Consider the following 230,686-nt stretch of genomic DNA (forward strand, 5'->3'; position numbering starts at 1 on the left):
GCCGCCGATTCACCGCCTCAGTTAGTGCCTATCGCCCCCTTTATTGCACTGTCGAATGCTTATTCAGCCGTGGGACTGACAGTTCCAAAAGTAATCCACGCCGATGCCGATTTGGGTTTTATGTTGATGAGTGATTTGGGCGATACCCAACTCTTATCTGTATTGACGGTACAAAATGTGGAACGGTTTTACCGTCAGGCGCTCGATTTATTACCGCAAGTGGCCGCTGTGATTGAGTGCAAAAATCTTGATAGCGGTTTAGTTCAGGCATTACCTAACTACGATGAAGCCTTTGTGCGCCGTGAATTACACATTTTTACTGAGTGGCTGTTAGGAACACATCTTAATTTGTCTTTGGACGCGGCAGAGTTGCAATTGCTGAATGATACTTTTGATCGCCTCGTCGGCAATGCGCTATCTCAGCCTAGTGTGGGAATGCATAGGGATTTCCATAGCCGTAATCTTATGCTGCAAGCGGACAAGCTGTGCGTGATTGATTTTCAGGATGCTGTCGTTGGTCCTGTGACTTACGATGCGGTATCACTACTACGCGATTGTTATATTCGTTGGCCGCAGCCGTTAGTCGCAGACTTGATGCGGTATCATTATCAGCAAGCATTAGCGCTTGGTTTTATTCCCGCACAGATACCTTTTGAGCAATATCAAACTTGGTTTGATCTCATGGGCTTACAGCGTCACATTAAGGCGGTGGGGATTTTTGCACGGTTAAACTATCGCGATAGTAAACCTGCGTATATGGCGGATATTCCACTGACATTAACGTATATTGTCGACATCTCGCTGCAGTATCCCGAACTCGTGCTATTTGCACACTGGTTAACTCGTCGTGTGTTACCTGCGTTTAGTGTGAGTCAGTCTTCATCTGAGGTTAAGTAATGAAAGCCATGATCTTGGCCGCTGGACGAGGGGAAAGGTTACGGCCGTTAACGGACTGCTTGCCTAAACCTATGGTGCCAGTGTTAGGTAAGCCGCTGATTGTTTATCATATTGAAAAACTTGCCGCGATAGGCATAGTCGATATCGTCATCAACTATGCTTGGCTAGGGCATAAGTTAGTTGAAGCACTGGGCGATGGTAGCGCTTTTGGGGTACGCATTCGGTATAGCGCTGAAGAGAGCGCGTTAGAAACCGGCGGCGGCATTAAACGCGCTTTGCCTTTATTGTGTGAGGACGGAAGCGACGAACCTTTTTTAGTGATTAATGGTGATGTGTTTATTGATGCTTTACCGCCAATCACGCAACTGGCAGCGGATAGGCTCGCTCACTTATGGTTAGTGCCTAATCCTGAGCAGCATCCAAATGGCGATTTTGCTTTGAATGGTCATCAAGTGCAGGAGCGTGGCGATGTTAAGTACACGTTTTCGGGCATAGGCATTTATCACCCTGCACTATTTCATGACACGCCGCAGGGCGCCTTTGCACTGGGTCCGTTGTTGAGAGCGCAAATGGCTCAAGACAGAGTTAGTGGTGCCTTGTTTAATGGATTTTGGTGTGATGTCGGTACCATTGCACGATTGCAAGCGCTTGAACTAAGGTTACAAAGTAACAAGTAAATTTCGGTGCTGGCATATCCATAGGATTAAGCTAGTGCATCAAATTCATAATAGAAATCAGGAAATAAGATGCGGCTTTGGGGTAAGTTTTTTGGATTTGTCATTGGCTTTATGTTCGGCCGTATTTTTGGGGCACTGCTAGGTTTGTGGCTCGGTCATCTTTACGATAAGCGTGCGGCATCGGGCGTGGGTTTTCGACAGATCCTAGGGCAGGCTAAGAATCGCCAAGCCATTTTCTTTAATACCACATTTGCAGTAATGGGGCATGTGGCGAAAGCATCAGGACATGTTACCGAAACCGATATTCGCATTGCGACCTTATTAATGGATCAAATGCGTTTAACGGGAGAAGCCCGTAAAGAGGCGCAACAGGCATTTCGTGAGGGTAAATCGGCGGATTTTGATCTGCGCAGCAGCTTACAAGCTTTCCGTGTTATTACGATGGGACGCAAAGAGTTAGTGCAGATGTTCATCGAAATCCAGATCCAAACGGCACTGTCTGATGGTGAATTGGATCCCGCTGAGCACGCTATCTTGATGACGATTGCTCAAGAGTTAGGTTATGGTCGAGCGCAGTTAGATGAATTACTTAAACGCTGGCAGGCGGAGTTTCGTTTCCATCAAACATCGAGTGGCAATAAAACATCGATTACTGATGCCTACAGTTTACTTGGCATTACGAACGAAGCTAGCGACCAAGAAGTTAAACGGGCTTACCGTAAATTGATGAATGAACATCATCCCGATAAGTTAGTGGCGAAAGGGTTGCCACCGGAAATGATGGAGCTCGCTAATCGTAAGGCTCAGGATATTCAAGCAGCCTATGACAGAGTCAAGTCTGAGCGCGGTATGCGTTAGCCTTGATAAAATTGGTTTTTGTAAAAGACAAGGAATTCATTATGAAAAACACTTACCGTTTGTTGCTGTTGGCGAGTTTGTTACCTGTGGTTATGTCTACGCAGGCCGAGGTATTTATCGCTCCTTTTGGTGGTTATAGTCTGGGGGGCGGTCAATTTGATGTGAATCAATATGAGGTCAACACAGATCAAACGGGTAATAAGGCCGATGTGAAGGTCGAGGAGTCGAGCCATTACGGTTTGATGGTGGGTATTGGTACGAATGATCCCGGTAATATTTATCTTTTATATAGTCATCAAGCCTCTGAACTGAAAAGTGGCGGCTTGTTTACGCCAGACTTTCTTACCTCGTTAGATTTAGATTATATCCATTTGGGTGGCACTTTATATTTCCCCCGTGGCGATATCCAGCCCTATGTCACCGCCAGCGCGGGGATCACCCGCATGCTGCCTAGCGGTTGGTCGAGCGAAACGCGTTTCTCCATGGGAATTGGTGGCGGGGTAGAGTATCAAGTGACGCCACACTTTGGCTTGTTTGCGGATATTCGGGGTTATGCGACTTTTATCAAGAGTGACACTTCGCTGTTTTGCAATGAAGATGATTGCTTATGGCATATTACGTCGGATGTGATGTGGCAGGCTCAGGCTAACCTTGGGCTCAAAGTCAGTTTTTAGATCTAACGCATCGTCTTAAAAGGAGATTTAGTGGCATGAAAATAGTCGTACTTGATGGTGAAACCTTAAATCCTGGCGATCTCAGCTGGCAATCCTTAAATGAATTAGGCGAGTTTGCGTGTTTTTCCCGCACAAGTGGCGCTGATATTGTCGCGCGAGCCCAAGGTGCTGAAGTCATTCTCACCAATAAAACGCCGTTGACTGCAAAGACGCTAGCACAACTTCCTAGTCTCAAATACATAGGCGTATTGGCCACGGGCACGAACGTTGTCGATATCGCGGCAGCTAAAGCGCAAGGTATAGTGGTCACTAATGTGCCCGCTTATGCGCCTGATGCCGTTGCGCAAATGGTGTTTGCCCATATTCTGCATCACACCCAAGCCGTGGCCGCCCATCATCAAGCTGTGGTCGACGGCCGGTGGGTGAACTGCCAAGATTTTTGTTTTACTTTAATGCCGTTGCAATCTTTAAAAGGCAAGACTTTAGGCTTAATAGGTTATGGCGATATCGGTCAGCAGGTGGGAACACTCGCCCTCGCATTCGGGATGAAAGTTCTTGTCAATACTCGCTCAATCATCAAGGGTTTACCCCAAGGCGTAACGTGGGCACAACGTGATACTGTGCTTAGCGAATCAGATATTATTTCGCTCCATTGTCCGCTTACTCCAGAAACTGAGCAATTTATCAATCAACAAACCCTCGCCTTGATGAAGCCTAATGCGCTGCTGATTAATACAGCGCGCGGTGGATTAATTGATGAGGCCGCGCTTGCAGCAGCGCTTTCGCAAAACCGCCTATTTGCCGGTGTCGATGTATTATCGACCGAGCCGCCCAGCGCGGATAATCCCTTATTGCATGCACCGAATATCAGCATTAGCCCGCATAATGCGTGGGCGACGAAGGAAGCAAGGCAAAGTCTACTCAATATCGCAGTGGCGAATTTGAACGGTTATTTGAAGGGGGAAGTGATTAACTGCGTGAATAAGTAAAGCGGTATGCGTCTTTCTCTCTTTCATCATATCGACGTTGAGAGAGAAAGACGTAAATGGTTATTTATTATTGAGTTTTTCTTCTACGCATCCACCACACACCCAATAAGCCTGTGAGGGCTAATACGCCAAATACGACGGGCTTTTTCAGCTTGTGGTACAGGGCGTTCCATTCTGCCATTTCATTCGCCTGCGCTCGTTTTACTGCACCGTCAAAATCGGGCGCTTCACACTGCAAACCAAAGTTCTCGGCCCAAGGCACAAAGGGGCCGTTGGCGACGTATTTTTTGTAGTAACGTAGGGCAAGTTCTTGATCTCGATACAAGACCCAACCTGTGGCTTGGCAGAGTAGCGCTGCATAGGCTTGGCTGTTGTGGGGTACATGATCCGATGCCTTGTTGGCTAGTTCTGCTGCCGTGTAGCGATAATGGAAGCGTTTATCGGGAATTGCTTGGCTGGCGCTGATCCGCAGTTGTTCTTTCTCAGCCAGTTTGCTCGGCTCATTCCAATCACTTAGATCGAACACACCTTGGTAAATAGTGTAATCCGGGGCTAATTCAAATCCTAAGAGTTCCATGCCTTGGTGGCGAGCAAGTTCGGCAACAGCCCAATAGGCTTTCGCGCTATCAATGCCTTTTGTTTTTTTTGCTGCATTCAGCTCTGTGCCGTAGGCAAGGGCGCTGGCATTCAGTTTAGGATTAGGGAAGTAAACCGGCGCTTCAGCTATCGCGCCTTCGCGTAATAGCCTGCGACCTAACAAGTAGCGCAAGCGGTTGTTAATTGGCTCAATATTATCGTACCAGTCGCTGTCTTTAGGGTATTCAAAGGCGATAAATGGCACATGTTCGTCGATAAATAGCTTAAGTTCAGCCGTGGTGAGTACGCGCTCCGCCACATAGGCGATGTCTTGCCAGTACTCATCACCGCTGGCGAGTAAGTGATTGAGCGCATCGACATATTCGCCACGCTCTAGTGACAACACCCCTTGCTCGGCACGAATACGGCAGTAAGTGGCTGTATCTTCATCGGCATTAATGGCTTGTTGCTGAGTTTCTTTAGCGTCAACAGTGGCCGAGATCTTATTGAGCTGCTCAGGGAAGTGACGCGCAGCCTGAGCATAGGCCTTGGCCGCTTCTGCTTGATCGCCCTTTTGTAGCATTAATTTTGCGTTGAGCCACCAAGTGAGGCCGCTCGGTTTCGCTAGCGTTAATAGGCGCTCAGCACTGGCATAATCCCCTAACTGGTAATAAATCGCCGCTAATTTATCGCCATGGTTGAGCTGTAAGCCATCCGTTGGAAATACTTTAAGGAGCTCAGCAACCTTTAATCCCATTTCCGAAAGCTGGCCATTATAGGCAAATTCATTAGTGCTGCTTTGCCAATAGGCAATCAATAACTGCTGCACGCTCGCCTGTTGCAGTAGCGGCTTAAGTTCAGCAATCTCTTTACTCATCAAAGTGCGGCTTAACATCAATAAGGAATCATAACCGCCGCTATCGCCCTGTACCGATTGGGTGGCATAGAGCTCAATAGCTTTATTCAGTGCATCAGGGGTGAGAGCCATTTGCAGCTCTGACTCAGTTTCACCTGTAGCTTGATTGGTCAATTGCGGGAGCGGCTGGCCTTGGTGTAGCAGGATATAGGCTTGTTCACCTAAGCTCGCTAAACTCAAACGCAGGGGATCGGCTGCGCCTTGTGCGACTTCGGTTTGTAATTGTGTCAGGTAAGCATTGGCACGATTAAAATGTTCAGGATCAGCCGAAGTTTTGCTTAAGATAAGCTCAATACGCGACAGCGAATAGAGTGCCCACAGGCTACGAGATGCGCGTTCACTTTGTGGTAATTTGATGATTTTGCTGAAATAGTTACTCGCCCTCTCATAATCTTTTGCTTCAAACGCTACGGCACCTAAGGTGTACCAAGTTAGCGCTTGTGGTAGATCTTTGTCTAACTTAGCGGCCATTTGCTCGGCTTCAATGGGGCCCGTTGCATCCCGCAAAGTGTTCACTAAGGCTAAATGGGCGTCACTTAACTCGCTGTTTTCAAAGGCGCGAGTTTGTGAAAGATAACGGCTATGCACTTCATCCCAGAGATATTCCTGTGCAGCGGGTGCATCTTGATACTGCCAAGGCAAAGGTTTTGCGAGGGCGGTGAGCTGCTGGCTGAAAGAGGTTTGCGGTAAATAACTGAGATTGCTCTGCCTATCCTGAGTGAGTTGCAAAGGAAAATCGGGGCCGCAGGCCAATAGCATAGGGGAAAATAAGCTTAAACAAATGAGCGTGGTCTTTTTAAGCATAAAAGCCCGATTGGGTATTGCCATGGTAAATGATAGTTTTGGCTTATGGCGCATAAATTCCCTGTAAATATAATGACTCACAACGTGCCCAGCCTATCACTTTTTGGCCGCCAGGGTTGAGCATGTGTGTTTGAATGTCTCTGTTTGATTGCGGCATAGGCATGATTGCAGTGCGTGAAACTGTTTTGGTTGGTGTCAACGCTGCTGTATTCTCAGCTCGCCATTGCCACGTTAACAGCCCATCTTTTTGTATTACGCTATAGCCATTTTGCGCATCATACCCGCTGCAAGCTTGTCCCGCTAGCGACAAAAGAGGAGGAATTTCACCTGCAATATTACCGTGATTCATTAAGCTCAGTTGAAATAGCTGTGGCCTGTGGATTTCCAGATTTTTTGGCTTATTTTCAGCGGCTAATGTCGTTTGGGTTGTGGCCTCGTTATCGCTTGAGATCACTAATTCAATCTTGGCGGCAAGTTCACCTTGCTGTGCAACGGCGATTAAGGTGTTGAGTGGCCAAACCCTTTTATCCCCTTCCAGCGGCAGCCTAAACCAGATAATGCCTCTGAGTTTGGCATCTTTTTGAGTGTGTAGTTTTTGCACAAAGGCTTGTAATACTAGAGGATCGGCCATCAGTTCCTGTACTACATTGGCTGATTTGAGTTGATCGCGCAGCGGTGTTTCACTTTCAACTTTATAACCTGAAGCTGTACTGATGACCGCCGAACCATAGGCGGGGAGCGCAATAAGGTAAGGAACAGTGCTGATATTTGAGAGTTGCTGCACCCACTGCCAACCTTGAGTCGCATCGAATAGTCCGAGGCGTGGATCGCTTACGCTGTGAATTTGTAGCACCAGTTCATCAATACTGGTGAGTAACACGGGAAAATCGGCGCTACTGAGCCAAGCGGGCAGTGCAGTAATGCTGAGTTTGAGTTCTGCGGGTAACTGCGCTTTAAGCTTTTTAAGAAAATCCCGATAGGCTGGCAGTTTACTGTTGGCACTGTCGTGGTCGATTTCAACCCCCGCGATGTGCGTGCCTTTTGCCTGCCAATTTGCTAGTACTTGGCTGATTTTATTGATCACTTGTTCATCATTTAAATGCGCGAACTGACCATCTAAGCGAATCACGGCAATTTTTGGCCTAGGATCTGCCTGCAACCAAGCATGATTGACCGCAACTTCAAACCAAATGTCTGCGCCATTGGTTTTGGGATGTGCTTGCAGCGCTAAAATACGTAATCCTTGGAATGCACTTTGGCTTTGCACTAATGCCGTTTGATTGGCGGGGCGCCATTGGCGCTGCCAGATATAGACTTCCTGCGCGAGTGGCGCTCGAAGCGTTGTTGCTTCTGTAGCGGCTTTTACTGCGACACTGGTATTTGGGCTAGCCGTGGTTTCATTAGCGTTCGATGCTGGCTGACAGGCGCTCATAAATACGGCGGCGCTCAACAAAGCAAATAAGAACCATTGATTTTGGCTTATGTTTTTAACCAGATTGCCTATGCCCATACTACTGCTGTCGATTCCGTTTTGAGTGAGACATTACTATGCCTGAAAAATGCCACTTATACATCGCGGTCAAACTTCTGATAATGCCCACTAAGCTTGGTTTTCCTTTTGGTGCCTTGCTAATCAATATCAGAACTCAGATCTCAAAAATCAGGAGCGACTTGAAAGCGCATCTGTTCACGGGTGACGGGATGTTGAAGTATCAATAAATCTGCATGCAGATGCAGGCGATTGGCACGAGTGCCGTACAGATCGTCACCCAAAATGGGCGTATTTAGCCCTTCTGAGTGGGCGCAGTGAACTCTGAGTTGATGGGTTCGGCCCGTTTTTGGGGATAGATATACGCGGGCTGTACGTGCCATTTCATCGATATGGCTTAATTCCCAATAGGTTTGGGCCGCTTTGCCAAACTCGTGGCAAACGAGTTGCCTCGGTCTATCGTCTAAATCGCCACGTAGGGGTAAAGAGATTTGTCCTGCTGCCTGCTTATCTGCCATTGCTGTAGGGATCCCTGCTAAAAGTGCCACATAACGCTTAGTCACTGTGCGCTGGATAAACTGTTTTTGCAGCTGTTTATGGGCGTCTTTTGTCAATGCGATCACCATTAATCCCGAGGTCGACATATCGAGCCTGTGGACGATAAGTGGTCCAGTGGCATTGGGAAACGTTTGCCGCATGCGCGAATACACTGAGTCTTCAATCTCTTTGCCGGGCACTGATAAAAATTCGGCGGGTTTGTTCACAATCGCCATCGCCTCGTCTTGGTAGAGGATGTTTAAGGTTTTGCCTTCGGCAGGGTTCGTCAGCAGGGGATTATCATCGACAACAAGCCCTTCGAGCATATGCCCCAAGATAGGCTGGCATTTACGCAGACAGGCAGGATAAAACTGCTTATGTTGGCGAATTTCTGATTTTGGCGGCGCCCCCCACCAAAATTCGGCAATCGCCAATGGTTTAAGACCGTGTTTAAAGGCGTAATGTAGCAACTTAGGGGCGGCACATTCTCCCGAGCCTGCTGGCGGCGTTAACTCAACCGTCCCGTTAAATATGCCGTTAAGGCTTTTTTCTGAGCCGCGAATATTCAAAAAACGATACTGCTCAAACAGCTTTTGCTGCAGCGCCGCCGAGAGCTGTTTACGCTGTAGTCTTAATGCGTCACGCTTATCAGTGAGCAGAGTTAATGCTTGGCTGATGGCATGGATACGTTCATCCCAATAGCGTTTAATATCTCTTAACTGATTCTTTTCATTAATGCTTTCTTGGCTGAGTTTAGCTTCGATTGCCGTATTTTCACGTAAAGTCTCATCAGTCGGATTGGCAGCCCATTGCACTGCGAGTTGATTGCGCTGCGTCTTGCGGGATTGACGGCCGTCGATCATCACTTGCCTGTGGGCGGCAAGCTTGGCTTGTGCTTGAGCTTGCTCAGCGTTGAGTTCGCTCGATAGCCGAGGAATATCGGGATGATTTTCTACTGCAAGTAGCTGCTCGTTAATTTGGTTGATTTGCAGATTTTCGGCGTGGAAAAAATTGTCCTTAGCCAGCATATCAAACACAGGTGGAACGAAGCGTGGCCAATGGTTCTGCTCAGCTAACTTGCCCGAAAATGCCGACAAATAGCCCACATCTCCCTGCGGATCTTGCACTAAAAGTACACCAAACATTTTACCAATGGCACCGGTTAACTCCCCCGTGAGGCCAAAGTTATGTTGCCAATCGTTTTGAGTCTCAAGGTGGCGTTGTAATTCGTTGGCTGCGATCACGCATAATGGATGCGGTTCGTAATAGAAAGGAAAGGTAAAACGTTGCGGCAGGGCATAGGCATCAATGGCTTGTGTGAAAGAGGTAAAGCAAGAAGGCTGAAGATGCATATTGGGGTCTACTGTTGGTTTTACTTATCTGGGTTAATTATCGGAGTTAATTATCTGAGTTAAGCCACAACTTAGGATGATGGCTAGCAAGAAAGGGCGCTAGTTTACTCTGTCGATTTGGGACTGTCGATTTTGGGCAGTCACTTTTTATTGGTACGGATTTTAGATACGGCTCTGTGTTGAAAAAGGGAAATGGCATTAAAGCGCATTTCCCTTTGATGTGTCGCTTGTACTTAAAGCCAATTTTAAACGGTTAAACCCGCTTAAAAGATGACTTTTACTTTACTGGCGCTATCGAGTGCTTTGCTGATTGCGCTGTCGATATCGATATCACGGGCAAGCGCGACACCTAAACGGCGGCGACTATCAATATCGGGTTTGGCGAATAATCTAAGCTGAGTGTTGACCGCTTCTAATGCCGCACCAATCCCTTGATAGCGGATATTGTTTGAGGTGCCTTCGGCCAAAATAACCGCCGAGGCACTTGGACCATGCTGATGGATATTGGGAATAGGCAGGCCGAGAATCGCTCTCACATGTAGGGCAAATTCTGATAAATCTTGGCTGATGAGTGTGACTAAGCCTGTGTCGTGGGGTCTTGGCGAGACTTCAGAGAAATACACTTCATTGCCTTTAACAAACAGTTCTACGCCAAATAATCCATAACCGCCAAGGGCTTCGACGACTTTGCTCGCAATTGCTTGGGATTTTGCTAACACTTCATCGGACATGGCTTGTGGCTGCCATGACTCGCGATAATCGCCATCTTCTTGCCTGTGGCCAATGGGCGCACAAAAATGAATGCCGTTGACTGCGCTGATGGTTAACAGGGTGATTTCATAATCGAAGGGAATAAAGCCTTCGACTATCACGCGACCGTCGCCGGCGCGTCCGCCTTCTTGGGCGTATTGCCACGCTTTATGGCTGAGGGCGATATCGCGAATAACGCTTTGGCCTTTGCCCGAGGAACTCATGACTGGCTTCACCACACAGGGAACGCCAATTTCACTAATCGCTTGATTAAATTCGGTTTCGGTATCACAGAAAAAATACGGAGAAGTCGGTAAACCTAAGGTTTCAGCGGCGAGACGACGAATACCTTCCCTGTCCATAGTGAGCTTTGTTGCCCGAGCTGTTGGGATAATATTCACCCCTTCGGCTTCCATGTCCACTAAGGTTTGGGTGGCGATGGCTTCAATTTCTGGGATGACTAAGTGCGGTTTTTCTAACTCGATAACCGCACGCAGGGCGTTGGCATCGAGCATATTGATCACATGGGAGCGATGCGCGACTTGCATGGCGGGGGCGTTGGCGTAACGGTCAACGCCAATCACTTCAACGCCTAAGCGTTGCAGTTCAATGGCCACTTCTTTGCCAAGTTCACCGCAGCCGAGCAACATGGCGCGTCGTGCGCCCTCAGTGTAGGGAGTGCCTATCATGTGTGGGTACCTTTGAGATTGTAGGGATGATGAGTTTTATGCTTGCGTTCTATGTCGCAATGATGTGGCTAGTTTAGCCTGAACAGGCTTTAGGGTCATGGAGTAAATCGACAAGTGTGTCCCGGATCACTGGGGGCAAAAACGAAACAGCATATCTTTGGTTAATATTGGGGCTGAGGTTGAGAGTAAACTCAAATGTTAATGTCATGTTGGTAGCATGTTTGGGGACCATCCACTAATCTTTGGGATGGAATACATATTATTAATACAAGGAGATGCGGATGTTCTTAGATTACTTTGCGTTAGGTATTTTATTTTTCGTCATCATTATCATGTTTTATGGTGTCATTGCCATTCATGATATCCCCTATGAAATAGCCAAAAAGCGTAATCATCCCCAGCAAGATGCATTGCATATCGCCGGGTGGGTGAGTCTATTCACCCTACATGCAATTTGGCCATTTTTATGGATCTGGGCGACTTTATACCGTGAAGATCGCGGTTGGGGGTTCAATACTGTAATGAAGCGAGAATTAGTTTTAGAGGAGGATGTGAATTCATTGCGCGAGACGGTCAGAGGGCTTCAGACTCGGCTTGAACAGTTAGAGCAAATAACTCCCATGAATATAGCGCCTGCTGTGGATGCGATAAAAACAGACAAAGTTGAGGTATAACATGGATTTATTACTCATACTCACCTATGCGGCCGTGTGTATTGCTATCTTTAAAGTCTTTAAAATTCCGATGAATAAATGGACTGTTCCTACTGCAGTGCTGGGTGGAGTGTTCATTATTGGTACCTTATTGCTCGTGATGAATTACAACCATCCTTATTCTCGTTTTGCCCGTGAATATTTTGTCACTATCCCTATCACACCCGCAGTAAAAGGCTTAGTGACTTCGGTGGAAGTGCAGCCTAATGTGCCTGTTAAACAAGGGGATGTGTTATTTCGTCTCGATCCTATTCCCTTCGAGGCCGTTGTTAAACGTAAACGCGCTGCTTTGATGGAAGCAGAGCTCCAAGTGCCACAACTCGCCGCGGCGTGGGAGTCGGCTAAGGCTAATGTAGAGCGCGCTAGGGCCGATAAAGACCGTAATAAATCTGCCTTCGAGCGTTATGAGTTAGGCCGCAAGAAAGGGGGCGCGAATTCGCCTTTTACTGAACTAGAACTCGATAATAGGCGTCAATTGTACTTAGCCTCAGAGGCACAACTGACCGTCGCGAATGCTGAAGAACTGCGTGTCAGGCTGGCCTATGAATCTAATATTGATGGTGTTAATACCAAAGTGGCTGGCTTGCAAGCTGATTTAGCCAGTGCACTCTACGATTTAGAACAGACAGTCGTGCGGGCACCTGCAGATGGTGTGGTAACGCAAATGGCACTTCGTGCGGGAGCGATGGCAGTGCCTTTACCATTACGTCCAGTAATGAGCTTTATTCCCGACGAGCAACGCTACTTTGCGGGGGCATTCTGGCAAAACTCGTTAATGCGTTTGCAGGAAGGTGATGAAGCTGAAGTGATATTGGATGCCGCTCCAGGACAAATCTTTAAGGGAAAAGTGGCGAAAATATTACCCGCTATGGCTGAAGGTGAAGTTCAAATGGGCGGCGCGCTGCAGTCATCGGCTCGTTTATTTCAAAATGGTCGCGTGATTGTGCTGATTGATATCGAAGATGATGCTATCCGTAAGCAATTTCCTGCGGGTGTTTCTGGGCAGGTTGCAATTTATACTGAACATTTCCATCATGTCGCTGTGATGCGTAAAGTATTGCTGAGGATGCAAGGTTGGCTGAATTACTTGTTTTTTGATGGACATTAACCCTTAATCGGTTAACTTTTGTCTGTTGTATTAAGTCCAGTTCGCTGGACTTTTTTGTGACACATTTTTGGGTGAATAAAAAGGAATTTGAAAGCATGCAAGATATTCACGATTTAACCTCAGTGCTGCGCTCCAATACGCCAATTGTAGTGATTGAAACCTATGAAGAATATCGCGTGGTTGAGCTACTTAAGCGGGTCGCCAGTGTGCTTTATCAACCTGTGTTTACATGGAGTATCACCCAAGGTCTGGCACGGGTCGATAAGCCCTTGGCGGCGCAAAAGTTTAATAGCGAACCTACAGATTTGCTCGGGCAAATTAAATCAACCTCGCAGCAGGGAATTTATGTGCTGTGCGACTTCCATCCCTTTGTGATTGATGCACCTAAGAATGTCCGTTTGCTTAAAGAAATCGCCCTTGAGTACGAGACGCTGCAACACACATTAGTGCTGGTGAGCCATGCCTTTGAAATTCCGCCTGAAATCAAACGTTATTGCGCTTATTTTCACTTAACTTTGCCAAGTACAGTGCAATTGCAAAATCTGATTTATCTTGAAGTTGATAAAATTCGTCACCAAGGTACGCCGCTACAGGTCGATGATGCGGCTGTGGTCAAATTAGCCGATAATCTGCGGGGTGTGACTTTAGACGATGCCCGTCGTCTCGTACGCAAAGCCATAGTCAATGACGGTGCTATTACCTTGTCAGATATCGACGCCATCAATAAAGCCAAGTTTCAGCTACTCGATCTTAATGGTGTGCTGCAATTTGAATACGACACCAGTGATTTTTCACAGGTTGCAGGACTGCATAATCTAAAAAAATGGCTCAAGCAGCGCTCGCCCATAGTGGCTGTCAGCGCCATTGACCAAGGCGGCCAGCCGACTCCAGTTCAGCACGTCAAAGCGCTCGATGCGCCCAAGGGGATTTTACTGCTGGGCGTTCAGGGCAGTGGTAAGAGCCTCGCGGCTAAGGCGGTTGCGGGCGTTTGGCAACGACCTTTGCTTAGGCTCGATATGGCAGCCTTATATAACAAATACATAGGCGAAACCGAGAAGAACCTGCGTAATGCACTGGATCTGGCTGACATGATGTCGCCCTGTGTGCTTTGGATAGATGAAATTGAAAAAGGCTTAAGCGGGAGTAGCAGCGATGAGGGCACCTCGACGCGGATCCTCGGCACCTTACTCACTTGGATGGCGGAGCGTAAATCTGAAGTGTTTGTGGTGGCTACCGCTAATGATATTCAAGTTCTGCCGCCAGAGTTGATGCGAAAGGGCAGGATGGATGAAATCTTTTTTGTCGATTTACCCGACGAAGCTATACGCAAAGCCATCTTCTTAATCCACTGTAAGCGCCGTGGAATCGATGTGGCGAGCTTAGATCTCGCCCAGTTATCGGCGCGTAGCCAAGGATTTTCCGGCGCCGAAATCGAACAAGCAGTTATTGCTGCCATGTATACCGCAAGAAGTGTCGAGTGCAGTGTCGACCAAGTGCTATTACTTGAAGAACTTAGTAAGACACGGCCTTTATCTGTGGTCATGAGCGATAAAATCAATGCGCTACGACAATGGGCAGCAGGCCGAACCGTGAATGCCCATGAGTAAGATTTTTGCTTGGTACCATGAGTGCTAACTAGCATTTTTAAACGCTATATTGGCTTAGTTATTTTCGAGATTCCCAAGGTACCGTTATGAATGGTGAGTCGTTTTACTGGATATTAGTGATACAAGGATAAGAGATTGAAAAGTATATATGAACTGATTGATATCGAAGACTCTGGCATAAAAGTAGTCAATGAAGTGGTTGCTGGTGCTGAGCATTGTGTAGAGATACTGCCGCCTTCAAAGGATCGGGTTGAAGTACTTGAATCCCTTCAGGTATCGACTCGTTCGGTATTAGGGGCTATTGCCTACGAAACCGGTGGGATTTTGATCGACAATGGATGGATTCGATTTTTCGGCTCTGGACATGAAAGATTGTCTAGAAACCTTACTGATTGGAATAGAAGTGCACATTATCTTTTAGTGGCTAATGACGTAGTTGGTGGATTTTTTGCTATCAACGGCGGCGGTTTAGGCGCAGATGTTGGGAATATATACTATTGGTCGCCAGACTCAATTCATTGGGAAGGGTTAGAAATCGGGTTCACAGATTTTTTTCAATGGTCAGCTACAAAGAGAATCAATGAGTTTTATGCGAGTTTAGGTAAAGAGCGCTTTCAAAAAACCTATTCACAGATAGCTACAGATAAATGCCTGAGCTTTTATCCATTTTTATGGGCGAAAGAAGGTTCTATTGAAATAAGCAGCGTGAAAGTGGTGTCAGTTGATGAAATGTATAGGCTGAAATTGGAATTATTAACCTCGGTTAGTTAATTCGTTTACCCGCTGATTTTATGAGTACTTCTGCAATAATTATTTGTTATAAACATCTAATATATTGATTGTTAGATGTAAATCTGCTTATCAGCTCTATTGATTCAACATGGATGGGCTGTATATGCCATCCATAATTAACTTCGGAGGGGACAGCGCCAAGATCTAGCTGACGTTTTGGCGGTATCTTGGGCTTTCTCGTTACCGCTTGCATCAAAAATCAAAGCTGTCGCTATCACCAAAAGTTGTCGCGGCAATGCCTAATGAGTGCTTCACTGTTTGGCGTGACAATATCTCTCTAAATGGTTTGAATCTTAGCGGTATCCACTCCCTGTGGTACCGCTAATGCTGCTTATTCCTATTATGATGACATTAGATATCAAAGGCGAGACTGCCCGGAGTCAGGAATGGCCAGTTAAGACGCGTCGGTGAACTCTCACCCTGCGCACCAAAGAAGTAAGCTGTTCTTGGGGTAGCGTAAACTACACTGCCTTTTTGCAACCCGAGTTCCTGCAGATTATGGTGGGTGAATTTGGCTTCCCACAGTTCTTCGCTATGCCAGCCGTGTGGGGCTAATTCCAGTCTTACTTCGGCGCCAATGGGGGTCATGGCGACAATATTGAACGGCAAATTGGCCTGACTATTAGGCTTATTTGACAGCGCTAATTCGTGACTGCGTACGTAGAGAACACCATCTTGCTGCAGTGTTTGCTGTTCTGGAGGTGTTAAAAATGCTTGACCATTTTCCCAACGTTTTTGTTGCCAACTGGCTTCAAAGACATTGACGTTACCAAGAAAATCAAACACAAAGCGACTATTGGGGTGCGAGTATAGCTCAGCAGGTGTATTAATCTGCTCTATATGACCATTACTCATCACTACCACTCTATCTGAAAGCTCAAGCGCCTCATCCTGATCGTGGGTCACAAACACGCTGGTGAATTTCAATTCATCATGCAGGCTGCGTAGCCAGCGGCGTAGTTCTTTACGCACTTTAGCATCTAAGGCGCCAAAGGGTTCATCCAGTAGCAAGACTTCTGGTTGGGTTGCGAGTGCACGGGCCAACGCAATGCGCTGTTTTTGTCCACCCGAGAGTTGTTCAGGATAGCGCTGTGCGAGATGGCCTAGTTGTACTGTTTCTAGCAGTTGTGTCACTCGCTTATGAATTTCTGCCGCCGAAGGCCTTTGTTTTTTCGGCATCACTTCGAGTCCAAAAGCGACGTTATCGGCGACCGTCATATGGCGAAACAGCGCGTAGTTTTGAAACACAAAACCCACGCGTCTTTCACGCACATGCACTTGGGTGACATCTCTGTTGCCGAATTGAATTTGGCCGCTATCGGCTCCTTCAAGACCGGCAATAATCCGCAGCAGTGTGGTTTTGCCTGAACCTGATGGTCCCAGCAGACCAATCATTTCCCCTTCTTGAATATCGAGATTAAGTGGGGAAAGCGCCTGAAATTGGCCAAATTTCTTGGAAATATTAGTAAGACGAATACTCATAGTTGGCTCTGCTCTTTATTGTCATTGGCGGTTAAACTGCGTTGTTGCCGCCATTCCACTACGGCTTTTAACATTAGGGTAAATAGGGCGATCAGGGCCAGTAATGATGCGCTCGCGAAGGCGGCTTCGGCCTGATAATCTTCATACAATAATTGCACATGTAAAGGTAAGGTATTGGTTTCGCCACGAATGTTGCCAGATACGACAGCAACGGCACCAAATTCTCCTACGGCTCTGGCATTGGTGAGGATCACACCGTAAATCAGTGCCCATTTGATGTTGGGTAGGGTCACGCGGCGAAAGAGTTGCCACCATGACGCTCCAAGGATCACTGCAGCTTCTTCTTCCGATGCGCCCTGTTGTTGCATCAATGGGATCAGTTCTCTGGCCACAAAGGGGCAAGTGACAAAAATGGTCACTAATAGTATTCCTGGCCAAGCAAACATGATCTGCAGATCGTGCTCATATAGCCATTCGCCAAGCCAACCACTGTTGCCATAGAGCAGCAAATAGAGCAAACCTGCGACGACAGGGGAGACCGCAAATGGAATATCAATTAGCGTGATCAGTAACTTGCGACCGGGGAATTCAAAACGAGTCACGCTCCACGCCAGCATGATTCCGAACACTAAATTGATCGGTACTGTGAGTGCTGCCACCATCAGTGTTAAACCAATCGCATGCAGCGAATCCGGTTGAGTTAGGTGCCCAATATAACGCTCCCAACCTCCGACAAACGCTTGCTGAAAAATACTCACCAACGGCAATAGCAACAATAGCAAGCCCAAGAGCACGGCGAGGGTAATAAGGCTCCATTTGATCAGGGGCGCTTCACCGACTCTTAAGGGTTTAAATGAGTTCATATTCGCTCCTTATCGTCCATGAATGCGGCGCAGATAACGCGCCTGCCACAGGTTTATCAGCAGTAATAGCAGTAACGAGGTCATCAGAACCACTGAGGCAATGGCGCTGGCACCTGCAAAATCAAATTCTTGCAGGCGGACAAAGATCATTAACGAAGTGATTTCACTGATATAAGGCATATTGCCAGCGATAAAGATCACGGCACCAAACTCACCCAGACTGCGGGTAAAAGACAGTGCCGTTCCAATCATTAATGCTGGCCAAAGGGAGGGCAAAATAACCCGCCAGAATACCGAACGATCCGAGGCGCCAAGCGTCATTCCCGCTTCTTCTTCCTCGTGGGATAACTCTTCGAGAACGGGTTGTACCGTACGAACCACAAAGGGAATACTGGTGAAAATCATCGCGACCACTATGCCTAGCGGGGTGTAGGCGACTTTTATGCCCCATTCAGCTAATAGACTACCGATTTGGCCGTTTTCCGCATAAAGGGTGGCTAAGGTGATACCGGCAACGGCGGTCGGCAAGGCAAAGGGCAAATCTACCAAGGCATCTAAAATGCGTTTGCCGGGAAATTCATAACGCACGAGTACCCATGCGAGTAATAATCCGAAAAGGCAGTTAAATAATGATGCCGCGAGCGCCGATAGTATGGTGACTCGGTAACTGGCAACCACTCTGGGATCGGCAATCACGCCCCAGTATTCGGACCAGCTCATTGAACTGGTCTGCATGATTAAGCCTGTGGTTGGCAATAATAGGATTAGGCTGACAAACAGCAGGGACACACCTAAGCTGATGGTAAAACCGGGAAGAACCCGCTTATGGCGTAAACGCCCGTTATTAAAAATCACAGAATAATCACCCGATCAGGTTAATTGCGTTAAACCAATACTATTTATACGGTTCGCTCGTTGTTGGCTCAAGCCATTTGTTGGATGCAATCTTTACGGCTAACACTGATTGATAAATGCCAATTAGCGATAAACCCGAGACTTTGCTCGGGTTCAATGTTGATATCTTACTACATTAAGGACGATATCAGCGCTTTAATAGCTCATCGAGTTTTGCACCGTTAGCAAACTGCGTTTTCATGGCATTATCCCAACCACCGATGATTTGCTCAACAGTCAGCAGGTCAACGGTAGGGAACTGCTTAGCAAACTCAGCTTTTACCTTTTCGTTGTGTACACGATAGCTGAATCCTGCCAGTAGACGTTGCGCTTCTTCGCTGTAGAGATAATTCAAATACTCAGTTGCGAGTTCCTGTGTACCGTTACGCTTAGCATTTTTCTCAACCACAGCGACGGGGAACTCTGCCAGAATCGAGGTTTTTGGTACAACCACTTGGTAATCGTCCGTACCATACTGCTGGCGGATATTGTTCACTTCCGATTCAAAGGTAATTAATACATCACCGATCCCACGTTCAACAAAGGAGGTGGTCGCACCGCGGCCGCCTGTATCAAATACTGCGACATTACCGAGGAATTTTTTCAGGAATTGATCCAGTTTAGCCTGATTATCCTTACCATAGTTTTTCTGAGCATAACCTAATGCGGCTAAATAAGTGTAGCGAGCATTACCAGAGGTTTTTGGGTTAGGAAAGACCAGTTTAACGTCATCTTTAGCTAAATCGCCCCAGTCGCTGATTTGCTTTGGGTTACCCTTACGCACCAAAAATGCAATGGTGGAATAGTAAGGTGAACTGGCGTTAGGGAGTAATTGTTGCCAATTTTCTGGGATCAATTTACCGCGATCGTGCAGAACTTGTACGTCTGTCACTTGATTAAACGTTACCACATCTGCGGGTAATCCCTGCAGAATCGAGCGTGCCTGTGCAGATGAGCCTGCATGGGATTGTTTAATTTCGACGGTTTTACCTGTTTTCTCTTCCCAATGTTTGGCAAAAACGGGGTTGTAGGCATTGAATAATTCCCGTGCGATATCATAAGAGGAATTAAGCAGGGTTTGATCTGCGGCAGTCACATTGAGTGAGGTTCCCAGAATGAGGGTTCCTAGCAGGGCCTTTATCAATTTTACGGACATTTTTAACTCCTTAATCTGGCAATTTTGTCAGCGTTATGGCACCTAGAGTAATAGAATTAATTGTTTATAAAAAGCCAGTTGAATAGAACTTTTTTGAATAACTATGAGCGATTTATTTTATGTTATAAGCAGTATTCACCGTGTTTGTCAGTGGTAACCGACTTAGAATAGGCTATCGCTTAGTTGTTTTTATCAAGTAAAGGATAATCCTAGTGTCTGACTTTCCGACAATTGAAGCCTGCATCGGGCAAACTCCGCTGGTTCGCTTGCAGCGGCTTAACTGTGGTACTTCCACTGTACTATTAAAATTGGAAGGCAATAACCCCGCGGGTTCAGTAAAAGATCGTCCTGCACTCAATATGATTATTCAGGCCGAACTTCGCCAAGAAATAAGCCCTGGTGATACGCTTATAGAGGCAACGAGTGGCAATACTGGGATTGCGCTGGCGATGGCGGCGGCAATCAAAGGATACAAGATGATCCTGATTATGCCGAATAATTCGACTCAGGAGCGTAAGGATGCGATGCAAGCCTATGGCGCAGAGCTCATGCTAGTGGATAACATGGAGACTGCGCGGGATTTGGCGCTGCAGTTACAAAGCGAAGGCAAAGGTAAGGTGCTGGATCAATTTAATAACCAAGATAACGCTAATGCCCATTTCCTCACGACAGGCCCTGAGATCTGGCAACAGAGTCTAGGCAAAATTACCCACTTTGTGTCAAGTATGGGGACGACAGGTACCATAATGGGTGTGTCAAAATACCTTAAAAGTTGTAATCCCGACATCACTATTGTCGGCCTTCAGCCCGCCGATGGCAGTGCTATTCCAGGGATTCGGCGTTGGCCGCAGGCATATTTGCCTGGGATTTTTGATGCTTCTTGGGTTGATTTAGTTATGGATATTGAAGAGCAAGATGCAAAAGCCATGGCGAGAACTTTAGCGCGAGAGGAAGGGATTTGTGCAGGAGTCAGTTCGGGCGGTGCCGTGTTTGCTGCGCTGGAGATTGCTAAACAATATCCGGGTTCTGTGGTCGTGGCGATTGTCTGTGATAGGGGCGATCGTTACCTTTCGTCAGGGCTTTTTTCCTGAGTCCTAGATTTTTACTCTAAGAATATTGAACGATATGAATGTTTGATTGATAAAAATGGGCGAGACACGCCCATTTTTACCCTTTTAAACGTGATCATTTTTTCGGTGGGAATTGCGCCAAAATTCGGTTGACGGCTTTGGCGGTATCTTGGGCTTTCTCGTTACCGCCTGCATCGAAATCATAGCTGTCGCTGCCACGCCAAATAAGAGCTTTGGTCTTAGGATCGACAATATCTATCTGAATGGTTTGAATTTTAGCGGTATCACTCCCCAGCGGCACGCCAACACTGGTGCCTATTCCAATCCCGCCCGAATTTCCGAATGTACCTGTGCCTAATCCAATGGATAGCCCTGAATCTTTGGGCTTATCTTGGGTGAGTAAGGCGTAGGCGACGTTAAAGTCGGGCGACGCTGTATTTTCTACAAACCCTTTTTGAGTCAATTGGTTGTTAATTTCTACTTGAATACGCTGGGCGCTTAACGGGTCATCCGTCGGCTGTGGTGTTAACTGGTTAAAGCTTCGTAGTGCGGTGAAGTCGTAATTGAGATCATAATCGTTTTTCGGTTTACTGCTGCAAGCGCTTAATAAGGCAACAGCGACGAGCAGACTGGCAAAGTGACGGTATCCCATGATAGTGCTCCAAGTTGTACAAACTCTGTTCAATGTGCCTTGATTAAGGTTGTTTCTGCAAGTACTTTAGATAAGCGTGTTGTATTTGAATCGCTTTGAATGCAATTCCACACGCTTTGTTTTTAGCAAGGATCGTTTTGAGTATGGTTCATTTTTAGATAGGAATAGCGGCGGGTTATGGAACAGTTAGCCTTTTTTGATATCCCGAGTCCTTGTATCGGTGTGTGTGTTACCGATGCGCGCGGTTACTGTAATGGTTGCCTGCGAAGCCGTGACGAAAGATTCAATTGGTTAACGTTTTCAGATGCGCAAAAGTATGATGTCATTCGCCTGTGTACTCAACGTAAACGTCGTCGCCAGTTGGCGATGATGAAAGCAAGGCAAGCACAAATAGAGCAAGAAAGGGCAGCGTTAAACCCACAGTTGAATTTTGAGCCTGAGCCCGAAGCCGATCTGGATTTTGGTGGCTTCGAGCTAGACTAATATCTTGAATACTTTGTTAAATAGTCTTATTTAACTGACTTATTTAATTGACTTGTAGAATTAGCGCGTTAGATGAATAACAGACCCGCAGTCGTTTAATCCCAATCCCTATTACAGCTTACGCTTCTTCGGCCAGATTAAACTAAATCGAGTATGTTGTGCATCACTGGTAACACTCACATTCCCTTGATGTCGTTGCATAATCCGTTTGATGATCGCAAGGCCTAAACCATGTCCTTTATTGCCATTCTGTACCGATTGGCTGCGATAAAATGGCTCGAACACTTTCGGTAAATCCACCGCAGGGATAGGTTCGCCGTCGTTACTCACACTTAAATTGACCCTATGCTGGGTCTGCTTAACTTCAATGATGATTTCAGTGCGGGCAAAGCGTTGTGCATTGGTCAGTAAATTCTGTAGTGCCCGTTCGATTAATGCGGGTTCTCCGAATAAGGGCAGTTTTTCGACTTCGGCCTTGAGCGTTATAGGCGTTGGACTTAAGGTTTCTAGACGCTTAATACTTTGATTGATGAGATTAATTAAATCGTACTCATCCAACTGGATACCTTCTCGCTGTGACTCTAAGCTGGCGTAGGTCAGCAGTTCTTGAAGTAAGTCTTCCATTTCTTTGATGTCGAGCTGCATTTCATCGAGAAAGTCTTGTCGCTTCTGTTCGTCCGAATCTGGCTGACAATACATAGGCATAAGTGCAAGAGCAAATTTGAGCCTCGCCAGTGGCGTGCGGATCTCATGGGATACCGCATTAGAGAGGTGTTTCTGGTTCTCAATCAAGGCGCTGATATGTCGCGCCATTTCGTTAAACGTATTGGCTAAGGGCTTAACTTGGGAGCGATTTGACAGGGTAATCCGGGTGTCCCATTTGGCTTCGCCAAATTCTTTGGTGGCCTTACGCAGTATGCTCAAATCCCGTGAAAGCGGGCCGACCCAAATTAGCGCAACGAGGGCGAGTGATAAATAAAAGAACAGGGTGAACAGGCTGCGAAGGTTGGCTCTGGGATCTATGTCCAGCGGCCCTGCCATTAAGACTTGATCGTCTACTCGAATAAATTGCAGCAAGCTATCATCATTGGCTGTGGTGGTGAACACCTTGCTTGTGCTTAACGCTTGATTATCTGCCAGCGCGACTTGATCTGCATTGAGTAATTGCAGTGGCATCACAGGGTTCGCTGGGATCGCCTCCAGATACCGTTGGCGGGCATCGGGAGGTAATTCCGCTAATAATTGCGCCAATGCCACTAACGGCGCATCGAGGGCATTATTGTCATCAACATTCTTCTGCCACAGGCTGTCGAGTGTCCAGCCAATCCCAAGCACGCTGAGACTGAGTAGCAGATATAAACTGATAAAGAGACGTTTCACTGTATTTGTGCTTAGTTATTCCAAGCTTCAGGAGCAAAGAGATAACCTTGTCCCCAAACGGTTTTAATTCTGAAAGGTGTCTCAATATTATCGTTGAGTTTTTTACGTAATCTAGAGATCCGCACGTCAATTTTTCGATCTTTACCATCGAAATCAATATTGAGTAACAACTGATAAATATACTGACGGCTGAGCACTTGGCCCGCTTGCGAGGCCAGTAACCACAGCAATTCGAATTCATGGCTGGTGAGATCAATTTCAGTTTCATTAAGACGAATCGCATGGGTATGCGGGTCGATACTCAATTTACCGAAGGTTAGACAGTGTGATTCTGCCTGTGGTGGCTGATTCTGACGGCGAAGTAAGTTGTTGATCCGCGCAACTAACAGAGCAGGATCGACGGGCTTGACCACGTAGTCATCGGCACCGAGTTCTAGTCCTTTGATTTGATCTTCACTTGAACCAAGTGCGCTCATCAATAGGATTGGACCTGCGAAATAATCGGGCAGTTTCTCACACAGAGTGAGACCATCCATGCCGGGTAGCATAATGTCTAACAGTATGATATCTGGCTTGTAATTGATTAATCGTGTTAGCACTGTATCGCCACGGCGTTCAACTTCAACATGCATACCATGGGATTTTAGGTAATCTACAATCAAGTTTGCTAGGCGAACGTCGTCTTCAACCAATAATACTCTGTGGTTCGATTGTGGGCTTGTCATTAAAATAAACTCCAAGGGTTGCGGTAACGTCTGCGAACCTGAGGTTGTGATGCAGAAGTGATTTTAAGTTTGGCACCAGCCAAAGTTTGGTTACTGTCTTTACTCACCATGACAAATTGAATATCCGTCATAGTGTGGATTTTCATGCTTAACGTATGGGTTGAAACTGAATCACTGCACCATTTGGGGTAGGCAGCGTTGTCGGACAAGATACAGATAAGCTCATCTTTAGCGAGTTCCCACTGTAGTTCTATATAGACGTCACAGGCCTCAGTTTCTGAACTTGTGATGCAAATTTCGGGTGTGAGTTTGAGTGCCGAGTCGCGAGTTTTGGCTTGTGCTGAACTTTGGCCCATCAAGCCGAGGCTTAGACCTATAAAGCAAAGCAAGCTTAACTGAGGCAGTGTCACTAACGTTAGAACCTATAGGCAGCGCCGATAAAGTAGGTGCTGCTATAGTCTTGGTCTAACAAGGGACTGGCGGCAATCTCATCGGCAATTAGAGTGTAACGAACTGCCAACAGTAGATCCCAATTGTCAGTTAATATGTAACGGGCCGTCATTTCCGCACCTTTATCCCAACCTGATTTTGCTTGATATCTTTCGCTCCAATAGGCGTTTTCACTGGGTCTAACGCTGTAATAATAATCCACTACATCTTGGCTTTTCCAATCAAATACCAATGCAAACTCAAAAATGAAACGGTCGTAATCCCAGCCATAGGTCCATTTTATTTGTGCTTCTGAACCTTGATGCACATTAAACATATCATGGGTGTACGCCAATCTAATAATACCGAGCCGCGTATAGATGAATGCTTCGGCACCGCCAAGTAAGGTGAAGCTCCGAGTCTCTAAGGAATTAAACTCAGGCTCGGGCTCAGTCGATAAATACATACTATTTATGGCTTTGGCTTCAACTTGAGTGCCACGATTCAAAAAGATATTTGATGGGTCCCATTGATAGAAGTAGGCTCTATCTAAGCTATAACTTGTTACTAAGTTAATTGTAAAGCTTTCTTGCTCGGCTAAGGTATAACCTAAATTACCATTGTCGAAGAACCAGTATTCGCCGTAATAGGCCACTGTTGGAATAAAGAACAATGGAATATCGTCAAAATCCCTGAGTGGATTGCTTTTTTGTCCCCAGCCTATGGCGATGCCTAGATCCCAGTTGTTCATCTCAATACATTGATTTTCTGGTGCACAGGCTTCTTTCGCCATTCCGATTGCAGGCAAAATACTTAAACTTGTAATGAGGACAAAAAGAATACGATACATGATTTAACGATTAAGGGCTGAGGTTAACAATACAGGAAAACAGATTAGCATTTTATGCTCAATTCAACAGTGGTTTCATTCACGGAGATGCAAAATGATACAGCTATCAATTAAATAATAAATTTATGAATTGCACAATATGTTGATAGTCATGCTAAAAGCTTATCTTGGCAGCTTTCGTACGGTTAATTGTGGATGTTAAATTTTGTGTTTTATAAGTTTCGAGTGTAACTGAAATGATGTTAATTATGATGTAAAAGCTGTGTTGCTTGGAAATAATAATGCCATTCGCAAGTGTGAATGGCACAGACTGAAGCCGAATAACCTACTTTGCGGTAATAACACAGAGATTAGAATGAAGATTAATTGACCTCAGTAACTGACTTGTAGCCCATTTCTGTCAATTGATCGTTTACACAATCAAGCACATATTGTTTTAGCTCAGCATTTTCGACTTGATCTTCAGAGGCCATCTGTTGGCACACTTCTTTCAACTGAGCGAGATCGGCAGCTGGTGCAGGCGGTAAAGAGGAGTCGTCAGCAAAGGAAGTGAAACTTACTAATGCCAATAGAGTAAAAACAGCTGATAACTTATTCATTTTATTTCCTTTAGTTATGTATTGTTAACCACAGATTAAGAAGCATTCTCTTAATACCACTGTGCCAACATCAGCAATTTATCACTGCTATTCTGTTTTAGATATAAATAATTTTGACCTTTCTTGATTAAGGTTTTTTACCTTGTTTTCCCTTGATTCGCTTCAAGTAAATGGGCTGGCTGAGTGTACTTTATTTGCTCTAGTTTGATTCATTCTCAGCATCTTTTGCTGCTTGAGTTAGGTTCACAACCCTCCCTCTGAACTTATGCGCGCTAAGTTGGCTCTTTTGAACTTGTGTTTGACATTTATTGATGAAACTCTGCACATAAACTTATGTGCTTAACTTATACGCTTAATTGTGTGCTTAATTGTGCGTACAGTAGAACTTGGATTTCTTTCAAAAGTGCTGCTTACATCACTTTAAGGACTTATTTGCGATAAAGTGCATTATTATCACTGTTTATGGTCGATTTTTAATGAAGGTTTACTCGCCGCTGTTAACTGAATTATGCGGTAGTTATAAGAAGTCATATAAAATGAGATATGACGCATGTTGTAGGCCGTTTTTTTCTAGAATATTGAATTAAAAAGAATTAATTTTTATGTGTTTTTTAGTTTAAATTTTATTTTACAGTTTATTATTTTAACTTTATGTTTTTATTGTTTATTTTTATGTGTTCGTTTGTTTTTGATGATTACATTGCTAAGATTATAGCTATCCTCTAGAATGCGCCGCTCTCGCAGGTGCGCGTGCATAAGATTAATGGCAAATGCTATTGATTTTTATTGAATTATTGATTTTTCTCTAGGGGAACTCTGTGTCTACAAAACTGGCTAATCCAGCGCCATTAGGTTTAATGGGCTTTGGTATGACAACAATTTTGTTAAACATTCATAATGCGGGATATTTCCCTATTGATTCTATGATCTTAGCCATGGGGATTTTTTACGGCGGCATTGGTCAAGTGATTGTGGGGATTATGTGTTTCATGCGCGGCGATACTTTCGGTACGACGGCATTTACCTCATACGGTTTGTTTTGGTTAACGCTAGTGGGCCTCATTTTAATGCCTAATGCTGGCATTGCGGCGAGTCCAACGTATTTTATGGGCTGGTATTTAACGCTTTGGGGCATATTCACGGCATTTATGTTTGTGGGTTCTTTGCGTTATCCAAGAGCCAAACAGTTTGTGTTTGCTTCTTTGACTATCTTATTTTTTCTGCTGGCGGCGCGTGATTTTACGGGTAGCGCCTTGATTGGCACTATTGCGGGCTTTGAAGGGATACTTTGCGGCGCAAGTGCGATTTATTTTGCGATGGCGCAGGTGCTTAATAATGAGTATGGCCGTGCGATTTTACCGGTGGGTGAATTGAAAAAATAACGATTCGGCAATGCAGAACTGTAAAAAAGGCTGATGAAGATCAGCCTTTTTTATGGGTGTTAGCTGTACTAGATTTTAGTTTTAATATAGGCCACAGCTGCTTCATCTAAGCTACGAAGGGAAACATAACTCGTGCCTGCCTTGTGGGTGATCAAGAAGCCTTTTTCAGTTTCTTTAATCCGGTAAATCTCGGTCCATAAAATTTGGCTGGTCACAGACATCGATTGAGTGTGAATCCCTTGCTCATCAATGGTGAGTGTGACCTCATTGCTGGCCGCTTTACTCATCATCTGACGCATCAACCACCATGCTTTGTGATACTTCACATTGAGCGCTTCGATAACACCTAACCCAACAAAAAAGTAAGCTAAATAAAGGCTAATATCGGTGAAAATAAGCGCGATACCTATCAGGGTTAATCCAATGGCTTTGTAGTAAGGTTTGAGCGTGGGATCTGGTACCACTGATTGCGTATAGCATTCATCGAAATGGGCTTTATCTAAAATATACGTTGTGGAGTATGAATAGGGCGTTGGCATCATGTCATCTAATTGAGGTGGCACTTAATGCGGGCTAGTGTAGCGATTACAGTGATGAAAGTAACTAACCTTGCTATTGCAAGCATGAATGAGCACTTTGGTGTTTTCAAATTCGACGTTCAAACCCGCTCGTTTATACAGGTCAAGATATGAGTTGGACAGAAATACGGCAACGGCTATATTAGTCTTGCCGTAAGCATTGTTCGATTTTCGTGATTTGACACAAGGAGTGCAAAACATCATGGCCTTAGTCCCCAAAGATTTTGTAAATTACAAATCAACGCCGGTTTTCAACCATGACAACGTCCCTAAAATGTTGCTGCACATGCACAATACTAAGGCTGGCGTATATGGGCAAATTCAAGTGTTAACGGGCAGCTTAAAGTTTTATGGCTATACGGGTAGCAGGGGCGAGTTAGATAAAGAAATTATTATTCGCGCAGGTGAAACCGCCATTTCACATCCTGAATATTGGCATAAAGTGGAGCTACTGACCGAAGATACTCAGTTTAGACTCCACTTTTATGCCCATAAGGATTCGGCCATTGTGGCGCAGCAACAATCCGAGCGAAATGAATAGCATCTAGCAACTAACACTCAGTCCAATTCGCGCGGTTAGCAGCTGCAGCTGGCAACTTCTCGCTAATAACCGATTTACGCTAATAGCGATTTCGTTCCGTTGGAATATCAGTTAAATACTCCACAAATTCCACTTCAAAGCCATGGGCATCGAAGAAGTAAATATTGCGTCGATAGGGATCTTCCATGCCATCTTTGGCAATAGGGAAACCTGCTTGGGTCAGTCTTGCTATCACAGCATCTAAGTTGTCGGTCACAAAGGCAAAATGCGCCAGTCCAATTTGATGACCTGCCAAATCGCGGTTTTCACCTTCACCATTGTCACTAAAAGCAATGTATTGATAATCATCGCCAAAATGAATCCAATTACGGGGTTTGCCGTACCAAGTGCCTTTATCGCCACCGCGAACACGCCAATGGGGGAAAGCCGCTTGATAAAAGCGCAGTGCTGCGGGGATGTCGTCTACCACTAAATTGATATGCTCTAAATGAATCATAATGCGTTCCTTGTAATGATTTTAGTCTGTTGCTGGTGGTTAAAATCTCAAGCCGCTTACATACCGTAACAGTATTCCTGCTGTTTTGGGTACGCTTGATTGGCATGTTGTTCACGAATGGGGGCTAATGCTTGGGCGTATTGATGCAGCATATATAAGCTGTATTGCACTCTTTCCCTAAGCGCGATATCGCGGGCACTCTCAGGGATTGAATTGAGTACATGGCTGACATTGCGGATGATTAAGTGATCGGGTATGGGCACTAATTTATTGTTTTTAAGGGCATTCATCTTCACTTCAACGATAGGGTAGGTACCGCTAATACCATCCGATATTGAAACTAATAAGGCGGGTTTATGGGCGGTTTCTTCGCGAGTACACATCAACAAAAAGTTCTTCAGTAATGGTGATGCCATGCCGCCCCATTCCGGGGTGATCAGCACTAGCGCATCGGCTTCATCGACTCTGTGTTCTATTTCGGGCCAGTGTTCACCTTTGTTGTCTTCTTCTCCATCCCAAAAGGGCAGATTAAACAGGCATAGTTCTAAGTGATGTATCGTGTCGTAACCCATGTTGTGGGGAGATGAGAAACTGCTTTCCGCGATATAACGACCGACTTTAGCACTTTGTGAATCGGGTCTTTGGCTGGTGCTGATGATGAGTAATTTCATTAAGTAAACCTATTTGTTTATAAATTATTTGTAAGGTAATTGCTTTATTTAATATTGTAAAGGATAAAGTAAATAAAAAAGTTTATTTAATCTGTTAAAGCTACGGAGATTGGGAGATAATGCTTCGGCTGAAATCGGGGAGACTCAATGAAAACTACTGATAAGATTATTCAATTACTCAAGTTGCATGGCCCGCTTACTGCTAAAACCTTAGCGGAGGAATTGGCGTTAACGACTATGGGGGTGCGTCAACATCTGCAAGCTTTGGAAGATATGGGCGATGTGGATATTGAGGATCGAGTTGAAGGCCGCGGTCGCCCAACACGTTACTGGGGATTGACTGAACAAAGCCGTACTCACTTTGCCGATCGCCATGAGGAATTGACGGTACAGTTGATTGACTCGGTAAAAATGATCTTTGGCGACCAAGGCTTGGATAAGCTTATCGGTCACAGGGAGCAAAGTGCGTTAGTCCAATATCGTGCGGCAATGGAAGGTGCTACTGATATTCCGACACGTTTGGCCATACTTGCGAAATTACGCTCGAACGAAGGTTATATGGCGACCATAGAACACATCGATGGTGTGTATTTTTTACTCGAAAATCATTGTCCAATCTGCGCTGCAGCGACTAAGTGTTTGAACTTTTGCCGCTCTGAGTTGCAACTTTTTCAGCAGTTATTCGCTGATATTGCCGTGGTGAGCCGCGAAGAACATATCATCGAAGGTGCTCGCCGCTGTGCATATAAGATTGCGGTAATTAAAGTTGCGACGATAGCCTAGTAGTGCACTTAAGTTGTTTGCTTGAGGCGTTTTATCTGTGGGATAAAACGTCACTGAAAGCTAACGCTACATATTAAGCATTCGTTCTGGGCTTAAACTTAGGAGCTTAGGGCTTATCAGGTTCGTGATAGGCCAATAAGGTTTCGAAACGAGGATGCCCTTTAAGTTGTGAGAAATCAGCTTCATCCAACGCTAGCTCTTTGAAGGATGCGCTGTTATGGATGGCGCGTTCCAAATCAGAAATTGCCCTATCTTCAACACCTAAACACGCAAAGGCGCAGGCTCTTTGATAAAAAGCATGGGCGTTCGTTGGGTCAACTTCCAAAACACGATTACATAGGCTTTGTGCCCAATTAAATTCGCGCATTTCCATTGCGGCATCGGCCTTGTAGGTCAGCGCTTCCAAGTCTCCAGGTCGAATCGTGAGGATTTCATCGTAGACTTCAATTTTTTGTTCGGGTGTCTGGGCACTTTGGGCGCGTAGCCACAGATTATGAATTTCATTAATCACTTCTATTTCACGATTATTATCTGTGATAGTACGGCTCTTATGCTTGAGTTCTTGCTCGAGTAATTTGAACTTTTCTTCGTATTGTTCGGCAATACTCTGTAGCTGATTCGCGGCCAGTTTGGCGGTATGTGTCTTGATTTCCCGTAGGGATTGCCAGCCGATAAAGGCGACTAAAGAGGCGACGCCGGCGATCATATAAAAGAAGTAAGTGACAGTGACATTGGCGTAATTCATCGACTTGTCGGCAACGGCCAGTTCGCGATCTGTGATATCTATGGTGAGGCGCCGCTCAAGATCCTGTTGATCGTATCTGAGAGATTTGAGTTCATCGAAGACGTAGCGCTCTATCAGCGGTTTATCATGGATGGCGAAAGGTTGAGGCACTTCAGGGGGATTAACTGCATCGCTCGCTTGAGTGAAGAATGAGCTCGCGAGTATCACTAAAAACAAGGCTAAAAATAGCAGGTTCGAACGTATCATAACGGGACTTGCAGATAAGTTTTTGATGCGGTAACCACTCACAATAAGATGAATTGAACGCCTAGCTTAACAAATTTTGCCTAGTTTGATCTAATTTTGCTCTAAATAAGCTCTGTGATGCTTACTGTATTGGCTCGCTATGACCTGAACTCGCATCCTGCTAGAATGGCTATCCCATTCATATTTCGTCATTTGTGGTGTTATGCAGTCTAAGCGCGGCCGACTCGATCGTTATCTCTGTACCCAGTTACACACTCACCGTAAAGCGGTACGTGAACTGTTACTCTTGGGCCGAGTACGCGTTGATGGATTGATAGTGAAGGACATGGATAGGCAAGTGGATGAGTTTTCTCACATCCAACTCGATGGGCAAATATTACAGGCCAACACGCCAGTTTATTTGATGTTGCATAAGCCGATTGGCGTGGTGAGCGCGACTAAAGATACTCAGCATAAAACCGTGATGGATTTGCTCGATTGCGAAGCCCGTGATGAGTTACATATCGCGGGTAGACTAGATTTAAATTCTTCGGGTTTGTTATTACTGACCAATGACAGCCGCTGGTCTGATGCACTAATGTCACCGACGTATAAGGTCGATAAAGTGTATCGCGTCACCTTAGCTAATCCATTAACTGAAGAATATATCGCCGCATTTGCCGAAGGTATGTATTTCAGCTTTGAAGATATAATGACTCAGCCTGCTAAATTGGTGATCCTTGCTGATCATGTTGCTGAAGTGACTTTAAAGGAAGGTAAGTACCATCAAATTAAGCGGATGTTTGGTCGCTTTCGAAACCCAGTTGTTGGTCTACATAGATTATCAATAGGTGATATTGTGTTGGATGAAGCTCTGGCGTCGGGCGAAAGTCGTATGCTGACTGCCGCAGAAGTGGCTTCTATCCGCTGTAAACCGGTAGCTTAGAGACATAGAGCACTTCAATTTATTAGCCATTATTCTGCGGATTCTAAATATAAAAATGGACTTGAGAGTCAAGTGTCCCAAGCCCGTGACATGGGATTAGAGATCGGCGTGGGGGCCGAATACTTCATAGTGCATGTTTTCAGCTGAGACACCCAGAACGAGTAATTGTTGCTTGATGGCTGACATAAATCCAATAGGCCCGCAGAAATAGTAACGTGCATGGGGAAGCAGTTGATCTGCGACTTTGCTTAATTCCATTTGTCCTTCGAAATCATAATCTGTACCTACCACATCGGTTGAACTCGGCTTGCGATACCAAACATGGCTCTTCAGATTTTGATGTTGCTGGCGCTTGGTGTGAATAGCCTGTTTGAAACCATGTACATCACCTTGCTCACAGGCATGTAGCCAAGTAATAGCACTTGGATGTTGCAACTTGATCAATTGATTCAACATGCTTTTCATCGGTGTTTGACCCACTCCTGCCGAAATGAGCACTACGGGGATGTCCGCCCCAACTTCTAAGATAAAATCTCCCGCCGGCGGCATAACTGCAATTTTGTCACCGATATGCATGGTATCGTGTAGCAGATTAGACACTTGGCCACCTAATTCACGTTTCACACTGATGCGGTAGCTGTTGCCATTCGGTGCATCGGATAGGGAATATTGGCGGATTTCTTCATATGCTAAATTGGGATGTTTTAGCTTCAAACTTAAGTACTGACCGGGAATGAAATCTTTAACTGGTTTACCATCTTCGGGCGTCAATATGAAGGAGGTAATGACTGTGGACTCTGTCTTTTTCGCGCTAATAATAAACTGACGCTCACCCAACCAACCGCCATCTTGTTCTGCATTTGACTGATAAATTTGAGCTTCTCGTTGAATAAACATATCTGCTAAAAATCCATAGGCCTGCGCCCAAGCTTCTAATACTTCTTCTGTTACTGCATCACCGCCTAACTCTTTAAGGGTGGCCAATAAGTGGCTGCCGACGATCGCATATTGCTCAGGCTTGATCAGAAAGCCTGTATGTTTTTGGGCAATGCGCTCGACAGTCGAACTTAGCACCGCTAAGTTTTCAATATTTTTAGCATAAGCCGCGACGGCGTTGAATAGGGCAACAGGCTGGCCACCAGAATGCTGGTGTGCCAAGTTAAATACATCTTTTAGTTCAGGATTATGTTTGAACATACGTTCATAAAAATGGATCGTCAGCGCAGGGCCTGCGGATTCGAGTAAGGGGATAGTGCTCTTGATAACTTGGATTGTACGGCTGTCCAACATAGAAACTCCTTAACGTGCAAATATTATGAATGTTAAATAAGTTTAAAGATCTATTTGATTTGGATCAATAGTGATGATCGCAATTCGTGCTACCGACAAGCGTGATTAAGGTCATTTGAAGTGCTTTATCAAAGCGGATATGAGATAGGGGAATGATAAATAAATTTATTATTTCAATACATTACAGATGGTTTAAGGGAGGTTAACTGCAACAGCAAAGCTTATTGCAGTCATAGTGTGGTTTTTTGACTTATAGTTTAAATGCACTCACTTGATTGCGCATACTGTTGGCGAGTTTAGTTAAATTAACCACAGATTCACTTAATTCAGCCGCCGATGCGGTGGAATGTTCGGCAATATCGCTGATGGCAATAATACTGCGATTAATGCTTTCGGCAACGCTACTTTGTTCTTCGGCAGCGGTCGCAATATGAGTATTAAGTTCTGTGATGCTATCTACTGAGGAGACGATTTCTTTCAGTGCTTGGCCTGCTTGATTAGCTTTATCATTAGCATCATCTACTTGATTTATACCTATTTCCATAGCGTTAACTGCTTCTTTAACGCCTTGTTGTAGTGTGGCAATCATGGCCTCAATTTCTTGGGTAGACTTTTGGGTGCGCTGCGCAAGGGTCCGCACTTCATCCGCAACGACTGCAAAGCCGCGGCCTTGTTCCCCCGCGCGGGCCGCTTCAATGGCGGCATTTAATGCCAATAGATTGGTTTGCTCGGCAATGCTTTTTATCACATCGAGTACGCGGCCGATATTTTGGCTCTCATTAGACAGAAATCCAATGACTTGTGCCGTTTTTTGAATTTGATCAGATAATTGCGACATACTGCTAATCGATTGCATCACAATATTATTGCCATTGGCTGCATAGGTGTCGGCATCTTTGGCTGAATCTGCCGCCGCAGATGCGCTTTGGGCGACTTCTGCGACCGTTGCCGTCATCTCATTCATGGCCGTTGCAGTTTGCTCCGTTTCGGCTTGCTGCTGTTGCATACGTTTATTGGTTGCCTGCGTGAAGCTACTTAACTCATTTGCTGAACTATTAACGGTATTTGCCGCTTCGGCAATTGAATGAAGAATGCCCCGCAAGTGTTCAATAACTTGGGTGAGGCTAGTGGATATTTGTCCTAGCTCATCGTGATTAAAAGTAGTGAATTTGACGGTAAGATCTGAGTCTTGATGGATCAGCTTAAGTTTACTGAGAATGTCATTAATAGGATTCATCACGCTGCGATTGACCCAGAGCCCAATCACAATACTGATAATCATGGCGGCACAGGCTAATGCTACAAAAATAGTGATTGAAGATTGGTAAATGGCATTCACACGATCTTTTTCTTCGCCTGCCACGCGAATTTGCAGTGCAATCAGTTCAGATATTTGGTTACTGATGGGGTCTATTACTTGGTAAAGCGGCAGGATATTGGCCGATAATTGGCTTGATACATCGCCATTTAATCCTCTTAAGCGTGAGACCAGAGTGTCAATCTGTTGATTTGCGGGTGAGAACAGCACTTCGGCTTGTTTTACGAGTCGGGATTCTTCTGAGGTAAGTTCAGTGGCTAAGTATTTTTGCCAATGCTGGGTAATGGTAGATTTGGCACTGTCTAGCGCTTCAGCTGCTTGAGAGGCGGTGAAACCACCCGCGTTCGCCTTATTGACCGCATCGATAACATCGACCGCGTATTTATCAGCAATCACTTTTAAATCGTCTAGTGGCACAACTCTATCGCCATAGATACGTTCAACACCCGATTCAATTTTACCCATCATATTAATGGCGAGAAAGCCAATCGTCATTAGCATTACAAGGGGAACCAGAATGCCGATAAACATTTTTTGTTTTATTTGTAAACCGTTCATATGGATAGCCTCAGTGAACTAAAGAGTCCTTTAGGCAGAACTCTATCTATCCCTATGATGAGTCTGTAACAATAGGTATAGCAAATCTGAGGAAAGAGGGGAGAGTTACAGAAAATTTATTTTGCTTTAGATACAAAAAAACCTCGCTTGGCGAGGTTTAAATGTTGGTACAGATGAGAGGACTTGAACCTCCACGCCCTTGCGAGCACCAGCACCTGAAGCTGGCGTGTCTACCAATTCCACCACATCTGCATGGCTATTCGATATTTCATCGAATTGACAATCTTAACACTGTGAATCTTAACTTTTGAACTGCAATTTGGTACAGGTGAGAGGACTTGAACCTCCACGCCCTTGCGAGCACCAGCACCTGAAGCTGGCGTGTCTACCAATTCCACCACACCTGCACTGTACCTATCGCAGTTCTCTAAAATAAGTCGCTATCGCAACTCATTTAAAGATGGTGCCCGAACCCGGAATCGAACCAGGGACACGAGGATTTTCAATCCTCTGCTCTACCGACTGAGCTATTCGGGCGACGGGCGCAATTTAAAGGCTTTTCGGGTTTTGAGTCAATAGATTTTTACTAAATAACGGAAAAAGTGACTCAGTTGGATAAGATTTACACGAAAGTGTCATTTGTGTTGGTATTGAGAATGTAAAAATAGCCAAACCACTATCCACACTGAGAACTTAGCGTTATCTATTTATGGCTTATCTAGGGTCACCAAGCAAAAAAATGCCCCTATTAAAGGGGCATTCTCGGTTAGTTTGATAAGATTTCATTGTTTGGGAAGTTAGCTTGCATTACCATGAGCACGTTTTGCTTCAGCTTGCTCTGACCTAATTCGCCATAAGCTTCTATCATTATCTCTAATGCCCGTTCATTTGAAGGGGTGCCAGGGTATGTTTCCATTACAGATTGTGCTCGGATTGCTGCGGCGCTCCATGCATTCATCTTGAGATAATACTCGGCAACTTGAATTGAATATTTTGCTAAGCGATTCTTCAACGCTAACATGCGTTTTTGCGCATCGGCGGCATATTTGCTGTTAGGGTAGGTTTTGATAAGACGATCAAAATCTTTGAAAGCATCTTGAGCATTTTTAGGGTCACGATCGGTTCGGTCGATATTAAGCATGTCGTGGAACATGTAATTGTCGGCTTGCATGTTCACTAAACCGCGCATATAGAACACGTAGTCTACATCTGGATGAGTTGGATTAAGACGGATAAATCTGTCTATGTTCGCAATACCAGAAGCGACATCGTCCATTTTATAGTAAGCATATATCAGGTCTAACTGGACTTGAGTTTTGTGAGGTCCGAAGGGGAAGCGTGAGTCTAACGCTTCCAAAGAACGGACAGCTTTAGAGTAATTGCCAAGCTCCATAGAGGTTCTTGCCTGAGTATAAAGTACATCAGGTGACGTTTTGGCGGCAATATCGTTATCATCAGGGCTGCTGCTACAGGCTGATAACGCTAGTGAAAATAGGACTAAGGTAACGCCTTTGGAAAATTTATACATACTTGAATTCAATTCTTTTTAAGTTGTAGTTAAGAATTTTTCCATTTCACTATAAAATAGAAAACATCCGATTGTAACAGATAGCACACATTTTTTGACCCCTAAATGGGGATACGGTTCCTATGACACAAGAGATTAATCTAAAAAGCGAGATTTCGGCAACACAAACTGGACTGAGATTAGATCAGGCCCTAGCAGAGTTGTTCCCAGATTACTCGCGCACGCGCATCAAGGAATGGATCCTATCTGATGCAGTTTATGTTGACGGCGTTGTCGTTAATAAGCCCCGAGAGAAAGTTTATGAGCTGCAACAGATACTCATAGATGCCACTCTTGAAGAAGAAGTTCACGCAGCGGCACAGGCCATTGATCTGGATATCGTCTATGAAGATGACGACATTATTGTGATCAACAAGCAAGCGGGACTCGTGGTTCACCCTGGTGCTGGCAATGCCGATGGCACTTTGATGAATGCACTATTGCACCATTGTCCCGATATTGAGCATGTACCACGTGCTGGTATTGTGCACCGTCTGGACAAGGATACTACAGGTTTAATGGTTGTAGCCAAAACCGTTGAAGCGCAAACCCATTTAGTGGCCGCCTTGCAGGCCCGTGAAATCACTCGTGAATACGAAGCGATTGTGATGGGGACTATGACAGGTGGCGGTACTGTTGATGAGCCGATTGGTCGTCATCCAACGAAACGTACTCATATGGCGGTGCATCACTCAGGTAAACCAGCTGTGACGCATTATCGTGTGGCGGAAAAATTCCGTAATCACACTCGTCTAAGATTGCGCCTTGAATCTGGCCGTACTCACCAAATTCGTGTGCACATGGAATACATTGGCCACGTATTAGTGGGCGATCCTGTGTATGGTGGTCGTCCAAAACCGCCGAAATGGGCCAGCCCAGAGTTTTTTGATATTCTGAAAAACTTCAAGCGCCAAGCGCTGCACGCTGTGCGTCTTGAATTAGCGCACCCTGTGAGTTGTGAAATCATGAGCTGGCACGCGCCAATTCCTGAAGACATGGTGATTTTGACGAAAGCACTGCGTCAAGACACAGTCGAGCATCCGATCGAGTATTTGTAAGTGTTTCATCACGATTGGCCTGTTCCCGCTAATGTCAGCATCGCTATGACAAATCGTCATGGCGGTGTGAGCGTGCATCCTTATGACAGTCTGAATCTTGGACTGCATGTCGGTGATGCGCCAGAGTTGGTGATGGCTAATCGTGAATTACTCTGCAAACAATTAGCGTTAACCGCTGAGCCTGTCTGGCTCGAGCAAGTGCATGGTACTCATGTGCTTAATTTAGATGCGCTGAGCTTAGCTCCTGCTGTGGATACACCGATTGCCGATGCCTGTTACAGCCGAACCGCGAGCCTAGTTTGCGCTATAATGACTGCCGATTGTTTACCTGTGTTGTTGTGTAATCAAGCGGGAACCGAAGTGGCTGCAGCCCATGCCGGTTGGCGTGGTTTATGTGATGGCGTGATTGAGGCCACCGCGGCGCAGTTTAGTTCACCTATGGATGAGTTGATTGCCTACCTCGGCCCGGCTATTGGTCCACAAAAATTTGAAGTCGGTGTTGAAGTACAGCAAGCCTTTTGTACTTTACATCCGCAGTCTGCAGTGTGTTTTATTCCAAGTGGTAACAAGTATCTTGCCGATATTATTGGCTTGGCTAAATTACGCTTGAGTTTACTCGGTATAAACCATATTTATAGCGCAGATATCTGCACAGTCAGCGACACGGATTACTTCTCTTATCGTCGCGATAAGGTGACGGGACGCATGGCTTCATTGATCTGGCTTAAGTCTTAAGCTAATTCCCCTACAGTTTGTATTTATTTGCGCGTTATTCGCTTGAATTTGGCTAAATAGCCCCCATCTTTTAACTAACGAAATGTAATACCAATCCTATTTAGATCTCTCCATTAGCGGTACTGATTTTAAAGCCACTAAATTGGCAAGATGTCCTGTGGATTGGCATATCTCTACTATATGAGTGTTAGGAGGCTGTATGCGACTCGATCGTATGACCAATAAATTTCAGCTTGCCATCTCTGATGCCCAGTCACTCGCACTTGGGCGTGATCATCAGTTTATTGAACCGCTGCATTTGATGATGGCATTGTTGAACCAAGATTCAGGTTCAATCCATCCCTTATTGACCCAAGCTGGCATTCGAGTGAGTGCGCTGCGATCGCTCTTGAGTCAAGAGCTGGAACGCTTACCTCAAGTCGAAGGTACGGGCGGCGATGTACAATTATCCCAAGGTTTAATCCGTTTATTAAATCTGTGCGATAAATTGGCGCAAAAGCGTAAAGACAAATATATCTCTAGTGAATTATTTGTATTAGCTGCGTTAGAAGGTGTCGATGCTCTTGCGCAAGCGTTGAAAAAAGCCGGCGCGACCAAAGAGTTGATGGAGCAAACCATTGAACAAATGCGTGGCGGCCAAAAAGTGGATGATCCGAACGCTGAAGATCAACGCCAAGCGTTGAAGAAGTTTACTATCGATCTCACCGAGCGAGCTGAACAAGGCAAGTTAGATCCTGTGATCGGCCGTGACGATGAAATTCGCCGCACGATCCAAGTATTACAACGTCGCAGTAAAAACAACCCCGTCCTTATCGGTGAACCGGGTGTGGGTAAAACGGCGATTGTTGAAGGACTTGCCCAGCGTATCGTTAATGGTGAAGTCCCCGAGGGCATTAAAAATAAGCGTGTCTTATCCCTCGATATGGGCTCATTGATTGCGGGCGCTAAATATCGCGGTGAGTTCGAAGAACGTTTAAAAGCGGTATTGAATGAGTTAGCGCAGGAAGAAGGTCAAGTGATCCTCTTCATCGACGAACTGCATACTATGGTCGGCGCCGGTAAAGGTGAAGGCGCAATGGATGCGGGTAACATGCTCAAACCTGCGTTAGCGCGTGGTGACTTGCACTGTGTGGGCGCGACCACACTTGATGAGTATCGTCAGTATATTGAAAAAGATGCGGCGCTTGAACGTCGTTTCCAAAAAGTGCTGGTGGATGAACCAAGCGTTGAAGATACCATCGCCATTTTGCGTGGACTGAAAGAACGTTACGAGCTGCATCACCATGTGGAAATTACCGATCCGGCGATAGTGGCGGCAGCGACCATGTCGCACCGTTATGTGTCGGATCGTAAGTTGCCCGATAAAGCGATCGATTTGATCGACGAAGCGGCATCAAGCATCCGTATGCAGATGGATTCAAAACCTGAGTCACTCGACAGGCTTGAACGTCGTGCTATCCAGCTCAAACTGGAGGAGCAGGCGTTAGCCAAAGAAAATGATGAGGCGAGTCGTCGCAGGCTTGATCATTTGCAAGAGGAATTACGTGACGTTGAAGCGAAAGCTTCAGAGTTGAACGAAATCTGGCGTACTGAAAAAGCCGCATTAGCGGGCACTCAGCACATAAAAGCCGATCTCGAACAGGCTCGAATGGACTTAGAAGTGGCGCGTCGTGCGGGTGATTTAACTCGGATGTCTGAGCTGCAATACGGTCGTATTCCTGAGCTTGAAAAACAGCTCGATTTGGCATCGCAAGCCGAAATGCAGGACATGACGTTATTGCGTAACAAGGTTACTGAGTTCGAAATCGCCGAAGTATTGTCGAAAGCGACGGGAATACCCGTATCGAAAATGCTTGAAGGCGAGCGCGAAAAATTACTGCAAATGGAAGTGGCGCTGCATGAACGAGTGATCGGCCAAAACGAAGCCGTCGATGCGGTTGCGAATGCGATTCGTCGTAGCCGCGCGGGTCTGGCGGATCCAAATCGCCCGATTGGCTCGTTCCTGTTCTTAGGCCCAACGGGTGTAGGTAAAACTGAGCTGTGTAAATCACTGGCGAGGTTCTTATTTGATACCGAATCGGCTTTAGTGCGCATTGATATGTCTGAGTTTATGGAGAAACACTCAGTATCGCGTTTAGTGGGGGCGCCTCCTGGATACGTAGGTTATGAAGAGGGCGGTTACTTAACGGAAGCCGTTCGTCGCAAACCTTATTCAGTGATATTGCTCGACGAAGTCGAGAAAGCGCATCCCGATGTGTTTAACATCTTACTGCAAGTGCTTGATGATGGACGCTTAACCGATGGTCAAGGTCGTACTGTAGATTTTAGAAATACAGTGATTATCATGACCTCGAACTTAGGCTCCGACATTATCCAAGAAGGATTTGGTCAAGTGACCTATGCAGAGATGAAAGCGGCGGTAATGAATGTGGTCACTCACAGTTTCAGACCCGAGTTTTTAAACCGTATCGATGAATCTGTGGTGTTCCATCCATTGGATGCTGCCAATATCAAGCGTATTGCTTCGATACAGATTGCTTCCTTACGCCAACGTTTGGCTGAAAAGGACTATACATTGGAGATCACCGACGACGCATTATCACTGATTGCGGAAATTGGTTTCGATCCTGTGTATGGTGCAAGACCGTTGAAACGGGCATTGCAGCAAGAAGTCGAAAACCCGCTGGCGCAGAAATTACTGCGTGGTGACTTGTTACCGGGTAAACCGATCAAGGTCAGTTGTGCGGGTGGCGAGTTAGTGTTCGAGCAATAACCTGTGACCAGTAGCTAGTCATTTAGTGTGTTGTTTGAATGCGATACGTTAATCGCAAGCTTGAAGTTGGATATGTTGAAATAGGCGAACTGAAATAAGCGTTCTTGAATGAACGAGCTTGAAATAAACTATCTTGCAATAAGAGATAGCGCTGTTTTAGTCAGTATCGCTCCCGCTTCAAGCACTAAAACGAAAGGAGCCGAGTTTTTAACTCGGCTCCTTTTTTATTGCATCAGCGTTAATCGTTGTTCATTAATGTAGTGGCATAGTAAATTTGGCTACTTCTTATCACAGAAGAGTTTGATTCTTTCCTGCTGCTGGGCAATCGAGGCTTGGCGATCTTCTTCAGTCATAGCGACAGATTCACCCGAATCGGAAGTTTGGCGGATAAGCTTAGTGTGCGTTGTGAGTATTTCTAAATTGTGTTTTGCACTCTCACAAATGGAGTTAGCCTGTTTGGCGTCTTTTTCTTTAATCAGCGCCGCTGACTTTTCTAATTCATTGGCTTTAGAAGTTGGCTCAACTTTCTTTACCGGTGCGATAAAACCCACTTTCGCCTGCTCTAAATCTTCACTGTAGAGCTTTTCTGCTTTGATGTTTTCTTGTTGCGGGGCTTGTTGGCTGTAATGCGTCACCCCATTTTCGTCGACCCAAGTATAGATAACGCCCGCAGAAACGGGGCTAATGAAAAGGCCGAGCCAGAGCCATCGATACAGTATTATTCTGAACATGTTCACTTTTAACATCGAAATTATCCCTAACTGGTCTCTCATCGACATGATAATAAAATATGTTATCTTGAAAGCTAACTTCTCTTCACTGAACTAGCGTAATAAGTGTATGCAAAATTCTTCAAATCAAACAGTAAAGAATAAAGGTATCTATTTACTGCCTAATCTTTTTACGACAGCAGGATTGTTTTCTGGCTTTTATGCTGTGATTGCTTCCATGAATGCTAACTTTGAAGCTGCTGCAATAGCCATTTTTATAGCCATGATCTGTGATGGTCTCGATGGTCGAGTGGCAAGACTGACTAATACCCAAAGTGATTTTGGTGCCGAATACGACAGTATGGCGGATATGGTGTCCTTCGGAATGGCGCCAGCACTACTCGCCTACAATTGGGCATTAGCCGACTTAGGTAAAATTGGTTGGTTGGCGGCATTTATTTATTGTGCAGGTGCGGCACTCAGGCTCGCTCGATTTAATACGCAAGTTGGCGTTGCCGATAAGCGTTATTTTCAAGGTCTCGCTAGTCCGGCCGCTGCAGCTGTTATTGCTGGCAGCATTTGGCTTGGTAATCAATACAGTCTCGATGGAAAAAATATCAGTTGGATTGCAGCCCTTGTGACTGCGGCAACTGGTTTATTGATGGTCAGTAATTTTCGCTATCACTCTTTTAAAGAAATTGACTGGCGTGGCAAGGTTAACTTTATCGTGATCTTACTGGTCGTCGGTGTATTTGTGGTGGTGTCAGTTCAACCTGCATTGATCTTATGTGTCGGCTTCTACTTATATGCGATTTCAGGCCCGATCATTACTATCAGAACGGTAAGGAAACTCAAAGTCGCGCATATTGTCGGTGATGATACGGTGACGAATGTCGAGATCAATCACTCAACCCAAGCTGCAGCACAAACACAAAGCGCTACAAGTATCGAAAAAGAGAAACAAGAAGAGTATAAATCTTAGGGCTCGTGCTTTTGATCAGTGCTTATCATTAGCTAGGTGCAAACAAGAGTAAGACATCACACTGGGCATAACGCTTTTAGAGGTTTGCTGATAGATATTACGAAAAATAGCTATCAACTTCTGTTTATGCCCATTCAATCTATTAAAACTCCAGCAATAGGCTATTCCTTCTGCCAAACTTATCAACCCAAACAGCGATATTGCTCAGTATTGCAGTATATTTCTGCAGTTTGGTGGTTATTTATTCGCTTGGCGCAGATTGTTAAAAAAGCCCTTGCACAAAAAGTTTCACTGCCTATAATGCGCATCCACTGACACGGCAGACAGCGTTAAGCAGCCTGATGTGACGGTTCATCGATGAGTTTACTGATTGATGAGTGTTGAGAAAGTTTGCAAAACTCCTTGACGCGAAACGGGAAATGCGTAGAATACGCAGCCCTAGCCAACTGGAAGCGTTCGACGCTCAGTGTGGTACTCAAGTTCTNTACAGTCAGAATGTGTATGTCGTAAGCTTTGTCGATGCCGAAGGTCAGTCGTTATCGACCCAGCAAATTACTCATGGTCAGTCGGCAACAGCGCCAGCTGTGCCAGCGCGGGAAGGGTATACTTTCACCGGTTGGGATGTCAGTTTTGCTAAAGTGACATCAGCTTTAACAGTGACAGCGCAATACAGCCAGAATGTGTATGTCGTAAGCTTTGTCGATGCCGAAGGTCAGGTGTTATCGACCCAGCAAATTACTCATGGCCGGGCTGCGACTGCACCAACGGCACCAGAGCGGGAAGGTTATACCTTCACTGGCTGGGATGCGGACTTTAGCAAAATCACTGCCGCCTTAACGGTAAAGGCCCAGTATAAAGATCGTCTGTATCAGGTCAGTGTCAATACGGTCGCAGGGGTGACGATCAGCCCAGCGCAACAAGCAATTCCCCATGGCCAATCTGCGGTGTTTAGTTTGACGCAAACCGATCCGGCGCTTTATCTGCAAGTGCATGGTTGCGGTGCTGTGCTGCGACAACAAACCATCCACACTGCCGCCATTACGGCAGATTGTATAGTCGAATTGCAAAGTTTCGCTGCTTTTGCGGTGCAAGCAGCCGTCCAGACGAATCTGGTCACTGCCAATCAGTCTGTTGCGGTAACTGTCAGCGGAGGCAGTGGCCAGTTCCGCTGGTTGGGTGGTGAGGTGTTGCGAGCGAACCAGCTGCAGCAGCTATCGCCAGAACAAGTCAGCACTCTCTTCAAGGCGGTTTCCGCCACTGAATTTATCTTTAGCAGTCAGCAAACCGGTCGTTATCAGTTGCAGTTGCAGGATGAACAAAGCCAGCAAATTCAGATACTGACGCTGGAAGTGCATCCATTTGTTGCTTTTACTGCCGCCTCACAACAGGTTGCACAGCAAACGGCAGCCAAAATCAGTATTTGGCTCAGTGATGAAGCGATCAGCTATCCGGTGACGGTAGAGTTTAGCGCTGAAGGCGTTCAGCTTAGCGAAGAGAAGCTGTTGATTGATCTGCAGGACGAGCGGCGTCGCAGTTATCAATTATCGGAACAAACCAGTAATAATGCCACGATCAAGCTGACCGCAGTCAGTTCAGGCAATGCGGTTTTGGGCACTCCGGCGATCCATCAACTGCAGACTGGTGCTATGGCCAGCACTGCTGCGTTGCAGGTCAGCATAGAACAGGACGGTTTATCTGGTTATGCCGTCAGGCAGGAAGCTGGTTTGATCAGGTTGCAGGCTGGCAATAGTCACGACAAAGTGCTGGATTATCGCTGGGAGTTAGGCGAGTTAGCTGTCGCTGCTGTGGTGGAAGCTGATGTGATGATGCTGGATCCTGCCAAGTTACAAGGCCGTTATCAGTTTAAGCTGCAAGCGACTGACAATAATCAAACTCTGGAAACGGATCTGGTGTTGTTGGTGGTGGCTGGTTGCGCGCATGATCATTGTGGCAGCGAGCTTGACCAGAGCGGTTTGCCAGCGGCAGCGAATTTATTCACTGCCCAGCCTGGCCGGTTACCGCTTTGTCCAAAAGTTGAACAGGACCAGAATGGCCGAGTCAGTAGCTGTACCCCGGCCGAAGCAGGCGTTAGTTATTTGGAAATTCCGGCGCAATATCAACTGACGCTGGGTCAACAAAGTGAGGCCAGTTCCTGGGCCAGTGGCCAGTTTGGCGTGGCGTTGAATGACGGCGCTTTACCTGATCAAGGCTACCAGCAACAAAGCCAGTTGGTCGATTTTGAGATCCGAAACCTGAATAATCAGGGTGAAAGTGTGCCTGTTGTGATCCCGTTGCCGCAAGGCCGTCAGATCAATACTGAAAGTGTCTGGCGTAAACATCACAATGGCCGCTGGTTTGATTTTGTGCAAAACAGCCGTAATCAGTTGTTTAGTGCAGGCAAAAATAGTGAAGGCCGTTGTCCGTTGGTGTCAGATGTGGTGTGGACACCGGGTTTAACTGCGAAGGATGAATGTGTGCGGCTTATTATTGAAGATGGCGGTCCAAATGATGCTGATGGTAAAGCCAATGGTGTCATTGTTGATCCAGGAGTACTGGCGCAGGTAGTACGGACCGATAAAGTCTATAACACTGCGGGTGGCAGCACCGGCTGGTGGTCTTTGGTAGGTTTGTTGGCATTGGTGCTGCGGCGTCGGGTAGGACTGCTGTTGCTAGTGGCGGGTTCTGCACCTGTGGTCGCAGAGCCCATGGCGCTGGATAAGATATATCTGCGTGCGACTGTTGGTCAGATGGATACCGACAGCCGTTTTCAGTTACAAGGTCAGCAATTCAGCGCGGAGCAGGAGCAGCGGCTGGCCTGGCAACTGCATGGGGGCTATCAGTTAAATACATACCTGGCGCTGGAAGGCGGTTGGTTGGATGCTGGTGAGTTAACGGTGCGCCTGCCTGGTGTGTTGCAACAGACTGAGTTGCCTGATGTTGCACGACTGGTCAGCGGTTCAGGTTATGGTCCAACATTGGCGGTGCGCTTGTCTTATCCTCTGGCTGGCCCGGTGTCCGTGTTTGGCACTGCTGGTGGCTGGTATTTAATGCAGCGGCAGCAGTTATTTGATACTGCTGCTGAATCACGCTCGCAGCAAAATTGGCAAGCTGCCTACACCGCGGGTCTAAGCTGGACCTTGTCAGAACAATGGTCCGTTCAGCTTAGTTATGGTAGCTATCAGACATCACCACAAGTCAGTAATCTGACCGCTGTCGGTATTCAGTGGCATTTTTGATCTTGTTAACTGCTGGCAAATTACAGTTTTAGTCGCTGGCAGCTTTCTATTGTTGACCCCGCCTTTGTTGCGGGGTTTTTTATGTGTGCGCAGTTATCTGACTGTGTCCGCGCCGAAAATCGAGCTACTCAGCTTAAATCGCATTATTTAGGATCCTCGACTCAACAAAAGTCTTGATGTGGAGGACTTGCTATGCCGCGCCCAAGAAGAACTCAGATGAGTGTCGAACTGCTTTTTAATATCCCCCATTTCTATTATTACTGCAGTCGTGTCGTTTGGCGTGCACTCTTTTGTAGATAAAGAGTATGGGGTAATGATGCTTTTTCGGCTAAAAACTATGACCATCGCTGAGCTTGGCAAGTTGTTTCATGGCCCTGTTGAAACCTTGCAAGAATTTACCCCAGATTCAGATAATCATTGCGAACACTTAGAAAAGTGACGATGACACTTTGCGCTTTGTTGCCAGTACCTCAAAGTGGCTGACTTCAAACTTAGTCATTGGCTTTACCTTTCTACACCGCCAACCAAACAATGGGCTGTGTGACTCTGACTAAAAATCACTATTTTTCAGTTAAATAGCACTATTTAGCCATCATCCACTTGAACTATACCTTGTCGGTTTATTTGCGACTTAATGACTTGTCGTTGCTTGAATCTAAACTCCGAGTGAATGATGTTGTTTTAACTTGGGTGGCCGGATTTCTTGCACTCACGCTGACCACTTTAGCCGCTTCATTTGGGGTGCTCAGCCTCTTTTGGTTGCTCCAACGCAGAGCTAAGCGCTTCGAGGCGAGGCCTAGTAAATAAGCAGAATTTACAGAACATAGCGTAGGCGCAGTGCCGTTTGTTCAACAGGGGATAACGCGAGCCACTGTTCTCGGATTTCCACTGCTTCCTGCGGATAGTCGGTAATGAGTACATCGGCTCCCAGCGCCAACATGCGCAGCATTTGCCGTGGATTATTAACAGTCCATACATGCACTTGCTTACCTCCTTTGTGTGCACGGGCGATAAACTTTTCGTTAGTAATCGATTGATTGACCGCTAAGAATTGTGTATTCGCCTTAATGGGATCGCCAATGGATTGAGTGACGATAAGGCCAGTGTGAATGGAAGGGTCGAGTCGTTGAACTTCTTCAATGGCTCTTGCTTCGAGCGATGTAATCACCACTTGTTGTGTCATTTTCTCTTGTTGCAATAAGGCGACAACGGCCTGCGCTAAGCTGGGATCGGCTTGATTATATTTAAGCTCAATGTTCAAACCGATTTTGTTGCGTGCCTCATTAAGCATCTCTAGTAGTGTTGGTACGGATTCACCTGCAAAGGCGGCACTGTGCCAACTCCCTGCATCAAGCTGTTGTATTTCACTCGCACTGAGGTTAGCAACTCGCCTTGGATCGCCCGCTATGCGCATTAAATCAGCATCGTGCAATACCATTAAGGTGCCATCGGATGCCGTTTGCACATCGATTTCGGCATAATCCGCCTTTTCTGCAATCGCTAAACGCAAAGCCGCAAGGGTATTTTCTGGTGCCCTAGCAGCGCCAGCACGGTGGGCAGTAATCAGGATGTCATCCCTTTGTGGTTCACTATTGAGGGCATATACCCCTAACCCCAACATGATTAAAAAAGTGCCGATCAACACCCCGCTTATCGTATAAATCGACAGTTCAGACGTTCTTTTTACCGTTTGTCGCCCAAGGCGTTCTAACACTGCGGGTTTTTCTCCCAGTTGGCGGTATAACAGCAATATGATAAAGGCTTCCCCAAACATTCCGAGTAAGGACCATGCCGCGCTGAGCATAAAAATCAGTGCGGAGACGAGGGCCAATATGGCTAATTCTGTCGAAAGTGTCAGCGTAACCCTATCGAGTAAGCTATCGGCACCCCAGGAGATCAGCAGCATTAAGGGATACACCAAAGCACCTATCCTCAACCACCAACCCGCAGCGTGCCACATAATCGGGTGTTCATTGCCTGCGCTTAATTGCCAACTACGTTTGAGTGCCGTCAAAGCATCGGTCGTTTCACTCACAATAATCGTCAGTGAAAAGGCCGCTTTGGCCCACAGATATAAGGCAACAAGGACATAGATTATCGCTAAGAACGCCATACTCGTTAAGGCGAGATACCAGTCTATAGGCTTGAAATACAAGTAGTAATTGATGTCGTGTCCCTGTAGAAACACGCTGAAAATCAGATATCCTAACCCGATAAAAGGTACGCTGAGCAGCAATAAGCAAGCCGCATAAATGCTACCAAGGCGAATAAATACGGGTAAGCGCGCAGTTGCGAAAATCAGCGCCCGCACTGGGCCAATGGGAATATCGTATAAGCCAGATGCTGCGAGAATCGTGACTCCAGCACGTTGGGTAAAAAACACGGTAAAGCTGCTGAATAGAGTAATGACCATAAACAGCAAGCCATAGGGAGACATGGCAAAGGCGATTAAGTCGTAATTGGTGATGGTGACATTGCCCGTTTTGGCAATCAGATGGCGCAGTAACCAACCAAAAGACGGGACGATAATACCCGCCGACACTAAGGTGAATAACAGTTCAAATTCAATGAGTTTTCTACCGCAGCGACGAATGGCTTTAAGCGTGTCATGCCAGTAACTGTGTTCAGGATTGAGCATGCAGCTTCCTTAATCGTGCGAGTGTAGGACTGTAATTTAGCAGCGTTTCAGGTTGACGGTTAGTCATTCGTGCAATGTTTTGAGCTGGTGAGTCAGTTGTTATTATCCATAAAGCAATAAATACATTGATTATTTCAAGTTTCCGAGCTGCGCCTATGTCGGGTCGTTTGTCATTGAGCTTTCTTCAAAGTGTAATAATAGATAGCTCGTTAAGTTGGTTCACTCGATTTAGTATCGTCGCCAATTTTATTGGTATCGCAATCTTTCACTATTTTAAACATTGGGTTGGGTATATTCGGCAGTGAGTGTGCTGATGGTGATACCTTCTATCCTATTCTTATGTTTAATATTTAACATGTTCTAGTGAGTCGACATTATAAATAAATTACTTATCCCAGAAGCGCACAATATCGCAGATTAAGCCTGTCTATGTTTTGTTGTTTATTCAATATTTTGATTTTTTTGTGGATAAAAATCAAAATATTGAGATGTAAACTTGGTGATTAATCTAGGTAAGACCTGCGTATACATGTTTGCCTCGTTAAAATCCGTGAATCAGATTTACCTCGTCTGGTTTACATACTAAAATTTCACGCAATTTACCCGTGTCAAAGGGGTTGCGTTGGTAACAGTCGTTCTTATATGTCGTTCTACATGATAAGAATTTGCTTATAAATAAAAGAGTAGTAATAAATTGTCTTATAAAAAATTTAATGCATTCTTGAACGCAAACATGCGGACCTTTGAAATGGTTGGTGTTCTAATGCGCATATTTAGTTTCTCACTTGTCAGTTGGCTTGGCCCTGAAAGTCCTTTTATGTTTGTTTGGATTTTCAACACGATAGATGCTGTTTTGCTAACATGGTGTGCCGCTTTACGCAAAGATGCCGCTTACACGTTACTCAATGGTTTTTGGATTTTGATTGGTATTGTAGGGATCGCAAGAGCTGGCGGATTGATTCACTAAGTTTTCTGGTTCATGTCAGTGAATCACTCAACCCCAGACTGATTCATCACACCGCCAAAACATGCCCTTAAGCCCTGTTATCGGGTATTGGAGGGCATTTTTTTACCCTAAAATGAATCAAATTCCTTAAGAACTGATTCAAGCCATCTTGATGATGCCACATTATCAACATAACGAGTTTGTGATGGCGGCGCAGTTTCCTGAAACGTAAATTGCATAATGCTAATGGCTAAATTAGATCGTTAATATGCGCGGGAGTTGATGAGATTAAGCACTGGCATGTAAGGGACCGTTCGTGACAGGGATGTTACGGTCGAGCCCTCAAGGATGAGTTTATGGCGCGTCACTGGAAAGCCAGTGCTTAATCATTTTCTGATTATTTGCACATTGCCGCACACTCAGTACAGGGTTACTTAGTTGACACAATCAACTAATCTCGATATTGTTGATACAGTCAACTATATCGAGAGCCTTCTATGTCGTCATTGTCACTCAGTGAAACTTTGCACAGATTAGTGCATGCCTACAAAAAGCAATTGCGTAGTGATATTGCTGCACAAGAGATTGATTTACCTGTCACTCATATCCGAGCCTTGAAGGGCGTGTGTCGCAATCCTGAATCGACAGCCCAGTCTATCGCCCTGCGTATGCAGCGGGATAAAGCACAAATTACCCGTGTTCTTAATGAGCTACAGCAGAGCGGGTTGATCACTAAAATCGATAACCCTAAGGATGGCCGCAGCCAGTTACTGCGACCCACGGCTGAGGGGGAAAAGATCATGACTCAGATCAATGCATCAGAACGTAAAACCGTGGCGCGCATGACGCAAGCGCTCAGTTCAGACGAAGTTGATACTTTTATTAAACTTGCCAATAGGATCAGTAAAAGTGTGGATGATGCCGCTGCCGCCAAAAGTGAAACTGATTGCCTTACTCAAAAAAGACCATCTAGTAAGCCAAAAGATACGGCTGGAAACGGAGCCATTGAGTTGCGCTTAACGGAAGAACACGCCATAGGAGAAAATCATAATGAATAAACCTGCACCACGTGAGCTAGAAGTGATCCGCGCGACTTATATCACTCCGCATATGTTACGCATCACCTTAGGCGGTGCGGGATTGGCTGGATTTCCTGTCGATCAAGAGAGTGCCTATATCAAGTTGTTATTCCCACAAGCGGGTGAGCGTCCATTAATGCGAACTTACACTATCCGCCAGCAACGCGATGATGAAATCGATGTGGATTTTGTGCTGCACGATACTGACGGCCCCGCATCGAGTTGGGCGAAAACGGTGCAGGTGGGCGAACTCATTCAAATTGGCGGACCCGGACTTAAAAAACTGATCAACTTTGAGGCGGATTGGTTTTTACTCGCAGGTGATATGACAGCCTTACCCGCAATTAGCGTGAATCTGGCAAAATTACCAAACAATGCCGTGGGTTACGCTGTGATAGAAGTGCTAAGTGAAGCAGATATTCAACCTTTAGTGCATCCTGAACATGTCGAGTTGCGTTGGGTGATCAATCCTGAAGCCGATCCCGAAGGCCGTCCTTTGGTCGAGCGAATTGCCCAATTACCTTGGCTTGCTGGCGAGCCCGCCGTATGGATTGCCTGTGAATTTAATAGCATGCGCGCGCTAAGAAGATACTTTAAGCAAGCGCATTCATTGCTTAAGAGCCATTTTTATACCTCGAGCTATTGGAAAATAGGTTGTAACGAAGGTGAGCATAAACTGGTAAAACAAGAAGATGAGCAGTTAGAAAATGGGGCCAGTGTTTAAATTCAGATAAGGTCGCCAAGTTTGATTTTGCGACCTTATCTAACGTTTCGCTTATGCCGTTTTTGCTGCTGATGCACCTATTATTGATGCACCTATTATTGATGGAACTATGCTACTGGTGAACTAGCTTGCCATTCTTCACCACATCTTTGCAGGGATTGACGCCGTAGCTGTAGGCCAACTGCGCAGGCGTGGCGATATCCCACAGACAAAAATCGGCTTGTTTGCCAATGACTAAACTGCCGACGTTATCTTCAATCCCGAGTGCCTTGGCGGCATTTAAGGTGAGGCCTTTTAAGGCTTCTTCTGGCGTTAAGCGGAACAAGGTGCAGCCCATATTCAGCATTAACAGGGTTGAGCAAATGGGGGATGAACCTGGGTTGAAATCGCTGGCGAGCACCATAGGTACGCCATATTGGCGCAGTAAATCTATAGGTGGCTTTTGGGTTTCCCGCAAAAAGTAAAACGCGCCTGGCAGCAGTACAGCGCAGGTGCCGCTTTCACTTAAGGCTTTTACGCCTGCCTCATCTAAATATTCGATATGATCAACAGACTTAGCACCAAGACGTGCGGCCAGTGCACTGCCACCCATATTAGTTAACTGCTCGGCATGGAGCTTAATCTCTAAGCCCGCCGCTTTGGCTGCGCTGAGTACCCGTTCGGTTTGCTCAAGGTTAAAGGCGATATTCTCGCAGAACACATCTACCGCATCGGCGAGGTTTTCGGCGATCACTGCGGGCAGCATCTTATTGATAATTAAGTCGACGTAGCCGTCGCTATTGTCTTTATATTCTGGCGGAATCGCATGGGCGCCAAGGAATGTGGTCTTCACATCTACATGGTGATGCTTGCCGAGCTCGCGGGCGACACGCAGGATTTTCAATTCAGTTTCAGTATCTAAGCCGTAACCCGATTTGATCTCAACCGTAGTCACTCCTTCTTTGGCGAGCGCGTTTAAGCGTTGGCGGCCGAGTTCAAATAATTCTGCTTCATCTGCTTCGCGGCAGGCTTTAACGGTCGAAATAATGCCGCCACCTGAGCGGGCAATTTCTTCGTAACTCGCGCCTTGTAGGCGTAACTCAAATTCATTGGCGCGATTACCGGCAAAGATTAAGTGGGTGTGGGCATCAATCAATCCTGGGGTGATCCAGCCGCCTTTGCCTCTGTAAACAGGAATGGACAACACATCGAAGGCGGGCAGTTCGCTGCGGGGGCCAAGCCAAGCAATTTTGCCATCTTTAACTGCGATAGCCGCATTGGTGATCGCGCCATAAGGTGCTGATATGGAAGGGTCCATTGTGGCTAAGTTAACGTCAATCCAAACCTGATCCCAAGACATGTATTCCCCTCGCTGTGCTGGCAGATGTTAACCAAGTGATTAACGGTTTATTAAATTTATGTGAGCTAGCTTGTATTTACTTGTATATACAAGCTAGGATTGTAGCCGCTATTTTCACCGTTTGAAAGTGGCATGACAGACCCGTGTCTTTGTCGCCTTCGTCTGCGCCCCTTTAGCAAGCATGACTTTCGCAAGGGCACAGGAACAAGAAGCTGAATTTAAGAGGATGTGTTTTGGCTATTCCTAAGTTTGCAGAAATTAAGCAATACATTATCTCCTCTATCGAATCTGGCGAGTGGGAAGAAAACGCCCGCGTGCCTTCCGAGAATCAGCTGGCCGACTTGTTTACCTGCAGCCGAATGACGGCGCGACGTGCGTTAACCGAACTTACGGATAGCGGTGTGCTTGAGCGTTCTCAAGGGCTAGGCACCTTTGTCGCAGGGTGTAAATCCCAGTCGTCTATGTTGGCGATCCGCAATATTGCCGATGAGATAAAAGACCGTGGCCACGGCTATAGCGTACAGCAATGGGCGTTAGAGCAAGTCGCGGCGAGTACGAGTATCGCAATTTCCCTTGGGCTTGAGCACGGTGCGGCAGTATTTCATTCGATCTTAGTGCATTGCGAGCAGGGCTTACCGTTGCAAGTTGAAGAGCGTTATGTGAATCCCGAGTTGGTGCCCGATTATTTATTGCAGGATTTTACCCAGCAGACACCCCACGAATATTTGTCCCAAGTGGCACCGCTGACCGAGGCGCATCACACGATTGAAGCGATTATCGCCAGTGAAGAATTACAGCAAAGTCTCGAAATCCCCGCCACTGAGCCCTGTCTACAGATTTTACGCCGTACTTGGTCACGCCAAGGCGTCGTGAGTTTCGCAAAATTAGTTCACCCAGGTAGCCGCTTTAAACTCGGCGGCCACTTAACCTTTAGCAAGTAACGCCAGTGGCGTGATTAACAGATGTAAATCAGTAACTTTGATAGCTGTACCCTTATAAGTTAAAAGATAAAAACACAATAAAAACAATAGTGCTAACCCGTATTAGCGACTTAGCGAATACGAGTTAGCACCACAGGTTGAAAGAGGAAAATTCAATGGATAAGCGCCACGACCCAAGCCGCCGTATTATTGCACCGCATGGCACACAATTAAGCTGTAAGAGTTGGCTCACTGAAGCGCCAATGCGTATGTTAATGAACAACTTACATCCCGATGTCGCCGAGCGCCCAGAAGACTTAGTCGTCTATGGTGGTATCGGCCGCGCCGCCCGCGATTGGGACTGTTACGACAAAATTATCGAAGTTTTACAACGCCTCGAAGACGACGAAACCTTATTAGTGCAATCGGGCAAACCTGTGGGCGTATTTCGCACCCATGCGGATGCACCGCGCGTGCTGATTGCTAACTCAAACCTAGTGCCACACTGGGCGAACTGGGAGCATTTCAACGAGTTAGACAAGCTCGGTTTGGCCATGTACGGTCAGATGACGGCGGGTTCTTGGATCTATATCGGCACTCAAGGCATAGTCCAAGGCACCTACGAGACCTTTGTGTCGGTCGCAAAACAGCACTTTGAGGGCATCTCTAAAGGCAAATGGATCCTTACTGGCGGGTTAGGTGGTATGGGCGGCGCACAAACGCTGGCGGGCACTATGGCTGGCTTCTCAGTGTTAGCCTGTGAAGTCGACGAAACCCGCATCGATTTCCGCCTGCGTACTCGTTATGTTGACAAAAAAGCCACTTCGCTCGATGAAGCATTAGCCATGATTGAAGAAGCGAACCAAGCTGGTAAGCCAGTATCAGTGGGCTTATTAGCGAATGCCGCCGATGTGTTTGCTGAATTAGTTAACCGCGGCGTTACCCCAGATGTGGTGACCGACCAAACCTCGGCACACGATCCGTTAAACGGTTATCTGCCGCAGGGTTGGACTATGGCTGAGGCCGCCGCCATGCGTAAAACCGACGAAGCGGGCGTAGTGAAAGCGGCGAAAGCTTCGATGGCGGTGCAAGTACAAGCCATGCTCGACCTGCAAACCGCGGGTGCAGCCACGCTCGATTACGGTAATAACATTCGCCAAATGGCGTTTGAAATGGGCGTTGAAAATGCCTTCGATTTCCCAGGTTTTGTACCTGCTTATATTCGCCCACTGTTCTGTGAAGGCATTGGCCCGTTCCGCTGGGTGGCGTTATCTGGCGATCCCGAAGATATCTACAAAACCGACGCTAAAGTCAAAGAACTGATCCCAGATAATCCACACCTGCACAATTGGCTAGACATGGCGCGCGAGCGTATCGCCTTCCAAGGTCTGCCAGCGCGTATTTGCTGGGTTGGCTTAAAAGATCGCGCTCGCTTGGCGTTAGCTTTCAATGAAATGGTCAAAAATGGCGAGTTGTCGGCGCCCGTGGTAATCGGTCGCGACCACTTAGATTCTGGCTCAGTGGCCAGCCCGAACCGCGAAACCGAATCTATGCTGGACGGCTCAGATGCGGTATCCGATTGGCCATTATTGAACGCGCTACTCAACACCGCTAGCGGTGCAACTTGGGTGTCGCTGCACCACGGCGGCGGCGTCGGTATGGGCTTTAGCCAACATTCGGGTGTGGTGATTGTGTGTGACGGCACAGATGCGGCGGCAAAACGGGTTGGCCGTGTGCTGTGGAATGACCCAGCGACAGGCGTGATGCGCCATGCTGATGCGGGCTACGAGATTGCGAAAAACTGCGCCAAGGAGCAGGGCCTCGATTTACCTATGCAAGACTAGCCGATGCTAACGACTCAATAACAATAATAACTAAAAGCTTGGAGCTAAAAATATGAAATCTGTGAATCACTTAGTGTTAACGCCGGGCAGCTTGAGCCTAGCGCAATTGCGCGAAATCAGCCGTCATAAGTTGACACTGGAACTCGCACCAGAGGCGATTACTGATATCAACACCAGTGCGCAAATCGTGCAAAAAGTGTTGGATGAAGGCCGTACCGTTTATGGCATCAACACGGGCTTTGGCTTGTTGGCCAATACCAAGATAGCGCCCGAAGATCTGCAATTACTGCAACGTTCTATCGTGTTGTCACATGCCGCTGGCACGGGGCAATACATGCAAGATGCCACAGTGCGCTTGATGATGGTGTTAAAAATCAACTCATTAAGTCGTGGTTTTTCAGGCATTCGTTTAGAAGTGATTAACTTCTTAATTAGTTTAGTGAACGCCGAAGTGTATCCCTGCGTGCCAGAAAAAGGTTCAGTCGGCGCCTCGGGTGACTTAGCGCCACTGGCGCACATGTGTTTGCCTATGCTGGGCGAAGGCGAGATGAGCTATCGAGGCGAGTTAATTTCTGCCGCCAAAGGTTTAGAAATCGCTGGCCTTAAGCCAATCGATTTAGCGGCTAAAGAAGGGCTCGCTTTGCTTAATGGTACGCAAGCCTCGACTGCGCTGGCGCTGGAAGGGTTGTTCCACGCCGAAGACTTGTTCGCAGCAAGTTCAGTGATCGGTGCCATGAGCGTCGAAGCCGCTATGGGCAGCCGTAGCCCGTTTGATCCTCGCATCCATGCGGCGCGTGGTCAGAAAGGTCAAATCGATTCGGCCATGGTCTTCCGTCATCTACTGGGTGAAGAGTCTGAGATAAGCTTAAGTCATGCTAACTGTGAAAAGGTGCAAGATCCTTACTCACTGCGCTGTCAGCCACAGGTGCTGGGGGCTTGCTTGACCCAAATTCGTCACGCGGCTGATGTGTTAGGCACAGAGGCCAATGGCGTAACCGATAATCCACTGGTGTTCCAAGACACGGGCGATATCATTTCGGGCGGTAACTTCCACGCCGAACCCGTGGCTATGGCGGCGGATAATCTGGCGATTGCGATTGCTGAACTGGGCTCTATTGCCGAGCGTCGTATCGCGCTATTGATCGATTCTAGCCTGTCAAAATTGCCGCCATTTTTGGTAAAAAATGGCGGGGTGAACTCGGGCTTTATGATCGCCCAAGTAACGGCGGCGGCATTGGCGTCTGAGAACAAAACCTACGCTCATCCGGCATCAGTTGACAGCTTGCCAACATCGGCTAACCAAGAAGACCATGTTTCTATGGCGACCTTTGCTGCCCGCCGCTTGCGCGATATGAGCGAAAATACCCGTGGTGTACTGGCAATTGAATTGTTAGCAGCGGCTCAGGGTTTAGATTTCCGCGCTCCTTTAGCCCCAAGTGCTGCAGTGGCTAAGGCTAAAGCCGAATTGCGTGAAGTCGTCGCCTATTACGATAAAGACAGATACTTCGCGCCAGATATCGAAGCCGCGACAGATTTGTTGTATACAGCGAGCTTTAACACTTATTTGCCAGCAGGAACGCTAGCCAGCTTTTAGGCGTTTGTTTTAGTTTAATGGCTGAACAGGTGTTTACTCCGCGGGAATAGGCTGCACTGAGGTGCTTTTGTTATCGCGCCCAGATTTTGCACCTCAATGTGCTAAAAATAAGCGTTAAAAGGCAAAATTTAAGGTGCAGGCAGATTGCTTGTGCCTTTTTCTTTGTTTTTTTCCTGCTTTTCCTCGATCTTTGTCTTTGCCATTTTGGTGTGTTTAACACCGCAGACTCTGCACTTTTTACCCTAATCTTTACATTGTCAATTTTTGTGGCTATCTATCCCTCTAGAAACCGTTACCTTTGTGTTTTTATCCGCCATCATTATGCATATTTGAATGCATATAATCATTTTTAATAACCATAACTCTATGGTGTGGGACAATATGGGGTTGTCATGTTGGACAAATTGTCTTTTGCGGTTTATTGGTTTTTAATTCCTATTTTTGTGCTTTTATAATTGATAAATGGTCTTTTATACTTTTTTGTTAATGTTTTTTGGGGTTAAGTTCTGTGGTTGTTTATTTGAGATCTTGATCTCATGTCATTATTTGTTATCTATTTCTTCTTTGGGGATAATCTTAAATTAAGTGTGGTCTTTAGTAGGACTCACTCAATCGGTTGCCATTTTTACCACAGCAACCACTAAACTCATAACGACAAGAGTGTGAGAGGACGCAATGAACAGACGCCAGTTTTTTAGACTGTGTGCTGCCGGAGCTGCCACCTCAGCAATTTCAGCGTTGGGATTGATGTCCGAAAAGGCCTATGCGGCCGTTCGAGAATTCAAACTCATTAGCGCGAAAGAAACCCGCAATAACTGCTGCTATTGCTCAGTGGGTTGCGGATTGCTGATGTACAGCAAAGGAAGTAACGGCAAAAACGCCGAACAAAGTATTTTCCATATCGAAGGGGATGCAGACCATCCAGTTAACCGCGGGGCCTTGTGTCCTAAGGGTGCTGGTCTAGTGGATTATGTGAACAGCCCTAATCGTCTTAAATATCCTGAGTACCGTGCGCCAGGCAGTAATGAATGGACTCGTATCAGCTGGACTGAAGCTTACCAACGCATCGCCCGTCTGATGAAGAATGACCGTGATGCTAACTTGATTGAAAAGAATTCTGCTGGGATGACGGTTAACCGTTGGCTTAGCACTGGGATGATGACCTCGTCGGCGATGCCGAATGAAGGCGGCTATATCACCCAGAAATTTGCACGGGCACTGGGCCTAGTTGCAATCGATACTATTGCGCGTAACTGACACTCTCCAACGGTAGCAAGTCTTGCTCCGACATTTGGACGTGGTGCCATGACCAACCACTGGATCGATATTAAAAACTCTAATTTGATCATTATTATGGGCGGTAATGCTGCAGAGGCTCACCCTGTCGGATTCGGCTGGGTTACAGAAGCTATGCAACATAACAACGCTAAACTTTTGGTGGTCGATCCTCGCTTCACCCGTAGCGCCGCTGTGGCCGATTACTATGCGCCGATCCGCTCGGGCACAGATATCGCCTTCCTGCTCGGGGTGATCCGCTATCTTATTGAAACCAAACAAGTGAACTACGACTATGTTAAGGCTTATACCAATGCCAGTTACATAGTGCGCGAAGACTTCTCTTTTAGTGAAGGTCTGTTCAGTGGTTTCGATGAAGAAACAGATAGCTACAATAAAGAGTCTTGGTACTACGAGTTAGACGAACAGGGTTACGCGAAAATCGATCCTAGCTTCGAACATCCACGCTGTGTGTGGAACTTAATGAAGCAACATGTAGAACGCTATGACTTTGAAACAGTAAGCAATATTACCGGTACGCCGATTGCGGACTATGAGATCGTTTGCCAACAAATTGGTAGCACTCATACCCACGATAGAGCCGCGACCTTTATGTATGCCTTAGGTTGGACTCACCACAGTAAAGGGGCGCAGAACATTCGCTCTATGGCCATGGTGCAGTTGCTGCTGGGTAACATTGGGGTGTTGGGCGGTGGTGTTAACGCTCTGCGCGGACATTCGAACGTGCAAGGCGCGACCGATATGGGTTTATTGTGTCAAAGCTTGCCCGGTTACCTCAAGTTGCCGAACGAAAAAGACATTAATCTTAAAACCTATCTCCACAACTATACCCCTGTCGCTCTGCGTCCGGGTCAAACCAACTATTGGCAAAATTACCCTAAATTCTTTGTTTCACAAATGAAGAGCTTTTGGGGCGATAACGCTACGGTTGAAAATGACTTTGGTTATGACTGGTTGCCGAAATGGGACAAGCAGTACGACTTTACTAAACACTTAGATATGGCTTTCCACGGCGAAGTGAATGGCTACATTATCCAAGGTGTTAACGCCATTAACTCTATGCCAAACCGTAATAAGGTACTCAAAGCCTTGAGTAATCTTAAATACATGGTGGTGTTGGATGCCTTGGCAACGGAAACTGCAACCTTCTGGCAAAATGCCGATGGCTTCAATGAAGTCAATCCCGCTGAAATCATGACGGAAGTGTTCCGTTTACCTACGACGTGTTTTGCCGAGGAAGAAGGTTCCATCGTCAACTCCGGCCGTTGGATGCAGTGGCATTGGAAGGGAGCTAACCCGCCGGGTGAGGCCAAGCCAGATGCTGAGATTCTCTCTGGCGTCTTAATGGCAATGCGTGAACTGTACAAACAAGAGGGCGGTAAGCTGCCTGAGCCAGTACACGCGATGAGTTGGAATTACCACAATCCTCACTCACCGCACGCTGAAGAAATCGCTCGCGAGCTTAACGGTAAGGATCTCGTGACTCAACGTCAGCTCAGTAGTTTTGCTGAACTGAAAGCTGATGGTAGTACCGCCAGCGCCTGTTGGATTTATGCGGGTTCTTGGACCGAAGAAGGCAACTTGATGGCTCGCCGTGACAACCATGATCCTTCCGGTAAAGGTGTTACTCCGGGTTGGGCATTTGCTTGGCCAGCAAACCGTCGTGTGCTGTATAACCGCGCTTCTTGCGATATCAACGGCAAACCTTGGGATCCAAAACGCACTATCGTCGAGTGGGTTGACGGTAAGTGGCACGGTATCGATGTGGGCGACTTCAATATGAAGTTAACACCACAGGAATCCGCTGGCCCCTTCATCATGCAACCCGAAGGTGTGGGTCGTTTCTTCGCCCTTAAATTATTGGCCGAAGGTCCGTTCCCTGAGCACTACGAGCCGATGGAGTCGCCTATTGGGTTGAACCCGTTACACAAGGTCACCAGTAACCCTGCGGTACGTATGTTACCGGGTGTGAAGGAAACCTTAGGTTCCCATAAGGACTTCCCTTATGTGGCAACTACTTACTGTGTAACTGAACACTTTAACTTCTGGTCTACACATGCTCGTTTAGCTGCGATTTCTATGCCTGAAACCTTCGTCGAAATCGATGAAATGTTAGCGGCAGAAAAAGGTATCGCCAATGGGGATTGGGTCACTGTCAGCTCTAAACGCGGCAGCATTGAAACCAAAGCCTTAGTGACTAAACGGCTACAGCCGTTAAAGGTAAATGGCCAGTTAGTCCATACCGTCGGGTTACCCCGTCACGGCAGCCATAATGCACTCACTCGTAAGAGTTACTCCTGTAACGTACTCACCACGGAAGTGGGGGATGCAAATACACAGGTGCCTGAGTTCAAAGCATTTTTGGTTAACATCACTAAAGCGGAGGGGATCTGATTATGGCATCACAAGACATTATCCGCCGCTCCGGTACTTCAGCGGTGACGCCTGCGGCAAAGGGGCGTAATTCGTCAGAAAAGGTCGCCAAGCTGTTCGACGCCACTAAGTGTAATGGCTGTAAAGCCTGCCAAGTGGCGTGTTCTGAGTGGAATGATTTACGGGAAGAGGTGGGCACCTTCCAAGGCAGTTACCAAAACCCTATGTCGCTATCGGGCCAATGTTGGACCCTGATGGAGTTCCATGAGGTGATGGAAAGCAACAAGCTGCGTTGGCAATTTACCCACTCGGCCTGTATGCACTGTGCTGACCCTGCCTGCTTAACGGCCTGTTCGACCTCGGGCGCGATTATCCAGCACGCCAATGGTGTGGTGGACTTCGATTCGGACAAATGTATCGGCTGCGGTTATTGCGCCAGTGCTTGTCCCTTTGATGTGCCCAAAATCGATCCTAAGGATAACAAGGCCTACAAGTGCACTATGTGCTCTGACCGTTTGGCTGTGGGATTGGAACCTTCCTGCGTTAAGTCCTGTACCACAGGGGCGCTGCGTTTTGGCACCCGTGAGGACATGTTGTTCTACTCGCAAAAACGGGTCGAAGAACTGAAGGAAAAGGGCTTTGCTAAGGCAGGACTTTATAACCCTGAGGGCGTAGGTGGTACGGGTATGATGATGATATTGCACGATATCGATCAGCCCGAAAGCTACAACATGCCTGATAACCCGCAGATCCCACTGTCACTCACTCTGTGGCAGGACTGGGTCAAACCTTTAGGCACTATGGGCATTCTTGCCACTGCCGCCGTCGCTTGTCTGCATAAGATCACCGTCGGTCGCAACATAGTCGAAGAAGACCAACCGGGTTATCAACCGCCAGAGGAAGAGGCTAAGCAGGAAGAGGGGGCCGACAAATGAGCAAGCATGATAAGCAAGAAATGATAGTGCGTCACAAGCTGTTCGATCGCATCTGTCATTGGTTCATTGTGGCGGTTGGCCTAGTGACATTTCTCACTGGCTTTTCCTTCTTCTATCCGTCGTTTCAATGGCTGGGGGCGATAGCGGGCACCCCGCAATTGGCGAAGTTTATTCATCCCATTGCGGGCTTGATGATGTGCTTACCTTTGATGTTGATGTTGGTGCGTTACTACAAACACAACAAATGGGAAAAGCACGACCTCGCTTGGATGCTCGCCATTAAGGATGTGATGTTCGAGAACGAGGAGAAAATCCCGCCTATCGGCCATTACAACCCTGGGCAAAAGGTATTGTTTCGCGCCTTCGTGCTGACATCTATCACTTTAACGGTGACGGGAATCATCATGTGGCAGCCTTACTTTGCGCCCTATTTCTCAGCCACTGTGGTGGGTTGGGCCATTCTGTTGCACGCCATTTGTGCGCTCATCATGTTGATTTTTGTGATGGTACATTTTTGGATGGCGACATGGGTGGAAGGGTCGGTTAAGGGCATGCTTTACGGCAAAGTATCTAAGGCTTGGTGCCGCAAACATCACCCTGTGATGTTGGATGAACATTCGGACGTGGAGAAACATTAATGAGTCATACAGCCGAGATACCTCTGGCCCAAGGCAGCGAATCGCCGCTGGAACTTAAACCGTTAAAAGCGGCAGATCCCCAAGCTGTGTATCACAGAAGGGCGCAGCGTTTGCTGTCATTGGCCAAGGACTCGCCGCTGGCTGATTACTTTGAGCTATGTCGCCGTTTGGTTTCTATACAGGCCAGGTTAGCGCAGGAGGCTGACTTCGGTAAGCTTCTCGCTTGGGGGGAAGATGAGGCGACTCCGCTTTCCCTGTTGGGCTCAGAGGCCGATAGCTATTGGCAGGGACTGCTACAGCAACTGTTAAGTGATTTGTTGCCGCAGGTGGATGAATCCATAGCTCGGGTAGTGCGTTTGCTGATGCAGCAATCGCCCGAGCAACTGAGTTCGTGGGGGCGTTCACTACGCCAAGGGCATGTCAGTGAAGTGCCTGCCCGTTTTAGTTTATTCATCTGGGCGGCGATGGGCGTTTATTGGTCACATTGGGCACCTATGGTCATCAAGCGGATGGATCCGTGCAAGGTGGCGCAGCAGAGTATGTGTCCCGTGTGTGGATGTCATCCAGTGGCGAGTGTGATTGTCGATCAGCCTCGAGCTGGTTTGCGCTACTTGCATTGCAGTCTGTGCGAGAGCGAATGGCATTACATTCGTGCCCATTGCACCAGTTGCGGTCAGGACAAAGAGATGACGATTTGGTCACTAGATGATGCCAAGGCTCAAGTGCGGATCGAAAGCTGCGATGAATGTCATGGCTATACCAAGATGATGTTCGTCGAAAACTCGCCGTCTATGGATGTGGCGGCAGACGATCTCGCAACCTTGATGTTAGACAGTGAGCTAAATGCTAAGGGCTTTGGTGCAACAACACTGAACCCACTGCTACTGGCCCACGAAACCACGTAAGCCACATAGCTTAAACAAATGCGGGAGGGAGTCGGGTTGCTGATCCCTTCCTGCTTTTTATAAACCAATGGCAATAATATAAACAAAATGACACAGATGATGACCCAAGCACCTGAAACACTACAAGTTCTGTACCGAGCTTTGCCTTCAATGGATAGCCTACTTGCAGAGCCTAGTTTTGTGGTATTGCAGCAGTCCTACGGCAAAGCGGCAGTAAAGGCCGCACTGGATACCCAGTTAAAGGCGGCGCGCAGCTTAATCGGCCGCGAGCACTGTTTGCCGACATGGTGTGGCGAGCTTGCGCAATTGCACAGATGTTTGGTTGATCAACTGTCTAACGATTACAGCCACAGCTTAAAACCCGTGTGGAATCTCACTGGCACCATATTGCATACCAACCTTGGCCGAGCGCAACAGTCAGAAGCGGCAATTCGAGCCGTGACTTCTGTTATGCGCTATCCCACACCGCTGGAGTTTGAGCTTGCGGCAGGTGAACGTGGTCACAGGGATAATGCAATCAGTGCTTTGATCCAGCGCTTAACGGGTGCCGAGGCTTGTTGTGTTGTGAATAACAATGCCGCAGCGGTGTTGTTGATGCTGTCAGCGGTGGCTGCGGGGAAAGAAGTCATAGTCTCCCGTGGTGAGTTGGTGGAAATTGGCGGCGCGTTTCGCATCCCTGACATTATGCGCCAAGCGGGCTGCACCTTAGTCGAGGTCGGCAGCACCAATCGGACTCACCTTAAGGATTATGAGCAGGCCATTACTGAAAATACCGCTGCGATAATGAAGGTCCACACCAGTAATTATCATATTAGTGGTTTTACTGCCGCAGTGGAGGAGGCAAGGCTGGGTCAGTTATGCCGTGAGCGTGGCATATCACTCATTTCAGATCTTGGTAGTGGATCACTGACGGATCTGCGCCGCTTTGGTCTAAAGCAAGAACCTACGCCCCAAGCCATGCTAGCCGATGGGGTCGATTTAGTGAGTTTTTCCGGCGATAAACTATTGGGTGGCCCTCAGTCTGGTTTGATCGTTGGCAAACAGTCGCTGATTAAGCAGTTACAGAGTCATCCACTAAAGCGCGCCCTGCGTTGCGATAAGCTGATCTTGGCGGCGTTAGAAGCGACATTGATCCACTATCTTAACCCTGAAACCTTAGACATTGAGCTGCCTATTATGGCGAAATTTGCCCGTAGCCAAGAGACGTTATGGCAGATTGGTCGTCGCTTACAGCAAGCTTTGGTTCCACATTTTGAACCTTGTTATCGCATTGAGTTAGTCGAGTGCCAAACACAAGTCGGCAGTGGCTCACAGCCCGATACTTTTTTACCCTCAGTGGCGTTGTGTTTTACCGCACTCAATGGTGGTAGTTTAAGTTTGTTAGAACAACAATTTAAGCAGGTGGCACGGCCTATCATAGGTCGCATGAGTCAGGACCAACTCAGATTAGATCTGCGCGGTCTTGATAGTGAAGCCGAACTCCTCGCCGAGTTGAGCACTTTAGGTGTGCAGTTGTGATCATTGTGACTGCGGGTCATGTCGATCATGGCAAGAGTACGCTTATTCGCGCTTTGACTGGGATGAATACCGATCGTCTGCCGGAGGAAAAACGCCGCGGTATGACGATCGATCTTGGCTATGCATTTATGCCACTTCGAGATGGTTCGCGCCTTGCTTTTATTGATGTGCCCGGCCACGAAAAATTTATCAACAACATGCTGGTGGGCGTGAGTCATGCTCGACACGCCCTGTTGGTGATGGCCTGTGACGATGGCGTAATGCCGCAAACCCGTGAGCATCTGCAAATTCTTGCGCTCTTACCTTTGCACAGTTTGACCTTAGTGCTAACTAAGCGGGATTTAGTTGATAGTGGCACGGCGGCACAGCTTGTCGCCGATGGACTCACTTTGCTGGCCGAGTATGGCATTGAGGCCAGTGGTGTTTTTGAAGTGTCGGCGAATGGAACCGCCGACTTAGCATCCAATGGCGTGGCGGCGCTGAAGACGCATATTCTTGATTTAGGTGAGCAAGAGTCAAAGCGAGCGGAGGATGCCAGCAGCTTTAGGATGACGCTCGATCGCGCCTTTAGTGTGAAAGGTGCGGGTTGTGTCGTGACTGGCACAGTGATCAGCGGTAGCGTATGTGTGGGGGATAGTCTTTTTAGCTCAGGGCAAAAGGCTAAACTCAGAGTGCGAGGCATACATTGTCAGGGACAAGAAGCCCAAAGGGCTGTCACGGGTACACGCGTAGCACTCAATTTAACGGGTGTCGATAACCATAGGGAGCCAGAGCGTGGCGATTGGCTGAGCAGTTTGCCTCAAGCAGAGCTCTGTAGTCGCCCTGTAGTGCACATTCGAGCCTTCGATTTTTTAGGCAGTGAGTCATTGATGCATTGGCAAAATGTCCATTGTCACCATGGCGCCGATCATACTTTAGGTCGAGTTTCCCTGTTAAATGAAGCTGATGAAGAAGGCTTCTGTCTGGCTGAGTTGGTACTCGAAAAGCCACTACTCCTATGCCAGAACGATCGAATTGTCCTGCGACACATTGGGGGTAAACAGACTTTAGGTGCGGGGCGAGTGTTGGCGCTGAAAGTCCCTAATCGTAAGAAACGTACGCCTGAACGAGTCGCGAGATTACTGCAATTAGCGCGCTTGGATAATCCTGCCCATGTGGTGGCTTTACTCGGCCAAACTCAGGCGCTAGAGCTTGATGAAATCGCGTGGCGTTGGCAATTAACCGACGAAGGGCTGGCAATGCTGTTAGCCCAAGCGGGTTTAGTTCGTTTTGGGGCATTTGCTATAGCGACAAGTTTACTTGAGCAAGAAAAACAACAGTTTATTACTTTACTTAACGAGTTCCATCAACAGCATCCTGACCAACTTGGGCTTGGGCGTAATCGCTTGCAGCGAATGAGCCATAGCGCTTTGCCGCCCGAATTAGCCAATAAAGTGCTCGACACGCTTTGCCAAGAAGGTCGCATGGTGTTGCGTGGTGCCTTGTTGCAGCTCGCTGAACACAAAATAGTACTAGATGCTGAGGCTCAGTATTGTTGGCAGGCGCTTGCGCCTTGGCTTGCCGAGCAAACCGCCCCCGTGTGGGTCACCGAAATGGGCGAATACCTTGCGCTAGAACCTGCCAAATTAAGGTTGCTGTGTTTCCAGCTGGTGCAGCAGGGGTTTATTACTGCTGTGGTGAAGGACAGATATTTGCTTAGCGAACAAATCTGTTACTACGCCAGCTTAGTGCGTACTCATATTGCAGAACACGGCAAGCTCGAAACGGCAGAATTTAAAGACATGGTTGGGCTTGGGCGTAAGGTGAGTATTCAACTGCTTGAGTTCTTTGACAGAAGTGGTTTTACCCGTAGGAAGTATCGCAGTAATAGCCGAGAAGTTCGGGATGCCGAGTTGTTTTTTTCCCATGAGAATTGGCGGAAGAACATAGGAGTCGAACCTACCCAGGACTGCTGGCAGCCCTACCCGGATTTGAAATCCGGACGCCTCACCGGAGACGACGTTCTTCCAATAGAAGACTTAGGGATAGTAGAAAATGCGTAAGGATGATTCAAGGCGATTCTTATTTAGTTTATGGGTTTGTGATACAAGTCTTAAATTGTCATCAAACTAATTGTTTTTATTTGGTTTTATAGTTTTAAAGGGGCGCTATGGAATATCATTCACATGAAGTGGTGACAGAAAGAAACGTAGTCTTGTTAGAACATGGGCACGCATCTGAGCTGACAGACTACTTAGCTAATGAAGTGCGGGTCGCACTGGTCTATAACGGCATAGCGCATACCGTGATGTTGGCGAGCCCTCAAGATTTAGAAGTCTTCGCTATTGGTTTTACGTTATCTGAACGTATCGTTTCCCATATCAATGATATCAAAGGGGTGGAGCTCGAGTTCACCAGTGAAGGCGTGTTGATCCAAGTGGAAATCAACCAACGATGCTTTATGGAACTCAAGCAGCAAAGGCGCAATATGGCAGGACGCACAGGTTGTGGATTGTGCGGTGTTGCCCAGCTCGAAGAGGCCGTCAAGCCTGTGATGCGGGTGGACTCAGATGCCAGATTCGATATCGAACACTTACAGGTCGCACTTGGGCAAATTAAAGATAATCAACAACATTTTAAGCTGACGGGCGCCACTCATGCGGCCATGGGGCTTAACCATCAAGGACAGATCATCGCCGCCTATGAGGATATAGGCAGGCATATCGCACTAGACAAGCTAATTGGCGCCTTTTCTGCTCACAATGTGGAACGTCCAGTGGCCGTATTGCTCACCAGTCGCGCGAGTTTTGAGATGGTGCAAAAGGCCGCTAGTGCCAATATCCAAATTCTGTTTGCTATGTCCGCCGTGACTTCACTGGCGTTGGAATTAGCAGAGAAAAGCAATATCACGCTTATCGGTTTTTGCCGTAATGGCAGGGCAACGCTTTACACCCACGGTTATCGCCTGTTGGGGCAGCAGTGTGTCAGCTTAGCTAAAGCCATTTAAGCGTGAGGCCACTTGTGATTGAAGTTGTCGAACGACTTCAATCACTCTGGCACACAGGTTATAAGCGCATTGCGCTTATTTTTTATAGTCTCGTTCATTAGGGTAATGACATGACATGGCAACAATTTAAACAAGAATATTTAGTCCGTTTTTGGGCGCCTATGCCAGCGGTTATCGCTGCGGGTATCCTTTCTACTTACTATTTTGGTTTGACCGGAACCTTCTGGGCCGTTACTGGGGAATTCACTCGTTGGGGTGGTCATTTACTGCAGTTTTTAGGTGCAGAACCAGAAACTTGGGGTTATTTCAAAGTGATAGGTCTGCAGGGCTCTCCTCTAGATCGTATCGACGGCATGATGATTATCGGTATGTTTGGCGGTTGTATTGCTGCTGCGCTTTGGGCCAATAACGTCAAACTGCGTATGCCACAGAGCCGTATCCGTATTGCTCAGGCACTGATCGGCGGCATTATTGCTGGCTTTGGTGCCCGTTTAGCTATGGGTTGTAACCTTGCCGCCTTCTTCACGGGTATTCCGCAGTTCTCTTTACATGCTTGGTTCTTTGCTTTGGCGACGGCGGCAGGTTCTTACTTTGGTGCAAGATTTACCTTACTGCCGATGTTCCGTATTCCGATAAAACTGAAAAAGGTAAATAAAGCGACTTCAATCAAGCAGGACGAAAACCAAGCTAGACGTCGTTTCCGCATCGGTATGTTGGTGTTTGTAGGCATCGTCGGTTGGGGGTTGTTGACTATGTTCAATGCGCCAAAACTCGGCATTGCTATGCTCTGTGGTGTTGGTTTTGGTTTATTAATCGAACGGGCCCAAATCTGCTTTACCTCAGCGTTCCGCGATATGTGGATCACTGGTCGTACTCACATGGCGAAGGCGATTATCTTAGGCATGGCGGTCAGTGCGATAGGTATTTACAGCTATGTGCAACTGGGTGTGCCACCTAAGATCATGTGGGCTGGCCCTAATGCGGTGATCGGCGGCTTACTGTTTGGTTTTGGTATTGTACTGGCTGGTGGTTGTGAAACGGGTTGGATGTATCGTGCAGTCGAAGGCCAAGTGCATTTCTGGTGGGTGGGCTTAGGTAACGTGTTGGGTTCAACCTTACTGGCGTATTACTGGGATGATATCGCTCAGCCATTAGCAACGAACTGGGACAAAGTTAATTTACTGACCAGCTTTGGCGATAAAGGCGGATTATTGCTTACCTATGTGCTGCTGGGGCTCTCCTTTGGCGCTATGTTGCTGTGGGAAAAACGTTTCTTTGCTCGTAAGGCGAAGCGGGATGAACAATTGCTAGCGGAGGCGGCGTAATGGCTCAATATATTCCAGATTATCAACTCGATATGGTGGGTGAACCTTGCCCTTATCCCGCAGTGGCTACTCTTGAGGCTATGCCAAAGTTAAAGCCCGGTGAAATTCTCGAGGTGATTAGTGACTGCCCGCAGTCTATTAACAACATTCCCCTCGATGCTAAAAATCATGGTTATAAAGTGCTGGAAATTGAGCAGAATGGTCCGACTATTCGTTATCTGATCCAGCGTTGAGGATAGGACTATGTTGACTATTCTCAGTGGCTTAGGTATTGGCTTAGCCATGGGATTTGTGATGCAAAGGGGTAGATTTTGTATGGCGGGCGGGCTTCGCGATACCTATCTGCAACGAGACTTTACCATGGTGATCGCTATTTTGATTGCCATCAGCATCCAAAGTCTAGGGCTGTTCCTGTTTTACGAATGGGGTTGGGTTAAATTGCCAGAAGGGCATTTCCCTTGGTTGGCAACCTTAGTCGGTGGTGTATTGTTTGGTGTGGGTATGGCTGCAGCGGGAAGCTGCTCCACTGGCGCCTATTACCGCGCTGCCGAAGGGTTGGCTGCCAGTGTGATGGCCGTTCTCGGTTTTATTGCTGCCAGTAAATTAGTGCGTCTCGATGAGTTGAAAGGTCTACTTAAACCTTTTAAACAGCATCAACTTGAGGACCAAACGCTCTATCAAACTCTGGGCGTTTCCCCTTGGGTGATCGTGCTTGTCCTCGTATTACTCACATTGTGGTTGGCATTGGGTTATCTCAAACGCCGCAAACGTCGGGTTGCACTGATGGCACCCCGTAAAACGGGTTTAGCTCATTGGTTGTTTGAAGCGCGCTGGCATCCCTTTGTAAGTGCTTTGCTGATTGGTTTACTGGCGCTACTTGCATGGCCTGCAAGTCTTGAAAGTGGCCGTGTAGGCAGTGTTGGGATCAGTGGCCCGAGTGCGCAGTTATGGGATCTTGTCACCACAGGTAACACTAAGTTCTTTAGTTGGCCTGGATATTTTCTCTTGGGATTATTTGTAGGTGCCTTTATCGCTGCCCGGGGCAGTGCTGAGCAGCGCTGGCGCTACCCAGGTCATAAAGTAGTGTTATTTGGGTTTGTTGGTGGCCTGTTGATGGGCGTGGGGAGCGGGCTTGCCGGAGGTTGCATGCTTGGTAATGCGCTCGTTGGCACGGCTTACTTGTCGTGGCAAGGCTGGCTATTTATCCCTGCTATTTTATTTGGCAGTTGGTGTTTTAACTATTTTGCGCTACTGAGGCCAATGCGTCTTGCGCAGATTTAACGTTTATAAAGGAGCTGTATATGGAACAGTATCTCGACACAACGGGTAAGCTATGCCCTTTTCCTTTAATTGAGTTACAACGCTTAATTGCGAGTCTTGAGGCTGGCGATAAAGTGGTACTGGATTACGATTGTGGCCAAGCAACTGAGAATATTCCCCGCTGGGCGGCTGAAGCTGGGCATGAGGTGACCCACTTTGCCCAGAAGGGCGATGCTGCTTGGACTATGACGATTCAAAAAGGCTAACTCGTCCTCAACTAAAAAGCGCTGCATTTGCAGCGCTTTTTGATCTTAGCCTTGGCAATCTACTGGCAGATATTCATCCGGAATACCGTTGCTGCTGCAAACCCAAGTGATATTATTTTGCTCATCAACTTGAGGCGATAGATAGACTTCATAGCCTTGATAATCCCCGAGTGCTTCGCTTCCTATAAAACCGACTATGCCATCTGTGTACAGATTAAATGTCGCAATCTGCTCGTCCGTGAGTCCAAGCACATCCAATTCGGTTGGCCAAGCTTTGTTGGTTTGATAGTAGCCGACTAAGATGTCAGTGATCGGTGCCAGTGCTTGATGTTGCTGGTCGATACTGGCAATGGCCTGTGCCGCATCGGGTACATTCAATGCTGCTGGTGTGGCTTCGGTCGTGGTTGGTGCCTCATAACTCGTGGCGGCACCCATCTTCTCTTGATAGTCCTTATACGCTGGCAACGCGACAGCTGCAGCAATACCAATAATCGCAGCGAAGATTATCAATCCACCGCCCGCTGTGCCTAAACGTGGCATAAAGAAGCTGAGTACATAGGCCCATGCACTGCGTGATGGCGGTGCATATTCCACTCCTTGTGCTTTGGCTTGGACTCTCGCCATGCGCTTGGTCAACCAAGGATAGCTGCCATTAAGCTCGTGCAGCGACATCCAAAAACCACTCGACTCACTGGCTTGGCGGATATATTGATCCACATTCATACGTTTCCATTGCTCGACACCAGCGGCTAACACAGCAACGGCATTTGTGGCTGAACGTAAGCTGTTGCAGCAACGTAATCCGTGGAGATCGCAGGTATATTCACAGGCGCGAGAATAAGCCGCACCGACTAAAGGTAACCAAGTGGCGAAGACTAAGAAGGGCGCTTTACCTATATGATTGCGGCGAATATGGCCTAACTCGTGGCCGATATAGAAGTTGAGCGCATCTTTATCTGACTCAAGCGCATCCACAATCGATGAAAATAGCACTATATAGTTGCGACCGAGGAAGCGTGTCGCCAGTGCGTTTAACATACCATCGGCGGCCAATAAGTAAGCGCGTGGTGGCTCGCGCATTTCTAAACGTTCGCAACACGCTAAATATTGTTTATGTAATTCAGGAAATTGCTCTGCATTGATTTCGACAGCCGTGCCTTTTAAGTAGCTGATAAAGGCGGAGTGGCTAAAGAGATAAATAATGAAAAACATCAACACATAGAGCAGCGCCATGCCAAAAGTGCCTATGATCAATGCCGCCCAGACGATCCCAGAAATAATAGCTAACAGAGTGAACAGCGATTTTTCCTTCGAATAGACAATATCTGTCATTTGAATGGGATTCTCGTTCCCTGCGGTAATAACTTGTTCCATGTTGATCCTTTTCCTTGTGAAGAGACAAACGGCGTGAAAGTAGTCAATTTTACTCGAAAATTCAACCACTATCGCATGCAAAGCAAAAAATTAACCGTTTTGTCATTCAGTTTAATCAGCTATGCGCAAATTGGAGTAGGTCGATTTCATCAGGATTTTGTGGTTTTTTAGCGCTAGAGAGTCCGATTATGCAGGCGGACACAGGTTGGTAAGTGGCTCTTAGTCTCTGGGCATTTTCCTCGCAGCGCACTAGAATTAGGTGTTTTCGCAGCATATCGGCTGAGGGTTAAGTCTTAAGTTAGAACCGAGATAAAAGTAAATCACATCACTATGAGTGCACTTTAAGGCATGGTTCTTCAAGGCATAGTGCTTTGAGTCAGGCTCGGTTAAGCCTATATAGGGTTAGCTATGGCAAGCGTTGAAACAAACCACAGAAATACAAAGGAATTGAGATGGCTAAGTTAACAAATAAGATGATAAGTAATCGATTGGGTTTCAAATGGTACTGTGCCGCAGGTGTGATGGTTAGCGCGTTAAGTGCGGGAACAATGGCGGCTAATGCACCTTCTTTTGACTGCACGAAAGTGAATGCTGGCAGTATTGAAGACATGGTCTGTAAGGATGAGGGGTTGAACCAACTTGATAATCAGTTAGCTAAGGTTTATAGCCAAGCGCTTGAAAAAGCGAAGAATGAACAACCTCCTACTTTAAAGGCGATGCAACGTGGTTGGGTGAAAGGCCGTAATGAATGCTGGAAGAGCGACGATAAGCACGCGTGTATTGAATCTAGTTATCAAACCCGCATTGCCGAACTGCAGGCACAATATCGTTTAGTAGAAATGACTGGCCCAGTGTTTTATGCCTGTGACGGCAATCCAGCTAACGAAGTAGTGGTGACTTATTTTAAAACCGAACCTGCCACCCTGATTGCTGAACATGGTGATAGTACTTCATTAATGTTTGTGCAACCCAGCGGCAGCGGCGCTAAGTATCAAGGCCGCAATGAAAGCCTATGGGAACATCAAGGCGAAGCGAAAGTGGTTTGGGGCTACGAAGCACCAGAAATGACCTGTAAACTGGTGACCAAATAGGATTGATTTAAGGTTGCCATGAAACAAGCTCTCGTGCATATCGCCTTAGTCGTAAGAGATTACGACGAGGCGATTGATTTTTATGTGAATAAATTAAAATTCGAATTAGTCGAAGACACTTATCAAGCCGAGCAAGATAAGCGCTGGGTCGTTGTTGCCCCACCGGGTTCTAAGGGCGCTTCTATCTTGTTAGCGCGGGCGTCTAAACCTGAGCAGTTCGATTTTATCGGTAATCAGGCGGGTGGTCGGGTGTTTTTATTTTTAAATACCGATGACTTTTGGCGTGATTATCGCCGTATGGTCGCCGATGGCGTGGAGTTTGCGCGTGAGCCGCAAGAACAAGACTATGGCACAGTCGCTGTGTTTAAAGATCTCTACGGTAACTTATGGGATTTACTGCAATTGAACCCGAATCATGTCATGGCTAAGCGAATGAGTTAAGATTCAGTATTTCGTATGAATTACCGCGCAAGCTATTTAATGGGGTCAAACACTGGGAATACTCTTTGTGTTTGACCTCTGTTAAGTTCGTTTAAAATTCTCAGTTATTGATCATTTTTATTGGGAATTCACTGTAAATTTCAATTTATTCTTGTGGAACGGATAGATTTTATAATGGATCGGCCAATGCCATTATGTTTTTATTCAAAATTAAATATCTATCGAATAAATTATTCTTTGGTTTTTATAATTACCAATTCACTTTTTTCGTACTTTAGTATTTAACTCACATTTAAATTAATGAGCGTCAGTTTTTGTTGACAGTTTTATACGTCACTTATTTGCATAGGCGATTATTGTCACTTAGCTTCTTTAATGTTCTCTAGCGATAAAAATTTAGTCGTGAATATCATTACGTCTAAAGCAAGCTGGCATTTGAAAATAATATTTAATCTGAGTGACTTACTAAAGGAATCTGATAAGTATGAATTTTTTTAAAATACGTTGCACGGCATTATGGATAGGCCGCGCGTTAAGTGTCTCCGCGATAATAGCGTTACCATCGTTCGCATCTGATATGCCAACCAGTCAGTATCATATTGATGCAGAAGAAATGAAAATGGTAGATATGCCTAGTGTGTTACTGCCATTTAATAATCGGATGTTTTTATATGGCGTAGATGCATCGCAGTTTGATTTAGCTGACTTTATTTACGTCAATGTTCCTGATTTAATCGATAAAGAAGAGGCGATTACGCATTGGGCTGGATATTATAGTATTAACCCCAAAGTCATACTGACTTTGATGGAAATGCAATCTCAGTTAATTTCGTCTCCGACAGCTGAAGCGCTTAACCGACCTTTGGGAACATTATCGGATAAACAGGGTTTTGAGGAACAACTCCAAGATGTATTGGCTCAGCTATCACAACGTTTTTATGCCTATGAAGAGTCTCAATTAAAAGGCCTATACCCGCCAAGTACCGACGCAGTTAACGCATCGAGTTTCGCATTATTGGCTTTGTTAAACGGTCGTAGGATAGAGCAACAGCAAGATGCCGTTATGACGGGTGAGCACGCTTTGGGATTGGACCCATTCATTGAGCAGTTTAGATTATTATTTGGCAATACTGACCGTGAGTTGTTAATGAGTTCAGTTGCTAAAAATCCGCTTGTAGCTGATTCAACTCAGTCGATGCAACAAGTCGTCCCATTGGCGAATATTACCGCGAGTAGTCTGCCACCCAGTAACATGTTGCAAATGCCTTGGCGACAGGGATATTCATGGCAATCCAATGGTGCTCATTCGCATACTGGGTCTGGCTATCCGCTATCATCAATCGATGTATCCTACGATTGGCCACAATGGGGAAGTCCGACGTATTCGGTTGCTTCCGCACATGATGGGACTGTCAATGTGTTGTCTCGCTGCCAAGTACGGGTGACCAATGCTAACGGTTGGGCGACTAACTATTATCATATGGATCAAATTACAGTGCGTAATGGTCAATATGTAAACCAAAATACCGTGATGGGCATTTATGCAAATAATAAAAATGCAGCCTTGTGTGAAGGTGGGAGTTCAACTGGGCCCCATTTGCATTTTTCTTTATTAAAGGATGGCCGTCATGTGTCGTTGCAAGATGTACATTTGGGGCAATATAGAATCAACATTGGTAGTTACAACTATGACAATAACTGTAGTCGTTTCAATCTGTTTGATGTAAGTAACAATCGTACAATGTGCGCTTGGGCGCCGCTGTATAATGCAGGAAGTCTCTAATCCATGATAGAAAGCCCCTCAATCGAGGGGCTGATATAATGCGAGGAAACCGTTGATCGATAAGCTAGCTAGACCCTCAAATTATTTGGATATCCCCTTACTTTATTTCTTGAATACCGATGACTTTGGCGTGATTATCGCCGTATGGTCGCCGATGGCGTGGAGTTTGCGCGCGAGCCGCAAGAACAAGACTATGGCACAGTCGCTGTGTTTAAAGATCTCTACGGTAACTTATGGGATTTACTGCAATTGAATGATGAACATCCTATGGCTCACAGGTTAGCGTATCGGGAATCAGGATTAGAAGTTAACCCCTAATCCTAAGGTGTAGCTGGTATCTCTCGTATTGCCTATCACTGTTTTAGTGTCATTGAAGTCATATTTAAATGACAAATAAATCCGCTGAGTTAGCAGATATTTAAGTCCTACTGTCGAGTTTGAGATGTAATCAATCGAAGGCATATCTGGGAAGGCAATTTGCAGATCGGCATAGGACTCTAAAATGCCACCAAACCAATATTGTTTATAGTTAAGTGAGGCTGCCCAAGCATTTAGTTCTAGTTTAAAGGACTGTTGTTCAAGCCAAAAATGGTTGTAGGTTACGACGAAGTCTAATTTATCGCGCCCAGCACCCCAAAAGCGATAACCAGGACCGAGCGCTGCATAATAGCTATGGCTATCGATGCCGAGTTTATCTTCTTCATAAAAATCTTCCTGACGTAACAGCCAATGCTCATTGAGCAGATAGTCTAATGAATAATGTCCTTCGAGGGTGTTGCGCTTAGTCACGTCATCTTCGGTTTCGTAGCGCACTTCGGTCTTGATATTATGTCGCCATTGCAAGGTTTCCGCTGTGATATCGCCTTTGATATGTAGCTTCTGACTATTTTTCTTGTTTTTGGTGACATCAAGTGTGGTTTCTACACTACCGTTAAAATTCCAATCTGAGTTTGCATAGTGCTGCGAGAATCTCAACTCACTCACGGGAGTGTGCTGGTTATTAATTAATACCATGCCATGTTCATTAGAGGCTTGAATACTTATGTCCTGTATGGAACGACTGACACTCCAAGGTCTAGTATCTGTGACTTCGAGGCTGAGAATGGCACTGCGTTGAATGGTAATTTTAGGGGTATAACTGGTGTTGATGATGAGATTTTGATCGTTAAACTCTTTAATTTCACCGCTAATTTTATCGCCATTGAGCAAAAAAACTGTGTCGGCATAACACAAGGGGCTGACACTACAGAGCGTAGCAACAAGGTACAATGCTGGATTGGATATCAGATTATGCATCTTGCTCGTGGGCTCAAAATAAAGGGAGAGTAAGTGTTGTCATTCTACTCGAACACAGGCTCTACAAAGCAATAACATTTGATAAAAGTGTTGATAAGGGATTGAAAACGGGTTCGCAATCCCTTACTTCTTTGCCAGTTAGCGTGAGTTAATTTCGGTTATTTTGAGGTTAATGAGCTGCTTCTGCCATTGGGATTTATCTATGCCTTCGACCCAAATGACGCTGCTTTTACGCTGTTCGCCTTTGCGTAGATAGGTCTCAGGCATGCGGAAAATGGCTTCCCACACTTCGAGTTTTTCGGTTTTGAGCAAAGTACCATTATCGGCGAAGAAGCTAGCTTCAACTTCAACTAAGGTAACGTGTTCATTGCTGGTGCTGGCGAGATCGAAGCTGAGTCCGAGTTTGTCGCCTTTCCATTGACCTTCAGCAAAGCTGACTTTGATCCCATCTTTTGCCGTTGAGCCTAATAGCTCAGGTTGGGTAATCGCAGTGGCGGTCAATGTGGTGACTGGCGCAGCAACAGTTTGAGTGGTAACTGCGGTACTTAGGACACTGGCAACATTGCTCGATGCACTTGCTACGGCTGCAGCGGCTAGGGCATTGGGCGCGGCTTTGGTTTCTGTGATCACGTATTCCCAGGTAAAGTCGTCTTTGAGTCTGACTTGGGCGCCATTTTCTAGGGTGATATTGGCTACGTCGGCCGCCATAACCGATGATGTTAGCAATAACAATGAGCTAAGTGCGCTAAGGCGTAATGAAGTGTGCATTAATTTTCTGGCTCCGATATCCGTCTGAGTCAATATTCTGCCCTAACATAAACAATTTGCCGCATGTTAGTCATTGTCTAAGTCGTGTTTTGATGAATAAAGTGGATTAATGGCGAGATTTTAACGCTAGTACAGATTGAGCTAGCTGACTGTGGCACTATTAGATAGGTGTACATGAGCGGTATGCTCAATGAATAAAGTAACAGGAGATTAAGATGCAGATGAAACATGGAATTTATGGCTTAGTGATTGGATTGGCATTTAGCACTGTCACTTTGGCTGCTGAAGCACCGAAAGTGGGCTGCGCGGCGAAATTAGATGCTATTAGTGCCGAACTTGCCCAAGCAAAAGCGGCAGGTAATAAGCATAAAGTCGCGGGACTTGAAAAGGCCTATGACGAAGTTTCAACCCATTGCGACGATGATAGCTTATACGCCGAGCGAGTCGCTAAAGTTGAGGCCTTAGAGGAAAAACTCACCGAGCGCCAAAACGAATTGGCCAAAGCCATAGAAGAAGGTCGTTCTATGGATAAAATCAACAAGAAACGCAATAAAGTCGCCGAAGTCGAGGCTGATCTTGCTAAGGCGCGAGCCGAGCTAACGCAATAAATAGTTCAAGCTCAAGCCCAATCGCTAGGAGCTTAGCCCGCGTAACCTATGCTTAAAATAGTGGATTCTGTGCTGGAGTTATAACCGGCACTCAGTATGAAGTGCTCAGTGATTCGATATCTTAGCCCAGCTTCTGCGCCCCAACGGGTCGTTTTATCTTCTTCCCATGTGGGTTTGCCATCGACAATTTTGGGTGAAATGTTATTCGTGTAAGACACTGTGCTGATATAGCCGCTGCCTCCGGCATAAAAGCTTAAATCTGCCGTTAAGCTGTAGCTTAAGCCTAAGCGGAAGAGGCTTTCTTGGCGATAGGACTGCGCGGGTTCTGGCACGATAATATCGGTTTCACGACTGCGGGCATAGCCTAGGTAATAACCCCATTGTTGGTAATTATTATCGAAATGATAGGGGGCGATTGTAATGCCATAGAGATTATCTGTGGCGGGAATATAATCGAGCATGAGAGCGATATAAGGTGCATTGGCAGTTTCGTCTGATTTATCTGGCCTAACTAATTGCTTAGAAGTGCTATATTCGGCCGCTTGAAGCGGTTGGCATAGGCTCAGGAGTCCAAAGCTAAGACAGGCTAGCGTATATGAATGACGACTCATGGGATGGTTTCCTTAGGGGTAGGGGAAATATTGTTCATTTTCCTGTGTGCGGGGTCAATTCAAAATGCTAAAATCTCTTTTAAAATAAGTATTTGTAAATATTTTGTGTTTTGATTTGAGTGTTTTCTAGGGTGACATTTAACCGAGGTCAACTCGGCAGTTACCTTTGTATGGGTTTGTTGCGCTAGCACCTACGTTGGAGTGAAATTGTGGATCAGGAAATAAGGCTCGAAATTTCGGCATGGTTAGCGGGCTTTGGGATTGATAGCCAACCCTCTGATGGAATATCGACCACAGTTATGGTTATTGCTTGCTTACTGTTAGCGAGCATCGCTTATTTTATTGTCCGACGCGTGGTGATTCGTGCGGTGAATATGGTGATCCTGCGCTCTAAGGCGACGTGGGACGATGTATTCATGCGTTATAAGGTACTTGAAAAGCTGGCCATGCTTGTGCCCGCTATCGTACTTAATCTATTGGTGCCAATCGCGCTGACTGAGCATCCACTGCTAAGCGGGCTAGTCGACCGATTACTGAGTATTTGGTTAGTGGTGCTGATTATCCGCGCTATGTATGCAGGTATGGATGCGGTTGATGAAATTTCAGATGTGAATCTGGTGAGTCGGCGCTTGCCTGTTAAGAGTTTCGTACAGTTAACTAAGCTATTTTTATTCTTTGTTGGGATTATCGTTTCTATCTCAATCTTGGCCGATCAATCACCTGTGTACTTCCTCAGCGGCTTAGGTGTGGCAACGGGTTTTGTGATGTTAGTGTTCCGCGACACTATCTTAGGTTTTGTGGCGGGCATTCAGTTAGCGGCTAACCGTATGGTGAGTAAAGGCGACTGGATCCAGATGGATAAATACGGCGCCGACGGTGCGGTAGAAGAAGTCTCGCTGACCACAGTGAAAGTGCGTAACTGGGACAAAACCATCACTATGATCCCTGCTTATGCCTTAGTGTCGGATGCGTTTCGCAACTGGCGGGGTATGTCTGAGTCGGGCGGTCGCAGGATCAAACGCGCGATTAATATCGATATTAACAGCATAAAGTTTTTGACCGAGGAAGAGCGCGAACGTCTCAGTAAGATCAATTGCTTAAAAGAATATTTCCCCGCAAAAATAAACGAAATTCGTGAGTCGAATGCCAGAGTGTCGGATCTCGATATGAAAGTGAACGGCCGCCATTTGACTAACGTTGGCACCTTCCGCGCTTACCTGCAGGAATACCTACAGCGTCACGATAAGGTGCACAAGGATATGACCCTAATGGTGCGGCAGCTCGCGCCAACCACAGAGGGTCTACCGATCGAGATTTATATCTTCACTAACGACACTCGCTGGGCATTTTATGAAGCGATACAAGCGGATATCTTCGACCATGTTTTTGCAATATTGCCTGAGTTTGGTCTGCAGGCGTTCCAAGCGCCTACCGGCAATGATATTCGCAGTTTAAAGTCGGTTAAGGTCGACTAGTTTGATGACTGTCGATGATTATCGATTTAGTTTCGAGAGACAAGAATCGTGGCTAAGGTGATAAATACACCGCCGCTGGTTCTGTCAAACCAATGCAGCTTGTTGCTCGCCTTTAGGCTGGGCGCAAGCACATTGGCCATACAGGCATAAATCATCACAAAGCTAAAATCCACCACGGCCCAAGTGATGGCAAGGATGGTCAGTTGCGGTAATTGCGGCGCGGCAAGATTGATAAATTGCGGAAACAAGGCGGCAAAAAACAGTAAATCCTTCGGATTACTGATCCCCACTAGAAACGCCTGCTTATAAAGCTGCGCAGGCGTACCTTTGCCCTCTGACGGGCTAACTTCAAGGGCTTGAGCTTGGTTTTTCGTCAATAACAGCTTAATACCTAAAAATACTAAATAGGCCGCGCCGCACCATTTGAGCAGGGTAAAACCGTATTCTGAGGCGCTAATAATCGCCCCCAGTCCTGCCGCTGACGCCATCATTAAGATTAAAGCGGCGCTAACACTGCCAAGGCCTGTGGCTATGCTGCGCATCTTGCCGAAGTGGATCCCATGGGACATAGACAACATAGCGATAGGACCGGGTGAAATCCCAATCAATACAATGGCAAATAAATAGAGTAACCAGGTTTCGGGTTGCATATTTGCTGCTCTAAATGGAATAAATGTTAATATTTGGCACTCGCTATAAAATCAGGGATCACCTTGGGATGACGGCCTTTAATGGTGCGATAGAAGCTCAAAATCTCTTGCATGTCGGTCACGATATCGTCACTTGGTTGCAGTGGTGTGCGGATAACGACAGTGCGGCGGCTAAAATCTAAGCCAACGGGTGTAATGGGTACTTGGGCCTTGCTGGCTATATGATAAAAGCCGCACTTCCAGCGCGTCACTGGGCCGCGGGTGCCTTCTGGCGCTAGCGCTAACTTGTAATCGGATTTTGACTCAAACAGCTGCACGGCGGCATCGACTAAGTTGTTGTTCTTGCGCCGATCCACCGGACGGCCGCCAATGGCGCGGAAAAACCAGCCCCAAGGCGGGATAAAGAGTTGGTGTTTGCCGAGAAAGTGAATGCGGATACCTAGGGCGCCACGGGCTAAAATGCCGACAATGAAGTCCCAGTTACTAGTGTGCGGTGCAACTATGATGATGTATTTAGCACAGTCGGGCAGTTGGCCTTCTATCTGCCAGCCTGAAGTGTTAAGTAGCCAACGGCAAAGTGGTGTAAACATAGTTCGGTGCCCAGAGTCGAAAAATTAATAATATCATCAGCTTTTTTAGATTTTAAACTGGCTTAAACAAGATAGTCTGTACTGAATTCGGTATAGTACAGTTTAACCTGATTGATTGTGGGGGAACGATACTATGTTGAAAAATGGACTATTAAACAAGGTTATCTGGCAGCGTGTTTTTGCGGCACTGTTACTCTTGCTGACTTGTCATGTTAATGCGGTGCCGACGGATGAAATTACGCAGATGCTCAAAGGCCAAGAAGACGCCTGGAATCGCGGCGATCTCGATGCTTATATGCAAGGCTATTGGAAGAGTGATCAACTGCGTTTTGTCTCTAATGGTAAGTTTCGTTTTGGCTGGGAAGAAACTCTCGCTGCCTATAAGAAAAATTATCCAAATAAAGAAGCGCTTGGTGAACTGAAGTTCACTATCAAAGAAATCAAAATGCTCAGTAATTACGCCGCTATGGTTGTTGGGCGCTGGGATTTACGGCGGATAAAAGATGCCCCAACGGGCGTGTTTACTCTGTTGATTGAAAAAATCGACGATCGTTGGGTGATCACTATGGACCACAGTTCAGACTAAACCGTGTCCTTTACACTCAGTGCTGCACTGCAGTTCAAATTAGATTTGCGATAATAAACAGTCTGGTTTGGCTGGCGGCTCGGCGGGCAGGGTTAAATGGAAATCCTGCTGTCCAAGCTGTCTACCTTTGCCATCGTATCTCACTTCGGTGAAATGCATACCGCCCTCAGCATCTTCAAGCAGAATGCTGGTGGAGCGGGTGCCATAGTCGGGGTGACGAATATAAATCGCAGCTAAACGCCGTTCCCACTCGATCCCGACTCCCGTATTAGGCAGCTCATTATCTTGCGGCTGGGAATCGTCTTTCATTAGTTGTAACAGTACTTGCACTTCTATACTGCTGGACTGGCTGATTGCCGCTTCTAACGCCTGCTGTCCCTTCGCCATTTTCGGCCAAATATCATCGAGTGCACCATTGCTAATGGCATGAAATCCATCGGCAAGTTTTACTGTGTCTTTATTGATACTGTTAAAACAATATAAGTCAGTGCCTTGGCCGAAGATGAGATTGAACGGCTGATAATTGTCGCTATGTTCAACGAGCCAATTAGGGCACACGAGCGACCCTGAGTTGAGCGTCATAGTAATTAGCTCGCCACGACTACGCATGGCTTCAGGGTTCTTTTGCGGAACGCGCAGATTGGTTATGCCTGCGATTTGTCCTTGTTTATTGATGCCAAACCAAGTGCCACCGGCCTGCAGATCTTTACCCGCGAGTATGTTTTCTTCCGGCGGCCAAAAATGCGCTGGCGCAGTTGGTCTATGATGAAACTCATCGCGGTTGGCGCAGATGATTAAGGGATACTTAGGATGGGCATTAATGGCGACAAAGAGTATGCACATAGCAGGCTAAATTAATCCAAAGGTAGATTAACTTAGCCTGTCTGCTCACAAATGAACAGCGTTAGTGGTGCGAGTGCTTATCTGTTTTTGTGTGTTCATGTGCATGTTTATCGGCACTAGGTGTCACAACAGGTTTCTGCTCGTCTGTGTGCGAAGCGCTAGATTCGTGAGTATGTGTATTCTCGTGGGAATGGCTATGGGCGTGACTATGCGCATGAACTGCAGGTTTGCTGAGCATTAAGCGGCGTAAAAATTTACGTGGACCTAAGCGCAGTAAGCTGGCGGCAAACACCCCTGAGAGGATCAGTAGAGCAATTAAGTTCACGACTTCAGGCAAGGTAAATAAGGAGAACCATAGTGGCAAGCGTAATGCTGCGGCTAAGCTCAGCGCAATAATACTCAGTAATATTGCCCTTTGCGTCCATGTCATTAACTTAAGCTGAGCTATGTTGAGTACAGGTGCTGCAATCAGCGGCATCATAATCGCAATAGGACTCCAGCCACTATAAGCCAGTGCAAGAGCGAGTACGGCGGCGCCTAAGTTGCAGAAACGCATAGGTAAAAATACAAGTAATAGCACAACAACCTGTAGCAATGGATTGCTTAAGGGCATTGAAGGGTGGCCAATTAAATTCACTAATACTAGGCTAAGTAAAATCCAAGGTGCGCTGCGATCGACTAAATGAGCAAAGCCGAAACGCAGTGAATTGCTGGGTAATTTAGTGTGTGGATCGGTAATGGTGACGTTAGCATGGCTTAAATACGCACTCAGAATAAACACTACAAGCAATTGGAATAATGCTAACCAAGGACCAAGAAGTAGAGCTGTGATCACTAAGGCTTCAGGCCCAGCTAAGCGTTGGAACCAGCGACGGGCTAAACTGCTATCCTGCGGCGTCAAACCTAATTTAAAGCGCAGCGCAGCCGCACCATAGCTCAGCAGCAACACGGGTGCGAGCTTTAATAGCCAAGTTATTAATTGCTCTGTGCTGTGATCATGGTGGGCATGTTCGTGGCCGCCTGAATCCATTAATAGCAGCATCACGAGTAAACCGATGCCGAGCAAACTACCTATGCCAGCTTGGTATTCATATTTGCCTTGCGTATCACTTTCATGCTGACCATGGGGTTGATGTAGTACCACATGCAGAATTGTGCCTGTAATAAAGGCTTGTAAGTAGACAGTGTCATCGATATTTAAATAAGGAAGTAGTTGCTCACCGGCGAAATAGCCTATGCCTGTAAATAGCATCTGGGCTGCAAAGATCATAAGTGTCCAACGTGTTCCGAGATGGGGTTTAAGTATCCACCATACTGCAAAACCGACGGGTAATTGGTGGAGTATGACACCAAGAGCTAGCAGAATGGAGTTATCGTCTTGCTGCGCCAAAACCATAGCGGTGCCATCGGTGATGGTATGCAGTAATAAGCCACCAATACCCAAGAAAAGCGTAAAATTATGGGTGACTTCTGAATAACGGTGAAATAGGCGTTCGCTGGCGGTAGGCCCCCAGATGCCGAGGAGTACAAAGACGATCGCAAGCATGCCACCATGCTCGAGTAATTCTGGCAAGATGTGGATCAGCACTAATCCGCCTAATGAGACGAATATAAAACCATCGAGCCCCTTTTGTAAGCCACTACTCGATGAGAAGTAGCGATAAAACAGAGGGCCAATTAAGAGTGCGATACAGCTAGCAAGAAGATAGAGCATGGATTCCACGGAAAATTTGCTGAAAAAACGCCATAGTATACCAGCTGTAAAGCAAAGTGAGCAGTGACTTGCAGGCAATTTACTCAACTGACATTTTATACTGTGTTTTGAAGGGGAGAATTTTATTCACTTTGGCCATTCTGCGGAGAAATTTTCAGATCTAACTCGAGAAAAGGTACTATACCCAAGCTACCTGAAGATATGAGTTTCAGAGCGCCTAGGGTGCTTCAATTCAAGGCGCATCAATGACAGAATGTCGGCCACCTTTTGAATTGTTGCAACACGGAAGTGGAGCTCCCTAGGCGCTCCGTTCCGGCGGGTTGTAACGTACTTTATGCCGTGTTGGTTATTTTTAACTTAGCCCACTAGGTCCGCAAATAACCGCCTTGCCTAAAGTGCGTTACATTCCCGCTGAATCCTGCATCTTCAGATTGTTTGGGTATATAATATCGGCTTATGTTGGCTTGGGTGTTGATACGTTAAATGGATATATTTTCTGCTGCGGTAATGTTGTTTCTGATCATGGACCCTTTGGGGAATTTGCCGATTTTCGCGTCGATTCTACGGCATATCGATCCCAAGAAACGTCGTAAGGTACTGATCCGCGAATTACTTTTCGCCTTAGTGATCATGTTGTCTTTCCTTTATGCGGGTGAAGCCATTTTAAGTTTCTTAAATCTTCGTTCCGAATCTGTGAGTATTGCAGGCGGTATTATTCTGTTTTTGATCGCGATTAAGATGATTTTCCCCCAACCCGGTGGTGTCGTTGGATTAGCCGCGGGAGAAGAGCCTTTTATCGTGCCTATGGCTATTCCCTTGATGGCTGGCCCATCGATTCTTGCAGCCTTGATTTTACTGGCGCATACCGATAGCTCACGTATGGGCGATTGGACCATAGCGTTAGTGTCAGCTTGGGGGGCGAGTGCGGTGATCTTAATGTTTTATAAACTTTTCACCCGTGTGCTGGGGGAAAAGGGGCTCACAGCAGTCGAGCGTTTGATGGGTATGGTGCTGGTCATGATCTCAGTGCAAATGTTCCTCGACGGTATTTCAAACTATCTGAAAACCGCTGGCTAACTTTATCTAGTTTGATCAAAACGAAACCGTATTAACGTTGTTAATGCGGTTTTTTTTATGGCTGAGATTTGGCTTGGAATTGAGTCAGCACAGAGGTTTGCTGAATATTTGCTGACAAAAGTGCAAATCTTACCTGCGAACAGGTGTATCAAGTTGTTACTGAGGTGCAGTGCTGCTAATGTCGAAAACTCTGTCTCTATCACTTGAAGACGGATAAACCCCGAGTAGGTTACTAATTAAAGGCAATTTGTCTTAATACAAAGAGACACTAGTCTCAATAAATAGAATGGCGTAAACGGCGTTAGCTGTTACAGAAGGATGTTAAAAATGCGAAGTACAAAAGGCGTAACAGCGTTTGGACTGATGTTGGCATTGATTAGCGGCGCGAGTATTGCCGCTCCGAATCATACGCCTGCAGATGCGGGTGTGATTAATAAAGATCGAATTTTATATTGGTTGATTAAGCGTGGCGAAGTGGCCGCCGATGCCAGTGATAGCGTAAAGCAGGAGGCGATAGAAGCTTATATTCATCGCGCCACTTTGGCACAACCCAAAGCGCCGCGCATCGAAGTTGAAGCTGAACATGCGCGTCTACAAAGAGCTAAGTCATCGCAAATGATGCGCTCACCTGCACAGCGTTTACAGGCCGATGCGGATGTAAAGAAAACCGTTAAAGTGCTCACAGTATTAGTGGATTTTGCTGATCTAAAACATGATGACAATGGCTTAAAAGCGGGGGATACAGACATGTATTACCCGAGTTATCCTGCGTCCCACTACAAGCAATTACTCTTTTCGCCTACGGGCTTCAAAGGTCCACAGGGGCAGACGTTAGATTCGGGGTATCAATATTATCAAGCGGTTTCTGGGCAGACCTTCTCCTTTACTGGGGATGTGAAGGGCTGGTATACCGCCTCGCAAAATGCTGAATACTATGGTGTTAATGATCCAGATACCCGTAGTGATTCACAGGTCGAACAATTGGTAAAAGAAGCCGTATCTCAAGCTGTTGCAAATATGTCTGCAGCTGAGTTGGCGAGTTATGATGTTGAAGACCAAAATGATTTGAACAATAACGGTAATTACGATGAGCCCGATGGCATTATCGACCATGTGATGATTTTCCACTCTAGCGTAGGCGAAGAGGTCGGCGGCGGAAAACTAGGATCGAGTGCGATATGGTCGCATCGATATTATGTCGACCAAGCAACCAATGGTTATGCGCTTCCTGGTACGAACAAAAAAGTATTCGGTTATACAATCCAGCCTATCGATGCGGCAACGGGCGTGTGTACCCACGAGTTTGGCCATGATCTAGGTCTGCCTGATGAGTACGATACCTCTGAAAATGATAAGAAAGACGGCTCGCCTGTGGGGCTATGGTCTTTAATGTCTGGTGGTAGTTGGGCTGGTGCTATTCCTGGCGCTCAGCCGAGTGGTTTTAGTCCTTATGCTCGATCTTATCTACAGAAAAGATACAAAGGTAAGTGGTTGAATGAACGTGAAATCACCTTAGATAGCATTCCCAAATCAGGCATGGAAGTGACGTTGAATGAGGCGGTTAATCATCAGGCGGTTAATCAGATCTCTATTCCGCTCCCTCTTGTGTTAATTCCTTTTAAAACACCTTATCAGGGCAGTTATCAGTACTATTCTGGCCAAGGAAATATGCTGAATAACAGCATGAATTTTAATGTTAATTTACCTGCCGTAACAACAGATAAACTGATTCTGAGTATGAAGGCTAGTTGGAGTATTGAGCCTAACTATGACTACATGCAGGTGAAAGTGGATGGTGTGGCCATTGCGGGTAATTACACTAAGTCGAACAATGCAATGAATAGTGCTCGTCATATCATCACTGGTGAATCGTCTGCGCTTGCTCTGGCGGAAGGTCGTGATGCTTGGGTAACATTAGAATATGATTTATCAGCATATTCTGGAAAATCTGTTGCTGTCGAAATCAACTATGTCACCGATGATTATACCTCTGAGTCAGGGATCGCTATTGATAACATCAGCGTTAAACAAAATACCACTGAGTTATATAGTGATAACGCTGAAGTTGCGGATAAAATGACGTTTTACGGCTATAGCCGGATTAAGGATTTTCGTCCGGATCCCAAATCTCAGTCTCGTTATATTATCCAGCTGCGTAGCCATAATGGTGTCGATGCGGGTTTGAAAGCAAAAAGCTTTGATCCCGGAGTTTTACTCTGGTTAGAAAATTTTAGCTACAGTGACAATAACGTTTCAGACCACGCTGGCCATGGCTTGATTGGCGTGATTGATGCTGACCAGAATATGATTGGCACTCGCTCTACCGACGTACAAATTCGTGATGCGGCCTTTAGTACAGTAAATCAAACCTTCTATTTGGAGGACAATCATCGCGATGCTGTCAGCCTGTTCGATGACAGCTTAGATTACAGCGCGCCACTACAGCCACAGTCAGGTATGGTGTTGCAGCAGCTAGGGTTGACAATGCAGGTACTATCTCAAGCCAGCAATAATGGTACTGCGGTTATTCGTCTTGCGAATGCGAACTCTGATGCTATAGCGCCGTTAACTGTCAGTTTTACTAATACTGTCAACCAATTAGCAGTAAGCTTCACCAGTAATATTGATGGCGGTATGGGAGTATTAACCTACGCTTGGGATTTTGGTGATGGCACGACAAGCACTGTCACGGCGCCAACCCATACCTATGCGAAGGCGGGCACTTATACTGTGAAGCTTACAGTGACAGATGCGCAAAATACTAAGGCGATTAGCAGTTCGACGGTAACGGTTGTTGCACCTGTTACGCCTCCAGTAACTCCGCCGGCCAGTGAGAGTTCAGGTGGCGGCAGCTTAGGTTGGTTAAGCCTTGCCTTCCTTAGCTTATTGACTTGGCGCCGCCAGTTAAATGTGCACTAAGTTAAATGTCCACTAAGTTGATTGTTTGAAACCCGAACAAAAATGCCTCTGATCTAGAGGCATTTTTTATCTGTCTTGAGGCTAAATTCTGACTAAGCTTTGGATGAAGTCTAAAGTTTACAACTGACGGATAGCTTGCTCGGCCGCTGGAAGAAAGATTTCGCTGACGATCATTTCATGCTCACCGTGATGGAAATAGCGGCGGCGTCCCCAGAGTGCATGTTCGACACTTTGATCTAAACTTTCAGCTAAGTGGGCAAGGCGACTACAGGTTTCGAAGCTGGCCACTTCGATTCTACCGGGGATGAAGTTATCTTGGCTAAACAGCAATTCACCTAAGGGGCGAGTACCCAAACTAAGGAAATCCATTTTGCGCTCGGCCATTAATTTTTCAGGGATCAAGGTTCTGGCAAATACCCAAGGTATCGAGTCGAGGCAAAGCAAGACTTCACGGATCCATACAGCACCTTGCTGGGGATATTCGCCCTCTAAGGGAGCATGCAGTCCTTCGCCTAGTATCTTTACTTCAAATTGAGCGCAGCAAGTTTTGAGTTTTTGCGTTAGGCTGCCAGTGGCAAGCAACCATTCTTTCAAGGGCGATTTGGGGAGTTTGTCGGCTAGATCGGCTGAAAACCACTGAATAGATTCACCATAGGGAAAGCTTAAGCTAGTCACATTCATTAAATACTCGTTACAATATAAACAAACGTCGGCAGTCTAGCATGTCGCGACGCGAGCATATATACCCAAGCTACTTCCAGATACGGACACTGCATCTTCAGGTTGTTTGGGTATATACCCAAGCTACTTCCAGATACGGACACTGCATCTTCAGGTTGTTTGGGTATATACCCAAGCTACTTCCAGATACGGATACCGCATCTTCAGGTTGTTTGGCTATATAGATTGGGAAGTTTCTTCCATTACCATTATTGTTTTAGGGAGCCGTAAGTCGCTATGAAAAAATTACTTTCAGTCTGTCTTATCTTGGTTACAAGTATTTTCAGTGTTTATGCGGCCGATGAAAAAGAAGCTGCACCTGCAGCAGCAACCCCACCTACGGGTGAGTATGCCTACTATGGTTTCGAACCCGAAATTGTCACTAACTACATTTCTAATCGCAAGAAATTGGGTTTTGTGAAGATTAGCGTTGAGTTAATGGTAAAGAGTCCAGATGATCTAGTGACAATTGAGCTCCATAATCCATTATTACGAGCCGCAATTGTTGAAGTGTTAGGCAATCAATCGGAAGAGAAGATTAAGTCACTCACGGGTCGTGAAGAGATTCGTCGTGAGTGCTTTGAAATGGTTAACAATTTGATCACCAAAGAAGCTGGTAAACCCTTGATCGTAAACTTATTGTTTACCTCTTATCTGTACGATTAATTTACTGCCTCACTCTATGGGCTGACTTAGGTCGGCCCATTGCGTTACAAGAGCTATTATGTCAAAACCTGCCGTGAAACCCGTCCAATTAGTGACTGCGAAACGCCTAACGAGTACAGCCAACATTGGTCATGCAAAAACTAAAGCACCAAAGCAGGCTAGAACTGAGGTGAAAGGCAAAGCCAAGTCGGTCAAAAACAGGCCTAGTGCTGAGATTAAAAAAGCTTTACATCCTCGAAATGTACACTTGAACGGCTATGATTTTCCGGCGCTGATGAGTTCATTCCCTAAGCTAAAAGCCTTTGTTCGACCCACGCCTTATGGGGCTTTATCGGTCGATTTTGCCGATCCGTTAGCAGTTAAAATCCTTAATGCGGCGCTACTGAAATATCATTATGGGATTGAGTCTTGGGATATTCCTGATGGAGCGTTATGTCCTCCTATTCCCGGTCGAGTCGATTATTTACATTATTTAGCAGACCTTCTAGCCGAAGGCGATGATGTATTTGCTTTGGATAAAACTAGGGTATTAGATATCGGCACTGGCGCGAACGGTATTTATCCCATATTGGGTTGCCAAGTATACGGTTGGCAATTTGTCGCCTCGGATATTAATGCCCATTCACTCAGTAATGTGCAGAGTATTATTGAGCAAAACCCAGTGCTGCAAGGGCAGATAGGTTTACGATTACAGCCAAATGACAAGGCGGTCTTCAAGGGAATCATTCAAGCCGGAGAATGTTTTGCGTTAACCCTGTGCAATCCGCCATTTCATGCCTCTATGGCTGAGGCGAGCGAAGGTACAAAGCGTAAGGTGAATAATCTGCAGCTCAATCGGGGTGGCTTGGTAAAGGTTGCACCTAAGCTGAATTTCGGCGGTCAAGCGGCTGAGCTTTGGTGCCAAGGCGGTGAACGACAGTTTTTAACGACTATGATCCGTGAGAGCCAAATGTTTGCAGATCAATGCTTATGGTTTACCAGTCTAGTGTCGAAGAAGGAAAACCTGAAACCTTGTTATCAAGCCTTAGCGCAGTTGAAAGTCGATACTGTGAAAACGATTGAGATGCAGCAGGGTAATAAAATTACGCGGGTTTTAGCGTGGAGTTTCCAGTCAGCATCTAAGCGCAAAATCTGGCGCGGTGAACACTTAGCCCGTTAAGACTGTTGAGTATGACCCAATTAAGTACAGCTAACAAAACAGGCGCTAATGGCGCCTGTTTTTATTAAAGGTAAAAATAGCCACTGTTACTGCGGCTTTTCTTCCTTATGATCGCGACGGAATAACGCCCACTCTTCAATTGCTTCACCGCTGGGTAAGGTGCAGATCCCATGTTCACCTTCAGCGGTTTTCTCAATTGTTAATTTGCCACCAATGGAGACACAATACTCAGAGGCGGGATTGGCTATTTTTACTTGTTCAGTATCACTGCATCCGACTAATACCACACTCGCCAGAAGTGGAGCAGTAACAAGTAGGAATTTGATTTTCATAGACACTCCTTGGTGAGTTATTTTCGCCCTAAAATCCGCAGGATCCGTAGGAACAAGTTGATGATATCCATATACAAAGCGGCGGCGCTATCGATGGCATTATCTATGGTTTTAGGGATTTGATTCGCCCGTCCCCAGTCATAACCAATATAACCGCAGAAAATCAGCACGACTATCCAATCTAAAATGCCGTGGTGAGTATTAAAGATAAACACTTCAATCAGTTCGACGACGATAACGAGCAATAAAGCAATCGTGAGTGCGCCGGAAATTTTTTGGAAAAAGGCGGGGAAGAGTGTGCCTAAACACATCATGGCTATGGTCACTAGCCCTGTGATACGAATGGCTTCAGTCACCAATTCGGGATCGTATTGACTAACCACCATATTGATAATTAAGCCGAAGGGCACGACCACAAAGTTGTAGCCAATAAAACTGACAACGGGGTTAGTCGATTTTTGGAACAGATAAATCCCAAAAAAACAGGAGGCGAAATAGCCGATAAAGAAAATCCAAGGATTAACACTGGCAATCGCCTCTGGGTCGATATTGGTGACCATCCAATAGTTAACGGCAAAACCCCAAATCAGCGTGAGGCCGATAACGAGGTTGTAAATACCTGCGCCAACTATGGGGTCGTCTGTGGTCATGCGGTCAAATACACTGTTTTCCGAATCCATATGTTTTCCTTGTGATTTCCTTATTTTAACGGGCCATTAAGCGTCATCAGTGTTGAGCTATATGACGGCAAATTAAGCGGTGGCAATTAAGCTAGTGTAAATAAAGCCGTTTTTCAAGCGAGAACAACCTAAGCCTCTTTAGTACCACAAACACTGCAGCGGACTTGTTTCGGTAACTTCATCTCGCGAAACTCCATCGTCATTGCATCGATCATCAAAATGCGTCCCGCTAAGGTTTTACCCATGCCAGTAATCACTTTGATGGCTTCAACCGCCTGCAAACAACCTATCATACCGACCACAGGGGCTAGGATGCCCGATTCAACGCAGCTCAGTTGTTGCTCGCCAAATAGGGCGCTAAAGCAATGATAACAAGGCGTTTCGCTGTGATAATCGAACACAGTGACCATGCCTTCCATCCGAATTGCCGCGGCAGACACTAAGGGCACTTTATGCTTAAAACAGCTGAGATTAAGTTGCTCGCGCACACTGACATTATCGGTACAGTCGAGCACTAGATTGTGATCGGCGACAAGGGCATCAATCTCATGATCATCTAATACAGCATTGATAATATTGATCTTAATAAAGGGATTGAGCTGCATGAGGCTCTGTTTAGCCGATTCGACTTTAGGCTGGCCGACATTGGCATCTTGATGAAGCACTTGGCGCTGCAAGTTGGATAATTCAACTGTATCAAAATCGACCAGTGTCAGTTCACCAATACCCGCAACTGTCAGGTACTGGCTAGCAGCACAGCCCAAACCGCCAGCGCCTATCATCAGCACTTTGGCTTGTTTTAGGTGTTCTTGACCGTCGATATCCATAGCCTTGATGGATATTTGGCGGCTGTATCTTAAGAGTTCGCTGTCGCTGAGAATATCTTCTGGCACATTCATTGGGATTTTCCTAGCAAAGCACGCTGTTAAATGGCTCGACCGTCACTTGGGCGCCAGCGGGAGTATCACCTTGGAATTGCTCCAATAAAACGAAACAGTTTGCTAAGCTCATCGAAGTCAACATGCCTGAACCTTGGCTACCGGTAATGGCAACTTCAAGTTTACCTTGTGCATTACGGCTTAAAACGCCCCGTTGATATTCGACGCGGCCTGGTTGTTTACGCACGGGCGTGGTGAGCGTAGCGTCTAACATCAAAGGTGCAACTGGGGTTAACCCCTGCATCTTGTTCAGTATTGGCCAAACGAGTTTGTAAAACGTCACCATAGAAGACACGGGATTCCCCGGTAAACCACAGAATATCGCTTTGCCGATACGGCCCATGGCAAAGGGCTTGCCTGGTTTGATGGCGAGTTTCCAGAAGGTAATTTTGCCTTCCTCATCAAGAATTTGTTTAGTGAAATCTGCTTCACCGACCGACACGCCACCCGAGGTTAATACCATGTCGGCTTGGCTAGCGGCATTGCGAAATGCCTGACGTATGGCTTCAGGATCATCGGCTATTACGCCTAAATCGAGCCATTCCACATTAGCGCGGCTGAGTAAGCCTTGGATCGAGTAACGGTTTGAATCGTAAATTTGTCCTAGGGCTAATTCGCTGCCAACGGGACGCAGTTCATCGCCTGTGGAGAAAAAGGCCACTTTAAGCTGACGATAAACTCGCACTTGGCTAACACCAATCGTGGCCAACACCCCGAGTTCGGCGGCACCAATTTGAATGCCAGCACTGAGCACTTTAGTGCCTTGGGTGAGTTCTTCACCGCGGCAACGCACATTGGCGCCTTGCGCCCTAGGATGGCGGATATGAATAATCTCACCTTCAACCTCGGCTTCTTCCTGCATTTGCACTGTGTCATAACCTGTAGGCACAGGCGCGCCTGTCATGATCCGCACGCAGGTATTAGGTTTGGCTTCACCTTTAAAACCATGGCCAGCGAAGGAACTGCCGATAAGGCGCAATGCGGTCTGATTGGTTTGCGTATTTAAGTCGACAAAACGGAAGGCGTAGCCGTCCATAGAGGAGTTGTTAAAGGGCGGCAGGTCGATGCAGGAAGCTAAATCTTCTGCTAGGACGCGGCCAAGGGCATGGGGAAGCAATACGACTTCGGTGTCTGACACTGGGCTAACTTGCTCGAGCAAAAGGGGAATAGCTTGATCTGGATGCATTAAGCTAGGTTGCGAACAAGGATCGGCTGTTACGGACATTAGGGTCTGCCTTATATGCAATGGGTCGTAATGACGCTGAATGAATTTCCACCTGATTATGACTGGCTATTATGCCACGGTGATCTGGGATGGCTATGATTTGCATGTGAGTTTCTGTGATAGGCCAGTCAGTTTTTTCTGCCACTTTGGGCGATAACCTCGCTAGAAGTCACACAATTTACTGCGCTAATTCGAGGGTTGAACGCGAGTCGATGAACAAATGAAAATCATTTTTATCAATGAATCATTAACTTAGCAAGAAATCCAAAGGTAAATTTTGTTGCTTTTGTCGACCCCCTTGATGACAATGTCCCCCATGATTCAGTTCGAATGCAAAAGAGGATTTACTATGCTGTCTGCAACTATGATCGAAAAGTTGAATGAACAAATTAATATGGAGTTCTTCTCCTCAAATTTATACCTGCAAATGAGTGCGTGGTGTGAAGATCAGGGATTTGAAGGCGCAGCTAAGTTTATGCGTGAGCACGCGGATGAAGAAATGGGCCATATGCGTCGTCTGTTCACGTATGTGAGTGAAACCGGTGGCTTACCTTTGTTAGGTGCGATTGCGGCGCCGCAGTCACAGTTCGATTCTTTACTGGCGTTGTTTGAATTAACCTATGAGCATGAGCAGCTGATTACCCGTCAGATCAATGCCTTGGCCCATGCCGCATTTTCGAATCAAGATTACTCAACCTTTAACTTCTTACAATGGTATGTCGCTGAGCAGCACGAAGAAGAAAAGCTGTTTAAGTCGATTGTCGATAAGATACGTTTAGTGGGCGAAGATGGTAAGGCACTGTTCTTTATCGATAAAGATTTAGCTAAGCTAGCCTCTAAGGGTGGCGAAAGCATAATGAACGGCCAAGGCCAACCACAGGCTTAAGTCCGTTTTATTTGCCACAAAAAAGCAGCCTAGGCTGCTTTTTTGCTCTTTATTGTTTTATTTTTTATAAGCTTAGATATTCACGCATTTATCTTGATAGCCATCATTCAACAGCGCTGTGTGCTTGATGCGTAGCAAGGGAGTGATCTCGTTGAAGGGGAGCGGTTTGGAGATCAAATACCCTTGAGCGAAGTGACAACCTAAATCTCGTAGGAAGTGCCACTGTGCTTCGGTTTCTATGCCTTCAGCAACTAACTCCATTTCTAGGCTTTGCCCCATCATGACAATCGCTTTGACTAAGTTGGCGTTCGAGTTATTTTCGAGGGCATTTTCCACAAAGCTGCGGTCGATTTTAATCACTGAAATCGGGAATTTTTTTAGATAACTCAGGGAAGAATAACCCGTGCCAAAGTCATCGATATAGATTTGCGAGCCTAAATGACGAATAGACTCGAGCGTGCTCAAGCAATGGCTGGCATCGCCCATCAGCATGCTTTCAGTGATCTCAATATGCACATTTCGTGGGTTGACGTGGTGGCGGTTGAAGCACTCTTGCAACACTTGGTCGAACCCCATGCCGCGTGTATTGATACATTGGCGGCTGGAAACATTAATCGCGACATTAATATTTAAGCCACTTTTCTGCCATTGCCTCAGATCATGCATGGCTTGGTTGAGCACCCATTCGCCCATAGGCTCTATCAGTCCGGTTTCTTCGGCTAATGGGATAAATTGATCCGGCGGGATCAACCCAAGCTCGGGATCTTGCCAGCGGATAAGGGCTTCGACGCTGCAGACACTTCCCGTTTGCATATCCACGATAGGTTGATAATGCAGGGCAAATTCATTTTGTGCCACGGCACGGCGTAGACGTTGTTCTAACTCCATCCGGGCGAACATGGCTTGATTCATACCCGCGGTGAAGTATTTAAAATTGTTCCGCCCTGCGTCTTTGGCTTGATACATGGCGGTTTCGGTATTGCGGGTGAGTGAGCCGGTATCTAACCCATCTTCGGGATAGACGCCAATACCAAAGCTGGCCGAAATCTGGATCTCGCGGTCATTTAAGTTAAACGGCATACCTAAGGTTTCAATGATTCGGGTTGCCATGTGTTCGATGGCGAGTTCGTTAGTCAGTCGTGGCAAGATAAGTACAAACTCGTCGCCACCGATACGTGCGATAAAATCGGTTTTCCCCGCAATGCCTTCTAAGCGCTTTGCGACATCTTTAAGTAATAAGTCGCCAGTGGCATGTCCTTGTACATCATTGATATATTTGAATTGATCTAAATCAATCAGCAAGATAGCCAGCTTGCGAGAGTCATGCTGCGCCACATGGATTTCGTGCTGTAGTCGTTCATTGAACAGCTTACGATTAGGCAGCCCAGTTAACCCATCGAAGTTGGCCTGATACCAAAGATCCTGCTCATATTGCTTACGCTTACTGATATCCATAAATAAACCAATATGTTGGATTATTTTACCTTGCTCATTTCGCACCACAGTGATCGCTAGATACTCGGGATATACTTGGCCATCTTTGCGTTTATTCCAAACTTCACCCTCCCATTTCCCTTCTTTTTGTAGTGATTCCCACATGGCGGTGTAAAAGTGCTTAGGATGACGGCTAGAGCTGAGTAGGGAGGGACTGCGGCCTTTTACTTCTTCCAATGAATAGCCCGTAATGTGGCAAAACGCGGGGTTGACCAGTTCAATATGGTTGTCGGCATCTGTCACCACTATGCCTTCGGCAGAATAGTCAAACACAGCTGCAGCGCGGCTTAGGGCATGGTTCGCTTTTTGCCGTTCGCTAATCATACGGTTCATGGCACGGGCCATGCGGGCGAGTTCATCTGTGCCTGAGACTTGGATATTAATATTGAGCTGTGGATCTGCTGCCATTTGCTGCATGTCATTGGCAATCTTAGTGATCTTATCCATAAAATTGCGGATGATCTTTTGTCCAAGCCAAAGTGTGATGGTCGCGGTGAACAAAGCCGAGAATAAGTATAAGCCGAGTAAGATTAAGGTGTGGTTTTGTTGATATTCGCTCTGCTGCGCCATGTTCTTGGTGATATTTTGCGCCAGCAAATGTAGTTGATTGATACGCTGAGTGGTGAGATCCCACCACTCCTGGCTATCAATTGGATGTGGCGGCATTAAAAGTTGGCTCATCGCTTGGCTTAATTTGTCCTCACTGGCTGGGACTTGCGCAATGGCTTTGATCTCTGTCATCGGCAAACCTTGCTGCTGCAGTTGCTGCAACTTGACCATGCTGAATTGGTATTGATTTATGCTGTCCTCAATGGTTTTCAGTGCCGCCTTAAATTCGGGCAGAGAACGAGTCTCGTGACTGAGTTCATCCAAATTAAGATGAATCGTCGCAAGTGCTGCATTAAATTTTTGCAGTGAAATCTCATCGCCCTTAAGCAAATAGTCCTGAAAACTGCCCATTAAGCCACCGTAACCTAAGTAGGCATTAATATTTTGTGCCAGAGCGCTAATGCGAGTTTGTTGTTCAATTTGCTTGCTGATTTGCAGAATGCGTTGATTTTCTGGCGAATCTTGTAGGTTTTGCAGTAAGGACCTTCTATCGGAAATTGATGCATTACTCGCGTGTATCACGGCTCGCTCATATTCATACATAAAGGAGATTATGGTGCGGTAATCATTAATATTGAGTGATTTGCTGAGCAGTAATTGATTGATGGCACTTCGTTCTTTTACGGCCAACTCCTGCACCATAAGTAGGTTCAATAGATCGGTATAGGCACGGGACTGACTGATTTCGTTGGTTTGTAACTGTAATAGCTGAATGAGCTGCAAAAGCTGAGTGTGGAATTGATTATAGAGTTCCGTAAACTGACTCAGTGTTTCGTCGGTGTGGTTTTGGTGAACGTTAGCGAGTTTGTTGCCTGTGAGTTTGAGTGCATCCAACAATGCGTTCATTTTGTTTGCTTCAATACTTTTAGGGTCGAGCGCCTCCAGAAGATGCTCTAAAGGCTCACTGTTCAGTAATGCATCGAGTGCTTTTGATCTAGTCGCTTGTTGCTGTAATAGCACTTCATCGGTTGGTCGCTGATTTGTACTTAGACCATATTCGTTTTGCAACTGATAGAGTAGCTCAGTGATTTGTACCGTCGTTTGTACCGCAAGATGATTGTGCTTGGCCGAGTGTGATTCCTTTATCAAGTCATGCATGCGCGTCAGAATGAAAAAGCTCATCATTAATAATGGGACTAACGAAAACAGAATGAGCTTTTGCTTCAAACTGAGATGGTGTAGCGCTGACGGCATTAAAGATCACTCCACTCGTTCACCTAGGCAGAAAAAGAAAATTCAACGTAATAACGTTGAATCCGAGTTACAAATAGGACTAGGCACAGGGTGAGGATATTTAACATAGGCGGCCAGCCACCGCGACCTTTAGTTTATGGATATCTAATCTAGGTCACGAAATTAAGCAAATTGTTATATATCATGCTAAGAGACTATTTTTATTAACCTATTTTGCACCTATCAAACAAGCATTTGTCTTGTCTGTGATGTGAATCAGTATTTCATCATTCGAAAGAATGACTTGTTTAACTTTACCTTTTATCGGTTTTTTTAGTGCATTAGGTTGAACGCGATTGTTAACGGTAAATCTATTTAAATAAAAAGGACGTTTGCCGCAGCTAAACGTCCTTCTATTTAAATCAATGCCCTAGGTTCAGGCGATTGGCGTGTTATCTAGCCGACATTGGCCAGCAATGATTTGCGATAAACGACAATATCTTCAATCGTCAACACGGGTATATTGTGCTGAGCACCGAAGGCAATAATTTCGGGTAAACGCGCCATAGTGCCATCGGTGTTAGTGACTTCACACAATACGCCAGCGGCTTTTAAACCCGCGAGTTGCATTAAATCAATAGTGCCTTCAGTGTGACCACGGCGGGTCAATACCCCACCCGGTTGGGCGCGAAGTGGATACACATGGCCAGGACGAGCGAGATCACTTGGCTTAGCGCCATCGGCAATCGCCGCTTTAATGGTGGTCACGCGGTCAGCGGCAGAAACCCCTGTAGTCACACCAACTTTAGCTTCAATACTCACAGTAAACGCAGTGCCGTATTGGCTCGAGTTGTTTTCCACCATAGGGGGCAACTCGAGGGCTTTGACTTTTGCATCGGGTAAACACAGGCAAACAATACCGCTACATTCACGGATGAGCATGGCCATTTGCGCGTTAGTCAGCGTCTCGGCAGCGAAAATTAAATCGCCTTCGTTTTCTCTATCTTCGTCATCGACAACTAACACACCTTGGCCTTGACGCAGGGCATTAAGACCCGCTTCAACGCGTTCGATAGCAGTACCAAAAGGAGCAAGTAAAGACTGATTCATGGTTAATATCCTTAAATAAACGACATTGGAATATCCAGAATCAGGGCGTGCAGAAATACAACGTAATCAAGCCAAAAGGCTCGATTTTGCTGTAGCAATATCACTTCACTTGGGGTGAAGTTATTGCAAAACATGAGGCTAACACTGCAATACATAAGTGCGTTGCACTTAAATACCGCAAGGTGTTGTCTTACATTCTCTTCCATCCGGACTCAGCACTGTCGCCATTAAAGCAAACAGTCCATTACCGTCGGCTCTGGAATAGTCAGTTTTGCACTAGGCAAAATCTAAGGCACCAGATCTGCTGACCCCGAAATTGATTTCGGGCGCTCGCGGGCTTTGGGTGTCGCTCAGCAAAATAATCACTTAGTCGTTACCCATTTACCGCCGGTGGGGAGTTTCACCCCGCCCTGAGAATTTGCTTTTGAGCCATTTGCGCTCAAAAACGCGGTTATGTTGCTCTTATTTACCGCGAATGGCAACTTCTCGCGTTCAATGTTTGCGCTAGTGCACACCTGACCACTATCATACTGAACACATAAGCTAATTGACTTGCCGTCGCATTCTTCGACGGTCGTTATGGACGTCACAAGGACGTATAAATGCGCTCTCTGCTACTCACTTTAGGTATTGCTATGCTGTTATCCGCTTGTTCGACCTCCAAAGGGCAAGTACCCGCCCCGGTTGCTGAAAAAATTCCCCATGTGATGACTTTACATGGCGTAACGCGTACCGATGATTACTATTGGCTGCGTGATGATGAGCGCAAAGATCCTAAAGTGTTGGCCTATCTCAACGTTGAGAATCGCTATACCGCGGCTTATTTCAAACCATTAAAGCCGCTGCAAGATGGTCTTTATAAAGAGTTAACCGAGCGTTTAGTCGCCGATGAGTCGAGCGTGCCGTACCAATGGCATCAGCACAGCTATTATCACAGATACCAAGAGGGCAGCGAATATCCGCTGATCAGCCGTAAGGGCGCCGATGGTGTTGAGCAAGTGATGCTCGATGTTAACGAGCGAGCTAAGGGCCATGAGTTTTATGGTTTAGGCGGCGCCAGTGTCAGCCCAGATGAAACCATGTTGGCCTTTGGTGAAGACGTCCTCAGCCGCCGTGTATATCACATCTATTTTAAAGACTTGGCTTCGGGCGACATGATCACCGATGTACTTGAAAATACCGAAGGTCGCGTAGTGTGGGCGAACGACAACAAGCATGTGTTCTATATCGCCAAAGATCTAAAAACCTTGCTGGGCTATCAAGTGTATCGCCACGAGCTGGGCACTAAGCAATCGAGCGATGTCTTAGTGTATGAAGAACAAGACGATTCATTTTATATCTCGCTCGGCAAAACCTTAGATGAGTCGCAAATTGTGTTGTTCCAAGAAAGCACCACGACGAGTGAAGTGTCTATTCTCGATACCAGCGAGCCTTTAGGTTTATTCAAGCCAGTATTAGCGCGGGAAGAAGGCCACGAATACAGTGTGTCTAAGCTGGGTGATACTTATTACATTCTCACCAACTGGCAGGCGACTAACTTCCGTTTGATGAAAGTTGCCATCAAAGATGCGGCGGACAAATCTAAGTGGCAAGAAGTGGTTGCGCATAATCCCAATGCCCGTATCGAAGACGAGTTAGTGCTCAAGGATTATCTGATTATTCAGACCCGTGAAAACGGCCTGACGCGGATTAAAGTGATGCCGCTCAATGGTCAAAAGCCCTTCGAGTTGAGCTTTGATGAACCTGCCTATGTGATGGGTTTAGAGATTAATTCCCAGCAAGACAGCAATAAGTTACGCATTTTCTACTCCAGCCTAACGACGCCAGAAGCCGTATACGAATATTCGCTGGTGAATCCCGATAGACGTGATTTATTAAAACAAGATCAAGTCTTAGGCGGCTTTGATGCCAGCCAGTATCGTGCCGAACGGATATTTGTGACGGCCCGCGATGGTGCGAAAGTGCCCGTCTCTTTGGTATATCGCAAAGATAAATTCAAGAAAGATGGCACTAACCCTCTGTATCAATACGGTTATGGATCTTACGGTTACACAGTAGAACCCGATTTTTCTTCATCTGTTATTAGTTTGCTTGACCGCGGTTTTGTGTATGCCATTGCCCATGTGCGAGGCTCAGAAATGCTAGGTCGCCCTTGGTATGACAATGGTAAGTTGTTGAATAAGAAGAATACCTTCAATGATTTTATTGACGTAACAACGGCATTAACGGCGCAAGGTTATGGCGACAAAAACAAGGTAGTTGCCTCTGGCGGCAGCGCGGGTGGTTTGCTAATGGGCGCGATTGCTAACCAAGCGCCGGACAAGTATTTCGCCCTTGCAGCCCATGTACCTTTTGTTGATGTGGTGACGACAATGCTGGACGAGTCGATTCCGTTGACGACCAATGAGTACGACGAGTGGGGCAATCCGAACGAGAAAACTTACTTTGATTACATGTTGAGTTACTCGCCCTACGACAATGTCACCGAGCAAGAATACCCACACATGTTAGTGACGACTGGTTTGCATGATTCCCAAGTGCAGTATTTTGAACCCGCCAAGTGGGTCGCTAAACTGCGCGATGTACAGAATAAGTGGTACAAGATGGATGATAAGGTGTTGTTATTCAATGTGGATATGGAAGCTGGCCACGGCGGTAAGAGTGGTCGTTATCGCCAGTACCAAGACACTGCCCAAGAATATGCGTTCTTCTTGAGTCTATTAGGTATGGCGAAGTAGGTTATTCGCAAGTGACTGAATCAGCCGTCAGCCTAGGCAATACGGACATAGAAGCTGTGCAGCAACATGAGTCACTGGTGGCAGACACACTTGTCCCAGTGACTAGCGCTGTCGCAACCAAAAATGTTGTTACAGAAGCTTCGCTGAATCCCGTACCATTAAATCCTGCACCATCGAAGCCTACACCCATAAAATCAGCACCCCTCTGGTATTTGTATCTAGTTCGCTGCGCCAACGGGCATTTATACACAGGCGTCACCACCGACGTAGCGCGACGCTTTAGCGAGCATCAGTCGGGTGGCATCAAATCCGCTAAGTATCTGCGCGGTAAAGGTCCATTAACGCTGATGTATCAAGAGCAGGTTGGCAGTCACGGCGATGCACTGCGCCGTGAGATTGCAGTTAAAAAGCTGAGTCGCGCTCAAAAGCTGACGTTGATTGAGTCAGAGCGTGGATTAGTAGATCGTTAACACTGCATCATACTTGTTCTGTGACTAGTAATGATTAAGCACTGTCATTCCAGTGACTCGCCGTAGATATATCCCTATAGGCTCGACGACGGCATCCATTCCGTCAACGGTCACTTCCATGTCAGTGCTTAATCTGGCTAACTGCATAGTATCCTGTTACCTAGAGCATTCTCTTAAGCCTAATGTCAGACAGAACTATCTATCTTAGTTGGCATGATCCTATTGCAATATATGATAGGTTTGTAACTCGCACATGGGATATTCTGTCTGATAGATTGTTGTGTAAGGAAAGTGATAGAAATCTGATTAATTTATTTTGATACAAATAGTTAACGATGCACGCTTTCTCTGCTCTAATGAGGTAAGCGAGCATGCACACTATTCAAAGGTTATCTTAATGGAGGTCTTTTTTATATGCATGGCGTTTGCAAATTATGTAATCAAGAAGCGAAGCTTGAGTTGAGTCATTTTATTCCAAAATTTATAGGAAAGTGGCTTAAGAAGACTTCAATTACGGGTTATTTAAGAGATGGAAATCAAGTAAGTAAACGACAGCAAGATATAGCCAAAGAATATTGTTTATGTGGAGATTGCGAAGATTTATTTTCAACATGGGAAAGAACTTTTTCGGTTAAAATATTCCACCCTTATATGAAAAACTCGAGTTTAGTAGCAGTGTATGGAAATTGGTTGTCAAAATTTGCAGCCTCTTTGTCTTGGCGAACACTTACTTATGTTCGCAGCAAAAATAGTCATGAAACTAAACCGCAAGAATACCTAGAAATGTTGGAAAAAGCTGAAGAGGGTTAGCCAACTTCTTACTTGGTAAATCTTCAAACTTATACGAATTTGAGCAACACATATTTCCTCTTGATGTTATTGAGTCAACAAATTTCGATAATCTTCCAACAAACATCAATCGGTATTTCCTTCGTGCTATTGCCATGGATATTGTGGGTAACTCACAAGGCACGTACATTTATACGAAGTTACCTTCGTTTATTGTTATAGGTGTAATTAAGTCAAAGCAATCGAAACAAATGCGATCTAGCCGTGTGGCTATTAGCGGTGGAACAATATCCCCAAGACAGTACGTCTTTCCTGACGGTTTTGATGGTTATATCAGGGATGCTGCAAATAAAATATCTGAACTATACGAGCAAATCCCAGAAGAACAGCTTGCAAAGATTGAAAATTATGTGATTGATAATGTGGATAAAGTGGTAGGTTCAAAACTGTTTGAAGCTATTGTCCATGATTATGAGAGGTTTGGTCGAAAGTCATTAAGATAATAAAGCATTTAAGAGTGATTCCTAAAGCTTGGTATTTTTAGTTCAAGGTTGGGGGCTAGTGGCAATGTTGCTCATACTTGAATGCAACATTATATGTGAAGTTTATCAAGGCATTCATTGTTCAATTTGGCCACAGGTATACTCAAAGGTTAATGAGATTAAGCACTGTCATGGAAGTAACCGTTGGCGGCATGTCCGCTCTTTCACATCCATGTGATCGCGGTATTTGCACTTCTGTATGCAGCAGATGCCGCCGTTGAGCCTATAGGGACACTTCTTGTTAAACGAAAGGGCGGCGAGTCACTAGAATGACAGTGCTTAATAGCTTAACGATTAACTTCCATAATAAATCAAGTGTTTAAGACTTTTTTGCCACCAAAGACTGGTCTGCATTGGGGAGCGTCGATTTTTCTTCTGCTGAGCGATAAGTTTGTCTGCTATTGGTATTCTGAACTCCATTCAACAGGCTAAGAATGCCACTTACACAGATCTTTTCGCGCTCTCGAACTACATGTCCGGCCTTTTTCTATGCTTAATTTACAATCCCTGGTAGGGCTTCTCTTAAAAGTTCCAACTCCTTTTTGTTTGCTTTAATCCAAAGTTTTTTCAAGTTTGGTATCGAAGCCAATATTTCTACTGTCTCTTTAGTCTTAATTACATTTGTTTCAACAAGATACAACGCAAAAATATTTTTATTTCCACGCAATTCGTCAATACTGGACAACTGTGGGTTTCCACTGAGGTCTAACATTTTTACGCTGTCCAGCGTTGAAATGATAGAACCAAAATCTAACTTTTGACATTTATTTAAAGATAAGTAACTTAAATTCTGGGTGTTTCCGGTAATTTCAGAGAGTTTGCTTGCATGGGACACACTTAATGATTCAACTGAGTCTGAGCATAAATTAATTGACTCTAATGAACGAACAATGGAGCAGTTTAATGAAATTGCGACATCAACTTTTAGATTAATAACTTTGGAGTTGAATATATTTACATGCTTAATCCCGTCAACCAATTCAGATGATTCATTTTGCTCAACATAACCTTTCCGAATGAATGCCATTATGGCTTTCCAATCATCTCGCTGCCACTCAGCGTTATATACATAATCCAATATTGGTAATATAGAATCGAAGGTAGGTAATGAATTTTCCCACCTCTGCCATTCTGAAACATTTTCTGGTGCTAACTTTATATATTTCTTAAAAGATGAAATGTCCATATTATCACTTAATTAAAATTGGGTTGTCGAATTCAGAACGTTGATCTCTTCCGGTATATTTTTGCATTTCTTTTGAGAAACGGCTCTAAATTCTGATGATTTATTCTGTCACGCTATCCCTTTACTCACTCTTATTTGAGCTGACTAAAGCTTTAAAGCGAAGGTCACTCTTGCTCAGAGGGGTAAGTGCCTCGGCTTTGGTGAGATATTGCATAGTGATGTGGATAGCGTCTTGATGGTGACTAAATTCCCTAAAAAGACGCTTTGCAATCAGCAGATTTAATTGATGTGCGGCTAATGAGGCATGCCCATGATTTATCTGCAAAATAACCTCTTCTAGGGAGATAGGGGAATTTCTCCCAAGGTTATAAGAAAGGCTTTTGCGACAGTTCTGGCGTGTGAGAAATAGTCTGAGTGTGCATCTAAGGCGTAAATATACTTGAAAATGTGTTTGGCTAGGGCTTTATTGCCGTTGCGATAAAAAGATTCGCCATCAAAACAAATATCCCCTAGTCCTTCCATTATCTGCCTAGGGTTATCCGATAGGGAAAGCGATTCAATTTCTTTTTGGTATTCCGAAAACTGATCCATATGCTCGACCTTACTGGCAATACAGTGTGACTTTTCGACTATTGAAGTGGGAAGGCTGACAATCTTAGCAAATCCACTAGGTTAAAGTGTAACGGTCTGAATAAAATCAACGTCATTTCTGCAAACTCAAGCTTAATTTCGGTATAAAAAAATGCCACTACAAGGGGTTAGTGGCATAAATGCATAAGTCGGGCAAAGCTTAAAAGGGTGGGTAGAAGACTGACATCTTGGCTGGGAACCGTTGCAACATCAGCCTCTACGCCGGGAAGAGGGTAAAACCTTCGGGAGTAGAGTGGTAAAACGGCGCGTTATTGCATGCTCACTGGGCCGTCGATTTTGTTAAATGTCACATCGCCAGAACCTGCCGCAAGAATCGTTAATCCCTTAGTGTTAAAGACATTAATGTTGCCTGAGCCGTCTGTGATGGTCACAGCACTTTGCACATTGGCGACCTCGATGTTGCCCGAGCCGTCATCAATTGCGATATTGCCGCGAATATCGGTCACCTTGATGGCACCAGAGCCATCTTCAATGGTTAGGCTGCCGTTGATTTGGCTGATTTCAATATCACCTGAGCCATCCTCTATGTTGATATTGTTACCACCGTTGATAGTGAGCTCACCCGAACCGTCTTTGACGTTCATGTCCGACGTCATCTTGTTGATCAAAATAGCCCCTGAACTGTCATCGATATCCAGTGTAAAGAGCGCAGGGACTTGGAGTTTTAGGTCTATATAGGGCGAGTTATTATTAGAATCTGCTTGCTCAAAGTTGGCCTTGAGCTTGGCTTTATTGGCTTTTTTCTCAAGGGTGAGAATGACTTTGCTGTCATCGTTGCCGTCCTTATTGCTATAGATGTCGGCGATGAGTTTAATTTGGGCTAGGCCTTCGACACCGATAATTTCGAGACTGCCTGCGCCAGTTTCTGCAATCAGGCCTTGTAAGTCTTGGCTATCGAGTGTGAGTTCGCGTTGCTGGTGGTCTAAGTCTGGCATGCCTGCAGCGTTCACATTAAGAATGCAGCCAGTGAGCGATACTCCAGCAGTAAAAAACACTATAAAAGCGAGGGTGAATATAAATGGGCGTAGTGACATGTTAGCTTCCTTGTTTATCTGGCACTCGATTTTTTGGGTGAGTGCTGAGTCGTCTTGCGATGAATAAGACATTGCACAGCCCATGCCAATTTTAAGTTTCATTTATAATCAATTAGTTAAGCTGAAAGTGTCCGAGGTTCACTGTGCGGACATGTCCGCTACATGGGTGATTTACTCATAGATTAGTGAAATTGCTCATTTATTAAGTTAGTTTAAGCTCCGTAAGTCACGCGGAATCAAAAATACAAAAAAGACAAGAAGGGATGCTGATGGATTATTTAACAACAAACAAAACGGCTTGGGATGCGCGCACTCGGGTACATTTAACTTCTGATTTTTATGATGTGGCGGGCTTTCTTAGTGGTAAGACTTCGCTGCGGGAAATTGAGCTAGGTGAACTCGAGGTTGCAGGTAAAAGTTTGCTGCATCTGCAATGTCATTTCGGCTTAGACACCTTGTCGTGGGCGCGAATGGGATCGAGAGTCACTGGCGTCGATTTGTCAGAGGTCGCGATTGTTGAAGCGCAAAAGCTGGCAGAACGGACACAGTTGTCCGCTGAGTTTATCTGTAGCGATGTTTACAGTGTGGCGAGCAAGGTTGAGCCTCACGATATTGTGTTTACGTCCTATGGTGCCATTGTGTGGCTGCCGGATTTAACTCTGTGGGCGCAGACAGTGGCTGCCTGTTTAACACCCGGCGGACAGTTTTACATGGCCGAGTTCCATCCTGCGCAGCAGCTATTCGATGGCTATAGCTATTTTAATCGGGGTGAGCCAGACATAGAGCAGGAAGGCACATATACCGAAAATACCGGTGATGATCAGCAAACCTTAATGTGCTGGTCGCACAGTTTATCTGAAGTGATCAATGCGTTATTGCAGGCGGGCTTAGTGTTGGAGTTTTTCCACGAATTTGATTTCAGCCCCTATAACTGCTTTGAAGGGCTCGAAGCGCAAGAAGATGGTCGTTATGTGTTAACACACCAAGGGCAGAAGGTGCCCTTGGTGTATAGCATCAGTGCGCGTAAGCCAGCGTAATCACAGCCTTTTGTAATCGCGATGATCAGCGACTACGGTAAACCGGATACTTAAGGTATTGGTTATCGTAGTAAGGGCTGCGTTCATAGAACCAGCGTAGGCGTGCCTCAGGATCGGCGGCAAACTCGGCATTGGTCAGTGCTTTGTCGAACTCAGCTTGTAGCTTAGGATCATCTTTTAGCATCTTGGCCGCCAGTGGCTCTACCGCATAATCTTCAATGTATTCAGTGCGAGTGAAGATAGGATTGAAGAAACCCCATTGCAGTAAAGAATCTGGTGATTGCGGCTCAAGCAGTAAAATCGCCAGATCGCCTAGCGGTTGATCTGTACTGATTTTAATGGTGCCAGCGGGCAGTGTGGTGCTGACTTTGGTTAACTCTGACTCAGCTTTGACCGTTTGGCGGCCCTCAAAATCCTTAGTGTTAAACACGGGATTGCTGAGGGTATATTGCTGCAATTTCAACTCGGTTGGCTTTTTGAGCGTGGTCATGCGAATGCCATGCACGTTAAGACGATCAATCACTTGAGTCCATTGCGCTGGAATATAGTAAGCACTCGGACGAGTGACCTTAATGTCGGGCACTGTTTCAGCCATCACAGGCAAGTTAGGGTAAAGCTTAGGTTCACCTGTCCAGCGCACAACTTCAGCGCCACTGATGGGGCTCTTTTCAAGTTGATAATCTATGCCTTTAAAATCCCAGCCTTTTTCTAATGGTGCTAATTTCCAAGTAAGGGTGATTAGCGGTGAGGCGCGGTATTTATCTTCTTGAATCGCACTCTTGAGTTTCGTCGCCTGTTCACCCACGGTTTTGAGGGTTTGCGCTAACATCACATAAGTGCCGAGCACCCTTTGCTTAAAGGGCTTTAGGCTGTGGTTTTCAACCAGAATGGTGGGCAAATGGCGAGCATCGCCATAACCGTTAGAGAAGCGCGGGCTTGGATTCCACAGCGACATGCCTTTGTTAATATCGGCGTTATCCACGGCAAAAATCAGTGCGCCGGGAATATGGCCTTGTTCCGTTAATGCGGCTTCAACCGCAGGTCTGTAGCTGTTTTCGAGCCAGCGGTAGCTCGCAGGGCTTAAGCCTTGGGCAAGGTTATAACCGAAGGTAACATCGTATTGATAGTCGATGCCGTCAGTAACATGGACATCGATATACAGATCCGGTTGCCATACGTTGATTGCGCGCAGCATGTGCTGCATTTCTAAGCTGTCAGCCTTAGCATAATCGCGGTTAAGGTTGAGATTATTAGCCGTAGTGCGCCAGCCCATATTCACAGGGCCACGTTGATTTACACGATTAAATTCGCCGCTGCGCTCATGGGCATCAACACTAAAAATAGGCACAAACAAGAGGTTGGCTTTATCGAGCAGGGCACTTTTATCACCTTGGATAATGTCTCGTAGCAGCATCATGCCGGCATCCTTACCGTCGATTTCTCCCGCATGAATTCCCGCCTGCACTAGCACTGTCGGTTTAGTGTTTTGTTTGAGGCGTGCCGATTCATTAATGCCTTCACTGCTGGCGATATACATCCAAATATCGCGCCCTTGTGGGCTCTTACCTAAACTCACCTTTTGTAATTTATCTGTCTCGCCCGCGAGTTTATCGAGCCAAGCGATAGTGGCATCGTAGCTTGGACTTTCAATACCGCCACTTTGCTCAAAGGGAGTCGCCCACTCGCTATCAACACTTAACATGAGCGATTCGCTGGCGCCATGCCAAGTGATGCTGGGCGGTAAAATCGCATCGTTGACAAAGGTGTTGGCTCGTTCAGGAATGGGCGCTGGTTGTGCTTCTGGCGCTGCAACTGTGGTATCGGCCAGTACATTAGTCGCAGTTTCAGTCGCTTGGCTATTCGCTGCTGGACTTGCATCCTGTGACGTTGTGATTACTGGGGAGCCAACTGCCAATGTTTCGGTGGTAGAGGCTTGCGCCATAGTGGCTGCCGGAGTTGTTTGGGCTGTGGTTTTCGCATCATTGGCAAAAGCATTCCCTGAGGACAGATTGCCCGTAGAGAGACAGGCAATGGCGATAACGGAGAAAGAAAACAAGCGCATGAAAAGAGTCCATATATCGAATTTTTATTAGGACGGTATCTTTTCATTAAACGCCCCGTTAACGCAAGGGCGGCTAAGGGTTATCCGGTATTTCTGACATGGATTTAAGCACTAAGCGGAATGGTAAAATCGACTAAGCCGTTTTGTTGGGCGTTATCTGAGAAGCTGGCCGCTTGTGATAGGCAATGTCGATAATGGCAATGTCTTTATAAAGTGCTTCGACAGCAATTGCGAGTTGATAAATCAGCCAGCTATAACCTGTGAGCGCAAATCCCTGCGGCACTTGGTCGTTTACGGCTGTCACTGGATCAGCGGTTGATGCTTGAGTGGCTGCGATTAGGGCAAGCTGGAGTCTGTGTTGTAATTCTTGATCTAAGCACTCTGGTAGTGTCGGTAATTGTTGAGCTTTACCCGCTACAAATTCTGCAAGTTGTTGCAAATAGAAGGCAAGCTCAGAGGCAACCGCATTAATCTGCAGATAGGCGTCTTTGTCTTCTTCCTGCCAGCGGGTTAAGGGTAAGAGTTCAAGTAAGGTGATTAAGCGCACTTGTTTATTGGCTAACTGCGACAGTAGGACTTTGTGTTTTTTGAGGGTTTGACTTTCCCATTCCAAGGAGAAAAACAGTTTCTTTTGAGTGAGTACGGCCTTCATCGCAGCCTCCAGTCTAGCGCGAAAATCGATCTCATGATTGGCGGGCGCCTTAAGATGCTCGGCTAATACTTCGGCCATATTGTCGATGGCATGGGTGAGTTGGGATCGCCAATCTTGTTTAGCTTTAATCGGAAAAATGAACAGTGAGACCAAAATAGCAATCACGCAGCCGGAGAGGATGTTGGCCGTGCGCCATAGTGCCTCAGAGGTGTCATGGTTGGCATCGCCGACCACGATTATGATGGTAAATCCGGCCACTAAATAGGCATAGCTGTAACGTCCGGCCGAGATAAAACAAATCAAGCTAACGGCTAAGATCAGCAGGCTCATGATTAGCCAATAACTGTCCACAGTGGCAACTAACATCACCCCATAAGCTGAGCCTAAACAAGTGCCTATCGCCCTTTGTAGCGATTTTTCAATCGCGCCGCCTACCTGAGGTAAGCTCATCATAATGATCACTATCGTGACCATGCTCCAAATAAAATGCGGTGGCGCCCAAATGGCATTAATAGTGACAGCAACGAGTAAGGCTAGCCCGAGCTTTAGGGCGTGAATTGAGCGGAAATGGCGATAGATAAAGTCGGCAAAGGGTGTGGCTGGGGCAAATACAGACATAAGGCAAAATTCCTTTGAGCTAACTTAGCGATGTTAATCTAGTGGCAGTATCGCAGAAAAACCGTGTCACTTGCGGCCATAGCGCCATAAAGAAATGTAAATTGCGAAATCTAGCAAATTGAGCTTAGTGGATGGCGCGGGAGAGATCACATTAACACTCAGATTAAATAGGCTTAACTGATGCGTGTAGAGGCAGGTCATTATACCGTGCTGCAGATATAAAAAAGGCTTGAATAAGCGTTGCCTATTCAAGCCTATATTCAAAGTGTTTGAGTTAGCTTAAGCTGCGCTCACTATCCGTTTTAACGTCAACTTCTGTGTATTTATCCATAATCAAGGCACAAGCCGCATCGCCTGTGATATTGAGTGCGGTACGGATCATGTCAAAAACCCTGTCTAACGCAAACAGCAAAGGTAAACCATCGATAGGAATTCCCGCAGCTAACAGCACTGCCACTACTAAGAAGGATGGGCCCGGCACACCTGCTTGACCAATTGCGCCTAAGGTTGAGGTGAAAATGATGGCCGCATAGGCTGTCATCGACAGATCAACGTTATACATTTGGGCGAAGAACATGGCCACTAAACCATAATAAATCGCGTTGCCGCTCATATTAATGGTGGCGCCTAACGGCAGTACAAAAGCCGTGGTTGCCTTAGAGACTTTAAGATCTTCCTCGCAGGTTTCCATATTCACTGGCAGAGTCGCCATTGACGAGGCAGTCGATAAGGCCATTACCTGCGGCTTCTTCATTGCCGAAATAAACTGGCGCGCAGACACTCTTGAGAAGAGTTGTACCACTAATGGGAAGAAGATAAATCCGTAGATCAGAATCGCAGCAACAAACACGGCGAATAACTTAAACACGACTTCTAGTGCATCGAAACCGAAGGTGCCGACAGAATCGGCCATCAAACCAAATACACCGATAGGGGCAATGATCATCACGCAGTTGATCATCCACACAAAGGCATCGACGACTGTGTTGAGTGCGGCCAAAATAGGTTTCGCGCCATCGCCTTTAACTTTAGTCAGTGCGATGCCGAAGAAGATACTAAAGACTAAGATTTGTAATATGTTACCGCCGTTCAGCGACTCGAACACATTGGTTGGGATCATGCCGATAAAGGTATCCATTACCCCTGGTAATGCGCCATGTTCCTTGGTTACTTCCATCAAGTCTGTGCTGCTGTGGGCGGTAAAATCAACGCCTGCACCCGGTTGGAACAGATTACCCATCAAGAGTGCAAGCACAACGGCAAAGCCCGACGTGACAATAAAAAAGCCGAAAGTGCCAATGCCAATCTTACCCGCCGATGGGCTATCGCCTAAGCTCGCTGCTCCGCTGATGATAGAAACCAATACCAGTGGTATCACTAGCATTTTGATTAAATGGATGAAAATGGTTCCGAGTGGTGCAAACACACTTGCACTCTCGCCCATCATAAAACCCACCAGTGCACCGATAATCATGGCAATAACCACTTGCACACCAATGTTACCTAATAAACTCTTGCTCTTCATTCTTGCGAAACTCCCCAGTTGCCGCAGCATTTTGTGTCATGCACAGACGATTTGAACCTAGACGACTCAAGCTTTAGTGATTAAGGCTTACTCTAGGCTAAAGGTTCACTCTATGTTAAAGGCAAATGCCCGACATTTTTGACCGAGTAAAGTACCACAATTGCATAGCAGGGGATTGTGAAACATCACCAACCTTGGTTTCAAAATAACCAAAGTCTAAATCACGTTAACGTTAAATGAGGAATGCTTAAATTTATGCACTTAAAAATGAATAAAGCTTATTTTATTGTGGGGTTTTAACTGCCGAATTGATGAATTGTGATTTTTACTTTGATGGGCGCAGATATCCTCTCGTATTCTTTGGGCGGCTTGAGTCGTTGGTCACCCATCTTTTACTTGTATGAATCATGAGAGTGGTTAATAGCTAAAAAACCTCCATGATCATTCAACTCTGTGACTCACTCAGTTTTCCCTATGACAACTCCATTTCGAGGACATTATGAACATCACCTCATTTTTCGGCCCGCCCGAATCGTTACAGTGCTGGATAAGAAAGTGCGTCGAACAACCTGGATTAAGTTATTGGCTGGTTTATCAAGATCTTGATGAAAGTGAATTCCTGCAACTGACCACTCCATTATTCCCGATAGTGAATGATATGAGAGACCTATCGGATGACGAAATCGATGCCTTTGAGGATAGCTTAGGCCGGAGTGACTATGGTTATCTGCTAAACACTGACCAGATTGAGGATGTGATCGATAACCTGATGCAGCAAAAAGCTCAGCCCAGTGAACAGGAACTACTTGAAGCTATTATCTTTTACTATGAGCGAGATGCGTTTATAGATATTTAAGTGTTTATTTTTATTTTGTTGTTTCTATATAAAATAAAATTACGTGTTGTTAGCGGTAAAATACCGACGGTTAACGTCGGCATTTGTGTTTAAGGCGAGGTAATAAGTTGTGCACCATTTAGTGGTTATTGAGGTATTGAGCGCCTGTTTATTATGAATTCAATTTCGCAAGCACTCTGAATACCTCTTGAACGCCCTAAGGCATTGCAGGGAAGGAGAGCGAGCTGCCAATCCCTAGAGGCAGGCCTAATGCCCAATATGCCAGTAAGAAACCGCTCCAAAGTAAAAGAAAACTGATTGAAAACGGCAACATCAGCGCCACTAAGGTGCCTATGCCCGATTCCTTAACGTATTTTTGGCAAAACACCACAATTAACGGAAAGTAAGGCATCAGTGGGGTGATGATATTAGTGGATGAGTCGCCCACTCGGTAAGCGGCTTGAGTCAAATCCGGTGACACACCTAGTTCCATTAACATGGGCACCATAATGGCACCAATCAATGCCCATTTGGCTGAAGCGGAACCCACTAATAGATTGACGAACGCAGTGAGAAACACAATGCCTACCAGTGTCACACCCATAGGAAGGGCTAATTCCTTTAACGCCAATGCGCCTTTAATTGCCATTAATGCGCCTAAATTGGATTGACCAAAAGCATAAATAAACTGGGCGCAGAAGAAGGCCATGACGATGTAATAACCCATGCCACTCATGGATTTACTCATGCCCTGAATAATGGCTCTGTGGTTGTTTGCCGTGCCGGCGACGTAGCCATAGACTATGCCGGGCACGAGGAAGAACACAAAAATAATCGCCACAATGGAGCGCATTAATGGCGCTGAAGCACTGGTTAAGGCGCCGTCAGTAGCACGCCAAGCAGAATGTTCACCATAGGCGGTTAATACTAATCCTAATGCACACAACAACATGGCGGCCATGGCGAATTTGAGTCCGCGGCGCTCATGGGGTTGCAGTTCATCTAGGGTTGGGAGCGTGCAGGGATCGCCATTCACCGCAGTGTTTTTTAGGCGCGGCTCGATAACTTTATCCGTTAAGAACCAGCCAACTAAGATAATTAAAATGGCAGAAGCCGAAGTAAAAAAGATGTTATTCAGTGGGTTAATCGTTAATGTGGCGGCCGCGGGATCGGCTGATAATCTTGCCGCTGCCTGAGTTAAGCCCGCTAACATAGGATCAAGGCTGGATGGCACGCCAACGGTTGCAGAAAAACCGCCGGATACGCCAGCGAAAGCGGCGGCAATACCGGCTAAGGGATGACGACCCGCGGCATAGAAGATCACCGCGCCGAGTGGGATAACGAGTACATAACCCGCATCAACCGCGACATGGCTCAGAATACCCACGGCGATCAATACCGGGGTGAGTAACATCTTGGGGGTAACAGATAAAATCGAGCGCAGGCCAGCATTAATAAAGCCAGTATGCTCAGCAACGCCAAGCCCCAGCATAGCAACCAGCACGACACCGAGCGGCGGGAAAGTCACAAAGGTGGAGACTATGTTCGAGGTAAATGCAGTCAGTGCGCCGCCTTCGAGCATATTCACGACTTGAATGGGGTTGCCAGTACGAGGGTCGATTTCATCAAAACTGACACCCGATAATCCCCAAGAGATCAGCCAGACTAAGCCCAGAAACATCGCAAATAATACCGCTGGATCAGGCAGTTTATTGCCGACGACTTCGACGCCATTGAGAAATCGCTGGAATCTAGTGACAGGTTTATGATTTTCCATTTGGGTGCCGCTTCCTAAAAAATGATGATTGTTATCGGTGATTATAAAAACGCAGCATTAATTTAAGCTTGGTTTAACTAATCGATAAGAAATAAAACACATAAAAATCTATCGTAGTGGCTTTAGTGTGGATGGATTTAATCATCACTAAATCAATTTAGCCGCAAATAAAAAGCGCGGGTTCATGACTGAACCCGCGCTTTTTTGTGAAACGATATTTTTGACTCAATAATCGTACCGAATAGAGCCGCTACGCGCTTATGCCTTTGGGCCAGCGTTACGGATAGCGTCTGACACTTGATACTTAGCGAAGTTTTTAGTGAAAGCTTCGGCCAGCTTCTGGGCGTATTCGGCATATAGCGCTTTATCGCCCCAAGTGTTGATTGGATTGAGTAAATTGCTGTCTACGCCTGTGACTGCCACAGGAACGGCGAGGTTCAAGGTGTCTAAGTGGACGGTTTCCACATCTTTCAATTCACCGCTGACAATCGCATCGACGATGGCGCGGGTGGTTGGGATGTCAAAACGTTTACCTACACCGTGTGGGCCACCAGTCCAACCAGTGTTGACTAAGTACACTTGGCTGCCGAATGACTCAATGCGCTTCATTAGCAGTTCAGCGTACACGCCAGCAGGGCGCGGGAAGAAAGGTGCGCCGAAGCACGTTGAGAAGGTGGATTGAATCGCTGAGGTTGAGCCGATTTCAGTTGAACCTACTTTGGCGGTATAGCCAGACAAGAAGTGGTATGCCGCTTGTTCTTTGGTCAGGATAGAAACCGGTGGTAATACGCCAGATACGTCGCAGGTTAAGAATACAACCGCATGTGGCTCAGCGCCGCAGTTGTCTTCTTTACGTTGGGCAATGTGCTCCAGCGGATAGGCTGCGCGAGTATTTTCCGTTAGGCTGCTGTCTTTGTAGTTAGGTACGCGGTGTTCGTCCATAACGACGTTTTCAAGCACAGTGCCGAAACGAATCGCATCCCAAATCACGGGCTCATTCTTTTGGCTTAAGTCGATACATTTGGCGTAGCAACCGCCTTCGATGTTGAATACGCCGCCAGGTGCCCAGCCGTGTTCATCGTCACCAATCAGGAAGCGTTTTGGATCGGCAGAGAGTGTGGTTTTACCTGTGCCAGATAAACCGAAAAACAGTGTAGTGTCACCATCTTTACCCACGTTGGCCGAACAGTGCATAGGTAGCACGCCTTGGGCTGGCAGTAGGAAGTTCTGCACTGAGAACATAGACTTTTTCATTTCGCCAGCGTATTTCAGGCCGGCAAGCAGCACTTTACGTTCAGCGAAGTTTAAAATCACGGTCGCATCTGAGTTAGTGCCATCACGTTCTGGTACGCAAACAAAGTCAGGGGCATTGATGATCTGCCACACTGGTTTGTCTTTACGATTAAATTCTTCAGGAATGATAAATAGATTGCGGGCGAACAGTTGGTGCCAAGCGTATTGCGTGGTGACTCGTACTGGTTGGTAATGTTCAGTGTCGGCACCGACTTCGAGATCAGATACAAACAGTTCTTTATCGGCTAGGTAAGCTTCAACCCGTGCCCATAAACCTTCAAAAGCACCTGGATCGAAAGCCTGATTGACTGGGCCCCATTCGATATCAGCTTCTGAACTGGGTTCTCTAACAATGAAACGATCGCCAGGTGAGCGACCGCTGCGAGCGCCTGTTTTAGCAACTAATGCGCCATTGGCTGTCAATTCACCTTCGCCGCGTAGCAGGGCAAATTCGACAAGTTGTGCTGTTGAGGGGTTAAAGTGAACGCGGTTTAATCCATCCGCCATAGTGAGGTCTCCATTTGATTTGTAAGGTTATTTTAATATCGATCGTCTGCCGATTTAATTTTATTTATCGCCTGAGTCGTGCTAGGTGACAAAGTGAGGGCGATTGTAGCCTAAGCCGAGTGCAATGTGTGAGGGGATTATAGGTATGAATAAAAAATGGGCGCCAAATAGGGCGCCCATTTTTTAGGGGGAGTCGTTTTACTGCTGGGTTGTTGATGTTTGACCGTTAGCAAATAAGGTTGCTACGTCTATGGCATCAAAGGTGTATTTAGCGTGGCAATATTCGCAACCCATTTCTATCTTGCCATCTTCGGCCAGTATGGCTTCGATTTCTGCTTGATCTAAGGTTTTGATCGCGCCGGCACTGCGCTCATGGGAACAAGTGCATTTGAAGCTCACATCGATAGGATCAAATAAGCGTACTTCTTCCTGATGATAGAGGCGATGTAACACGCTTTCTGCATCAAGAGTAAATAGCTCTTCGGCCTTGATGGTCGACGTCAGTTGGCTCAAGTGTTCGAAGTCGGCGTTGTGATCTTGCTGGCTTGGCAGAATTTGTAGGAACATGCCCGCCGCTTGTTTGCCGTCGGCAAATAACCAAATTCCCGTAGGTAACTGCTCAGATTGATTGAAGTATTCTTCAACACAGGCAGCAAGCGTTGGCTTGTCTAGTGCAACGACACCTTGGTAGCGTTCACCTTCGTCGGGTGTTAAGGTGATGACCATATAGCCTTGGCCGAAGAGTTCTGTGAGGCTAGCATCATCGGCGAGTTCAGCATTCCAGCGAGCCACACCGCGTAACTCTTGTAAATTGTTACCGTTGATCACCGCTAAAGAAACAGGGCCGTTGCCTTGTAACTGTACGCTGATATCACCGCTAAATTTCAATGTAGCGGTTAATAGTGAGGTGGCTGCCATTAATTCACCCAGTAGCACTTGCAGTACGGCTGGGTATTCTTGGGCGCTTATCACTTGTTGATAGCTGTCTTGTAACTGCACCAGTTCACCGCGCACATCGGCATTATCGAACAAGTAGCGGTGTAAAGTATCTTGGTTCATCGTGTATCTCACTGTTAAAGGTCTTTAAAGCGCATGAGCTGGCGTCGTTGCTTTTTATCTGGTTTCTGATCGGGTATCGGGTTATTGAGCATGTGGAGGCGTCGTTGCTCAGCATTAATGGCCCGTTTAGCCAGACTTGTCGCGGTTTCTTCGTACAATTCTTGTGCAATCGCACCACTTTGGCGTAATTGCGATAATTTTTTTATGACGATCTCTTTATCGTCATATCCTTGGCGTATCTTAAGGACGGCGCCTATCTCGGCATTCCTACTAGATTTGGCACGCTGGCCGTTGTAATGTACTTTGCCGCCGTTAATCATTTCTTTGGCGATGGCACGGGTTTTATAAAAACGTGCAGCCCAAAGCCACTTATCGAGTCGAATGTCTGTTTTATCGCTTTGACCTTGAGTCATAGTGTCTCCAGCTAAAAGATCGATGAGTTCACATGCCGAGCAAGAAAATGCGTGAAGAGCATTTCTATTATGTTAAAGGGTGGCGTGCTTCACACCCTTTTATGGCGGGCAAAGTTAGCATAATTGGCCTATTTTCGCCAATTTGAATGCTGTTATGGGCTTGTTGCCAAATGCTGCCTAGGTTAGCATGAGACGGTAATCGCCTAATTATTATAATCAGAACAGAGACCTGTATCGAGGGTCCACATAAAATATGGATTTATTAGATAAAGTTATCGCAAAAGCCATTGGCATGCCCCATAAGCCCTTAAGCCGGATAGTCTTCTGGTTGGGTTTTATTGTGATCATGTTGTTAGCCGCGCAAATTACATGGAAATTAGTGCCTACTAGCTCATCACCCAGTGCTTGGTCACCAACGCCCGTTAACCTGACGGGTAAAAGTGCTGGGCAGGTTGATCTTGCGGGTTTACAGCAGCTTGGTCTCTTTGGTAAGGCAGATGCTAAATCTGAAAAGCCAAAAACTGAGGTTGTTGAGACTGTGACCGACGCGCCTAAGACCACGCTCTCTATTCAGCTCACTGGCGTTGTTGCATCGACAGCAGATCAGAAAGGCTTAGCGATCATTGAGTCAAACGGCAGCCAAGAGACCTACAGCTTAGGCGATAAAATTAAGGGCACTTCGGCATCACTGAAAGAAGTCTATGCCGACCGTATTATCATCACTAACGCTGGCCGTTACGAGACATTAATGCTCGATGGCTTAGTTTATACTAGCCAAAGCCCAGCCAATCAGCAGTTACAACAAGCTAAGACTAATAAGACTGGCTCGGCAGTGAGCCGTGTCGATCAACGTAAAAATGCCGAAATCTCCCAAGAACTCGCCGAATCCCGCACCGAATTGTTAGCCGACCCCAGTAAGATCACCGATTATATTGCCATTTCACCTGTCAGACAGGGTGACGCTGTGGCGGGATATCGCTTGAATCCAGGGAAAGACGCCAATTTGTTTAAGCAGGCGGGTTTTAAAGCTAACGATTTAGCCAAATCGATTAATGGATACGACTTGACCGTAATGAGTCAAGCGTTAGAAATGATGAGCCAATTACCCGAGTTAACCGAAGTTTCTATTATGGTTGAGCGGGAAGGACAATTGGTTGAAATCATGTTTAGTTTGCCGCAATAACACGCGTTAGAGGAAAGAAAAAGAATGAATAACAAAAGGATTCGACGCAAGCTGATTGCTGGGGTTGTTGCGGGTGCAGCCATGTTCTCCTCCCAATTCGCTTGGTCTGAACAGTATGCGGCCAACTTTAAAGGCACGGATATTCAAGAATTTATCAATATCGTTGGTAAAAACCTGAATAAGACCATCATAGTTGACCCGACAATTCGCGGCAAAATCAACGTTCGCAGTTATGATCTGTTGAACGATGAACAGTATTACCAGTTTTTCCTCAACGTCTTACAAGTTTACGGTTATGCCATCGTTGAGATGGAAAATAACGTTATTAAAGTCATTAAAGACAAAGATGCCAAAACCGCTGCAATTCGAGTCGCTAACGATAACGACCCCGGCCTTGGTGATGAAATGGTGACGCGTATTGTGGCCTTGTATAACACTGAGGCTAAGCAATTAGCGCCGTTATTGCGCCAACTTAATGATAATGCGGGTGGCGGCAACGTAGTGAACTACGACCCCTCCAATGTCTTGATGTTGTCTGGCCGTGCTGCTGTCGTGAACAAGTTAGTCGAAATTATCCGTCGAGTGGATAAGCAAGGCGATACCTCGGTGCAAGTGGTGCCGTTAGAATTTGCTTCTGCGGGTGAAATGGTACGAATTATTGATACGCTTTATCGTGCTACCGCTAACCAATCCCAATTGCCAGGCCAAGCACCAAAAGTGGTTGCTGACGAACGTATCAATGCCGTGGTCGTGAGCGGTGATGAGAAGAGTCGTCAACGTGTGGTCGAGCTTATCCATCGTCTCGATGCCGAACAAGCCAGTACAGGTAACACAAAAGTTCGTTATCTACGTTATGCCAAAGCAGAAGATTTAGTTGAAGTGCTGACCGGTTTTGCCCAAAAGTTGGAAGGCGAGAAAGATCCGAGCGCTCAGGCTGCAGGTGGTAAACGCCGTAATGAAATTAATATCATGGCGCATACTGAAACCAACGCCTTAGTGATCAGTGCTGAACCCGATCAGATGCGTACTATCGAGAGCGTGATTAATCAACTCGACATCCGCCGTGCTCAAGTGTTAGTTGAAGCGATTATCGTGGAAGTGGCAGAGGGCGATAACGTTGGCTTCGGGGTCCAATGGGCCGCGAAAGCGGGTGGAGGCACTCAGTTTAATAACTTAGGCCCAACCATAGGTGAGATTGGCGCGGGTGTATGGGCGGCTCAGGATAAAGAAGGTGAATTTGTCTGTCCAGGCGGATCTTTAGATAACTGTAAGAAAAACCCAGATACTAAAGGCGATGTTACTTTACTCGCCCAAGCCTTAGGCAAAGTGAACGGTATGGCTTGGGGCGTGGCCATGGGCGACTTTGGTGCCTTAATTCAAGCAGTGTCGAGTGACACTAACTCAAACGTACTGGCAACGCCTTCTATTACGACCTTAGATAACCAAGAAGCCTCGTTTATTGTGGGTGACGAAGTGCCTATTCTGACAGGTTCTACCGCCAGCTCGAGCAACAGCAACCCATTCCAAACCGTTGAGCGTAAAGAGGTTGGGGTTAAACTGAAAGTGGTGCCGCAGATCAACGAAGGCAGCTCTGTTAAGCTGACGATTGAACAGGAAGTTTCTGGGGTTAACGGTAATACAGGCGTGGATATTTCCTTCGCGACTCGTCGCTTAACCACTACCGTTATGGCGGATTCTGGTCAAATTGTGGTACTCGGTGGTTTGATCAACGAAGAAGTACAAGAAAGTATACAAAAAGTACCTTTCTTGGGTGATATCCCTATTCTAGGACATTTGTTTAAATCTTCTTCGAGCAAAAAAACGAAGAAAAACCTCATGATCTTCATCAAGCCAACAATCATACGTGATGGCATCACGATGGAAGGGATTGCTGGACGTAAATATAATTATTTCAGAGCATTACAGCTTGAACAGCAAGAGCGTGGCGTTAACTTAATGCCTGAGACTAAAGTGCCTGTACTAGATGAATGGAATCAGTCTGAGTATTTACCACCTGAAGTTAACGAGATTTTAGAGCGTTATAAAGAAGGTAAAGGTTTAGAGACCCAGATGCGTAAAACGGATCCAACGCTCAAAACGCTCGACGAAAACAAAAACAAAGATAAAACCAATGAGTGAAATTCAACTATCCCAAGTCGATGACCTCAGCCAAGTCTCTAATGAGCTAGGCCTTGAAGCTGAAGGTGATGAGGTATTTCGTTCGAGCAGTAAAGAGCGTTTACCTTTTGCCTTTGCACATCGCCACGATGTGGTGCTCGCGCTGGGTGAAACGGGCGAGTTAAGCTTGTTTTATACGAGTAAAACACCCTTAACGGCTATGCTCGAAGCACGGCGTTATTCGGGTGTTGATTTGCCTTTGGTTAAGCTCGAAGTGGCGAAGTTTGAGGCCAAACTCACTCAAGCATATCAGGCGAACTCGTCTGAAGCGCAGCAGTTGATGGAAGACATAGGCAACGAGATGGATCTATTCACCCTTGCCGAAGAGCTGCCGCAGACCGAAGACTTACTTGAAGGTGATGATGATGCGCCTATCATCAAACTGATTAATGCCTTGTTATCTGAAGCGATTAAAGAAGAAGCGTCGGATATCCATATCGAAACCTACGAGAAACAGCTCGTGGTGCGTTTCCGCATCGATGGTGTGCTCAAGGAAGTCCTCAAGCCAAACCGTAAACTGTCGTCGCTGTTAGTGTCGCGGATTAAGGTTATGGCTCGCCTCGATATCGCCGAAAAACGTGTGCCACAGGATGGCCGTATTTCGCTGCGAATCGCAGGTCGTGCGGTAGATGTGCGGGTATCGACCATGCCATCGAGCCACGGTGAACGTGTTGTACTGCGTCTGCTGGATAAAAATACTGGCAACCTCGATTTAGAACAATTGGGGATGACAGACAGTATTCGCGTTAAGTTTGAAGATCTTATTCGTCGTCCTCACGGGATCATTTTGGTGACTGGCCCTACGGGCTCGGGTAAAAGTACCACTTTGTATGCGGGTCTGACGGAGATCAACTCCAAAGACACCAACATACTCACAGTAGAAGACCCTATCGAATACGAGTTAGACGGTATTGGTCAGACCCAAGTAAACACTAAGGCCGATATGACCTTCGCTCGTGGTCTGCGCGCTATTTTGCGTCAAGACCCCGATGTCGTGATGATAGGCGAGATCCGCGACCTCGAAACCGCGCAAATTGCGGTGCAAGCGTCACTCACTGGCCACATGGTGATTTCAACCCTACATACCAACACAGCCTCTGGCGCGATTACACGTTTGCAAGACATGGGCGTAGAGCCTTTTCTCGTGTCTTCAAGTTTACTCGGCGTGTTGGCTCAACGTTTGATCCGAACCCTTTGTCCTAAATGTAAAATCGAGCATGTGCCCGATGCGCGTGAGCGTGAGTTGCTGGGCATAGCCGCCGATGACGACAGGCGTATTTTCCGTGCCAATGGTTGTAAATCCTGTGGTAACAATGGCTACCGTGGTCGAACCGGTATTCATGAGCTTTTACTGGTTGACGACAATGTGCGTGAATTGATCCATGGTGGCCGCGGTGAGTTAGCCATCGAAAAGTATATTCGTCAGTTTGTACCGAGTATTCGTCACGATGGCATGAGCAAAGTGCTTGCGGGCATCACCACTCTCGAAGAAGTGCTACGTGTGACTCGCGAGGAGTAATTTATGCCAGCATTTGAATATAAGGCACTGGATGCCAAGGGAAAGCAGCTTAAGGGCGTGATTGAGGCGGATACCGCCAGACACGCCCGCAGCCAACTGCGCGATCAGCGCATGATGCCCTTGGAAATACTGCCTGTTACTGAAAAAGAAGCCAAAGCTAAGAGCAGCAGTTTTTCGTTTTTCAAACGTGGCATTTCAGTTGCTGAATTAGCTTTGATCACCCGCCAAATTGCGACCTTAGTGGCCGCGGGTTTACCGATTGAAGAATCCCTTAAAGCCGTTGGTCAGCAGTGCGAGAAAGATCGTCTCGCGAGCATGATTATGGCGGTACGTTCTCGGGTGGTGGAAGGTTATAGTCTGGCCGATTCCTTGGCTGAATTTCCGCATATTTTCGATGATTTATACCGTGCCATGGTGGCCTCGGGTGAAAAGTCCGGTCACTTAGAAGTGGTGCTTAATCGTCTGGCGGATTATACCGAGCGACGCCAACAGCTTAAATCTAAGCTGACCCAAGCCATGATTTATCCCGCGGTTTTGACCACAGTGGCGATAGGGGTGATTTCAATCCTGCTAGCAGCGGTTGTGCCTAAAGTGGTCGGACAGTTTGAGCACATGGGCGCTGAGCTTCCCGCTTCGACCCGCTTCTTGATTTCTGCCTCTGACTTTGTGCAAAACTATGGTGTGTTTGTCGTTATCGCCCTCGTGCTGCTGTTCGCACTCTTTCGGCGCATGTTAAAGTCACCTGCGTTTCGGATGAAGTACGATAATTTTTTATTGAGCATGCCGGTTGTTGGCCGCGTGAGTAAGGGATTAAATACGGCGCGTTTTGCGCGGACGTTAAGTATCTTATCCGCAAGCTCTGTGCCTTTGCTCGATGGTATGCGTATCGCCAGTGAAGTGTTGCAGAATATGCGAGTGCGGGCCGCAGTTGACGATGCGACCGCACGCGTGCGGGAAGGAACTAGCTTAGGTGCAGCGTTGACTAATACTAAGTTGTTTCCGGCTATGATGTTATACATGATTGCGTCGGGCGAGAAGAGTGGTCAACTTGAGCAGATGTTAGAGCGGGCCGCCGATAACCAAGACAGGGAATTCGAAGGTAACGTCAACATAGCATTGGGTGTATTCGAGCCTATGCTGGTGGTCAGTATGGCGTGTGTTGTGCTCTTTATCGTGATGGCAATTTTGCAGCCAATTTTAGCCTTGAATAACTTGATTAGCGGTTAATTTTTGAATTTATGGATTATGACCAAGTCGATTGGCATAGGATTTTTTTAGGAGAAGTAGTCGATGCAAATGAACAAGAAACATCAAGGTTTTACCTTACTCGAAGTGATGGTTGTTATCGTGATTTTAGGGATTTTAGCCTCTATGGTTGTGCCTAACTTGATGGGTAACAAAGACAAGGCTGACCAACAAAAAGCCGTGTCTGACATAGTTGCACTCGAAAATGCCTTAGATATGTATAAGTTAGATAACGGTGTTTATCCATCGACCGAACAAGGCTTAGAAGCATTAGTGCAAAAGCCTACGATTTCGCCTGAGCCACGTAACTACCGTGAAGATGGTTATGTAAAACGTTTGCCAGAAGATCCATGGCGCAATAACTACCTGTTGTTAAGCCCTGGCGAAAACGGCAAGTTAGATATTTTCAGTGCAGGCCCCGATGGTCAACCAGGTACCGAAGATGACATCGGTAACTGGAATTTACAGAATTTCCAATAAGATGCTAAAGCTGCGTCACGCTGGTTTCACCTTAATGGAGGTGATGCTAGTGATTTTGTTGATGGGGCTCACGGCTGCGGCTGTGACTATGTCTATCGGCAATTCTGGGCCGCAACAGGCCTTAGATAGAACGGCGCGGCAGTTTATTGCGGCCACTGAAATGGTGCTTGATGAAACTGTTTTAAGTGGCCAGTTTATTGGTATTGTGATTGAGAAAACTAGTTATCAGTTTGTTTTTTATAAAGAAGGTAAGTGGGAGCCTTTGGATAAAGACAGACTCTTATCTGAAAAGCAAATGGAGCCAGGGGTTGTACTGAACTTAGTGCTCGATGGTTTACCTTTGGTACAAGAGGATGAGAAAGACGATTCTTGGTTTGAAGAACCGCTGATTGAACCCTCTGCCGATGATAAGAAGAAACACCCTGAGCCACAGGTCATGCTATTCCCGAGCGGTGAAATGAGCGCTTTTGAGCTGACGTTTATCGCTAAAACTAACAAAGGCCAGCAGGCCGAAACGTTAGTGGTCGGTGATGCGCTGGGCAGATTAACCATAGGGCGCCCCGATGAAACGCGTTAAGGGCATGACCCTACTCGAAGTGATTGTGGCCCTTGCCGTATTTTCGATTGCGGCCGTGTCTATCACTAAAAGTTTGGGCGAGCAGATGGCAAACATGCCGATTCTGGAATCGCGCACTTTAGCACAGTGGGTGGCTGATAATCAGATGGTCGATGCCAGACTTGATCCACAGTTTCCTGAAATCGGTAAAAAAGAAGGTCAAGTTGAGCTCGCAGGAAAGGATTGGTATTGGCGTAAAGAAGTGGTGAAAACGACGGACGATAATTTTCGTATGATCCGCATAAGTGTGAGTGAAGACGAACGCTATCAGCGTATTGCCGCACAAGTGAGCAGTTATGTCCTTAAAACTAACTAGTGCGCAGCGGGGATTCACCCTGCTGGAAATGCTGATCGCCATCGCGATTTTCGCCATGATAGGTTTGGCTTCTAATGCGGTACTCAGCACAGTGCTGACTAACGATGAAGTGACGCGCGCGTTTTCAACTCGGCTTAAAGCTCTACAGCAAGGTTTTGGTGCGATTGAGCGTGATCTCGCGCAAATGGTGGCGCGCACGCCAAGATTACTCGAAGGTGGTCGAGGTTCGACTGTCTTCCAAACGGGCAATGATATCTTAGATTCGGAATCAGAAGCCTTAGTGTTTTACCGTTTAGGCTGGTTAAATCCCGACGGTTTATTACCGCGAGGCAGCTTACAGTCTGTGGCGTATGTGGTGCATGAAGGGCGGCTGGAACGTTGGTATTTTCCTTATCCTGAGCCTGAGTTTGGCGCCGAGCCGATTAAGACAGTGATTATCGACAAAGTGCTGTCGGTGGAATATTCCTTCTTTATGGAAGACAAGTGGGAGCGCAAAGTTGAGGCGACTAAGTTGCCTAAAGCGATCGCCATGGAGATTGAGATTGAAGGTTTAGGCAAGATCCAACGTAAGTTCTTGTTGCCGCTGGGTGCTGTTGCACCAGAAAAGTCTAAGGATGACGATAATAAAGACGAAAATCAGGACGATACGAACAAAGATAAAGACAAAGATGGTGATGGCGTCGATGATGGCTCGGGGAACGATCCAGGTGACGGTTCTGGTGATCCAGGTGATGGTGACCCTGAAGATGAGGGCCGCGAATGAGAACCCAATCTCGGTCTAAACAGCGCGGTGTCGCACTGATAGTTGTGCTCTTGATTGTGGCCATGGTGGTGATCATCGCAACAAATATCACAGGCCGTAATCAGTTATCCATGCGTCGAACGTTGAACTTGGCCCAGTACGATCAAGCCTATTGGTACGCGATTTCTGCCGAAGAACTGGCGAAGAAGATTTTAAAACAAGATTTAGACGACTCGGAAGGTCGAGTCCACAGGCAACAATATTGGGCCATGGCCGATGTTGTGTTTCCGGCGGAATACGGTGAAATTGCTGGCAAGATCACTGATATGCGCGCCTGTTTTAACTTAAATGCCTTGTCTGTGACCACGAAAGAGGTGGAAAACAGTCAACCTAAGCTGCCGTTGGCGGCGAAGCAATATAAGGCCTTGTTGGTGAGTTTAGGGATGGACGACTTTAGTGCGGACCGTCTGACCCAGACCTTAAAAGATTATATCGACGAAGACACCACTGCTAGCCCTTATGGTGCCGAAGATGCGGAATACGAAGCGCGAAATGTGCCTTACCGTGCGGCCAATACGCTGATGAATCATCGCAGTGAATTACGGGCAGTGATGGGATACACCCAAGATATCTATTTGAAACTCTTGCCCTATGTATGCGTTATCCCTGGCAATGACAGGCAATTACTGAATGTGAATACCTTGGAAGTCGAGCAAGCGGCACTGTTAGCTGGCATGCTTGAAAATCAGATTTCGGTAGGCGAAGCAGAAAGTATCATCAACCAACGCCCCGGCGATGGCTTTGCCAAGATAGATGATTTTTATGAAAGCTCATCCATGGGATCGATCAAGTGGGAAGGTGCCATGAAGTCGAGCTTTGTCATCGATAGCCAATATTTTTTATTGGCCTCGGGGGCGAAGGTTGATAACGCCGTATTTAGAATGGAAAGTGTGCTCAAAAAGAGCGGCGGCAATAAAATGGAAGTGCTCACCCGTCAGTTTGGTGGCCAAAAATAATGGCAGTGCTCACCCGTCAGGGTTTGATGTTGGTGGACAAAAATAATGGCAGTGCTCACCCGTCAGGGTTTGATGTTGGTGGGCAAAAATAATGGCAGTGCTCACCCGTCAGGGTTTGATGTTGGTGGCCAAAAAATAATGGAAGTGCTCACCCGGCAGAATCTGGTGGACAAAAATAATAGCAACGAGCTCAGTCACGCTTTCTTGACTGGGACTGGTGGAGAAAAACTGTGAGTGAACGGCTATTTATTCGCTTAGGCAGAACAGCAGAGCAAGCGTGCTCTTGGCTCGTTTGGTCGGAGCAAGAACAGGAAATTATCGCCTCTGGCGAGCTCGCCAATGCTCAAGGTTTGTCGACCTTAACCGAGCGTGCGGGCAATCGTCCCGTCGATGTGTTAGTGCCCGCAGCGGCAATGACGCTCACTAGCGTGCATTTGCCAGAAAAAGGTCAACGCCAAGCCTTGAAAGCCTTGCCTTTTATGCTCGAAGAAGCCTTAGCCGATGATGTCGATGCCATGCATTTTACTGTTGGTCCACGTGACGGTGACGCCTTAAGTGTGGTCGCTGTGGCCCATGAGCAAATGCAGACTTGGCTGAGTTGTTTGACTGAAGCGGGTTTAAAAGTGAAGCGCATTGTGCCTGATTGTTTAGCCTTGCCATTGCAAGAGTGCCAATGGGCGGCAATGAATTTTGGCAATGAGCTATTGCTGCGTACCGGATTAGCTTCGGGCCAGAGCTTACCTCTGCCTTGGTTGCCAATTGCGTTAGAACAACTTAAGCCTGCACAGGGCGAAGTCTCTGTCGCCAGTTATACCGAGATGCAACTCGAGGGTGTCGAGCTTAAGCCGCAGTCACTTGAGCTACCTATGTTAGTGTTGGCCCGCGGTATTTTGCATGCGCCAGTGAACTTACTGAGCGGCGTTTACACGCCGAAGCGTGAATACAGCAAACAGTTGATGATGTGGAAAAGTGCGGCCATCGTTATTGCCATCGCTTGTGTGCTGGCCTTAGTGAATAAAGGGCTGACTATACATCAAGTCAATGGTCAGGTTGCCGATCTTAAAGCCCAGAGTGAATCCATTTATCAGCAAGTGATCCCGGGAAATTCGCGCATTGTTAACCTACGTTCGCAGATGGAAAGTCAATTACGTGCATTGCAGGGACAGGGCAGTGGTGCCGAGTTTTTTGCCATGCTCGATGGTTTACAGGATGCCTTTAAGCAAGTGCCTGAACTTAAACCTAATAGCTTAAGATTCGAAAGCGCGCGTAACGAGATCCGCATGCAAGTGAGTGCGAAAAATTACGCGCAGATCGAGAAGTTTAAAGAGATTGTCGGTCGTCGTTTTCAACTCGATGGCGGCACTATGAATAGCGGTGAAGAGCAAGTCACCAGTACCTTAACCTTGAGGAGCAAATAAGATGGATAATTTGCGGACTTGGTGGCAAGGGCTCGCATCGCGCGAGCAGCAGTTAGTAGGCTTTTGCTCGGTATTTTTAGTCATTGGTATTTTTTATTGGGGTGTTTGGACGCCGATAGCCAATGCTGAAGCCGATGCATTACGTAACCTCAATGCACAGCAACAGACGTTGAACTATGTAAAACAAACGGCGAATAAAATAGCGAGTCTTAAGCAGAACGGTGCTAAGCCAACTACGTCGGGCAGTTTAAGCTCAGTGGTTAACCAAACTGCGGGCAATTATGGGTTAGTGATTACTCGCATGCAGCCCCAAGGCGATAAGATCCAAGTGTGGATGGACGATGTTCCTTTTGATGCCTTGTTAGGTTATTTGAGTGAGTTAGTACAGAAGAAAGGACTTTCACTCGAAAGTGTTGATTTGGCTGAGGCTGATGTACCTGGCTATGTCAAAGTGAGACGTATCCAATTAGCGCAATAAATTAAGGTGTAGCTGTGAGTTTGATAAAAAAAGTCATCATAGGCGTACTGATTTATTTAATATTTTTAGTCGTTCTATTCCCCGCTAAGATTGCGATAGCGTTAGCCCCATTGCCCGCGAATATCAGTGTTTCGGGTGTGAGTGGCAGTATTTGGTCTGGCAGCATAGAAACCTTAAGTATGCCGCAGCGTCAGGTAGAGCAAGTGCGTTGGGATCTGAGTCCTTGGGCGCTATTTTTAGGTAAAGTGAAAGTTGATTTTCAAGTGGGCAGCCGCGCAACACCTGTCAGTGCTAAGGGATTAATTTCTTGGTCTATGGGAGGCTTAAGTGCGCAGGGGCTACGTTTCGAAGCGCCGGATAGTTTTTTACTCGGCAATGCAAAACTGCCCTTTAGAACCGAAATTACCGGTGAAGTCAGTTTGTTGGTTGAGACGTTAGAGCAAGGTAAGCCTTGGTGTGAACAGTTGTCTGGTAAGCTGTTTTTGAATCAAACCAATGTTAAGAATCAGTTTGGTAACTATCCTCTAGGTAATATTGAACTCGGACTGAGTTGTGTCGAAGGCAAAGCGCAATTGGCCACAGATGAAACCAAGAACCAGCTTGGTATTGTTGGTACCTTACAGTTAGATGAAGGCAATATGGTGAAGGTTGAGGCTAAGATTAAAGAAACGGCAGAGCAACCAGAAGATATGCGTGAGTCGCTGAATATTTTAGGTAAGCGTGGTGCGGATGGTTATTTCCCTGTGGTATATCAGGGGCGGATCCCTGGGTTATAGCGCTGTTTTAGATGAGCACTTAAACTTAATGTGAGTGCTCAGATGTGAAGGCCGTAATGCGAGAGTTGTGATTAAACGTTCGATCCTAAAACACGCTATGAATAGAAACGAAGGCACCTAAGGTGCCTTTTTTATAGCCTTTTATCGCGTTAGATCAGTCAGTAGTGAGTGATAGTCGGTAATCGCGGGGAAATCGTGAAAGACTTTGATTGGTTTTTTACTGTCAGGGTTAGCAATTCCTAATTGATGACCCACACCGGCAAGTTTTGCGGCCTTGAGTATGGGTTCGCTATCGTCGATAAAGAGACAGCGACTTGGTTCAAGGTTGAATTGCTTAAACAAGGTCAGCCAAAATTGTGGGTGTTCCTTAGGGTAACCTGTCTCGTGGCTAGAAATCATGTCATCGAGCCCTGCTGCCAGCTCGGTATGTTCAAGCTTTAGGGCAAGACTCTTGGGATGCGCATTGGTCACTAAGATGCGCCGTTTACCTGCAGAGGCCAAGGCCGCTAAAAATGGCATGCTGTCTTGGCGCAGTTGAATACGATCCACTAAAGTGCGGTGCAAGCCCATAATGTCGAGCTGCAGTTGCTCCTGCCAATAATCGAGACAGTACCAATCGAGCGTGCCTACGACTTTCTCATAGGCGTTCACAACTAATTGCTGCGCTTCGTTGTGGCTCAAACCTTGTTGTCGACTCAATTCCTGCGGTACTAAATTCAGCCAAAAATGATTGTCGAAGTGCAAATCCAATAGGGTGCCATCCATATCGAGCAGAACCGTATCGATAGTCTTCCAGTTAAACATGGGTATTTCCTATTTTTGCAAAACTGAATCACGCTTAGCATTGATTGTTGCACTGCGTAATACTCAGTGATGACGATGATTCGAGTCACTTGTATGCTTAAATCTTTGTGCTAGTCTTGGATGATTAATTATTTTTAGTCTGAAAATTAAGCGGTTGGATATGGATATCTGTTCTTTTGCCCTATTAGCTCAAGTTTCAAACTCCCTTAGTTTACAGCAAGAGTTGAATGCTTTGCTGCAACAAGACTGGTTACCCCATGTTAATCAGCGTGATTATATGGGTGGTTGGGATGTTCTCGTCTTACGCTGTGCAGCAGAGTATCGCGGTGCTCATCCTATCTTGCAAGCCTTCTCAATTTCTACCGGTCAGCACTGGCAAGATTTGCCTCAACTCGAATCGAGCCCTGCGTTATGCCATTTTCTACAATCTTTAGCCTGCCCAGTGAAATCCGTGCGTTTGATGCGCTTACATGCGGGGGCAGAAATCAAACCCCATAGAGATCAAGGACTCTGCCTAGAACAAGGCGAGGCAAGACTGCATTTGCCACTGCAAACGAATGAGCAACTCAACTTTTACGTGGACGATAAACGTGTACCCATGCAGGCCGGAGAGCTTTGGTATATCAATGCCGACCAAGTCCATTGGGTTGAAAATAAAGGGCAGGATGCGCGGATCAATTTAGTGATTGATTGCGAGGTCAATACTTGGTTAAGGGAGTTAATCGATGCTGCAAAGATCAGAGCTTGAATTAGGGCATAGTTTGGATGTAGCTGTATTAACTCAGTTTGCTAATGCGCTACTGCTGTCAACCTCAGCAGGGGAGTCTAAACGGCTCATTGATCCCATGCTGAAGCAGTTGTGCCAAATAGCAGCAGTGGAGTTACATCCCGAGTCTTTTTTGGATACTGAGGCGAGCCATACACCTTTTGGTAAGGCGGTGTCACTCACTACCGCGGCGCAGTGTGCCGAAGATCCCGAGCGGGGCCGAGTCTTCATACAAGGGATTTATCAAGCAATACAAGATCGTCTAAAGGCTCATCCCGGGCAGATTGTGAACATCCTATATGCGGGGACTGGACCTTTTGCTTGGTTATTAATACCTCTGCTGCCGTTATTTTCTGCGAGTCAAATTCAAGTGACTTTGCTCGACATTCATCAAGCCTCGTTAGATAAAGTCACCAAGCTTATTGAACACTTTGATTTGGCTGATCGTGTGGTGGAAAGTGTCTGTGCGGATGCCACACTTTGGCAGCCAAATACAGTCGTTAAGTTTGATGTGATTCTTTCCGAAACCATGAAGCACTTGTTGCAACAGGAGCCGCAAGTGCAAATTTTTACCCATTTACAGGCGTATCTTGCCGATGATGGTGTGCTCATCCCGCAAAATATTGAGTTAGACGCTTGGCTTGAGTGTCGTACTGTGCAGGATTTTGTGGAGACGCATTATTTAGGACCGTTATTCGCGCTCAACCTACAAACAGCACGCTTGCTTGCCAGTGGAGACCGCAGTTTCTTGGCTGGTACATTACTATTGCCCGATTTCAGCCCGAGTGTGGTAACGCTTAAGTTCACGACTTCCATTCAAGTCTATGGTAATTCCATGCTGAGCGAATACCAATCTCAACTCACTCTGCCTCGATATCGACGTGAACATTGGCTTAAGCCGCTCTCATGCCTTGCTTTTCGATATGAGCAGGGTACTCATCCCGATTTTGTGTTTGATGTTATAGAGCAAAAACCAGTGCTGGTGTCGAGTGACGATCTGAGCTGCTTAGGCATTTATCATTTGCAGCGGCTTTGGCAAAAGATACAGCAACGCAAACGGGGAGTGCCATTCACTGAACTGGCTAATGAATGGCACTTAGATAAAACCTTGCTGGATCTTTGTGGAATAGGGCTAGAGCCGGGTCTAAGAGCTTTATATCAAAACGATCATCAGTCAGCTTTTGTTGCTTACATTCAGCAAATCGCCAAGCTGACAGCCGCGGATATTGCTGGGATTAATCAGCAATTAGGCGCTATTTCCCATGGATTAATGCCATCGGTCACAGTACCAGAAGTCGAAGACTTCAATTCAGCAGAGGTTGAAGACTCAAATCCGGTGGCAGTACTCAGTGAGTCACAACTCAATTTTTGGCAAAGTGAAGGCTACTTAATGATCCCGCAAGTACTCACGGCAGAGCAATGCGCCGCAACACGAGATTTTATTTGGCAGCAGTTAGGAGCCAATGAACAAGATCCCACCACTTGGTATCAACCTCATGAGTTTATGCAGAAAATCATGCTGCAACTGTTTCGCCATCCGCAACTGGATGCGAATCGACAAGTCCCCAAAATCCGTCAAGTGTTTGAACAATTGTGGCAGCGAACTGATTTAGTTATGACAACCGATAGAGTCAGCTTTAATCCACCTGAAACGCCAACTTGGCATTTCCCCGGTCCGGATATGCACTGGGATATGCCGCTACAGCTACCCGTTAAGTTTGCGACGCAAGGGTTAATTTATTTAACCGACACTGGCGAGGAACAAGGCGCATTCTGTTGTGTCCCCGGATTTCATCTCAAGATAGAGGAGTGGCTTCTCGAACAGAACAAGCCTGATATTGAGCTTCAGCAACAGGATTGGCATCGCTGGCAAGTAAAACCTATAGCGGCTAAAGCGGGCGATTTAATCATTTGGCACCATGCCTTGCCCCACGGCGCCAGTCCTAATCGTGGGACGTTACCGCGTATGGTGCAATACATTAACTTTTACCCTATGGCTTCCTAATGGTTGATTTTAAAGAACAACAGCAACGCTATTGGTTGTTAGTTCATAATCCAGCCGCCCTGAGGGAGCTTGGCAAGGTTATGACTCTCACCAACTTTTGCCAATATTTGCGGCTTTTTTGGCACTTACCAGACTGTGGCGATGATACGTTACTGGCCATCTTGCATACTGGTAATCGACAAAGGATAGAGCCGGATTATTCACTCTTCTGCCAGTTTTGGGCGCCAGCAGACTATGACCCTAAACGCAGAGTATTAGAGTGGATGTCCGCCGCAGAAAAACCGATTCATCCTTTCTACTCGGAGCATATTTCTGCAGTGCGGGGTCAGGTATTGTCCGCCTTGATCAAACCCCAAACTGCTCTGTTACCAGCGCCAAATCTTTCTGGGCTAGTAGAACAAGTGCAGCCTGCCGGATTTATATTTCACCTCTCTCGCTGTGGATCTACCTTAGTGTCGCGCAGTTTTGCGGGGTTATCTAAATGCAGGGCGTTATCTGAATCGCCTTTACTGACTCAAGTGCTATTGGACAGGAGCCTATCAGATACTGAAAGACGTGCAGCTTTAATATTTTGCATTAATACCCAAGGTCAGTTGTTTCATCCTGAACAGCATTTGTTGATTAAGTGGAATGCGTGGGATTTGCAGTTTTGGCCATTGATCCTATCACTTTATCCTCAAGTTCCCGTGTTATTGCTACTTAGGGACCCCGTCGAGATCTTAGCCTCACAGCAAAAGTCTGCTGGATATCATATGGTGCGACAACCGTCTCGACCTTTATTCCTTGAATTATCAGTACCAGAGGAGGGGGAGTCGATACTGGATTATCAATGTAAGGTATTGCGCTTGTTATTGGGTTATGGGTTAGAGATTAGTCAGTGTAACCAAGTGATGGTCGTGGATTATCAGGAGTTGTTACCCGCGATAGCGAATAAAATCGCAAACTGGTTTTCGTTGGCTCTCTCTAAAGAAGAGTGCAGCCAAGTCGAACAATGTCAGTTAATACACTCTAAAACAGCCACGCAGCCCTTTGTAGCAGATTCACAATCTAAACAAAGTTTTTTTTCGGCTAAGCAAAAAGAACAGATCCACCGTTATTGTAACTGGTCTAATCTTCACCTTTTTGAAACTAAAGGTTAACATAAATCTTGTATTTTTGTGTGATGTGAACTAGCTTTAGCCAACTATCTATATTAAAAAATATCAGCAAGTTAACGTTTTTATTCTAGGGATGGAAAATGCAATCATGTACTTCAAAGTCGTTAGCCTTTTTTATTCTGCGAACGTATTTCCCTGAGTCTCTCTTTAAACCTGTCATTCGATTTGTTGAGTTTTGCCCGTTAACCCTGAGCTGCCACGACGAATTAAAGAACTATAAAGCGCTGTTAGAGTTACTTATTACAGGGAATGTATTTGATGGTAGAAGACATAGTATTACCTAAAGCCTATTCATTGCGTTATGCGTATAAAAATGACGATGCTTTTGTATTTTCACTATTTTGTTCTGCAAGGACGGAACTGTCTCTATTACCGCTTCCCCCACAGCAACGAGAGCTGTTAGTGCAACAACAATACCGCTTACAGCAAGCGAGTTACGCTGCCCAATACCCTCAAGCGGTGACTCTAATCATTGAATATCAATCAATTTCTATTGGCAAAATCATACTTAATCCCTCTGTTAACGGTGTCCATATCGTCGATTTTGTCATCGCACCGCAATTTCGTGGCTATGGTTATGGTTCAGTCATTTTGGACTCGGTAAAAGCCTATGCCCAAGCAAAAGAGGCGAGTGTGAGTCTGAGTGTTGATCGACAAAATATGCGTGCGAAACAGTTATATCTTCGCTTGGGTTTCTTACCTTTTGAAATATCACCTACCCAAGAGTGGCTATCGTGGCCATCACCATAGGTAGTGTTGTTTGAGGGAAGAGGAGAGCGTGTGTAATCAAAAAGATGATGTATAGATAGGTTTATTTTTATTAAGGAGTCATGGATGTCTGATTTTTTTCTCGGAGAAATTAAGCTTCTCCCATACAACTGGGCACCTAAGTATTGGACTTTGTGTGCAGGGCAATTATTGCCCATCAACACCAACCAAGCGCTTTTTTCACTCTTGGGTACGACCTACGGTGGCGACGGTATCAATACTTTTGCGTTGCCGGATTTACGTGGTCGCGTACCAGTTCACCCTAATGTTAGTGCAGGTTTGCCTCAGGGCAGTAAGGCGGGTGTTGAAAATGTAACCCTAGTACCTAACAACCTGCCAGTACACAATCACCTTGTGATGGCCAGTTCTACTGCCGGCGATACCACGTTGTTTGCAGGCAATAATATTGCTGCCGCCAAAAATGCAGCAGGTGAGGTCAATTTGTATGGGTCCGCTGCAAGTTTACAAGCGTTGGACCCTGCAACTGTATCCAGTACCGGCGGCAATCAAGCCCATGAAAATTGTCAGCCTTCACTGGTAATGAATTATTGCATTGCCACTCAAGGCATTTACCCTTCACGTAACTAGAGGAGAATCACTATGGATCCTTATATCGGTGATATCCGTCTTTTTGCGGGTAGTTTTGCACCTAGAGGTTGGATGTTGTGCGCTGGTCAGCTATTAAGTATTAGTGAGCAAAGCACTCTTTTCGCAATTATCGGAACCACTTATGGTGGTGATGGGGTAACAACATTTCAATTGCCGGATTTGCGCGGTCGCCTTCCGGTTGGGCAGGGTAATGGCCCTGGTCTGACTCCCCGTGTTATCGGTCAGCAGTTTGGTGTTGAATCCGTTACCTTATTAACGCCGCAAATACCTTCACACAGCCATAGTTTATCGGCGAGTACTGCAAGTCCCTCCACATCACCTAGCCCTATGGGTAATGTCTTTGCCCACAGTAATACCGATAATATTTATGCTCCTTTGCCATCTAGCGGTGCCGATCCCCAAGTTATGAATGCACTCAGTGTGCAAGCCTCAGGGGGAACACAACCACATAATAACATCATGCCTACTACAGCGATAAATTACATCATATGTATTGAAGGCATTTTCCCATCGCGTAATTAAGGAGCGAAATTATGGATCCATTTATAGGTGAAATCCGTTTGTTGCCATTCAGCTTCGCTCCCCACAATTGGGCGCTGTGTAATGGCCAAATATTGTCAATCGCAAGTAATACCGCGTTGTTTTCAATTATCGGAATTACTTATGGTGGCAATGGTACAACCACGTTCCAATTGCCTAATTTGCAGGGGCAGACCGTAGTTGGTGTAGGTCAGGGCCCTGGGCTGAGAACCTGGGATTGGGGCGAACAGTTTGGTGAAAATGGGGTGACGCTGATCTCCACTGAAATGCCAGCACACAACCACACGCTGACCGGTTTGAATAATCAGGGGACTTTGCCTTCTCCGGCAGCGAATACCTATCTTGCGAAGGATGGACGTGGTGGTGGCATAGTCAACTATATGCAGGCAGCACCAGGTACGTTAAATACCACTATGGCACCACAGACTTTAGGTCTAAATGGTGGTGGTCTACCCCATGAAAACCGTCAGCCATTTATCGCATTGAATTATTGTATTGCCCTTTATGGTGTATTTCCGGCACGCAATTAATTGATGAATGATCCCGGCATGTTTGTCGGGAAGTTTTTAATAAATATTTTTAATTAGTAAGTCACATTAATGCCAAACAAATTACATTTTATTTCAGGTTTACCGCGTGCTGGCTCGACGCTGCTCGCAGGTATACTTCTGCAAAATCCACGCTTTCATGCGGCTATCAGTAGCCCTGTAGCGGGGCTTGTGAATGGTGCCCTCGAACAAATGGGGGCTGGTAGTGAGTCCTATTCATTTTTCGATGAACATAAACGTAAGGTCATTTGTCGGGCATTAATTGATGCTTATTATCAAGATAAAAATCATCCGGTTATTTTCGACACAAACCGTCACTGGACTGCCCGTCTACATCAATTGGTAGAGTTGGTTGATGATTTTAAAGTGATTTGTTGTGTGCGCAATCCGGCTTGGATTATGGATAGTTTTGAAGTGATTTACCGTAAAAACCCATTTGATTACAGCCGTATGTTCAATGCGGCCTCGCGTCAGACGGTTTATAGCCGCTGCGAGTCATTAATCAATGCTGGTGGTGCGGTTGGAAGTGCATGGACCGCACTCAAGGAAGCCTATTACGGCGAGTTTTCTGATCGCTTGCTATTAGTGGATTATGATCTGCTTACCCAGCATCCGGCACGCACGCTGGAGTTAATCTATCGTTTTATTGGCGAACCGCAATTCGAACACGATTTTAATAATGTCGACTATGCTGAAAATGAGTTTGACCACAATCTTGGGGTCAAAGGTTTGCATAGCGTTAAGCGGAAAGTGGAATACAAAAGTAGGCGCAGTATTTTACCGCCTGACTTATTTATGAAGTATCAAGAAATGGACTTCTGGCTAGATAGTACTGGCACTGCAGCCAATATTATTGCAAGTAAAAAACCTGTAGCACCTAACGCAAAAAATGAAGGGAATCACTTATCATGAGACACGCACTGCTTAGTGGGCTTTCCTCGCTGTTATTACCATTCGGACTCTATGGTGCTGGTGCTATTGCAGCGCCGAGTTATCAGCGATCCTATTTGAGTTCATCGATAAGTGCATCGACCGATCTATTATTGCGTTCAGACACCTCTCTACCACAGGATCTAATTGATTTATCAGGCGATCAATTGGATATCCAGAGTGCACATCCGGTGCGTGAGCTGGTGATTGTTGATGGTGCAGTGGCTGAAGCTGATAAATCGGTATTGCGTCGCGCCCTTAAACCTAGTGTTCAATTGGTAGAGTTAGATTCTTCTATCGCTGGATTACCGCAATTAATTAAGACACTTGAGGGACACAAAAATCTCGCTGCTATTCATGTGGTCTCCCACGCACAAGCTGGTGTGATACTGCTAGGCAATTCACGTATTACCCCAGAGACAATCCAGCAAGAAGTGCAGGCATTTGCTGCGCTAAAAGGCGCGGTGCGTGAAGGTGGCGATTTATTATTTTACGGTTGCGATCTGGCCGCGAATGAAAGCGGTGAAGCGCTGCTGGATATCATTAGCAATAACACGGGTTTGGATGTTGCCGCCTCCAATAATTTAACCGGTAATGCCGAGTTGCAGGGCGACTGGGATTTAGAAGTTACCCGCGGAAATATTGAATCTACTTTGGTGTTTTCTGAAAAAGCCCTGGCAGATTTTTCGGGTGTGCTGATGCCAGCTGCAAATAACACTTATGGTTTTGTAGGTTGGAGTGGGCAAGCAACTGCACAGCTCAGCACAACTCATTTCAGATTAACCGCTAAGGGTGGTGATGGCGTCACTCAAAATCTAGCTAGTAGCATTGGCAATTTTGCTTACATGCATGGTGGTGAGACTAGCACTAACCATTATTTTTATTTGCGCGCAGATGGTACCAATACCACTGCATTTGAGTTAACTGGATTAACGGGAGGCGAGGCTGCTGATCCTTCCTATACAGCTCAATTTACTAATCTGCGTATTGTCGGTTACTTGCAGAATGGCGGAACTGTTACCTCCTCGACTGTTAACGGAAGCGGAGTTAAAGAGACCTTTACCTTTGCACCAGGACAATTGGCGTCTTTTTCGGGCGTTAAGCTAAAAGGCTTTAAATTGTTTTTTGATTGTGCCAGTGCTTGTAATTCTTCAACGGATGGCCCCGAGTTCTTTGAGTTTTATGGTTTCACCGTCGCGAATGCAATAGATACTCCACCACCACCTACAGTAAGCGATGCCCGAATCAGCATTTCCGGCGCAACTGGCACCAGTGGTGCTTACAAGATTGGCGATACAGTTACCGCTACTTGGAATAATACTGCAGGTGGCGATAATAATTCTGGTGTTACCGGTGTAACGGTTGATTTTTCACAATTCGGCGGTGGTGCTGCTGTAACTGCAACGGATAGCAGTGGAACTTGGACTGCCACCTACATAATCACCGCCGGTGCAATCGACCTTACTGCGCGCAATGTGAGCGTCACGGCGACGAGTGCGGGCGGGAGCGACACTACGGCGGATAGCACTAATGCCACCATTGATAGCATTGCGCCTACGGTTACCGATGGTCGCATCAGTATTTCCGGCGCAACTGGAACCAGCGGTGCCTACAAAATTGGCGATACGGTTACGGCGACCTGGAACAACACGGCTGGTGGTGATAACAATACCGATACGATTAGTTCAGCTACCGTCAACTTCACACAATTTGGTGGTGGTGCTGCAGTGGCCGCAACCAATAGTTCGGGAACCTGGACTGCAACCTACACCATAGTCGCTGGTGCGATTGATAACACCAACCGCAATATCTCTTTCAGCGCAACCGATAACGCGGGCAACGTCACAACTGCTGCCGATACTACTAACGCCACAGTCGATAATATCGCCCCGACCCTGAGCGGTATTGCGCTCAGCGGTACTCCTGCTTCAACTGATTCGAGCATGGCATTCACCGCCAGCTTCAGTGAGGTGGTCAGCAATATCTCAACCGATGATTTCACCTTGGCGACTACATCAGGAACTGCTACAGGGACTATTGCCAGTGTGTCGGCAGCATCGGGTAGCAGTGTCAATATCAACATCAACGGTATTAGTGGTAATGGTGTTTTCAAGTTGAACTTAAATGGTTCGACGAATATTACTGACGATGCGGGTAATGCAGGTATTGCGGCCTTTAGCAGTGGTTCAACCCATACGGTCGCTATTCCTACAGCACCAACTGCCCCTACGATAGGTACAGCCACCGCAGGCGATGGCCAAGCATCAGTAACCTTTAGTGCCCCCGGCAATAATGGTGGTTCAGCAATTACCACTTACACTGCTACGGCTAGCCCCGGTGGTGCATTTGGCACCTGTGCTGGGCCCGCAGCTTGTACTGCTACAGTCACTGGCCTTAGCAATGGCTCGGCTTACACCTTTACCGTTACCGCGACTAACGCCATAGGCACCAGTACGGCCTCCGGTGCTTCCAACTCGGCAACCCCCAAAGGTAATCAAACTATTACCTTTGCTAATCCCGGCGCGCAAAACTTTGGTACTACGCCAACCCTTACAGCCACAGCAGACTCTGCAACAGGAACTGATAATTTAACAGTCAGCTTCAGCTCATCTACCACAGGAGTTTGTACCATCAGTAGCGGCGGTAACCTGGCATTTGTGACCGCCGGTAGCTGTACTATCGATGCTGACCAAGCGGGCGACTCTGCTACCAACCCTGCCCCGACGGTATCCCGAACCTTTACTGTGAATGCCGTCGTTCCCAGTGCCCCAACTGTTGGTACTGCGACCGCAGGTGATACTCAGGCCACTGTGACCTTTTCGGCACCGGTAAGCACTGGCGGCGCACCGATCCTTGCCGGAGGCTACACAGTCACCGCTAACCCAGGCAACTTCACGGGTACAGGATCAAGTTCGCCGATTACTGTGACTGGGTTGACTAACGGAGTGGCCTATACCTTTACGGTAACCGCGAGCAACTCGGCGGGGACGGGTGCAGCATCGGCAGCTTCCAACTCGATCATTCCGGCATCACCACAGACGATTACCTTTGCTAATCCAGGAACACGGAACTTTGGTACTTCGCCAACGCTGACCGCAAGCTCATCGGCAGGAGGTGGTTATGTTGTCACTTTCACCTCATCTACCACCAGTGTTTGTACTATTACCAGTGGCGGTGTGTTGACCTTTATAACGACAGGAACCTGTACGGTCAATGCGGATCAGGCGGGCGATTTGTCTTTCCTGGCTGCACCGCAGGTGAGCCAGTCTTTCAGCGTTAGCCCCGTAGTTCCCGGTGCACCAACCATAGGGACTGCAATCGCCGGTGATACCCAGGCAAGTGTTGCCTTTGTTGCCCCAGTGAATATTGGTGGCTCGGCGATTACTGGTTATACCGTGACGGTAAACCCGGCGGATGTCGTTCCAGTACACGGTGGTTCATCTCCGATTGTGGTGACCGGTTTAACCAATGGTCAAGCGTACACCTTTACTGTAACTGCCGATAATGTGGCGGGTACTGGCTCTGCATCGGTTGCATCCAATCAGATAACACCCGCAGCAATCCAGACCATCACTTTTGCTGCCCCAAGTGCACAGAACTTTGGCACTACGCCAACATTAACGGCTACAGCTGATTCAGGCTTAACACCTGTCTTTACTTCATCCACTACGGGCGTTTGTACTATTACCTCCGGTGGTGCGCTGACCTTTGTGACGGCAGGTAGCTGTACTATTAATGCAGATCAAGCAGGTAATAGTAGCTATTTACCTGCTACACAGGTGAGCAGAACCTTTGTGGTAAATGCTGTCGTGGCTGGAGCGCCAACCATAGGAGCCGCAATCGCAGGGGATAGCCAAGCGGTTGTTAGCTTCACTGCTCCGATATTTAATGGCGGTTCATCAATTACGGCTTATACAGTGACATCTAGCCCCGGTGGTTTTACGGGTTCGGGAGTAGGATCTCCAATTACAGTTACAGGGCTTTCAAATGGTACGGCCTATACATTTAGTGTTACTGCGGCGAATACTGTGGGAAGTGGTAATGCTTCAAGTGCGAGTAACTCTGTGACGCCAAATGGTGCACCGACTATTAGTGGTTCGCCGATATTAATAGTGAATCAGGATGCTTCGTACCAGTTTACGCCAACAGCGTCTGACTCAGTGGGAGATACACTTAGCTTTAGTATTAGTAATAAACCTACGTGGGCAACGTTTAATACCGCGACAGGCATGTTGTCTGGTATTCCATTAAATCAAGATGTTGGTGTGACTAATGGAATTGTTATCAGCGTTTCTGATGGCGCTTTATCTGCGAGTCTACCAGCGTTTAATTTAACTGTGACGAACCTCAACGATGCACCGACGATTAGTTCTATGGCTATGACTGCAGCGACCCAAGATGCAGCGTATAGCTACATCTTTACGGCTGCGGATACTGATGTGGGCGATGTACTTACGTTAAGCGCGATAACTAAGCCTAGCTGGCTAAGCTTCAACGTCGCGACTGGTGTATTAAGCGGCACGCCTACTAATGCTGATGTGGGTTCTCACCCAGTGACGCTGAGGGTGACCGACACAGATGGCTTAACGGCTGACCAATCCTTCATGGTTATTGTGACCAACGTCAACGATGCACCTGTGATTAGCTCTCCAGCCATCACTACAGCAACTCAAGATATAGCTTATAGTTACACAGTGATCGCTACCGACTTAGATGTGGGTGCTGTGTTAACCCTCAGTGTAGTGACCAAACCGAGCTGGTTGAGTTTCAACTCGGTGACAGGTTTACTCAGTGGTACGCCGAGCAATGCGGATGTGGGCAGTCATGCTGTGTTACTGCGAGTGACGGACGCTGACGGATTAACAGCAGATCAATCGTTTAGTATTACAGTCACTAATAGCAACGATGCACCTACCATCACTTCAACAGAAACTACGGCCGCTGTGCAAGACGCTGTTTACAGCTATACCTTTGCCGCTACAGATGTCGATGTGGACGACGTACTGACATTTAGTGCGGTGACGATACCAAGCTGGTTGAGTTTCAACTCGGTGACAGGTTTACTCAGTGGTACGCCGAGCAATGCGGATGTGGGCAGTCATGCTGTCACCTTACGAGTGACGGACACGGATGGCTTAACGGCTGAGCAGTCCTTTAGCATTACAGTGACTAACGTTAACGATGCGCCTGTTGCGACGAGTGCAAGTGTGACCTTAGAGGAAGATAGCTCTGTGATGATCACGCTTACTGGGGAGGATGCAGATAGTGATCCTCTTACCTATGAAGTGGTGAGCCAACCTGAATCGGGCACTTTGGAGCAGCATGGAACTGTGTGGTTATACACACCGGAGAAAGATTTCAACGGTGCAGATCAGATAAGCTTTATTGCTAAGGATGCTGAACTGAGTTCTGAGCCTGCGACTATCACCATGAATGTCACACCAGTGAATGATGACCCACAAGCTGTAGATGATAATTACACTCTAGCCAGCACCGCGGATGATAAATACACACTACCTGCGCTAGAGAATGATGTTGATGTGGACGGTGATACTTTGACTATCGATGGCGCGGCAGCAGACATAGGTAGTGTGCAGATTACTGCTGATGGACTCATATTTACTGCCCCTGCAGCTTATGTTGGTCCGGTCGCACTTCGTTATACCATTAGTGATGGTCAGAAAGGGCGCGCAAGTGCAAAAGTCAACTTACTGGTAGAAGGTGGGGAGGCTGACAATTTACCTGTTATTACTGTACCTAGTGATGTTGAGGTTAATGCAACAGGCTTGTTCACTCGGGTGGATCTAGGGTTTGCGAAGGCCGTCGATCGTAATGGTCATCCACTGCCCGTTTCTTTGGTCGATAAGCGTTTATTCTTTGCCCCTGGTAGTTACCTTGCTTACTGGCAAGCCGTAGATCGTGATGGCAACAAAGCGACTAAGGCTCAGAAAGTAAAAGTGCATCCATTAATTTCCTTGAGTAAAGATCAAGTCGTGGGTGAGGGTAATGAGGTTGTTGTTAGTATTCACTTAAACGGTGTCGCGCCTGAGTATCCAATATCAGTTCCTTATACTGTTGCAGGTTCCGCAGACAGCAATGATCATGACTTAGTCGATTCGGTAGTGGAGATTACTTCAGGTACATTGGCTCATATTCACTTTAGAACCATAGAGGATGGGGAAGTTGAGGCTGAAGAAGATGTGTTGATCAGCCTAGATCCAAGTTTGAATTTAGGCAGTAAGAAGCAAACACAAGTGTCGATCACTGAGGCTAACATTGCCCCGAGTGTGACTCTTGAGGTGACTCAAGCGGGTGAACGTCAGTTGATCGTGGCACAAAATGGTGGCGAGGTTCATATTCATGCGCAGATTAGCGATGCCAACATGAACGATACTTTGACATCTGTATGGTCGAGTGGTGCGCTGAACTTGCAGTCCGATGATGCGGGGATGTTCTTCTTGCCGACAGAGGTCTTGCCGGGCATTTATCCTGTGAGCCTGACTGTGACGGATAGCGGCTTACCCGCGCTGTCTACTACGGAGAAAGTTTATATTGTTGTGCGCCCATCTTTGCCACCTCTGACAGGGACTGATACCGACGGTGATTTGATCCCTGATAACCAAGAGGGATTTACCGATACAGACCGCGATGGCATTCCAGATTACTTGGATGCAATCAATGATTGTAACGTGATGCCTGAAGGTGAGTTACAGCCTGTGTACTTCTTGGCTGAGGGGCAAGCGGGCGTGTGCTTACGCTTAGGTAATATTGCACTGATGCAAGAGCAAAGTGGTATTCAACTATTACCTAATCTGGTTCCTGAAGACAGTATCGCGGCTAATGTGGGGGGGATTTTTGACTTCATTGCGACAGGACTACCGCAACAAGGGCAGAGTTACAGTCTGGTGATACCACAACGTTCGCCAGTTCCTGCCAATGCAGTATATCGTAAGTATCAAGCCCAAAATGGTTGGAAGGATTTTGTGATTGATGCGCGCAATAGTGTCGCCAGTAGTGAAGGTGAGCGTGGTTTCTGCCCTCCTCCTGGAGATAATCGTTGGACTTCAGGATTAACTGAAGGCCATTGGTGTGTGCAGTTAACCATAGAAGATGGCGGGCCAAACGATGACGATGGCGTCGCTAACCGAACCATTGTCGACCCAAGTGGTGTGTCAGTGATACTCAATGGTAACCATTTACCTGTGGCGAACCCAGATACGGCATCTTTACCTTGGAATCAGAGTCTCGATGTCGATGTGCTCGCCAATGATACGGATAGCGATGGTGATGCCTTGACGGTAACACAAGTCACCAGCGAGTTCGGAACTGTAGTTATCTTGGCTAATCAGCAGTTAAGTTACACGCCAGCAACCGATTTCATCGGTACAGATGTGCTGGTGTATAGCATTACTGATGGTAAAGGTGGTACTGCGAGTAGTGAGTTGACTGTGATTGTTAATGGCAATACGGCACCTACGACAGTGAACGATAGTGCTGCCATAGATGACAGAACGAGCTTGTTACTCGATGTGTTGAGTAATGACAGCGATCCCGATGGCAACGTTTTAACCTTAGTCAGCGCAACCGCGCAGCAAGGAACGGTTTCTGTTGAGTCTAATAAACTACGTTATATCCCTAAAACTGGATTTGATGGAGTAGATACTGTGAGTTATCAGATTAGTGATGGATTGGGCGGCGAAGCAACTGGGCAAGCGTTAATCACAGTTAAGGCATACCAAGATGTGGTGATAGATAACAAGTCGGGTGGAGGCGGTATGTCCTTATGGGCATTAGGTTTGATTCTTACAATGGGGTTAATTCGCCGTAAGGAATTACATAAATTAGTCTTGGGCGCTGTGTTGCTCGCAGGCTCCGTTAATCAAGCAAATGCGGCTGATAACTGGTATGTCGAGGGATTTGTCGGGCAAGCTCAGGTTGATAGCAGCAGGCGAGATCTACAGCCACAAGCGGGGACAGGCTTTGTAACATCGGTTGATGATAAAGATACTGCTTTGGGTGTGAGTATCGGTTATCAATGGACTCCCTTTGTTGCCATCGAATTAGGCTATGCCGACTTTGGTAATGGGACTGCGAGGATTGAGGGCGCAAGTCTCACCCCTGAGCAATATCATGAGCAGGTCAAAGCCGTAACGCCAGTACTGGTCGATGGTGTCATGCTGGGATTACGTTTCACTTTACTCCAACATGAAGCTTGGCGGTTTGAAGTACCCATCGGGTTGTTTAGGTGGCAAGCGGATATCAGTAGCACTATGGGCAATAGCCGTTTAACTACAGAGCTTGATGGTACAGATTGGTATGCGGGCGTGCGTTTTAGCTATCAATTTACTGAGTCATGGTCTGTAGGTTTGGGATATCAATATGTGGATATCGAGCCTAATGATTTCCTCAGTTACCAGCTCAATCTACGATATCAATTTTAAGCGTTAGCATATCAAAAGGGGCATTCGCCCCTTTTTACTATCCAATAAAACATCGTATTTGAGAATATTTTGAAGGTGTTCACTTAAGGCTGGGCTGGGTTTGTGATGCATATCGCAAAGGATTTGTGGCTTACCATTAGGAGCATGTAATAAATTCAGGTTGTAGATTAAAGACAGGATAGTAAGATTGTCACTTACCTTATTTAATTTATCGCTTTTTTATCCAGAGGCAGTTATGTCGCAACGGCAGAATAAGCCGGAAATATTGCATACCGAAGTTGTCGCGAGAAGCCGATTATTTCAAATTGAGCAAGTGCATCTTAAGTTCTCCAATGGTGTAGAGCGCCAATATGAGCGCATGAAAGGCGGTAGTCGTGGCGCTGTGATGATAGTGCCTATTCATCAAGGGAAAATGCTACTGGCACGCGAATATGCTGCAGGAACTGATAATTACGAACTCGGTTTCCCAAAAGGTTTGATCGATCCCGGTGAGACAGCAATAGAAGCTGCTAATCGTGAATTACAGGAAGAAATTGGCTTTGGATCGAATAAGCTCACCTTACTGAAAGAACTCAGCCTAGCTCCGGGTTATTTCTCTAGTAAGATGCAAATTTTTCTTGCAGAAGATCTGTATGAGAGTCGCCTTGAAGGTGATGAGCCTGAGCCAATTGATGTGGTGCCTTGGGCGCTCGCCGATTGGGAAGCCTTGCTCGATGATGTCGATTTTTCTGAATCCCGTAGTGTGAGCGCGTTGTTTTTGGCGCAAAAATATTTACAACTTAAATAATCTTTTTCCTTTTAAGCGTTCAGAGTTTGCACGCTTGCAAAACATTCGCTCAGCAGGCGATTGGAGTTGTTATGAAGCCAGAAGAGTTGATCGACGAAGTTATTGCGATTGCGACCGATGCAGGGATAACTATCCGTGACATTTATCTCAAAGGTAATTTTGAGCGAGAAATGAAGTCTGACAATACCCCTGTCACTTCCGCAGATTTAGCGGCGAACAAGATCATTTGTGACCGATTAACCGCCTTAACGCCTGATATTCCTGTGTTATCTGAAGAAGCCGCTGACATTCCGTTGAGTGTGCGTGAATCTTGGAAGCGCTATTGGTTGGTGGATCCGCTCGATGGTACGGGGGAGTTTATCGCCGGCAGTGGTGATTTTTCAGTCATTATCGCGCTGGTGGAACACAATCGTCCCGTGATGGGCGTGGTTTATGTGCCTATGACACAAGTGTGTTATTACGCTATTGCTGGTTTAGGGGCGTACAAACGCACGGATAAACAAGAAGTGCGTATTAGCAGTCGCCAAATTGAGCACCGTGAAAAGGTATCCCTAAGATTGGCCGTAAGTCGCCGTCAGGACCCCCAATCTGTGTTGACCCTATTCAACCATCCCAAACACTGCGAGTTAGTCGTGATGGGGGGCGCAGCGTTGAAGAGCTGTCTTGTCGCGGAAGGTCGTGCTGATTGTTATGTACGAGTCGGACCAACGGGTGAATGGGACACGGGAGCTGCGCAAATTATCGTCGAGGAAGCGGGTGGACAGCTGATGGATACTGAGCTGCAACCGTTAACCTACAATGAGCGCGAGAGCTTAGAGAACCCTAATTTCATCGTAGTTGGCGCACCCAACTTAGAGTGGGATAAGATTTTAATAGGTGAATGATTTTCAAATGCAGTCTATACGTCCGGTATTAAAGTCAGAGTTATTCGCGGTTTATCAGCTCGAACAGGCCATTTTTGGTGAGCACAGCTATCCTGATTTCTTCTTCCGTCAGGGATTTGATTGTTGGCCAGAGCAATTTTTAGTGGCCGTGGATGCAGATAATCAGCTACAAGGCTATTTGCTCAGTGCCCAGAGTAGCGATCCTAACTGCATGTGGATATTATCTATCGCAGTGAGTGAAAATGCTCGCGGGAAGGGATTCGGCAAGCGTTTGATGCAACAATGTTTAGCCGAGTTGCCCGTGTCAGTTGAGCGGGTGTGTTTAACCGTTGATCCGAGTAACCCTGCCCATGGCTTATATCAGCATTTAGGTTTCATTGATTCAACTTTTGAAGCCGATTATTTTGGCGCTGGCGCAGATAGGGTTGTGATGACTTATCGCAGGCCTTAAATCGAGCGCTTATCTTTGAACCAAAGATTATCCTCAAATAAAAATCACCTTTGAATTAAGAATGATTTTTAAAAATAATGGACGGTGTGCTGACTGAGTGCGCCGTTTTTTATGTTCTTTTAGGTGATGTCATCCCACGGATCCAGTTCGGCTTGCTGAGGGAATCTAATTCGAGTGCCTATCTTTATCCATCATCCTCAATAATATCCTTCATTATTTACCCTCTCCTGTACGTAAAATAAACTTATTTTGAACGTTGTTTTTTATTTTAACTGCTGTTAGTCTCTTGCTATTCAACAGGGGATGAGACCTATGGCCAGACGAAAAGAACACAGCCATGATGAAATTCGCGCGATGGCAATACAAGCGGCAACTGAGTTACTGATAGATCAAGGTGCCATAGGGCTCAGTTTACGCAAAGTGGCCAGTCAAATTGGTTATGTCCCTAGTACCTTGATTAATATTTTCGGCAGCTACAACTATTTATTACTGGCGGTTTCTGAGTCAACGCTTAGGACTTTGCACGACCGATTGACGGGTGTTCGCGCAGCCGACAGTTTAGGTAAAATTATTGCAATGGCGTGGGAGTATAGTCAATTCGCCCATGAGCAGCGCCAAGCTTTCAAGCTGGTTTTTGAGCTGCAATTACTCGATTCTGAACCCTTGCCTGAATCGCAAGGGCAATTGATAGCGGGGTTATTTACTCTGATTGAGCGTGAATTGGCGCAACTATTTCCCGAGGTTACGCAGACACAGCATCTCAGTATGAGCCGGGTATTATGGGGGGGGATTCATGGGCTGACCTCTCTGTCACTCGATAATAAGCTCTTCGCTGAGTCATTATCACTGCAGGATTTACTCGAGAGTCACGTACAAGCGTATTTACAAGGAATGGGTTACCAGAAGGAACTATCATGCTGCTAACAAAACGTTTTTTACCCTATTTTGCGACTCAGTGCTTAGGCGCATTGAATGACAACATCTATAAAAATGTGTTGCTGCTATTAGTGACCTTTAGCCAAGTGAAAGACCTACCCATAAGCGTCGATATGTTTGTGAACTTGGCGGCTGGGGTGTTCATTTTACCATTTTTCCTCTTTTCGGCCCATGCGGGTGTAGTCGCCGATAATATGGATAAGGCTAAACTTATTCGCCGATTGAAATTACTCGAAGTCATCATCATGTTTAGCGCCGCGATTGCGATTCTGAGTGAGAGCTACATGATGATGTTATTACTGTTATTTTTAACGGGTAGCCAGTCAGCATACTTCGGTCCGGTTAAATATTCCTTGTTACCCCAAGCGTTGAAAGAGGACGAGTTAGTCACAGGCAACGCTTGGGTTGAAATGGGCACTTTTCTCTCTATTCTGGTGGGCACTTTGAGTGCGGGGATCTTGGTTTCTGATGAAAACGGTACGCTTTGGTCGGCGATTACTGTTGCTGTATTAGCCTTTGCAGGATATTTATCGAGCCGAGCGATTCCTGCATTACCCCCGCAGGGCGTCATTGAAAAAATACGTTTCAGGCCGTTATCGGGCACTTGGCGTAGCATCAAAAAAGCCCGTCAAACGCCTTCAATCTGGATGGCTATCCTCGCTATCAGTTGGTTTTGGTTTTTAGGTGCGACCTATCTGACTCAGTTTCCTAACTTTGCTAAGCTGCATTTGCATTCTGGTGCGACTGTGGTGTCATTATTATTAGGCATGTTTTCCATCGGGATTGCTGTTGGCTCCTTCGTTTGTGAACGTTTCTCCTACGGCCATGTGGAACTCGGTTTGCTGCCATTTGGGGTATTGGGATTAACTATCTTTGGTGTCGATTTGCTTTGGGCTATTCCACCTGCGCCAGTGGATGCTGGTTTTGTCTATGGATTAAAGGTCTTTATTGGCGAGTCGCAACATTATCGGGTGATGCTGGATTTCTTTATGATCGGCGTTAGCGGTGGCTTGTTTATCGTCCCCCTGTATGCGTTTATTCAATCTCGTTCGCCTAAGGGCGAATGTGCTCAGGCGATTGCTGCCAATAACATTATGAACTCATTGTTTATGGTGGTTTCGGCACTGTTATCTATGCTGTTTCTGGGCGTTGCAGGTTGGACTATTCCACAGTTATTTCTGCTACTCGCCGTGATGAATGCTGTAGTCGCGCTCTATGTTTATTCACAAGTACCAGAATTTACACAACGATTTATCAGTTACTTACTCAGTCATGTCATGTATCGAGTGACAGTCACAGGCCGAGAGAAAATTCCAAAGGAAGGGGCTGGCATCATAGTCTGTAACCATGTGAGTTATGTGGATGCATTGATTATTATGGGAGCGTCGACACGGCCAATCCGCTTTGTGATGGATAAATCCATCAGCGAAATTCCTCTGTTGAAGTATTTGTTCCGCCACGCTGGTGTGATCCCTATCTGTTCGCCTAAGCAAAGTGAAGAGACCTATAATCGTGCCTTCGAGGCGATTCATGAAGCGCTCGTCAATGACGAGTTGGTATGTATTTTCCCTGAGGGTCGACTCACACCTGACGGTGAACTTGGCGATTTTCGTCCCGGAATTGATAAGATTTTGGCCAGAGATCCTGTGCCAGTCATTCCTATGGCATTGCACGGATTATGGGGTTCTTACTTTAGTCACAAGGGCGGACATGCCTTGGCTAAAATGCCCAAGCGTTTTTGGTCAAGGGTGTCGGTGGATTTAACGGATGCCGTCGATGGTAAGCTTGCGAATAAGGAATCTTTGAGAGTCCAAGTGGCGAGCCTGCTGGGCAATTCATAAATTCGTTAAGGTATGAAATAAAGTGAAGTGATAACCGCGAAGCAAATGTTCGCGGTTATTTTATTTTAGGGTGGCGATTTATCGTGTTTGATAGCTATCCAGCCACTCATGCATCGCTTGGTGCGAACCTTTAAAGAGTACACGTTCAGACTTTTTCTGTAATTGGTATTGATACATAGGATCGTAATACTTGTGCAATAACAGGTTTATCCAGACTAAGTGCAGCGAAGTATCATTCTGACTGATTTGTTGATCGAGGGCTTGTTGCATCAAATCTTGCAGTTCTTGATGTTGTTTTCCGCCTAGACGTTTGCGAATGCTCACTAAACTCTGTAATAGATATTCACTGAAAGCCGCAAAACCTGCTTCCGGCCCTAGGCGCTCACAGAAGCCGCTATACATTTTATGCACATATTCATAGCGTAAGCGTTCGAGCCTCGCATCATCCGACTCTTCTAGCACTAAAACATTAGCGGCTTGCATGGCATTGTAAAATGTCTGCGGCAGCGCCGAACGCCCAATCAGGAAGCTTTCATCTTCGAGCAGTAAACACGCCGTGCCACTTGTTTGGTGCTGTAGCAAGGCAATGGCGAGTTGATTTTCAAAGTTAATCTGCGTTGGCTGTGGGTCGATATTCTTTCCAAAACTAGAGCCTCTGTGATTAGCGATTCCTTCAAGATCAACCGCTTCTTTACGCTGTAGTAGAAAATCGGTTTTACCGCAGCCCGTCATCCCGCTCAAACTCAATAACGGCTGTTGAGTCGGTGCCGCTTCAATCACGCCAATCAGATATTGGCGCATGGCCTTATAGCCACCCTGAATATAAGGGACTTCGATACCCGCTTCTTTAAGCCATTGCTGAGTGAGTTGCGAGCGCAGGCCGCCGCGAAAGCAATAAAGGTAAGCATTAGGATTGGCTTTAACATAGCTAGCCCAAGCCTCGATTCTCTGTTGCTTGATGGAACCATTCACCAGTGAGTGGCCTAGTGCAATCGCGGCTTGCTGACCAAATTGCTTATAACAAGTACCGACTTTTTCCCTTTCACTATCCAGCATCAAGGGTAAGTTGGTCGAGTTGGGAAACGCGCCCCGAGTGAACTCTATGGGCGCTCGCACATCCATCATCGGATGTTGATTGAGAAAGATCTCCCTATATTGCTCTGCGGCTATAATAGCGCTTGGCATCAGCACAACACCACATTCGCTGCAGTGGTCGGTGTTTCCAGTGACCCAATGCAGATTGGGGTTATGTGGTTCGCATCGAGTAGGGCGATTAATTCCGCTTCAGCTGCGGCCGAGACGGCAACTAACAGACCACCGCTGGTTTGCGGATCGCACAGTATCGCTTTTTGATGCTCGCTGAGTTCAGGGAGATGCTCGCCATAACTGTCGTAATTACGGTGAGTTCCGCCAGGAACACAACCTAAGGCCAAATAATCTAAAGCGCGTGGTAACAATGGCACTGCATCAAATTTAAGCTTCGCAGTGAGGTTGGCGCCTTGGCATATTTCGAGTAAGTGTCCCGCCAGTCCAAAACCTGTGACATCGGTCAGGGCATTTACACCGCTAATTTTTGCAATGGTCGCGCCTATAGTATTGAGTTGACACATGGCATTGACCGCAATGAGACTATCTTCATCGCGGAGTTTTTTCTGTTTTTGCGCTGTGGTTAAAATACCAATGCCGATAGGTTTAGTGAGATATAAACGATCGCCGGCTTTAGCAGTATCATTCTGTTTTAAATCACTTAAGGCAATTTGCCCGGTAACCGCGAGACCAAAAATAGGTTCGGGTGCGTCTATGCTATGACCACCGGCTAGCATGATCCCCGCTTCCATGCAGGCTTGTCTGCCGCCATCGACCACTTGCTGTGCGATTTCTGCGGGTAGTTTATTGATTGGCCAACCTAAAATTGCAATCGCCATAATAGGCGTGCCGCCCATGGCATAAATATCGCTAATCGCATTGGTCGCTGCGATACGACCGAAGGTGAATGGATCGTCAACAATTGGCATAAAAAAATCGGTAGTGCTAATGATGCCTATGTCATCATTGAGTTTGTACACTGCAGCATCGTCGCGGCTCTGATTGCCAACCAGCAGATTTGGATCGGTAAATACAGGTAATTGCGAGGCTAAGATAGTGCTGAGCACTTTAGGGGATATTTTGCAGCCACAACCTGCGCCATGACTATATTCTGTTAGCTTGATTGATTCTGGGAGTGTAACTGGGGAATCTGACATGATCTCAACAGCCTATTTAAGTGATTAAGGCATCATCATAATCAGATACGGCCACCATGCAAGGTGGCCGTATGACTTTCGGGCAGAATTGTGGCTTAGCTATAAGTTGCGGTCAGGCTGCGCCAATGTTTTTGCTGGACTAAGAAACGCGCCTTTAGCTCTTCAACTTGTTGCAATAGTTGCTTATCGACAAGTTGTTTACGCTTGGCCTCAAGCAAGGTTTTCTGTGCTTGATAGTAATCCATTAAGTGCAGCTTTAATAACTCATACTCTGCTTGGATTTTTTCAATAATTTCATCAGCATTAGGCAGGTTATTAACCTTCCGCTTGGTACGTAATAACTGCATTTGTAAGCGTGCGCTCTCTATACGTTCCTGTGGACTCGTACGCAAATCCTTAGCTAAACCTAACCAAGATAATGACTTAATCAACCATTTGGTCGGATCGTAGTGCCACCATTTAATGCCATTACGATAGTCATTTTCGAAAATATGATGGAAATTATGATAACCCTCACCGTAGGTCAACATGGCCAAGAAGCCATTATCGCGGGCGGTATTCTTATCGGTATAAGGCTGGCTGCCCCACACGTGGGCTAAAGAGTTGATAAAGAAAGTGCAGTGATGCACCACCACTAAACGCAGTAAACCCGCCATCAATAACATAGACAGCACGTCGCCATTGAGCCAGCCAAGCAGTGCTGGCAGTCCAATGTTCATCAGCAAAACGAGTGCGAGGTAATGTTTGTGTTGCCACATGACAATACGGTCATTTTGCAGATCACGCACATTTTGATAATCATGATAGCGTTGCGACTGATACTCACGCAGCATCCAACCGATATGGCTGTACCAGAATCCCATTTTGGCTGAGTACGGGTCCTTGTCGTTATCATCTACGTGTTTGTGGTGAACTCTGTGATCAGATGCCCAGTGCAATGCACTGTTTTGTAATGCTAAAGCACCACCAAGGGCATATATAAAACGCACCGCCGGATGGGCTTTATAGGCCTTGTGTGACCAGAGTCTGTGATAACCTGCGGTGATTGACAGGCCACTGGCAAAGGCTAAAACAATAAAAGCGATCCATTCACTGGCACCATAGCCATGAACAATACCGCGCCATGGAACTAAAATTACCGCACTGAGGAAAGTGATGGCAAACAGACTGACATTAAGCCAGATGATAGGGGGTTTTTTCATTATAGGTTTCCAAAATTCGCTTTTGAGCGTACATCTGTAAGCTAATTTAGCTTAGCTATATTGTTTGGTCAAGGACGATGGGGCTGTGTTTAATGCCTAAAAGCGGTATTATCGCGTTATTACATTCAGTTAGCGGATTTAAGAATGGGTATTCGAGCACAGCAAAAAGAGAAAACTCGCAGAGCTTTAGTCGATGCGGCCTTTAATCAGCTAAGTGCTGAGCGCAGTTTCTCAAGTCTGAGTTTGCGAGAGGTTGCTCGGGAAGCTAATATCGCGCCGACATCTTTTTATCGCCATTTTAAAGATATGAACGAACTTGGCCTTACTATGGTGGATGAGGGCGGGTTAACCCTAAGGCAGATGATGCGTAAAGGCCGTCAGCGAGCTGAAGTGGGTGGCAGTGTGATCCGTATTTCCGTTGATACCTTTATGGAAGTGCTTGATTCGAATCCAAACGTATTCCGTATTTTATTGCATGAACGCTCTGGAACCTCGGCAGCATTCCGTGCGGCAGTTGCCCGCGAAATTGAACATTTTATTTCTGAATTGGCTCATTATACCGAAGCCAAAGCGGGTCGAACCCCCTTGCTAGCCCGTGCACAGGCTGAAGCGTTAGTGACACTGGTGTTTAATGCTGGCGCTTCCGCATTAGATATGAAACGGGCTGACCGCAAAATTCTTGCCGATCAATTAGTCATGCAATTGCGCATGGTCGCCAAAGGCGCCGAGGCTTTGCAGCATAAGGTTGAACACCGCTAATCTGAGTGAGATGCAGATTTACTAAAATAATGGAGCCTAAGGCTCCATTATTTTTAGCGAATTTACGTTGAAGTGTTATGCAGTCGAGCTCAGTTTATCTGAAGTGATTAACGACGCTCGAGTAGTACACCCGTTTCCATGTGATCTGTATAAGGGAACTGATCAAACAAGGCAAAGCGGGTCACCTTATGGGTTTCGTTCAGTTGTTGCAGGTTATCTTTTAAGGTTTCTGGGTTGCAGGATATATACAAAATCCGCTCATAACCTTGGACTAGCGCCAGCGTATCAGGATCAATCCCCGCGCGTGGTGGGTCGACAAAAATGGTGTTGCAAACATAGCTGTCAAGATCGATACCTTCTAAACGTCTAAAGCTGCGTTTCTTCGCCATGGCATCGCTAAAGTCTTCGGCTGACATACGAATAATCTGCAGATTATCAATACCATTCACTTCGATATTGTATTGCGCCGCATCGACTGAAGGCTTAGCGAGTTCGGTGGCCAATACGCGATTAAAGTTTTGCGCCAGTGCGATAGAGAAGTTGCCATTACCACAGTAGAGCTCGAGTAAATTCCCCTTACTGTTTTGAGTCGCATCGATAGCCCACTCCAACATTTTTACGGAAACTTTGGCATTGGGTTGAGTAAAGCTGTTCTCGATTTGCTTATATAAGAAGGTGTTATCATTTACTTGTAATGACTCAACCACAAAGTCTTTATCTAAATCGATTTTTTGCTTACGGGCACGGCCGATGATGTTGACGTTAAACTGGCTACTTAACTTGGCTTTCAGTGCAGCCGCATCGGCGCGCCATTGGTCATCAAGCTGCCTGTGATAAAGCAAAGACACTAAAATCTCGCCGCTTAAAGTCGACAAAAAATCCACTTGGAACAATTTGTGCCTTAGACTCGGATTCGGTTTCAGCTCGGCGATTAAGGCCGACATCATTTGATTGATGAGTACGCTAGCTGGTAAGTATTGATCGCAACGTACTTTCTCATTCAATACTTTATCGAACATGTAATAGTATAAGTCGTCACCATCATGCCACATGCGGAATTCGGCGCGCATACGGTAGTTAGCTGGCTCTGAGGCAAAAACTTCAACACTCGGTGTTTCAAATTGGGCAAAGGCTTGTTCTAGCTTGATACGCTTGTGTTCTAACTGCGCATCATAAGTCTGAGGGTCCATTGCTGCTAAGTTCATTGTTTGATTCACCGTTGCTGTAAATTGGGGCGCAAATATTATACTAGGTGACACGAATGTCCAGTATCTTGCTTTTGCTGTTTTCGCAAAGCTATGGGAAAATCCGCGCACTTGAATGTGGTTCTATGGTATTTGGCTGGATTCCGCCAGTAAAGCAGCCATCGAATCGTTAATGCGTCCAATCTATATAGTTTATTTATATATCCGAAACTGGAGATTCGCTTGTCGCGACCTATATTAGTGTTTGATTCTGGGATTGGTGGCCTATCTGTTCTGGCTGAAATCCGTAAGAGTTTACCCCATAGCGACTATTGCTATCTTTTCGACAACGCTAGGTTGCCCTATGGAGAGTTGGAAGAGCAGGTATTAATTTCTGGCTGTGTCGAATTAGTATGCGATCTCGTGGCTCGTACCAATGCAATGATAGTGGTCGTTGCCTGCAATACCGCAAGTACTGTTGTGTTACCGGCATTACGTGCACATCTTACTGTCCCTGTCGTAGGTGTTGTCCCCGCCATTAAACCCGCCGCTCTAATGTCTAAGAGTAAACGTATTGGACTCTTGGCTACACCTGGCACAGTTAAGCGTCATTATACCCATGAACTCATCAGCCAATTTGCTGATGATTGCCATGTCGAACTCTTTGGTTGTTCTGAATTAGTGATGATGGCAGAACAAAAAGTGGCGACTGGAATGTTGGATATGCATAGATTGGCACAGTTACTGGCACCAGTCGTTGCCGCACAATTGGATGTTCTCGTACTAGGTTGCACTCATTTCCCTATGATCAAAGCTGAATTACAACAAGTGCTCGGTGCGGGCGTAAAACTAATGGATTCTGGCGCTGCTATTGCTAAGCGAGTTGTCACTCTTTTAACGCAACAGAATCTTATTTTGGAAGAGCACAGAGTAACAGATGAGAGAGAAGCAGTAAGGGAGTCAGTGATGCAAGCTTTCTATACTAAGATGGGAATCAGCGAAGGGTTAACAACAACATTAATTGATTGTGGCTTTTCAACTATCGAACGAATCACCACAACCAACTAAATTACAAAATAAAGCAAAACAGTTTAAGCGGTAATGCTACTCGTCTGTCCCTGTACGGTCGGCAGCTTCCGAATCTTGTGTTTTTGCTTCTCTTACTTTTAAGGTTCTTTCTTGGAAACTATAGTCATTCAGTTTAACCATGGCTTTCTGAGCGCCTGATTCTGACATCTCCACAAAACCAAAACCTTTACGACGACCCGTTTTACGATCTCTGACTAAACGTACAGAGTTTACTGGGCCAAATTCGCCAAATAGTACTTTTACTTCACCCTCATGAACACGATAAGGCAGGTTACCTACATATAAGGTCATTGTAGGGCCAACATATTGTTCTTCTGAAGCATGAGATGATGAAGTCTCTGGAACAAATTTAAAAATAAGACTTGCAATGATAGCGCCAGCGACAAAAGCAATAGCTGATAATGGCGTTGCGAACTGAGATAGTGCTACTGCGCCAATAATGGCGACAATCAAGACAATAAGAAATGACTTTTGCATAAGAATGCTCTCTGATGAATGGGAAATTGATAAATAACTGTTAACAGCAAGTATATGGTAATGAATTATTTACTTTTACACTAGACCATTGCTGAAATATTGAGCGTGAATTATCAATTATTAGATAAAAAACCTTACTTATCTCCGATAAATAGAGCTTATAAGCTAAAAAATGGACATAACGTTTAAAATATCGACGTGCGATTCAATGATCGATAAAAAGCCCTTGCGGACTTTCTCAATCTCCCTATAATGCGCATCCACTGACACGGCAGACAGCGTAACGCAAGTTAAGCAAAGAAAGCCAAGCAGTTCATCGGTTAGCAAGCTAAACGATGAGTGTTGAGAAAGTTGAAAAAACTACTTGACGCACTAACGGGAATGCGTAAAATACGCAGCCCTGACCCGCTGAAAACTCAGTGTGTGGTCAACGCTCTTTAACAATTTATCAAGCAAATCTGTGTGGACACTCACAGGTGTTGAGTTAATCGAAACTGCTTAACCTTCGGGTTGGCAGTCAAAAATTTAAATCAATGTAACAATGAGTGTTCATAGTAATATGTACAGTTTGTTTCTTTAGTTAGAAACAAAAAATCAGAATTCATTGAGCCGCTGAAGTCGCAAGACGGAAGCAACAAAACTTTAATTGAAGAGTTTGATCATGGCTCAGATTGAACGCTGGCGGCAGGNCGCATTAAACGTTTTGTAATTAATCACATGACAGACTCATGCAATTAAATACTATCAGCTTTCCAAATTGTTAAAGAGCGGGCTTAAAAAAGCCAAAGATAATTTTTAAGTTTATCTTTGGCATCTCTATCCATAGTGCATATGCCTTATTACTTTGCAATAAAGTCAGAATAAGGTGTAAATGGTGGAGCTATGCGGGATCGAACCGCAGACCTCCTGCGTGCAAGGCAGGCGCTCTCCCAGCTGAGCTATAGCCCCATTTACATGCAGTGCGAGTAAGTAAGATGTTCCAAACCTCTAAAAGGATTGGTTTGCCAAATCGAGTTATCCGCGGCAAATTAACGCGACGTTTAGTTCACTAAACGAGTGTTAATTTAACAAAGGATAACGAAGATTTGGTGGGTCAGAGTGGACTTGAACCACCGACCTCACCCTTATCAGGGGTGCGCTCTAACCAGCTGAGCTACAGACCCATCTTTTACTCTTTCTTCTATCAAGCAAATCTGTGTGAACACTCAAAAGGTACACGGATGTACCGAATGTCGAAAATGCAGGAGCATTTTTCGACCAAACATTAAGTTAGTCGTATAGGTAAGGAGGTGATCCAGCCCCAGGTTCCCCTAGGGCTACCTTGTTACGACTTCACCCCAGTCATGAACCACAAAGTGGTGAGCGCCCCCCCGAAGGTTAAGCTACCCACTTCTTTTGCAGCCCACTCCCATGGTGTGACGGGCGGTGTGTACAAGGCCCGGGAACGTATTCACCGTGGCATTCTGATCCACGATTACTAGCGATTCCGACTTCATGGAGTCGAGTTGCAGACTCCAATCCGGACTACGACGAGCTTTGTGAGATTAGCTCCACCTCGCGGCTTTGCAACCCTCTGTACTCGCCATTGTAGCACGTGTGTAGCCCTACTCGTAAGGGCCATGATGACTTGACGTCGTCCCCACCTTCCTCCGGTTTATCACCGGCAGTCTCCCTAGAGTTCCCACCATTACGTGCTGGCAAATAAGGATAGGGGTTGCGCTCGTTGCGGGACTTAACCCAACATTTCACAACACGAGCTGACGACAGCCATGCAGCACCTGTCTCACGGTTCCCGAAGGCACTAAGCTATCTCTAGCGAATTCCGTGGATGTCAAGAGTAGGTAAGGTTCTTCGCGTTGCATCGAATTAAACCACATGCTCCACCGCTTGTGCGGGCCCCCGTCAATTCATTTGAGTTTTAACCTTGCGGCCGTACTCCCCAGGCGGTCTACTTAATGCGTTAGCTTGAGAGCCCAGTGTTCAAGACACCAAACTCCGAGTAGACATCGTTTACGGCGTGGACTACCAGGGTATCTAATCCTGTTTGCTCCCCACGCTTTCGTGCATGAGCGTCAGTCTTTGTCCAGGAGGCCGCCTTCGCCACCGGTATTCCTCCAGATCTCTACGCATTTCACCGCTACACCTGGAATTCTACCCCCCTCTACAAGACTCTAGTTCGCCAGTTCGAAATGCTATTCCTAGGTTGAGCCCAGGGCTTTCACATCTCGCTTAACAAACCGCCTGCGCACGCTTTACGCCCAGTAATTCCGATTAACGCTCGGACCCTCCGTATTACCGCGGCTGCTGGCACGGAGTTAGCCGGTCCTTCTTCTGTAGGTAACGTCACANTGTAGTGGTCAAGTAAAATTGGCCACGGTTTTAGAGTCATTCCAATATAAACGTTCTGACTCATTTGGCGTTAACCCACCATTATATTGATGGGGTCTGGTCTCACTGTAATATCCAGTGATGTAATTTGTGATCTCTTTATCTGCTTCTGTAAAATTCCCATAACCACTGGCAGGTATCCACTCAGATTTCAAACTTCTAAAGAAACGCTCCATTGGTGCGTTATCCCAACAATTCCCGCGGCGACTCATACTTTGCTCAATCTGAAGACGCCATATTAATTGTCTGAATTTCAAGCTTGTGTAATGCGAACCTTGATCGCTGTGATATATCACATTCTCAGGCTTACCCCTTAACTCAAATGCCATTTTCAAAGCTTTACAGGTCAGCGCACTATCTGGTGATAATGACAAAGCCCATCCAACAGGTTTGCGGGAAAATAAGTCTAAAACAACGGCTAGATAGGCCCAGCGATTACCGACCCAAACATACGTCACGTCGCCACACCACACTTGATCTGGTTGAGTTACTGCAAACTGTCGATTAAGCGTATTGGGGATTGCAACATGCTCTTGTGTCGCTTTCCTATAAGAATGCTTAGGCTGCTGACAGCTTAATAACCCAAGTTTTTTCATTAGATTACGGGCTCGATAACGACTGAGACCAATCCCTTTGTTAGTCACTAATTGCGCTATCGTTCGCGCACCGGCAGAGCCATGACTAATACGATGTGCGGCCTTCACTTCACTGCATAAAATAGTAAAGTCTGTATCAATATGTTCTTTTCTTTTTAGCCAATACTTATAGCTACTTCGATGCACTTTGAATGCATTACAAATTGTGAGAATAGAGTGGCTCTGCTTGAGTGCGCTGATTAGCGTAAATTGTTCATCGAGTCTGACATCAAGAGAGCGGTAGCCTTTTTTAGGATAAGATTGTGCTCCTCAAGACGAGCTATTTGCTTCTTCAGCTCACGGATTTCAATTTGTTCAGGGGTAATCGGAGATGCTTTTGGTGTGCCACCCTGGCGTTCTAGTTTTAACTGTCTCACCCATTTATCCATAGTGGACTTACCTACGTTCATCGCCTTTGCAGCTTCGATGATGCTATGGTTTTTATCGAGGACTAATTGGGCTGCTTCAAGTTTGAATTCAGCACTAAATGTTTTTCTGGTTGTCGATCTCATGTTTTCACCTAAAGTCATCTACGAGGTAATAATATCACCTCTATTTAGGTGGCCAAAATTAGTGTGCCACTACAGAAGGAGCCGCTTTCGCTCAATACTAAAACCTCTTTTCATATTACATGGAAAGAGGTTTTTTATTTTTTGTAGCTCAAGGCGTCCCCATTTTTCTAAGCCATATTTCACTTGTAAAATCTGCATCTGTTACCGTAAATAAAATGTTACCGTCTTGATTCGTAATGTTGTTGCTCATTTATACCCGATAGAATATTGACTTTAAACACTCCCATTAATATCTCAATTTACTTCCATTCTTATCTGCTTCATAAATATCGTAAGTTATCGCTTATAAATTTGTGGCTTTCAAACATTACCATTAATGAATTTAGTCATAGTGTAGTGGCATAGTGTGAAAAGTGTTGTAAGTTATTTGTGATATTATAGGGTGCTTAGAGTATTGAATAAGAAGGCAAGTATGCACAATGTAGAAGAGTTTGGGGCAATTGTCAGTAAAGCTCTAGATAGTTACAAATCCGATTTTATGGAACTTGTTAGGGAATATGCGATTTCTTGTAAAAATCAAGGTGAGGCATATTGCGATTTTTTTGTCGACATCGCCTCTATGATGAATGGCGCATGGCTTTTAACTGCAGTATGTGAATTTGAGTATGTTTATGAATTTAAAGCCTTTAATTGGTATTGGTTATTGAATGTTGATATAGACAATATGCCAGAAGATGATTTGTTCTCCCTACAAAATAAGCTATATGAAATCGGTTATATTTGGTTGGTGGAGCAATTAATTTCCTCTAAAAAAGAAATAAAATGTATCGAAATTAGGTTGTTTCATAATGGCAGCAATGAATACCAATCTTTGGCATAATTAGCTTCTAACAGAGCTAAACGACATCAGTCACTGGGCTCATTGGATAGAATTTTTTGTGTGTGGTTATGTCATACCGTTGGTAGTATTTACCTCTAGGGCAAGTATGAAGAACTTTATTAGCAAAGATCTAGATATTGAAGAGTTTAAAAAAAGATTCGATAACATCAGAGAAAGTTTTATAAATTCTCTAAAAACAGCAAGTAAAGGTTATCGAAATGTAAGGTTCTTCGCTTGTGATGAAAGTGGAGTCCCCATTAAATGGGTATGGGATGATGAAACGTTCACACATAACTGGGAAGAGGGCACTCTTGAAGACGCTATTCAGTTTGCCCGTCACATGATAAATAGTGGAATGTATTTTGCGTTTATGGGTTGTTTGTCTGGTTCCTGTGATCTTGATATTTGGCTGACCACTTTTGAAAACCCCATAAAGAAACCTACATGGCCAAGTGGTAAAGAACCCAAATTTGAGATTATCCATGAAGTGTTAACTCGTTAGGGCTTTGTTTACCGATCTAAATTAGGAAACAAAGCCTCGTTATGACTGCATATTTTATCTCAAAGTAAGAGCATTCACCTGTAAATACGTGATTTTAGCGCGCAACTGCTGTAGCCTCGTGGAAATTTATTGTTTCTTATTTTGATCTTTTAGGATGCAGGTCTTGAGCTTTGCCATCTAAGGTTGTTCGTTAATTTCCCAGTGATTTTTTGCTGAGCCAATCACTCGTCAGCAAAGCGTTCACTCATTAGAGAGGGTGTCATGTGAATGCACTTCAAAACCCAATTAGGCAGTTCAATGTCGTCAAACTAGCTGTACTGGCATTACTAAGCTTTTTGGCCGGTTGTTCTTCAATGCAGACGGGTGAGAATGGAAACTGGGTGGGATTCACGGAAGCTGGTCAGGCTTCATTTTATGGGGATAAACATCAGAATAAGCAGACGGCCAGCGGTGAACTTTACAAACATAAATTAAAGACAGCAGCGCATAAAAAGTTACCCTTTGGCTCGAGTGTTAAGGTCACCAATGTCGATAATGGCAAAAGTGTGATTGTGAAAATTAATGATAGAGGGCCTTTCGTGCGTGGCCGCATTATTGATCTGTCTAAATCGGCGTTCAGTAGCATAGGCAACACTTCCTCTGGTTTGATTGACGTGAAAATAGAAGTGATTAAGTAGCGGCTATTTTGAAAACGGCTATCTTGAACACGGCCATATCGAAAAGGTCGTTTTGAAAGCTGCATCTTAAAAATGAGCAGTTTGAAAGCACTCTCTTCAAAACACGGCTTCGACGTAATCTAATGATTGAATGCACTAATAATTGAGCACATAAAATTGAGTCGACGCTTTTAAATAAAATCTCAAAGCAGACAATTTGTTAAGCCGATATTTGGGCTTTACGGCATTTGGTGAGAGACTAGCGGCAGACTTGGATAACAGTAAAAGGACCCGCTATGGAATACCCACTTGTTAGTACGCAGTGGCTCGAAGCACACCTCACCGATCCCCATTTAGTCTTGCTCGATGCCAGTATGGAAACCGTTATTGGTAAAGAACCCTTAGTTTACGATGAGCCTATTTGCATTCCGCGCTCACGTCGATTCGACTTGGAAAATGTGTTTTGCGATAAGACTTCAACCCAAATTCATGCCTTGCCGACGTTTGAGCAATTCAGCCAAGGGATAGCCCAACTTGGGATTGAGGTCGACAGTGTTATTGTTATCTATGATAACCAAGGCATTTATTCATCTCCACGGGCGTGGTGGACCTTTAAAGTCATGGGCTTTAATCGAGTCTATGTACTTGATGGTGGCTTGCCTCAGTGGATTGAAGAAGACCGCATTACCTCATCGCGTTATCAAGCCGAAGGCGTCGATTATGGCCCGACGGATATTGATACTTTTGCGGATGTGCTGCAATACCACCCCGAGCGGGTGATGGATGCTGAGGCCGTGTTATCACGTATTGAAGATGCCGGAACGGCGATTGTCGATGCCCGTGGTGCGCCACGCTTTTTAGGGAAAGTGAGTGAGCCGCGTCCCGGTGTGCGCTCTGGGCATATTCCTTGCTCGGTTAATTTACCCTTCGCTCAAGTGCTCGATGGTAATAAAATCAAAACGGTCAGTGAGCTACAGTCTATTTATCAAGGGCTAGCAGCGGATAAATCCGCAAGGATATTCAGCTGTGGTTCTGGGATTACGGCGTGTATTTTGATCTTAGCTTCGGTTGCAGCGGGGCATAAAAATCCTATCCTCTATGACGGTTCATGGGCGGATTGGGGCAGCCGTAACGATCTGCCGATAGAGTGTTAATTGAGTATCACCATTGAAATTAGTGCTGTAGATTAATTAAGTTAGCGTGGTTTTGTTGAACATCATGTGACTTTTACGTCGTTTGGCGAAATGCCAAGGAGAAACCTTTGATAGCGAGATTGATCGATAAGTTGGTATTTGGATTTATTTTAGTGATTGCCTTACAGTTACCACAACTGGCTGATCATTATCAGCAATTTTTATCAGGCCTTTATGAATCGACTCGATGGCAGGTAGAAGGTTACGAGGCAACGGCTAAGGAATATCATTACGCCGATGTTGATGCCATGATTGCCAGCCACCAGCAAAATGAGGAGCCAAGTGTGCGTGCCGACGCTGAGCAAAAGGTACAGACACTGGCGCTTTATAAAGCGTTAACACAGGGCGTGGCGATCTTTAATACGGGCAATTTGTTTGAGAAAACTGCCTATATGTTTAACCCTGTTCGCTTTGATTATCTTGAGAAAACCATCAGTAACTTTAAGCCAGGGATACCTTTAACTTCTAGTGGTATTGGCTTTGGCGTCTTGGTGGCTTTAGTCGTGCATTATCTTGGGTCTATCCCTTTTATCCTGTGGGCAAGGCGTAACAAGCGACTTAAAACAAGTCCTTAAATCTGTGATACAGCATGCCTGCAGCGAGCATAGGTGAGCGGAACGTCGGGCCGCCGGGGAAGGTGATGTGTTTGATTTTAGCAAACACATCGAAATGTCCCGCCTGTTGGCAAATGGCCTCGGCAAGCAGTTTTGCCGCCATGTGAGTGGCATTCACGCCGTGTCCCGCATAGGCTTGGGCGTAAAAAATATTATTTGCATCGGGAAGGCGACCAATTTGTGGCATACGGTTAGCACCGATACCTATCATGCCACCCCATTCATAATCGATACGCACGCCTTTTAACTGCGGGAACACCTTCTCAAGATTCGGTCTCAGTGCCGCTTCAATATCCTTGGGATCTTTACCCGAATAGGTACAAAGGCCGCCAAATAGCAAACGACGATCTGCCGATAAGTGAAAGTAATCTAGGGCAATTCGCATATCTGCGAAGGCCATGTTTTGCGGGATAATACTCGCGCATTGGGCCTCAGTTAAGGGCTCTGTTGCCAATAAATAACTGCCTGCAGGTAATACTTTCCCCCCTACAAAGCTATTAAGTTTGTGGCCAATATAGGCATTGCCCGCCAGCACTAAGTATTGGCATGTGACTTCGCCCTTAGCGGTAATGACCTTAGGTTTGGCGCCTTGAATGATTTTTTCAGCAGCGCTGTACTCAAACAACCTAGCGCCGAGATTGCGGGCGACGCGAGCTTCACCGAGGGCAAGATTAAGTGGGTGTAGATGACCGCTACCCATATCAACTAGCGCGCCTTGATAAAAGTCTGAGCCTATGACTTCACCTAATTGCGCCTTAGTTAACAGCTTGATTTCTTGCTGATAACCTATGGCTTTGAGTGCGCTAAATTCTTCTTCAAGCTCATCCATGTGACGAGGTTTAACCGCTAAGTCGCAGTAACCCATTTGCAGATCGCAGTCGATACTGTGTTCTTGTATGCGATTTCGCACTATCTCGACGGCTTCAAAGCCCATCTGTTGAATTGCTTGAACACCTTCAATGCCGATTTCACTTTGAAATTGTGCAGGGTCATGGCCTATGCCGCGAATGAGTTCGCCGCCATTACGCCCCGATGCGCCCCAGCCAATTCGCCTCGCTTCTAACAGCACGACACTCATACCGCGCTGCGCGAGTTCTATGGCGGTATTGATACCGCTAAAGCCGCCGCCCACGATACAGACATCGGCATTGATATTGCCTTCGAGTTGTGGGTAAGCGTAAATTTCTTTAGCAGTATCAACATAATAAGAGTGTGGATACTGTTCACTGTGCACTGGAGGTTTGCTTGCCATTATGGCTCCCCAAAATTGTTTTTATTGTAAATTGGACTTGTCTCAGTATACTCATCACACTTTTAACATGACGCAAAAAAGTGTTCGTTTTATTTAACACGCTTTTTATGTAGAATACAATGAAAGCAGTAAAACACGCGCTTTTTGGGCGAAAATGTGTTCTGGATGGTGTTTATCCTGAACAACCTGTTCGTCATCTATCGGGATTGACCCGAGCCTTTAGGGGGATGTGAAATTTGGATATTGGAGCCAGCCTCAAAACTGTTCGAAAAATGAAAGGCTTATCTCAACGAGAATTAGCCAAACGTGCTGGTGTGACTAACAGTACGATTTCAATGATCGAGAAAAACAGTGTTAGCCCGTCAGTCAGCTCTTTAAAAAAAGTGCTGTCGGGTATCCCGATGTCTTTAGTGGACTTTTTCTCCATTGAAGCCTCAACGGATAGTGAGCAAAAGGTCGTCTATCGATCCAATGAATTACTGAATATCGGTACTGGGCCACTTGAATTTAAACTGATTGGCCGTGATTACCCGAACCGTGCAATGTCAGTGATGAATGAGATTTACCCACCCGGTTCAGATACGGGTGAAGAGATGCTAAAGCACGAAGGTGAAGAGGCCGCTATGGTGATAGAAGGTAAATTCGAACTCACTGTTGGGGATGAAGTGTATATTTTGGAAGCGGGTGACAGTTATTATTTTAACAGTGAATTACCCCATAGATTCCGCAATCCCTTCGATGAACCTTGTCGCCTTGTGAGTGCGACTACGCCTGCAAACTTCTAATTAAGTCATTAACTTACCCTATTATTCAACATATTAGGCCACTTATTAGCTAAAAGTGAGTGGCGTAATACTGTTATTCAACATTCCTGCGTATTTATACCAATCACATTAAATATCTAATCAGTTCAGAGCCTCACAGGCATTTCAATCCAAGGCGCATTGACGCAGAAATGGTCATTCCCTTTTAAGTCAATGCAACACGGGAGTGGGATGCCTGTGAGGCTCCCGAAGGGCGGCTGATGTTTACTACATGGCAACGCACTTTATACTGCGTTTAAGGCTTTCGACAGAGCACCACTATGCCTTAAGCCTTCGCCTTGTCTAAAGCGCGTTGAACTCCCGCTGAATGAACAGATATTTAATACGATTGGTATTACCTACTTTCTAACCCTGTCATATTGGTTATATATCCTCTTCTTTGTGTAAATAATATTGGTTCAAATTTGGTTCGAATACGGTTTAATTTACCCTGTAAAAAGTGAGCTTTATGCTGGTGTAACCGCTGGTTTATATACATGAATTAGCGAGAAATGGGGTAAATATACATTTAACTACATGTTATCTATGCTTATTAAGAATAAGTGGATTAAATAACCTTTAACAAGTGTTTAACCTCTTGCCTAGTGCTAAATTTCGGTGTACTGTGTGAAAAAATGAACATTTAAAGGCAAAGTGTTCGTTATGCTAGTAAAATCTATTCTAAAGGTGAGATATGTCAGCCGATTTACCCCTCATAGGTGTTATTGCATGCAATCAACAATTGGGATCACACCCCTTTAATATTGTTGGTGAAAAATACCTTTTAGGCGTAGTTAATGGCGCTAAAGGCTGGCCGTTAGTGATCCCATCTTTAGGTGGCGATTTACCGATAGACGCTATTTTAGAGCGTCTTGATGGTATTTTGTTTACTGGCTCTCCTTCTAATGTAGAACCCCATCTTTATGCAGGCCAGCCGAGTGAGCTTGGTACACACCATGATCCTAAACGTGACGCGACAACTTTGCCGCTGATCCACGCTGCTATTGCTGCTGGGGTACCTGTATTAGGTATTTGTCGCGGTTTTCAAGAAATGAATGTGGCTTTTGGTGGCAGTTTGCATCAGAAGCTCCATGAGGTGGGTGGCTTTATTGAACATCGAGAAGATAAAACCGCATCCTTAGATGTGCAGTATGGGGCTTCTCACAGTATTACTGTTGAGCCCGGGGGGCTTATTTACGAGGCCTGGGGCCGTAACTCTGCAGAGATTAACTCTGTACATACTCAAGGCGTGGAGCGCCTGGGTGTTGGGTTGCGGCCAGAAGCTTATGCTCCAGATGGGTTAGTGGAGGCTTTCTCCGTAATTGGTACTAAAGAATTTGCCCTCGGTGTGCAATGGCATCCAGAGTGGAAGGTGAGCGAGAATCCGTTTTACCTCTCCATTTTCAATGCCTTCGGTGATGCATGCCGACGTAGGGCTACAACTCGAGTGAAATAATAATGAATAAGCTAATCGCTTTTTTAAAAGAACGAAAAATCACAGAAGTCGAATGTGTTATCAGTGACATGACTGGCATCGCCCGCGGCAAGATTGCTCCAGTCGATAAGTTTCTCGATGAAAAAGGCATGCGTTTGCCCGAAAGTGTGTTGTTGCAAACTGTGACCGGTGATTTTGTCGACGAAGAGATTTACTACAGTTTGCTCGATCCCGCCGACATCGATTTTGTTTGTGTACCCGATGAAAATGCCGTCTTTATGTTGCCTTGGACCATCGAAGCCACGGCACAGGTTATCCACGATTGCTACGACAGAATGGGTAATCCGATTGAGCTGTCACCACGTAACGTGTTGAAAAAAGTCTTGTCTCTCTATGACGAACAGGGCTGGGAACCTGTTATCGCTCCCGAAATGGAGTTCTATTTGACTCGTCGTAGTGACGACCACGATTTACCCTTAAAGCCTCCAATTGGTCGTTCAGGTCGCCCCGAAGCGGGTCGCCAGTCATTCTCTATTGATGCTGCCAACGAATACGATCCTATGTTTGAAGACATGTACGATTGGTGTGAGCTTCAAGGTTTAGATATCGATACTTTAATCCATGAAGATGGTCCCGCACAGATGGAGATTAACTTCAGTCATGGCAACGCATTATCTTTAGCTGATCAAGTGTTTATCTTTAAGCGCACTTTACGGGAAGCCGCGCTGAAGCACGATGTTTGCGCCACTTTTATGGCAAAACCCGTGACGGATGAGCCTGGCAGTGCGATGCATATTCATCAAAGCGTGATCAATAAAGAGACGGGCAAGAATATTTTCACCAATGAAGATGGTACTAAGAGCAAGCTATTCTTGGGATATATTGCAGGCCTACAAAAATTCATTCCTGAGTTGCTGCCACTGATGGCGCCAAATGCGAACTCGTTTCGTCGTTTCCTCCCCGGCACTTCGGCACCTGTAAACTTAGAATGGGGCGATGAAAACCGTACCTGTGGTTTACGCATTCCAGAATCTTCACCACAAAACCGTCGCATTGAAAACCGCATTCCCGGCGCCGATGCTAACTGTTATTTGGCGATTGCCGCGAGCTTGTTGTGTGGCTATATCGGCATGGTTGAGTCGCTAAAACCTTCGACTCCTGTGCAAGGTAAAGCCAATGAAAGCCGTAGCAATAATACCCATTGTTTACCGCTGACATTAGAGGAAGCATTAGCGGCGATGGAAGAAAGTGATGCCTGTAAGCAATATTTAGGCGAATCCTTCACCACTGGATTTGTTGCGGTAAAACAGGCTGAACTTGAAAACTTCCGCCGTGTTGTCAGCTCATGGGAACGTGAATTCCTATTACTCACTGTGTAATGTTTTGGATTGATTGCACTGACCGTGTTGCCGCGTTAACCCAAGGAATAAGGGGTTAACGTTGGCCATAACGATACTGATGCGTGCACTGTTTTAGTGAGGTTGCACTTAACTGGTGCAACTCGCTTGTTAAATAATATGATGGTTTTTAATGGTTTGTCCGTTAAAGTGAATATTCAATTCCATCGCTTGTCTGCTAGGGAAATAAAATAGGTTTAACAATTTTAGGTTGTTCGCTTACTAGCGTTACTAACTAATTGTTAGTCATATTTAAAATGTGTTTATCTAAGTGTTTTTTTGCGATTGCTTAGGGACTTGAGGCATTTGCCTTAATGTTGCAAAATGTACAAGCAGTGTCATATTTAGTCTGTTTTTTTGAGTGTTAATGCAATGCCGATGCCTCGAAAATTTGGCACGAAACCTGATACTTAACAAATTGCAGCAAGATATAAAGTAGGCATGGTTATCATGCCGTAGAGACTGCCGATGCGGTTTTTAAGGTGTAGCATTGGTCGAAAATAACAACAATATCCGGGCAGCCCGGTGACACAATGTCAGAATTTGCTTAAGCAGTTCTGCTACCCGAGAAAGGAGAAAGCATGAAGCTATTTAATAAGATGACCACATTAGCGCTGGTGACTGCGAGCGTATTTGCGAGCGCAGTGGCCCAAGCGGAAGAAGTGGTTCGCGTGTATAACTGGTCAGATTATATCGCGGAAGATACCTTAGAAAACTTCAAGAAAGAAACGAGCATTAGGGTAATTTACGATGTATTTGATAGTAACGAAGTGCTTGAGGCTAAATTACTGTCTGGTCGTAGTGGCTACGATATCGTTGTACCTTCTAACCACTTTCTCGCTAAGCAAATCAAAGCGGGTGCTTTCAAACCTTTAGACCGTGCTAAGTTACCTAATTTTAAAAATTTAAATCCAGCCCTGATGAAGTTGCTTGAAAAAGCCGATCCGGGTAACCAATATGCCGTGCCTTATTTATGGGGAACCAATGGCATTGGTTACAACATAGATAAAGTGAAAGCCGCTGTGGGGGAAGATGCGCCATTTAACTCAATGGAACTGATCTTCAATCCTAAATACGCTGAAAAAATTTCTAAGTGTGGCTTTGCTATGTTGGACTCTGCCGACGACATGGTGCCACAGGCGATGATTTATTTAGGCTTAGATCCTAACAGCACTAAGGCTGAAGACTATGAAAAAGCGGGTGAGTTACTGGAAAAAATTCGTCCTTATGTGACGTATTTCCATTCTTCACGTTATATTTCTGACTTAGCAAACGGTGACATCTGTGTCGCTTACGGTTTCTCCGGTGACGTATTCCAAGCGAAGGCCCGTGCTGAAGAAGCAAAAAATGGCAATAAGATCGGCTACTCTATTCCAAAAGAAGGTGCCAATCTGTGGTTCGATATGTTAGCTATCCCTGCTGATTCAACGAACGTCGATAATGCACTGACGCTGATTAACTATTTCCTTCGTCCAGAAGTCATAGCCCCTATCTCTAACTATGTGGCCTATGCTAACCCCAACGATCCCGCTCAACCTCTGGTTGATGAGGCTATCCGTACCGATCCTGCGATCTATCCACCACAAGAAGTGTTAGACAAACTTTATATCGGTGAAATTCGTCCTTTGAAAATTCAGCGCGTATTAACCCGTGTTTGGACCAAAGTGAAGTCAGGACAATAGTCGATAGGGGGCAAGCCTAGCTTGCCCCCAGCTTGGCAAACTTCTATGTCCAATCCTATGCATAGTTAATCCACGTATAGGATTTGACACAGTTTGTTTAACCACTTTTCATTCATTAATCGTGTTGAACCTAGAGTTTGAGCGTATCTACGCCTCATTTTCGGGTGGAGAAGTACTATGGCAATCACCTCGAGCGTCACCAATAAACCGACAACAAAGACGCAAGAAAAAGTACTGCTCAAGATTGAGCGGGTAAGCAAATTATTCGATGACGTGCGGGCTGTCGACGATGTGTCATTAACTATCAATAAAGGCGAAATTTTTGCCTTACTTGGCGGGTCTGGCTCGGGTAAGTCAACACTACTGCGCATGTTGGCGGGTTTTGAAAAGCCCACCTCTGGCCGTATTTTCCTTGATGGGGAAGATATCACTGATTTACCGCCATACGAACGTCCCATCAATATGATGTTTCAATCCTATGCTTTGTTTCCCCACATGACAGTGGCACAAAACATTGCATTTGGTTTGAAGCAAGACAAGCTGCCTAAAGCCGAAATTGAACAGCGTGTGCAAGATATGCTGAAACTCGTGCATATGGAGCAATACGGTAAGCGTAAACCGCATCAGTTATCCGGTGGTCAGCGCCAGCGTGTTGCACTGGCCCGTTCATTGGCGAAACGACCTAAATTATTACTGCTCGATGAGCCTATGGGCGCATTGGACAAAAAACTGCGTACCCAAATGCAGCTAGAAGTGGTTGAAATCCTTGAGCGTGTCGGTGTGACCTGCGTGATGGTGACCCACGATCAGGAAGAAGCCATGACAATGGCTGGTCGAATTTCGATCATGAGTGATGGCTGGATTGCTCAAACTGGCTCGCCAATGGATATTTACGAAAGCCCGAACAGTCGTATGATTGCCGAGTTTATCGGTACTGTGAATTTGTTTGGTGGCGCGATTGAAGTGGATGAAGTCGACCATCTGATCATTAAGTCCAATGATTTGGCCCAACCTTTCTATGTCGGTTATGGCGTCACGACTAACGTTGAAGATAAGAATGTTTGGTTAGCAGTGCGTCCCGAAAAGACCATTATTAGCCGTGAACAGCCTGAAGGTCAGTACAACTGGGCGAAAGGAATCGTGCATGATATCGCGTATTTAGGCGGTATTTCAGTCTACTACATTCGTTTAGAGAATGGTCAAATCGTACAGTGCAGTATGACTAACCGTGAACGCCGCGCCGATCATGCCACATGGGATGACGAAGTGTTCATTAGTTGGGAGGACACCAGTGGCGTGGTGTTGAGATCATGAAGAAACCCATTAAATTAAAGTGGCTTAAGGGCCGCTTCTGGACCATAGGTATTCCCTACGCTTGGCTGCTGCTGTTTTTTGCCTTACCGTTTGCGATTGTCCTTAAACTGAGTTTTTCGACGGCGGCGATTGCTATCCCGCCCTATGAAGCAACATTCCAATATGCTGACGATGTATTAAATATCTTCCTGCATTTGGGTAACTATTTGATGTTGCTCGATGATTCGCTATATTACATGGCTTATCTCAGCTCATTGAAAATGGCGTTAATTTCGACCTTGGGTTGCTTGATTATTGGCTACCCAATGGCCTATGCCATTGCCCGTGCCCCTGCGCGGTTGCAAACCGTGCTGCTGCTGTTAGTTATGTTGCCTTCTTGGACCTCATTTTTAATCCGTGTTTACGCTTGGATGGGGATCTTAAGTAACACTGGTATTATCAATAATTCACTGATGTGGTTGGGGATTATTTCTGAGCCGTTACAGATCCTCAATACCAATATTGCCGTGTATATCGGCATCATCTATGCGTATTTACCCTTTATGATTCTGCCCTTGTACGCCACCTTAGTGAAACTTGATATGAGTTTGATTGAAGCTGCGTCTGACTTGGGTTCAAGCCGTTTGAATACCTTCTGGAAAATCACCTTCCCGCTGTCAAAAAGTGGTGTGATTGCCGGTTCTATGTTGGTGTTTATTCCTGCCGTGGGTGAGTTTGTGATCCCTGAGCTACTCGGTGGTCCCGACTCCTTGATGATAGGTCGAGTGTTATGGCAAGAGTTTTTCAATAACCGCGACTGGCCTGTGGCTTCGTCACTGGCGATTGTGATGTTGGGTCTATTGATTATTCCGATTACTTTATTCCATCGCTATCAGGCGCGTAGTTTGGAGAAAGACCTATGAAAAAATTAAGCTTTTCTTCAGTGATGCTCTGGTTTGGCTTGTTTTTCTTGTATGCACCTATGTTAGTGCTGGTGATTTATTCCTTTAACGACTCTAAATTAGTGACAGTATGGGGCGGATTTTCACCTAAATGGTATGGCGAGTTATTTCAAGACCAACAGATTTTAGATGCTGTATGGACCAGCCTGCGGATAGCATTTTATAGCTCAACTATGGCGGTTATTATCGGTACTATGGCAGCCTTTGTGATGACACGCTTTAAGCGTTCATGGGCAAAACTGACCCTGTCGAACATGATTACTGCACCGCTGGTAATGCCTGAAGTGATTACTGGTCTGTCTTTGCTTTTACTGTTTGTGCACATGGCAGATTTGTTGGGCTGGCCCAGAGAGCGTGGCATGATGACAGTGTGGATTGCACACTCAACATTTTGTGCTGCCTATGTGGCTGTGGTGGTGTCTTCAAGATTGCGCGAGCTTGATATGTCAATCGAAGAGGCGGCAATGGACTTAGGGGCAACACCGCTCAAGACTTTCTTCTTGATCACTGTGCCTATGATTTCGCCGGCGCTGGTGGCGGGTTGGTTGTTGTCATTCAGTTTGTCCTTAGACGATTTAGTGATCGCAAGTTTTGCCTCAGGCCCTGGTGCAACGACCTTGCCTATGGTGGTGTTCTCTTCTGTACGTTTAGGGGTTTCTCCTAAGATCAATGCCTTAGCGACGCTGATCATACTGTGTGTTTCACTCATCGCTTTCCTTTCTTGGTATATGGCAAGACGGGCAGAGAAACGCGACCGTACACCAATGAACTAGTTAGCTTAATTTTGGGATGGCTTTGGTATTGCCAAAGCCATCCTTGATATTTGTCACCGCTCCCATCACCCGCTTTGCTTTGCAGGCTAGTCCTGTTACTCAAGATCACCAGAATCGAATCACTGAGCTAAAAATAATCGCGTGTTTGATATATCAAACAAAATGTAAATTATTGCGCTTTTCTGGCTAGTGTTTCGTTTTATGAAGGTGTAGGATGTGATGGCTGTTTAAAATAATGAACATTAGAATTCAAGGGAACAACATGTCTGCCATAGCTCACGCTGGATCATATTATGCGGCATCGGCCAACGATAAGGTTGAACGTCCGCGTCTACAGGAATCGATTGAAGCCGATGTTTGTGTGATTGGCGCAGGTTATACAGGTCTTTCTGCCGCGCTGCATTTATTAGAATCTGGCATGAGTGTGGTGGTGTTAGAAGCCGCTCGCATTGGCTGGGGCGCCTCGGGCCGTAATGGCGGACAAATCGTTAATAGTTATAGCCGTGACATTGATACTATTGAAAAAACAGTCGGTAAAGAACAAGGTAAACTCTTTGGCCAAATGGCCTTTGAGGGCGGGCAAATCATCCGTGATCGTATTGCTAAGTATAATATTCAATGCGATCTAAAAGATGGCGGCGTGTTTGCCGCGATGAACGAAAAACAAATGGGCCATCTACGCCATCAAAAACAACTGTGGGAAAGCCACGGCCATGTTAATCAGCTCGAACTTCTCGATGCTAAAGGTATTCGCGGTGTGGTAAATTCTGAGCGTTATGTCGGTGGTCTACTCGATAAAAGCGGTGGCCATATTCACCCGCTTAATTTAGCCCTAGGCGAAGCGCGCGCGGTTGAATCCCTCGGCGGTAAAATTTTTGAAGACTCAGCGGTGTTGAGTGTCGATGAAGGCGATAGTCCAGTTGTGCATACGGCGCAGGGCAGTGTCAAAGCTAAGTTTGTGGTCGTGGCAGGTAACGCTTATTTAGGTAAGTTAATGCCTGAGTTGCAGGCGAAATCTATGCCCTGCGGCACGCAAGTGATTACCACAGAGCCTTTGAGTGCCGATCTGGCTGCGAGCTTATTACCACAGGATTACTGCGTCGAAGATTGTAACTATCTGCTCGATTATTTCCGTCTGTCTGGCGACAAGCGGATGATTTACGGCGGTGGCGTAGTGTATGGTGCCCGCGATCCGGCGGACATTAAATCGATCATTATTCCAAACATGCTCAAAACCTTCCCACAATTAAAGGATGTGAAGATCGATTATGCGTGGACGGGTAACTTCCTACTGACGCTGTCGCGCCTGCCACAGGTCGGTCGTATCGGTAAGAACATCTATTATTCACAGGGGTGCAGTGGCCACGGTGTCACTTATACCCATCTGGCAGGCAAGTTACTTGCTGAAATGCTCAACGGCCAAGCCACGCGCTTCGATGCCTTTGCTGCATTGCCACATTATCCTTTCCCCGGCGGTCACGCACTTCGCGTCCCTTTTAGTGCTATCGGAGCTTGGTATTACACGTTAAGAGACAAACTAGGTCTTTAACATCATCACTTTTAAGAAGCTAGGTAGCTTCACAATACGAGGAAATCCTTGTGCAATTAAATGATCCGAGTTTGCTACGTCAACAGTCTTTTATTAATGGTCAATGGTGTGATGCCGTTTCTGGTGACACGCTAAAGGTGGTTAATCCTGCAACCAATGCCGTGATTGGTTACGTTCCTAATATGGGACAAGTTGAAACTGAGATGGCGATTAAGGCGGCAGAAGCGGCTTTACCTGCATGGCGCGCACTCACAGCCAAAGAGCGCGGCGCTAAGTTAAGGCGTTGGTTTGAATTACTCAATGAAAACAGTGATGACTTAGCATTGCTCATGACGACTGAGCAGGGTAAACCGCTGGCAGAAGCCAAAGGTGAAGTAACCTATGCCGCTTCGTTTATCGAGTGGTTTGCCGAAGAAGCGAAACGTATTTATGGCGATACCATTCCTGGGCATCAAGGGGATAAGCGCTTGATAGTAATTAAGCAGCCTGTCGGTGTAACCGCCGCGATTACGCCGTGGAACTTTCCTGCCGCGATGATCACCCGCAAAGCCGCTCCAGCGTTAGCTGCGGGTTGCACTATGGTGGTAAAACCTGCGCACCAAACACCCTTTACCGCATTAGCGATGGCTGAACTTGCTAAGCGTGCCGGTATTCCTGCGGGCGTATTTAGTGTGTTAACGGGTGATGCGGTGCAGATTGGTAATGAAATGTGTGCTAATCCCATAGTGCGTAAGCTGTCTTTCACTGGCTCAACCAATATCGGTATTAAATTAATGGCGCAATGTGCGCCTACCTTAAAAAAACTGTCGCTAGAGCTTGGCGGCAATGCACCATTTATCGTATTTAACGATGCCAATATCGATGCCGCTGTCGAAGGCGCCATGATAGCTAAATATCGTAATGCCGGCCAAACCTGCGTCTGCGCTAACCGCATTTATGTGCAAGACGGTGTATACGACGAGTTTGCCTTAAAACTTAGCACTGCTGTTGGCAAGCTTAAGGTCGGAGAGGGCATCAACGAGGGCATCACTACGGGTCCGTTGATCAATACTGCCGCGGTCGAGAAAGTACAGAGTCATCTTATCGACGCTATCGCTAAAGGCGCCTCTGTGATCGCGGGCGGCAAAGTTCATGATCTTGGCGGTAATTTCTTCGAGCCAACCGTGCTCACCAATGTCGATAAAAGCATGCTTGTTGCCCGCGAAGAAACCTTTGGTCCACTCGCGCCGCTGTTTAAATTCAGCGATGTCGACGATGTGATTAAACAAGCTAATGATACTGAATTTGGCCTCGCCGCCTATTTCTATGGTCGCGATATTTCATTGGTGTGGAAAGTCGCCGAAGCCTTGGAGTACGGCATGGTTGGGGTCAACACTGGCTTGATTTCGACGGAAGTCGCGCCCTTTGGTGGGATGAAATCTTCAGGGCTTGGCCGTGAAGGCTCTAAGTTCGGTATCGAAGAATATCTAGAAATCAAATACATCTGCATGTCCGTTTAATACGGTCCGATTTGGCGAGTGAGGAAGACTAAATGACAACAACCAATGATTCATTGATGGCACGTCGCCAAGCCGCAGTTGCGGGTGGTGTCGGGCAAATTCACCCTATTTTTACCGCCCGCGCCGAAAATGCGACTGTGTGGGATGTTGAAGGTCGCGAGTTTATCGATTTTGCGGGCGGCATTGCTGTGCTTAATACCGGTCATCTTCACCCTAAAGTGAAGGCGGCGGTTGCGGCTCAGCTGGATAATTTCTCCCACACTTGTTTTATGGTGCTCGGCTACGAGAGCTATATCCAAGTATGTGAAAAGCTCAATCAACTGGTTCCTGGGGATTTTGCCAAGAAGACGGCACTATTCACTAGTGGTTCAGAAGCGGTTGAAAACGCAGTTAAAGTGGCGCGTGCCTATACCAAACGTGCTGGCGTGATTGCGTTTACGTCGGGCTACCATGGTCGTACTATTGCGGCCTTGGCATTGACCGGAAAAGTCGCGCCTTACAGTAAAGGTATGGGACTGATGTCGGCGAATGTGTTCCGCGCTGAGTTCCCGTGCGAAATGCATGGCGTGTCCGATGATGATGCTATGGCCTCGATTGAACGTATCTTTAAAAATGATGCCGAGCCGAGTGATATCGCCGCCATTATTTTAGAGCCAGTGCAGGGCGAGGGCGGTTTCTACGCTGCATCGCCCGCCTTTATGCAACGTTTACGCGCACTATGCGACCGTGAAGGCATTATGCTGATCGCCGATGAAGTGCAAACAGGCGCGGGCCGTACTGGCACTTTCTTCGCTATGGAGCAAATGGGTGTTGCTGCAGATATCACGACCTTTGCCAAATCTATCGCGGGTGGTTTTCCACTCTCAGGTATTACCGGCCGCGCTCAAGTCATGGACGCAGTGGGTCCCGGTGGTCTTGGCGGTACTTATGGTGGTAATCCGTTAGCGTGCGCTGCTGCGCTTGCTGTCATTGAAGTGTTTGAAGAAGAAAAGTTGCTAAAAAGGGCTAATGCCATTGGTGAGCGCATTAAGTCTGCCCTGAATGTAATGCAGGTCGAACATGCGCAAATCGCCGATGTGCGTGGTTTAGGCGCGATGATCGCCATCGAACTGATGGAAGAAGGTAAACCTGCACCGCACTATTGCGCGCAAGTGTTGAGCGATGCCCGTGACCGTGGATTGATTTTATTATCCTGCGGTACTTACGGTAATGTGCTGCGCATTTTGGTGCCATTAACGGCGCCGGATGCACAAATTGATGCAGGCCTTGGTATTCTTAACGCCAGCTTCAATGCCGTACTGAAAAGCTAATATCACTTTGATATAAAAACGGTTTTAGATGACAGTTTTGCATAATAAAAATCCCGCTTCGGCGGGATTTTTATTGGGGCGATTGTTTTGGAGTTGGCTGTTTTTACTGCCAGTGACTTTCAGCACTCATCAGTTAAATGAATCACTACTTTTTAATATCCATTAGGATCTGTAATGCTTTTTTGCGTTTATCAAGATCATACAAGTCGTTGGTAAAGATAAACTCATTCACGCCGAGTTCTTTTACGATCATTTCCAAACGATGCTTAATCGTCGCTGGGCCACCAGTAACTGATAAACCTAAGAAATTATCGACATAGGTTTCTTCTTGCGCACTCCATAAGCCATCCATAGTGTCAACTGGTGGCTTTAGCCATAACTCGTGACCACGGATAAGTGCCAGTACGCGCTGTTTTGAGGTCGTGCCCATATATTGCGCCTCTTCATCTGTATCGGCGGCAACTAGCGGCAAACCGAGCATCACATAGGGTTTATCAAGCACTTGAGAAGGTTTAAAGTCGCGGCGATAGATTTCAATCGCATCGTAGAGAAAGCGTGGTGCAAAGTGGCCCGCAAACACATAGGGCAAACCGCGCTGCGCCGCTAACTGTGCGCTAAAAAGACTCGAGCCCAATAACCAAATTGGCACATTAGTACCTTCTCCGGGAATCGCTCGCACCGCATGGCGACCATTGTAAGGACCAAGTAGAGTTTGTAATTCACTGACTTCTTCGGGGAATTGTTCGGCGCGACTGGTATCACGGTTCAGTGCTCGGCTGGTAATTTGATCGCTGCCGGGCGCGCGGCCTAGTCCTAAATCGATTCGACCAGGATATAAGCTTTCAAGGGTACCGAACTGTTCGGCGACCACTAAAGGCGCATGGTTTGGCAGCATAATCCCACCCGCGCCGACGCGAATACGCTGAGTATTGCCAGCAATATAGCCAATTAATACCGAGGTCGCCGCGCTAGCGATACCGGGCATATTATGGTGTTCTGCAAACCAAAAACGATTAAAGCCGAGTCTGTCGGCTTCCTTGGCATACTGCAAACTGCTGTGCAGCGTTTCACCCACGGTTGAGCCTTGGCGCATGGGCGCGAGTTCCAATAGCGAGAAGGGAATATCGGCCAATATTGATGTCTGTTGTGACATAGTGTCTCCAAGTGACTGCCGTTTTTGCTAGCGACAACAAGAGGCGCTAACAGTGTTAGTCGCATAGTGAAGAACAAGCGTTAATGGCTCAGTCTTGATGAATAAAAGATATTCAGTGTTATTGATATGGGGCTAAGTTCCGTGCTTCTCAAGCTTGAACGGCTAACTCTTTTCCCTTCGTTATTTCATTAGTCATGTCAATTTGAGTTTGCACTTGAGCAGCGCTATTAAACCGAGTGCGTCCGAGTCCATACTTGCTTTGTAACAAATCGAGGGACTGAAGTCATCTGCGTGTGAGGGCCGATAATGTGGAACTGAAGTTCTTATTCTCAGCAACTCAGCGCTAAGCCAGTCACAGTAGAATTGCATGACTTTCGCTAAAGCTCATTTGGTTATGAGTAGCAATATAAGGGTATAAACGATGTTGAATGAAGTGATAAAAAAACTGCCGATAGCAGGGCTATCGGCAGTTAATGTTATGCAATAGAAAAATCGCTATTGTCAGTCGAGCATTACTGCTCGGCTTTCACATCCCGTAGCGATGCCGCAGCACTTTCATTAATATCATGATCAGCAGCATTGTTATGTGAATGGTGAGTCTCAGTCAGGCGACGCATCAGAGGTAATACCGCAAGTGCGATAAAGGTACAGACCACAGCGGCTATACCCAATTTATTAAACAGACTTGTGTATACGGGTAAGGTTTGCAGTGGGTCGACTAAATCTTTGGGGACACTGGCGAAGTTAGCAACCACACCGCCCAGATACTGTGAAATACCTGATGCGACGAAATAGGCACCCATCATAAAGCCGCCCATACGTGCAGGTACGTAGCGAGCAATCATGGCAAGTCCAAGACCACTCACCAGCAATTCCCCTAAAGAGTAAGAGGCATAGCCCCAGATCATGATCCATGAAGAGGTTTTACCATTGACTGCAAATTGGCCCGCAAAGCCATAGATAAAGAAGCCAATTGCCACAACGGCAAAACCGAGGGCAAACTTCGCCGCGATAGAAAAGTCTTTATCATTGCGTCCAGCCCACGAATAGCTCCATGCGAGTACTGGACTTAATACCATAATCCATAATGGATTTAATGCTTGGAACTGGGCAGGTGACCAAGTCCACAAGTGGGTACCAAAAACTTGAAAATCCCAATCCACGTTACGCAGGGCAAACAGCGCGAGTGACGTTGACATTTGTTGATAGAAAATAAAGAAGAACACGGTTTGCACGGTAAGGATCAGCGCTGCAATCAGTCCTGCTCTTTCACTGGTTTCGCTGGTGCGGATCAAGTGGAAGAAGATTGCCAATACGGCTACGCCTGCTGCATAAACGAAGACGCGCGCGACAGCTTCATATTCAAGAATAATGGCTGAAGCGACAACCGACAATGCGGATAGACCCAATACAATCGCGAGGTTTTTCTTGTTCACTGGGCGAGTATCTGGCTCAGAACCGTAATGGACTAGACTCTTACGCATGAGTGCATAGTTACCTAACCCCACCAATATACCGACACAGCACACAGCAAAGGCCGCGTGCCAGCCAAATTCGTTGCCATACTGGGCGTTAACGTAATCTTTAATCCAAGGCGTGAGCAACATAGAGAAGGTCGAACCTACGTTTACCGCCATATAATAGATGGTAAAAGCACTGTCGATTTTAGAATCGTCACCTTCGTAAATCTTACGAACTAAGTTACCCGCATTCGGCTTGAATAGGCCGTTACCGACCACAATCACGCCGAGCGCTGAAAACATAAACCACGTATTTTCAGTAGGTACGGCCATTAGCGCATAACCCAGAGAGAGGATCCCCGCACCGAGCAGCATAGTGCGTTTGGTGCCGAGAATTTTATCCCCAACCCAGCCACCAATCGCCGGTGATACATAAATAAGTGCCGCACAGGCACTCCATACTAAGTTTGCACGTGAGTCATCAAAGCCAAGGCGCTGCACCATAAAGTACACAATCAGCGCTTGCATGCCGTAATAACCAAAGCGTTCCCATAATTCGATAAGAGACACAGTCATAAATGAATGTGTTTTACTTACCGGAGCAGTCCCAATAGTCATATCGCTTGCTTCCAACATTGTTGTTTTAATATTTGAGCTCAAAAGTATAAGGCGATAACCAATTCAAACCAATGGCAGACATAGGCAAAAACAGACTTTGTTACAAATGACCTTATCAATTTTAAGGTGGATTTAAGCGGGGACAGTTCTATCTAAGTTTTTCTGCTGCGTATAAATCAAGGAACATTCGCAGTACTATCGGATAAGCAGATAATGGCATGTGCGGGTATGCGCTATGGTGTATTTAAATACATTGAGGTTGATTGCTGTTTGTCCAGCAGGCATAGTGCGCTTGGAAATTCTAATGTAGATAACTTTAAAACGAAAAGTTCTACTTAGCAGCGTCTCTACAGTTGCAGATATGCATCAGGTTGTTAATGCACCGCTTTGCGTTAAATATATTTAAACGGAGTATATGAATGTTACGAATTGGTATCGATCTTGGTGGCACAAAAATCGAGGTAGTCGCATTAGATAGCGATGGTAACGAAGTCTTTCGTAAACGCATCCCGACACCGAGAGAATATGTTGCGACAGTCAATGCTTTGGTTGCATTGGTAACTGAAGTCGAAGACAGCCTGCAGCAAACCGCCACTATCGGGATTGGTATTCCTGGGGTTGTTTCTCCTTTTACTGGCCTAGTAAAAAACGCTAATTCAACTTGGATCAATGGTCATCCACTCGATGTGGATCTGGGGACTCGATTAAATCGTAAAGTAAAAATTGCTAATGATGCGAACTGTTTTGCCGTATCAGAAGCGGTAGATGGCGCAGCCGCAGGAAAGTCCGTTGTATTTGGTGCCATTATTGGAACGGGATGTGGTGCTGGTATCGCAATTAAAGGCCAAGTACATGACGGTGGCAATGGTATTGGTGGTGAGTGGGGCCATAATCCTTTACCGTGGATGAAAGCCGATGAATTTAATACCACGACGTGTTTTTGTGGTAATAGAGACTGTATCGAAACGTTTATATCTGGAACAGGCTTTGTTCGCGACTTTCGCGCTGCGGGCGGTGTTGCTGACAGCGGTATTGAAATTGCCCAAATGATGCAAGCGGGAGATCCGCTGGCAACTCAAGCATTTAACCGCTTTATTGATCGTTTAGCCCGTTCATTGGCCCATGTGATCAATATGATGGATCCTGATGTTATCGTCCTTGGTGGCGGCGTGTCTAACATCGATGCTATTTATACCGAATTACCGAAAATTTTGCCGCTCTATGTGGTTGGCCGAGAGTGCCACACACCCGTTGTTAAAAATTATTATGGTGCTTCATCGGGGGTGCGTGGCGCCGCTTGGTTGTGGGGACGCTAATCCTAGACTCAATCAAGAATAGTGTTTGATATTAAAGGCTGAATTCATTTATTTGAATTTGGCCTTTTTTTGATTTAGTCATTCAAAAGTTTTACATTCCATTGACAACTCTTTATCTTAAGTACTGGTAATTCTTACCCTAAGTGCTATTTTTAATGCTGTATAGAAAGTATAAAAATAAAGTAGATCAAAATAATTACGCTATTGTCGTTCTCTTGGGAGTTTACTAGATGAAGCATTTGTCCATCAGTACTAAGTTGTTGTGGATTACATCAGCATTATTTTTATCGATAGTGGCTATTTTATCTATCAGTTTATGGTGGACACTGTCGGCTCAAAACGCGCAATTATCGGATCAAGTTCAAAATACCCTACAAACTGAAACGCGGGATAAACTCGAAGCCCGCGCCGGTGAATATGGCGAAATGGTCGCTGGATTTATTAACGAAGCCTATCGTATTCCTTACTCTTTTGCCGGTATGGTGGAGAGTACGGCAGAAGAACTTCCCTTAAAGCGTGATCGTTTAGAACTCACTGTGGCGGCTGTGCTTAAGAAGAATGCGCAAGTTTCCTCCATGTATGCCCAGTTTGAACCTAATGGTTATGATGGGCTCGATACTGAGTTTCTGAATATTAATTCCAGCCACAGTGTCACGACATCAGGTGCCCTAGAGGTTTACTATACCCGTGATGACAATGGCACTGTTGCACATCAACAGGTTGAAGATTCGTCAGAAAAATACCTTACTAGCCTAAATGAATTTGGGATCCGTGATGCAGAATGGTATTTATGCGGTAAAGAAACCTTAAAGCCCTGTCTAATGGAGCCGTATTTATACGAAATCACTCCCGGTAACAAAGCATTAATGACCTCGCTAACTGTTCCTGTGCTTAAGCGTAAACAGTTTATCGGTGTGGTCGGTGTTGATTTAAACTTACCCGTCTTTCAAACCCTTATCGATAAGTTATCTAAGAGCCTCTACGATGGGCAAGCGAAAGTAACTTTATTGAGTACCCGCGGTTTAGTGGTTGCAGCAAGTCATTACAGTAAAAAGGCTCGTCCTTTAGCTGAGTCTATAAATCCAGCTATTGCCTCACAAATCATATCGTTACACAAGAACTCGGGTTACATGGTTAACGATGATGAAATTATTGTTGCCTACCCAATTAAGATCCCTTTAGCGAATGCCGAGTGGTCCTTAGTGATCCAAGTGCCAACTGCGCAGGCGTACAAGAGTTCGATTGTGTTGAATAATGATATGGATGAAATGGCAACTTCCTTGGGAAGTTTGTTGCTCATGGTCGGTGTTGTCGTGTCGATTGCTGCTGTGATTACGATTAGCCTAGTGATCCGTAGCATTATTTCACCCTTAAAGATGATCCAAGGCCGTGTAGAACACCTGGCAAGCGCTGATGGCGATTTAACGCAATCGATAGAAGTGGACTCCCATGCAGAGTTGATTGCGTTAGCAAAAGGTTTCAACTCCTTTATTTATAAACTGAAAAACCTGATTGCCGAGCTTAAAACTCTCGCGAGTCGTTCTCAGGAAGAAAGCCAAGCTTCAGCGAAAATTGCCCAGCTCACGCGTGATAGTGTCAATCGTCAATATGGTGAAATTGAGAGTGTGGTAACGGCCGTAAACCAAATGAGTGCCACTGCACTTGAGGTTGCTAAGGCGTCTGAGCAAACCGCTGCAGAAACAGAAGCTATGTCACGCAACATTCGTCACAGTGAAGAAAGTCTGACTAAGGCGATGGGCTTTGTGGCGACTATGTCTAAAGAGTCAATGGAAGCTAAGCTGGCCGTGAGTAAAGTTGCAGACAGCAGTATGAATATTAGTCGTATTCTTGAGGTGATCAGCTCCATTGCCGCACAAACAAACCTGCTGGCATTAAATGCGGCGATTGAGGCGGCGAGGGCGGGTGAACAAGGACGGGGTTTTGCTGTGGTGGCTGACGAAGTCCGTGCGCTGGCATCTAAGACTCAAAGCTCGACGAATGATATTAGTACTCTTATCGATGCACTGCAAAAAGAAGTTCAAAGTGCTTCTGGCATCATAGATAAAGGCGCTGAACGGGCACAAATGGCCGTATCTCAAACTGAGCAAGCGCTGAACTCATTGAACTCTATGGTGAGTCAAATTGAAGAAATCTCTGGGCAGGTGACCCATATCGCGGCAGCGGCAGAAGAGCAGAGCGCGGTGACTGAAGAAGTTAATCGCAATATTACAGGCATTTCTGATTCGGCTTCTGAACTTGCGCGTCTTGCGGGTGAAGCACAGCAAAGCAGTGTAGTTTTAGCAAACTTAGTGAAGCAGCAACATGAGCAGTTAGGCAAGTTAAAAACCTAGCACTCAGATATTTGTGGAATTAGCTCATTGATTTTAAATAGGCTCTTTGATTGTGTTGCTGCTTAACACTTATCAAAGAGCCTATTTTTATGGATATTTAAATAACATCGAATAGGCTAAAAATTTAAAACAGTTCAGCGAGGGGAATGTGTAAATACACGGATATTGTGTGATAACTAGCGGAGATCAGTTTTTAGATACAAAAAAGCCCATTGAATCAATGGGCTTTTTTGTTGAATCGGGTGGTGGCCCCTCACGGACTTGAACCGTGGACCTAACGATTATGAGTCGTGTGCTCTAACCAACTGAGCTAAGGGGCCGACTTAAGGTAATCGTCATTACCTGAAGCGGGAGGAAGTATACTAAGCTTACTTACGCTTGTCACCCGTGTTTTGGCTGGAAATTCACGCAACTGATTCAATTGGTTATCTGTTAATCAACTTAAATGCTATCGTCGCCTAAATTTAAGGCTTCGATACTGTGCTTGTGCATAAATTGAGGTGATAAAGACAATAAAAAGCCCTGCATGGGCAGGGCTTCAATCCATCTTGGATGACTTTAGGCTTGTAACGGCCTATTCATCTAGGAACGATTTTAAGATTTCTGAGCGTGAAGGGTGACGCAGTTTGCGCAGTGCCTTAGCTTCAATCTGACGAATACGTTCACGGGTCACGTCGAACTGTTTACCCACTTCTTCAAGTGTGTGGTCAGTGTTCATATCGATACCAAAACGCATACGCAGCACTTTCGCTTCACGGGCGGTTAGACCTGCTAACACTTCGTGAGTGGCGTTTTTCAAGCTTTCGCTGGTCGCAGAATCCAGTGGTAATTCGAGGGTTGTATCCTCGATAAAATCACCTAAATGCGAATCTTCATCGTCACCGATTGGGGTTTCCATGGAGATAGGTTCTTTAGCTATTTTCAGTACCTTACGGATCTTATCTTCCGGCATCATCATACGCTCAGCCAGTTCTTCAGGTGAAGGCTCGCGGCCCATTTCCTGTAGCATTTGGCGAGAGATACGGTTCAGCTTGTTGATCGTTTCGATCATGTGTACTGGAATACGAATCGTGCGCGCTTGGTCGGCGATAGAACGGGTAATCGCCTGACGGATCCACCAAGTTGCATAGGTCGAAAATTTGTAACCACGACGGTATTCGAATTTATCCACGGCTTTCATTAAGCCAATGTTACCTTCTTGGATTAAGTCCAAGAATTGCAGACCACGGTTGGTGTATTTCTTCGCGATAGAAATTACCAGACGTAAGTTGGCTTCAACCATTTCTTTCTTCGCACGGCGAGCTTTGGCTTCACCGATTGACATACGACGGTTGATGTCTTTTATAGCAGAAATTGCTAAGCCGGTTTCTTCTTCAACTGCTGCAAGCTTGGTACGACAACGAATGACGTCATCTTCAACCATTCTTAGGCCTTCGGCATAAGGTTTCGTTGAGGCTTTCTCAGTGTTGAACCAATCGAGGTTGGTTTCGTTGCCAGTGAAGAATTTGACGAAGTTTTTCTTCGGCATTTTGGCTTGTTCAACGCACAGTTTTAATACTAAACGTTCTTGAACACGCACGCGGTCCATCATAGTGCGCATGCTTTTGACTAAACGGTCAAACTGCTTAGGCACTAAGCGGAATTCTTTGAAGATTTCGCCGATTTCGAAGAGGGCTTTTACCGATTCAGGGTGTTCACGGCCCTTAGCTTCGATAATTTTCAGTGCGCTTTCGTAAGCGGCTCTGAGTTGACCGAATCTTTCACGAGCTTCTTCAGGATCAGGCCCTTTGTTGCCTTCTTCTTCATCTTCGCTGTCATCGTCATCTTCTTCGTCATCTTCATCGTCCAGCTCTTCTTCAGATAATTCTGAGCCGATGTGAGTGGCGGTCGGGGCGACGTCATCTTCGTCCGGGTTTACAAATCCAGAGATAATATCAGATAAGCGCAGTTCGTCGGCTTCAAATTGGTCGAATTGCTCAAGGATCATAGCGATCGCTTGTGGGTATTCGGCGACTGAACTTTGAACTGTGTTGATGCCTTCTTCGATGCGTTTGGCGATAACAATTTCGCCTTCGCGGGTCAGAAGCTCAACGGTACCCATTTCACGCATGTACATGCGTACGGGATCGGTTGTGCGGCCAAGTTCGCTTTCTACTGTTGCCAGTGCTGCGGCGGCTTCTTCTGCTGCATCTTCGTCTGTGTTGTCTTCCGACATCATCATGTCATCGGCATCGGGGGCTTCTTCGAACACCCGGATACCCATGTCATTTATCATCTGGATAATATCTTCGATCTGGTCAGAATCGACCATGTCTGCAGGTAAGTGATCGTTCACTTCTGCATAGGTTAAGTAACCTTGCTCTTTACCTTTGGCAAGCAACAGCTTAAGTTGCGACTGCGGAGTATGATCCATAGATATCATCCAAGTTGGGAAACTGTTACAACGACGGACACTTAGCATAAGCCAAGTGCCGCGCAAATCGTCAATTATAGCCGTGTGCACATATCTGTGCTAGTCACTGGGGCAGCGAATGAGGACATTTTTGCCTCAGTTTAACCCTTTCATGACTGAGATCAGCTTCGAGAGCTGTATCTTCTCTTCTTTTGTATGAGTCTGTTTTAGACTCAATTCCTGATATCGTTGTTCAATATATTGATTGTTCAACCAAACCAGGGTTTGTTTAAACTTTTCGAGCAAGTTTTCATCCGCCACTTGATGGTCCCATTGGGCCAATTTATGGAGAGTGCCGCTGTAGGGGTGCTCTCGGAATTGTTCAAGTAGTTGTGCGCTGTTTAACGTTTGCTCTCGAGTCATCTCCAATAACAGTGGCAGCAATTCTATGCCTGGCATCTGCAAGTGGGCGAGTGCGGGTTGTGGGGGTAAACCCATACCCAGTTTAGGATGTTGTACTAACAGTGCGATGGCGAGTCGCAATGGTGTTCCGCGTCCTTTTAATCCTTTACTTGCCATTGGTTTAGCTTGTTTCACGCTAAAGCCTAGCTTCTTTTTCATATCTTCAGAGCTGTTCATTCCTAACTTGTGAGCTAAGTTCTCAAGTAGTAAATTTTGCAGCACAGTGTCTTGAATTTTTTCAATTAAGATAAAAGCTTGTTTCGCTAAGTTGCCTTTATCTGTACCGTATTTTGTCGCTAACGTATCAAACAGAAACTCGGGTAGTGCAATGGCAGAGTCCATTAAGGTTTCAAATGCATCTTTACCAATTTTACGTACCATAGAATCAGGATCTTCGGCCTGAGGCAGGAACATAAATCGCACTTGATCGCCCGGCTTTAATAATGGCAATGCCGTTTCTAAGGCGCGCCATGCCGCTTCAGTACCTGCTCTGTCGCCGTCGTAACAGCAAATCACTTCTTTAGCGCTGCGCAGCAAAAGCTGAAATTGCTCTGCTGTGGTCGAGGTGCCTAATGATGCGACAGCATAATCGACGCCAAATTGCGCCAATGCCACCACATCCATATAGCCTTCAACGATCAGTACTTTGTCTGGATCGCGATAGCGCTGCTTTAGTTCATAGAGACCATAAAGCTCATTGCCCTTATGAAATATGGGCGTTTCTGGAGAATTCAAGTATTTGGGTGTGCCATCACCTAAAACTCTGCCACCAAAACCAATGACTCGTCCGCGCCTGTCGCGGATAGGAAACATGAGGCGGTCACGAAATCTGTCGTAACGTTTCCCACTGTCGTTGCTAATTAACATACCTGCAGTCAGTAACTTATCCTGTGCATCTTGATTCTGACGATAGCGGCCCAATAAGCCATCCCAACCGTCTGGCGCAAAGCCAATACCAAAATGTTCTACTACATCATCGGATAAACCGCGATAGGCAAGATAATCGATAACTTTTTGTTTATCTTGGTGTTGTCTAAGTTGGTTTTGAAAGTAAAGGCTTGCTTCTTCCATGAGTTGATATAAGTCACGACTTAAACCGTCATCATGTCGCTTGCCTGTGCCTTGTTCTCTGGGAACCTCTAATCCAAGCTGGCCCGCCAAATCTTCAATGGCATCAATAAAATCGAGTCGGTCATACTCCATCACAAAATCGATGGCGTTGCCGTGAGCACCGCAGCCAAAGCAATGATAGAACTGTTTATCACGGCTGACGGTAAACGAAGGTGATTTTTCGCTATGAAAAGGACAACAGGCCGAGTAGTTCTTACCCGCCTTTTTCAAGGGCACTTTACGATCGATAAGTTCGACTATGTCAGTGCGAGCGATTAGCTCATTGATAAAATCACGAGGTATTGCCATTGAGTGCTTAAAATCCCGCCTTGCGCGAATTTAAACAAACAAGCCGCGCATAGGCACGGCTTGTTCATACAGTGAAACGCTAATTATTGCAATTTAGCACGGATCATAGCGCCGATAGCGCCCATGTCTGCACGTCCTTGCACTTTAGATTTCAATGCTCCCATTACTTTGCCCATATCCGCCATGGCGGATGCACCTACTTCTACAATAGTTGCATCGATGAGCGCCGCGATTTCCGCCTCTGTAAGAGGGGTAGGCAGGAAAGCTTCAATAACTTGAATCTCTGCTGCTTCCACGTCGGCCAACTCGTTACGACCCGCTGCTTCAAATTGAGCAATCGAGTCACGACGTTGTTTCACCATTTTGGTTAAGACCGCTATAACCTGTTCATCAGTCAGAGATTCGCGTGTATCCACTTCAATCTGCTTGATGGCGGCTAATGCCATACGAATAGTGCTCAAGCGCGCCTTCTCTTTGGCGATCATGGCCTGTTTCATATGGTCTTTTAGCTGATCAATTAGGCTCATATGAGATTAATATAAACGTACGCGACGTGCGTTTTCGCGAGAAAGCTTCTTAGCTAAACGTTTAACTGCAGCTGCTTTTGCGCGCTTACGTGCAGTAGTTGGCTTCTCGTAGAATTCACGAGCACGCACGTCGGCTAAAATACCAGCTTTTTCACAAGAGCGCTTGAAACGACGCAGAGCTACGTCGAATGGTTCGTTTTCACGTACTTTAATAATTGGCATACGCCATCACCCCTTAGGTGTAGGTTGTTCTGGTTCAATTGCTCGAACCAAGTCTATTTAAAATGGTGCGGAATTTTATACCGAGACACCTAGGCTTGTAAAGCCCTAAAACTGAGCTCAGTCCTATAGTGGACTCAATATGGCCTGCGTGACTGGAGTAATTGAGCGCTTGCAGGTAGAATTGGCGCCCTTTAGTTAGCAATTGATGAGACACCATGCGGGTTTTAGGTATTGAAACATCCTGTGACGAGACAGGTATCGCCGTCTATGACGATGAACTGGGCTTATTATCTCATACTTTATACAGTCAGGTTAAGCTGCATGCTGACTATGGTGGTGTGGTGCCTGAGTTGGCGTCACGTGACCATGTGCGTAAAATTGTGCCGCTTATTCGTCAAGCGCTGAAAGATGCGAATACTGAAATTGCTGATCTCGATGGGATTGCCTATACCAAGGGCCCAGGTTTGATTGGTGCTTTGCTTGTTGGCGCCTGTGTGGGGCGGTCTCTGGCATTTGCTTGGGACAAGCCTGCCATTGGTGTGCATCATATGGAAGGACATCTACTGGCGCCTATGCTTGAAGATGACGCGCCCGAGTTCCCATTTGTGGCCTTATTGGTCTCTGGTGGCCATTCTATGTTGGTTAAAGTCGACGGGATTGGCCGCTATGAAGTATTAGGCGAGTCTGTTGATGATGCTGCGGGTGAAGCGTTTGATAAAACAGCGAAGTTAATGGGGCTGGATTATCCCGGCGGTCCGCGTTTAGCAAAGCTTGCTGCTAAAGGTTTACCTGCAGGGTATAAGTTTCCGCGGCCTATGACCGATAGACCTGGACTCGATTTTAGCTTTTCGGGTCTAAAAACCTTTACCGCTAATACCATTGCTGCCGAACCTGACGATGAACAGACTCGTGCCAATATTGCGCGTGCTTTTGAAGAAGCTGTGGTTGATACGCTAGCGATTAAATGTCGCCGTGCACTGAAGCAAACAGGCTATAACCGCTTAGTGATCGCCGGTGGCGTGAGTGCGAATACGCGCTTAAGAGAAACCTTGGCCGAAATGATGAGCTCGCTTGGTGGACAAGTGTTTTATCCCCGTGGTGAGTTTTGTACCGATAACGGCGCTATGATTGCCTTTGCAGGATTGCAGCGTTTAAAAGCGGGGCAGCACGAAGATTTGGCGGTAAAAGGTCAGCCAAGATGGCCGTTAGATACCTTGCCACCTGTGGCATAAAACGCCTTTGATGTTGATAGGTTATGTTGAGACAAAAAAACTGCGCTTATAGCGCAGTTTTTTATTGGAATAATGTTGTCACATTAAGATTTTTTAGGTGTTTTTTTACGTGAAACTTTGGACTCTTCACCTTTAAGTAGCCGTTGGATATTGTCTTTATGACGAATAATGATAAGCGTCGATAGCATGGCAACGGGAATGGTAAATCTGTCGTCTAACCACCAAGTATAAAGTGGTGCAAGCAATGCCGTCAGAATGGCTGCAAGGGACGAGTAGCGGCTAATTAAGAGTAGAACAATCCAAGATGCCATTAAGCAAATGGCTAAATCATCGCCAATGGGAGCCATAGCACCAAAAGCTGTTGCGACACCTTTCCCCCCCTTAAATCCAAAAAATACGGGATAAATATGCCCAAGGCAGGCGGCGATAGCGATAAGTCCGAGTGAGACTGCATCTATGCCCATCAGATAGGCTAAATAAGATGGCAGGGCGCCTTTGAGCATGTCGAAAAACAACACCATGGCAGCCGAACTCGCGCCGCCAATTCGCAGTACATTGGTAGCTCCCGGATTACCTGAACCCTGTAATCTTGGATCGGGTAAACCCCTCATTCTACAAACCAGCACAGCACTCGAGATTGAACCAGCCAAATAGGCGGCCAAAATCATCAAAAGTGTCAGTGTTAATGGACTCACATTGGTTTCCTTACGCGTCTTAAGGTATTATCGCGCAACAATTTAAAAAGCTGACTCAGTTGTCAATCCCGCTATAGGTTTGTGGAATAACTCGCCCATTTGAGGTTGAGATATTTTCTGAATGAGCAAATCCTTTTAGGGCGTTATCCTACTGTGGATTGGCTCGAGTAGAAAGCAAATTAGTTATCTGTCAGAAGATTGCGGATTATACAGCTAGGATCGCTTTTAGCTTATCAGACCTCATAGTAGTAAGTTAGTTGGAGAAAGCATGGATAAAGTACTTATACGGCAATTACGCGTTGATACTGTGATTGGTGTCTACGAGTGGGAAAAGACAATCCATCAGAGCCTGTTGCTAGATTTAGATATGGCGTGGGATAACAAACCTGCCGCCGCGACAGACGATTATCAATATGCGCTTTGCTATGAGACAGTTTCCAATCGATTAACAGAACTTATTACTGAGTATCCAATCGAGTTAATCGAAACGGTTGCCGAGCGCGTAGCGGATTGCTTACTTCAAGAATTTAACGTGACTTGGGTGAAAGTTGTCGTGATGAAGCCGGGGGCAGTCGCTACTGCCGCATCGGTTGGCGTTGAGATAGAGCGTTCACGTTAGATAAGAGTTTGATCAACTCTACTGTTGATTAAGAAATCATGTTTATCTTCAGATAAATCGGACATTGCATGGCACGTATTTATATCAGTCTAGGTAGTAATATCGAGCCTGAACAGCATTTGCAAGCGGGATTAATATCACTGCGAGCGTGTTTTGGGCCGCTGCGTCTCTCATCCATGTATGAAAGTGAAGCGGTAGGTTTTAGTGGCACTAACTTTCTGAATATGGTTGTTAGTGCTGAAACTGACCTTAATATTGCTGCGGTAGTTGCGCAGTTTAAGCAAATCGAGCAGAATCACGGCCGGCTTGTCGGGGCGAAGAAATTTAGCCCAAGAACTTTAGATTTAGACCTGCTGCTTTATGACCATGTGGTATGTGAAACGCCCGTTACGCTCCCCCGTGCAGAGATAGTTAATAATGCCTTTGTGCTATGGCCATTAGCCGAGTTAGCGCCGGAATTGATTCATCCCGTGGTTGATAAAAGCTATGCCAGTTTGTGGCAAGAGTATGATAAAGAGTCACAGCGGCTTTGGCCTGTGATGTTTGAATGGCCCCAAGGGCTGACGTTTTAATTTATTGATAGGATTGTCATGGATACGTTTCAGGTCATTATTTTAGCGCTTATTCAAGGGCTAACTGAGTTTTTACCTATTTCTAGTTCTGCCCACTTAATTCTGCCTGCTCAGCTTTTAGGCTGGGAAGATCAAGGTTTGTCATTCGACGTGGCGGTGAATACGGGGTCGTTATTTGCTGTGGTGATTTATTTTAGACACGAGTTATGGACTATGTTTAATGCTTGGGTTGCAAGCATTTTTAAAGGTCAGCAATCCGAAGACAGCAAGCTGGCATGGTGGATTATTCTGGCGACGTTACCCGCTGTATTTTTTGGTTTTATGGCTAAGGATTTTATTGCAACTCACCTGCGTAATACAGAGGTTATCGCGGTCACGACAGTCGTTTTTGGTTTATTGCTGTGGTGGGCAGATAAGATGTCGCGCCGCGATTTAACCATCTATCAGACTGGATGGCGCAAAGCCTTGTTAATTGGTTTCGCGCAGGCGCTTGCTTTAATCCCTGGAACTTCACGTTCTGGTGCCACTATGACCGCGGCGCTAATGCTAGGTTTGAGTCGAGATGCTGCGGCTCGCTTTTCATTCTTAATGTCAGTGCCTGTGAGCTTAGGCGCGGCAATTTTAGTGGGTAAAGATTTGGCGGAAAGCGCGCTGCCAATTGATTATCAAGCATTGATCTTAGGCACTTTGATTTCCTTTGTTGCAGCTTATGCATGTATTCATTATTTCTTGAAAATCATCAGCCGCATGGGAATGACCCCGTTTGTTATTTACCGTTTGGCACTGGGTGCTGTGCTGTGTGGATTTATTTTTTTGTAGTCATTCCAGCTTAGTCATTATAGTGAAATTATGAATAATAGAATCGGGTCAAGTATCCGATTTTTGTTTTTGGAGCTTCCTCATTTTTCTGAAGCTTAACTTATTTTTGGAGCTTTATATGGGTCTCGAATATCAGTGTCCAACCTGCGGACTTACGTTAAAACAACACAAAGCCTCACAAGGTTTTTATTGTGCAAATAAGCATCACTTTGATCGGAATGAGCAAGGGTATTGGGTTTTTACTAAACCACAACGCCAAAAGCCGACAGGGGATTCGCGCGAGCAAGTTAGGGCTAAGCGTTTTCTTCTCGAATCAGGCATCTTTTCGCCTTTAATCGATAAACTGGCTGAGTTAATCACGGGCTCTATCAAGCCTGACGCTTGTTTATTGGATTATGAATGCGCTGAGGGCTTCTATTTGCGTGCTTTAGCTTCCAAGTTGGCAGAGGTCGAAAATCCGCGAAACGTCCAGTACGTGGGTGTAGCGGACGCAGAAAATGCTATTTTTGCTGCAGCAAAAGCGCAGACTCCTGGGATCTTGTGTTTAAGCTCTTCTAAAAAATTACCCTTTGCTGATAATTGTGTGGATTTTATTACTGTTATTGATAGGCCGTTAAAGGGAAAGGAGTCTGTCAGGGTATTGAAAGACGATGGGACCATGTTACTGGTTATGTCTGGGCCACGACATCTATGGCAACTTAGAGAATATATTTATTCCGACTTGGCTGAAAAACCTTTCCAAGTGAATTTACCCTCAGCATTATTGGTAAAAGAAACTCAGTCACTGCGCTTTACTTTATCAGTTACAGGTGAACAGGCATTAACGTTATTGGATATGGCACCCTATGCGTGGCGTGCAACTGACAAGATGAAACACGATATTCAAGCTAATCATTTTGAGTCGCTAGAAATTGACTATGTATTAGTCTTAGCACATAAACGCGTGAGTGAATCGCTATAGGTTAAAACTTGCAGTCGATGCGGTTAATTTTAAGACAATTCATAGGCTTAGTTAGATGGTTTTTTGATGTTTTAAAAGGCTATATTACTCAAGTCTATGATTCTGTTTGACGTTTTTATGTTATTTTTATGTTGGATAGGCTGGAGGTGTTATTGTTTTTAACTTTAGGCCTATTTGTTCAGTGACAAATACAACCTTCTTATTGCCTTTGTTTCCCATATAGCCTCGATTTTTTTATCTATAGCTGTGCTTTAAATTAATAGCTTTCACTTCCCATAAATACATTTTTTATGATAGATGAGGCTGATTGTTAGGGATGCTTAAAAATGCAAACGAGAAGTTTAGATTAATAACGCGACTTTATTTAAAAGAGGAATAGCACTCGTTTATACAGAAGTATGCCAAGGCTAACTTTTAGGGGGAGGTAGGCGAATCGCCTTTAACATGCCTTTGGAAGTTTAAAACCAATTTAGCGATTTTGTATTGCAGCATTCGCTATTCTTTGCATGGCAATCTTGAATTGCAGGTATAAAAAAAGGCTTAGATTGATGTGCTTATCGCTTTCATCTTTCTTAAGCCTTTTGTCTTAACTTACTAAATAGTAAGCTAAATTACCTTTCATTACTTCTTGTAACGAGAAGCAACGTTGTCTAAACGGTCGTTTGCGCGTTTAGCTTCTGCTTGTGCGTCCATAGATGCTGCTTTTGCATCTTTAACGTCTGCAGACAGTTTGCTTTGCTCTGATTTCAGAGAACCAACATCAGCTGACAATTGATCAACTTTGTTGCCCAGAGTTGCAACGCTTTCTTCCAGAGCAGTAGTGTTCGCGCAACCACCTAGTAGGGCAGTCATTGCTAAACCAGCAATCATCAGTACTTTTTTGTTCATTGTAAAAAATCCCTTAAAATAGGTTGGATTTGAATGTTTCGTTACTTTGTAAGCGAAACTGCCTAATTATGACATAGCTATTTTAATTTGCTACGAATATTAATGTGTTTAACCACTATAGGCATATAAATTTTTTTTAAAAGCTTTTTTTCTATGTGATATCGACATTTCTAATCGTAAAAAGGGGCATTATTCACCATGCAGTGATGCACGACTTACAAATCTTTTACAAATTACTGGTTGTCCATCGGCAGTTTTGTTTGCATTTTTTGTTTAAACTGACTGACGGCTTCAACTCGATGTAAATTTAAGGCTTGTTTTATCTCTGCACCTTGGAAACCAGTGGCAATGATGGCGGCAATATCGACATTATTGGCGACAGTGAAGCACTGAGTTAAATACTCTCCCTGAGGATATGGGATGTTTTCAAATCCTGTGCGGCCACGCATATCTGCGGTGCAAGCTAATATAAGTTGCGTTAAGCGCTCTGGTTTACGCCAAAAGTCAGCTTTATCGAATATTTTAACGATAGTTTCGGCTCTGAGCTCGAATGCCTGATGGACGTTCTGATGTTGGTCGCTGACGAGTAACGCCAGATCGCGTGCCTCATTCGGTACTCGTAAACGGGTACAGAGTGCTTTTATGAGTGGCAAGCCTTTTTGGCCGTGGCCGTGATGCTTTGGTAAATGCTCTTTTGGACTCAGAGCTTTACCCAAATCATGCACTAGGGCGGCAAACCGAACGCTTTTATCCTCAGTGAGCAGTGCAGCTTGAGCGAGCACCATTAAGGTATGCACGCCAGTATCTATTTCAGGATGCCATTTTTCAGGTTGAGGTATGCCAAATAAGGCGTGAATTTCAGGGAACAGGACTTCGAGTGCGCCACATTGGTGCAGTACCTCAAAAAAGACTTCTGGGTGAGGTCCGCCTAAACTTTTATCAACTTCTTGCCAAACTCGCTCCGCCGTTAAAGCGCTAAGCTCATCGCTTGCGCTAATTTGACGCATCAGTGCCAGGGTTTCTGCGGCAATTTGAAATCCTAAGGCATGAAACCTTGCGGCAAAACGGGCAACGCGTAACACTCGCAGTGGATCTTCAACGAAAGCATCCGACACATGGCGTAACAGGCGCGCGTTAATATCCTCAATACCATTAAAAGGATCATATAAGTTGCCCTTTTCATCTTGGGCGATGGCATTGATGGTTAGATCTCGGCGCAACAAATCTTGTTCTAAAGTCACATCAGGGCTGGCGTGGCAACTAAAACCACCATAACCCAGACCAATTTTTCGTTCGGTTCGGGCTAAAGCATATTCTTGTTGATTTTTAGGGTGTAGAAATACGGGGAAATCTTTACCCACTTGGCGGTAACCCTGTTGCAGCATTTGTTCTGGTGTTGCTCCAACGACGAGGTAATCTTTATCTTTAATGGGAAGATTGAGCAGGCTGTCACGTACAGCACCGCCGACGAGATATATTTTCACAGGCAAGATTCGGCTAATGTGTCATGAACATAGCTTATCACGCTCATTAAGATGATGGATAAAGTCGTTGCGAGATATTTGCGCACTTATCTGTCACATTGATGTTGCAGATATTTTGACAATAACATTAGGACGCTTTAACGTGGGGCGTTATTTTTAAATTAGGATGATTGGTGGTATGTACAAGGCCTTTTACGGACTCAGCGATAACCCTTTTTCAATTGCACCCAATCCCCATTATTTGTTTCTGAGTGATAGGCACAGAGAGGCGTTAGCCCATTTAACCTATGGGTTAGGGGAAACGGGCGGTTTTGTGTTGTTAACAGGGGAAGTCGGCACGGGTAAAACAACAGTATCTCGCTGTTTACTTGGGCAATTGCCCGACAATACCGATACTGCTTTTATCCTTAATCCGTCGTTAACTGAGCTTGAATTACTCGCAACGCTTTGTGATGAGCTTAAGATTTCCTACGGCGATAATCCTACACTCAAGCAATTGACTGATCACTTGAGCCGTTTTTTATTGGCGAATCACAGCAAAGGTCGTAATACCGTGCTCATTATCGATGAAGCACAGCATTTACGTCCTGAGGTGCTGGAGCAATTGCGTCTTCTGACTAATTTGGAGACGGACACTAAGAAGTTACTGCAGGTGATTTTAATCGGTCAGCCGGAATTACAGCTGTTATTGAAGCGCCAAGAATTGCGTCAGTTAGCCCAGCGGATCACGGCTCGTTATCATTTATTGCCGCTCAATGAAGATGAAATCGCCCTCTATGTGCTGCATCGTTTGCAAGTGGCAGGGCGGTTTGAGCCTTTATTCACCCGTAAAGCCGTTAACGTTTTGCAGAAATACAGTGGCGGCATTCCTCGATTAATTAACCTCTTATGTGAACGTTCACTGATGGCAGGCTATGCACAATCGCGGGTGCCCATAGATCATCATATGGTGCGGCAAGCTGCGGCTGAAGTATTAGGTGAAGAAGAACCGACTCAAAATAGATATCTGTGGCCGACAGCAACCGCTGCGGCGTTATGTGTTGCGTTTGGTGTGTCTTATTGGTTATTTACTGATAAGTCAGTCAATACGGCGCCAGCGTCCAATTTGGTTTCTGAGTCTGTGCCAACTAATGTGGCGTCATTAAATGCTCAAACCTTGGGCGGGGAAGACATCGCTGATAAGTCAGTAAAACCGACTAATCAACCAAGCGGTCAGACTTCCATTCCCGATCCCAATCAGCGTCTGTTAAACGAGGCGATTAATCAGAGTCGCAATATCGATACTGCTTTTGCAGGTTTATTTAGCGTGTGGGGCAAAGTGCCCTATAAAGGCTTGACGGCTTGCCAATCGGCGGTTGAGCAAGGATTAGCTTGCTATCAACAGCAGGGTAACTGGATGTCACTGACTCGGCTTAATTATCCGGCTGTCGTGTATTTGGTTGATGACAAGCAACAAGATTTTTATGGTGCAGTGCTTGCGGTAGAGGGGGAACAATTACTGATGCAACTGGGTGAGCAACAACTTTGGGTTGATAGAGCTTGGTTTAATCAACATTTCAGTGGCACCTTCGAAATATTATGGCAAGCACCTAATTTGCCTATGATGGATATCAGTCAAAAATCGAGTCCTGGTCAATTACAGTGGTTAGAGAATGCGTTAGCCCATGTGAATGGTCGTAGCCCCCGTCGGGTTAATCAATTTGATGTGCAATTGGAAAATGATCTTAAAACCTTCCAAAGTCAGCATGGATTAAAAGCCGATGGTATTGCAGGGAATCAAACATTAGTGAGATTAAATTTGTATTTAAGTCAGCAAGGCCCAAGGTTAACTGATGATGGGGCGCGCAGCTGATGTCCATTTTACTCGATGCCGTAACCCGCAATAAACAACAGCAACAATCACCGTTACCTGATGCTGTGATGACGCCAAGGGCGAATTATCCACAGCCTCGTAAATCGGGTGTGCCGATAGGAAAACTGTCTATATTAGTCGTTGCAGTTGCCGCAGGAATTGGTGTGGCTTGGGGATTAAGCGTTTGGGATAAAACTCGACTTCCCCAAAGTGATACTGTGGCAGTGGCTAACGTACTGCCATCAACGTCATCATTGCCAGCTTCGACTGGGATTAAAAATGAGCTTCAGTCTAACTCGGTTGGATCTGCCTCTGAGCTCCAAGTTGAGCCCAGTGCTGCTTCAGGTGTTCGGCTTGCTGGGAAAGTAGCGCTTCCTCGGACGCAGACTTTACCCGAGCTAACGGTATCGCCGCAATTTCAGGCTGAGACTGTAGTATCAAATGCGCCTCAAATGAATGCTAGCGCGAATATAACGACCAATTCTGTTGGCATGCCGGCTCAAAGTGATAGCAATTCGGGTTTTAGTGATTCAAGCTACGCAGATTATATGTCGACGTCAGCCCAAGTCGATGCGGCAAGTCAGGAAGCGGTTGTGCCAGCAGAGACGCAAGCACAGCAGCCTATGATGTTAGGCGCTAATGCCAATGAGTCGGGTCTAGCGAGTCTTGAAGCCCTGCGTCAGCAAGTCAGTGCCGCGGCGGAAGATGTCGGTTTAGAGACCAATAAAAGTCGCGATGAAGATAAGTTAGTGGCTTCCTTTCAAAATGCATTAAAGGATGTGGAATATGTTAATGCTGCAGAGACGAATGTCACTGAAGCTAAATTAGATCCGATCCCCAAAACTGCTGTGGATGAAATTCCGAAATACTGCCAATTACCCGCAGGTCTGCAATTACAAGTGCCTGAATTTAATATCGTTGCTCATGTTTATTCCAGCGACCCTGCCCAGAGATGGCTGAATGTAGACGGTGCTGAGTTACAAGAAGGGGATATGATTGCTGGTAAGCTGAAAATCATCTCTATTCGTCCAAGGGACATAGTGTTAGATATTCAAGGAACCCAGTTTAAGGTGCCCGCAATCTAATCAGGTATTACGATAAGTCATGCTAGCGGTTATTTGTGGTAACAATGAATAAGTAGTTGATAAAAAAGGCGCACTAGGCGCCTTTTTTGATCTCAGCTAATCTCAACTTAATCAAACAGTCTGTTGGCTAAGAATAGGGTCAGTGCGTAACCGACGCTGTAGCAGAGGAAAAGTGCAGGAACATATTTCAAGTAACTCACAAAAGTCAGTTCTTTCACTTTACTCATGGCTACAATACCTGATGCTGAACCGATAATCAGCAGTGAACCACCGACTCCGACGCTGTAAGTCAAGCCAAGCCATTCAGGAGTACTCAGCACTGGATTGGCTTTTAACAATGCCGCTGTTAGCGGTACGTTATCAATTAAGGCTGAGCCCATACCAGTGACGAAGTTAGAGATGTTTGGATTAAACTGAGTATAAGCTTCAGTCAACATGTCTAAGGTGCCAATTTCTTTAAGCATACCAACGAGCAGTAAAATACCTAAGAAGAACAACAGAGTGTCGTATTCAACTTGGCGAATATACTCTAGGATCTTGATTTCTTCTTTATCACTGCGCGTGGTATGGCCAATCAGGAACATAATTGATAGACCCGTTAAGAAGGTTAACACTGGCGGGATACCAAACAATATGTTGAGTAGCATGGTCATTAAAATGGTGCAGAAGAAGACGAGGGCAATCAATACATCAACGGTTTGATAAGTATGTTTGATTGGCGTCGTGCTCACAACACCTTCGGCTTTGAGTGAGAACAGAGTTGCCAGTAAAATCACGCTCACGGCCGATGGGATAAATAACATCAGCAGTTCAGACATATGCACATGTCCAGCTAAGAAGATCATCAGTGTCGTCACATCGCCAGTGATCAGGGCTACACCGCCTGAGTTCACCGCGAAGATAATCAACACTGCCATTCTACGGCGCATTTGCTTGTCGAGTTTAAAGGTGGTTAATAAACCTAAAGACACTAAAGTCGCGGTGACGTTATCACAAAATGCTGAGAGCACGAGTGCAAATAGGGCGACTTGGATCATTAACATACGCACTGATACTTTCTGCGGAAACAGCTTTTGCACCATGATTTGGATCATACCCTTAGCATTCAAATATGCTACGAAGGTCATGGTCGACATCAGAAAGAGCCAAAGTGTGGCAATCTCGAGCAAATTTTCATTGAGCTGATGGGCAACGATTTTCTCATTAGCTGGTTCCCCTGCAGCCATAAACAGCGCTACCCAAGAGATACAACCAAAGAATAAGGTGGTTTTTGCTTTATTAAGGTGGGTCACTTCTTCGAAAATAATACTGAGCAATGCGAGCACGGCCAGTAAGATGAGAAAGGTATTTAACATAACTGCAATTCCAACTGCTGTTTTGATGTCGTAGGGCGACTTGAGTCAACCTAAAGATTGGGCATATCAAGGCTAAATTAAGCTAGCCGTGTTAGCGCGTGCGGATCAGAACATAATGGGCTAGAGAACGCAACTGTTAGCTGTAACTCAATTTAATGCTTCTTTGTGATGTCTATCTCATGCTTTTGGGTTGCTAATTAGTTTTATATATTGGTTATTGTGATTATTGCAGCGTTATTAACTGTATTGTTTGATTTGATTACCGTGTTAAAAGTGAGATCTACGATTAAAGTCTAAGCAGTTAGTTTGCATATTCTTCAATTAATTTTTATTCAGGTCGTTATTCCTGAATTGTCATGCCTATGTAGGCAGGCATTTTTAATGCTTGCCTTTTGAATGAGTGCCCGCTAGGAAGTAGAGTGCTCTTAGCACTCAGTCCTGCAGAATTCTGCGTCTTGAGCTTGTTTGGGTATCAATACTGGATATTGTGTTTTGGAGTAGAGGAAAATGACATTTGTTATCTGGAGTCTTTTGCTTTTAGGCTCACTCGTTTGGTTAACGTATTGTGGTAAGCAACTTATTGCGCTGGGCTTGATGGGTTGGCCTTAGCACGTTATTGAGCATATCCACTTGACCTTACAATTCATGGTAGCTGCGAAAATATTTAAATCGGCTTTAGGTTCTAAAAAGTCTGATCGTTATTAAAGTGACACAAAGTTAACTAAATCTAATAAAAGCAAAGGGACGCATTGGCGTCCCTTTGTTATGTTTAAACGGCTTAAATACTAAAGCTTAGGCTTAACTTGCCGCTTTCATGCTAGCCAATACGCGATCAGCCGCTTCTAAGGTTAAGCGCATTTCTTCTTCGCCATGGGCCATTGACAGGAAGCCTGCTTCATAGGCACTTGGCGCTAAGTAAACACCTTCATCTAGCATGCCGTGGTAGAAAATACGGAACTGTTCGATATTGCATTGGGTCACTTGATCGAAACGAGTGATCTCGGGTTGTTCCGTGAAGAAGAAACCGAACATGCCACCAACATAGTTGATCGCCATTGGAATACCGTGCTTATCCGCAGCCGCTTTAAAGCCTTCTGCAATACGTTTGGTTTTCGCGCTCAGTGCTTCGTATAGACCTTCTTCACACAGGGCTTCCATTTGTGCCAGACCCGCTGACATCGCAATGGGGTTACCCGATAACGTACCCGCTTGGTAAACCGGACCTGTAGGAGCGATAAATTGCATCACATCTTTACGGCCACCGAAAGCCCCCACTGGCATACCGCCACCAATCACTTTACCGAGTGTGGTTAAGTCTGGTGTGACGCCGTAGTAACCTTGAGCGCCACTTAGTGATACGCGAAAACCTGTCATCACTTCATCGATAATCAACAGCGCGCCAAACTCATCACACATATCACGCAGACCTTGAAGGAAACCAGGGACAGGTGGAATACAGTTCATGTTGCCAGCAACGGGCTCGATGATGATGCAAGAAATCTCAGTTGGATACTGCTCGAACAGGGTTCTAACTGAATCTAAATCGTTATACACAGCCGTTAAGGTGTGTTTGGCGAAATCTTCAGGAATACCGGGTGAGCTAGGTTGACCTAACGTTAACGCGCCAGAACCGGCTTTCACTAACAGGCAATCTGCGTGGCCGTGGTAGCAGCCTTCAAATTTTAAGATCTTGTCACGATTGGTAAAACCGCGTGCCAAACGGATAGCACTCATAGTGGCTTCTGTACCTGAACTCACCATGCGTACTTGCTCGATAGAAGGCACCATAGAGATGACTTTTTCGGCCATTTGCACTTCAAGCTCAGTTGGCGCACCAAAAGATAAGCCATTTTCTACCGCTGCTAATACCGCAGCACGGATTTTAGGATGGTTGTGGCCGAGGATCATCGGGCCCCAAGAACCGACATAGTCTATATAAGCTTTACCATCGGCATCGTAAATATAAGCGCCGTTAGCTTTTTCAATAAACAGGGGCGAACCGCCTACACCATTAAATGCACGAACCGGAGAGTTAACGCCGCCGGGGATGGTTTTTTTAGCCTGTTCAAATAGCGCTTCGGAACGGGTCATGTTTAGTCCTTAAAGTCTGTAGCCAATTAGCGATCGGCTTTACGTGAATACCAATTAACCGGACACTCATATTTTTCGAGTTGATTATCAACGCCGAGTGTCAATGCAAACAAAGCCATGCGAATTAACAGCCCATTATCCGCCTGTCTGAAGATAGCAAGATTGGGATGGCTATTTAAATCATTATCTAACTCATTGGCTTGCGCCCGTGAATCCCTTGGAAGCGGGTGCATAATGACAGTGTTAGATTTGCAATGCTGAGTGTAAATACTGCGATTTAAGCGGAACTTGCCGCGATACTTATTTGCTTCTTCCTGTGAAGGGAAGCGTTCTTCTTGAATGCGAGTGAGATACAAAATATCTGCTTGATCTAAATGGCCTTCAAGTTGGTCGGTTATTTTGATGCTATGGCCAGCATTTTCAATGTCGGAGATCACATAATCAGGCATAGCTAATTCAGCGGGTGAAATCAGTGTGAAACTGATGTTTTTATACATGCAGAGTAAACGCGACAGTGAATGTACAGTACGGCCAAATTTTAAGTCGCCGACCATAGCGATGTGCATGCCATCGATACCGCGGCCAGCACATTTGAGTTCTTTTTGGATAGTGTATAAATCGAGTAAAGCTTGGGTCGGATGCTCGTTCGAACCATCGCCGCCGTTGATCACTGGGACGCGGCTGCCTTCAGCAAACTCTTTGACCGAGTAAGAGTCTGGATGGCGCATGGCAATGACATCAGAATAGGTGGATAACACCCGCGCCGTATCGTACAGGGATTCACCTTTAGATAAAGACGATGAAGCCATGCCTGTGGTTTCACGTACATGGCCGCCGAGCAAGTTAAAGGCACAGCCAAAACTCACGCGGGTACGGGTACTCGGTTCGAAAAACAGGTTACCTAAAATGGCGCCATCGAGCACATTATTGCGCTTCTCTCGAAGTGCATAGGGCATCATGCGGCTAGCGACATTAAAAATAGTTTGGATTGAGTCAAGATCTAACTGGTTTACGGAGAGGATATGGGATCCTTCGAACTGATTCATCAGCCTGTTTTCCAATTTGCTAGGGGGCATTTTAAGCAGCATTATCGCGCTTATCTGCCCTGATGTTATGTAGGGTGGCTGAGGCGCGATTGTAGCAGAAGCGCTGGGGCAACGAAATAGCCACATTGCCACTGTGTTAGATTTTTGCGATGAAGCCCAAAGCTTTTAATCTGCCGTCTCAGGTTTGAATCAAAATTAGGTATTGAATAGCGGCTAGATTTTGAAGCGATATTAGGCTTGGCCTGAACGAATCTCATGTTGTAGGTTCGACCAACTGATCACCCCAACCACATTGTCTGGTGTATCTTGATAGATAAACACCTCACCGCAGCGTTTGGGCGACAATAGTGAATAGACTTCATTGAGGGTGGTGCTGTCGCTTAGCCCTTGCATGGGATGGCGTGATAGCGTGGTACTGTCATCATAGGATTGCATTTCAAGACTAAGCATTTCGATAATGCCATCGGCATTGCGGACTAGCACAGGGCGACCTTCGGCGCGTTTTAGCACTTCGAGTAACAATTCATCGTTGTTATTGACGATAACAAAGCGTTTATCCATTAAGGCTCGTACGCCTTTTTTCTGCAGTGCTAAATTCACGGGGGCGACCTTATAACCTAGTCCCATAATTTCTAATTGCTTAAAGAAAATGGAGTCGGTCTTAAAACCCTGATAAGCAATTAAAAAAGCCGGAATTGTTACAAACATTGCCGGTAAAATAATGCTGGCGTCATTAGTCATTTCTAACAGGGCGACTAAGGCGGCCAGCGGCGCGCTTAAACACACGCCCATCATGGCTGTCATGCCGATCACAGTGTAAAGCCCTACATAAGGGGCGATGGACGGGAATAAGATAGCGCTGATCAGCGCCAAAATCGCCCCGAGCAGCGCGCCGATACCATAAAGTGGACCAATTAAACCGCCGGGAATACCTAAGCCAATCGCCGCAATAGTGGCAATGATTTTGGCAAATAATAGGGCGATTAACAGCAATAGGCTTGGATGTTGGCTAATGGCTTCGCCAATAGCGAGATCGCCTGTGCCAAGGGCTTGTGGCAATACTAGACCTATTAAGGTGGTGACGCTGCCCGCCAGTAATAGTCGGTAAATGAGTGGCCAGTTTTGACCCGTCGCGGTGACTTTTAAGAGTGAGTAATTAAACAGCGCCGCGGCGCAGCCTAATACCACGCCGCCAATGGCGAGAATAGGGTAATGGTCTAAGGGAATGTGGATCACTTGAATACGGTCAAATTCGTGCACATTACCAAACACCAGTTGGCTTGAAACTGCGCCACAAATTGCTGATAGCATAATCGGGAAAAAGTAATGGATTTTATATTCACGTACTATCACTTCGAGTACAAAAATCACCGCCGCCAAGGGCGCGTTAAACGTTGCGGCAATCCCTGCTGCAATGCCACTGGCACACATGATGCGTACGCTATTATCGGGAAGATTGAATTTTTCAGCAAGAAAACTGGCGCTGACAGCACCCAGATGAATGGCTGGACCTTCACGGCCGACTGAGAAATTTGTGCCAAGGGCAAAGAGTGCTTGAAAAAATTGCCCAGCGGCGGATTGTAGGGGGATTTTACCATAATGCAGTTTAACTCTATGTAACACATAGGCTATTCCCATACGTTTGTAGCGTTTGGAGCCCAAATTCGCCACTATCCAAATTAATATTGCGCCTAAAAGGGGTAACAGGGCTCGCCAGTCGGCGACGTTCCCCGTAAAATCCAGCGCCTGTATTTGGGTGTAATGATTAGCCCAAACGAGCAAGAGTCGAAACAGTAAGATCACACAGGATGCAAAAACAGCAAATAACAGTGCCAGTATGCACAGCTGTGCACTGATGCGCGCTTGAGATAAATGGTCACGTAGCTCATTGGTTAAATACTTTTTGGCTGTGACGATGGCATGTTGGATAGCGACTTTATTTATCGTTAATTGCACTACATTGGCCTGAGTTGTATTGTATTGAACTCGTTCTTGAGTTGATTGTATTTTATATAAGGGGCTGTTACCTAATGCCAAATTATCATCGTTGGCTAGATCGGCTGCAAGTGATGGATCTCAAGTATCGTCCATCTTCAGTATATTTATCGCTTTTAGTGTTAGTTTCTATTCTTTTTGGGGCTTGGATAAGTTTTCTGCTATTAAGCAGCGATGAGCCTGTTGTTAAGCATATCAGCAGCAAGACTCAACGCTTGACCGCTGAGTTAGAGGCACAGACCCAACTACTTGCAACCCGAAATTTAGAGCTGTCCGTCGAGCGAGAGGCTAATACCCAAATGCAAGAAATGTTTGGCCAGCAAATGAAAAAGCAAAAAGAATTGGAACATGAACTGGCGTTTTACCGCAGCATTATGACACCGGATGATAATGCTGAAGGTGTCGCTATTCACGGACTTGAAATGACGCCGGGCGCTTTGGCCGATGAATACCATCTCAAGTTGGTGTTGACTCAGTTGCAAAAACGTAAGCAAGCGATTCAAGGTCGAACTGAATTGACGCTCATTGGTGTGCAAGATGGCAAATCTGTTAGCTTGAGTGTGAACAAACTCACGGGTTCTAAGTTGGAATTTGATTTTCGTTATTTTCAAGTCATAGATACCAAGGTTACTGTTCCTGCTGGCTTTAATTTACAACAAGTGAAAGTCAAAGTGCTGGTGCCTTCGAGCCGCTGGACTAAGAATTCGCAGACCGAACATGTCTATAGTGCCCCTGAGTTATTACAGGGTAAAAAAGAACCACGGGTAATACTTGAACAAAACAGTCAGGTAAAGGATAATTTGCCCCAGAAAACTGATGTAAGAGGTAGTAATGACTGATCAAGCTGATACAGCAATGCCAATCCAATTTACCGATGCGGCAGCCGCTAAGGTGAAAGGTTTGCTGGAAGAAGAGCAAAATCCTGCACTTAAGCTACGAGTCTATGTGACTGGTGGTGGTTGTTCTGGATTTCAGTACGGCTTTACCTTTGATGAAAAGGTCAATGACGGCGATTTTACGATAGAAAAACAAGGTGTTCTCTTGGTTGTCGATCCTATGAGCCTACAATATTTGGTCGGTGGTGAAGTGGATTACACTTCAGGACTGGAAGGTTCTCGCTTCTTCGTGAAAAACCCTAACGCAACCACAACTTGTGGCTGTGGTGCTAGTTTCTCTGTGTAAAAAGTTTTTCTGTTTAATGATGACTAACTTTGCATCTTTTTAGGCGTGGAGTGAGATCAAAAAAGCCGTCGCAATGACGGCTTTTTGTTGGGCTAAATTTATTTTCTACAAGAGCTTAGCTCATGATGTTCAGGTTAAGCTTAGGTTTAAACCATGCCTTTACCTTTTTATCAAAGGCTATCCAAACTTGCAGTAATGACAAGACGATCAAAGTGATAAAAATCACATAGTCAGGCAGTTTTCCCTGCCATTCACCTAAGTAAACTGTCGTTGGACCTACCACTAAGTTGCCCGGATCGTACATGATCACTGGCAGCATGCTAATCAATCCAAGCTGCACGACTGTGTAGCCGCGCAGCATGATAAGCCCTGCTTTTTGCCGACCGATAATGGCAATCACCATCAGGAGGGTTAGCAGACAAAATAACACCCCTTGCTTAGCGATTAAGCCACTCACTGACGCAACAACATACACTAGCAATAGGGCAATGAGTCGTTTCGGAAAGTGTTGACTCAGGGCTGTACTTGCCTCTGATGTCGGTATCGCCGATTTTTGCTCGCTCATAGGCATTCTCGTTTAGCGATAGCGATTAGTGGCTTTGCTTAGGCGCTAATCTTTGATCTAACTCATAAGGTGGGATTACCACACCTAAATCATCTAATACTGGGAATACGGCGACAAAGAGGTCGTCATCTTCCATGCCTGGCACCCATCTTTCGTGAAATTCGTCGAGTGGAATCGCTAACGTTTGGCAATCACTCCATTCATCCACAGCCCAAGAATCAGCGGCTTCTTCGGTTGGCCACATTGGGATGCAATCTTCTTCTTCAGTGGTTAACATCACGCAACCGTCTTGATCTTGTAATGTCCAAAGTATTTTGTGTTCTTTAACTTGTTCAACGAGGTAATCGTAACGGGCTTCTGGCGTCATTGCTGCTGTCTCAGCGAGGTTTTTAACAGTCTTGCTCATGAAAAATATCTCTTTTGCTTGGATAGGGCGAAGCCTGTTGTGTCTCTAATGTAAAAACCTAGGGCACAGCAAAATTCGCCAGTTGGCTAAATGGTAACATTAGAGCGGGATTAGAAAAAGAACAACAGCGCCAAGAGAGCGCTGTTGTGTTAGATCTTCGGCTTTTATTCTGCCGCGTGGAAGTAGCGATAGATAAAGCCCGCCAAAATGGCACCGGCAATCGGTGCTACCCAGAACAACCAGAGTTGTGATACCGCCCAGTCACCGACAAACAGTGCAGGGCCTGTGCTACGCGCTGGGTTCACCGAAGTATTGGACACAGGAATACTAATAAGGTGAATTAAGGTTAAACCTAACCCTATGGCAATTGGGGCAAATCCCTTAGGCGCTCGCTCATCGGTGGCTCCTAAAATAATAATCAAGAAGAACAGTGTCATAACGATTTCACAAATCATCACCGACAGCATGCTATAGCCACCTGGTGAATGCTCACCAAAACCGTTAGAGGCAAATCCGCCCGCGAGTGAAAATCCCTCTTGTCCTGAAGCGATGAGATACAAGATGCCTGCGCCAACAATTCCACCCGCGACTTGGGCTACGATATAGGGCAATAATTCTGCTGCCGGAAAACGTCCCCCAGCCCAAAGGCCGAATGACACTGCAGGGTTGAGATGACAACCTGAAATATGGCCAATCGCAAAGGCCATGGTTAATACGGTTAATCCAAAAGCTAAAGCGACGCCGAGTAAGCCTATGCCTACTTCTGGAAATGCGGCGGCAAGTACAGCACTACCACACCCTCCAAGGACTAACCACAAGGTGCCGAGAAATTCTGCCGCCATTTTTTGTGACATGTTCATTGTTTGATTTCCTATTCTTTTAAAGACGCTTGTTTGTTAATCAGTGCGTCTTTATTCCTAATTTACCTGCCTATTAGCGGATCTTGTCTGAGTGAGCAAAATCGCGCTGTAGACATGAGTTCCCTTAAAACCAGTTTCTTATTGAACGCCTATGAGGCTATTCCTAAGTGTTTGAGCTGTTTATAGCAATATCCTGTATCCGTTTTTACTATAGTGAGACTTGATTAAGCTTCAGTGACGAAACTTTTTTACTCATGCTTCTGTCACTAAATGCTTCAGTAATTAAGAATAGATGGCTTTAAAATAGCTGCTGATTTTCTTGAGAAATTTAGGCTGGAAGAGGGGGGAAAGATTAGTTTGTCTTTTAAAGACAACAAGAGCTTCATGTAGAAGCTCTTGTTTAGGTTATCGCTTTAGTATTTTGCGACGGCCAATTACTTAGCGCTAAATCGTCCGCCGAGTATGGCTTCACGGGATGCGCCTGTTACTGCAGGGAGATTAGCGGGTAAACCTAAGTGATTGCGCATGGCGAGCCAGGCAAAGGCGATGCCTTCTGCCCACTTAGGATCGACGCCAAGGGCCGAGGTAGTATCCAGCTTATAATCTGGTAATAAGGCTGCAAGACGCTGCATCAGTTGACCATTAAATGCACCGCCGCCACAGACGAATAATTCCCCTTCATTGGATAGTTTTATAATGTCTTGGGCTATGCTGTGGCAGGTTAAATCCAATAAAGTTGATTGAATATCTTCTTCATCTAAATGATTAAAGGGCGATAATTGCTGCTCTAACCAAGCTTGGTTAAACAGTTCGCGACCAGTGCTTTTAGGGTAAGCAAGGGAAAAATACGGATGCGAAAGCAACTGAGTTAATAAGCTTTCATCAGTTTTTCCGGATGCAGCCCATTCGCCATTTTTATCGAAGGGTTCACTTTTAACCTGTTGCATCCAGGCATCAATTAAGGTGTTGCCTGGCCCTGTATCAAAGCCTAAGACTTCTTCGCTATTGCCCGGCAGATAGGTGATATTGGCAATACCACCAATATTGAGGATGACACGTTTTTTACCGACTTGGGCAAAGGTTTGCTGGTGGAATGCGGGTACTAAGGGCGCGCCTTGCCCACCAAGGGCAATATCTTTGCGACGAAAATCGGCAATGACATCTATGCCTGTTTCGGTCGCAATAGTATTAGGATCGCCTATTTGTAAGGTAAAACCCACTTCGAGGTTTGGCATATGGCGCACAGTTTGACCATGGCTACCAATGGCGATGACATCTTCTTTCGCAATAGCACATTTAGCCATCAGATTATTGACTGCTAAGGCAAATAGCTGACCCACATTTCGATCTAAACGGCCGAGGCGGTTAATTTCATCTGAGCTGGGTAAGCACAGGCGCTGTAGACCTTTGAGTAAATGGCTCGGAATAGCTTCGGTATGACTGGCGATAAGCTGCGGCTGCGCGCCTGAAAAGTCGACCAATACTGCATCGACACCGTCCATGCTGGTGCCTGACATCAGTCCAATATAATAAGCGTTTTTCATTGGGAGGAATCCATCCGTCGTTATTGCATTGCCAATTGCGTTTGCTTGTTTTGCGAAAGTGTAGTCATCAATTGCTTGCTAAGTGCATCGAATTGATTTTTTTCTTTTCTCGCAATTGATTCGGATTTCGGTAGCGTAATCGTTCTCGGGTTGCGGTGTACGCCATTGACGATAAATTCGTAATGTAAATGAGCCCCAGTGACACGGCCTGTTTTACCTAAAGTACCAATAATTTGTCCTTGCTTAACGTTGGCGCCTTTGCTGACATTACGTTTTGTGAGGTGTAGATATTTGGTGGTATAGGTATCGTTATGTTTGATAAACACATAGTTACCGTTGAATTGATTATAACCAGACTCAATAACGCGTCCACTACCCGCAGCTTTAATGGGCGTGCCAATGGCTGCGACATAGTCTACACCGCGATGGGCTTTGACTTGGCCTGTCACTGGGTGCAAACGTCTTGGGTTAAAGTTGGAGCTGACATACTTAAAATCGACCGGTGAGCGCAGGAAGGCTTTACGCATGCTAGTGCCATTTTCGGAATAATAGTTACCGTCGGTATAGCGAATGGCAGTATAGCGCTCATCTTGGTTAACAAATTCTGCAGCTAAGATATTACCATTCCGCAAAAATTCACCATCGGCATATTCTTGCTCGTAAATAATGGCGAAGCTGTCGCCTTCGCGTAAGTCTAAGGCAAAGTCGATATCCCAGCCGAATACGGTCGATAATTGTAATATCTGGTTGGCAGACATGCCTGCATCGACGGCGGCATTCCAGAAATTGCTCTTAATTTTGGCACTGGTGAAATGGTTGCGGATTTCCACATCCTTTTCGGAGATTTTTTCGTTGTATTGCTCTTGGCTTTTAGTGATGACTAGCGTGGAAATAGCATCGACCCGATAACGCACTTCAGTCAAATTACCGTTTGCATCCTTTGAAATCACAATTTCTTCGCCCGGCATTATCTTAAGTAAGTTTTGCTTGGCTAAAGGCAACTGGGTGATTTCATAAACATCTTTGCTGGTTAAGCCAGCGCGATCAAATACCGCAGCTAAAGTATCACCATTTTTGACGTTAAAATGTTCGACATCTCTGTGAAGAGCGCTTTCGTGGGATCCTGCGGCTTGATTATTGACTCCACCTGCAGCAAGCGCATCGGGTGAGGATAACGGTTCAGCCGTTGTCGGAGCATTATCTGTTTGACCTTCTGGCAACTCAGGGCGTTCAGGCGAGCGAAAAGCTAAGGGCACATCATAACGGGTGTTGATTTGAGCTTGGTCATCAATGCTAGTGGTTTGTCTTGAAGCTTGCGCTTCTTCAGAAGGTAGAAGCATGGTTATCATTGTGATAACTGAAAGAATGCTAAGGAGAATTTGATGCTTTTTAGGCAACAATTTAAATAACGTTATAACCTTTCCCATTGACGCCGATACCAATAACCAGAGACTTAAATAATCCCGTTAGTGTACACACTTTCAATTGTGGTGGCTAACAAGTAACATAAGTCTCTTCATTTTATGATCATGGCCTTAGGAGTCCCTGCCGAGATGGCTGATTTAGACCAAGTATTAGCAGAAATTAGACGTGGTACCGATGAGATTTTACTCGAAGCGGATCTGCTGGAAAAACTCAAAGAAGGACGTCCACTCCGTATTAAGTTAGGCGCTGACCCTACCGCTCCGGATATCCATCTTGGACACACTGTAATCTTGAATAAATTAAGATTATTCCAAGAGTTAGGTCATGAAGTCATTTTTTTGATTGGTGACTTTACTGGTATGGTGGGGGACCCAAGTGGTAAAAATAGCACACGTCCGCCGCTCACCCGTGAACAAGTTTTAGCGAACGCGGAAACCTATAAAGAACAGGTTTACAAGATCCTCGATCCTGCTAAGACTCGTATCGAATTCAACTCAAGCTGGTTAGAGCCATTGGGCGCCGCTGGTATGATCCGTCTCGCGTCTAAGCAAACTGTGGCTCGTATGATGGAGCGTGATGACTTTAAGAAGCGTTATGCCTCGGGTCAGTCGATTGCGATTCATGAGTTTATGTATCCTTTACTTCAGGGCTATGACTCAGTTGCGCTGCAGGCCGATGTTGAGTTGGGTGGTACAGATCAAAAGTTCAACCTGTTAATGGGCCGTGAACTGCAAAAAGCCGAAGGCCAAAAGCCACAAGCTGTGATCATGATGCCGCTGCTCGAAGGTTTAGACGGCGTGAAGAAAATGTCTAAATCGGCGCATAACTATATTGGCGTGAGCGAACCTGCCAACGAAATGTTTGGCAAGCTGATGTCAATTTCGGATGACTTGATGTGGCGCTACTTTGAACTACTGTCATTCCGCCCACTGGCTGAAATTGAACAGTTTAAGCAAGATGTGGCGAATGGGTCTAACCCACGTGACATTAAAATCGCCTTAGCTAAGGAAATTATCACACGTTTCCACGATGCAGCGTCTGCCGAAAGTGCGCATCAAGCCTTTGTCGATCGTTCTAAGGGCATGATCCCCGATGATATCGAAGAAATTGAGTTAGTTGCGGGTGAAGGTATTGCGATTGCCAATCTGTTGAAAGACGCAGACTTAGTGTCGTCGACTTCAGAGGCGATGCGGATGATCAAGCAAGGCGCGGTGAAGATGGACGGCGAAAAGCTAGAAGATAGCCGTATGACTTTGTTCGCGGGTACTGTTGCTGTATTCCAAGTCGGTAAACGTAAGTTTGCCAAAGTGACTTTGGTATAGTGACGTTGGTTTAGTTAGATTTACGCTACAGTAAGTTTAAACGAACAAAAAGAGCGCCTTAGGGCGCTCTTTGTTTTTGAATCTTTTCACAAAACAAGATTAAGGCGCTGTGTTGGCCTCATGCTCGGCGATATTACATCTGTCGGTGCCAAAGTGTTGCCCGCCACTGCATTTCCATGCCAATTGGGCCGAACTTACCTGCCAAAGTTTAGCGTTTTGTTTCAGTGAGATAATCAACAGCATCTGTGGATGCTGCTTGGAAAGTTCGCTCACTTGATAGGTCAAAATGCCATCTTTATTGGTTTGAGTTCGCACTAAAGTAAATTTGTTGCCTGCATATTGGCTGCTGATTTTATTGGGATCTTCCGACCAAGGCTGATGTTGCGCCTGAGCGGTACGTAGTTGTTGATTAAAATGACTTACAGGCTGAACGGCGTAGGAAACGATAATGGGCTGTAAAGCCTGTGCTTTTGGGGCCAGTATTAAGCCATTAAGGGCGAGAAGGGCTATCAATCCAAAAAACTTCATACAAACCTCATTGAAACGAAACGGCTCAGTCAATTTTTCAAAGGTGAAATACGCAGTGGTATTGACTCATTGTTAGTTTCGACTCGTTTTTAGGGATCAAGTTTCAAAGACGGATAAATTTTGTTACTACTGCATCGCTAATTGGTCTGACATGGTCTGGTAATCGATTAGGTCGACATGTTCCGTTACTCTGCGATTGAGCATGTCGATCTTAAGGCTTGTCACACCAGGTATCGCAACATCGATGATTTTCCCCGGTTTGCCAAATTGTTCACCTGGACCCTTGAAATGATAGTTACCTATCATCACTACTAAAGAGCCTGCGTTATACATATGTTCTATGTTGAAGTTGTACTCGAGCACGCCCTCGTGGGCGCGCTCAAGGAAGTCGATGATGAAGCGGCCGCCAGTGTATTTACGGTTGGCGGTTTTGTCGAAGAAGACGCTTTCGCGGTTATAGAATTTTCGCAGTGTCTTATAGTCGTGTTCAGTTAGCGCATTCATATATTTTACGGCTAGCTGCTGTTCTTGTGGCATTTCACCTGAGTTGGCTTGCGCCGCTGCAGGATTGAGGGCTGGAACAAAAATGAGGCACAAAATAAAACACAATATTCGCAAACTATTCCCTCTTGGTCTTGAGATCAAAGGCCGGTAATGAAAGATGCCACTTGATGGCACTTAAGCGGATTAACAGGGCACTGGCCATCGCCAGAAACAGCGCCATTTTTTCGCCCATACCGTAGGCTAAGCTCATGGTATAGCCGATACCACCTATGATCGAAGCTGTGGCATAGACTTCTGTGCGTAAGACCATAGGAACTTGTCTACACAGTAAGTCTCGAATAATGCCTCCTCCCACGCCTGTGATCAAGCCCATTACGACGGCAATCATCCCACTCAAGCCCATATTGAGGGCCTTTTCAGCACCTATCACGGTAAAGAGGGCCAATCCAAAGGCATCTGCAACGGGTAAAATATACTCGGGTACCTTACGAGGGCGACGGACTAATAGCAAACAGACGAGCACGGTCGCGAGGATCACTATGATGTAATTCGGGTCGCGGATCCAGAACACTGGCGTTGCACCAATTAAGGCATCACGAATACTGCCACCACCGACAGCGGTAACCGAGGCGAGCACGATTACGCCAAAGGGGTCCATTTTATGGCGTCCAGCGGCAAGTGCGCCGGATAATGCAAATACAGCGGTACCCCATAAATCAAAAAAGTAGATCCACTGGCTCATTTACTCATCTCTTTGATATGGATATTTAATGCGTCAACAGAGATGCGGATTTCAATCACAGATAAAATCAGTGAATAGAGCAAGAGCAGTAGGCTAGCGCCAAAAATCACTGAGCCGGTTTTATTAAAGCCGATATAGATAAAAATCATACACAGTACGCATAGGGCAAAGCTTGACACACCTGCTTCCTGCATTCGACGAATGATGGTAATACGCTGGCTCAGGTTCTTAATTTGATCTTTATGTACGGGTTTTTCACCATTGCTTAAATTTCGGATTAATGCGGCTAAGGCAAAAAAACGATTGGTATAAGCTAATAGTAACAATGAGATAGCAGGAAATAACAACGCAGGTGTTGTTAATGAAACATGCATGTTTTCGAGCAAGATGGTCAGCCTTTAACTTCACGTTGAGATAATGCGGCATCATATCACAGGCTTTGTAACCAACGTAAACTTGCCCATAACAAGGGCAGTATAATGATAAAGCTAAACCAGATAGCACAGGCACGTGAGGTCAGCTTAATTGCAGGCGTGATGTCATCACTGGTTGGCTGCGGACCGTAGCACAATTTATCCACATTGATACGCACGCCAGCAAACTTCTGTGGTCCACCGAGCTCGATTCTCAAAATACTGGCCACGAGATTCACACTGAGAACATAACCTCGAATAGCGTGATGATTTTTAGGGGCTCTAAAAAGTTTTGCAAACGCCTTAGGCCCGCCTTGAATGGCGAGCGACAGGCTCCACAACCAAGCCGGAATCGCCAGCAAGATAATGGATACACCATTCACAGTACTGCAGAAATGTTGATACTTTGGTTGAATGGGCGGCCAGCTCAATTCGAGTTGTTTGAGCATGCGCACTGCTAGCACCAGAGGTGCTCCAGCAATAGCGAAAAAGAAAATGGTCGATGCTGTGCCGTAAATAGGCGCTGTGGCGAGTTTTTCTATGGTGGCTTTGGCTAGGCCGATTTCCGACAAACTATCGGTATCGCGCACTACCCAAGGCTGTAAAAGCTTTTTTGCGCTGGCATTGTCTCCACGTTTTAAGGCTTTAGCGATTTCATCGGCGACTTGGCTAAACCCTGCATCGGTTAAGCATAGATAAAGCACCAAAAATTCGAAAAACCATGGAAAGGCGGCCAGTTCGAGCAAAAAGGTGATAATGGCCCAAAACGGAAACAGTAACAGCATCATAGCTAAAAAGCCTGCTGTGGCTTGTTGGCTTGGAGAGCGTTCTGGGCGATTTACCTTGGCGGCGAGTTGCTTAGCTAAATGGCCAAACCAAATAAGCGGCTGCATTTCCCGTGGTAATGGCGCTAACCGCGCCAATAACAAAGCAAAAAAAAGTACCAAAAAGCCTTCAAACAAAGCGCCATCTATCTCGACAAGTTGTTGATAAAAAGAGGTGTGCATTCGGTACTTTCCACTTAAGTGATTATTTTATTGCGCTAGGATTCAGTTGCTCAAGCAGCAACATCACCATCAGAGCCGAGTGATAACCCGCTTTGACAATATAAGAGTCGAAATCCACTGGCGAGTCATTGTTGGCGTTATCCGATAAAGAGCGGATCACCACAAATGGCACTCCAAACTGATGACAAACTTGAGCGATTGCCGCGCCTTCCATCTCACAGGCAGCCATAGTCGGGAAGTTTTTGAGCATGGCTTGGGTGCGAACAGGATCGCAAATAAAGCTGTCGCCAGTACAAATCAAACCTTCAATCGCTTTGACTTCACCCAGTTGAGCAATCGCTTTGTTGGCTGCTTCAACTAAATGTGCGGCAGGAATAAACGCAGCAGGTTGCTGCGCCATTTGGCCAATTTCATAACCAAAGGCGGTGACATCCACATCATGGTGACGCACTTCAGAAGAAATCACGATATCGCCAATGGCCAGCGAATCCACAAAACCACCGGCAGAACCAGTATTGATCACCGCATCCGGCGCATATTTTTCGATGAGTAGCGTGGTCGCAATACTTGCGGCGACTTTACCTATGCCTGAGCGAGTCACTACTACGTCTTTACCCGCGAGAGTACCAGCAATAAATTCAATACCAGCAATGGTTTGCGATGTCGCATTTGTCATGGCGGCGATCAGGTGAGCGACTTCTGGCTCCATTGCGCCAATAATTCCAATTTTCATGGGAGACCTTTTTGATTCAACACTTAAAGAGTGGGACACGGGAATGCTGGCTAATATACCACACAGTTTTATGCAGTCGTTATGGCGAGATTGGGATTGCTTGATAATCGCGGGGTAAAACGCGGGAGGGTTAACGAAAAAAGTGCGCTCCTAAGATGCACGCTTTCATCTATCTATTTTATCCATCAACCGATTGCGATAAGTCACTAGCCAATGGCTGAACTCGTTTGCACGAGTCCAGCCATTGGAGTGCTTGTTAAAATGACAAGGGTAAAATGTTTTTTACCTGTAAAACAAACACGTTGGCGCTTAATCTATAGCGCTTAGTCTAAGTAATTAAGAATACCTTGGGCGGCATCGCGACCTTCGGCAATGGCTGTCACGACTAAGTCAGAACCACGCACCATATCACCACCGGCAAACACCTTCGGGTTGGTGGTTTGGAATGGGTTTTCATCTAACTTACTCGCTTTGACTCGGCCCCATTGATCGAGTTCGATACCGTGTTCGGCAAACCAAGGTGCTGGGCTAGGTTGGAAACCAAAGGCGATAATAATCGCATCGGCTTCGAGCAACTGTTCGCTACCGGCAATCGCTTCGGCGCGTTGACGACCGCTTGTATCGGCCTTGCCCATGGCGGTTTCAACGCATTCAATGCCGATCACTTTGCCATCTTGGGTTTTAATCGCCACAGGTTGACGGTTAAACAGGAAGTTAACTCCTTCCTCCCGCGCATTTTGCACTTCACGACGTGAGCCTGGCATGTTGGCCTCGTCCCGGCGGTAAGCACAGACTACGCTGCTTGCACCTTGTCTGACGGCTGTGCGCACGCAATCCATCGCAGTATCACCACCGCCTAATACCACCACACGTTTACCTTCAAGGTTCAGGTAGGGCGTTTCAGTATTCTGGGTGCCCATTAAATGATGGGTGTTACCAATCAAATAGGGCAGGGCTTGGTATACGCCTTGGGCATCTTCACCCTCAAGGCCTGCTTTCATCGCGGTATAGGTGCCCATACCGAGGAAGACGGCATCGTATTCTTCGAGCAGTTTAGTAAATGGGATGTCCTTACCGACAGTGACACCGAGTTTGAACTCAATGCCCATGCCTTCTAATACACTGCGACGTGTCGCCATAACGGCTTTGTCGAGTTTAAAAGACGGAATACCGTAGGTGAGTAGACCACCAATTTGTGGATATTTATCAAAGACCACAGCTTTAACACCGTTGCGAGACAGAATATCCGCGCAGCCTAAACCTGCAGGACCCGCACCGACAATCGCCACTCGTTCAGGGCGTGGCGTGACCTTGCTCATATCGGGGCGCCAGCCTTGGGCGATCGCTGTGTCGGTAATGTATTTTTCGACATTACCGATAGTGACAGCACCAAAGTCGTCGTTCAGAGTACAAGCACCTTCACAGAGTCTGTCCTGTGGACAAACACGGCCGCAGATTTCGGGCAGAGTGTTGGTCTCATGCACTAAATCTGCCGCTTCCATGATGCGACCTTGTTCCGCTAGCTTGAGCCAGTTAGGAATATAATTGTGTAGCGGGCACTTCCATTCACAATAAGGATTGCCGCAATCTAAACAGCGGTCCGCTTGCTCAGCCACTTGAGGCTGAGCAAAAGGCTGATAAATCTCAATAAACTGAGTCGCACGTTTAGCTGCAGGGTGTTTAGCGGGGTCTTTACGACCCACTTCAATAAATTGAAAATCGTTACTCATGCGCCATTACCCCGCTTTTACAACTAATTCTGGGCTCGATTTCTCTAATTTGAGCAGATCGGCCACGGCAATATTTTTAGGTTTTACTAATACGAAGCAATCTAACCAGTTACCAAAATCACTTAAGATCATCTTTGCATGTTCGCTGCCCGTTTCGGCCACGTGGGCTTCAATCAGACCTTTTAAATGTTGTTGATGGATCGGTGATTCGAGTTTTTGAGTATCGACAAGCTCAGTGTTCACACGGCGATTGAAGCGGCCGAATTGATCGAATACATAGGCAAAACCGCCTGTCATCCCAGCGCCGAAGTTCACCCCTGTTTTACCAAGGACAACCACAATGCCGCTGGTCATGTATTCGCAGCCGTTATCGCCAAGCCCTTCGACCACAGCAATCGCCCCAGAGTTACGGACTGCAAAACGCTCGCCCGCTTGACCTGCGGCGAAGAACTTGCCGCCCGTCGCGCCGTAAAGACACGTGTTACCGACAATGGCGCTGCGCTCACTTTGGAACGGGCTGCCAATTGGCGGGTAGATGACGATTTGGCCGCCAGACATGCCTTTACCCACATAGTCGTTGGCATCGCCGCAGAGTTTTAACTCAAGGCCTGGGCTGTTCCACACGCCAAAACTTTGGCCGGCACTGCCGTTAAAGCTCAGTTTGACCGGCGCTTTGGTGCCTTTCACGCCGAGCGTGCTCGCGATATAGCCTGACAAGGTCGCGCCAACGGAACGGTCGGTGTTGTTGATGCTGTAAGCTGCATCGAAACTCTCGCCCTTATCGACAGCGCTTTGGCATTCGTTTAATAAATGCTGGTTAAGCAGCCCTAAATCCGCCGGTGGATTGGTTTCTTGCCAAGTGCGTGACGAGGTTGCTGGCACCTTGGGTTGATACAAAATCGGCGATAAGTCGAGCCCTTGTTGCTTAGCGGTTTGACCTTCGAGGGCATATAACCATTCGCTGTGGCCGACTAAGTCTTCAAACTTACTCACCCCTAAGGTCGCCATCCATTCACGAACTTCCTGTGCAACAAACTCAAAGTAAGTCATCACTCGCTCTGGCAGACCATGGTAATGGTTGTCGCGCAGGTTTTTATCTTGCGTTGCTACGCCAGTCGCGCAGTTGTTCAAGTGGCAAATACGTAGGTATTTACAACCTAGGGCGATCATAGGCACAGTACCAAAACCAAAGCTTTCGGCGCCTAATAACGCGGCTTTAATCACATCGGTACCGGTTTTTAAGCCGCCATCGACCTGCAGGCGAATTTTATGACGTAGACCATTTTCCACTAGCGATTGATGCACTTCGGCTAACCCTAGCTCCCATGGACTGCCCGCATATTTCACTGAGGTAATTGGGCTAGCACCTGTGCCGCCGTCATACCCTGAAATCGTGATCATGTCCGCATAGGCTTTGGCCACGCCGGTGGCGATCGTGCCCACACCGGGTTCTGACACAAGTTTCACTGAAATCAGTGCTTTAGTATTGATTTGCTTCAAGTCGAAAATCAGCTGGGCTAAATCTTCGATAGAGTAAATATCGTGGTGCGGCGGCGGTGAAATCAAGGTCACACCAGGACGTGCATGACGCAGTCCGGCGATTTCAACACTCACTTTATGGCCGGGTAACTGGCCACCTTCACCGGGTTTTGCCCCTTGGGCGACTTTAATCTGTAACACATCAGCATTAACTAAATAATGCGCCGTGACGCCAAAGCGTGCCGAGGCAATCTGTTTAATCGCAGAGTTGCGTTCAGTATTAAAGCGGCGTGCATCCTCACCACCTTCACCTGAGTTCGAGCGGCCACCTAAGCGGTTCATCGCGATAGCAAGAGCTTCATGGGCTTCGGGGCTCAAAGCACCGATACTCATGGCTGCGCTGTCAAAACGTGAATATAGATTTGATGCCGCTTCTACATCGGCGACATCAATCGATGTTTGTGCGCCCTTAATACCGATTAAGTCACGCAGTGTGGCCACGGGACGATTGTCGACGAGTTCGGCGAATTTTTTATAGCTCGCAAAATCTTTGTCAATCAATGACGCTTGCAAGGTGTTGACCACATCAGGGTTGAAGCAGTGATACTCGCCGCCCTCAACGTATTTCAGCAGGCCACCTTGCGGTAATGGCACATGGGCACGGTAGGCCGCTTTGTGCAGAATAGCTTGGTCTTGGGCGATGTCTGCAAAGCCTGCACCCTCGATGCGGCTAATTACGCCTTTAAAACACAGTTCGATCACTTCGCTGGCAATGCCTATGGCTTCAAATTGCTGACTGCAACGATAGGAGCCGACAGTGCTGATGCCCATTTTGGACATGATCTTACGCAAGCCTTTTTCGATGCCGTAGCGGAAGTTCAACATCAATGCCGTGGTATCGGTTAAGTCATGGCGTTTTGCCAGTTCGGAAATTGACTCATACACTAAATACGGATAAATCGCCGTGGCACCAAAGCCAAGCAATACGGCAAAGTGATGCGGATCTCGCGCCGATGCGGTTTCAACAATAATGTTGGTGTCGCAGCGCAGGCTCTTATTCACCAGCATTTGCTGCACAGAACCGACCGCCATGGCCGCGGGGATCACTTGCGCCGTTTTACCTATGGCTCTATCCGAAAGGATCAACAAAGTCGTGCCGCTGCGGGCTAAACGCTCGGCTTCGGCTGTGATACGGCGAATGGCACTTTCTAAGCCTTCCTGTGGTTCGTAATTTAAATCGACAATATTGGCGCGATAGTAAGTGCTATCTAATCCCAGTAACTGGTTAAAATCACTGAATAATAAAATAGGTGAATTGAACATTACCCGGTAAGCATGCCCAGTCGTTTCATTGAAGAGGTTCTGTTCACGGCCAATACAAGTGGTCAACGACATGACGTGCTTTTCACGTAAGGGGTCGATAGGTGGATTCGTTACTTGAGCAAATTTCTGCCTAAAATAGTCATACAGTGAACGTGACTTTTTCGACAATACCGCCATAGGTGTGTCGTCGCCCATGGAGCCTGTGGCTTCTTCACCTTGCTTCGCCAATACCCAAATGACTTGTTCTAATTCCTCACGGGTATAGCCAAATTGTTTTTGGTATTGCAGCAATAGCTCAGGGCTTAACTCGCTGGCACCGTGCTGCTCAGAGGCTAAATCTTCCGCTGGCGTTAAAGTACGGCTGTTTTTCGCCATCCACTCTTTGTAAGGGTGGCGGCGTTTAAGATCGTTATCAATTTCAAAAGATTGGTACAGGCGGCCGTTCAAGGTATCTAATACCAGCAATTCACCAGGCCCAACACGGCCTTTTTCGATGACTTCATCGGCGGCGTAATCCCAAATACCCACTTCGGAGGCTAAGGTCAAAATACGATCTTTTGTGATCACATAACGCGATGGACGCAGACCGTTACGGTCTACGGCGCAGGCGGCATGGCGACCGTTGGTCATCACAATACCAGCCGGACCATCCCAAGGCTCCATGTGCATAGAGTTAAAGTCATAGAAGGCTTTTAATTCGTCATCCATTTCCGGATTACTTTGCCAAGCAGGCGGGATCAATAGACGCATGGCACGGTATAAGTCCATGCCACCAGATAACAGCATTTCCAGCATGTTATCTAAAGATGAAGAGTCTGAGCCTGTTTCATTCACAAAGGGAGCGGCCTGCTGCAAATCTGGTAGTAGCGGTGAATTAAACTTATAGGCACGGGCGCGGGCCCATTGACGGTTACCCGTAATCGTATTGATTTCGCCGTTATGGGCTAAATATCTAAACGGCTGAGCTAATGGCCATTTAGGAGAAGTATTGGTTGAGAAACGCTGATGGAATAGGCAGATAGAGCTTTTTAAGCGAATGTCCGCGAGATCGGGATAAAACGCGGGCAAGTCTACAGGCATCATCAGACCTTTATAGACGATAACTTGGCCTGACAAACTCGCGACATAGAAGTCTTTGTCGTCGGTGATCTGCTGCTCTAGGCGGCGACGCGCCATATAAAGGCGACGTTCCAAGTCTTTTTCACGCCAGCCAATGGGGGCGTTGATCAGCACTTGATAGATTTGTGGCAGGCTAGCCTTGCCAATTTCACCTAACACATCGGGATTGACAGGCACCTTGCGCCAGCCTGCAATACTTAAGGTTTCACGCTCGAGTTCGCGCTCAAGAATAAACTTGGCTTGGTCAGCCAGTTCATCATCTTGACTTAAAAACAGCATACCTACGGCAAATTTTCTGCTCAAATGCCAATCATTTTCCGCGGCAATCGCTTCAAAAAATTGCACGGGTAATTGCATTAATAAACCACAGCCGTCGCCAGTGCGACCGTCGGAGGCAATGCCCCCTCGGTGCTTCATGCGATCTAGACCATGGATTGCCGTGCGCACTATACGGTGGCTGGCTTCGCCATCCATCTGTGCTATCAACCCAAAACCACAATTGTCCCGCTCAAAACTGGGATGATATAAGCTCATACAAAAACCTCCCTAGACCTCAACTGATTACTACTCGGGGAGAAAATGTAAAGACTTTCTATAGATATGCACCCGAACCACCCAAATTAGCCTGAGATTCAATAAAGGTCAAACCAAAAATTTGCATAAAACATGGGTATTAATTCATGTTTCATACACAAATCACAATTGCCTTACGTTAACGTCAACAGTAAAATGTGCCGTATAACATTATGAATAAAAAGAATTTTAAAAACTATCAAACTCAAAATTTACCAAGGTGTAACATGCTGATGGGATTGTTTTTGATTTAGAAATAGTGATTTTTATTGCAAACACAGTAAATAGATAAAAAATTAAAATTGTTGAATTGTTATTCATTTTTGATGTGAGCAAGATCTCAGCGGTAAGCTGGCTAATTTGAGGGTGCGCACATTTATGATAATAACGGTATGAGTCAGGTGGGAATTTGATGTAGCGCCAAGAAAACTCTCGCTACCTTATTTACACTAAGCTTTTTCTTCTATTTGTTCACGTATTTTCTTTTCTATTTGTGATTTTATCTTGGTTATTCTCAATGAAGCGATATGAAATTTGGTGGGTGCTCTGATGGGGCTTGATGCATATGTGAACACCTTTGGTGCCGTTTGTAAGGCGCGATATGGCACCCGACTGCGAAAACTCACTATAGATGCCAAGTTTACTTGCCCTAACCGTGACGGCACTTTAGGGCGTGGAGGTTGTACTTTCTGTAATGTGGCGTCATTTAGCCATCAAACTGCTGATGTATTGAGTATTACTGAGCAACTCGAACAGGGTAAGAGCCGCTATCGTGAGGCGAAGCCTCAGGCACAAGCCGATAAATTTATTGCTTATTTTCAAGCTTACACTAGCACTTACGATGAATATCAAGTGTTAATGGCTAAGTACGATGAAGCGGTTAAAGATGGCGAGATAGTCGGTTTATGTGTAGGAACTCGCCCCGATTGTGTGCCGAATAATGTACTGGATTTACTGGCGCGTTATCAGGCAAATGGTGTCGATGTGTGGTTAGAACTCGGGTTGCAAACAGCCAAAGATGAAACACTGCGTAGAATTAACCGTGGCCATGATTTCGCCTGTTATTGTGACACTGTGTCTAGGGCGAGAGCTCGCGGTCTTAAGGTGTGCACTCATCTCATTCTTGGTTTACCCGATGAAACCCATAGCGATTATATGGCGACTTTAGCTGCTGTATTGCAGCATGGCGTTGATGGCTTGAAGCTACATCCTTTGCATATCGTCGAAGGTAGCACTATGGCTAAGTCGTGGCGAAGTGGGCGCTTACCTTTATTGAGTCTTGAGGATTATGCCCACAGTGTCGGCGAGATGATCCGCCATACCCCCCTAGACGTGATTTTTCACCGTGTCACCGCTTATGCGAAAAAGCCTATGCTATTAGCACCCGATTGGTGTGCCTATCGTTGGGATGGATTGGTGGCGATTGTGGATAATTTGCAGCATTATGGTGGACAAGGGCACGCATTAGCGCAACGATAGAGGCAAGTTAGTGGGATAAATTTACTCCCTAAATGTTATGTCGTCGCTATTATTTCGTAAGCGTTTATTTACGACTATTAGTTTGTTTTTTGTTAATTTTAATCTGAATTAGACCATGAATATCGCTATAAGTTGCACTGACAATTTTAGTGGGTATCATGTGATAAATTCGTTTTAAGCATTGAACCACTTAAGGGAGGCCTTATGGCCACAGTTGAATTAGAAGCAATCCTAGATCTCAATACTCTCGAACAGTACTGCAGCGCCATTGGTGCCGGTACCTTACTCAAGAGTGTGGTGTTATTTGAGCAGTTAATGCCTGAATATGTTGGAAATCTAGTGAAAGCTAACGACGCAGCAGACAAAGATACCTTATGTTCAGAAGCACATAAATTTAAAGGTGCTGCAGGTTCTGTGGGGTTAAAACGTATTCAGCAGATCGCCCAGTTATTACAGCATGGCGAAGAAGCAAGATGGGATGCTGAACATGGCTCTTGGGTTGCTGACATCGTTGAACACGCGAGTGCAGATTTACAACAGTTAAAGTTATTCCTCCAAGCCAAAGCATAAAATATTACTTGCTAAGGTAAGTTAAGGCGCAGCGATAATGTCTATTGTTGCGCTCAATTGAGTGAATCTTGCATTGGTTTTACGATTAAGTTTATTGTTTTCGACATTTTCTTGTTAGCGCTTTTCCCATCTTATTTTGTTACTCCCACTTAAGTTTTACGGCGAACCGATTGAATATCGATTCGGGTCACAATCCTGATATCTTATGCCGCGTTATTGCTCATCACTTATGCTAAAGTAGATTTAATTTCTTAATTCATAACCTTCATGGCAATCGAGAAAATGAAAAGTTTACCTAGCTTAAAAAACTTATTCTATTTGGTGAATCTCCATCAAGAGCAGAATTTTAACCGCGCCGCTAAGGTGTGTTTCGTCAGTCAATCAACACTTTCAAGTGGGATCCAAAACCTAGAAGAGCAGTTAGGGCATCAGTTGATTGAGCGAGACCATAAGTCATTTATGTTTACCGCCATTGGTGAAGAAGTGGTGCAGCGCGCCCGTAAAATTCTCACTGATGTGGATGATTTGGTGGAATTAGTGAAAAATCAAGGTGAGCCGATGACGGGGGATATTCGCTTAGGCTGTATTCCAACCATAGCGCCTTTCCTATTGAGTCGTGTGATCCGCCAGTGTCAGCAATCTTATCCGGCGATGAGTTTATTATTGAAGGAAGATACCACTGAGCGTTTGTTAGATGCTTTGGGGAAAGGAGAGCTGGACTTATTAATCCTAGCGCTACCCGTTGATACTAGCGGTTACCACAGCATGAAAGTGGGCATAGATCCTTTCAAAATGGTGGCCCACAAAGATTTAGCGGGTGGCATACATCAACCTATTGATTATCAAACTCTGCCGGACGAGAGTATTTTTCTTCTGCAAAGTGAGCATTGCATCACAGGCCATGCTATTACTGCATGTCAGCTAGGTGATAGTGCGAAAGTCAATCCGTTTGCCGCCACCAGTTTGCATACTTTAGTGCAGATGGTGAACAGTAAACTGGGCACCACGTTTCTTCCGCAAATGGCCATTGACGCGGGTATTTTGAATGACACAGATTTAGTGGTGATGACGCCACCGGGTGAGGCACCTTACCGTGATATCGGCCTTGTCTGGCGTCAAACCACCAGTCGGATCTTAACTTTCCGCACTTTAGGTTTAATGATCCAAAAATTATTAGCTAAGGACGAGGAATAAACTGACTGTAACTGCAAAGCATTAATTCAAGCTAAAGCTTAAAGTCGATTACAAATCAGAGCGGGGAAACGCCAAACACTTCAATTGAGTGTTGTTTCCCTTTGAGTTTGACTGGGCCTAGATTTGATAGGTGATACTGAGTGTTGGGGTTATCTAAACGTCCTGCGAGTGCGCCTGAAATCAACATGCGCTGTCCTAGTGGATTACATTGATCTTGCAGTCTTGCTAAGGTATTGAGCACGTCACTAAAGAAACTAATTTCTTGTTTCTGTACACCAACAACTGCAGCGACGACTTGGCCACAATGGGCCGCCGCTTTAAATTTCGGCACAAAGCCATAATGCTCTTCAAAGTAGCGGCGTTGCCAGTTCAGTTGTTGGCTAAATTCAAAATAAATATTCATGCAGCGGTCGTGAACTATCCCTTCTTCTAATGGCCAGTGAAGCAGCACTGC

Annotated in this window: 198 protein-coding genes, 7 tRNA genes, 1 rRNA gene, 3 pseudogenes and 1 riboswitch (2 of these 210 cut by a window edge); of the genes and pseudogenes, 114 read left to right on the top strand and 95 right to left on the bottom strand. The window is 46.0% G+C overall.

From position 1 onward, the window contains the following. The 5 genes from HUB64_RS10460 to HUB64_RS10480 all read left to right on the top strand — a co-directional run. Positions 1-897: the 3' portion of an aminoglycoside phosphotransferase family protein gene (locus tag HUB64_RS10460; RefSeq protein WP_173496950.1), read on the top strand. 144 nt of this gene lie to the left of the window's left edge; only the last 897 of its 1,041 coding nucleotides appear in the window; its start codon lies off the left edge, out of view; its stop codon occupies positions 895-897. Continuing rightward, positions 897-1,574 (top strand): N-acetylmuramate alpha-1-phosphate uridylyltransferase MurU, encoded by a 678-nt coding sequence (gene murU, locus HUB64_RS10465; protein ID WP_173496951.1) that lies wholly within the window; start codon positions 897-899, stop codon positions 1,572-1,574. The genes HUB64_RS10460 and murU overlap by 1 nt, the downstream gene beginning before the upstream one ends. Before the next feature lie 69 nt (positions 1,575-1,643). Then, a complete protein-coding gene (djlA, locus tag HUB64_RS10470; RefSeq protein WP_113939902.1) occupies positions 1,644-2,432 on the top strand; it encodes a co-chaperone DjlA in 789 nt (262 codons plus the stop codon). A gap of 41 nt (positions 2,433-2,473) precedes the next feature. Beyond that, entirely contained in the window at positions 2,474-3,106 is a 633-nt protein-coding gene (locus HUB64_RS10475) for an outer membrane beta-barrel protein (RefSeq protein ID WP_173496952.1), read from the top strand. A gap of 35 nt (positions 3,107-3,141) precedes the next feature. Next, the gene (locus HUB64_RS10480) at positions 3,142-4,095 is read left to right on the top strand and encodes a D-2-hydroxyacid dehydrogenase (RefSeq protein WP_173496953.1); all 954 of its coding nucleotides are present in this window, start codon (positions 3,142-3,144) and stop codon (positions 4,093-4,095) included. Between the two features lie 67 nt (positions 4,096-4,162). On the opposite strand, the gene HUB64_RS10485 is transcribed toward HUB64_RS10480, so the two are convergent. From HUB64_RS10485 to purT, 4 genes are all read right to left on the bottom strand, one after another. Further along, the gene (locus HUB64_RS10485; protein ID WP_173496954.1) at positions 4,163-6,445 is read right to left on the bottom strand and encodes a hypothetical protein; all 2,283 of its coding nucleotides are present in this window, start codon (positions 6,443-6,445) and stop codon (positions 4,163-4,165) included. Beyond that, positions 6,435-7,901, bottom strand: a complete 1,467-nt coding sequence (locus HUB64_RS10490; RefSeq protein WP_173246362.1) for a DUF3142 domain-containing protein — start codon at positions 7,899-7,901, stop codon at positions 6,435-6,437. Before HUB64_RS10490 ends, HUB64_RS10485 begins: the two co-directional genes overlap by 11 nt. 143 nt (positions 7,902-8,044) lie before the next feature. Beyond that, positions 8,045-9,769: an RluA family pseudouridine synthase gene (locus HUB64_RS10495; RefSeq protein WP_173246359.1), complete on the bottom strand. Its 1,725-nt coding sequence runs from the start codon at positions 9,767-9,769 to the stop codon at positions 8,045-8,047. A 263-nt stretch (positions 9,770-10,032) separates the two neighbouring features. Next, positions 10,033-11,208 carry a formate-dependent phosphoribosylglycinamide formyltransferase gene (purT, locus tag HUB64_RS10500; RefSeq protein WP_173496955.1) on the bottom strand — a complete coding sequence of 392 codons (1,176 nt, stop codon included), beginning with the start codon at positions 11,206-11,208 and terminating at the stop codon, positions 10,033-10,035. Between the two features lie 281 nt (positions 11,209-11,489). Between purT and HUB64_RS10505 the strand changes: the two genes are divergently transcribed. From HUB64_RS10505 to HUB64_RS10520, 4 genes are all read left to right on the top strand, one after another. Next, the gene (locus HUB64_RS10505) at positions 11,490-11,882 is read left to right on the top strand and encodes a DUF3302 domain-containing protein (RefSeq protein WP_028759246.1); all 393 of its coding nucleotides are present in this window, start codon (positions 11,490-11,492) and stop codon (positions 11,880-11,882) included. Between the two features lies 1 nt (position 11,883). Further along, entirely contained in the window at positions 11,884-13,029 is a 1,146-nt protein-coding gene (locus HUB64_RS10510) for an HlyD family secretion protein (protein WP_105249984.1), read from the top strand. Positions 13,030-13,124: 95 nt separating this feature from the next. After that, positions 13,125-14,636 carry an AAA family ATPase gene (locus HUB64_RS10515; RefSeq protein ID WP_168825038.1) on the top strand — a complete coding sequence of 504 codons (1,512 nt, stop codon included), beginning with the start codon at positions 13,125-13,127 and terminating at the stop codon, positions 14,634-14,636. A 135-nt stretch (positions 14,637-14,771) separates the two neighbouring features. Beyond that, positions 14,772-15,407 (top strand): DUF2625 family protein, encoded by a 636-nt coding sequence (locus HUB64_RS10520; RefSeq protein WP_173246350.1) that lies wholly within the window; start codon positions 14,772-14,774, stop codon positions 15,405-15,407. Between the two features lie 372 nt (positions 15,408-15,779). Here HUB64_RS10520 and HUB64_RS10525 read toward each other — a convergent pair whose 3' ends face one another. The 4 genes from HUB64_RS10525 to cysP all read right to left on the bottom strand — a co-directional run bounded on the left by HUB64_RS10525 (position 15,780) and on the right by cysP (position 19,823). Further along, entirely contained in the window at positions 15,780-16,910 is a 1,131-nt protein-coding gene (locus HUB64_RS10525; RefSeq protein ID WP_173246348.1) for a sulfate/molybdate ABC transporter ATP-binding protein, read from the bottom strand. Then, entirely contained in the window at positions 16,907-17,773 is an 867-nt protein-coding gene (gene cysW, locus HUB64_RS10530) for a sulfate ABC transporter permease subunit CysW (RefSeq protein WP_028759251.1), read from the bottom strand. Before cysW ends, HUB64_RS10525 begins: the two co-directional genes overlap by 4 nt. A 9-nt stretch (positions 17,774-17,782) precedes the next feature. Then, positions 17,783-18,628: a sulfate/thiosulfate ABC transporter permease CysT gene (gene cysT / locus HUB64_RS10535; RefSeq protein WP_105249982.1), complete on the bottom strand. Its 846-nt coding sequence runs from the start codon at positions 18,626-18,628 to the stop codon at positions 17,783-17,785. Between the two features lie 187 nt (positions 18,629-18,815). Beyond that, a complete protein-coding gene (gene cysP / locus HUB64_RS10540) occupies positions 18,816-19,823 on the bottom strand; it encodes a thiosulfate ABC transporter substrate-binding protein CysP (protein ID WP_168825039.1) in 1,008 nt (335 codons plus the stop codon). Positions 19,824-20,035: 212 nt separating this feature from the next. On the opposite strand from cysP, the gene cysM reads away from it, so the two are divergent. Next, positions 20,036-20,914 carry a cysteine synthase CysM gene (cysM, locus tag HUB64_RS10545; protein WP_105249981.1) on the top strand — a complete coding sequence of 293 codons (879 nt, stop codon included), beginning with the start codon at positions 20,036-20,038 and terminating at the stop codon, positions 20,912-20,914. A 94-nt stretch (positions 20,915-21,008) separates the two neighbouring features. Here cysM and HUB64_RS10550 read toward each other — a convergent pair whose 3' ends face one another. After that, positions 21,009-21,545 (bottom strand): DUF4136 domain-containing protein, encoded by a 537-nt coding sequence (locus tag HUB64_RS10550; protein ID WP_173496956.1) that lies wholly within the window; start codon positions 21,543-21,545, stop codon positions 21,009-21,011. A 177-nt stretch (positions 21,546-21,722) separates the two neighbouring features. Here HUB64_RS10550 and HUB64_RS10555 point away from each other — a divergent pair, with 177 nt between their 5' ends. After that, positions 21,723-22,028: a DUF1289 domain-containing protein gene (locus HUB64_RS10555; RefSeq protein ID WP_028759256.1), complete on the top strand. Its 306-nt coding sequence runs from the start codon at positions 21,723-21,725 to the stop codon at positions 22,026-22,028. A 111-nt stretch (positions 22,029-22,139) separates the two neighbouring features. Here the strand turns inward: HUB64_RS10555 and HUB64_RS10560 are convergent, their stop codons facing one another. The 5 genes from HUB64_RS10560 to HUB64_RS10580 all read right to left on the bottom strand — a co-directional run bounded on the left by HUB64_RS10560 (position 22,140) and on the right by HUB64_RS10580 (position 26,011). Further along, on the bottom strand, positions 22,140-23,408 hold the full coding sequence (locus tag HUB64_RS10560) for an ATP-binding protein (protein ID WP_168825043.1): 1,269 nt from the start codon (positions 23,406-23,408) through the stop codon (positions 22,140-22,142). Between the two features lie 11 nt (positions 23,409-23,419). After that, positions 23,420-24,133: a response regulator gene (locus HUB64_RS10565; RefSeq protein ID WP_006080570.1), complete on the bottom strand. Its 714-nt coding sequence runs from the start codon at positions 24,131-24,133 to the stop codon at positions 23,420-23,422. After that, on the bottom strand, positions 24,133-24,543 hold the full coding sequence (locus HUB64_RS10570) for a DUF3019 domain-containing protein (RefSeq protein WP_028759258.1): 411 nt from the start codon (positions 24,541-24,543) through the stop codon (positions 24,133-24,135). Before HUB64_RS10570 ends, HUB64_RS10565 begins: the two co-directional genes overlap by 1 nt. A 5-nt stretch (positions 24,544-24,548) precedes the next feature. Continuing rightward, a complete protein-coding gene (locus tag HUB64_RS10575; RefSeq protein WP_173496957.1) occupies positions 24,549-25,412 on the bottom strand; it encodes a MipA/OmpV family protein in 864 nt (287 codons plus the stop codon). A gap of 362 nt (positions 25,413-25,774) precedes the next feature. Continuing rightward, positions 25,775-26,011, bottom strand: coding sequence for a hypothetical protein (locus tag HUB64_RS10580; protein ID WP_028759260.1), 237 nt, complete (start codon positions 26,009-26,011; stop codon positions 25,775-25,777). Positions 26,012-26,829: 818 nt separating this feature from the next. Here HUB64_RS10580 and HUB64_RS10585 point away from each other — a divergent pair. Beyond that, on the top strand, positions 26,830-27,393 hold the full coding sequence (locus tag HUB64_RS10585; protein ID WP_173496958.1) for an acetate uptake transporter: 564 nt from the start codon (positions 26,830-26,832) through the stop codon (positions 27,391-27,393). 68 nt (positions 27,394-27,461) lie between these two features. Here HUB64_RS10585 and HUB64_RS10590 read toward each other — a convergent pair whose 3' ends face one another. Then, positions 27,462-27,932, bottom strand: coding sequence for a YcxB family protein (locus HUB64_RS10590; RefSeq protein ID WP_173497907.1), 471 nt, complete (start codon positions 27,930-27,932; stop codon positions 27,462-27,464). 241 nt (positions 27,933-28,173) lie between these two features. Here HUB64_RS10590 and HUB64_RS10595 point away from each other — a divergent pair, with 241 nt between their 5' ends. After that, positions 28,174-28,512 (top strand): DUF1971 domain-containing protein, encoded by a 339-nt coding sequence (locus HUB64_RS10595; protein ID WP_173496959.1) that lies wholly within the window; start codon positions 28,174-28,176, stop codon positions 28,510-28,512. 79 nt (positions 28,513-28,591) lie between these two features. Here HUB64_RS10595 and HUB64_RS10600 read toward each other — a convergent pair whose 3' ends face one another. Both HUB64_RS10600 and HUB64_RS10605 read right to left on the bottom strand, forming a co-directional pair. Beyond that, entirely contained in the window at positions 28,592-29,008 is a 417-nt protein-coding gene (locus HUB64_RS10600; RefSeq protein WP_028759264.1) for a VOC family protein, read from the bottom strand. A 56-nt stretch (positions 29,009-29,064) separates the two neighbouring features. Further along, a complete protein-coding gene (locus tag HUB64_RS10605) occupies positions 29,065-29,679 on the bottom strand; it encodes an NADPH-dependent FMN reductase (protein WP_173496960.1) in 615 nt (204 codons plus the stop codon). A gap of 147 nt (positions 29,680-29,826) precedes the next feature. Between HUB64_RS10605 and HUB64_RS10610 the strand changes: the two genes are divergently transcribed. Then, on the top strand, positions 29,827-30,462 hold the full coding sequence (locus HUB64_RS10610; protein WP_173496961.1) for a metalloregulator ArsR/SmtB family transcription factor: 636 nt from the start codon (positions 29,827-29,829) through the stop codon (positions 30,460-30,462). Between the two features lie 106 nt (positions 30,463-30,568). On the opposite strand, the gene HUB64_RS10615 is transcribed toward HUB64_RS10610, so the two are convergent. After that, positions 30,569-31,495, bottom strand: coding sequence for a hypothetical protein (locus HUB64_RS10615; protein ID WP_173496962.1), 927 nt, complete (start codon positions 31,493-31,495; stop codon positions 30,569-30,571). A 160-nt stretch (positions 31,496-31,655) separates the two neighbouring features. Here HUB64_RS10615 and HUB64_RS10620 point away from each other — a divergent pair, with 160 nt between their 5' ends. Further along, positions 31,656-32,378 (top strand): pseudouridine synthase, encoded by a 723-nt coding sequence (locus HUB64_RS10620; RefSeq protein WP_173496963.1) that lies wholly within the window; start codon positions 31,656-31,658, stop codon positions 32,376-32,378. A 96-nt stretch (positions 32,379-32,474) separates the two neighbouring features. Here the strand turns inward: HUB64_RS10620 and hmpA are convergent, their stop codons facing one another. From hmpA to HUB64_RS10650, 6 genes are all read right to left on the bottom strand, one after another. Further along, positions 32,475-33,668 carry an NO-inducible flavohemoprotein gene (gene hmpA, locus HUB64_RS10625; RefSeq protein WP_173496964.1) on the bottom strand — a complete coding sequence of 398 codons (1,194 nt, stop codon included), beginning with the start codon at positions 33,666-33,668 and terminating at the stop codon, positions 32,475-32,477. 250 nt (positions 33,669-33,918) lie between these two features. Then, positions 33,919-35,544, bottom strand: coding sequence for a methyl-accepting chemotaxis protein (locus HUB64_RS10630; RefSeq protein ID WP_173496965.1), 1,626 nt, complete (start codon positions 35,542-35,544; stop codon positions 33,919-33,921). 165 nt (positions 35,545-35,709) lie between these two features. Next, positions 35,710-35,796, bottom strand: a tRNA-Leu gene (locus tag HUB64_RS10635). 68 nt (positions 35,797-35,864) lie between these two features. Beyond that, a tRNA-Leu gene (locus HUB64_RS10640) sits at positions 35,865-35,951 on the bottom strand. A 54-nt stretch (positions 35,952-36,005) separates the two neighbouring features. Then, positions 36,006-36,081: transfer RNA gene (locus tag HUB64_RS10645), tRNA-Phe, on the bottom strand. A 229-nt stretch (positions 36,082-36,310) separates the two neighbouring features. Further along, positions 36,311-37,072 carry an outer membrane protein assembly factor BamD gene (locus HUB64_RS10650; protein ID WP_105249967.1) on the bottom strand — a complete coding sequence of 254 codons (762 nt, stop codon included), beginning with the start codon at positions 37,070-37,072 and terminating at the stop codon, positions 36,311-36,313. Between the two features lie 122 nt (positions 37,073-37,194). On the opposite strand from HUB64_RS10650, the gene rluD reads away from it, so the two are divergent. From rluD to clpB, 3 genes are all read left to right on the top strand, one after another. After that, positions 37,195-38,169, top strand: coding sequence for a 23S rRNA pseudouridine(1911/1915/1917) synthase RluD (gene rluD, locus HUB64_RS10655; RefSeq protein ID WP_105249966.1), 975 nt, complete (start codon positions 37,195-37,197; stop codon positions 38,167-38,169). Next, positions 38,170-38,904 (top strand): peptidoglycan editing factor PgeF, encoded by a 735-nt coding sequence (gene pgeF / locus HUB64_RS10660; protein ID WP_173496966.1) that lies wholly within the window; start codon positions 38,170-38,172, stop codon positions 38,902-38,904. 199 nt (positions 38,905-39,103) lie between these two features. Further along, positions 39,104-41,677 carry an ATP-dependent chaperone ClpB gene (gene clpB, locus HUB64_RS10665; protein ID WP_173246329.1) on the top strand — a complete coding sequence of 858 codons (2,574 nt, stop codon included), beginning with the start codon at positions 39,104-39,106 and terminating at the stop codon, positions 41,675-41,677. A 278-nt stretch (positions 41,678-41,955) separates the two neighbouring features. On the opposite strand, the gene HUB64_RS10670 is transcribed toward clpB, so the two are convergent. After that, positions 41,956-42,423, bottom strand: a complete 468-nt coding sequence (locus HUB64_RS10670) for a DUF4124 domain-containing protein (RefSeq protein WP_173496967.1) — start codon at positions 42,421-42,423, stop codon at positions 41,956-41,958. Positions 42,424-42,517: 94 nt separating this feature from the next. On the opposite strand from HUB64_RS10670, the gene pssA reads away from it, so the two are divergent. Together pssA and HUB64_RS10680 are read left to right on the top strand one after the other, a co-directional pair. Continuing rightward, positions 42,518-43,369 carry a CDP-diacylglycerol--serine O-phosphatidyltransferase gene (pssA, locus tag HUB64_RS10675; RefSeq protein ID WP_173496968.1) on the top strand — a complete coding sequence of 284 codons (852 nt, stop codon included), beginning with the start codon at positions 42,518-42,520 and terminating at the stop codon, positions 43,367-43,369. A 419-nt stretch (positions 43,370-43,788) separates the two neighbouring features. Continuing rightward, the gene (locus HUB64_RS10680; RefSeq protein ID WP_173496969.1) at positions 43,789-46,605 is read left to right on the top strand and encodes an InlB B-repeat-containing protein; all 2,817 of its coding nucleotides are present in this window, start codon (positions 43,789-43,791) and stop codon (positions 46,603-46,605) included. Positions 46,606-47,419: 814 nt separating this feature from the next. Here the strand turns inward: HUB64_RS10680 and HUB64_RS10685 are convergent. After that, on the bottom strand, positions 47,420-49,243 hold the full coding sequence (locus HUB64_RS10685) for a glycerophosphodiester phosphodiesterase (RefSeq protein WP_173242509.1): 1,824 nt from the start codon (positions 49,241-49,243) through the stop codon (positions 47,420-47,422). A gap of 694 nt (positions 49,244-49,937) precedes the next feature. On the opposite strand from HUB64_RS10685, the gene HUB64_RS10690 reads away from it, so the two are divergent. The 3 genes from HUB64_RS10690 to HUB64_RS10700 all read left to right on the top strand — a co-directional run bounded on the left by HUB64_RS10690 (position 49,938) and on the right by HUB64_RS10700 (position 51,992). Next, positions 49,938-50,210: a hypothetical protein gene (locus HUB64_RS10690; RefSeq protein ID WP_014610083.1), complete on the top strand. Its 273-nt coding sequence runs from the start codon at positions 49,938-49,940 to the stop codon at positions 50,208-50,210. Positions 50,211-50,686: 476 nt separating this feature from the next. Further along, the gene (locus tag HUB64_RS10695; RefSeq protein WP_173242511.1) at positions 50,687-51,247 is read left to right on the top strand and encodes a MarR family winged helix-turn-helix transcriptional regulator; all 561 of its coding nucleotides are present in this window, start codon (positions 50,687-50,689) and stop codon (positions 51,245-51,247) included. Further along, positions 51,240-51,992 carry a siderophore-interacting protein gene (locus HUB64_RS10700; RefSeq protein WP_173242513.1) on the top strand — a complete coding sequence of 251 codons (753 nt, stop codon included), beginning with the start codon at positions 51,240-51,242 and terminating at the stop codon, positions 51,990-51,992. Before HUB64_RS10695 ends, HUB64_RS10700 begins: the two co-directional genes overlap by 8 nt. A gap of 112 nt (positions 51,993-52,104) precedes the next feature. Here HUB64_RS10700 and hutI read toward each other — a convergent pair whose 3' ends face one another. Continuing rightward, positions 52,105-53,331: an imidazolonepropionase gene (gene hutI / locus HUB64_RS10705; RefSeq protein ID WP_173496970.1), complete on the bottom strand. Its 1,227-nt coding sequence runs from the start codon at positions 53,329-53,331 to the stop codon at positions 52,105-52,107. 233 nt (positions 53,332-53,564) lie between these two features. Between hutI and hutC the strand changes: the two genes are divergently transcribed. The 9 genes and pseudogenes from hutC to selB all read left to right on the top strand — a co-directional run. After that, a complete protein-coding gene (gene hutC / locus HUB64_RS10710) occupies positions 53,565-54,272 on the top strand; it encodes a histidine utilization repressor (RefSeq protein WP_173496971.1) in 708 nt (235 codons plus the stop codon). 155 nt (positions 54,273-54,427) lie between these two features. Beyond that, positions 54,428-56,095 (top strand): urocanate hydratase, encoded by a 1,668-nt coding sequence (gene hutU, locus HUB64_RS10715; RefSeq protein ID WP_173496972.1) that lies wholly within the window; start codon positions 54,428-54,430, stop codon positions 56,093-56,095. Between the two features lie 52 nt (positions 56,096-56,147). Continuing rightward, a complete protein-coding gene (hutH, locus tag HUB64_RS10720) occupies positions 56,148-57,689 on the top strand; it encodes a histidine ammonia-lyase (protein WP_173496973.1) in 1,542 nt (513 codons plus the stop codon). Between the two features lie 675 nt (positions 57,690-58,364). Then, the gene (fdnG, locus tag HUB64_RS10725) at positions 58,365-61,379 is read left to right on the top strand and encodes a formate dehydrogenase-N subunit alpha (protein WP_173496974.1); all 3,015 of its coding nucleotides are present in this window, start codon (positions 58,365-58,367) and stop codon (positions 61,377-61,379) included. Positions 61,380-61,381: 2 nt separating this feature from the next. Beyond that, on the top strand, positions 61,382-62,293 hold the full coding sequence (gene fdxH, locus HUB64_RS10730; protein ID WP_275956790.1) for a formate dehydrogenase subunit beta: 912 nt from the start codon (positions 61,382-61,384) through the stop codon (positions 62,291-62,293). After that, the gene (locus HUB64_RS10735; RefSeq protein ID WP_105250947.1) at positions 62,290-62,931 is read left to right on the top strand and encodes a formate dehydrogenase subunit gamma; all 642 of its coding nucleotides are present in this window, start codon (positions 62,290-62,292) and stop codon (positions 62,929-62,931) included. The genes fdxH and HUB64_RS10735 overlap by 4 nt, the downstream gene beginning before the upstream one ends. After that, positions 62,931-63,836: a formate dehydrogenase accessory protein FdhE gene (fdhE, locus tag HUB64_RS10740; RefSeq protein WP_105250948.1), complete on the top strand. Its 906-nt coding sequence runs from the start codon at positions 62,931-62,933 to the stop codon at positions 63,834-63,836. The genes HUB64_RS10735 and fdhE overlap by 1 nt, the downstream gene beginning before the upstream one ends. A gap of 96 nt (positions 63,837-63,932) precedes the next feature. Continuing rightward, entirely contained in the window at positions 63,933-65,354 is a 1,422-nt protein-coding gene (selA, locus tag HUB64_RS10745; RefSeq protein WP_173496975.1) for an L-seryl-tRNA(Sec) selenium transferase, read from the top strand. Between the two features lie 5 nt (positions 65,355-65,359). Further along, positions 65,360-67,198, top strand: a pseudogene (gene selB, locus HUB64_RS23390) (selenocysteine-specific translation elongation factor); the annotation flags it as partial. A 69-nt stretch (positions 67,199-67,267) separates the two neighbouring features. Here selB and HUB64_RS10755 read toward each other — a convergent pair. Beyond that, positions 67,268-67,362: transfer RNA gene (locus HUB64_RS10755), tRNA-Sec, on the bottom strand. 141 nt (positions 67,363-67,503) lie between these two features. Here HUB64_RS10755 and fdhD point away from each other — a divergent pair. The 5 genes from fdhD to HUB64_RS10780 all read left to right on the top strand — a co-directional run bounded on the left by fdhD (position 67,504) and on the right by HUB64_RS10780 (position 71,191). Beyond that, positions 67,504-68,340: a formate dehydrogenase accessory sulfurtransferase FdhD gene (fdhD, locus tag HUB64_RS10760; protein WP_173496976.1), complete on the top strand. Its 837-nt coding sequence runs from the start codon at positions 67,504-67,506 to the stop codon at positions 68,338-68,340. Positions 68,341-68,450: 110 nt separating this feature from the next. Then, entirely contained in the window at positions 68,451-69,665 is a 1,215-nt protein-coding gene (gene yedE, locus HUB64_RS10765) for a selenium metabolism membrane protein YedE/FdhT (protein ID WP_107946195.1), read from the top strand. Then, positions 69,665-69,898 carry a sulfurtransferase-like selenium metabolism protein YedF gene (gene yedF, locus HUB64_RS10770; protein WP_107946196.1) on the top strand — a complete coding sequence of 78 codons (234 nt, stop codon included), beginning with the start codon at positions 69,665-69,667 and terminating at the stop codon, positions 69,896-69,898. Before yedE ends, yedF begins: the two co-directional genes overlap by 1 nt. Before the next feature lie 10 nt (positions 69,899-69,908). Then, positions 69,909-70,946 carry a YeeE/YedE family protein gene (locus tag HUB64_RS10775; RefSeq protein ID WP_173496977.1) on the top strand — a complete coding sequence of 346 codons (1,038 nt, stop codon included), beginning with the start codon at positions 69,909-69,911 and terminating at the stop codon, positions 70,944-70,946. A 20-nt stretch (positions 70,947-70,966) separates the two neighbouring features. Then, positions 70,967-71,191 (top strand): sulfurtransferase TusA family protein, encoded by a 225-nt coding sequence (locus HUB64_RS10780; RefSeq protein WP_173496978.1) that lies wholly within the window; start codon positions 70,967-70,969, stop codon positions 71,189-71,191. A gap of 45 nt (positions 71,192-71,236) precedes the next feature. Here HUB64_RS10780 and HUB64_RS10785 read toward each other — a convergent pair whose 3' ends face one another. Beyond that, positions 71,237-72,565 (bottom strand): M48 family metallopeptidase, encoded by a 1,329-nt coding sequence (locus HUB64_RS10785; RefSeq protein ID WP_173496979.1) that lies wholly within the window; start codon positions 72,563-72,565, stop codon positions 71,237-71,239. Between the two features lie 452 nt (positions 72,566-73,017). Between HUB64_RS10785 and HUB64_RS10790 the strand changes: the two genes are divergently transcribed. The 4 genes and pseudogenes from HUB64_RS10790 to HUB64_RS10805 all read left to right on the top strand — a co-directional run. Further along, on the top strand, positions 73,018-73,656 hold the full coding sequence (locus tag HUB64_RS10790) for an MliC family protein (protein ID WP_173496980.1): 639 nt from the start codon (positions 73,018-73,020) through the stop codon (positions 73,654-73,656). 18 nt (positions 73,657-73,674) lie between these two features. Further along, positions 73,675-74,097: a VOC family protein gene (locus tag HUB64_RS10795; RefSeq protein WP_006083714.1), complete on the top strand. Its 423-nt coding sequence runs from the start codon at positions 73,675-73,677 to the stop codon at positions 74,095-74,097. Positions 74,098-74,581: 484 nt separating this feature from the next. Then, the gene (locus HUB64_RS10800) at positions 74,582-75,880 is read left to right on the top strand and encodes a M23 family metallopeptidase (protein WP_173496981.1); all 1,299 of its coding nucleotides are present in this window, start codon (positions 74,582-74,584) and stop codon (positions 75,878-75,880) included. Positions 75,881-76,006: 126 nt separating this feature from the next. Continuing rightward, a pseudogene (locus HUB64_RS10805) lies at positions 76,007-76,198 on the top strand (VOC family protein); the annotation flags it as partial. On the opposite strand, the gene HUB64_RS10810 reads toward HUB64_RS10805, so the two are convergent. Both HUB64_RS10810 and HUB64_RS10815 read right to left on the bottom strand, forming a co-directional pair. Then, positions 76,181-77,176: a DUF481 domain-containing protein gene (locus HUB64_RS10810; RefSeq protein WP_173496982.1), complete on the bottom strand. Its 996-nt coding sequence runs from the start codon at positions 77,174-77,176 to the stop codon at positions 76,181-76,183. The pseudogene HUB64_RS10805 and the gene HUB64_RS10810 sit on opposite strands and share 18 nt — an antisense overlap. Positions 77,177-77,314: 138 nt before the next feature. Continuing rightward, on the bottom strand, positions 77,315-77,944 hold the full coding sequence (locus tag HUB64_RS10815) for a DUF3157 family protein (RefSeq protein WP_173496983.1): 630 nt from the start codon (positions 77,942-77,944) through the stop codon (positions 77,315-77,317). 215 nt (positions 77,945-78,159) lie between these two features. On the opposite strand from HUB64_RS10815, the gene HUB64_RS10820 reads away from it, so the two are divergent. Then, positions 78,160-78,552: a DUF1090 domain-containing protein gene (locus HUB64_RS10820; protein WP_105250960.1), complete on the top strand. Its 393-nt coding sequence runs from the start codon at positions 78,160-78,162 to the stop codon at positions 78,550-78,552. A 32-nt stretch (positions 78,553-78,584) separates the two neighbouring features. On the opposite strand, the gene HUB64_RS10825 is transcribed toward HUB64_RS10820, so the two are convergent. After that, positions 78,585-79,163, bottom strand: coding sequence for an outer membrane protein (locus HUB64_RS10825; RefSeq protein WP_173496984.1), 579 nt, complete (start codon positions 79,161-79,163; stop codon positions 78,585-78,587). Between the two features lie 209 nt (positions 79,164-79,372). Between HUB64_RS10825 and HUB64_RS10830 the strand changes: the two genes are divergently transcribed. After that, the gene (locus HUB64_RS10830) at positions 79,373-80,638 is read left to right on the top strand and encodes a mechanosensitive ion channel family protein (RefSeq protein WP_105250962.1); all 1,266 of its coding nucleotides are present in this window, start codon (positions 79,373-79,375) and stop codon (positions 80,636-80,638) included. Positions 80,639-80,664: 26 nt separating this feature from the next. On the opposite strand, the gene HUB64_RS10835 is transcribed toward HUB64_RS10830, so the two are convergent. Next, a complete protein-coding gene (locus HUB64_RS10835) occupies positions 80,665-81,288 on the bottom strand; it encodes a LysE family translocator (protein ID WP_173496985.1) in 624 nt (207 codons plus the stop codon). Positions 81,289-81,314: 26 nt separating this feature from the next. Next, positions 81,315-81,878 carry a lysophospholipid acyltransferase family protein gene (locus tag HUB64_RS10840; protein WP_173496986.1) on the bottom strand — a complete coding sequence of 188 codons (564 nt, stop codon included), beginning with the start codon at positions 81,876-81,878 and terminating at the stop codon, positions 81,315-81,317. A 133-nt stretch (positions 81,879-82,011) separates the two neighbouring features. Between HUB64_RS10840 and HUB64_RS10845 the strand changes: the two genes are divergently transcribed. Beyond that, a complete protein-coding gene (locus HUB64_RS10845; protein ID WP_105250965.1) occupies positions 82,012-82,464 on the top strand; it encodes a DUF4440 domain-containing protein in 453 nt (150 codons plus the stop codon). 39 nt (positions 82,465-82,503) lie between these two features. On the opposite strand, the gene HUB64_RS10850 is transcribed toward HUB64_RS10845, so the two are convergent. Together HUB64_RS10850 and HUB64_RS10855 are read right to left on the bottom strand one after the other, a co-directional pair. Then, on the bottom strand, positions 82,504-83,307 hold the full coding sequence (locus HUB64_RS10850) for an NRDE family protein (protein ID WP_173496987.1): 804 nt from the start codon (positions 83,305-83,307) through the stop codon (positions 82,504-82,506). 61 nt (positions 83,308-83,368) lie between these two features. After that, a complete protein-coding gene (locus HUB64_RS10855; protein WP_173497909.1) occupies positions 83,369-85,021 on the bottom strand; it encodes a metal transporter in 1,653 nt (550 codons plus the stop codon). A 483-nt stretch (positions 85,022-85,504) separates the two neighbouring features. Here HUB64_RS10855 and HUB64_RS10860 point away from each other — a divergent pair, with 483 nt between their 5' ends. Together HUB64_RS10860 and HUB64_RS10865 are read left to right on the top strand one after the other, a co-directional pair. Beyond that, positions 85,505-86,098, top strand: a complete 594-nt coding sequence (locus HUB64_RS10860) for a YhgN family NAAT transporter (RefSeq protein WP_011848195.1) — start codon at positions 85,505-85,507, stop codon at positions 86,096-86,098. A 327-nt stretch (positions 86,099-86,425) separates the two neighbouring features. Further along, on the top strand, positions 86,426-89,017 hold the full coding sequence (locus tag HUB64_RS10865; protein ID WP_173496988.1) for an immune inhibitor A domain-containing protein: 2,592 nt from the start codon (positions 86,426-86,428) through the stop codon (positions 89,015-89,017). 117 nt (positions 89,018-89,134) lie between these two features. On the opposite strand, the gene HUB64_RS10870 is transcribed toward HUB64_RS10865, so the two are convergent. Next, a complete protein-coding gene (locus HUB64_RS10870) occupies positions 89,135-89,698 on the bottom strand; it encodes a chorismate lyase (protein ID WP_131525672.1) in 564 nt (187 codons plus the stop codon). Between the two features lie 276 nt (positions 89,699-89,974). On the opposite strand from HUB64_RS10870, the gene HUB64_RS10875 reads away from it, so the two are divergent. Both HUB64_RS10875 and rlmF read left to right on the top strand, forming a co-directional pair. Next, positions 89,975-90,403, top strand: a complete 429-nt coding sequence (locus HUB64_RS10875; RefSeq protein WP_168826922.1) for a flagellar basal body-associated protein FliL — start codon at positions 89,975-89,977, stop codon at positions 90,401-90,403. Positions 90,404-90,461: 58 nt separating this feature from the next. Further along, positions 90,462-91,562, top strand: coding sequence for a 23S rRNA (adenine(1618)-N(6))-methyltransferase RlmF (gene rlmF / locus HUB64_RS10880; protein WP_173496989.1), 1,101 nt, complete (start codon positions 90,462-90,464; stop codon positions 91,560-91,562). 86 nt (positions 91,563-91,648) lie between these two features. Here rlmF and HUB64_RS10885 read toward each other — a convergent pair whose 3' ends face one another. From HUB64_RS10885 to glp, 4 genes are all read right to left on the bottom strand, one after another. Continuing rightward, on the bottom strand, positions 91,649-91,894 hold the full coding sequence (locus tag HUB64_RS10885; RefSeq protein WP_131525670.1) for a DUF333 domain-containing protein: 246 nt from the start codon (positions 91,892-91,894) through the stop codon (positions 91,649-91,651). A 17-nt stretch (positions 91,895-91,911) separates the two neighbouring features. Then, a complete protein-coding gene (locus HUB64_RS10890; RefSeq protein WP_168826929.1) occupies positions 91,912-92,574 on the bottom strand; it encodes a Bax inhibitor-1 family protein in 663 nt (220 codons plus the stop codon). Between the two features lie 128 nt (positions 92,575-92,702). Further along, entirely contained in the window at positions 92,703-93,473 is a 771-nt protein-coding gene (gene moeB, locus HUB64_RS10895; protein ID WP_173496990.1) for a molybdopterin-synthase adenylyltransferase MoeB, read from the bottom strand. 10 nt (positions 93,474-93,483) lie between these two features. Then, positions 93,484-94,737, bottom strand: coding sequence for a gephyrin-like molybdotransferase Glp (glp, locus tag HUB64_RS10900; protein ID WP_173496991.1), 1,254 nt, complete (start codon positions 94,735-94,737; stop codon positions 93,484-93,486). Positions 94,738-95,086: 349 nt separating this feature from the next. Here glp and ftnA point away from each other — a divergent pair, with 349 nt between their 5' ends. Beyond that, positions 95,087-95,623 (top strand): non-heme ferritin, encoded by a 537-nt coding sequence (gene ftnA / locus HUB64_RS10905; RefSeq protein WP_105250975.1) that lies wholly within the window; start codon positions 95,087-95,089, stop codon positions 95,621-95,623. Between the two features lie 72 nt (positions 95,624-95,695). Here the strand turns inward: ftnA and HUB64_RS10910 are convergent, their stop codons facing one another. Then, positions 95,696-98,920 carry an EAL domain-containing protein gene (locus HUB64_RS10910; RefSeq protein WP_173242550.1) on the bottom strand — a complete coding sequence of 1,075 codons (3,225 nt, stop codon included), beginning with the start codon at positions 98,918-98,920 and terminating at the stop codon, positions 95,696-95,698. A 435-nt stretch (positions 98,921-99,355) separates the two neighbouring features. After that, positions 99,356-100,009, bottom strand: coding sequence for a 3,4-dihydroxy-2-butanone-4-phosphate synthase (gene ribB, locus HUB64_RS10915; protein ID WP_105250977.1), 654 nt, complete (start codon positions 100,007-100,009; stop codon positions 99,356-99,358). 190 nt (positions 100,010-100,199) lie between these two features. Further along, positions 100,200-100,431, bottom strand: a riboswitch (FMN riboswitch). 180 nt (positions 100,432-100,611) lie between these two features. On the opposite strand from ribB, the gene HUB64_RS10920 reads away from it, so the two are divergent. Then, the gene (locus HUB64_RS10920; RefSeq protein ID WP_173496992.1) at positions 100,612-102,747 is read left to right on the top strand and encodes a S9 family peptidase; all 2,136 of its coding nucleotides are present in this window, start codon (positions 100,612-100,614) and stop codon (positions 102,745-102,747) included. 11 nt (positions 102,748-102,758) lie between these two features. Further along, positions 102,759-103,217: a GIY-YIG nuclease family protein gene (locus HUB64_RS10925; protein WP_173496993.1), complete on the top strand. Its 459-nt coding sequence runs from the start codon at positions 102,759-102,761 to the stop codon at positions 103,215-103,217. A 24-nt stretch (positions 103,218-103,241) separates the two neighbouring features. On the opposite strand, the gene HUB64_RS23310 is transcribed toward HUB64_RS10925, so the two are convergent. Beyond that, positions 103,242-103,364: a hypothetical protein gene (locus HUB64_RS23310; RefSeq protein WP_263187938.1), complete on the bottom strand. Its 123-nt coding sequence runs from the start codon at positions 103,362-103,364 to the stop codon at positions 103,242-103,244. Between the two features lie 267 nt (positions 103,365-103,631). Here HUB64_RS23310 and HUB64_RS23165 point away from each other — a divergent pair, with 267 nt between their 5' ends. After that, complete coding sequence (locus tag HUB64_RS23165; RefSeq protein ID WP_254451408.1) at positions 103,632-104,027, top strand: hypothetical protein; 396 nt, start codon at positions 103,632-103,634, stop codon at positions 104,025-104,027. Between the two features lie 134 nt (positions 104,028-104,161). Then, positions 104,162-104,509 carry a hypothetical protein gene (locus tag HUB64_RS23170; RefSeq protein ID WP_254451409.1) on the top strand — a complete coding sequence of 116 codons (348 nt, stop codon included), beginning with the start codon at positions 104,162-104,164 and terminating at the stop codon, positions 104,507-104,509. 532 nt (positions 104,510-105,041) lie between these two features. Here the strand turns inward: HUB64_RS23170 and HUB64_RS10935 are convergent. The 4 genes from HUB64_RS10935 to HUB64_RS10945 all read right to left on the bottom strand — a co-directional run bounded on the left by HUB64_RS10935 (position 105,042) and on the right by HUB64_RS10945 (position 107,419). Next, positions 105,042-105,734 carry a hypothetical protein gene (locus tag HUB64_RS10935; RefSeq protein ID WP_105250981.1) on the bottom strand — a complete coding sequence of 231 codons (693 nt, stop codon included), beginning with the start codon at positions 105,732-105,734 and terminating at the stop codon, positions 105,042-105,044. Between the two features lie 121 nt (positions 105,735-105,855). After that, a complete protein-coding gene (locus tag HUB64_RS23175) occupies positions 105,856-106,059 on the bottom strand; it encodes a hypothetical protein (RefSeq protein ID WP_254451410.1) in 204 nt (67 codons plus the stop codon). An 11-nt stretch (positions 106,060-106,070) separates the two neighbouring features. Further along, positions 106,071-106,325, bottom strand: coding sequence for a hypothetical protein (locus tag HUB64_RS23180; RefSeq protein WP_254451411.1), 255 nt, complete (start codon positions 106,323-106,325; stop codon positions 106,071-106,073). 308 nt (positions 106,326-106,633) lie between these two features. After that, complete coding sequence (locus HUB64_RS10945) at positions 106,634-107,419, bottom strand: hypothetical protein (RefSeq protein WP_173496994.1); 786 nt, start codon at positions 107,417-107,419, stop codon at positions 106,634-106,636. 269 nt (positions 107,420-107,688) lie between these two features. Here HUB64_RS10945 and HUB64_RS10950 point away from each other — a divergent pair, with 269 nt between their 5' ends. After that, a complete protein-coding gene (locus tag HUB64_RS10950) occupies positions 107,689-108,456 on the top strand; it encodes a bifunctional 2-polyprenyl-6-hydroxyphenol methylase/3-demethylubiquinol 3-O-methyltransferase UbiG (protein WP_173496995.1) in 768 nt (255 codons plus the stop codon). A gap of 25 nt (positions 108,457-108,481) precedes the next feature. Here HUB64_RS10950 and HUB64_RS10955 read toward each other — a convergent pair whose 3' ends face one another. The 3 genes from HUB64_RS10955 to HUB64_RS10965 form a co-directional block, all read right to left on the bottom strand. Then, a complete protein-coding gene (locus tag HUB64_RS10955) occupies positions 108,482-110,518 on the bottom strand; it encodes a M14 family metallopeptidase (protein ID WP_173496996.1) in 2,037 nt (678 codons plus the stop codon). Positions 110,519-110,651: 133 nt separating this feature from the next. Beyond that, entirely contained in the window at positions 110,652-111,788 is a 1,137-nt protein-coding gene (locus HUB64_RS10960) for an FUSC family protein (protein WP_173496997.1), read from the bottom strand. 274 nt (positions 111,789-112,062) lie between these two features. Beyond that, a complete protein-coding gene (locus tag HUB64_RS10965) occupies positions 112,063-113,313 on the bottom strand; it encodes a dicarboxylate/amino acid:cation symporter (protein ID WP_173496998.1) in 1,251 nt (416 codons plus the stop codon). Between the two features lie 499 nt (positions 113,314-113,812). On the opposite strand from HUB64_RS10965, the gene HUB64_RS10970 reads away from it, so the two are divergent. Then, positions 113,813-114,169 carry a hypothetical protein gene (locus HUB64_RS10970; protein ID WP_173496999.1) on the top strand — a complete coding sequence of 119 codons (357 nt, stop codon included), beginning with the start codon at positions 113,813-113,815 and terminating at the stop codon, positions 114,167-114,169. Positions 114,170-114,365: 196 nt separating this feature from the next. Here the strand turns inward: HUB64_RS10970 and HUB64_RS10975 are convergent, their stop codons facing one another. The 4 genes from HUB64_RS10975 to hslR form a co-directional block, all read right to left on the bottom strand. After that, positions 114,366-115,925: an AbgT family transporter gene (locus tag HUB64_RS10975; protein ID WP_173497000.1), complete on the bottom strand. Its 1,560-nt coding sequence runs from the start codon at positions 115,923-115,925 to the stop codon at positions 114,366-114,368. A 258-nt stretch (positions 115,926-116,183) separates the two neighbouring features. Beyond that, positions 116,184-117,725 carry a phosphoenolpyruvate carboxykinase gene (locus HUB64_RS10980; protein ID WP_173497001.1) on the bottom strand — a complete coding sequence of 514 codons (1,542 nt, stop codon included), beginning with the start codon at positions 117,723-117,725 and terminating at the stop codon, positions 116,184-116,186. A 198-nt stretch (positions 117,726-117,923) separates the two neighbouring features. Continuing rightward, positions 117,924-118,784, bottom strand: a complete 861-nt coding sequence (gene hslO / locus HUB64_RS10985) for an Hsp33 family molecular chaperone HslO (RefSeq protein WP_105250990.1) — start codon at positions 118,782-118,784, stop codon at positions 117,924-117,926. Positions 118,785-118,798: 14 nt separating this feature from the next. Further along, the gene (gene hslR, locus HUB64_RS10990; RefSeq protein WP_011848177.1) at positions 118,799-119,197 is read right to left on the bottom strand and encodes a ribosome-associated heat shock protein Hsp15; all 399 of its coding nucleotides are present in this window, start codon (positions 119,195-119,197) and stop codon (positions 118,799-118,801) included. A gap of 253 nt (positions 119,198-119,450) precedes the next feature. Between hslR and gspC the strand changes: the two genes are divergently transcribed. The 13 genes from gspC to HUB64_RS11055 all read left to right on the top strand — a co-directional run bounded on the left by gspC (position 119,451) and on the right by HUB64_RS11055 (position 131,164). After that, on the top strand, positions 119,451-120,380 hold the full coding sequence (gene gspC / locus HUB64_RS10995; RefSeq protein ID WP_113941579.1) for a type II secretion system protein GspC: 930 nt from the start codon (positions 119,451-119,453) through the stop codon (positions 120,378-120,380). Between the two features lie 24 nt (positions 120,381-120,404). Then, positions 120,405-122,519: a type II secretion system secretin GspD gene (gene gspD, locus HUB64_RS11000; protein ID WP_173497002.1), complete on the top strand. Its 2,115-nt coding sequence runs from the start codon at positions 120,405-120,407 to the stop codon at positions 122,517-122,519. Then, positions 122,512-124,077 carry a type II secretion system ATPase GspE gene (gene gspE / locus HUB64_RS11005; RefSeq protein WP_105250994.1) on the top strand — a complete coding sequence of 522 codons (1,566 nt, stop codon included), beginning with the start codon at positions 122,512-122,514 and terminating at the stop codon, positions 124,075-124,077. The genes gspD and gspE overlap by 8 nt, the downstream gene beginning before the upstream one ends. 3 nt (positions 124,078-124,080) lie before the next feature. Beyond that, positions 124,081-125,304, top strand: a complete 1,224-nt coding sequence (gene gspF, locus HUB64_RS11010; RefSeq protein WP_105250995.1) for a type II secretion system inner membrane protein GspF — start codon at positions 124,081-124,083, stop codon at positions 125,302-125,304. Positions 125,305-125,367: 63 nt separating this feature from the next. Then, a complete protein-coding gene (gene gspG / locus HUB64_RS11015; RefSeq protein ID WP_105250996.1) occupies positions 125,368-125,802 on the top strand; it encodes a type II secretion system major pseudopilin GspG in 435 nt (144 codons plus the stop codon). A gap of 1 nt (position 125,803) precedes the next feature. Next, the gene (gene gspH / locus HUB64_RS11020) at positions 125,804-126,379 is read left to right on the top strand and encodes a type II secretion system minor pseudopilin GspH (RefSeq protein ID WP_113941577.1); all 576 of its coding nucleotides are present in this window, start codon (positions 125,804-125,806) and stop codon (positions 126,377-126,379) included. Then, positions 126,366-126,734, top strand: coding sequence for a type II secretion system minor pseudopilin GspI (gene gspI, locus HUB64_RS11025; RefSeq protein WP_105250998.1), 369 nt, complete (start codon positions 126,366-126,368; stop codon positions 126,732-126,734). Before gspH ends, gspI begins: the two co-directional genes overlap by 14 nt. Further along, on the top strand, positions 126,715-127,497 hold the full coding sequence (gspJ, locus tag HUB64_RS11030) for a type II secretion system minor pseudopilin GspJ (RefSeq protein WP_173497003.1): 783 nt from the start codon (positions 126,715-126,717) through the stop codon (positions 127,495-127,497). Before gspI ends, gspJ begins: the two co-directional genes overlap by 20 nt. Beyond that, a complete protein-coding gene (gene gspK, locus HUB64_RS11035; protein WP_105251000.1) occupies positions 127,494-128,492 on the top strand; it encodes a type II secretion system minor pseudopilin GspK in 999 nt (332 codons plus the stop codon). The genes gspJ and gspK overlap by 4 nt, the downstream gene beginning before the upstream one ends. 45 nt (positions 128,493-128,537) lie before the next feature. Next, positions 128,538-128,726, top strand: a complete 189-nt coding sequence (locus HUB64_RS11040) for a hypothetical protein (protein ID WP_173242455.1) — start codon at positions 128,538-128,540, stop codon at positions 128,724-128,726. Further along, the gene (gene gspL / locus HUB64_RS11045; protein ID WP_168826965.1) at positions 128,723-129,910 is read left to right on the top strand and encodes a type II secretion system protein GspL; all 1,188 of its coding nucleotides are present in this window, start codon (positions 128,723-128,725) and stop codon (positions 129,908-129,910) included. The genes HUB64_RS11040 and gspL overlap by 4 nt, the downstream gene beginning before the upstream one ends. A 1-nt stretch (position 129,911) precedes the next feature. Continuing rightward, on the top strand, positions 129,912-130,388 hold the full coding sequence (locus tag HUB64_RS11050) for a type II secretion system protein M (protein ID WP_105251002.1): 477 nt from the start codon (positions 129,912-129,914) through the stop codon (positions 130,386-130,388). Between the two features lie 14 nt (positions 130,389-130,402). Next, complete coding sequence (locus tag HUB64_RS11055; protein ID WP_173497004.1) at positions 130,403-131,164, top strand: type II secretion system protein N; 762 nt, start codon at positions 130,403-130,405, stop codon at positions 131,162-131,164. 141 nt (positions 131,165-131,305) lie between these two features. On the opposite strand, the gene yrfG is transcribed toward HUB64_RS11055, so the two are convergent. Then, on the bottom strand, positions 131,306-131,968 hold the full coding sequence (yrfG, locus tag HUB64_RS11060; protein ID WP_173497005.1) for a GMP/IMP nucleotidase: 663 nt from the start codon (positions 131,966-131,968) through the stop codon (positions 131,306-131,308). 160 nt (positions 131,969-132,128) lie between these two features. Between yrfG and HUB64_RS11065 the strand changes: the two genes are divergently transcribed. The 14 genes from HUB64_RS11065 to HUB64_RS11130 all read left to right on the top strand — a co-directional run bounded on the left by HUB64_RS11065 (position 132,129) and on the right by HUB64_RS11130 (position 152,631). After that, complete coding sequence (locus tag HUB64_RS11065; RefSeq protein WP_173497006.1) at positions 132,129-132,716, top strand: aspartyl/asparaginyl beta-hydroxylase domain-containing protein; 588 nt, start codon at positions 132,129-132,131, stop codon at positions 132,714-132,716. Further along, complete coding sequence (locus tag HUB64_RS11070; RefSeq protein WP_173497007.1) at positions 132,694-134,739, top strand: phytanoyl-CoA dioxygenase family protein; 2,046 nt, start codon at positions 132,694-132,696, stop codon at positions 134,737-134,739. Before HUB64_RS11065 ends, HUB64_RS11070 begins: the two co-directional genes overlap by 23 nt. Beyond that, the gene (locus HUB64_RS11075; protein ID WP_173497008.1) at positions 134,739-135,878 is read left to right on the top strand and encodes a sulfotransferase family protein; all 1,140 of its coding nucleotides are present in this window, start codon (positions 134,739-134,741) and stop codon (positions 135,876-135,878) included. Before HUB64_RS11070 ends, HUB64_RS11075 begins: the two co-directional genes overlap by 1 nt. A 276-nt stretch (positions 135,879-136,154) precedes the next feature. Further along, positions 136,155-136,646, top strand: a complete 492-nt coding sequence (locus tag HUB64_RS11080; RefSeq protein WP_173497009.1) for a GNAT family N-acetyltransferase — start codon at positions 136,155-136,157, stop codon at positions 136,644-136,646. 84 nt (positions 136,647-136,730) lie between these two features. Continuing rightward, positions 136,731-137,252: a phage tail protein gene (locus tag HUB64_RS11085; RefSeq protein WP_168826977.1), complete on the top strand. Its 522-nt coding sequence runs from the start codon at positions 136,731-136,733 to the stop codon at positions 137,250-137,252. Between the two features lie 12 nt (positions 137,253-137,264). After that, positions 137,265-137,795: a phage tail protein gene (locus HUB64_RS11090; protein WP_168826978.1), complete on the top strand. Its 531-nt coding sequence runs from the start codon at positions 137,265-137,267 to the stop codon at positions 137,793-137,795. An 11-nt stretch (positions 137,796-137,806) separates the two neighbouring features. Then, the gene (locus HUB64_RS11095) at positions 137,807-138,343 is read left to right on the top strand and encodes a phage tail protein (protein WP_113941567.1); all 537 of its coding nucleotides are present in this window, start codon (positions 137,807-137,809) and stop codon (positions 138,341-138,343) included. 69 nt (positions 138,344-138,412) lie between these two features. After that, on the top strand, positions 138,413-139,273 hold the full coding sequence (locus tag HUB64_RS11100; protein WP_173497010.1) for a sulfotransferase: 861 nt from the start codon (positions 138,413-138,415) through the stop codon (positions 139,271-139,273). After that, the gene (locus HUB64_RS11105) at positions 139,270-147,732 is read left to right on the top strand and encodes an Ig-like domain-containing protein (RefSeq protein WP_173497011.1); all 8,463 of its coding nucleotides are present in this window, start codon (positions 139,270-139,272) and stop codon (positions 147,730-147,732) included. Before HUB64_RS11100 ends, HUB64_RS11105 begins: the two co-directional genes overlap by 4 nt. A gap of 235 nt (positions 147,733-147,967) precedes the next feature. Next, positions 147,968-148,519, top strand: coding sequence for an ADP compounds hydrolase NudE (nudE, locus tag HUB64_RS11110; protein ID WP_173242602.1), 552 nt, complete (start codon positions 147,968-147,970; stop codon positions 148,517-148,519). Positions 148,520-148,590: 71 nt separating this feature from the next. Further along, positions 148,591-149,403, top strand: a complete 813-nt coding sequence (cysQ, locus tag HUB64_RS11115) for a 3'(2'),5'-bisphosphate nucleotidase CysQ (protein ID WP_011848162.1) — start codon at positions 148,591-148,593, stop codon at positions 149,401-149,403. A 7-nt stretch (positions 149,404-149,410) separates the two neighbouring features. Next, complete coding sequence (locus HUB64_RS11120) at positions 149,411-149,854, top strand: GNAT family N-acetyltransferase (RefSeq protein ID WP_173242604.1); 444 nt, start codon at positions 149,411-149,413, stop codon at positions 149,852-149,854. Positions 149,855-150,166: 312 nt separating this feature from the next. After that, complete coding sequence (locus HUB64_RS11125; RefSeq protein WP_173242606.1) at positions 150,167-150,778, top strand: TetR/AcrR family transcriptional regulator; 612 nt, start codon at positions 150,167-150,169, stop codon at positions 150,776-150,778. Then, a complete protein-coding gene (locus HUB64_RS11130) occupies positions 150,769-152,631 on the top strand; it encodes an MFS transporter (protein WP_173242608.1) in 1,863 nt (620 codons plus the stop codon). Before HUB64_RS11125 ends, HUB64_RS11130 begins: the two co-directional genes overlap by 10 nt. A gap of 78 nt (positions 152,632-152,709) precedes the next feature. On the opposite strand, the gene mnmH is transcribed toward HUB64_RS11130, so the two are convergent. The 3 genes from mnmH to HUB64_RS11145 form a co-directional block, all read right to left on the bottom strand. Then, on the bottom strand, positions 152,710-153,816 hold the full coding sequence (gene mnmH, locus HUB64_RS11135) for a tRNA 2-selenouridine(34) synthase MnmH (protein WP_173242610.1): 1,107 nt from the start codon (positions 153,814-153,816) through the stop codon (positions 152,710-152,712). Next, entirely contained in the window at positions 153,816-154,874 is a 1,059-nt protein-coding gene (gene selD, locus HUB64_RS11140) for a selenide, water dikinase SelD (protein WP_173497012.1), read from the bottom strand. The genes mnmH and selD overlap by 1 nt, the downstream gene beginning before the upstream one ends. 95 nt (positions 154,875-154,969) lie before the next feature. Continuing rightward, positions 154,970-156,076 (bottom strand): fatty acid desaturase, encoded by a 1,107-nt coding sequence (locus HUB64_RS11145; RefSeq protein ID WP_173497013.1) that lies wholly within the window; start codon positions 156,074-156,076, stop codon positions 154,970-154,972. Positions 156,077-156,220: 144 nt separating this feature from the next. On the opposite strand from HUB64_RS11145, the gene fabR reads away from it, so the two are divergent. Next, positions 156,221-156,835, top strand: a complete 615-nt coding sequence (gene fabR / locus HUB64_RS11150) for an HTH-type transcriptional repressor FabR (protein ID WP_105251021.1) — start codon at positions 156,221-156,223, stop codon at positions 156,833-156,835. A 107-nt stretch (positions 156,836-156,942) separates the two neighbouring features. On the opposite strand, the gene trmA is transcribed toward fabR, so the two are convergent. Beyond that, positions 156,943-158,040 (bottom strand): tRNA (uridine(54)-C5)-methyltransferase TrmA, encoded by a 1,098-nt coding sequence (gene trmA / locus HUB64_RS11155; protein ID WP_173497014.1) that lies wholly within the window; start codon positions 158,038-158,040, stop codon positions 156,943-156,945. Between the two features lie 222 nt (positions 158,041-158,262). On the opposite strand from trmA, the gene murI reads away from it, so the two are divergent. Continuing rightward, positions 158,263-159,087: a glutamate racemase gene (murI, locus tag HUB64_RS11160; RefSeq protein WP_173497015.1), complete on the top strand. Its 825-nt coding sequence runs from the start codon at positions 158,263-158,265 to the stop codon at positions 159,085-159,087. 36 nt (positions 159,088-159,123) lie between these two features. Here murI and HUB64_RS11165 read toward each other — a convergent pair whose 3' ends face one another. From HUB64_RS11165 to HUB64_RS23075, 6 genes and pseudogenes are all read right to left on the bottom strand, one after another. Beyond that, on the bottom strand, positions 159,124-159,585 hold the full coding sequence (locus HUB64_RS11165; RefSeq protein WP_173497016.1) for an RNA-binding protein: 462 nt from the start codon (positions 159,583-159,585) through the stop codon (positions 159,124-159,126). An 872-nt stretch (positions 159,586-160,457) separates the two neighbouring features. Then, positions 160,458-160,533 (bottom strand) — tRNA-Ala (locus HUB64_RS11170). A gap of 138 nt (positions 160,534-160,671) precedes the next feature. Next, positions 160,672-160,748: transfer RNA gene (locus tag HUB64_RS11175), tRNA-Ile, on the bottom strand. A gap of 119 nt (positions 160,749-160,867) precedes the next feature. Beyond that, positions 160,868-162,036: ribosomal RNA gene (locus HUB64_RS11180) — 16S ribosomal RNA — on the bottom strand. Between the two features lie 14 nt (positions 162,037-162,050). Further along, positions 162,051-162,809 (bottom strand): annotated as a pseudogene (locus HUB64_RS23395) (IS3-like element ISSba5 family transposase); the annotation flags it as partial. Then, positions 162,809-163,120, bottom strand: coding sequence for an IS3 family transposase (locus HUB64_RS23075; RefSeq protein WP_006080123.1), 312 nt, complete (start codon positions 163,118-163,120; stop codon positions 162,809-162,811). The pseudogene HUB64_RS23395 and the gene HUB64_RS23075, both read right to left, overlap by 1 nt. 472 nt (positions 163,121-163,592) lie before the next feature. Here HUB64_RS23075 and HUB64_RS11190 point away from each other — a divergent pair, with 472 nt between their 5' ends. The 5 genes from HUB64_RS11190 (at position 163,593) to HUB64_RS11210 (ending at position 166,926) form a co-directional block, all read left to right on the top strand. Beyond that, entirely contained in the window at positions 163,593-164,000 is a 408-nt protein-coding gene (locus HUB64_RS11190; RefSeq protein ID WP_173246211.1) for a hypothetical protein, read from the top strand. Between the two features lie 106 nt (positions 164,001-164,106). Continuing rightward, the gene (locus HUB64_RS11195) at positions 164,107-164,502 is read left to right on the top strand and encodes a hypothetical protein (protein WP_173497017.1); all 396 of its coding nucleotides are present in this window, start codon (positions 164,107-164,109) and stop codon (positions 164,500-164,502) included. 263 nt (positions 164,503-164,765) lie between these two features. After that, positions 164,766-165,179, top strand: coding sequence for a septal ring lytic transglycosylase RlpA family protein (locus tag HUB64_RS11200; RefSeq protein ID WP_173246207.1), 414 nt, complete (start codon positions 164,766-164,768; stop codon positions 165,177-165,179). Between the two features lie 275 nt (positions 165,180-165,454). After that, positions 165,455-166,312 (top strand): sulfurtransferase, encoded by an 858-nt coding sequence (locus HUB64_RS11205; protein ID WP_105249912.1) that lies wholly within the window; start codon positions 165,455-165,457, stop codon positions 166,310-166,312. A gap of 107 nt (positions 166,313-166,419) precedes the next feature. Beyond that, complete coding sequence (locus HUB64_RS11210) at positions 166,420-166,926, top strand: DUF2937 family protein (protein WP_105249911.1); 507 nt, start codon at positions 166,420-166,422, stop codon at positions 166,924-166,926. Here HUB64_RS11210 and HUB64_RS11215 read toward each other — a convergent pair. Further along, complete coding sequence (locus HUB64_RS11215) at positions 166,910-168,217, bottom strand: FAD-binding oxidoreductase (RefSeq protein WP_105249910.1); 1,308 nt, start codon at positions 168,215-168,217, stop codon at positions 166,910-166,912. The genes HUB64_RS11210 and HUB64_RS11215 overlap by 17 nt on opposite strands. A gap of 236 nt (positions 168,218-168,453) precedes the next feature. On the opposite strand from HUB64_RS11215, the gene HUB64_RS11220 reads away from it, so the two are divergent. The 10 genes from HUB64_RS11220 (at position 168,454) to gabT (ending at position 180,920) form a co-directional block, all read left to right on the top strand. Then, positions 168,454-169,002: a cupin domain-containing protein gene (locus HUB64_RS11220; protein ID WP_028760885.1), complete on the top strand. Its 549-nt coding sequence runs from the start codon at positions 168,454-168,456 to the stop codon at positions 169,000-169,002. A gap of 712 nt (positions 169,003-169,714) precedes the next feature. After that, positions 169,715-170,476 (top strand): gamma-glutamyl-gamma-aminobutyrate hydrolase family protein, encoded by a 762-nt coding sequence (locus HUB64_RS11225; protein WP_105249909.1) that lies wholly within the window; start codon positions 169,715-169,717, stop codon positions 170,474-170,476. 2 nt (positions 170,477-170,478) lie between these two features. Then, positions 170,479-171,834: a glutamine synthetase family protein gene (locus HUB64_RS11230; protein WP_105249908.1), complete on the top strand. Its 1,356-nt coding sequence runs from the start codon at positions 170,479-170,481 to the stop codon at positions 171,832-171,834. A 599-nt stretch (positions 171,835-172,433) separates the two neighbouring features. Then, the gene (locus tag HUB64_RS11235) at positions 172,434-173,534 is read left to right on the top strand and encodes a polyamine ABC transporter substrate-binding protein (protein WP_028760882.1); all 1,101 of its coding nucleotides are present in this window, start codon (positions 172,434-172,436) and stop codon (positions 173,532-173,534) included. Between the two features lie 177 nt (positions 173,535-173,711). Then, positions 173,712-174,848 carry a polyamine ABC transporter ATP-binding protein gene (gene potA, locus HUB64_RS11240; protein ID WP_028760881.1) on the top strand — a complete coding sequence of 379 codons (1,137 nt, stop codon included), beginning with the start codon at positions 173,712-173,714 and terminating at the stop codon, positions 174,846-174,848. Then, positions 174,845-175,750 (top strand): ABC transporter permease subunit, encoded by a 906-nt coding sequence (locus HUB64_RS11245; protein ID WP_028760880.1) that lies wholly within the window; start codon positions 174,845-174,847, stop codon positions 175,748-175,750. Before potA ends, HUB64_RS11245 begins: the two co-directional genes overlap by 4 nt. Beyond that, positions 175,747-176,562 (top strand): ABC transporter permease subunit, encoded by an 816-nt coding sequence (locus HUB64_RS11250; protein ID WP_105249905.1) that lies wholly within the window; start codon positions 175,747-175,749, stop codon positions 176,560-176,562. The genes HUB64_RS11245 and HUB64_RS11250 overlap by 4 nt, the downstream gene beginning before the upstream one ends. A 262-nt stretch (positions 176,563-176,824) precedes the next feature. Beyond that, entirely contained in the window at positions 176,825-178,111 is a 1,287-nt protein-coding gene (locus HUB64_RS11255) for an FAD-binding oxidoreductase (protein WP_173497018.1), read from the top strand. Between the two features lie 50 nt (positions 178,112-178,161). Next, on the top strand, positions 178,162-179,610 hold the full coding sequence (gabD, locus tag HUB64_RS11260) for an NADP-dependent succinate-semialdehyde dehydrogenase (protein ID WP_173497019.1): 1,449 nt from the start codon (positions 178,162-178,164) through the stop codon (positions 179,608-179,610). Positions 179,611-179,642: 32 nt separating this feature from the next. Continuing rightward, a complete protein-coding gene (gene gabT / locus HUB64_RS11265; protein WP_173497020.1) occupies positions 179,643-180,920 on the top strand; it encodes a 4-aminobutyrate--2-oxoglutarate transaminase in 1,278 nt (425 codons plus the stop codon). A gap of 145 nt (positions 180,921-181,065) precedes the next feature. On the opposite strand, the gene HUB64_RS11270 is transcribed toward gabT, so the two are convergent. After that, the gene (locus tag HUB64_RS11270) at positions 181,066-182,073 is read right to left on the bottom strand and encodes an LLM class flavin-dependent oxidoreductase (RefSeq protein ID WP_173497021.1); all 1,008 of its coding nucleotides are present in this window, start codon (positions 182,071-182,073) and stop codon (positions 181,066-181,068) included. A 512-nt stretch (positions 182,074-182,585) separates the two neighbouring features. Next, positions 182,586-184,151, bottom strand: coding sequence for a peptide MFS transporter (locus tag HUB64_RS11275; RefSeq protein ID WP_028760874.1), 1,566 nt, complete (start codon positions 184,149-184,151; stop codon positions 182,586-182,588). A 419-nt stretch (positions 184,152-184,570) separates the two neighbouring features. Here HUB64_RS11275 and mak point away from each other — a divergent pair, with 419 nt between their 5' ends. Together mak and HUB64_RS11285 are read left to right on the top strand one after the other, a co-directional pair. Beyond that, positions 184,571-185,467, top strand: coding sequence for a fructokinase (mak, locus tag HUB64_RS11280; protein WP_028760873.1), 897 nt, complete (start codon positions 184,571-184,573; stop codon positions 185,465-185,467). Between the two features lie 230 nt (positions 185,468-185,697). Next, on the top strand, positions 185,698-187,818 hold the full coding sequence (locus tag HUB64_RS11285; protein ID WP_105249900.1) for a methyl-accepting chemotaxis protein: 2,121 nt from the start codon (positions 185,698-185,700) through the stop codon (positions 187,816-187,818). Between the two features lie 243 nt (positions 187,819-188,061). Here the strand turns inward: HUB64_RS11285 and HUB64_RS11290 are convergent. From HUB64_RS11290 to rpsU, 5 genes are all read right to left on the bottom strand, one after another. Continuing rightward, positions 188,062-188,138, bottom strand: a tRNA-Ile gene (locus HUB64_RS11290). Positions 188,139-188,392: 254 nt separating this feature from the next. Next, positions 188,393-190,231 carry an RNA polymerase sigma factor RpoD gene (rpoD, locus tag HUB64_RS11295; RefSeq protein WP_105249892.1) on the bottom strand — a complete coding sequence of 613 codons (1,839 nt, stop codon included), beginning with the start codon at positions 190,229-190,231 and terminating at the stop codon, positions 188,393-188,395. Positions 190,232-190,366: 135 nt separating this feature from the next. Then, positions 190,367-192,091: a DNA primase gene (gene dnaG / locus HUB64_RS11300; protein WP_173246187.1), complete on the bottom strand. Its 1,725-nt coding sequence runs from the start codon at positions 192,089-192,091 to the stop codon at positions 190,367-190,369. Between the two features lie 83 nt (positions 192,092-192,174). After that, the gene (locus HUB64_RS11305; protein WP_028760869.1) at positions 192,175-192,618 is read right to left on the bottom strand and encodes a GatB/YqeY domain-containing protein; all 444 of its coding nucleotides are present in this window, start codon (positions 192,616-192,618) and stop codon (positions 192,175-192,177) included. 6 nt (positions 192,619-192,624) lie between these two features. Beyond that, positions 192,625-192,840, bottom strand: coding sequence for a 30S ribosomal protein S21 (rpsU, locus tag HUB64_RS11310; RefSeq protein ID WP_006080725.1), 216 nt, complete (start codon positions 192,838-192,840; stop codon positions 192,625-192,627). A 215-nt stretch (positions 192,841-193,055) separates the two neighbouring features. Here rpsU and tsaD point away from each other — a divergent pair, with 215 nt between their 5' ends. Next, the gene (tsaD, locus tag HUB64_RS11315) at positions 193,056-194,072 is read left to right on the top strand and encodes a tRNA (adenosine(37)-N6)-threonylcarbamoyltransferase complex transferase subunit TsaD (RefSeq protein ID WP_131523062.1); all 1,017 of its coding nucleotides are present in this window, start codon (positions 193,056-193,058) and stop codon (positions 194,070-194,072) included. An 83-nt stretch (positions 194,073-194,155) separates the two neighbouring features. Here tsaD and plsY read toward each other — a convergent pair whose 3' ends face one another. Next, on the bottom strand, positions 194,156-194,767 hold the full coding sequence (gene plsY, locus HUB64_RS11320; RefSeq protein WP_028760867.1) for a glycerol-3-phosphate 1-O-acyltransferase PlsY: 612 nt from the start codon (positions 194,765-194,767) through the stop codon (positions 194,156-194,158). Between the two features lie 268 nt (positions 194,768-195,035). Here plsY and folB point away from each other — a divergent pair, with 268 nt between their 5' ends. The 4 genes from folB (at position 195,036) to HUB64_RS11340 (ending at position 197,738) form a co-directional block, all read left to right on the top strand. Then, a complete protein-coding gene (folB, locus tag HUB64_RS11325) occupies positions 195,036-195,386 on the top strand; it encodes a dihydroneopterin aldolase (RefSeq protein WP_173246184.1) in 351 nt (116 codons plus the stop codon). A gap of 68 nt (positions 195,387-195,454) precedes the next feature. Then, entirely contained in the window at positions 195,455-195,958 is a 504-nt protein-coding gene (gene folK, locus HUB64_RS11330; RefSeq protein WP_173246181.1) for a 2-amino-4-hydroxy-6-hydroxymethyldihydropteridine diphosphokinase, read from the top strand. A gap of 18 nt (positions 195,959-195,976) precedes the next feature. After that, the gene (locus HUB64_RS11335; RefSeq protein ID WP_173246178.1) at positions 195,977-196,777 is read left to right on the top strand and encodes an undecaprenyl-diphosphate phosphatase; all 801 of its coding nucleotides are present in this window, start codon (positions 195,977-195,979) and stop codon (positions 196,775-196,777) included. 118 nt (positions 196,778-196,895) lie between these two features. Then, complete coding sequence (locus HUB64_RS11340; protein ID WP_173497022.1) at positions 196,896-197,738, top strand: putative RNA methyltransferase; 843 nt, start codon at positions 196,896-196,898, stop codon at positions 197,736-197,738. Positions 197,739-198,359: 621 nt separating this feature from the next. On the opposite strand, the gene HUB64_RS11345 is transcribed toward HUB64_RS11340, so the two are convergent. After that, the gene (locus tag HUB64_RS11345; protein WP_006080732.1) at positions 198,360-198,626 is read right to left on the bottom strand and encodes an Lpp/OprI family alanine-zipper lipoprotein; all 267 of its coding nucleotides are present in this window, start codon (positions 198,624-198,626) and stop codon (positions 198,360-198,362) included. A gap of 233 nt (positions 198,627-198,859) precedes the next feature. After that, a complete protein-coding gene (locus HUB64_RS11350; RefSeq protein ID WP_173246175.1) occupies positions 198,860-200,110 on the bottom strand; it encodes a multifunctional CCA addition/repair protein in 1,251 nt (416 codons plus the stop codon). Between the two features lie 178 nt (positions 200,111-200,288). On the opposite strand from HUB64_RS11350, the gene HUB64_RS11355 reads away from it, so the two are divergent. Together HUB64_RS11355 and HUB64_RS11360 are read left to right on the top strand one after the other, a co-directional pair. Next, the gene (locus tag HUB64_RS11355; protein WP_113940685.1) at positions 200,289-201,962 is read left to right on the top strand and encodes an ExeA family protein; all 1,674 of its coding nucleotides are present in this window, start codon (positions 200,289-200,291) and stop codon (positions 201,960-201,962) included. Continuing rightward, on the top strand, positions 201,962-203,047 hold the full coding sequence (locus tag HUB64_RS11360) for a general secretion pathway protein GspB (RefSeq protein ID WP_173497023.1): 1,086 nt from the start codon (positions 201,962-201,964) through the stop codon (positions 203,045-203,047). The genes HUB64_RS11355 and HUB64_RS11360 overlap by 1 nt, the downstream gene beginning before the upstream one ends. 107 nt (positions 203,048-203,154) lie before the next feature. Here the strand turns inward: HUB64_RS11360 and nhaD are convergent, their stop codons facing one another. The 4 genes from nhaD to HUB64_RS11380 form a co-directional block, all read right to left on the bottom strand. Continuing rightward, entirely contained in the window at positions 203,155-204,402 is a 1,248-nt protein-coding gene (gene nhaD / locus HUB64_RS11365; protein WP_028760859.1) for a sodium:proton antiporter NhaD, read from the bottom strand. A gap of 798 nt (positions 204,403-205,200) precedes the next feature. Beyond that, the gene (hemL, locus tag HUB64_RS11370; RefSeq protein ID WP_105249882.1) at positions 205,201-206,493 is read right to left on the bottom strand and encodes a glutamate-1-semialdehyde 2,1-aminomutase; all 1,293 of its coding nucleotides are present in this window, start codon (positions 206,491-206,493) and stop codon (positions 205,201-205,203) included. A gap of 26 nt (positions 206,494-206,519) precedes the next feature. Continuing rightward, entirely contained in the window at positions 206,520-207,539 is a 1,020-nt protein-coding gene (locus HUB64_RS11375; RefSeq protein WP_105249881.1) for an aspartate carbamoyltransferase, read from the bottom strand. 231 nt (positions 207,540-207,770) lie between these two features. Further along, positions 207,771-209,495, bottom strand: a complete 1,725-nt coding sequence (locus HUB64_RS11380; protein WP_173246166.1) for a chloride channel protein — start codon at positions 209,493-209,495, stop codon at positions 207,771-207,773. Positions 209,496-209,569: 74 nt separating this feature from the next. Between HUB64_RS11380 and HUB64_RS11385 the strand changes: the two genes are divergently transcribed. Both HUB64_RS11385 and erpA read left to right on the top strand, forming a co-directional pair. Next, on the top strand, positions 209,570-210,373 hold the full coding sequence (locus tag HUB64_RS11385) for a DUF6776 family protein (protein ID WP_173246164.1): 804 nt from the start codon (positions 209,570-209,572) through the stop codon (positions 210,371-210,373). Beyond that, positions 210,366-210,716 (top strand): iron-sulfur cluster insertion protein ErpA, encoded by a 351-nt coding sequence (gene erpA, locus HUB64_RS11390; protein WP_006080742.1) that lies wholly within the window; start codon positions 210,366-210,368, stop codon positions 210,714-210,716. The genes HUB64_RS11385 and erpA overlap by 8 nt, the downstream gene beginning before the upstream one ends. 115 nt (positions 210,717-210,831) lie before the next feature. Here erpA and HUB64_RS11395 read toward each other — a convergent pair whose 3' ends face one another. The 5 genes from HUB64_RS11395 to HUB64_RS11415 all read right to left on the bottom strand — a co-directional run bounded on the left by HUB64_RS11395 (position 210,832) and on the right by HUB64_RS11415 (position 215,518). Then, the gene (locus HUB64_RS11395; protein WP_173246161.1) at positions 210,832-211,281 is read right to left on the bottom strand and encodes a hypothetical protein; all 450 of its coding nucleotides are present in this window, start codon (positions 211,279-211,281) and stop codon (positions 210,832-210,834) included. Positions 211,282-211,306: 25 nt separating this feature from the next. Next, the gene (locus HUB64_RS11400) at positions 211,307-211,687 is read right to left on the bottom strand and encodes a DUF2750 domain-containing protein (protein ID WP_028760853.1); all 381 of its coding nucleotides are present in this window, start codon (positions 211,685-211,687) and stop codon (positions 211,307-211,309) included. 164 nt (positions 211,688-211,851) lie between these two features. Then, a complete protein-coding gene (gene aqpZ / locus HUB64_RS11405; protein ID WP_173246158.1) occupies positions 211,852-212,547 on the bottom strand; it encodes an aquaporin Z in 696 nt (231 codons plus the stop codon). 434 nt (positions 212,548-212,981) lie between these two features. Next, positions 212,982-214,091: an anhydro-N-acetylmuramic acid kinase gene (locus HUB64_RS11410; RefSeq protein WP_173497024.1), complete on the bottom strand. Its 1,110-nt coding sequence runs from the start codon at positions 214,089-214,091 to the stop codon at positions 212,982-212,984. A gap of 20 nt (positions 214,092-214,111) precedes the next feature. Further along, the gene (locus HUB64_RS11415) at positions 214,112-215,518 is read right to left on the bottom strand and encodes a peptidoglycan DD-metalloendopeptidase family protein (RefSeq protein ID WP_173246152.1); all 1,407 of its coding nucleotides are present in this window, start codon (positions 215,516-215,518) and stop codon (positions 214,112-214,114) included. Positions 215,519-215,644: 126 nt separating this feature from the next. On the opposite strand from HUB64_RS11415, the gene tyrS reads away from it, so the two are divergent. Then, positions 215,645-216,838: a tyrosine--tRNA ligase gene (gene tyrS / locus HUB64_RS11420; protein ID WP_173246149.1), complete on the top strand. Its 1,194-nt coding sequence runs from the start codon at positions 215,645-215,647 to the stop codon at positions 216,836-216,838. A 99-nt stretch (positions 216,839-216,937) separates the two neighbouring features. On the opposite strand, the gene HUB64_RS11425 is transcribed toward tyrS, so the two are convergent. From HUB64_RS11425 to gltB, 8 genes are all read right to left on the bottom strand, one after another. Beyond that, the gene (locus tag HUB64_RS11425; RefSeq protein ID WP_028760848.1) at positions 216,938-217,366 is read right to left on the bottom strand and encodes a hypothetical protein; all 429 of its coding nucleotides are present in this window, start codon (positions 217,364-217,366) and stop codon (positions 216,938-216,940) included. A 126-nt stretch (positions 217,367-217,492) separates the two neighbouring features. Continuing rightward, entirely contained in the window at positions 217,493-217,984 is a 492-nt protein-coding gene (locus HUB64_RS11430; protein WP_028760847.1) for a nuclear transport factor 2 family protein, read from the bottom strand. A 1-nt stretch (position 217,985) separates the two neighbouring features. Beyond that, positions 217,986-218,612: a trimeric intracellular cation channel family protein gene (locus HUB64_RS11435; protein ID WP_173497025.1), complete on the bottom strand. Its 627-nt coding sequence runs from the start codon at positions 218,610-218,612 to the stop codon at positions 217,986-217,988. Beyond that, positions 218,609-218,986: a DUF2721 domain-containing protein gene (locus HUB64_RS11440; RefSeq protein WP_012088590.1), complete on the bottom strand. Its 378-nt coding sequence runs from the start codon at positions 218,984-218,986 to the stop codon at positions 218,609-218,611. The genes HUB64_RS11435 and HUB64_RS11440 overlap by 4 nt, the downstream gene beginning before the upstream one ends. Positions 218,987-219,042: 56 nt before the next feature. Continuing rightward, on the bottom strand, positions 219,043-220,032 hold the full coding sequence (locus HUB64_RS11445; RefSeq protein WP_012088591.1) for a cobalamin biosynthesis protein: 990 nt from the start codon (positions 220,030-220,032) through the stop codon (positions 219,043-219,045). A gap of 22 nt (positions 220,033-220,054) precedes the next feature. Beyond that, positions 220,055-220,765 carry a 5'-methylthioadenosine/adenosylhomocysteine nucleosidase gene (locus HUB64_RS11450; RefSeq protein WP_173246143.1) on the bottom strand — a complete coding sequence of 237 codons (711 nt, stop codon included), beginning with the start codon at positions 220,763-220,765 and terminating at the stop codon, positions 220,055-220,057. A 323-nt stretch (positions 220,766-221,088) separates the two neighbouring features. Next, a complete protein-coding gene (locus HUB64_RS11455; RefSeq protein WP_173497026.1) occupies positions 221,089-222,495 on the bottom strand; it encodes an FAD-dependent oxidoreductase in 1,407 nt (468 codons plus the stop codon). Positions 222,496-222,501: 6 nt separating this feature from the next. Next, positions 222,502-226,950 (bottom strand): glutamate synthase large subunit, encoded by a 4,449-nt coding sequence (gltB, locus tag HUB64_RS11460; RefSeq protein WP_173497027.1) that lies wholly within the window; start codon positions 226,948-226,950, stop codon positions 222,502-222,504. Positions 226,951-227,538: 588 nt separating this feature from the next. Here gltB and HUB64_RS11465 point away from each other — a divergent pair. The 3 genes from HUB64_RS11465 to oxyR all read left to right on the top strand — a co-directional run bounded on the left by HUB64_RS11465 (position 227,539) and on the right by oxyR (position 230,232). Then, positions 227,539-228,468 carry a TIGR01212 family radical SAM protein gene (locus HUB64_RS11465; protein ID WP_173497028.1) on the top strand — a complete coding sequence of 310 codons (930 nt, stop codon included), beginning with the start codon at positions 227,539-227,541 and terminating at the stop codon, positions 228,466-228,468. 204 nt (positions 228,469-228,672) lie between these two features. After that, positions 228,673-229,038 (top strand): Hpt domain-containing protein, encoded by a 366-nt coding sequence (locus HUB64_RS11470; RefSeq protein WP_028760840.1) that lies wholly within the window; start codon positions 228,673-228,675, stop codon positions 229,036-229,038. A 282-nt stretch (positions 229,039-229,320) separates the two neighbouring features. Further along, the gene (gene oxyR / locus HUB64_RS11475) at positions 229,321-230,232 is read left to right on the top strand and encodes a hydrogen peroxide-inducible genes transcriptional activator OxyR (protein WP_028760839.1); all 912 of its coding nucleotides are present in this window, start codon (positions 229,321-229,323) and stop codon (positions 230,230-230,232) included. Between the two features lie 55 nt (positions 230,233-230,287). Here the strand turns inward: oxyR and HUB64_RS11480 are convergent, their stop codons facing one another. Then, positions 230,288-230,686, bottom strand: partial view of an adenylate/guanylate cyclase domain-containing protein gene (locus tag HUB64_RS11480; RefSeq protein WP_105249866.1) — the end only. 669 nt of this gene lie beyond the right edge of the window; 399 of the gene's 1,068 nt are visible here — the last part of the coding sequence; its start codon lies off the right edge, out of view — the gene reads right to left on this strand; the stop codon is at positions 230,288-230,290.

This window comes from Shewanella sp. ISTPL2 (assembly GCF_013283205.1).
Lineage (GTDB): Bacteria > Pseudomonadota > Gammaproteobacteria > Enterobacterales > Shewanellaceae > Shewanella > Shewanella oncorhynchi.

Bases quoted from the DNA above. Each gene is read 5' to 3' on its own strand.
- HUB64_RS11075 (WP_173497008.1), top strand. From the start codon at position 134,739: ATGGTTGATTTTAAAGAACAACAGCAACGCTATTGGTTGTTAGTTCAT.
- HUB64_RS11375 (WP_105249881.1), bottom strand. From the start codon at position 207,539: ATGAATCAGTTCGAAGGATCCCATATCCTCTCCGTAAACCAGTTAGAT.
- nudE (WP_173242602.1), top strand. From the start codon at position 147,968: ATGTCGCAACGGCAGAATAAGCCGGAAATATTGCATACCGAAGTTGTC.
- HUB64_RS11450 (WP_173246143.1), bottom strand. From the start codon at position 220,765: ATGAAAATTGGAATTATTGGCGCAATGGAGCCAGAAGTCGCTCACCTG.
- HUB64_RS10910 (WP_173242550.1), bottom strand. From the start codon at position 98,920: ATGCCGTCAGCGCTACACCATCTCAGTTTGAAGCAAAAGCTCATTCTG.
- HUB64_RS10600 (WP_028759264.1), bottom strand. From the start codon at position 29,008: ATGATTCATTTAGAGCATATCAATTTAGTGGTAGACGACATCCCCGCA.
- selA (WP_173496975.1), top strand. From the start codon at position 63,933: ATGATGACCCAAGCACCTGAAACACTACAAGTTCTGTACCGAGCTTTG.
- HUB64_RS10920 (WP_173496992.1), top strand. From the start codon at position 100,612: ATGCGCTCTCTGCTACTCACTTTAGGTATTGCTATGCTGTTATCCGCT.
- murU (WP_173496951.1), top strand. From the start codon at position 897: ATGAAAGCCATGATCTTGGCCGCTGGACGAGGGGAAAGGTTACGGCCG.
- HUB64_RS11165 (WP_173497016.1), bottom strand. From the start codon at position 159,585: ATGCAAAAGTCATTTCTTATTGTCTTGATTGTCGCCATTATTGGCGCA.
- yedE (WP_107946195.1), top strand. From the start codon at position 68,451: ATGACATGGCAACAATTTAAACAAGAATATTTAGTCCGTTTTTGGGCG.
- HUB64_RS10775 (WP_173496977.1), top strand. From the start codon at position 69,909: ATGTTGACTATTCTCAGTGGCTTAGGTATTGGCTTAGCCATGGGATTT.
- gspG (WP_105250996.1), top strand. From the start codon at position 125,368: ATGCAAATGAACAAGAAACATCAAGGTTTTACCTTACTCGAAGTGATG.
- HUB64_RS11285 (WP_105249900.1), top strand. From the start codon at position 185,698: ATGAAGCATTTGTCCATCAGTACTAAGTTGTTGTGGATTACATCAGCA.
- HUB64_RS10790 (WP_173496980.1), top strand. From the start codon at position 73,018: ATGGCTAAGTTAACAAATAAGATGATAAGTAATCGATTGGGTTTCAAA.
- yrfG (WP_173497005.1), bottom strand. From the start codon at position 131,968: ATGTTTAACTGGAAGACTATCGATACGGTTCTGCTCGATATGGATGGC.
- HUB64_RS10650 (WP_105249967.1), bottom strand. From the start codon at position 37,072: ATGTATAAATTTTCCAAAGGCGTTACCTTAGTCCTATTTTCACTAGCG.
- HUB64_RS11085 (WP_168826977.1), top strand. From the start codon at position 136,731: ATGTCTGATTTTTTTCTCGGAGAAATTAAGCTTCTCCCATACAACTGG.
- hutU (WP_173496972.1), top strand. From the start codon at position 54,428: ATGGATAAGCGCCACGACCCAAGCCGCCGTATTATTGCACCGCATGGC.
- gabT (WP_173497020.1), top strand. From the start codon at position 179,643: ATGACAACAACCAATGATTCATTGATGGCACGTCGCCAAGCCGCAGTT.
- HUB64_RS10525 (WP_173246348.1), bottom strand. From the start codon at position 16,910: ATGAGTATTCGTCTTACTAATATTTCCAAGAAATTTGGCCAATTTCAG.
- yedF (WP_107946196.1), top strand. From the start codon at position 69,665: ATGGCTCAATATATTCCAGATTATCAACTCGATATGGTGGGTGAACCT.
- HUB64_RS10815 (WP_173496983.1), bottom strand. From the start codon at position 77,944: ATGCACACTTCATTACGCCTTAGCGCACTTAGCTCATTGTTATTGCTA.
- ftnA (WP_105250975.1), top strand. From the start codon at position 95,087: ATGCTGTCTGCAACTATGATCGAAAAGTTGAATGAACAAATTAATATG.
- HUB64_RS11385 (WP_173246164.1), top strand. From the start codon at position 209,570: ATGCCAAATTATCATCGTTGGCTAGATCGGCTGCAAGTGATGGATCTC.
- cysQ (WP_011848162.1), top strand. From the start codon at position 148,591: ATGAAGCCAGAAGAGTTGATCGACGAAGTTATTGCGATTGCGACCGAT.
- HUB64_RS11455 (WP_173497026.1), bottom strand. From the start codon at position 222,495: ATGAGTAACGATTTTCAATTTATTGAAGTGGGTCGTAAAGACCCCGCT.
- HUB64_RS10820 (WP_105250960.1), top strand. From the start codon at position 78,160: ATGCAGATGAAACATGGAATTTATGGCTTAGTGATTGGATTGGCATTT.
- HUB64_RS11090 (WP_168826978.1), top strand. From the start codon at position 137,265: ATGGATCCTTATATCGGTGATATCCGTCTTTTTGCGGGTAGTTTTGCA.
- HUB64_RS10785 (WP_173496979.1), bottom strand. From the start codon at position 72,565: ATGGAACAAGTTATTACCGCAGGGAACGAGAATCCCATTCAAATGACA.
- hemL (WP_105249882.1), bottom strand. From the start codon at position 206,493: ATGACCCGTTCCGAAGCGCTATTTGAACAGGCTAAAAAAACCATCCCC.
- HUB64_RS11395 (WP_173246161.1), bottom strand. From the start codon at position 211,281: ATGAGCGAGCAAAAATCGGCGATACCGACATCAGAGGCAAGTACAGCC.
- trmA (WP_173497014.1), bottom strand. From the start codon at position 158,040: ATGAACTTAGCAGCAATGGACCCTCAGACTTATGATGCGCAGTTAGAA.
- HUB64_RS10485 (WP_173496954.1), bottom strand. From the start codon at position 6,445: ATGCGCCATAAGCCAAAACTATCATTTACCATGGCAATACCCAATCGG.
- HUB64_RS10695 (WP_173242511.1), top strand. From the start codon at position 50,687: ATGTCGTCATTGTCACTCAGTGAAACTTTGCACAGATTAGTGCATGCC.
- HUB64_RS11225 (WP_105249909.1), top strand. From the start codon at position 169,715: ATGTCAGCCGATTTACCCCTCATAGGTGTTATTGCATGCAATCAACAA.
- HUB64_RS10855 (WP_173497909.1), bottom strand. From the start codon at position 85,021: ATGCTCTATCTTCTTGCTAGCTGTATCGCACTCTTAATTGGCCCTCTG.
- HUB64_RS10780 (WP_173496978.1), top strand. From the start codon at position 70,967: ATGGAACAGTATCTCGACACAACGGGTAAGCTATGCCCTTTTCCTTTA.
- HUB64_RS11445 (WP_012088591.1), bottom strand. From the start codon at position 220,032: ATGCACACCTCTTTTTATCAACAACTTGTCGAGATAGATGGCGCTTTG.
- HUB64_RS11400 (WP_028760853.1), bottom strand. From the start codon at position 211,687: ATGAGCAAGACTGTTAAAAACCTCGCTGAGACAGCAGCAATGACGCCA.
- HUB64_RS10510 (WP_105249984.1), top strand. From the start codon at position 11,884: ATGGATTTATTACTCATACTCACCTATGCGGCCGTGTGTATTGCTATC.
- glp (WP_173496991.1), bottom strand. From the start codon at position 94,737: ATGTCCGTAACAGCCGATCCTTGTTCGCAACCTAGCTTAATGCATCCA.
- HUB64_RS10580 (WP_028759260.1), bottom strand. From the start codon at position 26,011: ATGAATAAGTTATCAGCTGTTTTTACTCTATTGGCATTAGTAAGTTTC.
- HUB64_RS11100 (WP_173497010.1), top strand. From the start codon at position 138,413: ATGCCAAACAAATTACATTTTATTTCAGGTTTACCGCGTGCTGGCTCG.
- HUB64_RS11340 (WP_173497022.1), top strand. From the start codon at position 196,896: ATGGGTCTCGAATATCAGTGTCCAACCTGCGGACTTACGTTAAAACAA.
- fdhD (WP_173496976.1), top strand. From the start codon at position 67,504: ATGGAATATCATTCACATGAAGTGGTGACAGAAAGAAACGTAGTCTTG.
- HUB64_RS11360 (WP_173497023.1), top strand. From the start codon at position 201,962: ATGTCCATTTTACTCGATGCCGTAACCCGCAATAAACAACAGCAACAA.
- HUB64_RS23165 (WP_254451408.1), top strand. From the start codon at position 103,632: ATGCATGGCGTTTGCAAATTATGTAATCAAGAAGCGAAGCTTGAGTTG.
- HUB64_RS11205 (WP_105249912.1), top strand. From the start codon at position 165,455: ATGGAATACCCACTTGTTAGTACGCAGTGGCTCGAAGCACACCTCACC.
- HUB64_RS10505 (WP_028759246.1), top strand. From the start codon at position 11,490: ATGTTCTTAGATTACTTTGCGTTAGGTATTTTATTTTTCGTCATCATT.
- gspH (WP_113941577.1), top strand. From the start codon at position 125,804: ATGCTAAAGCTGCGTCACGCTGGTTTCACCTTAATGGAGGTGATGCTA.
- HUB64_RS10955 (WP_173496996.1), bottom strand. From the start codon at position 110,518: ATGCGCTTGTTTTCTTTCTCCGTTATCGCCATTGCCTGTCTCTCTACG.
- HUB64_RS23180 (WP_254451411.1), bottom strand. From the start codon at position 106,325: ATGGATCAGTTTTCGGAATACCAAAAAGAAATTGAATCGCTTTCCCTA.
- HUB64_RS10935 (WP_105250981.1), bottom strand. From the start codon at position 105,734: ATGGACATTTCATCTTTTAAGAAATATATAAAGTTAGCACCAGAAAAT.
- hutI (WP_173496970.1), bottom strand. From the start codon at position 53,331: ATGTCTTGGGATCAGGTTTGGATTGACGTTAACTTAGCCACAATGGAC.
- purT (WP_173496955.1), bottom strand. From the start codon at position 11,208: ATGATAGGCACTCCCTACACTGAGGGCGCACGACGCGCCATGTTGCTC.
- cysW (WP_028759251.1), bottom strand. From the start codon at position 17,773: ATGAACTCATTTAAACCCTTAAGAGTCGGTGAAGCGCCCCTGATCAAA.
- rluD (WP_105249966.1), top strand. From the start codon at position 37,195: ATGACACAAGAGATTAATCTAAAAAGCGAGATTTCGGCAACACAAACT.
- HUB64_RS10495 (WP_173246359.1), bottom strand. From the start codon at position 9,769: ATGCATCTTCAGCCTTCTTGCTTTACCTCTTTCACACAAGCCATTGAT.
- HUB64_RS11050 (WP_105251002.1), top strand. From the start codon at position 129,912: ATGGATAATTTGCGGACTTGGTGGCAAGGGCTCGCATCGCGCGAGCAG.
- gspE (WP_105250994.1), top strand. From the start codon at position 122,512: ATGAGTGAAATTCAACTATCCCAAGTCGATGACCTCAGCCAAGTCTCT.
- gspK (WP_105251000.1), top strand. From the start codon at position 127,494: ATGAGAACCCAATCTCGGTCTAAACAGCGCGGTGTCGCACTGATAGTT.
- gspD (WP_173497002.1), top strand. From the start codon at position 120,405: ATGAATAACAAAAGGATTCGACGCAAGCTGATTGCTGGGGTTGTTGCG.
- HUB64_RS10890 (WP_168826929.1), bottom strand. From the start codon at position 92,574: ATGGATTCGGAAAACAGTGTATTTGACCGCATGACCACAGACGACCCC.
- selD (WP_173497012.1), bottom strand. From the start codon at position 154,874: ATGTCAGATTCCCCAGTTACACTCCCAGAATCAATCAAGCTAACAGAA.
- HUB64_RS11245 (WP_028760880.1), top strand. From the start codon at position 174,845: ATGAAGAAACCCATTAAATTAAAGTGGCTTAAGGGCCGCTTCTGGACC.
- folB (WP_173246184.1), top strand. From the start codon at position 195,036: ATGGATAAAGTACTTATACGGCAATTACGCGTTGATACTGTGATTGGT.
- HUB64_RS10970 (WP_173496999.1), top strand. From the start codon at position 113,813: ATGAACATCACCTCATTTTTCGGCCCGCCCGAATCGTTACAGTGCTGG.
- HUB64_RS11415 (WP_173246152.1), bottom strand. From the start codon at position 215,518: ATGGGAAAGGTTATAACGTTATTTAAATTGTTGCCTAAAAAGCATCAA.
- gspI (WP_105250998.1), top strand. From the start codon at position 126,366: ATGAAACGCGTTAAGGGCATGACCCTACTCGAAGTGATTGTGGCCCTT.
- HUB64_RS10590 (WP_173497907.1), bottom strand. From the start codon at position 27,932: ATGCCAACGCCCTATTCATACTCCACAACGTATATTTTAGATAAAGCC.
- HUB64_RS10475 (WP_173496952.1), top strand. From the start codon at position 2,474: ATGAAAAACACTTACCGTTTGTTGCTGTTGGCGAGTTTGTTACCTGTG.
- HUB64_RS10685 (WP_173242509.1), bottom strand. From the start codon at position 49,243: ATGCTCAATCCTGAACACAGTTACTGGCATGACACGCTTAAAGCCATT.
- HUB64_RS10670 (WP_173496967.1), bottom strand. From the start codon at position 42,423: ATGTTAAAAGTGAACATGTTCAGAATAATACTGTATCGATGGCTCTGG.
- HUB64_RS11080 (WP_173497009.1), top strand. From the start codon at position 136,155: ATGGTAGAAGACATAGTATTACCTAAAGCCTATTCATTGCGTTATGCG.
- HUB64_RS10595 (WP_173496959.1), top strand. From the start codon at position 28,174: ATGGCCTTAGTCCCCAAAGATTTTGTAAATTACAAATCAACGCCGGTT.
- HUB64_RS11270 (WP_173497021.1), bottom strand. From the start codon at position 182,073: ATGTCACAACAGACATCAATATTGGCCGATATTCCCTTCTCGCTATTG.
- HUB64_RS10865 (WP_173496988.1), top strand. From the start codon at position 86,426: ATGCGAAGTACAAAAGGCGTAACAGCGTTTGGACTGATGTTGGCATTG.
- nhaD (WP_028760859.1), bottom strand. From the start codon at position 204,402: ATGTTAAATACCTTTCTCATCTTACTGGCCGTGCTCGCATTGCTCAGT.
- oxyR (WP_028760839.1), top strand. From the start codon at position 229,321: ATGAAAAGTTTACCTAGCTTAAAAAACTTATTCTATTTGGTGAATCTC.
- HUB64_RS10945 (WP_173496994.1), bottom strand. From the start codon at position 107,419: ATGTCACTACGCCCATTTATATTCACCCTCGCTTTTATAGTGTTTTTT.
- HUB64_RS11275 (WP_028760874.1), bottom strand. From the start codon at position 184,151: ATGACTATTGGGACTGCTCCGGTAAGTAAAACACATTCATTTATGACT.
- hslR (WP_011848177.1), bottom strand. From the start codon at position 119,197: ATGACTCAAGGTCAAAGCGATAAAACAGACATTCGACTCGATAAGTGG.
- HUB64_RS10565 (WP_006080570.1), bottom strand. From the start codon at position 24,133: ATGACAAGCCCACAATCGAACCACAGAGTATTATTGGTTGAAGACGAC.
- gspF (WP_105250995.1), top strand. From the start codon at position 124,081: ATGCCAGCATTTGAATATAAGGCACTGGATGCCAAGGGAAAGCAGCTT.
- HUB64_RS10885 (WP_131525670.1), bottom strand. From the start codon at position 91,894: ATGAAAATCAAATTCCTACTTGTTACTGCTCCACTTCTGGCGAGTGTG.
- HUB64_RS10875 (WP_168826922.1), top strand. From the start codon at position 89,975: ATGAAAAAATTACTTTCAGTCTGTCTTATCTTGGTTACAAGTATTTTC.
- HUB64_RS10605 (WP_173496960.1), bottom strand. From the start codon at position 29,679: ATGAAATTACTCATCATCAGCACCAGCCAAAGACCCGATTCACAAAGT.
- HUB64_RS10800 (WP_173496981.1), top strand. From the start codon at position 74,582: ATGAATTTTTTTAAAATACGTTGCACGGCATTATGGATAGGCCGCGCG.
- hmpA (WP_173496964.1), bottom strand. From the start codon at position 33,668: ATGTTGGACAGCCGTACAATCCAAGTTATCAAGAGCACTATCCCCTTA.
- HUB64_RS11130 (WP_173242608.1), top strand. From the start codon at position 150,769: ATGCTGCTAACAAAACGTTTTTTACCCTATTTTGCGACTCAGTGCTTA.
- cysP (WP_168825039.1), bottom strand. From the start codon at position 19,823: ATGTCCGTAAAATTGATAAAGGCCCTGCTAGGAACCCTCATTCTGGGA.
- HUB64_RS10795 (WP_006083714.1), top strand. From the start codon at position 73,675: ATGAAACAAGCTCTCGTGCATATCGCCTTAGTCGTAAGAGATTACGAC.
- HUB64_RS11425 (WP_028760848.1), bottom strand. From the start codon at position 217,366: ATGAAGTTTTTTGGATTGATAGCCCTTCTCGCCCTTAATGGCTTAATA.
- HUB64_RS11250 (WP_105249905.1), top strand. From the start codon at position 175,747: ATGAAAAAATTAAGCTTTTCTTCAGTGATGCTCTGGTTTGGCTTGTTT.
- pssA (WP_173496968.1), top strand. From the start codon at position 42,518: ATGCAAAATTCTTCAAATCAAACAGTAAAGAATAAAGGTATCTATTTA.
- rlmF (WP_173496989.1), top strand. From the start codon at position 90,462: ATGTCAAAACCTGCCGTGAAACCCGTCCAATTAGTGACTGCGAAACGC.
- mak (WP_028760873.1), top strand. From the start codon at position 184,571: ATGTTACGAATTGGTATCGATCTTGGTGGCACAAAAATCGAGGTAGTC.
- HUB64_RS10825 (WP_173496984.1), bottom strand. From the start codon at position 79,163: ATGAGTCGTCATTCATATACGCTAGCCTGTCTTAGCTTTGGACTCCTG.
- HUB64_RS10550 (WP_173496956.1), bottom strand. From the start codon at position 21,545: ATGGGATACCGTCACTTTGCCAGTCTGCTCGTCGCTGTTGCCTTATTA.
- HUB64_RS11230 (WP_105249908.1), top strand. From the start codon at position 170,479: ATGAATAAGCTAATCGCTTTTTTAAAAGAACGAAAAATCACAGAAGTC.
- HUB64_RS10480 (WP_173496953.1), top strand. From the start codon at position 3,142: ATGAAAATAGTCGTACTTGATGGTGAAACCTTAAATCCTGGCGATCTC.
- HUB64_RS11215 (WP_105249910.1), bottom strand. From the start codon at position 168,217: ATGGCAAGCAAACCTCCAGTGCACAGTGAACAGTATCCACACTCTTAT.
- tyrS (WP_173246149.1), top strand. From the start codon at position 215,645: ATGGCTGATTTAGACCAAGTATTAGCAGAAATTAGACGTGGTACCGAT.
- hslO (WP_105250990.1), bottom strand. From the start codon at position 118,784: ATGAACCAAGATACTTTACACCGCTACTTGTTCGATAATGCCGATGTG.
- HUB64_RS11470 (WP_028760840.1), top strand. From the start codon at position 228,673: ATGGCCACAGTTGAATTAGAAGCAATCCTAGATCTCAATACTCTCGAA.
- HUB64_RS10810 (WP_173496982.1), bottom strand. From the start codon at position 77,176: ATGCATAATCTGATATCCAATCCAGCATTGTACCTTGTTGCTACGCTC.
- HUB64_RS10735 (WP_105250947.1), top strand. From the start codon at position 62,290: ATGAGCAAGCATGATAAGCAAGAAATGATAGTGCGTCACAAGCTGTTC.
- HUB64_RS10700 (WP_173242513.1), top strand. From the start codon at position 51,240: ATGAATAAACCTGCACCACGTGAGCTAGAAGTGATCCGCGCGACTTAT.
- djlA (WP_113939902.1), top strand. From the start codon at position 1,644: ATGCGGCTTTGGGGTAAGTTTTTTGGATTTGTCATTGGCTTTATGTTC.
- tsaD (WP_131523062.1), top strand. From the start codon at position 193,056: ATGCGGGTTTTAGGTATTGAAACATCCTGTGACGAGACAGGTATCGCC.
- HUB64_RS11465 (WP_173497028.1), top strand. From the start codon at position 227,539: ATGGGGCTTGATGCATATGTGAACACCTTTGGTGCCGTTTGTAAGGCG.
- potA (WP_028760881.1), top strand. From the start codon at position 173,712: ATGGCAATCACCTCGAGCGTCACCAATAAACCGACAACAAAGACGCAA.
- HUB64_RS11335 (WP_173246178.1), top strand. From the start codon at position 195,977: ATGGATACGTTTCAGGTCATTATTTTAGCGCTTATTCAAGGGCTAACT.
- HUB64_RS11345 (WP_006080732.1), bottom strand. From the start codon at position 198,626: ATGAACAAAAAAGTACTGATGATTGCTGGTTTAGCAATGACTGCCCTA.
- HUB64_RS10845 (WP_105250965.1), top strand. From the start codon at position 82,012: ATGTTGAAAAATGGACTATTAAACAAGGTTATCTGGCAGCGTGTTTTT.
- gltB (WP_173497027.1), bottom strand. From the start codon at position 226,950: ATGAGCTTATATCATCCCAGTTTTGAGCGGGACAATTGTGGTTTTGGG.
- HUB64_RS10840 (WP_173496986.1), bottom strand. From the start codon at position 81,878: ATGTTTACACCACTTTGCCGTTGGCTACTTAACACTTCAGGCTGGCAG.
- HUB64_RS11040 (WP_173242455.1), top strand. From the start codon at position 128,538: ATGGCAGTGCTCACCCGTCAGGGTTTGATGTTGGTGGGCAAAAATAAT.
- HUB64_RS11070 (WP_173497007.1), top strand. From the start codon at position 132,694: ATGCTGCAAAGATCAGAGCTTGAATTAGGGCATAGTTTGGATGTAGCT.
- HUB64_RS11125 (WP_173242606.1), top strand. From the start codon at position 150,167: ATGGCCAGACGAAAAGAACACAGCCATGATGAAATTCGCGCGATGGCA.
- fabR (WP_105251021.1), top strand. From the start codon at position 156,221: ATGGGTATTCGAGCACAGCAAAAAGAGAAAACTCGCAGAGCTTTAGTC.
- erpA (WP_006080742.1), top strand. From the start codon at position 210,366: ATGACTGATCAAGCTGATACAGCAATGCCAATCCAATTTACCGATGCG.
- HUB64_RS10850 (WP_173496987.1), bottom strand. From the start codon at position 83,307: ATGTGCATACTCTTTGTCGCCATTAATGCCCATCCTAAGTATCCCTTA.
- HUB64_RS11255 (WP_173497018.1), top strand. From the start codon at position 176,825: ATGTCTGCCATAGCTCACGCTGGATCATATTATGCGGCATCGGCCAAC.
- HUB64_RS10555 (WP_028759256.1), top strand. From the start codon at position 21,723: ATGGAACAGTTAGCCTTTTTTGATATCCCGAGTCCTTGTATCGGTGTG.
- HUB64_RS10870 (WP_131525672.1), bottom strand. From the start codon at position 89,698: ATGAATGTGACTAGCTTAAGCTTTCCCTATGGTGAATCTATTCAGTGG.
- HUB64_RS10965 (WP_173496998.1), bottom strand. From the start codon at position 113,313: ATGAAGAGCAAGAGTTTATTAGGTAACATTGGTGTGCAAGTGGTTATT.
- HUB64_RS11065 (WP_173497006.1), top strand. From the start codon at position 132,129: ATGGATATCTGTTCTTTTGCCCTATTAGCTCAAGTTTCAAACTCCCTT.
- HUB64_RS11435 (WP_173497025.1), bottom strand. From the start codon at position 218,612: ATGAGCCAGTGGATCTACTTTTTTGATTTATGGGGTACCGCTGTATTT.
- gspJ (WP_173497003.1), top strand. From the start codon at position 126,715: ATGTCCTTAAAACTAACTAGTGCGCAGCGGGGATTCACCCTGCTGGAA.
- folK (WP_173246181.1), top strand. From the start codon at position 195,455: ATGGCACGTATTTATATCAGTCTAGGTAGTAATATCGAGCCTGAACAG.
- fdxH (WP_275956790.1), top strand. From the start codon at position 61,382: ATGGCATCACAAGACATTATCCGCCGCTCCGGTACTTCAGCGGTGACG.
- rpoD (WP_105249892.1), bottom strand. From the start codon at position 190,231: ATGGATCATACTCCGCAGTCGCAACTTAAGCTGTTGCTTGCCAAAGGT.
- dnaG (WP_173246187.1), bottom strand. From the start codon at position 192,091: ATGGCAATACCTCGTGATTTTATCAATGAGCTAATCGCTCGCACTGAC.
- HUB64_RS11120 (WP_173242604.1), top strand. From the start codon at position 149,411: ATGCAGTCTATACGTCCGGTATTAAAGTCAGAGTTATTCGCGGTTTAT.
- HUB64_RS10960 (WP_173496997.1), bottom strand. From the start codon at position 111,788: ATGTCTGTATTTGCCCCAGCCACACCCTTTGCCGACTTTATCTATCGC.
- HUB64_RS10975 (WP_173497000.1), bottom strand. From the start codon at position 115,925: ATGGAAAATCATAAACCTGTCACTAGATTCCAGCGATTTCTCAATGGC.
- HUB64_RS11305 (WP_028760869.1), bottom strand. From the start codon at position 192,618: ATGAGCCTAATTGATCAGCTAAAAGACCATATGAAACAGGCCATGATC.
- HUB64_RS10950 (WP_173496995.1), top strand. From the start codon at position 107,689: ATGGATTATTTAACAACAAACAAAACGGCTTGGGATGCGCGCACTCGG.
- HUB64_RS23310 (WP_263187938.1), bottom strand. From the start codon at position 103,364: ATGCAGTTAGCCAGATTAAGCACTGACATGGAAGTGACCGTTGACGGA.
- HUB64_RS11105 (WP_173497011.1), top strand. From the start codon at position 139,270: ATGAGACACGCACTGCTTAGTGGGCTTTCCTCGCTGTTATTACCATTC.
- HUB64_RS11190 (WP_173246211.1), top strand. From the start codon at position 163,593: ATGCACAATGTAGAAGAGTTTGGGGCAATTGTCAGTAAAGCTCTAGAT.
- HUB64_RS11095 (WP_113941567.1), top strand. From the start codon at position 137,807: ATGGATCCATTTATAGGTGAAATCCGTTTGTTGCCATTCAGCTTCGCT.
- HUB64_RS11145 (WP_173497013.1), bottom strand. From the start codon at position 156,076: ATGAAAAAACCCCCTATCATCTGGCTTAATGTCAGTCTGTTTGCCATC.
- HUB64_RS10575 (WP_173496957.1), bottom strand. From the start codon at position 25,412: ATGTATCGTATTCTTTTTGTCCTCATTACAAGTTTAAGTATTTTGCCT.
- HUB64_RS10620 (WP_173496963.1), top strand. From the start codon at position 31,656: ATGCAGTCTAAGCGCGGCCGACTCGATCGTTATCTCTGTACCCAGTTA.
- HUB64_RS10610 (WP_173496961.1), top strand. From the start codon at position 29,827: ATGAAAACTACTGATAAGATTATTCAATTACTCAAGTTGCATGGCCCG.
- moeB (WP_173496990.1), bottom strand. From the start codon at position 93,473: ATGAATGTGCCAGAAGATATTCTCAGCGACAGCGAACTCTTAAGATAC.
- hutH (WP_173496973.1), top strand. From the start codon at position 56,148: ATGAAATCTGTGAATCACTTAGTGTTAACGCCGGGCAGCTTGAGCCTA.
- mnmH (WP_173242610.1), bottom strand. From the start codon at position 153,816: ATGCCAAGCGCTATTATAGCCGCAGAGCAATATAGGGAGATCTTTCTC.
- HUB64_RS11440 (WP_012088590.1), bottom strand. From the start codon at position 218,986: ATGCATGTTTCATTAACAACACCTGCGTTGTTATTTCCTGCTATCTCA.
- HUB64_RS10490 (WP_173246362.1), bottom strand. From the start codon at position 7,901: ATGGGCATAGGCAATCTGGTTAAAAACATAAGCCAAAATCAATGGTTC.
- HUB64_RS23170 (WP_254451409.1), top strand. From the start codon at position 104,162: ATGGATATTGTGGGTAACTCACAAGGCACGTACATTTATACGAAGTTA.
- HUB64_RS10860 (WP_011848195.1), top strand. From the start codon at position 85,505: ATGGATATATTTTCTGCTGCGGTAATGTTGTTTCTGATCATGGACCCT.
- HUB64_RS11235 (WP_028760882.1), top strand. From the start codon at position 172,434: ATGAAGCTATTTAATAAGATGACCACATTAGCGCTGGTGACTGCGAGC.
- ribB (WP_105250977.1), bottom strand. From the start codon at position 100,009: ATGAATCAGTCTTTACTTGCTCCTTTTGGTACTGCTATCGAACGCGTT.
- HUB64_RS11410 (WP_173497024.1), bottom strand. From the start codon at position 214,091: ATGAAAAACGCTTATTATATTGGACTGATGTCAGGCACCAGCATGGAC.
- fdhE (WP_105250948.1), top strand. From the start codon at position 62,931: ATGAGTCATACAGCCGAGATACCTCTGGCCCAAGGCAGCGAATCGCCG.
- HUB64_RS11355 (WP_113940685.1), top strand. From the start codon at position 200,289: ATGTACAAGGCCTTTTACGGACTCAGCGATAACCCTTTTTCAATTGCA.
- HUB64_RS11195 (WP_173497017.1), top strand. From the start codon at position 164,107: ATGAAGAACTTTATTAGCAAAGATCTAGATATTGAAGAGTTTAAAAAA.
- clpB (WP_173246329.1), top strand. From the start codon at position 39,104: ATGCGACTCGATCGTATGACCAATAAATTTCAGCTTGCCATCTCTGAT.
- rpsU (WP_006080725.1), bottom strand. From the start codon at position 192,840: ATGCCAATTATTAAAGTACGTGAAAACGAACCATTCGACGTAGCTCTG.
- HUB64_RS10980 (WP_173497001.1), bottom strand. From the start codon at position 117,725: ATGGCGGATGGATTAAACCGCGTTCACTTTAACCCCTCAACAGCACAA.
- gspC (WP_113941579.1), top strand. From the start codon at position 119,451: ATGGATTTATTAGATAAAGTTATCGCAAAAGCCATTGGCATGCCCCAT.
- HUB64_RS10630 (WP_173496965.1), bottom strand. From the start codon at position 35,544: ATGAACGGTTTACAAATAAAACAAAAAATGTTTATCGGCATTCTGGTT.
- HUB64_RS23075 (WP_006080123.1), bottom strand. From the start codon at position 163,120: ATGAGATCGACAACCAGAAAAACATTTAGTGCTGAATTCAAACTTGAA.
- HUB64_RS10515 (WP_168825038.1), top strand. From the start codon at position 13,125: ATGCAAGATATTCACGATTTAACCTCAGTGCTGCGCTCCAATACGCCA.
- aqpZ (WP_173246158.1), bottom strand. From the start codon at position 212,547: ATGAACATGTCACAAAAAATGGCGGCAGAATTTCTCGGCACCTTGTGG.
- HUB64_RS10835 (WP_173496985.1), bottom strand. From the start codon at position 81,288: ATGCAACCCGAAACCTGGTTACTCTATTTATTTGCCATTGTATTGATT.